The sequence below is a fragment of the Sulfuritortus calidifontis genome, assembly GCF_003967275.1.
Taxonomy (GTDB): Bacteria; Pseudomonadota; Gammaproteobacteria; order Burkholderiales; family Thiobacillaceae; genus Sulfuritortus; species Sulfuritortus calidifontis.
The window spans coordinates 602,476-826,778 of sequence record NZ_AP018721.1 but is presented as its reverse complement, the minus strand read 5'-3'; the positions used below and the strand labels follow the sequence as shown (position 1 = coordinate 826,778).

The 224,303-nt window shown below is 65.1% G+C and carries 229 protein-coding genes (1 of these 229 running past the window's edge); 135 read left to right on the top strand and 94 right to left on the bottom strand.

Annotated elements, in window-relative coordinates; genetic code table 11:
• The 18 genes from arsB to EL388_RS04380 all read left to right on the top strand — a co-directional run.
• On the top strand, positions 1-237 hold the final stretch of the coding sequence (gene arsB, locus EL388_RS04465) for an ACR3 family arsenite efflux transporter (protein WP_126460220.1). The gene continues 843 nt to the left of window position 1, outside the view; the window shows 237 of its 1,080 coding nt (coding positions 844-1,080); its start codon lies off the left edge, out of view; the stop codon is at positions 235-237.
• An 11-nt stretch (positions 238-248) separates the two neighbouring features.
• Positions 249-659: an arsenate reductase ArsC gene (locus EL388_RS04460; RefSeq protein ID WP_126460217.1), complete on the top strand. Its 411-nt coding sequence runs from the start codon at positions 249-251 to the stop codon at positions 657-659.
• 16 nt (positions 660-675) lie between these two features.
• Positions 676-1,605, top strand: coding sequence for an MBL fold metallo-hydrolase (locus tag EL388_RS04455; RefSeq protein WP_232019181.1), 930 nt, complete (start codon positions 676-678; stop codon positions 1,603-1,605).
• Positions 1,606-2,571 carry a permease gene (locus EL388_RS04450; protein WP_126460214.1) on the top strand — a complete coding sequence of 322 codons (966 nt, stop codon included), beginning with the start codon at positions 1,606-1,608 and terminating at the stop codon, positions 2,569-2,571.
• Positions 2,568-2,915 (top strand): hypothetical protein, encoded by a 348-nt coding sequence (locus tag EL388_RS04445; RefSeq protein ID WP_126460211.1) that lies wholly within the window; start codon positions 2,568-2,570, stop codon positions 2,913-2,915. The genes EL388_RS04450 and EL388_RS04445 overlap by 4 nt, the downstream gene beginning before the upstream one ends.
• Positions 2,915-3,535, top strand: coding sequence for an MTH895/ArsE family thioredoxin-like protein (locus tag EL388_RS04440; protein ID WP_126460208.1), 621 nt, complete (start codon positions 2,915-2,917; stop codon positions 3,533-3,535). The genes EL388_RS04445 and EL388_RS04440 overlap by 1 nt, the downstream gene beginning before the upstream one ends.
• A gap of 116 nt (positions 3,536-3,651) precedes the next feature.
• Positions 3,652-3,963: an ArsR/SmtB family transcription factor gene (locus EL388_RS04435; protein WP_126460205.1), complete on the top strand. Its 312-nt coding sequence runs from the start codon at positions 3,652-3,654 to the stop codon at positions 3,961-3,963.
• Positions 3,964-3,990: 27 nt separating this feature from the next.
• Positions 3,991-4,428 carry an arsenate reductase ArsC gene (locus EL388_RS04430; protein WP_126460202.1) on the top strand — a complete coding sequence of 146 codons (438 nt, stop codon included), beginning with the start codon at positions 3,991-3,993 and terminating at the stop codon, positions 4,426-4,428.
• A 46-nt stretch (positions 4,429-4,474) separates the two neighbouring features.
• On the top strand, positions 4,475-4,948 hold the full coding sequence (locus EL388_RS04425) for a rhodanese-like domain-containing protein (RefSeq protein ID WP_126460199.1): 474 nt from the start codon (positions 4,475-4,477) through the stop codon (positions 4,946-4,948).
• A 37-nt stretch (positions 4,949-4,985) separates the two neighbouring features.
• Positions 4,986-5,390, top strand: a complete 405-nt coding sequence (locus tag EL388_RS04420) for an OsmC family protein (protein ID WP_126460197.1) — start codon at positions 4,986-4,988, stop codon at positions 5,388-5,390.
• 11 nt (positions 5,391-5,401) lie between these two features.
• Complete coding sequence (locus EL388_RS04415; RefSeq protein ID WP_126460194.1) at positions 5,402-5,662, top strand: thioredoxin family protein; 261 nt, start codon at positions 5,402-5,404, stop codon at positions 5,660-5,662.
• 54 nt (positions 5,663-5,716) lie between these two features.
• A complete protein-coding gene (locus EL388_RS04410; RefSeq protein WP_126460191.1) occupies positions 5,717-6,007 on the top strand; it encodes a thioredoxin family protein in 291 nt (96 codons plus the stop codon).
• Entirely contained in the window at positions 6,004-6,918 is a 915-nt protein-coding gene (locus EL388_RS04405; RefSeq protein WP_126460188.1) for a cation diffusion facilitator family transporter, read from the top strand. Before EL388_RS04410 ends, EL388_RS04405 begins: the two co-directional genes overlap by 4 nt.
• Before the next feature lie 10 nt (positions 6,919-6,928).
• Complete coding sequence (locus tag EL388_RS04400; RefSeq protein ID WP_165919152.1) at positions 6,929-7,642, top strand: formylmethanofuran dehydrogenase subunit E family protein; 714 nt, start codon at positions 6,929-6,931, stop codon at positions 7,640-7,642.
• A 163-nt stretch (positions 7,643-7,805) separates the two neighbouring features.
• Positions 7,806-8,516, top strand: a complete 711-nt coding sequence (locus EL388_RS04395; protein WP_126460181.1) for an ATP-binding cassette domain-containing protein — start codon at positions 7,806-7,808, stop codon at positions 8,514-8,516.
• Positions 8,509-9,444, top strand: coding sequence for a SufB/SufD family protein (locus EL388_RS04390; protein ID WP_126460179.1), 936 nt, complete (start codon positions 8,509-8,511; stop codon positions 9,442-9,444). The genes EL388_RS04395 and EL388_RS04390 overlap by 8 nt, the downstream gene beginning before the upstream one ends.
• Before the next feature lie 48 nt (positions 9,445-9,492).
• Positions 9,493-9,690, top strand: a complete 198-nt coding sequence (locus tag EL388_RS04385) for a ZIP family metal transporter (protein WP_126460176.1) — start codon at positions 9,493-9,495, stop codon at positions 9,688-9,690.
• A 174-nt stretch (positions 9,691-9,864) separates the two neighbouring features.
• The gene (locus tag EL388_RS04380; protein ID WP_126460173.1) at positions 9,865-10,446 is read left to right on the top strand and encodes a hypothetical protein; all 582 of its coding nucleotides are present in this window, start codon (positions 9,865-9,867) and stop codon (positions 10,444-10,446) included.
• Between the two features lies 1 nt (position 10,447).
• On the opposite strand, the gene EL388_RS04375 is transcribed toward EL388_RS04380, so the two are convergent.
• From EL388_RS04375 to EL388_RS04355, 5 genes are read right to left on the bottom strand one after another with little or no spacing between them, the layout of a single operon-like run.
• Complete coding sequence (locus tag EL388_RS04375) at positions 10,448-11,983, bottom strand: 4Fe-4S binding protein (protein WP_126460170.1); 1,536 nt, start codon at positions 11,981-11,983, stop codon at positions 10,448-10,450.
• Between the two features lie 12 nt (positions 11,984-11,995).
• On the bottom strand, positions 11,996-12,826 hold the full coding sequence (locus EL388_RS04370; protein ID WP_165919153.1) for a TorD/DmsD family molecular chaperone: 831 nt from the start codon (positions 12,824-12,826) through the stop codon (positions 11,996-11,998).
• Between the two features lie 43 nt (positions 12,827-12,869).
• A complete protein-coding gene (gene nrfD, locus EL388_RS04365) occupies positions 12,870-14,162 on the bottom strand; it encodes an NrfD/PsrC family molybdoenzyme membrane anchor subunit (RefSeq protein ID WP_232019180.1) in 1,293 nt (430 codons plus the stop codon).
• An 11-nt stretch (positions 14,163-14,173) separates the two neighbouring features.
• Positions 14,174-14,956 carry a 4Fe-4S dicluster domain-containing protein gene (locus EL388_RS04360; protein ID WP_197721820.1) on the bottom strand — a complete coding sequence of 261 codons (783 nt, stop codon included), beginning with the start codon at positions 14,954-14,956 and terminating at the stop codon, positions 14,174-14,176.
• Between the two features lie 10 nt (positions 14,957-14,966).
• Positions 14,967-17,789: a molybdopterin-dependent oxidoreductase gene (locus EL388_RS04355; protein ID WP_126460165.1), complete on the bottom strand. Its 2,823-nt coding sequence runs from the start codon at positions 17,787-17,789 to the stop codon at positions 14,967-14,969.
• 284 nt (positions 17,790-18,073) lie between these two features.
• On the opposite strand from EL388_RS04355, the gene EL388_RS04350 reads away from it, so the two are divergent.
• The 3 genes from EL388_RS04350 to EL388_RS04340 are packed head-to-tail and all read left to right on the top strand — an operon-like array spanning position 18,074 to position 21,686.
• Positions 18,074-18,895, top strand: coding sequence for a substrate-binding domain-containing protein (locus EL388_RS04350; protein WP_232019179.1), 822 nt, complete (start codon positions 18,074-18,076; stop codon positions 18,893-18,895).
• Positions 18,892-20,340, top strand: coding sequence for a HAMP domain-containing sensor histidine kinase (locus tag EL388_RS04345; protein ID WP_126460159.1), 1,449 nt, complete (start codon positions 18,892-18,894; stop codon positions 20,338-20,340). Before EL388_RS04350 ends, EL388_RS04345 begins: the two co-directional genes overlap by 4 nt.
• On the top strand, positions 20,337-21,686 hold the full coding sequence (locus EL388_RS04340) for a sigma-54-dependent transcriptional regulator (RefSeq protein ID WP_126460156.1): 1,350 nt from the start codon (positions 20,337-20,339) through the stop codon (positions 21,684-21,686). The genes EL388_RS04345 and EL388_RS04340 overlap by 4 nt, the downstream gene beginning before the upstream one ends.
• A 381-nt stretch (positions 21,687-22,067) precedes the next feature.
• Here EL388_RS04340 and EL388_RS04335 read toward each other — a convergent pair whose 3' ends face one another.
• Together EL388_RS04335 and EL388_RS04330 are read right to left on the bottom strand one after the other, a co-directional pair.
• On the bottom strand, positions 22,068-24,017 hold the full coding sequence (locus EL388_RS04335) for a PhoX family protein (RefSeq protein ID WP_126460154.1): 1,950 nt from the start codon (positions 24,015-24,017) through the stop codon (positions 22,068-22,070).
• Positions 24,018-24,148: 131 nt separating this feature from the next.
• A complete protein-coding gene (locus tag EL388_RS04330) occupies positions 24,149-25,000 on the bottom strand; it encodes a LysR family transcriptional regulator (RefSeq protein WP_126460151.1) in 852 nt (283 codons plus the stop codon).
• Positions 25,001-25,119: 119 nt separating this feature from the next.
• Here EL388_RS04330 and EL388_RS04325 point away from each other — a divergent pair, with 119 nt between their 5' ends.
• The 12 genes from EL388_RS04325 to EL388_RS13810 all read left to right on the top strand — a co-directional run bounded on the left by EL388_RS04325 (position 25,120) and on the right by EL388_RS13810 (position 32,191).
• A complete protein-coding gene (locus EL388_RS04325; RefSeq protein WP_126460149.1) occupies positions 25,120-25,869 on the top strand; it encodes an HPP family protein in 750 nt (249 codons plus the stop codon).
• Between the two features lie 68 nt (positions 25,870-25,937).
• Positions 25,938-26,483 carry a glycine cleavage system transcriptional repressor gene (locus EL388_RS04320; RefSeq protein WP_126460147.1) on the top strand — a complete coding sequence of 182 codons (546 nt, stop codon included), beginning with the start codon at positions 25,938-25,940 and terminating at the stop codon, positions 26,481-26,483.
• Between the two features lie 12 nt (positions 26,484-26,495).
• A complete protein-coding gene (locus tag EL388_RS04315; RefSeq protein WP_126460144.1) occupies positions 26,496-27,347 on the top strand; it encodes a GGDEF domain-containing protein in 852 nt (283 codons plus the stop codon).
• Positions 27,348-27,481: 134 nt separating this feature from the next.
• Positions 27,482-29,098 (top strand): peptide chain release factor 3, encoded by a 1,617-nt coding sequence (locus tag EL388_RS04310; protein WP_126460141.1) that lies wholly within the window; start codon positions 27,482-27,484, stop codon positions 29,096-29,098.
• 183 nt (positions 29,099-29,281) lie between these two features.
• Complete coding sequence (locus tag EL388_RS04305; protein WP_126460138.1) at positions 29,282-29,563, top strand: type II toxin-antitoxin system HicA family toxin; 282 nt, start codon at positions 29,282-29,284, stop codon at positions 29,561-29,563.
• A complete protein-coding gene (locus EL388_RS04300) occupies positions 29,564-29,815 on the top strand; it encodes a GIY-YIG nuclease family protein (protein WP_232019178.1) in 252 nt (83 codons plus the stop codon).
• Between the two features lie 104 nt (positions 29,816-29,919).
• Positions 29,920-30,213 (top strand): toxin-antitoxin system TumE family protein, encoded by a 294-nt coding sequence (locus tag EL388_RS04295; protein WP_126460134.1) that lies wholly within the window; start codon positions 29,920-29,922, stop codon positions 30,211-30,213.
• A 5-nt stretch (positions 30,214-30,218) separates the two neighbouring features.
• The gene (locus EL388_RS04290) at positions 30,219-30,566 is read left to right on the top strand and encodes an HVO_A0114 family putative DNA-binding protein (RefSeq protein ID WP_165919154.1); all 348 of its coding nucleotides are present in this window, start codon (positions 30,219-30,221) and stop codon (positions 30,564-30,566) included.
• A 625-nt stretch (positions 30,567-31,191) separates the two neighbouring features.
• Positions 31,192-31,404 carry an antitoxin MazE family protein gene (locus EL388_RS04280; RefSeq protein WP_126460128.1) on the top strand — a complete coding sequence of 71 codons (213 nt, stop codon included), beginning with the start codon at positions 31,192-31,194 and terminating at the stop codon, positions 31,402-31,404.
• Complete coding sequence (locus tag EL388_RS04275) at positions 31,401-31,724, top strand: type II toxin-antitoxin system PemK/MazF family toxin (RefSeq protein ID WP_126460125.1); 324 nt, start codon at positions 31,401-31,403, stop codon at positions 31,722-31,724. The genes EL388_RS04280 and EL388_RS04275 overlap by 4 nt, the downstream gene beginning before the upstream one ends.
• 69 nt (positions 31,725-31,793) lie before the next feature.
• The gene (locus EL388_RS04270) at positions 31,794-32,027 is read left to right on the top strand and encodes an addiction module protein (RefSeq protein WP_126460122.1); all 234 of its coding nucleotides are present in this window, start codon (positions 31,794-31,796) and stop codon (positions 32,025-32,027) included.
• Positions 32,024-32,191, top strand: a complete 168-nt coding sequence (locus EL388_RS13810) for a hypothetical protein (protein WP_165919155.1) — start codon at positions 32,024-32,026, stop codon at positions 32,189-32,191. The genes EL388_RS04270 and EL388_RS13810 overlap by 4 nt, the downstream gene beginning before the upstream one ends.
• Positions 32,192-32,673: 482 nt before the next feature.
• Here EL388_RS13810 and EL388_RS04265 read toward each other — a convergent pair whose 3' ends face one another.
• The 4 genes from EL388_RS04265 to EL388_RS04250 all read right to left on the bottom strand — a co-directional run bounded on the left by EL388_RS04265 (position 32,674) and on the right by EL388_RS04250 (position 34,667).
• A complete protein-coding gene (locus tag EL388_RS04265) occupies positions 32,674-33,075 on the bottom strand; it encodes a CopD family protein (protein WP_338057666.1) in 402 nt (133 codons plus the stop codon).
• A 125-nt stretch (positions 33,076-33,200) separates the two neighbouring features.
• Positions 33,201-33,623 (bottom strand): type II toxin-antitoxin system VapC family toxin, encoded by a 423-nt coding sequence (locus EL388_RS04260; protein WP_126460119.1) that lies wholly within the window; start codon positions 33,621-33,623, stop codon positions 33,201-33,203.
• Positions 33,620-33,871, bottom strand: coding sequence for a type II toxin-antitoxin system Phd/YefM family antitoxin (locus EL388_RS04255; RefSeq protein ID WP_126460116.1), 252 nt, complete (start codon positions 33,869-33,871; stop codon positions 33,620-33,622). The genes EL388_RS04260 and EL388_RS04255 overlap by 4 nt, the downstream gene beginning before the upstream one ends.
• 337 nt (positions 33,872-34,208) lie before the next feature.
• A complete protein-coding gene (locus EL388_RS04250) occupies positions 34,209-34,667 on the bottom strand; it encodes a CopD family protein (RefSeq protein WP_126460113.1) in 459 nt (152 codons plus the stop codon).
• Between the two features lie 111 nt (positions 34,668-34,778).
• On the opposite strand from EL388_RS04250, the gene EL388_RS04245 reads away from it, so the two are divergent.
• The 3 genes from EL388_RS04245 (at position 34,779) to EL388_RS04235 (ending at position 40,446) form a co-directional block, all read left to right on the top strand.
• Entirely contained in the window at positions 34,779-37,640 is a 2,862-nt protein-coding gene (locus tag EL388_RS04245) for a type I restriction endonuclease subunit R (protein WP_126460110.1), read from the top strand.
• 81 nt (positions 37,641-37,721) lie between these two features.
• Positions 37,722-39,164 carry an ATP-binding protein gene (locus EL388_RS04240; protein ID WP_126460107.1) on the top strand — a complete coding sequence of 481 codons (1,443 nt, stop codon included), beginning with the start codon at positions 37,722-37,724 and terminating at the stop codon, positions 39,162-39,164.
• Between the two features lie 133 nt (positions 39,165-39,297).
• Positions 39,298-40,446, top strand: coding sequence for a restriction endonuclease subunit S (locus EL388_RS04235; protein WP_165919156.1), 1,149 nt, complete (start codon positions 39,298-39,300; stop codon positions 40,444-40,446).
• On the opposite strand, the gene EL388_RS04230 is transcribed toward EL388_RS04235, so the two are convergent.
• A protein-coding gene (locus EL388_RS04230) for an IS3 family transposase (RefSeq protein WP_420856648.1) occupies positions 40,395-41,506 on the bottom strand; the annotation gives its coding sequence in 2 pieces (ribosomal slippage) (positions 40,395-41,251 and positions 41,251-41,506; 1,113 coding nt in all). The two genes, EL388_RS04235 and EL388_RS04230, sit on opposite strands and share 52 nt — an antisense overlap.
• Before the next feature lie 35 nt (positions 41,507-41,541).
• Between EL388_RS04230 and EL388_RS14400 the strand changes: the two genes are divergently transcribed.
• Genes EL388_RS14400 through EL388_RS04190 form a run of 9 tightly spaced genes read left to right on the top strand, consistent with a single transcriptional unit; the run spans position 41,542 to position 49,793 of the window.
• Complete coding sequence (locus tag EL388_RS14400) at positions 41,542-41,898, top strand: restriction endonuclease subunit S (RefSeq protein ID WP_420856651.1); 357 nt, start codon at positions 41,542-41,544, stop codon at positions 41,896-41,898.
• Positions 41,885-43,318 (top strand): hypothetical protein, encoded by a 1,434-nt coding sequence (locus EL388_RS04220; protein ID WP_126460098.1) that lies wholly within the window; start codon positions 41,885-41,887, stop codon positions 43,316-43,318. Before EL388_RS14400 ends, EL388_RS04220 begins: the two co-directional genes overlap by 14 nt.
• 2 nt (positions 43,319-43,320) lie before the next feature.
• Positions 43,321-44,397, top strand: coding sequence for a PDDEXK family nuclease (locus tag EL388_RS04215; RefSeq protein WP_126460095.1), 1,077 nt, complete (start codon positions 43,321-43,323; stop codon positions 44,395-44,397).
• Between the two features lie 2 nt (positions 44,398-44,399).
• A complete protein-coding gene (locus EL388_RS04210) occupies positions 44,400-45,968 on the top strand; it encodes a type I restriction-modification system subunit M (protein ID WP_126460092.1) in 1,569 nt (522 codons plus the stop codon).
• A 14-nt stretch (positions 45,969-45,982) separates the two neighbouring features.
• Positions 45,983-47,797, top strand: a complete 1,815-nt coding sequence (locus tag EL388_RS04205; RefSeq protein ID WP_126460089.1) for a DEAD/DEAH box helicase — start codon at positions 45,983-45,985, stop codon at positions 47,795-47,797.
• A 29-nt stretch (positions 47,798-47,826) separates the two neighbouring features.
• Positions 47,827-47,979, top strand: coding sequence for a hypothetical protein (locus EL388_RS13805; protein ID WP_165919209.1), 153 nt, complete (start codon positions 47,827-47,829; stop codon positions 47,977-47,979).
• Positions 47,980-48,038: 59 nt separating this feature from the next.
• Positions 48,039-48,623, top strand: a complete 585-nt coding sequence (locus EL388_RS04200) for a MarR family transcriptional regulator (RefSeq protein ID WP_126460086.1) — start codon at positions 48,039-48,041, stop codon at positions 48,621-48,623.
• A complete protein-coding gene (locus EL388_RS04195) occupies positions 48,610-49,053 on the top strand; it encodes a DNA-binding protein (RefSeq protein ID WP_126460083.1) in 444 nt (147 codons plus the stop codon). The genes EL388_RS04200 and EL388_RS04195 overlap by 14 nt, the downstream gene beginning before the upstream one ends.
• On the top strand, positions 49,050-49,793 hold the full coding sequence (locus EL388_RS04190; RefSeq protein WP_126460080.1) for a sulfotransferase family protein: 744 nt from the start codon (positions 49,050-49,052) through the stop codon (positions 49,791-49,793). The genes EL388_RS04195 and EL388_RS04190 overlap by 4 nt, the downstream gene beginning before the upstream one ends.
• 8 nt (positions 49,794-49,801) lie before the next feature.
• Here the strand turns inward: EL388_RS04190 and EL388_RS04185 are convergent, their stop codons facing one another.
• The 3 genes from EL388_RS04185 to EL388_RS04175 all read right to left on the bottom strand — a co-directional run bounded on the left by EL388_RS04185 (position 49,802) and on the right by EL388_RS04175 (position 54,721).
• Positions 49,802-50,929: a Fic family protein gene (locus tag EL388_RS04185; protein ID WP_126460077.1), complete on the bottom strand. Its 1,128-nt coding sequence runs from the start codon at positions 50,927-50,929 to the stop codon at positions 49,802-49,804.
• A gap of 153 nt (positions 50,930-51,082) precedes the next feature.
• Positions 51,083-52,741 (bottom strand): hypothetical protein, encoded by a 1,659-nt coding sequence (locus EL388_RS04180; protein ID WP_232019177.1) that lies wholly within the window; start codon positions 52,739-52,741, stop codon positions 51,083-51,085.
• Between the two features lie 276 nt (positions 52,742-53,017).
• Positions 53,018-54,721, bottom strand: coding sequence for a thiamine pyrophosphate-binding protein (locus EL388_RS04175; RefSeq protein ID WP_126460071.1), 1,704 nt, complete (start codon positions 54,719-54,721; stop codon positions 53,018-53,020).
• Between the two features lie 158 nt (positions 54,722-54,879).
• Here EL388_RS04175 and EL388_RS04170 point away from each other — a divergent pair, with 158 nt between their 5' ends.
• The 4 genes from EL388_RS04170 (at position 54,880) to EL388_RS04155 (ending at position 57,144) form a co-directional block, all read left to right on the top strand.
• The gene (locus EL388_RS04170) at positions 54,880-55,902 is read left to right on the top strand and encodes a class I fructose-bisphosphate aldolase (RefSeq protein ID WP_126460068.1); all 1,023 of its coding nucleotides are present in this window, start codon (positions 54,880-54,882) and stop codon (positions 55,900-55,902) included.
• A gap of 77 nt (positions 55,903-55,979) precedes the next feature.
• Positions 55,980-56,483: a DUF1993 domain-containing protein gene (locus tag EL388_RS04165; protein ID WP_126460065.1), complete on the top strand. Its 504-nt coding sequence runs from the start codon at positions 55,980-55,982 to the stop codon at positions 56,481-56,483.
• Between the two features lie 65 nt (positions 56,484-56,548).
• A complete protein-coding gene (locus tag EL388_RS04160; RefSeq protein ID WP_126460062.1) occupies positions 56,549-56,785 on the top strand; it encodes a DUF433 domain-containing protein in 237 nt (78 codons plus the stop codon).
• Entirely contained in the window at positions 56,782-57,144 is a 363-nt protein-coding gene (locus EL388_RS04155; protein WP_126460059.1) for a DUF5615 family PIN-like protein, read from the top strand. Before EL388_RS04160 ends, EL388_RS04155 begins: the two co-directional genes overlap by 4 nt.
• A 17-nt stretch (positions 57,145-57,161) precedes the next feature.
• Here EL388_RS04155 and EL388_RS04150 read toward each other — a convergent pair whose 3' ends face one another.
• Positions 57,162-58,775, bottom strand: coding sequence for a nitroreductase family protein (locus EL388_RS04150; protein WP_126460056.1), 1,614 nt, complete (start codon positions 58,773-58,775; stop codon positions 57,162-57,164).
• A 138-nt stretch (positions 58,776-58,913) separates the two neighbouring features.
• On the opposite strand from EL388_RS04150, the gene EL388_RS04145 reads away from it, so the two are divergent.
• The 6 genes from EL388_RS04145 to EL388_RS04120 all read left to right on the top strand — a co-directional run bounded on the left by EL388_RS04145 (position 58,914) and on the right by EL388_RS04120 (position 63,876).
• Positions 58,914-60,473: a protein adenylyltransferase SelO gene (locus EL388_RS04145; RefSeq protein ID WP_126460053.1), complete on the top strand. Its 1,560-nt coding sequence runs from the start codon at positions 58,914-58,916 to the stop codon at positions 60,471-60,473.
• Positions 60,474-60,514: 41 nt separating this feature from the next.
• Entirely contained in the window at positions 60,515-60,883 is a 369-nt protein-coding gene (locus tag EL388_RS04140) for a hypothetical protein (RefSeq protein WP_126460050.1), read from the top strand.
• 10 nt (positions 60,884-60,893) lie between these two features.
• Complete coding sequence (locus tag EL388_RS04135) at positions 60,894-61,226, top strand: hypothetical protein (RefSeq protein WP_126460047.1); 333 nt, start codon at positions 60,894-60,896, stop codon at positions 61,224-61,226.
• 72 nt (positions 61,227-61,298) lie between these two features.
• A complete protein-coding gene (locus tag EL388_RS04130) occupies positions 61,299-62,273 on the top strand; it encodes a PDC sensor domain-containing protein (RefSeq protein ID WP_126460044.1) in 975 nt (324 codons plus the stop codon).
• A gap of 76 nt (positions 62,274-62,349) precedes the next feature.
• Positions 62,350-63,204 (top strand): Tim44 domain-containing protein, encoded by an 855-nt coding sequence (locus EL388_RS04125; RefSeq protein WP_126460041.1) that lies wholly within the window; start codon positions 62,350-62,352, stop codon positions 63,202-63,204.
• A 129-nt stretch (positions 63,205-63,333) separates the two neighbouring features.
• Entirely contained in the window at positions 63,334-63,876 is a 543-nt protein-coding gene (locus EL388_RS04120) for a flavin reductase family protein (RefSeq protein WP_126460038.1), read from the top strand.
• A gap of 249 nt (positions 63,877-64,125) precedes the next feature.
• Here EL388_RS04120 and EL388_RS04115 read toward each other — a convergent pair whose 3' ends face one another.
• The 3 genes from EL388_RS04115 to EL388_RS04105 all read right to left on the bottom strand — a co-directional run bounded on the left by EL388_RS04115 (position 64,126) and on the right by EL388_RS04105 (position 66,336).
• Positions 64,126-64,455: a hypothetical protein gene (locus EL388_RS04115; protein WP_126460035.1), complete on the bottom strand. Its 330-nt coding sequence runs from the start codon at positions 64,453-64,455 to the stop codon at positions 64,126-64,128.
• Positions 64,442-64,735 carry a BrnT family toxin gene (locus tag EL388_RS04110; RefSeq protein WP_126460032.1) on the bottom strand — a complete coding sequence of 98 codons (294 nt, stop codon included), beginning with the start codon at positions 64,733-64,735 and terminating at the stop codon, positions 64,442-64,444. The genes EL388_RS04115 and EL388_RS04110 overlap by 14 nt, the downstream gene beginning before the upstream one ends.
• A 296-nt stretch (positions 64,736-65,031) precedes the next feature.
• Complete coding sequence (locus EL388_RS04105; protein ID WP_126460029.1) at positions 65,032-66,336, bottom strand: MFS transporter; 1,305 nt, start codon at positions 66,334-66,336, stop codon at positions 65,032-65,034.
• A gap of 242 nt (positions 66,337-66,578) precedes the next feature.
• Here EL388_RS04105 and EL388_RS04100 point away from each other — a divergent pair, with 242 nt between their 5' ends.
• Positions 66,579-69,062, top strand: a complete 2,484-nt coding sequence (locus EL388_RS04100) for a glycogen/starch/alpha-glucan phosphorylase (protein WP_197721819.1) — start codon at positions 66,579-66,581, stop codon at positions 69,060-69,062.
• Positions 69,063-69,180: 118 nt separating this feature from the next.
• On the top strand, positions 69,181-70,173 hold the full coding sequence (locus EL388_RS04095; RefSeq protein ID WP_126460026.1) for a serine/threonine protein kinase: 993 nt from the start codon (positions 69,181-69,183) through the stop codon (positions 70,171-70,173).
• Here the strand turns inward: EL388_RS04095 and EL388_RS04090 are convergent, their stop codons facing one another.
• A complete protein-coding gene (locus EL388_RS04090; protein WP_126460024.1) occupies positions 70,174-71,397 on the bottom strand; it encodes an APC family permease in 1,224 nt (407 codons plus the stop codon).
• A 79-nt stretch (positions 71,398-71,476) separates the two neighbouring features.
• On the opposite strand from EL388_RS04090, the gene EL388_RS04085 reads away from it, so the two are divergent.
• The 4 genes from EL388_RS04085 to EL388_RS04070 all read left to right on the top strand — a co-directional run bounded on the left by EL388_RS04085 (position 71,477) and on the right by EL388_RS04070 (position 73,485).
• Positions 71,477-71,842, top strand: coding sequence for a sirohydrochlorin chelatase (locus tag EL388_RS04085; RefSeq protein ID WP_126460021.1), 366 nt, complete (start codon positions 71,477-71,479; stop codon positions 71,840-71,842).
• 29 nt (positions 71,843-71,871) lie between these two features.
• Positions 71,872-72,579, top strand: a complete 708-nt coding sequence (locus EL388_RS04080; RefSeq protein ID WP_126460018.1) for a pseudouridine synthase — start codon at positions 71,872-71,874, stop codon at positions 72,577-72,579.
• The gene (locus EL388_RS04075) at positions 72,572-73,042 is read left to right on the top strand and encodes an MEKHLA domain-containing protein (protein WP_126460015.1); all 471 of its coding nucleotides are present in this window, start codon (positions 72,572-72,574) and stop codon (positions 73,040-73,042) included. The genes EL388_RS04080 and EL388_RS04075 overlap by 8 nt, the downstream gene beginning before the upstream one ends.
• Before the next feature lie 71 nt (positions 73,043-73,113).
• Positions 73,114-73,485, top strand: a complete 372-nt coding sequence (locus tag EL388_RS04070; protein WP_126460012.1) for a TusE/DsrC/DsvC family sulfur relay protein — start codon at positions 73,114-73,116, stop codon at positions 73,483-73,485.
• 28 nt (positions 73,486-73,513) lie between these two features.
• Here EL388_RS04070 and EL388_RS04065 read toward each other — a convergent pair whose 3' ends face one another.
• Positions 73,514-74,500, bottom strand: a complete 987-nt coding sequence (locus tag EL388_RS04065) for a hypothetical protein (protein ID WP_126460010.1) — start codon at positions 74,498-74,500, stop codon at positions 73,514-73,516.
• 258 nt (positions 74,501-74,758) lie between these two features.
• Here EL388_RS04065 and EL388_RS04060 point away from each other — a divergent pair, with 258 nt between their 5' ends.
• From EL388_RS04060 to EL388_RS04035, 6 genes are all read left to right on the top strand, one after another.
• Positions 74,759-76,342 carry a tetrathionate reductase family octaheme c-type cytochrome gene (locus EL388_RS04060; protein WP_126460007.1) on the top strand — a complete coding sequence of 528 codons (1,584 nt, stop codon included), beginning with the start codon at positions 74,759-74,761 and terminating at the stop codon, positions 76,340-76,342.
• A gap of 90 nt (positions 76,343-76,432) precedes the next feature.
• On the top strand, positions 76,433-77,032 hold the full coding sequence (locus tag EL388_RS04055) for a cytochrome b/b6 domain-containing protein (RefSeq protein WP_126460004.1): 600 nt from the start codon (positions 76,433-76,435) through the stop codon (positions 77,030-77,032).
• Between the two features lie 72 nt (positions 77,033-77,104).
• Complete coding sequence (locus tag EL388_RS04050) at positions 77,105-77,494, top strand: c-type cytochrome (protein ID WP_232019176.1); 390 nt, start codon at positions 77,105-77,107, stop codon at positions 77,492-77,494.
• Positions 77,495-77,564: 70 nt separating this feature from the next.
• Positions 77,565-78,806, top strand: coding sequence for a YeeE/YedE thiosulfate transporter family protein (locus EL388_RS04045; RefSeq protein ID WP_126459998.1), 1,242 nt, complete (start codon positions 77,565-77,567; stop codon positions 78,804-78,806).
• Positions 78,807-78,833: 27 nt separating this feature from the next.
• On the top strand, positions 78,834-79,943 hold the full coding sequence (locus tag EL388_RS04040; RefSeq protein WP_126459995.1) for a rhodanese-like domain-containing protein: 1,110 nt from the start codon (positions 78,834-78,836) through the stop codon (positions 79,941-79,943).
• Between the two features lie 59 nt (positions 79,944-80,002).
• Complete coding sequence (locus EL388_RS04035) at positions 80,003-80,425, top strand: hypothetical protein (RefSeq protein WP_126459992.1); 423 nt, start codon at positions 80,003-80,005, stop codon at positions 80,423-80,425.
• Between the two features lie 9 nt (positions 80,426-80,434).
• Here the strand turns inward: EL388_RS04035 and EL388_RS04030 are convergent, their stop codons facing one another.
• Complete coding sequence (locus EL388_RS04030; RefSeq protein ID WP_126459989.1) at positions 80,435-80,773, bottom strand: hypothetical protein; 339 nt, start codon at positions 80,771-80,773, stop codon at positions 80,435-80,437.
• A 68-nt stretch (positions 80,774-80,841) separates the two neighbouring features.
• Complete coding sequence (locus EL388_RS04025; RefSeq protein WP_126459986.1) at positions 80,842-81,681, bottom strand: HAD-IIA family hydrolase; 840 nt, start codon at positions 81,679-81,681, stop codon at positions 80,842-80,844.
• A 149-nt stretch (positions 81,682-81,830) separates the two neighbouring features.
• On the opposite strand from EL388_RS04025, the gene EL388_RS04020 reads away from it, so the two are divergent.
• Positions 81,831-83,078: a lytic murein transglycosylase gene (locus tag EL388_RS04020; RefSeq protein WP_197721818.1), complete on the top strand. Its 1,248-nt coding sequence runs from the start codon at positions 81,831-81,833 to the stop codon at positions 83,076-83,078.
• A 1-nt stretch (position 83,079) separates the two neighbouring features.
• Here EL388_RS04020 and EL388_RS04015 read toward each other — a convergent pair whose 3' ends face one another.
• Positions 83,080-85,260 carry a putative bifunctional diguanylate cyclase/phosphodiesterase gene (locus EL388_RS04015; protein ID WP_126459980.1) on the bottom strand — a complete coding sequence of 727 codons (2,181 nt, stop codon included), beginning with the start codon at positions 85,258-85,260 and terminating at the stop codon, positions 83,080-83,082.
• Positions 85,261-85,439: 179 nt separating this feature from the next.
• Here EL388_RS04015 and EL388_RS04010 point away from each other — a divergent pair, with 179 nt between their 5' ends.
• Positions 85,440-85,805: a hypothetical protein gene (locus tag EL388_RS04010; RefSeq protein ID WP_126459975.1), complete on the top strand. Its 366-nt coding sequence runs from the start codon at positions 85,440-85,442 to the stop codon at positions 85,803-85,805.
• Here the strand turns inward: EL388_RS04010 and msrA are convergent.
• Genes msrA through EL388_RS03990 form a run of 4 tightly spaced genes read right to left on the bottom strand, consistent with a single transcriptional unit; the run spans position 85,802 to position 90,064 of the window.
• On the bottom strand, positions 85,802-86,335 hold the full coding sequence (gene msrA, locus EL388_RS04005) for a peptide-methionine (S)-S-oxide reductase MsrA (RefSeq protein ID WP_126459972.1): 534 nt from the start codon (positions 86,333-86,335) through the stop codon (positions 85,802-85,804). The genes EL388_RS04010 and msrA overlap by 4 nt on opposite strands.
• Positions 86,328-87,791, bottom strand: coding sequence for an NAD-dependent succinate-semialdehyde dehydrogenase (locus EL388_RS04000; RefSeq protein ID WP_126459969.1), 1,464 nt, complete (start codon positions 87,789-87,791; stop codon positions 86,328-86,330). The genes msrA and EL388_RS04000 overlap by 8 nt, the downstream gene beginning before the upstream one ends.
• A 15-nt stretch (positions 87,792-87,806) precedes the next feature.
• On the bottom strand, positions 87,807-89,156 hold the full coding sequence (locus tag EL388_RS03995; protein WP_197721817.1) for a cyclic 2,3-diphosphoglycerate synthase: 1,350 nt from the start codon (positions 89,154-89,156) through the stop codon (positions 87,807-87,809).
• Between the two features lie 2 nt (positions 89,157-89,158).
• Positions 89,159-90,064, bottom strand: a complete 906-nt coding sequence (locus EL388_RS03990; RefSeq protein WP_126459966.1) for a LysR substrate-binding domain-containing protein — start codon at positions 90,062-90,064, stop codon at positions 89,159-89,161.
• A gap of 133 nt (positions 90,065-90,197) precedes the next feature.
• On the opposite strand from EL388_RS03990, the gene katG reads away from it, so the two are divergent.
• The 4 genes from katG (at position 90,198) to EL388_RS03970 (ending at position 94,395) form a co-directional block, all read left to right on the top strand.
• Positions 90,198-92,372, top strand: a complete 2,175-nt coding sequence (gene katG / locus EL388_RS03985) for a catalase/peroxidase HPI (protein ID WP_126459963.1) — start codon at positions 90,198-90,200, stop codon at positions 92,370-92,372.
• A 358-nt stretch (positions 92,373-92,730) separates the two neighbouring features.
• Positions 92,731-92,913 (top strand): hypothetical protein, encoded by a 183-nt coding sequence (locus tag EL388_RS03980; RefSeq protein ID WP_126459960.1) that lies wholly within the window; start codon positions 92,731-92,733, stop codon positions 92,911-92,913.
• 12 nt (positions 92,914-92,925) lie between these two features.
• Complete coding sequence (locus EL388_RS03975) at positions 92,926-93,855, top strand: ZIP family metal transporter (RefSeq protein ID WP_126459957.1); 930 nt, start codon at positions 92,926-92,928, stop codon at positions 93,853-93,855.
• 39 nt (positions 93,856-93,894) lie between these two features.
• The gene (locus EL388_RS03970) at positions 93,895-94,395 is read left to right on the top strand and encodes a Dps family protein (RefSeq protein WP_269470957.1); all 501 of its coding nucleotides are present in this window, start codon (positions 93,895-93,897) and stop codon (positions 94,393-94,395) included.
• Between the two features lie 20 nt (positions 94,396-94,415).
• On the opposite strand, the gene EL388_RS03965 is transcribed toward EL388_RS03970, so the two are convergent.
• Complete coding sequence (locus EL388_RS03965; RefSeq protein WP_126459951.1) at positions 94,416-95,054, bottom strand: HEAT repeat domain-containing protein; 639 nt, start codon at positions 95,052-95,054, stop codon at positions 94,416-94,418.
• Positions 95,055-95,193: 139 nt separating this feature from the next.
• Between EL388_RS03965 and EL388_RS03960 the strand changes: the two genes are divergently transcribed.
• Both EL388_RS03960 and EL388_RS03955 read left to right on the top strand, forming a co-directional pair.
• Positions 95,194-96,276, top strand: a complete 1,083-nt coding sequence (locus EL388_RS03960; protein WP_126459948.1) for an alkene reductase — start codon at positions 95,194-95,196, stop codon at positions 96,274-96,276.
• Between the two features lie 8 nt (positions 96,277-96,284).
• Complete coding sequence (locus tag EL388_RS03955) at positions 96,285-96,971, top strand: lipid-binding SYLF domain-containing protein (protein WP_126459945.1); 687 nt, start codon at positions 96,285-96,287, stop codon at positions 96,969-96,971.
• Between the two features lies 1 nt (position 96,972).
• Here EL388_RS03955 and dtd read toward each other — a convergent pair whose 3' ends face one another.
• Positions 96,973-97,416 carry a D-aminoacyl-tRNA deacylase gene (dtd, locus tag EL388_RS03950; RefSeq protein ID WP_126459943.1) on the bottom strand — a complete coding sequence of 148 codons (444 nt, stop codon included), beginning with the start codon at positions 97,414-97,416 and terminating at the stop codon, positions 96,973-96,975.
• Between the two features lie 26 nt (positions 97,417-97,442).
• On the opposite strand from dtd, the gene EL388_RS03945 reads away from it, so the two are divergent.
• The gene (locus tag EL388_RS03945; RefSeq protein WP_126459940.1) at positions 97,443-98,081 is read left to right on the top strand and encodes an MBL fold metallo-hydrolase; all 639 of its coding nucleotides are present in this window, start codon (positions 97,443-97,445) and stop codon (positions 98,079-98,081) included.
• Between the two features lie 133 nt (positions 98,082-98,214).
• A complete protein-coding gene (locus EL388_RS03940; protein ID WP_126459937.1) occupies positions 98,215-101,298 on the top strand; it encodes an EAL domain-containing protein in 3,084 nt (1,027 codons plus the stop codon).
• A 23-nt stretch (positions 101,299-101,321) separates the two neighbouring features.
• Here the strand turns inward: EL388_RS03940 and EL388_RS03935 are convergent, their stop codons facing one another.
• Complete coding sequence (locus EL388_RS03935) at positions 101,322-103,682, bottom strand: Tex family protein (protein WP_126459934.1); 2,361 nt, start codon at positions 103,680-103,682, stop codon at positions 101,322-101,324.
• A 136-nt stretch (positions 103,683-103,818) separates the two neighbouring features.
• Between EL388_RS03935 and EL388_RS03930 the strand changes: the two genes are divergently transcribed.
• Positions 103,819-104,499: a class I SAM-dependent methyltransferase gene (locus EL388_RS03930; protein WP_126459931.1), complete on the top strand. Its 681-nt coding sequence runs from the start codon at positions 103,819-103,821 to the stop codon at positions 104,497-104,499.
• Between the two features lie 52 nt (positions 104,500-104,551).
• Here EL388_RS03930 and EL388_RS03925 read toward each other — a convergent pair whose 3' ends face one another.
• Positions 104,552-106,198: a methyl-accepting chemotaxis protein gene (locus EL388_RS03925; RefSeq protein WP_126459928.1), complete on the bottom strand. Its 1,647-nt coding sequence runs from the start codon at positions 106,196-106,198 to the stop codon at positions 104,552-104,554.
• A gap of 172 nt (positions 106,199-106,370) precedes the next feature.
• Between EL388_RS03925 and EL388_RS03920 the strand changes: the two genes are divergently transcribed.
• From EL388_RS03920 to EL388_RS03910, 3 genes are read left to right on the top strand one after another with little or no spacing between them, the layout of a single operon-like run.
• Positions 106,371-107,042, top strand: coding sequence for a protein-L-isoaspartate(D-aspartate) O-methyltransferase (locus tag EL388_RS03920; RefSeq protein WP_197721816.1), 672 nt, complete (start codon positions 106,371-106,373; stop codon positions 107,040-107,042).
• 45 nt (positions 107,043-107,087) lie between these two features.
• Positions 107,088-107,471, top strand: coding sequence for a DUF6394 family protein (locus EL388_RS03915; RefSeq protein WP_126459925.1), 384 nt, complete (start codon positions 107,088-107,090; stop codon positions 107,469-107,471).
• Positions 107,472-107,483: 12 nt separating this feature from the next.
• Positions 107,484-109,331 carry a potassium channel family protein gene (locus tag EL388_RS03910; RefSeq protein WP_232019175.1) on the top strand — a complete coding sequence of 616 codons (1,848 nt, stop codon included), beginning with the start codon at positions 107,484-107,486 and terminating at the stop codon, positions 109,329-109,331.
• A gap of 18 nt (positions 109,332-109,349) precedes the next feature.
• Here EL388_RS03910 and EL388_RS03905 read toward each other — a convergent pair whose 3' ends face one another.
• The 9 genes from EL388_RS03905 to EL388_RS03865 form a co-directional block, all read right to left on the bottom strand.
• Entirely contained in the window at positions 109,350-110,939 is a 1,590-nt protein-coding gene (locus EL388_RS03905; protein WP_165919070.1) for a B12-binding domain-containing radical SAM protein, read from the bottom strand.
• A gap of 255 nt (positions 110,940-111,194) precedes the next feature.
• Entirely contained in the window at positions 111,195-111,683 is a 489-nt protein-coding gene (locus EL388_RS03900) for a YajQ family cyclic di-GMP-binding protein (RefSeq protein WP_126459919.1), read from the bottom strand.
• Between the two features lie 9 nt (positions 111,684-111,692).
• Positions 111,693-112,271, bottom strand: a complete 579-nt coding sequence (locus EL388_RS03895) for a hypothetical protein (RefSeq protein ID WP_126459915.1) — start codon at positions 112,269-112,271, stop codon at positions 111,693-111,695.
• A 149-nt stretch (positions 112,272-112,420) separates the two neighbouring features.
• Positions 112,421-112,735: a pyrimidine/purine nucleoside phosphorylase gene (ppnP, locus tag EL388_RS03890; protein WP_126459910.1), complete on the bottom strand. Its 315-nt coding sequence runs from the start codon at positions 112,733-112,735 to the stop codon at positions 112,421-112,423.
• A 14-nt stretch (positions 112,736-112,749) separates the two neighbouring features.
• Positions 112,750-113,967, bottom strand: a complete 1,218-nt coding sequence (locus EL388_RS03885; RefSeq protein ID WP_126459907.1) for an argininosuccinate synthase — start codon at positions 113,965-113,967, stop codon at positions 112,750-112,752.
• A gap of 37 nt (positions 113,968-114,004) precedes the next feature.
• A complete protein-coding gene (locus EL388_RS03880) occupies positions 114,005-114,448 on the bottom strand; it encodes a cytochrome c (RefSeq protein ID WP_126459904.1) in 444 nt (147 codons plus the stop codon).
• Between the two features lie 14 nt (positions 114,449-114,462).
• A complete protein-coding gene (locus EL388_RS03875; RefSeq protein WP_126459901.1) occupies positions 114,463-114,690 on the bottom strand; it encodes a DUF2283 domain-containing protein in 228 nt (75 codons plus the stop codon).
• Positions 114,691-114,856: 166 nt separating this feature from the next.
• Positions 114,857-115,783, bottom strand: coding sequence for an ornithine carbamoyltransferase (argF, locus tag EL388_RS03870; RefSeq protein ID WP_126459898.1), 927 nt, complete (start codon positions 115,781-115,783; stop codon positions 114,857-114,859).
• A gap of 10 nt (positions 115,784-115,793) precedes the next feature.
• Complete coding sequence (locus EL388_RS03865) at positions 115,794-116,966, bottom strand: aspartate aminotransferase family protein (protein ID WP_126459893.1); 1,173 nt, start codon at positions 116,964-116,966, stop codon at positions 115,794-115,796.
• 498 nt (positions 116,967-117,464) lie between these two features.
• Between EL388_RS03865 and xseA the strand changes: the two genes are divergently transcribed.
• Positions 117,465-118,796 carry an exodeoxyribonuclease VII large subunit gene (xseA, locus tag EL388_RS03860; RefSeq protein ID WP_126459890.1) on the top strand — a complete coding sequence of 444 codons (1,332 nt, stop codon included), beginning with the start codon at positions 117,465-117,467 and terminating at the stop codon, positions 118,794-118,796.
• Positions 118,797-118,809: 13 nt separating this feature from the next.
• Here the strand turns inward: xseA and miaA are convergent, their stop codons facing one another.
• On the bottom strand, positions 118,810-119,757 hold the full coding sequence (miaA, locus tag EL388_RS03855; RefSeq protein ID WP_126459887.1) for a tRNA (adenosine(37)-N6)-dimethylallyltransferase MiaA: 948 nt from the start codon (positions 119,755-119,757) through the stop codon (positions 118,810-118,812).
• A 53-nt stretch (positions 119,758-119,810) separates the two neighbouring features.
• Here miaA and EL388_RS03850 point away from each other — a divergent pair, with 53 nt between their 5' ends.
• Positions 119,811-120,266, top strand: coding sequence for a GNAT family N-acetyltransferase (locus EL388_RS03850; RefSeq protein WP_126459884.1), 456 nt, complete (start codon positions 119,811-119,813; stop codon positions 120,264-120,266).
• Positions 120,267-120,417: 151 nt separating this feature from the next.
• Positions 120,418-121,191 carry a sulfite exporter TauE/SafE family protein gene (locus EL388_RS03845; protein ID WP_126459881.1) on the top strand — a complete coding sequence of 258 codons (774 nt, stop codon included), beginning with the start codon at positions 120,418-120,420 and terminating at the stop codon, positions 121,189-121,191.
• 33 nt (positions 121,192-121,224) lie between these two features.
• Here the strand turns inward: EL388_RS03845 and EL388_RS03840 are convergent, their stop codons facing one another.
• The 3 genes from EL388_RS03840 to EL388_RS03830 all read right to left on the bottom strand — a co-directional run bounded on the left by EL388_RS03840 (position 121,225) and on the right by EL388_RS03830 (position 124,321).
• The gene (locus EL388_RS03840) at positions 121,225-121,614 is read right to left on the bottom strand and encodes a S24 family peptidase (protein WP_126459878.1); all 390 of its coding nucleotides are present in this window, start codon (positions 121,612-121,614) and stop codon (positions 121,225-121,227) included.
• Positions 121,615-121,741: 127 nt separating this feature from the next.
• Positions 121,742-123,550, bottom strand: a complete 1,809-nt coding sequence (gene mutL / locus EL388_RS03835) for a DNA mismatch repair endonuclease MutL (protein WP_126459874.1) — start codon at positions 123,548-123,550, stop codon at positions 121,742-121,744.
• Between the two features lie 168 nt (positions 123,551-123,718).
• Positions 123,719-124,321 carry a hypothetical protein gene (locus EL388_RS03830; protein ID WP_126459871.1) on the bottom strand — a complete coding sequence of 201 codons (603 nt, stop codon included), beginning with the start codon at positions 124,319-124,321 and terminating at the stop codon, positions 123,719-123,721.
• Between the two features lie 129 nt (positions 124,322-124,450).
• On the opposite strand from EL388_RS03830, the gene EL388_RS03825 reads away from it, so the two are divergent.
• From EL388_RS03825 to EL388_RS03815, 3 genes are all read left to right on the top strand, one after another.
• On the top strand, positions 124,451-124,897 hold the full coding sequence (locus EL388_RS03825; protein WP_126459869.1) for a hemerythrin domain-containing protein: 447 nt from the start codon (positions 124,451-124,453) through the stop codon (positions 124,895-124,897).
• Positions 124,894-125,121 carry a DUF2249 domain-containing protein gene (locus EL388_RS03820; protein WP_126459866.1) on the top strand — a complete coding sequence of 76 codons (228 nt, stop codon included), beginning with the start codon at positions 124,894-124,896 and terminating at the stop codon, positions 125,119-125,121. The genes EL388_RS03825 and EL388_RS03820 overlap by 4 nt, the downstream gene beginning before the upstream one ends.
• Positions 125,122-125,190: 69 nt before the next feature.
• Complete coding sequence (locus EL388_RS03815; protein WP_232019173.1) at positions 125,191-126,435, top strand: hypothetical protein; 1,245 nt, start codon at positions 125,191-125,193, stop codon at positions 126,433-126,435.
• Between the two features lie 119 nt (positions 126,436-126,554).
• Here the strand turns inward: EL388_RS03815 and ubiT are convergent, their stop codons facing one another.
• From ubiT to EL388_RS03755, 12 genes are all read right to left on the bottom strand, one after another.
• Positions 126,555-127,025: a ubiquinone anaerobic biosynthesis accessory factor UbiT gene (gene ubiT, locus EL388_RS03810; protein WP_126459861.1), complete on the bottom strand. Its 471-nt coding sequence runs from the start codon at positions 127,023-127,025 to the stop codon at positions 126,555-126,557.
• Positions 127,026-127,037: 12 nt separating this feature from the next.
• Entirely contained in the window at positions 127,038-127,943 is a 906-nt protein-coding gene (locus EL388_RS03805; RefSeq protein ID WP_126459859.1) for a U32 family peptidase, read from the bottom strand.
• A gap of 88 nt (positions 127,944-128,031) precedes the next feature.
• Positions 128,032-129,039, bottom strand: coding sequence for a ubiquinone anaerobic biosynthesis protein UbiU (gene ubiU / locus EL388_RS03800; protein WP_126459856.1), 1,008 nt, complete (start codon positions 129,037-129,039; stop codon positions 128,032-128,034).
• Entirely contained in the window at positions 129,023-130,033 is a 1,011-nt protein-coding gene (gene mnmL, locus EL388_RS03795) for a tRNA modification radical SAM protein MnmL/YtqA (RefSeq protein ID WP_232019172.1), read from the bottom strand. The genes ubiU and mnmL overlap by 17 nt, the downstream gene beginning before the upstream one ends.
• A gap of 2 nt (positions 130,034-130,035) precedes the next feature.
• Positions 130,036-131,139 carry a hypothetical protein gene (locus EL388_RS03790; RefSeq protein WP_126459850.1) on the bottom strand — a complete coding sequence of 368 codons (1,104 nt, stop codon included), beginning with the start codon at positions 131,137-131,139 and terminating at the stop codon, positions 130,036-130,038.
• 25 nt (positions 131,140-131,164) lie between these two features.
• On the bottom strand, positions 131,165-131,419 hold the full coding sequence (locus EL388_RS03785) for a DUF2249 domain-containing protein (protein ID WP_126459847.1): 255 nt from the start codon (positions 131,417-131,419) through the stop codon (positions 131,165-131,167).
• 242 nt (positions 131,420-131,661) lie between these two features.
• On the bottom strand, positions 131,662-132,348 hold the full coding sequence (gene narI / locus EL388_RS03780) for a respiratory nitrate reductase subunit gamma (RefSeq protein WP_126459844.1): 687 nt from the start codon (positions 132,346-132,348) through the stop codon (positions 131,662-131,664).
• A 10-nt stretch (positions 132,349-132,358) separates the two neighbouring features.
• Positions 132,359-132,874, bottom strand: a complete 516-nt coding sequence (narJ, locus tag EL388_RS03775) for a nitrate reductase molybdenum cofactor assembly chaperone (protein ID WP_126459841.1) — start codon at positions 132,872-132,874, stop codon at positions 132,359-132,361.
• An 18-nt stretch (positions 132,875-132,892) separates the two neighbouring features.
• Entirely contained in the window at positions 132,893-134,437 is a 1,545-nt protein-coding gene (gene narH / locus EL388_RS03770; RefSeq protein ID WP_126459838.1) for a nitrate reductase subunit beta, read from the bottom strand.
• Positions 134,438-134,461: 24 nt separating this feature from the next.
• Positions 134,462-138,214, bottom strand: coding sequence for a nitrate reductase subunit alpha (locus tag EL388_RS03765; protein WP_126459835.1), 3,753 nt, complete (start codon positions 138,212-138,214; stop codon positions 134,462-134,464).
• A 28-nt stretch (positions 138,215-138,242) separates the two neighbouring features.
• Positions 138,243-139,856 (bottom strand): MFS transporter, encoded by a 1,614-nt coding sequence (locus EL388_RS03760; protein ID WP_126459832.1) that lies wholly within the window; start codon positions 139,854-139,856, stop codon positions 138,243-138,245.
• A gap of 38 nt (positions 139,857-139,894) precedes the next feature.
• On the bottom strand, positions 139,895-141,160 hold the full coding sequence (locus EL388_RS03755; RefSeq protein ID WP_126459829.1) for an MFS transporter: 1,266 nt from the start codon (positions 141,158-141,160) through the stop codon (positions 139,895-139,897).
• 277 nt (positions 141,161-141,437) lie between these two features.
• Between EL388_RS03755 and EL388_RS03750 the strand changes: the two genes are divergently transcribed.
• Positions 141,438-143,339, top strand: a complete 1,902-nt coding sequence (locus EL388_RS03750; protein WP_232019171.1) for a histidine kinase — start codon at positions 141,438-141,440, stop codon at positions 143,337-143,339.
• Positions 143,336-143,989, top strand: a complete 654-nt coding sequence (gene narL / locus EL388_RS03745) for a two-component system response regulator NarL (RefSeq protein ID WP_126459826.1) — start codon at positions 143,336-143,338, stop codon at positions 143,987-143,989. Before EL388_RS03750 ends, narL begins: the two co-directional genes overlap by 4 nt.
• A 19-nt stretch (positions 143,990-144,008) precedes the next feature.
• Here narL and EL388_RS03740 read toward each other — a convergent pair whose 3' ends face one another.
• Entirely contained in the window at positions 144,009-146,066 is a 2,058-nt protein-coding gene (locus EL388_RS03740; protein ID WP_165919072.1) for a sensor domain-containing diguanylate cyclase, read from the bottom strand.
• A gap of 174 nt (positions 146,067-146,240) precedes the next feature.
• Between EL388_RS03740 and EL388_RS03735 the strand changes: the two genes are divergently transcribed.
• Together EL388_RS03735 and EL388_RS03730 are read left to right on the top strand one after the other, a co-directional pair.
• Entirely contained in the window at positions 146,241-147,446 is a 1,206-nt protein-coding gene (locus tag EL388_RS03735) for an NnrS family protein (protein ID WP_232019170.1), read from the top strand.
• 114 nt (positions 147,447-147,560) lie between these two features.
• A complete protein-coding gene (locus EL388_RS03730; protein ID WP_126459816.1) occupies positions 147,561-148,808 on the top strand; it encodes a nitronate monooxygenase in 1,248 nt (415 codons plus the stop codon).
• An 83-nt stretch (positions 148,809-148,891) separates the two neighbouring features.
• Here the strand turns inward: EL388_RS03730 and EL388_RS13800 are convergent, their stop codons facing one another.
• Entirely contained in the window at positions 148,892-149,029 is a 138-nt protein-coding gene (locus tag EL388_RS13800; protein WP_165919073.1) for a hypothetical protein, read from the bottom strand.
• A 144-nt stretch (positions 149,030-149,173) separates the two neighbouring features.
• Here EL388_RS13800 and EL388_RS03725 point away from each other — a divergent pair, with 144 nt between their 5' ends.
• Genes EL388_RS03725 through EL388_RS03715 form a run of 3 tightly spaced genes read left to right on the top strand, consistent with a single transcriptional unit; the run spans position 149,174 to position 151,101 of the window.
• Complete coding sequence (locus EL388_RS03725; RefSeq protein ID WP_126459813.1) at positions 149,174-150,199, top strand: hypothetical protein; 1,026 nt, start codon at positions 149,174-149,176, stop codon at positions 150,197-150,199.
• A gap of 14 nt (positions 150,200-150,213) precedes the next feature.
• On the top strand, positions 150,214-150,663 hold the full coding sequence (locus EL388_RS03720) for a hypothetical protein (RefSeq protein ID WP_126459809.1): 450 nt from the start codon (positions 150,214-150,216) through the stop codon (positions 150,661-150,663).
• Positions 150,664-150,666: 3 nt separating this feature from the next.
• Entirely contained in the window at positions 150,667-151,101 is a 435-nt protein-coding gene (locus EL388_RS03715; RefSeq protein ID WP_126459806.1) for a hypothetical protein, read from the top strand.
• Between the two features lie 16 nt (positions 151,102-151,117).
• On the opposite strand, the gene EL388_RS03710 is transcribed toward EL388_RS03715, so the two are convergent.
• The 8 genes from EL388_RS03710 to EL388_RS03675 all read right to left on the bottom strand — a co-directional run bounded on the left by EL388_RS03710 (position 151,118) and on the right by EL388_RS03675 (position 159,397).
• Positions 151,118-152,665 carry a nitrite reductase gene (locus EL388_RS03710; RefSeq protein ID WP_126459802.1) on the bottom strand — a complete coding sequence of 516 codons (1,548 nt, stop codon included), beginning with the start codon at positions 152,663-152,665 and terminating at the stop codon, positions 151,118-151,120.
• Between the two features lie 14 nt (positions 152,666-152,679).
• The gene (gene nirJ / locus EL388_RS03705) at positions 152,680-153,867 is read right to left on the bottom strand and encodes a heme d1 biosynthesis radical SAM protein NirJ (protein ID WP_126459799.1); all 1,188 of its coding nucleotides are present in this window, start codon (positions 153,865-153,867) and stop codon (positions 152,680-152,682) included.
• Between the two features lie 112 nt (positions 153,868-153,979).
• Entirely contained in the window at positions 153,980-154,480 is a 501-nt protein-coding gene (gene ahbB, locus EL388_RS03700; RefSeq protein WP_126459797.1) for a siroheme decarboxylase subunit beta, read from the bottom strand.
• A complete protein-coding gene (locus tag EL388_RS03695) occupies positions 154,477-155,025 on the bottom strand; it encodes an Lrp/AsnC family transcriptional regulator (protein WP_126459794.1) in 549 nt (182 codons plus the stop codon). The genes ahbB (EL388_RS03700) and EL388_RS03695 overlap by 4 nt, the downstream gene beginning before the upstream one ends.
• 30 nt (positions 155,026-155,055) lie before the next feature.
• Entirely contained in the window at positions 155,056-156,066 is a 1,011-nt protein-coding gene (gene ahbB, locus EL388_RS03690) for a siroheme decarboxylase subunit beta (protein ID WP_126459791.1), read from the bottom strand.
• Positions 156,063-157,235, bottom strand: a complete 1,173-nt coding sequence (locus EL388_RS03685; protein ID WP_197721815.1) for a cytochrome D1 domain-containing protein — start codon at positions 157,233-157,235, stop codon at positions 156,063-156,065. The genes ahbB (EL388_RS03690) and EL388_RS03685 overlap by 4 nt, the downstream gene beginning before the upstream one ends.
• 8 nt (positions 157,236-157,243) lie before the next feature.
• Positions 157,244-157,573, bottom strand: a complete 330-nt coding sequence (locus tag EL388_RS03680) for a c-type cytochrome (protein WP_126459781.1) — start codon at positions 157,571-157,573, stop codon at positions 157,244-157,246.
• 96 nt (positions 157,574-157,669) lie between these two features.
• Positions 157,670-159,397, bottom strand: a complete 1,728-nt coding sequence (locus EL388_RS03675; RefSeq protein WP_126459775.1) for a nitrite reductase — start codon at positions 159,395-159,397, stop codon at positions 157,670-157,672.
• Between the two features lie 209 nt (positions 159,398-159,606).
• On the opposite strand from EL388_RS03675, the gene EL388_RS03670 reads away from it, so the two are divergent.
• The 3 genes from EL388_RS03670 (at position 159,607) to EL388_RS03660 (ending at position 162,099) form a co-directional block, all read left to right on the top strand.
• Entirely contained in the window at positions 159,607-159,960 is a 354-nt protein-coding gene (locus EL388_RS03670) for a hypothetical protein (RefSeq protein ID WP_126459769.1), read from the top strand.
• A 97-nt stretch (positions 159,961-160,057) separates the two neighbouring features.
• Positions 160,058-160,633, top strand: coding sequence for a c-type cytochrome (locus EL388_RS03665; protein ID WP_232019169.1), 576 nt, complete (start codon positions 160,058-160,060; stop codon positions 160,631-160,633).
• 11 nt (positions 160,634-160,644) lie between these two features.
• Entirely contained in the window at positions 160,645-162,099 is a 1,455-nt protein-coding gene (locus EL388_RS03660; RefSeq protein WP_126459758.1) for a cbb3-type cytochrome c oxidase subunit I, read from the top strand.
• Between the two features lie 105 nt (positions 162,100-162,204).
• Here the strand turns inward: EL388_RS03660 and EL388_RS03655 are convergent, their stop codons facing one another.
• The 6 genes from EL388_RS03655 to EL388_RS03630 all read right to left on the bottom strand — a co-directional run bounded on the left by EL388_RS03655 (position 162,205) and on the right by EL388_RS03630 (position 165,942).
• Positions 162,205-163,101: a TauD/TfdA family dioxygenase gene (locus tag EL388_RS03655; RefSeq protein WP_126459753.1), complete on the bottom strand. Its 897-nt coding sequence runs from the start codon at positions 163,099-163,101 to the stop codon at positions 162,205-162,207.
• Between the two features lie 24 nt (positions 163,102-163,125).
• On the bottom strand, positions 163,126-163,716 hold the full coding sequence (locus EL388_RS03650; RefSeq protein ID WP_126459747.1) for a hypothetical protein: 591 nt from the start codon (positions 163,714-163,716) through the stop codon (positions 163,126-163,128).
• Between the two features lies 1 nt (position 163,717).
• Positions 163,718-164,569 (bottom strand): sulfurtransferase, encoded by an 852-nt coding sequence (locus EL388_RS03645; RefSeq protein ID WP_126459742.1) that lies wholly within the window; start codon positions 164,567-164,569, stop codon positions 163,718-163,720.
• Between the two features lie 87 nt (positions 164,570-164,656).
• On the bottom strand, positions 164,657-164,989 hold the full coding sequence (locus EL388_RS03640) for a TusE/DsrC/DsvC family sulfur relay protein (protein ID WP_126459739.1): 333 nt from the start codon (positions 164,987-164,989) through the stop codon (positions 164,657-164,659).
• 48 nt (positions 164,990-165,037) lie between these two features.
• Complete coding sequence (gene cas6 / locus EL388_RS03635; protein WP_126459736.1) at positions 165,038-165,691, bottom strand: type I-MYXAN CRISPR-associated protein Cas6/Cmx6; 654 nt, start codon at positions 165,689-165,691, stop codon at positions 165,038-165,040.
• Positions 165,688-165,942: a DUF6967 family protein gene (locus tag EL388_RS03630; protein ID WP_126459734.1), complete on the bottom strand. Its 255-nt coding sequence runs from the start codon at positions 165,940-165,942 to the stop codon at positions 165,688-165,690. Before EL388_RS03630 ends, cas6 begins: the two co-directional genes overlap by 4 nt.
• A gap of 270 nt (positions 165,943-166,212) precedes the next feature.
• Here EL388_RS03630 and dsrA point away from each other — a divergent pair, with 270 nt between their 5' ends.
• The 15 genes from dsrA to cysG all read left to right on the top strand — a co-directional run bounded on the left by dsrA (position 166,213) and on the right by cysG (position 180,547).
• Positions 166,213-167,514, top strand: coding sequence for a dissimilatory-type sulfite reductase subunit alpha (gene dsrA, locus EL388_RS03625; RefSeq protein WP_126459731.1), 1,302 nt, complete (start codon positions 166,213-166,215; stop codon positions 167,512-167,514).
• An 86-nt stretch (positions 167,515-167,600) separates the two neighbouring features.
• The gene (dsrB, locus tag EL388_RS03620; protein WP_126459728.1) at positions 167,601-168,674 is read left to right on the top strand and encodes a dissimilatory-type sulfite reductase subunit beta; all 1,074 of its coding nucleotides are present in this window, start codon (positions 167,601-167,603) and stop codon (positions 168,672-168,674) included.
• Positions 168,675-168,749: 75 nt separating this feature from the next.
• On the top strand, positions 168,750-169,109 hold the full coding sequence (gene tusD / locus EL388_RS03615) for a sulfurtransferase complex subunit TusD (RefSeq protein WP_126459725.1): 360 nt from the start codon (positions 168,750-168,752) through the stop codon (positions 169,107-169,109).
• 38 nt (positions 169,110-169,147) lie between these two features.
• On the top strand, positions 169,148-169,528 hold the full coding sequence (gene tusC, locus EL388_RS03610) for a sulfurtransferase complex subunit TusC (RefSeq protein ID WP_126459722.1): 381 nt from the start codon (positions 169,148-169,150) through the stop codon (positions 169,526-169,528).
• A gap of 12 nt (positions 169,529-169,540) precedes the next feature.
• On the top strand, positions 169,541-169,840 hold the full coding sequence (tusB, locus tag EL388_RS03605; protein WP_126459719.1) for a sulfurtransferase complex subunit TusB: 300 nt from the start codon (positions 169,541-169,543) through the stop codon (positions 169,838-169,840).
• A gap of 22 nt (positions 169,841-169,862) precedes the next feature.
• The gene (locus EL388_RS03600; RefSeq protein ID WP_126459716.1) at positions 169,863-170,198 is read left to right on the top strand and encodes a TusE/DsrC/DsvC family sulfur relay protein; all 336 of its coding nucleotides are present in this window, start codon (positions 169,863-169,865) and stop codon (positions 170,196-170,198) included.
• Between the two features lie 137 nt (positions 170,199-170,335).
• Positions 170,336-171,073 (top strand): respiratory nitrate reductase subunit gamma, encoded by a 738-nt coding sequence (locus EL388_RS03595; RefSeq protein WP_126459713.1) that lies wholly within the window; start codon positions 170,336-170,338, stop codon positions 171,071-171,073.
• Between the two features lie 123 nt (positions 171,074-171,196).
• Positions 171,197-172,648 (top strand): sulfate reduction electron transfer complex DsrMKJOP subunit DsrK, encoded by a 1,452-nt coding sequence (dsrK, locus tag EL388_RS03590; RefSeq protein WP_165919074.1) that lies wholly within the window; start codon positions 171,197-171,199, stop codon positions 172,646-172,648.
• A 40-nt stretch (positions 172,649-172,688) separates the two neighbouring features.
• Positions 172,689-174,665: an NAD(P)-binding protein gene (locus tag EL388_RS03585; protein WP_126459707.1), complete on the top strand. Its 1,977-nt coding sequence runs from the start codon at positions 172,689-172,691 to the stop codon at positions 174,663-174,665.
• Between the two features lie 16 nt (positions 174,666-174,681).
• Positions 174,682-175,140 carry a hypothetical protein gene (locus tag EL388_RS03580; RefSeq protein ID WP_197721814.1) on the top strand — a complete coding sequence of 153 codons (459 nt, stop codon included), beginning with the start codon at positions 174,682-174,684 and terminating at the stop codon, positions 175,138-175,140.
• Entirely contained in the window at positions 175,137-175,892 is a 756-nt protein-coding gene (gene dsrO, locus EL388_RS03575) for a sulfate reduction electron transfer complex DsrMKJOP subunit DsrO (RefSeq protein ID WP_126459704.1), read from the top strand. Before EL388_RS03580 ends, dsrO begins: the two co-directional genes overlap by 4 nt.
• An 87-nt stretch (positions 175,893-175,979) precedes the next feature.
• Entirely contained in the window at positions 175,980-177,188 is a 1,209-nt protein-coding gene (nrfD, locus tag EL388_RS03570; RefSeq protein WP_126459701.1) for an NrfD/PsrC family molybdoenzyme membrane anchor subunit, read from the top strand.
• A gap of 105 nt (positions 177,189-177,293) precedes the next feature.
• Complete coding sequence (locus EL388_RS03565) at positions 177,294-178,679, top strand: cobyrinic acid a,c-diamide synthase CobB (RefSeq protein ID WP_126459698.1); 1,386 nt, start codon at positions 177,294-177,296, stop codon at positions 178,677-178,679.
• Positions 178,680-178,697: 18 nt separating this feature from the next.
• Positions 178,698-179,072: a HesB/IscA family protein gene (locus EL388_RS03560; protein WP_126459694.1), complete on the top strand. Its 375-nt coding sequence runs from the start codon at positions 178,698-178,700 to the stop codon at positions 179,070-179,072.
• A gap of 44 nt (positions 179,073-179,116) precedes the next feature.
• Positions 179,117-180,547: a siroheme synthase CysG gene (gene cysG / locus EL388_RS03555; RefSeq protein WP_126459691.1), complete on the top strand. Its 1,431-nt coding sequence runs from the start codon at positions 179,117-179,119 to the stop codon at positions 180,545-180,547.
• A gap of 20 nt (positions 180,548-180,567) precedes the next feature.
• On the opposite strand, the gene EL388_RS03550 is transcribed toward cysG, so the two are convergent.
• Complete coding sequence (locus EL388_RS03550; RefSeq protein ID WP_126459688.1) at positions 180,568-183,246, bottom strand: bifunctional acetate--CoA ligase family protein/GNAT family N-acetyltransferase; 2,679 nt, start codon at positions 183,244-183,246, stop codon at positions 180,568-180,570.
• Between the two features lie 94 nt (positions 183,247-183,340).
• On the opposite strand from EL388_RS03550, the gene EL388_RS03545 reads away from it, so the two are divergent.
• Positions 183,341-184,264, top strand: a complete 924-nt coding sequence (locus EL388_RS03545) for a histone deacetylase family protein (RefSeq protein ID WP_126459685.1) — start codon at positions 183,341-183,343, stop codon at positions 184,262-184,264.
• Between the two features lie 41 nt (positions 184,265-184,305).
• Here EL388_RS03545 and EL388_RS03540 read toward each other — a convergent pair whose 3' ends face one another.
• From EL388_RS03540 to tsaE, 4 genes are read right to left on the bottom strand one after another with little or no spacing between them, the layout of a single operon-like run.
• Entirely contained in the window at positions 184,306-184,974 is a 669-nt protein-coding gene (locus EL388_RS03540; protein WP_126459682.1) for a response regulator, read from the bottom strand.
• Entirely contained in the window at positions 184,971-186,215 is a 1,245-nt protein-coding gene (locus EL388_RS03535) for a GAF domain-containing sensor histidine kinase (protein ID WP_232019168.1), read from the bottom strand. Before EL388_RS03535 ends, EL388_RS03540 begins: the two co-directional genes overlap by 4 nt.
• A 57-nt stretch (positions 186,216-186,272) precedes the next feature.
• A complete protein-coding gene (locus EL388_RS03530) occupies positions 186,273-187,514 on the bottom strand; it encodes an N-acetylmuramoyl-L-alanine amidase (RefSeq protein ID WP_126459679.1) in 1,242 nt (413 codons plus the stop codon).
• Positions 187,511-187,990, bottom strand: a complete 480-nt coding sequence (gene tsaE, locus EL388_RS03525) for a tRNA (adenosine(37)-N6)-threonylcarbamoyltransferase complex ATPase subunit type 1 TsaE (RefSeq protein WP_126459676.1) — start codon at positions 187,988-187,990, stop codon at positions 187,511-187,513. Before tsaE ends, EL388_RS03530 begins: the two co-directional genes overlap by 4 nt.
• On the opposite strand from tsaE, the gene queG reads away from it, so the two are divergent.
• From queG to ahpF, 6 genes are all read left to right on the top strand, one after another.
• Complete coding sequence (gene queG, locus EL388_RS03520) at positions 187,982-189,055, top strand: tRNA epoxyqueuosine(34) reductase QueG (protein ID WP_126459673.1); 1,074 nt, start codon at positions 187,982-187,984, stop codon at positions 189,053-189,055. The two genes, tsaE and queG, sit on opposite strands and share 9 nt — an antisense overlap.
• 37 nt (positions 189,056-189,092) lie before the next feature.
• Positions 189,093-189,899 carry a glutamate racemase gene (gene murI / locus EL388_RS03515; protein ID WP_126459670.1) on the top strand — a complete coding sequence of 269 codons (807 nt, stop codon included), beginning with the start codon at positions 189,093-189,095 and terminating at the stop codon, positions 189,897-189,899.
• Between the two features lie 107 nt (positions 189,900-190,006).
• On the top strand, positions 190,007-191,188 hold the full coding sequence (locus EL388_RS03510; protein WP_126459667.1) for a methyl-accepting chemotaxis protein: 1,182 nt from the start codon (positions 190,007-190,009) through the stop codon (positions 191,186-191,188).
• 103 nt (positions 191,189-191,291) lie between these two features.
• A complete protein-coding gene (locus tag EL388_RS03505; protein WP_126459664.1) occupies positions 191,292-191,594 on the top strand; it encodes a c-type cytochrome in 303 nt (100 codons plus the stop codon).
• A 184-nt stretch (positions 191,595-191,778) separates the two neighbouring features.
• A complete protein-coding gene (ahpC, locus tag EL388_RS03500) occupies positions 191,779-192,345 on the top strand; it encodes an alkyl hydroperoxide reductase subunit C (RefSeq protein WP_126459661.1) in 567 nt (188 codons plus the stop codon).
• 119 nt (positions 192,346-192,464) lie between these two features.
• On the top strand, positions 192,465-194,045 hold the full coding sequence (gene ahpF / locus EL388_RS03495) for an alkyl hydroperoxide reductase subunit F (protein WP_126459658.1): 1,581 nt from the start codon (positions 192,465-192,467) through the stop codon (positions 194,043-194,045).
• On the opposite strand, the gene EL388_RS03490 is transcribed toward ahpF, so the two are convergent.
• Genes EL388_RS03490 through aat form a run of 6 tightly spaced genes read right to left on the bottom strand, consistent with a single transcriptional unit; the run spans position 194,046 to position 198,249 of the window.
• Positions 194,046-194,528 carry a dihydrofolate reductase gene (locus EL388_RS03490; RefSeq protein ID WP_126459655.1) on the bottom strand — a complete coding sequence of 161 codons (483 nt, stop codon included), beginning with the start codon at positions 194,526-194,528 and terminating at the stop codon, positions 194,046-194,048.
• A 2-nt stretch (positions 194,529-194,530) separates the two neighbouring features.
• Positions 194,531-195,343, bottom strand: a complete 813-nt coding sequence (locus EL388_RS03485) for a thymidylate synthase (protein WP_126459652.1) — start codon at positions 195,341-195,343, stop codon at positions 194,531-194,533.
• The gene (locus tag EL388_RS03480) at positions 195,343-196,242 is read right to left on the bottom strand and encodes a flagellar brake protein (RefSeq protein WP_126459650.1); all 900 of its coding nucleotides are present in this window, start codon (positions 196,240-196,242) and stop codon (positions 195,343-195,345) included. Before EL388_RS03480 ends, EL388_RS03485 begins: the two co-directional genes overlap by 1 nt.
• A gap of 39 nt (positions 196,243-196,281) precedes the next feature.
• Positions 196,282-196,836, bottom strand: coding sequence for a hypothetical protein (locus tag EL388_RS03475; protein WP_126459647.1), 555 nt, complete (start codon positions 196,834-196,836; stop codon positions 196,282-196,284).
• Entirely contained in the window at positions 196,836-197,567 is a 732-nt protein-coding gene (locus EL388_RS03470) for an arginyltransferase (protein ID WP_126459644.1), read from the bottom strand. Before EL388_RS03470 ends, EL388_RS03475 begins: the two co-directional genes overlap by 1 nt.
• Entirely contained in the window at positions 197,536-198,249 is a 714-nt protein-coding gene (aat, locus tag EL388_RS03465) for a leucyl/phenylalanyl-tRNA--protein transferase (protein ID WP_126459641.1), read from the bottom strand. The genes EL388_RS03470 and aat overlap by 32 nt, the downstream gene beginning before the upstream one ends.
• Before the next feature lie 39 nt (positions 198,250-198,288).
• On the opposite strand from aat, the gene EL388_RS03460 reads away from it, so the two are divergent.
• From EL388_RS03460 to EL388_RS03420, 9 genes are all read left to right on the top strand, one after another.
• Entirely contained in the window at positions 198,289-200,709 is a 2,421-nt protein-coding gene (locus EL388_RS03460; protein WP_126459638.1) for a heavy metal translocating P-type ATPase, read from the top strand.
• 33 nt (positions 200,710-200,742) lie between these two features.
• Positions 200,743-200,910 (top strand): cbb3-type cytochrome oxidase assembly protein CcoS, encoded by a 168-nt coding sequence (gene ccoS, locus EL388_RS03455; protein WP_126459635.1) that lies wholly within the window; start codon positions 200,743-200,745, stop codon positions 200,908-200,910.
• A 117-nt stretch (positions 200,911-201,027) separates the two neighbouring features.
• Positions 201,028-202,461: a cytochrome-c oxidase, cbb3-type subunit I gene (gene ccoN / locus EL388_RS03450; RefSeq protein WP_126459633.1), complete on the top strand. Its 1,434-nt coding sequence runs from the start codon at positions 201,028-201,030 to the stop codon at positions 202,459-202,461.
• Between the two features lie 17 nt (positions 202,462-202,478).
• Positions 202,479-203,093 carry a cytochrome-c oxidase, cbb3-type subunit II gene (gene ccoO / locus EL388_RS03445; RefSeq protein WP_126459630.1) on the top strand — a complete coding sequence of 205 codons (615 nt, stop codon included), beginning with the start codon at positions 202,479-202,481 and terminating at the stop codon, positions 203,091-203,093.
• Positions 203,094-203,095: 2 nt separating this feature from the next.
• Entirely contained in the window at positions 203,096-203,278 is a 183-nt protein-coding gene (locus EL388_RS03440; protein ID WP_126459627.1) for a cbb3-type cytochrome oxidase subunit 3, read from the top strand.
• Positions 203,275-204,204 (top strand): cytochrome-c oxidase, cbb3-type subunit III, encoded by a 930-nt coding sequence (ccoP, locus tag EL388_RS03435; RefSeq protein ID WP_232019167.1) that lies wholly within the window; start codon positions 203,275-203,277, stop codon positions 204,202-204,204. The genes EL388_RS03440 and ccoP overlap by 4 nt, the downstream gene beginning before the upstream one ends.
• Positions 204,205-204,286: 82 nt before the next feature.
• Positions 204,287-205,693: a cytochrome c oxidase accessory protein CcoG gene (gene ccoG, locus EL388_RS03430; RefSeq protein ID WP_126459624.1), complete on the top strand. Its 1,407-nt coding sequence runs from the start codon at positions 204,287-204,289 to the stop codon at positions 205,691-205,693.
• A complete protein-coding gene (locus EL388_RS03425; RefSeq protein ID WP_126459622.1) occupies positions 205,690-206,202 on the top strand; it encodes a FixH family protein in 513 nt (170 codons plus the stop codon). Before ccoG ends, EL388_RS03425 begins: the two co-directional genes overlap by 4 nt.
• A 37-nt stretch (positions 206,203-206,239) precedes the next feature.
• Positions 206,240-206,371, top strand: a complete 132-nt coding sequence (locus tag EL388_RS03420) for a DUF3149 domain-containing protein (protein WP_126459619.1) — start codon at positions 206,240-206,242, stop codon at positions 206,369-206,371.
• 9 nt (positions 206,372-206,380) lie between these two features.
• On the opposite strand, the gene fliI is transcribed toward EL388_RS03420, so the two are convergent.
• The 7 genes from fliI to EL388_RS03385 form a co-directional block, all read right to left on the bottom strand.
• Positions 206,381-207,793, bottom strand: a complete 1,413-nt coding sequence (fliI, locus tag EL388_RS03415; RefSeq protein WP_269470954.1) for a flagellar protein export ATPase FliI — start codon at positions 207,791-207,793, stop codon at positions 206,381-206,383.
• Positions 207,781-208,413, bottom strand: coding sequence for a flagellar assembly protein FliH (locus tag EL388_RS03410; protein ID WP_126459613.1), 633 nt, complete (start codon positions 208,411-208,413; stop codon positions 207,781-207,783). The genes fliI and EL388_RS03410 overlap by 13 nt, the downstream gene beginning before the upstream one ends.
• A gap of 16 nt (positions 208,414-208,429) precedes the next feature.
• Positions 208,430-209,428, bottom strand: coding sequence for a flagellar motor switch protein FliG (fliG, locus tag EL388_RS03405; protein ID WP_126459610.1), 999 nt, complete (start codon positions 209,426-209,428; stop codon positions 208,430-208,432).
• Positions 209,425-211,059, bottom strand: coding sequence for a flagellar basal-body MS-ring/collar protein FliF (gene fliF, locus EL388_RS03400; RefSeq protein WP_126459607.1), 1,635 nt, complete (start codon positions 211,057-211,059; stop codon positions 209,425-209,427). The genes fliG and fliF overlap by 4 nt, the downstream gene beginning before the upstream one ends.
• A gap of 6 nt (positions 211,060-211,065) precedes the next feature.
• A complete protein-coding gene (fliE, locus tag EL388_RS03395; protein ID WP_126459604.1) occupies positions 211,066-211,386 on the bottom strand; it encodes a flagellar hook-basal body complex protein FliE in 321 nt (106 codons plus the stop codon).
• Positions 211,387-211,450: 64 nt separating this feature from the next.
• Positions 211,451-212,773, bottom strand: a complete 1,323-nt coding sequence (locus tag EL388_RS03390) for a sigma-54-dependent transcriptional regulator (protein WP_126459601.1) — start codon at positions 212,771-212,773, stop codon at positions 211,451-211,453.
• On the bottom strand, positions 212,770-213,612 hold the full coding sequence (locus EL388_RS03385; RefSeq protein ID WP_126459598.1) for a sensor histidine kinase: 843 nt from the start codon (positions 213,610-213,612) through the stop codon (positions 212,770-212,772). The genes EL388_RS03390 and EL388_RS03385 overlap by 4 nt, the downstream gene beginning before the upstream one ends.
• Positions 213,613-213,746: 134 nt before the next feature.
• Between EL388_RS03385 and EL388_RS03380 the strand changes: the two genes are divergently transcribed.
• The 7 genes from EL388_RS03380 (at position 213,747) to EL388_RS03350 (ending at position 222,000) form a co-directional block, all read left to right on the top strand.
• Positions 213,747-215,414 (top strand): methyl-accepting chemotaxis protein, encoded by a 1,668-nt coding sequence (locus tag EL388_RS03380; protein WP_165919075.1) that lies wholly within the window; start codon positions 213,747-213,749, stop codon positions 215,412-215,414.
• A 29-nt stretch (positions 215,415-215,443) separates the two neighbouring features.
• The gene (locus EL388_RS03375; protein ID WP_126459591.1) at positions 215,444-216,385 is read left to right on the top strand and encodes a chemotaxis protein; all 942 of its coding nucleotides are present in this window, start codon (positions 215,444-215,446) and stop codon (positions 216,383-216,385) included.
• Between the two features lie 10 nt (positions 216,386-216,395).
• Positions 216,396-217,334, top strand: a complete 939-nt coding sequence (locus EL388_RS03370; RefSeq protein WP_126459588.1) for a chemotaxis protein — start codon at positions 216,396-216,398, stop codon at positions 217,332-217,334.
• A gap of 37 nt (positions 217,335-217,371) precedes the next feature.
• On the top strand, positions 217,372-217,764 hold the full coding sequence (gene cheY, locus EL388_RS03365; protein ID WP_126459585.1) for a chemotaxis response regulator CheY: 393 nt from the start codon (positions 217,372-217,374) through the stop codon (positions 217,762-217,764).
• Positions 217,765-217,881: 117 nt separating this feature from the next.
• Positions 217,882-218,757 carry a protein phosphatase CheZ gene (gene cheZ, locus EL388_RS03360; RefSeq protein WP_126459582.1) on the top strand — a complete coding sequence of 292 codons (876 nt, stop codon included), beginning with the start codon at positions 217,882-217,884 and terminating at the stop codon, positions 218,755-218,757.
• Between the two features lie 108 nt (positions 218,758-218,865).
• Positions 218,866-220,755 (top strand): chemotaxis protein CheA, encoded by a 1,890-nt coding sequence (locus EL388_RS03355; protein WP_126459579.1) that lies wholly within the window; start codon positions 218,866-218,868, stop codon positions 220,753-220,755.
• A gap of 33 nt (positions 220,756-220,788) precedes the next feature.
• Complete coding sequence (locus EL388_RS03350; protein WP_126459576.1) at positions 220,789-222,000, top strand: EAL and HDOD domain-containing protein; 1,212 nt, start codon at positions 220,789-220,791, stop codon at positions 221,998-222,000.
• 9 nt (positions 222,001-222,009) lie between these two features.
• On the opposite strand, the gene sixA is transcribed toward EL388_RS03350, so the two are convergent.
• From sixA to EL388_RS03335, 3 genes are all read right to left on the bottom strand, one after another.
• Positions 222,010-222,462, bottom strand: coding sequence for a phosphohistidine phosphatase SixA (gene sixA / locus EL388_RS03345; protein WP_126459573.1), 453 nt, complete (start codon positions 222,460-222,462; stop codon positions 222,010-222,012).
• Between the two features lie 90 nt (positions 222,463-222,552).
• The gene (locus EL388_RS03340; protein WP_126459570.1) at positions 222,553-223,350 is read right to left on the bottom strand and encodes a TIGR00266 family protein; all 798 of its coding nucleotides are present in this window, start codon (positions 223,348-223,350) and stop codon (positions 222,553-222,555) included.
• Between the two features lie 186 nt (positions 223,351-223,536).
• Complete coding sequence (locus tag EL388_RS03335; RefSeq protein ID WP_126459568.1) at positions 223,537-224,244, bottom strand: hypothetical protein; 708 nt, start codon at positions 224,242-224,244, stop codon at positions 223,537-223,539.
• Positions 224,245-224,303: the final 59 nt, after the last annotated feature.

Below are 224,303 nucleotides of genomic sequence, written 5' to 3'. Positions count from 1 at the left end.
CTGCTCAACCGCAAGTTCGGCGTCGCCCATTGCGTGGCCGGCCCCTCGGCCCTGATCGGTGCCTCCAACTTCTTCGAGCTGGCCGTGGCCGCCGCCATCTCCCTGTTCGGCTTCCAGTCCGGGGCGGCGCTGGCCACCGTGGTCGGCGTGCTGATCGAGGTGCCGGTCATGCTCTCGGTGGTGAAGATCGTCAACCGCAGTCGCGCCTGGTACGAGGCCGGCGCCAACGCAAACTAGAAGGAAACCCCATGTCGCCACCCACGGTATTGGTCCTCTGCACCGGCAACTCCTGCCGCTCGCAAATGGCCGAAGCGCTGCTCAACCACGACCTGGCCGGCCAAGTGCGCGCCATCTCCGCCGGCACCCGGCCTCAGCCCAAGGTGGCCGACGGCGCCATCGAGGCCTTGAAGCTCGCCGGCCTGCCGACCGACGGCCTCTTTCCCAAGGATGTCGAGGCGGTGATGCACGAAGACATCGCCCTGGTGGTCACCGTCTGCGACAACGCCAAGGAATCCTGCCCCGTCTTCCCCAAGCCGGTGCGCGCCATCCACCTGCCCTTCCACGATCCGCACGGCGAGCCTCTGGCATCGTTCATCGCGGTGCGCGACGACATTCGCGCCCGGCTGGTGCCGGCAGTGCGTGCCGCCCTCGGCCTCTGAACACAAAGGAGAACGCATGCTGCGCACCTTGTTTTTCTGTTTCGCTATGCTCGTCGGCAGTACGACGCTGCACGCCGGGGATACCTATCAACCCAAGGCCAAGCCGGTCGCCGACAAGGTCTGGGCCATCGTCGGCCCGCTGGGCCAGCGCAGCGCGGAGAACGACGGCCTCAACGCCAATTACGGCTTCATCGTCACGCCCCAGGGCGTGATCCTGATCGACTCGGGCGCCAGCCGACTGGGCGCCGAGAAGCTCGCCGCCGCGGTGCGCGCGGTGACGGCACAGCCCATCCGCTGGGTGATCAACACCGGCAGCCAGGACCACCGCTGGCTGGGCAACGCCTATTTCGCCGAACACGGTGCCGAGGTCATCGCAATGAGCCGCACCGCCGCCACCCAGGCGCACTATGCCGAGCAGCAGATGAACGGCCTCAAGGGCTTTCTCGGCGCGCGCCTGAAAGGCACGCAGCCGCGGCCGGCTTCGCACACCCTGGAGGGTGACGAGGCCACCCTGACGCTGGGCGGCGAGACGCTCGTCCTGCGCTACACCGATGCCCATTACCCAGGCGATGCCTGGGTCTGGCTGCCGCGGCAGCGGGTGGTGTTCACCGGCGACCTGGTCTACGTCGATCGCCTGCTCGGCGTACTGCCCTGGTCGAGCGTGAAGAACGGCCAGCGCGCCTTCGCCGCCCTGAAGGCCCTTGATCCCGCGCGCCTCGTGCCCGGCCACGGCCGCGTCTGCGATCTGGCCCAGGCGCAGCGCGAGACCGGCGACTACTACGATTTCCTGGTCGGGAAGATCGGCACGGCCGCGCGCGAGATGGAGCCGATGAGCGAAGTGCTCGACCGCTATGCCGACCTGCCGGCCTTCCGCCATCTGCAGAACTACGGCGAGCTGCATCGGGCGAACATGAACCGGGCCTTCACCGAGTTCGAGGCGCAATAAATGTTCGACGCCCTCGCCACCCTTCTGGTCTTCGATCTCATCGGCCTCGCACCGGCCTCGCCACTCGGCGCGGCGCTGCATTTCTTCGTCATGGACGTGGCCAAGATCCTGGTGCTGCTCACCAGCGTGATCTATCTCATGGGCTGGCTGCGCGCCCTGCTCACCCCGGAGAAGGTACGGGCCATGATGCGCGGCCGCTCCGGCCCCGGCGCCCGGCTGATGGCGGTGGGCCTGGGCGCGGTCACCCCCTTCTGCTCCTGCTCGTCGATCCCGTTGTTCATCGGTTTCGTCGAGGCCGGCATCCCGCTCGGCGTGACGCTGTCCTTCCTGATCGCCAGCCCCATGGTCAACGAGGTCGCGGTGGTGGTGCTGGCTGGCGTGATCGGCTGGAAGCTGACGCTGATCTATGTGGCGACCGGCCTGACCATCGCCTTCATCGGCGGCTATGTGCTGCAGGCCTTCAAGCTGGAGCGCTGGGTGGAGGACTATGTCTGGCAGATCCGCATGGGCGAGGCGCAGGTGGCCGAGAACGGCAACGGCGGCCTGCGCGCGCGCCACGACTACGCCTGGAACGAGGTGCGCCAGATCGTCGGCCGCATCTGGAAATACGTGCTGATCGGCGTCGGCATCGGCGCCCTCATCCACGGCTACGTGCCGGCCGACTTCGTCGCCCGCATCGCCGGCGACGGCAGCGTGCTCTCCGTGATCGTCGCCGTGCTCGCCGGCGTGCCGATGTATTCCGACGCGGTGGGCGTCATCCCCGTGGCCGAGGCCCTGCTCAGCAAGGGTGTGCCCATCGGCACCGTGCTCGCCTTCATGATGGCGGTGATCGCCCTCTCCCTGCCCGAGATGCTGATATTGCGCAAGGTGGCCAAGTGGCCGCTGCTCGGCATCTTCGCCGGCTATCTCGCCGTCAGCTTCGTGCTGGTCGGCGTCATCTTCAATGCGCTGAGGAGTGTCCTATGAGCGAACTGCACCCTTCCATCGTCGCCCTGGTGGCGCTCGCCGCCAACATCGCGGCCAAGCACCCGAAACAGGGCCTGTGCCAACTCGACAAGCTGCGCGAATACGGCGTGCCCGAGGCCCACATCGACACCGTGATCGAGATCGCCCGCCACATCCGCGACGAGGCGGGCCAACTGCTCGACGCCAGCTTCGATGCGGCCCGCGCCGCGGCACAGACACAAGTCGCCGAGGCCGCGCCAGCAGGGAAACCCAAGGTCGCCAAGGGCAAGCCGCTGACCATCGCCATCGCCGAGGCCGGCGGCGCCTGCTGCACGCCCACCCCGGGCGGCAAGTCCTGCTGCTGATGGCCACGCTCGACATCGAATGGCGCCACCTGGTCGCCCACGGCAACACCTGTGCGCGCTGCGACGACACCGGCAGCGCCCTGCGCCAGACCCTGGCCCGGCTGGCCGCGGAGCTGGCCGCTGCCGGCATCGACGTGCAGTTTCGCGAAACCGCGCTCGGGCCCGAGCAACTGCCCGAGTCGAACCTGGTGCTGATCGACGGCCGTCCGCTCGAAGACTGGCTCGGCGCGCGCGCGACCGAAACCCACTGCGCCTCCTGCTGCGAGCTGGTGGGTGAGGCCGTGTGCTGCCGCGCCATCGAACTGAATGGCACAATTTACGAGGCCATCCCGGAGGCCCTGATCCGGGACGCCGCCCGCGCGGCGCTGGCAATGAAAGGACATCCCATGAAAGACATCAAGGTACTCGGCAGCGGCTGTGCCAACTGCGAAACCACCGCCAAACTCATCCAGGACGTGGCCAAGACCAAGGGCGTCGAAGTGTCGGTGGAAAAGGTCACCGACATGGGCGCCATCCTGTCCTACGGCGTCATGTCCACTCCCGGCGTGGTGATCGACGGCAAGGTGGTCCACGCCGGCGGCGTGCCCGACCGCAAGAAGATCGAGGGCTGGCTGGGCTGAGCCGATCCCCACCCGTATCCGCCAGTACATATCTCTTGGGCGCCTATACCCAATCAGTCCTTGCATTCTGAAAGACTGCGGGCTATCAAGCATATATGCCATGAAGGATATATGCGATGGACCCGCAGACCCTGTTCGAAGCCCTGGCCGACCCCCTGCGCCGCCGCATTCTGGTTTTTCTGCTCGACGAGGCTGAGTGCTGTGTCTGTAACCTGCACCAGCGCCTGAACGCAGCGCAGCCCAAGGTCTCCCGGCACCTGGCCGTGCTGCGCGAGGCGCGATTGGTGCTGGCCCGGCGCGAGGGGGTGTGGATGCACTACCGCATCCACCCGGAGCTGCCCGCCTGGGCGCTACGCATCCTCTGGCACATGAAGGACGGCATGGCGCCCGCCTTGCCGGCCAAGACCTGCGGCGCCTGCGCCGCCTGAGCCGCCACCCACCGGCAGGAGACGATCATGCCTACACCCCAGCGCGTCCTGTTCCTGTGCGACGGCAACGCCGCCCGCTCCCAGATGGCCGAGGGGCTGTTGCGGGCCCTGGGCGGCCCGGGCTTCGAGGTCCACAGCGCCGGCCTGGAGCCCAGACCCTTGCACCCCCTGGCGGTAGAGGCCATGGCCGAGGCCGGCATCGACATCGCCGGCCAGCGCAGCAAGCACCTCAACGAATTCCTCGACACCCGGTTCGACAGGGTGATCACCCTGTGCGACCGCACGCGCGAATCCTGCCCCGACTTTCCACGCGACAACGAAACCCTGCACTGGGCCATCGACGACCCGACCGCCGCGCCAGGCACGCAGGCCGAGCAACTGGCCGCCTTCCGCCGCGCGCGCGACGCCATCCGGCGCGAGATCGAACGCTGGCTTGCCACGACAACAAAACCCCACGCCACCTGAGGCATGGAGCGAGACATTGCCAACCCACTGTTTAAGGAATCCGACTATGAAACCCTTGCTGCATTTTTCCACCCTGCTCCTGACCGCCACGCTGTCCCTCGGCGCCCAGGCCTACGACGGCGCCCTGGCCGACCGCATCCACGACACCGTCACCGGCCAGATGGACCGGCAGTTCTTCGTCACCAAGCCCTGCAAGATCGAAGCGCCCCAGGTGCTGGAGATGCTGGCCAAACAGGAGAAGCTGACCCTGCTCGACATCCGCACCCCCGAGGAGACCGGCGTGGTGAAGCTCTCCCACCCCAGCGCCCTGTCCATCCCTATGCACGAGCTGTTCAAAAAGGCGAACCTGGACCGCCTGCCGAAAGACGGCAAGATCGTCGTGGTCTGCCACTCCGGCAACCGCGCGGCCGGCGCCACGGCCCTGCTCAAGGCCATCGGCTTCAAGGACGTGGTCTACGTCAACGGCGGCCTGATCAGCCTGGTGACCAACCTCACGCCCAAGACCGTGCCGGTGAAATAGGCCGGCTGGACAGGCGGCGGCCCGCAAAGGACGGACAGTGCGCGACTACCAAGTGATCCTGGAACGCCTCGATGCCCACGGCAGCGTGCTTTCCTGCAAGGACGCAGAGCTCATCATCGACACCGACCTCAAGGGCCGCAGCGACGCCCTCAATCCGGCCGAGCTGCTGCTCGCGGCCTTGGCCGGCTGCATCGCCAAGGGCATCGAGCGGGTGGCGCCGCTGCTGCAATTCCGCTTTTCCGGCCTGGAGGTACGGGTCAGCGGCGTGCGTCAGGAGTCCCCGCCCAAGCTGGTCGCCATCGCTTACGAGGTCGTGGTCGACACCGACGAGACCGACCGGCGCCTGGAACTGCTGCACGAGAACGTGAAGAAATTCGGCACCGTCTACAACACCCTCGCGCCGGGCACCGAACTGTCCGGCGTGCTGCGGCGCAAGGCATGAAGGTGCGGACCATGCGTCACATCGAAGTGCTCGGTTTCGACTGCCCTGCCTGCAACAAGACCTTCCGCCGCATCGACGAGACGGCACGGGAGCTCGGGCTCGACATCCGCCTGGAAAAGGTCGCCGAGCCCGCCCGCCTCCTGGGCTACCAGGTGTTGCGCCCACCGGCGGTGGCGATTGACGGCCGGCTGGTCCACAGCGGCGGCGTCCCCAGCCACAGGCAGATCGAGGCCTGGTTGCAGCCGGCGCAAGGAGACAGCCATGCAGGCTGAACGCGAAACCCCGCGGCTGGCCATGGCCCGGCCGGCACTGCGGGCACCGATGCCATGACCCATTGCGCCGCCCCTCCGGCCAGCGGCGCGCCCTGCGTTGCCCTGACCCTGGTCGGCAGCGGCGAGCCGCTTTTGCGCCTGGAAAAACGTCTGACCTGCGCCGCCGGCGCGCTGGGGCTGGCGCTGAAGCTGGACATCCGCAAGGACGCCGAGGCCTTGGGCATCCCCCATGCGCAAACCCCGACGCTGCTGGCGGAGGGAACGATCGTGTTTTCCGGGCTGCCGCACACCGAGGCCATCGAGGCCTGGCTGCGCCACAACTTTGCGAAGACAAGTCCCGCATGAATCACCCGCACAGCCATCCGGCCAGTGCCGGCAACACGCTGTTGCTGGCCATGCTGCTCACGCTCGCCTTCGCCGCCGTCGAGGCCGGCGTCGGCCTGTGGGCCGGGTCGCTGGCCCTGGTGGCGGATGCCGGCCACATGGTCAACGACGCCGCCGCACTCGCGCTGGCGGCAGGCGCGGCCTGGCTGGCGCGGCGGCCGGTTTCGCCCCGGCACAGCTACGGCCTGGGCCGCGCCGAGTTCATCGCCGCGCTGATCAACAGCCTGGCCCTGCTCGCCCTGGTGGCCTGGCTGGCCATTTCCGCCGTCGAGCGCCTGCAGACACCGTTGGCGGTGCAGGGTGAAGCGGTCTCCGTCACCGCCGCTATTGGCCTGGCCATCAACCTGCTGGTGGCCTGGCTGCTCACGCGCGGCGAAAAAAATCTCAACACCCGCGCCGCGCTGCTGCACGTGCTGGGCGACCTGCTCGGTTCGGTGGCGGCCCTGCTCTCGGGCCTCATCATCGCCTTCACCGGCTGGACCCCGATCGACCCGCTGCTCTCGCTGGCCATCGGCGGCCTGATCCTGGTCTCCAGCCTGCGGCTGCTGCGCGAGGCCCTGCACGGCCTGATGGAAGGGGCGCCGTTCGACATCGAGCCGGAAGCGGTGGGCCGGGCGCTGGCCGGCGTGCCCGGCGTGGCCTCGGTGCACGACCTGCACATCTGGAACGTCAAGGCGGATGAGCCGCTGCTCTCCGCCCATCTGGTGGTCCACGACATCGCCCGCTGGGAGAGCGTGCTGGAAGCCAGCCATGCCCTGCTGGCCGAGCGCTTCGGCATCCACCATGCCACCCTGCAGCCGGAACCGATAACCCGAACCGTGCATTGGCGCGAGTTGCCGGCGCACGATCATGAACATAAGCACGACCGATAGGAAAAATGCCATGAAAACACTGCTCCTCCTTCTGCTTGCCCTCGCAACCCCGACATGGGCCGCGGCGCCGGCCGACAATGCCGCCGACTGGTACTATCCCGCCTGGCTGGCCGAGGCACCCCATGCCCCGGTGTTCCAAGTGCGCGACACGGTGAACAAGTACGGCCGCTACGCCAGCGAGCCGAAGGTCATCACCCTCAAGGATCTGATCAAGTTCCACGGCCATTTCTGCGGCGGCCTGGTGGAAGGCGCGACGGCCTTGCGCGTGGCCTTCGACCGGTTGTTCCCCGGTGAGATGATCGACCGCACCGATCTGATCATCGCCTCCAACAACTCCGCCTGCGGCGGCGACGTGGCGGCCTATCTCACCGGCGCCCGCGCCCGCTTCGGCTCGCACCTCATCGACCCCAAGCTGAAAGAGAGCGATTTCGTGGTCAAGCGCCTCTCCACCGGCCGGGCGGTGCGGGTGGTGATCAACGCCGCCACCTACCCCCACGACGTGCGCAGCCAGATGAAGAAGATCGAGTCGGGCAAGTTCGAACCCGCCGACATCGACCGGTTCCAGGACCTGCAATGGGCCTACGCGAAGAAGCTGGTGAGCCGACCGGCGATCGAGTCGGTGGACGTCACCGTCAACCCCGACTACGCCTGGCCGGAACCGCCCTGCAAGGATCTCGGCAAACGCAAGGACAATGAGTTCAAGAACGTGTCGGAGGCGCACTGAGGCTTGTCGAGCCCTACCGGGGCCGCTGGTTCTGGGTGGACGACCGCGACCTGGCCTCGAAACGCATGCTCGTGTTCCTGATGATGTTCATGTCCATCACCGAATCCGGGGCCCTGCCCCAGGCCCCGGTACTGACCATCCCTGTGCGCTGAGCGCGATGGCCATGGCAAAACTGCTGGAAACCGCCGGCCTTACCCTCACCCTGGGCGGGCGAGGCATCCTGAACGGCATCGAGCTGGCGGTGGAGAAGGGCGAGCTGCACGTCCTGCTGGGTGCGAACGGCGCCGGCAAGTCCAGCCTGGCCTACGCCCTGATGGGCTGCGCCGGCTACCGGCCCCAGGCCGGGCACATCGTCTTTGACGGCGAGGACATCACCGCGCTGCCCCTGCACGAACGGGCCCGGCGGGGCCTGGCCCTGGCCTGGCAGGAGCCCGCCCGCTTCGATGGGCTCACGGTGGCGGACTACCTCGTCCTGGGCGGCAAGCGCCCCTCCGCCGACTGCCTCGTCCAGGTAGGCCTGGCGCCGCAGGCGTATTTGTCCCGCCCCCTGGACAAGGCCCTCTCCGGCGGCGAGAGGAAGCGCATCGAGTTGGCCGGGGTGCTGGCGCTCTCGCCGCGCCTGGCCATCCTGGACGAGCCCACGGCGGGGATCGACTTCCTCTCCCAAACGGAGATCGAGGGCGTCATCCGGACCCTGCGCCACCAGGGCGCGGTACTGCTCATCACCCACCAGGAGGCGCTTGCCGCCGGCGCCGACCGGGCCAGCCAGCTGTGCGGCGGGCGCATCGTTTGCGCGGGGGCGCCGGGCGCCGTGATCGAAAACTTCAAGGCCCGGCGCTGCCGGCGCTGCGACGGGGAGACCTGCCATGGCTGACCTTGCCACCCTCTACGACGCCTTCCGCACTCTGGGCGAGGACCCCGGCGTGATCCTGGCGCCGGACACGGCCCACATCGTGGCCTACGGCCATCAGCTCGTGAGCCAGCAGTCGGTTCCCGGGGTGGCGGTCGAGGCCCACGCCGACCAGAAGGGCGTGCATGCCCGGGTGACGGTGGAGGCCGGGCAGGTGATCGCCCAGCCGGTGCACTTGTGTTTTGGCCTGTTCGAGCGTTTCGGGGTGCAGAACGTGGAGCTGGAACTCACCCTGGAGGCGGGCGCCATCGCCACCTTCTGGTCCCACTGCCTGTTCATGTTCCCCGACATGGCCCGCCACGCCATGGACGCCCGCATCGAGCTCGAACCCGGCGCGCGCCTGACCTACAACGAGGTGCATTACCACGGCCTGTCGGGCGGCATCGAGGTGGTGCCCAAGGCCCGCGTGAAGGTGGGGGAGGAGGCCCACTTCCGGGCCGACTTCAGCCTCACCCAGGGCCGCGTGGGCAAGCTCGACATCGACTACGAGGTGGAGGTGGGCCGCGCGGCCACCGCCGAACTCATGAGCAAGATCTACGGCCACCTCGCGGACCGCATCGATCTCAGCGAGCGGGTGCACCTGAACGGGGAAGACGCCCGGGGCCTCGTCAAGACCCGGGTGGCGGTGGAGGACGAGGCGCGCGCCCGCATCCTGGGCGCCACCTATGGCAACGCCGCCGGTGCCCGCGGCCACGTCGACTGCCTGGAGATCGTGCGCGGCCATGCGGTAGCCAGCGCCGTGCCGGAGGTGAAGGTCACCCATCCCCAGGCCAAGGTCACCCACGAGGCGGCCATCGGCAGCGTGGATGAACGCCAGATCGAGGCCCTAATGGCACGGGGGCTCTCGCCCGAGGCGGCGGTGGACAGGATCATCCTGGGCATGTTGGGTTGACGGAAATGCCCTTGGCCCAGTCCTTCTGGATCGCCCACGCCGCTCGGTATGCTCGCCGCCTACCCTTTCATCAGCCGCATCGACGCGCCGCTGTTGGGCACGCTGCTGTCGCTCTCTGCCGGCATGCTGGTCTACGTGGGCGCCACCCACCTGCTGCCTGAGGCCGAACACCAGCGCCGTCCCTTCGCCTGGCTCGCCTTCCTGGCCGGCATCGCGACCGTGATCGGCATCGTCCTGACCGAGTGAACGGTGAACCCTGTAATCGAAGTCATCCGCCATGTCCTGGATGGCACGGCGCCTGCCACAGCGGCAGTGGACCCGCCGCGCTCGCGGCCTGCGCAACGCTATTGTTTGCGCTGTGACACGCATCCTCGCGCCGGCTGGAATAATCGGCCTGGAAACGAATAACAAGGAGCGTTCATGACAGAACCGACAGCCCCCGTTCAGCCGCAGCGCGACCTCGCCATCGAACGCGCCGCCCTGGAAGGCACGCTGGCCGCACTGGCCGATTTGCGTGAGAACCTGACCCTGCGCCGGGATGAGGTGCGCGACGCGACGGCGCGCGAAGTCTACGACGAGGTGCTGACCCTGCTCGATAGCCTCGACATGGAATATCGCCGGCGCCACGACGCGCTTCCCGCGGTCTCGGCGCGGCACGCGTCCTATGTGTTTCTGCTGGACGACGCGGGGACGGTGCACCCCCTGCCCCACGCCCTCTACGTGGCGCTGGCGCGTGGCGAGGCCGTGGCGCCGGATTTTGCCGGCCGCACCCTGCGCCTGGCGGAATGGTATGTGCGCCTGAAAGACGGTGAACCCGAGACGGTGGCGAACGAGACCTGGGGCCTGGTCGCCTTCGATGCCGAGGGCCGGGTGGACTGGCGCGCCAGCCCGGCCTTCCATCCGCGCCGACCGGGCGAGGCCTCGGCGCCGATGACGGCCGCTCTGCCCACGGCGCAGGAGCGGACACGGATGCTCGACCTGATCTTTCCGGCCCGGGCCTGATTCAGGTCGGTGCGGCCCGCGCCAGGTCCGCCGCCATGGCCCGCTGCCGGCATTCGGGACACAGCGCGAGCAACCGGGCAAGTTCCGGCCGCAACCGCGCCTGTTCCGCCAGAACGCGGCTGCCCGTACTCGGAGCCGGTCCGGCATGAGGCGCGCCGCAGCCTGGGCAATGCGGCGCCGTCGCCTGCACCAGCCGCCTTGGCATCTCGCGCGCCGAGCGGTCAGTGAGCAGGCGCGGACGCAACGCGATGGCCTGTTCCGGGCAGGCATTGGCACACAGGCCGCACTGCACACAACGCGCCTCGGTGAAGGTGAGGCCCTCAACCCCCGCCAGGCTCAAGGCGGCTTGCGGGCAAAGACGCGCACAGGCGCCGCACAGGGTGCAGCGCTCGGCCTCGACGACCACTTCGCCAAAGGGGGCATCCACCAGCGGCAGCGCGCCAGCCGCCGATCGCGCGGCGGCCAGATGATCCAGGGCGGCCAGGAGCAGGTCGCGTTCGCTGCCGGCAGCGCGCAATTTTGCCGGCGGCAGGGGCGGCAAGGCGGGAATGGCTGGCAGAGTCAGCGCATCGGCGGCGGACGCCACGGCTGGCGGCAGGCCGAGCCCGGTGAGCAGCCCCTGGGCAAGCGCGATCGCGTCCTGCAAAGTGCGCTGCACGGATGCGGGCCGGGCCGGGGCGATTGCCACGCGCCGACAGCCCAGGGCCAGGGCAGCGAGCCAGATGGCCGGCCCCAGGCCGGCCGGGGCCTCAGCCGGCCAGACGAGCCAACCTGCCGGCGCCTCGGCCAGGGCTTCCGGCGCCCCGATCCACAGCCCCTCAGGCGCAGCCGCCGCCTGTCGCCCCCCGCCGGCCAAGCGCGCCTCCAGGTCCGCCATCACGTCGGCGGGCTGGCGTTGGGACGACTGCAACGCGCCGGTGGGGCAGAGCGGGACGCAAGCGAGGCAGCCCTGGCAGAGCATGGATTCGAGGTGCACCGCCTCGCTGCCGGCCCGGATCGCCCCGGCCGGACACGTGGAGAGGCATCGGCGGCAGCCGGCCACGCCCTGGCGGGCATGGAGGCAGCGGACGGCATCGAAACGGAGGTACTCGGGTTTGACGAAGCCTTCGCGCAATGAGCGGGCGATCTCGATCAGGGCGCGTTTGAGCCCGGGATAGTCGTCTGCCGCCAGCCGGTAGTAGCCGGGTGGCGGCAGCTCCGCAGCGCAGGTGGCCTGATCCGAGAAATCCAGCACCCAGTCGAAATGGCCGTCGGCATGGTAGGAGAGCGGGGCCAGGTCTACCGGGCCCCGCGCCGTGGCCAGCCGTGCGGTGAAAGCGCCCGCCCAGCCGGACAAATCGTGCAACCGGCCGGGCAACGCCCTTGGCCCGCGCGGCAGCGATCCGCCCCCGTCGGTGTCGAGCAGCGCCGGCTTCAGGCCGGCGGCGCGAACCATGTCGAGCCGCCTGGCCAAGAGATCGGCCGATCCGATGATGAGGGCGCAGTTGCCGGGCACCCGATGCAACACGCTCGCAGCTGGAGAGCGCGCTGTATTCATGCGCCTTACTCCTCAGCGGCGCATGGTGGGCAGGGGCCGGTGCTCCCAGCCACGGGCCGCATCACGACAGTCGAGGCACAGGCTTAAGTGATCGATTGGCAGGCCGGCCCCGGTGAGCGCCTTTTCCAGGACGGCCAGTTCCCTCTCCGTGGCAATGGGCTGGTCGCAGCGAGTGCAGCGCCGCCAGCCATCGCCCACAGGGCGGATGCGGTAGCGCGGCCGGTCGCGCCCGGTCGGCAATCCGTCGCTCGGGTAGCAGCGTGCCAGGGCCGCGTGGGTGAAGCGCGCAAGCCAGGCGTAAGGCGAATCGACGGCCTCGACCTCGATCCGGGCGATCAGCCGCGGCAGGGCCGGCAGCAGGAAGGTGTTGGCGAAGATCGCGGCCTGCCCGGGTTCACCCCGCTCGGCCACCAGGGCCAGGAATTCGAGCACCGCAGTCAGGTGATCGGCCAGATCGTAAAAATCGTCTCGCTTGTGCAGGCCGAAAGCGCTATGCCAGCGCTCCAGCGCGTCCAGCGAGGGCCCGTTGAGAGCGCCGTCCAGATACTGTCCCAGGTTGAGCGGCACGCGCACGGGTGGCACGTAGAACAAGCCGCTGTGGTGCACCAGCAGGGCCTCATGCTCCGGATAAGCCTGCAGGGCCCCGATCAGGTCGTCGACACGCAGCGTATCGTTCAGGTCGAGTTCAGCCACCCATTCGGCCAAATCGAGTGGCAACTCGGCCTGCATGGCGCGCCAAAGATCGACCTGCAGCGGCGGCAGAAAGACGCGTCCGAGGGTGCCCCAGAGGATCGTTGCGGCAGCCGCCTCGGCGGCCGGATGGTGTGTGAGCTGTGCGGTCATTCGAGTCTTGCTTTCTCCAAGTAGGCCGGCGGCCGAACCGCCCTCAGGCTGGCACGGAGGTGACAACCTTGGCTGTCTCGCCGGCGGCCCCGGTCGAGGGGCTGGCATGCAGCCTGAACAATTTCTCGCCCAAACCGTAGAGCATGAGGACGATGAAGAAGCCCATGGCGATGCTCATCCATTCCGTGAACGAAGGCGTGTAATCGATCAGGCTGTTGACCCAGGTGCCCTTGAACAGGGGCACCAGCTGACCGCTGATGACGAACTCGATGCGATTGATGAACATGGCGATCAACACCAGCGCGGCCGAGGCGACCTGCCAGCCTACCTTGCGGTTGGTGGCAGGATGCATCATGGCGATGAAAGGTAGCGCCAGGCCGACCCAGATTTCCAGGTGGAACCAGGGCGAAGCGGCCAGTTTCTTGAAGCCTTCCATGCCGTCCAGGTTGGTCCACATACCGGTCCAGAAGCGGGTCAGGATCATCACCAGGGCGATGCCGGCCAGGGTGGCGAACACCTTGGGCAACTCATCGCTGCCAGCCAGGGTCTTGAGCGTGGCCGGCATATTGTCGCGGTCGAAGCCGTAGGCCATGTAGGTCGACAGCACGATCATGGCGGCGCCGGACAGGGCGGCGGTGAGCATGAAGTAGATGGAGGTGAAGGAGCCGTACCACATCGGCCGCATCACCACCGAGCCAAACAACAGACCCAGCATGCCGGAGGCGAGGATGACCGCGACGAAGCTCAGGATGCCGACCATGTGGCTCTTCGGGCTGTCCCAGTCATCCTGCCAGAGCAGGTAGAACTTGATGATGAGCAGGATGAGGTCGATGGTGTAGAACACGCCCATCCAGAACATCGGGCTCATGATCTGCAAGCCGGTGGGCACCGCCCAGAGCATGCGGAACGGGTGCCCCAGCTCGAAGGCCAGGACGGCGAAGCCGGCGATGAGGGTGATGATGGCCAGCCAGATGGCGCGCTTGGCGATCGGATAGAACTGCTTGAAGCCGAACACCATGGGCAGCGCGGCGATCATGGTCAGACCCGACGAGGTCAGGGCGAAGAACACGTAGGTCGGGATCTGGGCGCCCCAGTTGATGCCGTCGCTGAGCATGTTGAGGGCGGCATGACCTTCCACCACCTCCATGTACATGCACCAGGCGAAGGTGATCAGGGTTCCGATCAGGCCGATGCTCCACATCACACCGGCGGCACTCGGCTCGTGGCCGAGCCGGAGCACCGTCCTGGCGAAGCGGACCGTGCCCTCCTCGCGCCACATGGCCATCAGGGTCTTGAAGACTTCCGCGAAGTCGCGGGGTTCTCGGATTGCGATCATGGCTGGACTCCTCAGGATTTCTTAATGACGCGGTTGGCCGGCACCGAGCCGCCCTCGCCGGTGAGGTAGTAGACCTGCGGCTTGTTGCCGTACTGGTCGAGCAGGCGGACACCGTTCTTGTTGGCGATCAGCTTGTTGACTTGGCTGTCCGGATTGGCCAGATCGCCGAAATAGCGGGCGCCCGGCGCGCAGGTGACCACGCACGCCGGTGTGTAGTCGCGCAGTTTCGGGTCGGACGGATCCAGATCCGCCACCCCCTTCGGGGCCTGACTGACGCGGTGGTGGCAGAAGGTGCACTTGGTGACCACGTTGCGCGGCCCGACGCCGACGCCGTGCTTCCAATCCTGCTTCGCCTCCGGCAGCGCCCAGGGCGGGTTCCAGTTGCGGCCTTCCTCGCCGATCAGGGTGTGGCCGTCACCACTCGGGAATTCCTTCATGATGTCGGGGCCGCCGTAGGTGGGCGGCTGGTTCTGGAACCAGCGCACACCGTAGGGGCAGGCGATCATGCAATAGTGGCAGCCGATGCAGCGGTCCCAGTCGACCAGGACGAAGCCGTCCTCGTTCTTGGTGGTGGCGCGGGTCGGGCAGACCGCCACGCAGGAGGGGTTCTCGCAATGCATGCACGGGCGCGGGAACCACTTGAGCTGGGTGTTCGGATACGTGCCTTCCTGGAAGAAGATGACGTCCTGCCAGTGTTCGCCCGGGATGCGGGTGTTCTCCATGCCGCAGGCGACGGTGCAGGCCTGGCAGCCGGTACATTTTTCGAGGTCGATGACCATTCCCCACTTTGCCATTTTGGGCTCCTCAGACTTTCTCGACGCTGACCAGGCCGCTGTGGTAGCAGGCCAGGCCGGACAGGGGTTCCGACAGGTTTTCCGTGACTTCGTTGGTGCTGCCGGTGGGCAGGCGGCCCTTGGCCTCGGCCCAGCGGCCCTGGGCCCAATGGCCGTGAATCATGGGCAACACGACCGTGTCCGGGCGGGTGGCCTGGGTGACTCGGGCCAGCACCTCGATGCTGCCGATCTTGTTCTTGATCCGCACCCGGTCGCCGTCCTGGATGCCGCGCTTGGCGGCGGTCTCGGGGTGGATTTCCAGGAACACGTCGTGTCGACCGCCCTGCGCCGGCTGCATGGCCGCCGTGGCATGGGGCAGGTTGGCGCTGCGGCCTTCGGCCTGCAGGGCCAGCTTGGGCGAGATGAAGTGCAGGTCGCCGTCGCCGCCGTGCTTGGGTTCGATCCACTGCGGGAAGGGTGCCTTCTCGGGTGGGATGCCCAGGCGCTTGTGCACGTAGTCGGCGTGGTGTTCCAGCTCGGTGACCTTGAGCTCGAACTTGCCGGTGGGCGTGGGCATCACCTCTACTTTCACCTCTTCTTCGCTCATCACGTAGTTGTAGCCTTGACCGTCCCACTTATAGAACACGCCGTCCTTCTGCAGGTAGGCGTAGGGCTTGCGGTACCACACGCCCTTCTGTTTGAAGGTCTCGAAGTCCACGACGCCGTTGTCGCCGGGCTTGTCCTTGAAGCCCTCGCACATCCACTTGATGATGTTCTCGGTGTTGCCGACCTTCTTGTAGTACTCGGCCATCGGCCCCTTGATGCGCTTGCCGATCTCGATGATCACGTCGCCGAACACCTTGGTATCGTAGAGCGGCTTCACCGCAGGCACCCGGATCATGGAGATCGGATAGCCTTCATACGGGTAGGTGTCGGCGATCTGCAAACGCTCCAGGTAGGTGTGGTCGGGCAGGATCAGGTCGGCGAAGCGGTTGGTCTCACCGGGATAGGGCGAGGTGTCGATGACGAAGACCTCGCGCCAGGCGTCTTCCCACTTGGTGCAGTCGGGGCCGGAGAACACCGCGCCGGTCATGTAGATGATGGCCGTATCGAGTTTGTAGGGCTCGCCCTTCAGGTGGTTGACGGCGATCTCCTGCATCATGTTCTTCACCAGCGGCCACTTCTCGGTCTTCGCCATGTCGATGCGCGGCTTCTTGCGCTCGGGCGACTTGGCGTAGTCGTCCATGTAGTCTTCGTGCTTGATCGGCAGCTTGGCCCAGGCGGTCTTCATCTGGTAGCCGCGCAGGCCGCCCTTGGCGAACATGTTGCCGGTGAGGGCATTCAGGGCATGGATGGCCATGCCGTTGTAGACGCCGTTGGTATGCGCCGAGGCGCCGCGCTCGAACAGGGCCACGGCGGGCTTGGTGGTGGCGAACTCGCGCGCCACGGCGATAATTTCCTTGGCGGAGATGCCACAGACCTGCTCGGCCCATTCCGGCGTACGGTCTTTGAGCTCCGCGTTCCACCATTCGATCAGACCCACGGTCCACTTTTCGCGGAAGGTCTCGGCACCGGCCACGGGACGCGGCTCGGGCTTCTTGTCCTTGTCCAGGGCGGCACGCTGTTCGGCGATCCGCTTCGCCGAGGCCTCCGCCTCGGCCTGCTTCTTCAGCGCTTCATCCAGCTTCTTCTGGATGCCGGGCTTGTCCTTGGCGGAGGCCGCGGCCAGTTTCTTTTTCAGGCCGTCGATCTCGGCCTGGGCCTTGGCCTTTTCCTCCGCCTTCTTGGCGGCGGCCTTGGCGTCCGACTCGGCTTTCTTGGCGGCCTTCCTCGCCTGTTCTTCCTGCCAGGCCTTGACGTCCTTGTCGGTGAAGGCGGCGGCGATCTCGGCGCCGGTCTTGAAGTGATTCACGCCGTCGGTGAAGTCGCCGACGAAGTTCTTGTCCCACAGCCCCTCGGTGAGGATCACGTGGGCCATGGCCAGCGCCAGGGCACCGTCACGGCCGGGCTTGACCAGCAGCAGGCGGTCGGCCGCCGAGCCGGTGGTGTTCAGATGCACGTCCACCACGGTGACCTTGGTCTTGGGCGACTTGGTGCGCATCTTGCCCCAGTTCTGCATGTTGCCGTTGAAGGGCCGGAAGGCCTCCAGGAAGCCGGCGCCGAACACCAGCAGGTAGTTGCAGTTGGAGTAGTCGTAGGCGCTGTAGGCGTGATGGCCGTCCATGAAATGCTTGACCGTCTCGGAGGCGTCCGAGCACATGGAGGAGTGGCCGAGGTTGTAGTTGGGCGTGCCGTACATCTCGCCGAACTCCTTCAGGAGGCCGACGTCGGTGTAGCCCCAGCCCCGGCCCGTGAGGACGGCGAAGCGGTGTGATTCACCCTTCTCACGCAAGGCATTGAGGCGGTCGGCCACGGTTTGCAAGGCCTCGTCCCAGGAGATGGGCACGAACTTCGGGTCTTCGTGACGGCCCTTCTTGGGATTGGTACGCTTCATGGGCCCCTTGATGCGGTCCGGGTCGTAGAGCAGGTATTGCGCATAGTGGCCCTTGGGGCACAGCTTGCCGTTGGAGAGGGGGTTGTCCAGGGTGCCGTAGACGGCATGCACGCGGCCGTTGGTGGTGTAGACGTCGATGCCGCAACGGGCCGGGCACTGGTGGCAAAAGCTCTTGGTGATCACCGTCTCTGCGGCAGCCGCACCGGTCTCCGTCTTGGCCTCGGCAGCATCGAGGGTGAAAAGGGTGCCGCTGCCGCCCCAGACCCCGAGGCCCGCGGCACCGGCCACGGCCCCGCTGGCCTGCAGAAAACGGCGACGCGTGATCCTGGGATTGAGGATGCTTTCTTCCGGACTGTTCATACCTGCCTCCATGATCGAATGACATACGCATACCTCTGCGCTCGCTCATGGTTCAGCAGGATTCATGCCATGCTCGTAACCAATTGTATTGTAATAGGTTTTTTATTCAGGCACGGCGCCGCCGGGGGCCTTCCGTCACCAGGCGGTAACTTGGCAGATTCGTACACGATCTATCGTGTTACCTTACCGTAACTGCTCTTTCCCACGCAGAACAGGCGTTACAATTCGGTAACATGCAGATGCCAAGGTCCACCATGACTTCATCCAGGCTTCGTTCTGCTCTCGTGCTTCTCGCTGCCTTGCTGGCCCTGCCTGTCTGGGCGGCGCGCCCGCTGGAGCTTGGGCTGACACCGGCCTTCCTGCACGACCAGCATTTCCTCCTGCAGGAATGGAAGGCCTACCTGGAGAAGAAACTCCATCGCCAGGTGAACTTTGTGCTGCGTGACAGCTACCGCGAGACCATGGACCTGATCGAGCAGGACCGGCTCGACTTCGCCTGGGTCTGCGACTATCCCTATGTGATGCTCCAGTCCCGGGTGCGCCTGCTCGCCACGCCGCTCTACCAGAAGCGCCCATATTACCGCTCCTATCTCATCGTCCCGGCCCGTGACCGCTACACCAGCGGCATCGCCCAGCTCAAGGGCCAGGTGTTCGCCTATGCCGACCCCTATTCCAATACCGGCTACCTCGCGCCCCGCTATGAGATCAAGCGGCTGGGCGAGAACCCCGATGGCTTCTTCCGGAAGACCTTCTTCACCTGGTCCCACCGCAAGGCGATCGAGGCGGTGGCCCTGGGGCTTGCCCAGGGCGCCGCGGTGGACAGCTACATCTGGGATTCTTTGGCCCGAGTGGAGCCGGAGCTGACCAGCCGCACGCGCATCGTGCAGCGCTCCGAGGAATTCGGTTTCCCGCCCTTCGTCGCCAACCGTAAAGTGAACGAGGCCGATCTCCTCGCCCTGCGTCAGGTCCTCACCGGCATGACCCAGGATCCCGAGGGCCGCGCGCTGCTGGCCAAGCTCAATCTGGACGGCTTCATTGAAAGCCGGCCCGAGCTGTACGCCACGGTGGCCGAGATGTTCCGGCTGGTGGACGGCGCACACCGATGAGGCCCTTCGATCTCAGCCTGCGCTACAAGCTGCCGCTCTGGGGCAGCCTGCTGATCATCGTCACCGCCGTAGCCCTCTCGCTATCCTTCATGGTCCAGGCCTACGAGGACCTGCGCCGGGACATGCTGGCCAATTCCGAATCCCTTGGCCGCACCCTGGTGCGAACCCTGCAGCCGGCCATCCTGCACGACGACGTCTGGCGCGCCTTCGAGATCCTCAGGGCCCCCTACCGCGACGCAGCACGCGCCTCCGCCTTCCAGGCCGAAGACCTGATCGTGCTGGACGACAAGTCGCGGGTATTCGTCTCCACCCGACCCGAGACCTATCCCATGCTGACGGAGGCCCAGTACCTGCATGCCGATTTCGGCGCCCTGAAGGCCGCCCTGGAAGCCAAACCGGGCGAGACGGCCCGCAGCGTGGCACTGCCAAAGCTGGACAAGCTGCTGGTGGTGCTGCCCATCGTGGTCGATGGCGTGCGCATCGGCAGCCTGGTCATGGTGCACCCGGCGGATTTCTACTGGCCCCGCTTCCAAGCCCTGGCCGGCCGCGCGACACTCATCACGCTGCTGGCTCTGGCCGTGCTGCTGCCGCTGAACTGGTACTGGGGCCAGCGCATGACCGTGCCCCTGCGGCAGCTCGCCGACCGCATGGACGAGGTCGGCGAAGACCTGCCCCCGCCCCTGGGCAAGAACCTGTATCGCTACAGGGATGAGCTGGGACGCCTGTTCCTCTCCTTCGACCGCATGCTGTCCGAGCTGCGCGAGAAGAAGGCCCTTGAGGCGCAGATGGTGCGCTCCGAACGGCTGGCCGCCCTGGGCCGGCTGTCGGCCAGCGTGGCGCACGAGATCAACAACCCGCTCGGCGGCCTGATGACCGCCGTGGACACCCTCCGCCAGCACGCCGCCCCGGACCCCATCTCCGCCCGCGTACTGCCGCTGCTAGAGCGCGGACTCAGGCAGATCAAGGAGATCGTCGCCGCCCTGCTGGTCGAGGCGCGCACGCAAAACCGGCCCCTCACCCGCCAGGAACTGGAAGATGTGCATACCCTGCTCGCCCAAGAGGCAAGCAAGCAGTCGGTCGACTGGGTCTGGCAGAACGATTTCACCGGCGAAGCGCCGCTGCCGGCGGGTCTGGTGCGGCAAGTGCTGATGAACCTGGTCGCCAATGCCATCCGCGCCGCGGGCGAGCTGGGTCGGGTGGGCACACGCCTCGGCGTCGAGCGGGGTGAACTGCACATCGCCGTGGAAAACGACGGCAAGGGCATCCCGCCGGAGCTGATGAATCGTCTCTATGAGCCCTTCACCAGCCATAGCGAGGGCGGCCACGGCCTTGGGCTGTGGGTGACCTACCAGATCGTGCAGCAGCTGAAGGGCCGCATCGAGGCGGAAAGCCATGATGGCCTTACCCGCTTCCGGGTGGCCCTCCCCCTGGAGCCGAGCGCATGAATACGCCGCAGTGCCGTCTTTGCCTGATCGAGGACGACGAGGTGATGGGCGGGGCGCTGACCCTGCGCTTCGAACTGGAAGGCTATGCCTTCGACTGGTTCAAAACCGCCCGTGAGGCGCTCGCGGCCCTGAAGAAGAGGCGCTATGGTGCCGTGATCAGCGACATCCGGCTGCCCGACCTCTCGGGCGAGGCGCTCTATACCCGGTTGCTGGACGAAGGCGGCGCCCTGCCCCCCTTCATCTTCGTCACCGGCTTCGGCGCCGTGGATCAGGCCGTGCGCCTGATCAAGCTCGGCGCGGCGGACTATCTGCTGAAGCCCTTCGAACCGGATGCCCTGCTCGCCAAGGTCAGGCTGCTGACGGCCTGCACCGCCCCTGGCCAACAGATGGCGGCGGATGGGCTGGGAGTGTCGCCCGCCATGCGCGCCCTGGAGGAGATGCTGCCGCGCATCGCCGGAAGCCAGGCCTCGGTGCTGATCACGGGCGAGTCCGGCGTCGGCAAGGAACGCCTCGCCCGCAAGCTGCACCGCCTGGCCGGCGAGGACCGGCCTTTCGTCGCGGTCAACTGCGGGGCGCTGACCGAGAGCCTGCTGGAGGCGGAACTGTTCGGCTTTGAGAAAGGCGCCTTCACCGGGGCGGTGAAGGCCAAGCGCGGCCTGTTCGAGCAGGCCCACGGTGGCACCCTGTTCCTGGACGAGATCGGCGAGACCTCGCCGGCGATGCAGGTGAAGCTGCTGCGCGCCATCCAGGAGAGGGAGATCGTCCGGGTGGGCGGCGAGACGGCCACAGCCGTGGACATCCGCCTCATCGCCGCGACCAACCAGGATCTGCGCGCCCTGACCGAGCAGGGCCAGTTCCGAGAGGACCTCTACTACCGGCTCAACGTCATCCAGCTCAAGGTGCCGCCGCTCAGGGAACGCAGGGAGGATATCCTCTGGCTGGCCGGCCGCCTCCTCGACGCCCAGGCCGAGGAACAGGGCAGCCGGCGCAAGCTCCTCTCCCCGGCGGCCGAGCAGGCCCTGACCGAATACCCCTGGCCCGGCAACGTGCGCGAGCTCAAGCACACGATCGAGCGCGCCTGCATCCTGACCGACGGACCGATGCTGACACCCGAAGACCTGTTCGAGGAGACGATCCGGCCGATCTGCAGCCCCAAGGTCCCGGAATGCCGCCTGAGCGACTACCTGGCCGAATGCGAGCGCACCTACATCAGCCGCGCCCTCGAATCCCGCAGCTGGCAGATCCAGGAAACCGCCGGCCTGCTCGGCATCAGCCGCAAGAACCTGTGGGAAAAGATGAAGCGGCTCGGCATCCGCCGCGGGGACGAAGCGGAAGAGGCGGACTAACTGGCCGTTGAAAAACGCAGCGAGGATGGCCAGATGCAAGGCGATTGGGCGCAGTGACCGAGAAAACGAACGAAGTGAGTTTCGGCGCAGGCTATTGATCCGAAACAAATGTATTTGACCCTTTCCCACCGGAATACCGAAGGGTGGAGGCTTATCAGAGGACAGGGTGAGAAAGAGGGTGCCCGACAGGGCGCCTTTCGGCGCCCATTCCCTCACCCGGCTTCGCCACCCTCTCCCGGTGGGAGAGGGTAAGTAAAGTGGATTCGTTTCCCCTCGATAACCTCGGCGCAGCCGAGGTTAAGCGAGGTGGCCGAAGCCAGCACCGCGCAACGCCGCAGATGGCCCACCGCAGTAGTTTTTCAACGGCCTGGTAAAGTCCGACTAGAGTTTGGGCACGCCCTTCAGGTAACCGATCGGCGCCTCGAATTTGTTGATCAGGGGCTCGATCTGTTGCTTCAGGGCGGGGTCGATGTTCTTGCTGAAGTCGCCGATATGCTGGGCATTGCTTAGGATGTAGGCGTGGCCGCCGAGCCGGTAGACCTTGAGTCCGGTGGCCTCGGCTCCCGCCGGCAGCGACAGGATGCGCGCCAACTGCCTGGTGTCGACCTGGTAGGCCCAGAGGAAGTTGTTGATGTGCGCGGTCGCGCTGTCCTCGCCGATGAACAGGGTGCGCAGCTTTTCGTCGAAGAACAGGTTGTCCGGGTTGGCGATCTTGTCTTCGTTGGCCGTGTTGCCCACCGCATCCTTGGCGATGTCCTCGCCCAGCAGGCCTTCCGGCACCCACAGCTCCACGCCTACGTAATCGCTGCGGATCGGTTTGCCGTCGGTGTCCTTCTGCCGTTTCGCCATGGCCATGGCATAAACCGCGCCGGCGCGTAGCTTGGCCAGGCGAATGTGGTCGCCGGCATCGCCCGTGCCCTGGCCGGTCTCCATGCCGTTGGCGATGTCGGTGACGGCAAGGTAGGCGACGTTGTCGCGCGCGTTGTAGGCCAGGCCTTCGAGCTTGTTGAACTCGGTGGTGGCGCCCTTGTAGCCGGCATAACGCATCGTCTCCAGGGCGGCGGCCGCCAGCTCGATCTGCCGGGCGCTGAAGCCGGCGTTGGCGCCTTTGAGCTTCAGGTACTCGGGCCTGGTCGAGCCCGTGGCGACCGCGACATAGCCTGCAGCCTCCGGCCTGGCGTCGCTGACCTCGAAGATGTGGCTGAACTGAATGCCGGCATCGACCAGTGCCTTGACGCCGGCGTTGTCGGTGCGGGCCAGCCTGACCCACTCCACCTTGAACCGGCCACCGTCGCCGGCGTTGTCGGGACTTGTCTGCACCAGACGCGCGGCGTACAGGGTGCCCTTGGACAGATCGCGTGGCTTGTCGGCGACAAACATGGTCATCGGCTTGTTGTCACCGTCGTGACCGAAGAGCACGGTGCGCTGGTCCGGGAAGACATAGCCCATTTCGAAGGTGCCGCGCCCAAGGGCGAAATGCTTGACCACCTCGGTCTGGCCGCCCCGCTTGATCTTCACCTCGGGCGTGATGCCCCGGTAATACGGGCTCGCCAGTTTTTCACCCTTGTAATAGAGCTTGGTGAAGCCGGTCATGGCATCGTTCATGCCACTCGGGTCGAGCTTGCGGCTCGCCTCGACCGCGCGGGCATCGACGTCGTAATTCTCTTCCGAGCCCAGATGGCTGTTCCACGGCGTGTGCGTGCCGTTGCAGAGCCAGCCCAGGCCGCCCCAGGCCGAGAAGTCGAGCGGACGCTGATCGACCGCCTTCAGGGCACCGCTGACCGCGTCCTGTTCGAGCCGGGTCAGGATCATCGAGGTGGGGGTGTTGCGGCGCCAGTTTCCCTCCTTGCCATCGGCACGCGGATAGCGGCTGTCCTTGGACTTGGCCGCGACCGTGCCGTCGGCGAGCAGCCAGTCGTATTCGAAATGGGTCACCAGGTAGAGCTCCCGGCCCACCTGGATCAGGCTGTTGGCGTCCGGTGTTTCGGAGATGAGGGGCATACCCGGCGCAGTGGGATCGGGGATGGGCTGGCCCGCGACGTCGTACAGCGCCCCCGCCGGGAAAGGATTGCGTCCGACCCGGTCGGTATTCTTGAACAACGTGACATATTCGAGCGCCTGCTCGACCTCGCGGCCATCCGGGTAGCGAACCTTCACCCGCGCGCCGCTCAGAAACGCGGCGCGCTCGGCCGCGGTGGCCGGCGCCGGCATACCGACGAACTCGACGCGGGCCTGGCCGGTCGTCCCTGCCACGGCCTGCACGGAAAAACCCAGAACGCCGACCAGCGCGAGGGCGAGCGGCCGGAGTGACGACTTGGTGTGATGCGACATCGCGAAGCTCTCCTGAAAGGGAATGGGAAGGCCGGACCCGCGCGGTCGGCACGGGCGCCTGACTTTGCCAGCCGACTATGACAGCAGGATGAACCAACGGCGCTGTCGCCGCCCCGGAAACCGGGACCGGCTCAGCGCGCCCGCTCCTCAGCGCCCATCTCGCGCAGCTTTTCGATGGCGCGGATGAAGGCCGGATCGCTGCGGTCCTGCGGGTAGACCATATAGGCCGGCAGCCGGATCAGTGGCCGCTCGTCCATGCGCCAGAGCCGGCCCTGTTCGATCGCGGCGCGCACCATGCGCTCGGGGAAGTAGCCCGAGCCGCCATAGGCCTGGATCAACTGCAGGCCGAGCCAGCCGATGTTGACCACCCGGGCCGAGGTGTCGAGGTCGGGAAAGCGGCTGCCGAACTGGGTGTGGAACTCCGCGCCCCAATCGACGTGGATGTAGTTCGGGTCCGGCCAGGGCCGGGCCGGATCGCTGCTCACCAGCACCAGCGATTCGTCGAACAGTCGCTCCACTGCCAGCCCCGGCCGGCTCTCCGGCGTGTACATCACCCCGATGTCGATGGTGCCCTGCACCAGCCCCTGCATGATGCCCTCCTCGAAGCCGATCTCCAGCCGCAGCGAGACATCGGGCACCTCGCGCCGCATCCAGTCGGCCCACAACGGCAGGAAGTCCTCCCACAGGGCGATGCGCCCGCTCAGGGTGAGGCTGCCGGAAAAGCCGCTGGGCAGGCTGACCTCGTGCCGGGCCTGCTCCAGAGTGCGGACCAGGGCCTTGGCGTGGCGCAGAAAGCGCCGGCCGGCGGCGGTGAGTTCGGCCCCGCCGCGGCCGCGGGTGAACAGGCGCACGCCCAGCTGGCCTTCCAGGCTCTGGATGCGGCTGCTCACGGTGGACTGGGTGACATGCAGGCGCTCGGCCGCGCCGACGAAGTTGCCGGCGGCGACCACGGCGAGAAAAGTGCGGGCGTGTTCGATGTCCATGGCAGTTAGCTTATATCGAATATCCCGATACGTTAATGCAAAATATATCGTTTGTTCGATTTAAAACACCTCCATAAACTTCGCTTATCCGGTTATCAGGCAGCGCGTTGGGGGCGGAATTGGGCATCAGGACGAGATGGAAACGCTGGTTCGGTGACGACCCGCACCCGGTCAGCCATGGCGAAAAGCTGTTGTCCGCCCTCGGCGCCTTTTTCGGCATCCTCGGTCTGCTGGTCATCAGCAACAACGTGCTCGATATCCAGGGGACCGCCCTGGTGGTCACCTCCATGGGCGCCTCGGCCGTGCTGGTGTTCGCCGCGCCGCACAGCCCGCTGTCGCAGCCCTGGCCGGTGCTCGGCGGCCACCTGCTGTCGTCCACGGTCGGCATCGTCTGCGCCATGCTGATCGACGACATGCTCACCGCCGCCGCCGTAGCCGTGGCGCTATCCATCGCGGTGATGTTCTACACCCGCTGCCTGCACCCGCCCGGCGGCGCCGCCGCCCTGGCCACCGTGGTCGGCGGCGAATCGGTGCGCGCCCTGGGCTTCGCCTACCTGGTCACCCCGGTGCTGCTCAACGTGCTGGTGCTCTTGAGCGTGGCCATGATGTTCAACGCCCCCTTCCTGCACCGCCGCTACCCGCGCTGGCTGGCCGAGCTGGGCGCCGCCAACGCGGCAAGCCAGGCGACCGCGGAGGCCGCCCCGACCGAAGCCGAGGAAAAACTGGTCATCGCCCACAGCGACCTGGTCTATGCCCTGTCGCAGATCGATTCCTACGTCGACATCTCCGAAGAAGACCTGCTGCGCATCTACCAGCTGGCCACCCAACATGCCCAGGTGGATGGCGACAAAATGCCGCAGGCCGCCTGAGGGCCAAACGACCGGGCCGGGCCGTGGCCGGCTACAATGAGGCCATACCAACTCGCCCGCTCATAAACATGGCCTCACACAACCCGCGCGACTTCCTTGCCATCACCGCCACCGGCGACGACCAGGTCGGCCTGGTCCAACGCTTCACCAGCAAGCTGGCCGAGGCCGGCTGCAACATCGAAGAGTCGCGCATGGCCCTGCTGGGCGGGCAGTTCGCCATCATCATGCTGGTCTCCGGCCGCTGGGATGCGCTGTCCAAGCTGGAAGACAGGCTGCCCGCCATCGGCGAGGAACTCGGCCTCTCGCTCATCGCCAAGCGCACCCGCGAGGCCAGCCGGCCCCAGCCGGTGATCCCCTACCAGATCGAGGTGGTGGCCATGGACCACCCGGGCATCGTGCACAACCTGGCCAACTTCTTCGCCAGCCGCGGCATCAACATCGAGGACGTCAACACCAGCACCTACCCGGCGCCGCACACCGGCACGCCGATGTTCTCGGTGACCATGCGCGTCGGCATCCCCGGCGGCACCCACATCTCCAACCTGCGCGGCGACTTCTTCGACTACTGCGACGAGCTCAACCTCGACGCCACCTTCGAGCCGCCCCGCACCTAGCCACCGCCGCCCATGCCGCTCAAGCGCCTCAGCCGCCGACTCGACAGCCGAATGGTCGCGCTGGGCGGCGTCGGCATGGCGGTGGCGGCCTGGTTCATCGACGCCGCCGTCGACAGCGCCTTCTTCGATCCGGAAAGCGATTTCTGGCAATCGCTGCTGCAGCCCAACGGCCACGAGATCTGGATGCGCAGCTTCCTCGGCGTCGCCCTGATCGGCCTCGGCGCCATCGCGGCGATGCTGCTCAAGCTGCACGAATCGGCCGAGCAGGAACTGAGCTACAACCGGGCGCTGCTGGAGAAGTTCGCCAAGGACCTGGAAGTGCAGAACGCCGCCCTGCTGCGCGAGATCGGCCAGCGCAAGGAGGCCGAGCTCAAGCTGTCCAAGCTGGCCACCACCGACCCGCTCACCGGCATCTACAACCGGCGCAAGTTCGACGAGACCCTGCAGGACGAGATCAAGCGCGAGGCCCGCTACAAGCGCGGCCTGGCCCTGATCATCCTGGACATCGACCACTTCAAGAAGATCAACGACAACTACGGCCACGACGTGGGCGACCAGGTGCTCATCCGCCTGGCCGACCTGATCAAGCGCCACGCCCGCGAGGCCGACAGCTTCTTCCGCATCGGCGGCGAGGAGTTCGCCCTGATCAGCTACACCCACAACAGCGAAGACCTGCACGACACCGCCGAGCGCCTGCGCATACTGGTCGAGGGCTTCGACTTCGAGATCGGCCAACGGGTCACCGTGAGCCTGGGCGCCAGCCGCTTCCTGCCCGGCGACAACTTCGGCAGCCTGTACAAGCGCACCGACGAGGCCCTGTACCGGGCCAAGGGCGCGGGACGGAACCGGGTGATCCTGCTCTGAATTTGCTACAATCCGCGCCACCCACCGCCCGCCCACCGGCCGGCGGTTTTTGTTTTTGGTTCCGGCCGCTTTGCTTAACATCGGCCTACCGATGTTAGCCTCCACCGAAACTGCGTTTTATTCAAACCGATAGCATGAGCGCCCCCCCCTTCCCGCCCGAACTGGTCCGCGACGTTGCCAAGCGCCGCACCTTCGCCATCATCTCCCACCCTGACGCGGGCAAGACCACGCTGACGGAAAAGCTGCTGCTGTTCGGCGGCGCCATCCAGATGGCCGGCACGGTGAAGGCGCGCAAATCGGCCCGCCACGCCACCTCGGACTGGATGGAAGTGGAAAAGCAGCGCGGCATCTCGGTGACCAGCTCGGTGATGCAGTTCGACTATGCCGGCCACACCATCAACCTGCTCGACACCCCCGGCCACGAAGACTTCTCGGAAGACACCTACCGCGTGCTCACCGCCGTCGACGCCGCAGTGATGGTGATCGACGCGGCCAAGGGCGTCGAGGCGCAGACCATCAAGCTCTTGGAGGTCTGCCGCCTGCGCAACACGCCCATCATCACCTTCGTCAACAAGCTGGACCGCGAGGTGAAGCCCACCGTCGAGCTGCTGGAAGAGATCGAGTCGGTGCTCAAGATCGACTGCGCCCCGGTGACCTGGCCCATCGGCATGGGCAAGAACTTCCGCGGCGTCTACCACCTGCTGCACGACCAGACCATGCTGTTCCAGGCGGGCGAGGAGCACGCCGGCGGCGCCACCGAGCTGATCGAGGGCCTGGGCAACCCCAAGCTGGACGCGATGTTCCCCATGGAAATGGGCCCCACCCGCGAGGAGGTCGAGCTGATCCAGGCCGCCAGCCACCCCTTCGACATCACCGCCTTCCTGGCCGGCCGGCAAACCCCGGTGTTCTTCGGCTCGGGCATCAACAACTTCGGCGTGCGCGAGATTCTGCAGGCCCTGGTCGAATGGGCGCCGCCGCCGCAACAGCGCGACGCTGGGTCACGCATGGTCGAGCCGGCCGAGAAACCCTTCACCGGCTTCGTGTTCAAGATCCAGGCCAACATGGACCCGAAGCACCGCGACCGCATCGCCTTCTTCCGCGTCTGCTCCGGCCGCTATTCGCCCGGCATGAAGGTGCAGCACCAGCGCATGGGCCGCGAAATGAAGCTGGGCAACGCCCTCACCTTCATGGCCAACGAGCGCGTGCACATGGAAGACGCCGTGGCCGGCGACATCATCGGCATCCACAACCACGGCCAGCTGCAGATCGGCGACACCCTCACCGAAGGCGAGGCCCTGCACTTCAAGGGCATTCCCTACTTCGCGCCCGAGATGTTCCGCACCGCCCGCGCCCGCGACCCGCTGAAGAGCAAGCAGCTGCAAAAGGGCCTGAAGGAGCTGGGCGAAGAAGGCGCCATCCAGGTGTTCGAAACCACCGCCGGCGGCGCCCTGCTGCTGGGCGCCGTGGGCCAGCTGCAATTCGAGGTGGTGGCCCAGCGCCTGGCCACCGAATACAAGGTCGACGCCCTGTACGACGCCGCCGACATCCACACCGCCCGCTGGCTGAGCTTTCCCGACGAGGCCACCCGCCGCCAGTTCGAAAAAGACCAGATGCTGCGCATGGCGCAGGACGTGGACGGCAACCCGGTCTACCTGGCCACCAACCGCTACAACCTGGAACTGCTCATGGAAAAGTGGCCCAAGGTGAAATTCCACGCCACCCGCGAGCACGGGCAGAAGCTGGATAGTTAAACCCCATTCACCTCCCCCGCGTGCGGGGGAGGCTGGGAGGGGGAGCCTCTTTCCCGCCTAGTTTTGTAGGGTGCGCTCGCGCACCGGTTTCTGGTGCATGGAATGCACCCTACGCCCTGCTGAACACGGTGCCCTGCCGCAGCGGCCCGCAACGCGCTATGCTTCAAGCAAGGGGAACCCACCATGAGCCACAAACACCATGTCCAGCTGCTGCGCAGCATCTTTCAAGACCCGATACCCGGCAACCTGCACTGGCGCGAGGTCGAATCGCTGCTCGTCCATCTCGGCGCCGAGCTGAGCGCGGCGCACGGCGCGCGCTTCAAGGTGCTGCTCAACGGCCAGGAAGGCTTTCTGCACCACCCCCACCACAGCAGCACCTTCGACCGCGAAGGCGTGAAGGCCCTGCGCGAATTCCTCACCCGGGCCGGCGTATCCCCCGCGAGCTTCGAAGCCGAGGACCGCTGATTGCCGGGCTGGCACGTCTACATCCTGCGCTGCGCCGACGGCACGCTTTACACCGGCATCACCACCGACCTGGCTAGGCGGCTGGACGAGCACAACCAGGGCGGCGCCCTGGGCGCGCGCTACACCCGCAGCCGGCGCCCGGTAGAACTCATCTATTCGGAAACGGCAGACAGCCGGTCGGCCGCCGCCAAGCGCGAAGCCGCGCTGAAGAAGCTGGACCGCACGGCCAAACTGGCCCTGGCCCAACGCTAATAACTCTGGCCTGGCACAACAGTGCTAGCATTCCCCGCACAAACAAGCCCTTAGCCACACAACAAAACCCGAAGGGCTGGATAACTATGGTGAGGTAGACCATAATGAAAGCCGCGCAACTGTTCCGCCGGAAGTTTCGACAAGGCGATGTCATCGTGGAAATGGTTATCTGGCGCCTGCCCGCAAGCACGCCGGACCGGCCCAATGGCATCAAATATCGGTTCTACTGCGGCCGCCATGGCGAATGCCTCGTGCGCTACGACAACGAATCGGGCAAGGGCGACCATCGCCACTACGGGGAGGGGGAAGAATCCTACGCCTTCACCGGCGTGGACCAGCTGATTGCGGATTTTCGTGACGACTGTGCCCGATTGGCGGGCTGGGAGTGGGACCAATGAGCAAAGTGGAAATCATCATCACGACACCCGCGCAAGCGCTGAAAGATGCCGCAGCGGTATGGCAACGCGCCCAAGCCGGCGACAAGGCGATCACCGCCACCATTGGCTTCGGCTCGCCTTCCGAACTGTTCGCCGCCATCACCGACAAGCGCCTGGAACTGCTGCGCCATGTCGCCAGCCACGAAGCCCTGAACATCCATCAACTCGCCCAGGCCCTGGAGCGGGACTACAAAAACGTCCACACCGACGTAAAAGCATTGGAAGACCTGGGCCTGCTGGAACGGCAAGATGGCAAACTGATCGCCCCTTTCGATGAAATCGACATCAAGGTGGCACTAAAAGAGGCGGCGTAACACCAAGCCAAGAAGCCAGGCCGCACGGCCAAACTGGCCCTGGCCCAGCTTGCCTAATACCGAATACGGCGCTTAAAAACGCCACGGCATCTCCGCTGTGGATGAAGCCCTGGCCCAAGGCCCGGTGCACATCATCAAGAACAACCGACCACATTGCGTGATGCTGACCGAAGAACACTACCAAGATTTGCGAAGCTCAGGAAGAAGCCGCCTTGTCACGCCTGAAGGCCTCGCTCGAAGACGCCAAAGCCGGCCGCGCCACTCGCAACGAAAGCGTCGATGCCCTAACAGGCCGTTGAAAAACTACTGCGGTGGGCCATCTGCGGCGTTGCGCGGTGTTGGCTTCGGCCGCTTCGCTTAACCTCGGCGTCGCCGAGGTTAGCCTGCGCCGAAACTGCGTTTTCGCTCCCTCGCCTATCTATTTGATATGTCTCGGTCGCTGCGCTCCGTGCGCCTTGCATCTGGCCATCCTCGCTACGTTTTTCAACGGCCTGCTAATGCAACGCCTATGCAGTGCGGTCTCACCTTCCACGCCCACCTGAAACAGCACTCAATCACCCGTTGCATGTAACAAAAAACCCGCCTATCATGCGTTTCATGTAACGCTGCTTATCAGGAGGTTTTCATGGCCACCAGCACATCCGAACGGGTGCAAAAGCACCGCGACGCGCTGCGCGCAGCCGGGCTGCGCCCCTTGCAGATTTGGGTGCCCGATACCCGCCGCCCCGGCTTTGCCGAAGAATGCCGCCGGCAATCGCTGGCCTTACAAGACGATGCGCACGAACAGGAAACACTGGAATGGCTTGAAACCGCCGGCGACCGCGAGGGCTGGCAGTGAGGCGTGGTGATCTGGTCACGGTCGCCTTGCAAGGCGACCTGGGCAAACCACGCCCCGCCCTCGTCATCCAGTCCGATCTGTTCGACGCCCACCCATCCGTCACCATCCTGCCGGTCACCAGCGAACTACGCGATGCACCCTTGTTTCGCATTGCGCTCGCACCCAGCGACGAAAACGGGCTGAGCAAACCTTCTCAGATCATGGTGGACAAACCGCAATCCATCACACGCGAGAAAATCGGCAAGGTCATCGGCCACCTGGATGATGAAACCATGCTGGCAGTCAATCGCGCCCTGGCAGTTTTCCTGGGCTTTACTTGAGTGCAAGTTGAAAGCAACACCCCAACAGGCTAATCTGAACCCGAACCTTCGCCTCAAAAGGCCAACTCAATGAACGCAAATGTCGAATCGCTGGTGGAGCAGGCCAAACACCTGAGCCCCGAAGAACAGGCCATCCTGACCGATGCCCTGCACGAGATGCTGGCGCCGCCCACGCCCGAGTGGGAAACCGCCTGGCTGAAAGAATGCGAAGACCGCCTGGCCGCCTACGAGCGGGGCGAGATGCAAGCGCACGAATCCGAAGAAGTCATGGCCCGCCTGAGCAGCAAATACGGCCGACAATGAAAATCCGGGAACTGGCCGCCGCCACCCGCGACCTGGAAGAAGCCCTAGACCACTACGCAGAAATAAACCCCGACTTGGCGGCCGCCATGCTGCATGAGGTGCGGCTGGCCAAAGCGATGATCAGCCGGTTTCCCCATGCCTGGCACCCCTTAGCAGGCCGTTGAAAAACGTAGCGAGGATGGCCAGATGCAAGGCGCACGGAGCGCAGCGACCGAGACATATCAAATAGATAGGCGAGGGAGCGAAAACGCAGTTTCGGCGCAGGCTAACCTCGGCGACGCCGAGGTTAAGCGAAGCGGCCGAAGCCAACACCGCGCAACGCCGCAGATGGCCCACCGCAGTAGTTTTTCAACGGCCTGTTAGGCAGCAAACTGCGGCGCTATGCCCTGCACCGCTACCCCTACTTCATCATCTACCGCGCCAGCCAAACCGAAATTCTGATCGTGGCCTATGCCCACTTCCGTCGCCAACCGGGCTATTGGCACCAACGCACCTAACCCGCCCGTCATTGCGAGCCCGCACAGCGGGCACGGCAATCCACTCCTCCGTCATCCCCGCGCTACCTCCCCTCTCCCGCAAGCGGGAGAGGGGCTGGGGGAGAGGGCCGGGGTTACCGAAGGGTAGAGGCTCCATCAGAGGGAATTCCTTACATCAACACCGGCAACACAAACACCAGCACGATATTCAGCAGGCCCAGGGTGAGATTGGTGCCCACCAGCCGCCGAATCACCACCAGCCCCTCGCCCGCCGTGGGCCAGGCCTCGGCCTGCACCGAGCGGACAAACCGGCGGTAAGGCACGAAATACAAATAGACGAAGATCGCCGCCATCAAATAGCCGATGCCCGCCATCACATGCACATGCTTGGGCACCACGCCATTGCCGCCCACCTGCGCCACGATGGCCTGCCCCGTCACCAACAGCAGCACCACCGCCGCCCACACCCAGGGAAAAAACCGGCCGAACACCCCGGCCCACAAGCGCAGCCGCACGGGCGGCTCCAACTGCGCCGCCGCCACCGGCCGCAACACCTGATGGGCAAAGAACATGCCGCCCCCCAAACCACCGTGGCCAGCACATGCAAGAGATAAAGCAGCTTGGTCATTGGGCGCCTCTCTCAAGGCCGAGGCGGCACTTTAGCCGGGCTGTGGCACCAAGCCGCCAGCCTCAGCGGCTACAACGTCCAGGGATTGAGCACCTGCGGGTAGAGGGTGAAGTCCTGCACGTTGCGCGTGACGATGGTGAGGCCGTGGCATTGCGCGGTAGCCACAAGCAGGCCATCCATCACCGGCAACGGCTGTCCCGCCAGTTCCGCTTGTGAGGCGATCTGCGCCCACACATGCAGCGCCGCGGCATCGAGCGGCAGGATGCGCCCGGCGAAGCGTTGTTCCACCTTGCCCAGCCAGGCGGTGAGCTTCTGGCTGCGGCGCGGGTCGGTGACACGCAGCTTAAGGATGCCTTTTTCGATTTCACCTATGGTAATCACGCTGAGATAAAGGCTGGCCTCGTCCTGCTCGTCCAGCCAGGCGATAACCTGCTGTGCGGGCTCTCGTTTTGCATACTCGGAAAGCGCGCAGGTGTCGAGCAACCAGCTCATAGCTCAAACTTGCGCCCGGTATCGCGACTGCGGGCCAGGTCGAGGTCTTCGATGCCGAGCTCGGGGTGCAGCAGGGCATCGGAAAGCTTGCCTTTGCGGCGCGTGAGGCGGGCATATGCCTCGGCCGACACCACCACCGCCGTGGGCTTGCCGTGCACGGTGACCACTTGCGCGTCGCCGCCCGCCGCCCGCTTCACGAGTTGACTGAAGTTGCTTTTCGCTTCCTGCAATTGCCATTCGCTGTGCATGATGCCCTCCGCCAATTCTGACCTGTCTGGCCAGAATTTAACACGATGCCATCGGGTCTGCCACAGGTGTCTTTACTTTGTCGGCTTGGTAAAGGGAAATGCGCTTTCCTCAACCAAGCCCATAAGAAAGTTGAAGCCGTGCCTAATCAATTTTTACGACCCAACCGACAAGCGCCACCTGCTAGTCACTCAGATTGACTGCAATTTCCTGCATGCAGGCGCGGCAATCCACTCCTCCGTCATCCCCGCGCTACCTCCCCTCTCCCGCAAGCGGGAGAGGGGCTGGGGGAGAGGGCCGGGGTTACCGAAGGGTAGAGGCTCCATCAGAGGGAATTCCTTACATCAACACCGGCAACACAAACACCAGCACGATATTCAGCAGACCCAGGGTGAGATTGGTCCCCACCAGCCGCCGAATCACCACCAGCCCCTCGCCCGCCGTGGGCCAGGCCTCGGCCTGCACCGAGCGGACAAACCGGCGGTAAGGCACGAAATACAAATAGACGAAGATCGCCGCCATCAAATAGCCGATGCCCGCCATCACATGCACATGCTTGGGCACCACGCCATAGCCGCCCACCTGCGCCACGATGGCCTGCCCCGTGACCAACAGCAGCACCACCGCCGCCCACACCCAGGGAAAAAACCGGCCGAACACCCCGGCCCACAAGCGCAGCCGCGCGGGCGGCTCCAACTGCGCCGCCGCCACCGGCCGCAACACCTGATGGGCGAAGAACATGCCGCCCACCCACACCACCGTGGCCAGCACATGCAACAGATAAAGCAGCTTGATCATGGGTCGTCTCCCTCCAGGTCGAGCCTGCACTTTAACCGGCCCGGAACAAACCCACCATCCCCGCCAGGCCATTGAAATGATAGGATTCCCGGCGGGAGACCACGCACCTAAATGACCCTCGAAGCCCAAGCCCGGGAGAACATCGACAAGCTACTGCAAGCAGCCGGTTGGCATGTCTGCGATGCCGCCGCGGCCAACATCCACGCCGCTCGGGGCGTCGCCATTCGTGAATTCCCCCTGAAGTCCGGCCACGGCTTCGCCGATTACCTGCTCTATGTGGACGGCAAGGCCGCCGGTGTGATCGAGGCCAAGAAAGAGGGCGTCACCCTCACCGGCGTCGAGACCCAATCAGACAAATACACCCAGGGCCTGCCCGCCGGCCTGCCGCGCTGGAGCAACCCGCTGCCGTTTGCCTACCAGTCCACCGGCGTGGAAACACGCTTCACCAACGGCCTCGACCCGCAGCCGCGTTCCCGCCCGGTATTCGCCTTCCATAAGCCCGAACTCCTGGCCGAGTGGCTGGCCTATCTCCCCTCGCCCTCCGGGAGAGGGGCCGGGGGTGAGGGAACAGCCCCCGCGGTTGCCCAGCCTTCAGCCACCTTCCTCGCCAACCTCCAGCACATGCCGCCGCTCAAGGAAGAAGGCCTCTGGCCCGCCCAGATTCAAGCGATCCGCAACCTGGAAAAATCCCTGGCGGAAAACCGCCCGCGCGCTCTGATCCAGATGGCCACCGGCTCGGGCAAGACCTTCACCGCCATCTCCTTCATCTACCGGCTCATCAAGTTCGCCGGCGCCCGGCGCGTGCTGTTCCTGGTCGATCGCGGCAACCTCGCCGACCAGACCCTCAAGGAATTCCAGCAATACGCCTCGCCCTACAACAACTTCAAGTTCACCGAGGAGTACATCGTCCAGCGCCTCTCCAGCAACACCCTGGACACCACCGCCCGGGTCTGCATCTCAACCATCCAGCGCCTGTACGCCATGCTCAAGGGCAAAGACCTGCCGGAAGAGCTGGACGAGGAATCTGTCGACCAGCTCGGCAGCCTGTTCAAGCAGCCCGAGCCCATCGAGTACAACCCCAGCATTCCCATCGAAACCTTCGACATCATCGTCACCGACGAATGCCACCGCTCCATCTACAACCTCTGGGCGCAGGTGCTGGAGTACTTCGACGCCTACCTCATCGGCCTCACCGCCACGCCCAGCAAGCAGACCTTCGGCTTCTTCAACCAGAACCTGGTGATGGAGTACAACCACGAAATGGCCGTGGCCGACGGCGTCAACGTCAACTACGACGTCTACCGCATCCGCACCGCCATCACCGAACAGGGCTCCAAGGTGGAGTCCGGCTACGCCGTGCAGATCATGGAGCGCGAGACGCGTAAAAAGAGGTGGGAACAGCTCGACGACGACTTCAGCTACGACCCCAACCAGCTCGACCGTGACGTGGTCGCCCCGGACCAGATCCGCAAGATCATCCAGACCTACCGCGACAAGCTGTTCACGGAAATCTTCCCCGGCCGCACCTGGGTGCCCAAGACCCTCATCTTCGCCAAGGACGACGCCCACGCCGAGAACATCGTCGAAATCGTGCGCGAGGAATTCGGCAAGGGCAACGACTTCGCCCAGAAAATCACCTACCGCACCACTGGCGCCAAGCCCAAGGACCTCATCAACGAATTCCGCACCAGCCCCATGCCCAGGGTCGCCGTCACCGTGGACATGATCGCCACCGGCACCGACATCAAGGCGGTGGAAGTCGTCTTCTTCATGCGCGCCGTCAAATCCCGCGCCTTCTTCGAGCAGATGAAAGGCCGCGGCGTGCGCGTGATTGCGCCCGACGACCTGCAGAGCGTCACCCCCGACGCCCGCGCCAAGGACCACTTCGTCATCGTCGATGCGGTGGGCGTGTGCGAGCAGGACAAGACCGACTCCCGCCCCATGGAGCAAAAGCCCACCGTCAGCTTCGAAAAGCTCATGCAGGCCGTCGCCTTCGGCAACACCGAAGACGACGTGCTCACCTCGCTCGCCGGGCGGCTGGCCCGCATGGAACACCGCATGAGCGCGGAAGACGACCGGCAAATCCGCGCCCTCTCCGGCGGCCTGAGCATCAAGCAGCTCAGCCACCGCATCATCGCCGCCCTCGACCCGGACCGCCACATCGAACAGGCCAAGCTGGACCTGGGGCTCGCCCCCGGCGACGACCAACCCATCCCGGAGCCGGCGCTGGCCGCCGCCCGGCACAAGGTCATCCAGGAAGCCATCAAACCCTTCTTCGAGCCCAAGCTGCGCGAAGCCATCGACACCATCAAGAAGAAAAACGAAGTCGTCATCGACACCGTCAGCGCCGACCAGGTCCTCGAAGCCGGCTTCTCCCAAGACGCCCTCGACCGCGCCAGGGGCATGGTCCAGTCCTTCGAGCAGTTCATCGCCGAGCACAAAGACGAAATCACCGCCCTGCAGGTGCTCTACGGCAAGCCCTACAAGCAGCGCCTCACCTTCGAGGCCGTGAAAGAACTCGCCGACGCCATCGAAAAGCCGCCCTACCTGTGGAACGAATCGCAACTGTGGAACGCCTACGCCGCCCTGGAAAAATCCAAGGTCAAGGGCGCCTCCGGCCGCCGCATCCTCACCGACCTCGTCTCGCTGGTTCGCTTCGCCATCCACCAGGACAACGAACTCATCCCCTTCCCCGAGCGCGTCAACGCCAACTTCAGGGCGTGGCTGGCCTCTCAACCCCCTCTCCCCCGGGGAGAGGGCCGGGGTGAGGGTGGTGTTGGCCGCTTCACCCCCGAACAACTCAAGTGGCTCGAAATGATCCGCGACCACATCGCCGCCAACCTCGGCATCGAGCCGGACGACTTCGAATATGCGCCGTTCTCACAACACGGCGGCCTTGGCAAAGTGCATCAACTGTTCGGCGATCAGCTCGGCCCGCTCGTATCGGAGCTGAATGCCGTTCTGGTTGCATAAGGCCTGAAAATTGCCTTTAATTGAAATATATACAAAGTGCAGTTACTATATATTTACTATTTTTCATTATAAGGCTGCCGCTTGAAGGATTTTTTCGACAACGCCGAGATCCTGAATGTCCTCCATGGATTCAATCCCTGGTGGAGCGGGCGTCCCTATGCCGTCCCGTCGTTCCGGCGGCTTGCCTACGGAGCCTGCCGTTCCTATCTGGATAACCCGGACCTGCGCCGCGCGATTCTGCTCTCCGGCCCGCGCCGTGTGGGCAAAACCACGCTGCTGCAGCAGCTCGCCGAAGGTTTCCTGCGCGAGGGCGCCGACGCCAAGAGCATCCTCTATCTGAGCCTCGACCACCCGCTACTCAAGCTGCTTTCCCTGCGCGACATCCTCGCGCTCTACCACGCCCACCTCCACCCGGAAGGCAAGCCCGCGCTGCTCCTGCTCGACGAAGTCCAGTACGCCAGCGGCTGGGAAACCGAAGTCAAGCTCCTGGTCGATCACCAGCCGGCCTACCGTATCGTCGCCACGGGCTCGGCCAGCGTGGTGCACAAGGAAAAACTCGCGGAAAGCGGCGTTGGCCGCTGGATCACCCTCCCCGTGCCGACGCTCTCGTTCTACGAATTCGTGCACATCCGCAATGAGGCCGTACCGGACCTTTCCGCCACGCAACGGCCCGCCGACCTGTTCATCGCCACGGATGCCGACCGCCTGCACATTGCCGCGCAACTGCGCCCCTTGCTGCCGCTGTTCAATCGCTATCTGCTCACCGGCGGGTTCCCCGAGACGGCGCGCCAGGACGACATCGCCCTGTGCCAGCGCCTGTTGCGCGAAGACGTGGTCGAGCGTGTGCTCAAGCGCGACATGACCGCGCTGTTTGGCGTGCGCAACGTCAACGATCTGGAGCGGCTGTTCATTTACCTGTGCCTGCACACCGGCGGCATCCTCGCGCATAACACCGTCGCGCGCGATCTGGAGACTTCTGCCGCCACCGTCGGCAACCACCTCGAACTGCTGCGCGCCGCCAACCTCGTCTACTGCCTGCCGCCCGTCGCCATCAGCGGCAAGAAGGTCCTGCGCGCACGCAACAAGTACTACCTGGTCGATGCCGCGCTGCGCAACGCCGTCCTCCTGCGCGGCGAAGAAGTGCTGGCCAATGCCGACGACATGGGCATGATCGTCGAAACCACCGTGTTGCGGCACCTCTACGCCTACCACTACCGCGACACGCCCCAGATCGCCTACTGGCGCGACGCCGTCACCGGCAAGGAAGTGGACATCATCGTCAAAAGCCCGGCCTACCACTTCGCCTTCGAGATCAAATACCGCAGCCACGCCGAAGTGGAGGCCAAGAGCGGCCTGGCCCTCTACTGCAATGCCGAAAAACTCAAACAGGCCTACCTCGTCACCCAGCAGGACACCGACTTCGGCGTGACCGAGCTGCCGGGCGTGACAACACGCTTCCTCAGGGTGCCGGCGCACATCCTGTGCTACCTGCTGGGGCAGGCGGAGCGGCTGCTGTGGAAATGATGCGCGGCCACGTCCCTTATTCACTGCCCCCTCTCCCGCTGGGAGTGGGCTGGGGTGAGGGCGGCAAGGTGCATCAGCTGTTCGGCGACAAGCTGAATGCAATTATTGGAGAATTGAACGAGACCTCAGCAGCGTGAGCACCAGAGACAGCACTGTAATTGAAGAAGGAAACAACCTTCCCGAGGGTTGGAAGTGGGCAACACTTGGCGATGTCACCGAGAAGTCGCAATACGGCTGGACAACGAAGGCGAATCACAGCACCGGCAGACTAAAGCTGTTAAGAACCACTGATATCACTTCCGGTTCGATCGACTGGTCATCTGTTCCTTACTGTACGGATGAGCCAGAAGATGTTGAGAAGTACTTGCTTGAGTCTGGTGACGTGCTGATTTCAAGGGCAGGATCAGTAGGGGTAAGCTTCCTTATTAACAAACCAGAGCGCGCTGTGTTTGCGTCATACCTGATTCGTTTCCGCCCCAAGAAGGAAATTCTTACCAAGTACTTTTACTACTATCTCAAGAGCCCAGCATATTGGGATGCAATCGGCGCAAGTAAATCTGGAATTGCGGTACCGAACGTCAATGCTTCAAAGCTTTCACAGGTTCCAATTCCCGTCGCACCCCTCGACCAACAAAAACGCATCGTCGCAGAAATCGAAAAGCAATTCTCCCGCCTCGACCAAGCCGTCGCCAACCTCAAGCGCGTCAAGGCCAACCTCAAGCGCTACAAAGCCGCCGTTCTCAAAGCAGCCGTCGAAGGCCGCCTCGTCGAAACCGAAGCCGAACTCGCCCGCCGCGAAGGCCGCAGCATTGAAACCGGCGCCCAACTCCTGCAACGCATCCTTGAAACCCGCCGCAGGCAGTGGAATGGCAAGGGCAAATACAAAGAACCCGCCGCACCCGACACCACCGACCTGCCCGAATTGCCGGAGGGGTGGGTGTATGTGTCTCTAGATCAGCTAACCACACAAATCGCGGATGTGGACCATAAGATGCCGAAGCCATTTGAAGGGGGCATCCCTTATGTCAGTACGAGAGACTTCATCGGTGAAAGCGAGATCGACTTCGATGGTGCCAAGCACATATCGCCATCTGATTTCGAAAACCTGTGTAAGAAAGTGCGCCCAGTTCGTGGTGACATCCTACTGTCTAGATATGGGACGGTCGGTGAGGTAAGGACTGTGGAGACGGATCTGCCATTTCAGGCCTCATACAGTATGAAGCCTCCTCGTTATTCCGTGCCACTCAGAAGTAGAGGGTTTGGGTATTTTTGCATGCGATAGGCCACCGGTGGAATCCTGCCCAGGGCTTCATGCGGTCGTTCATGGTTGTAGCGGTGCAGCCAGTCCTCCGTCAGCTTCCTGACCTCGGCCAGCGACTCGAACACATAGCAGTCCAGCACCTCGGTCCGGTAGGAGCGGTTGAACCGTTCGATATAGGCGTTCTGGGTTGGTTTCCCCGGTTGGGTAAACATCAATTCCACCTCATTATCCCTGGCCCACTGGGCCAGTGCCTGGCTGACCAGTTCCGGGCCGTTGTCCAGGCGTAGCCGGCGGGGCCTGCCCCGCAGTTCAATCAATTCATTCAAGGCCCGCACCACCCTGGCCGCCGGCAGGCTAGTGTCCACCTCGATACGCAGGGCCTCGCGGCTGAACTCGTCCAGGACGTTGAAGGTCCGGAAGCGCCGACCGCTCCACAGCGCATCGGCCATGAAGTCACAACTCCAAGTATCGTTCGGCAGCGCCCCGGCCACCAGAGGCTGCTTGATGCGAGCCGGCAAGCGTTTCTTGCCCCGGCGCGGCAGGTTCAGATTGAGCTGGCAATACACCCGCCACAGCACGGTCTTGCCCCAAGGCTGCTGTTGCAGCCTGAAGCTGTCATGCAGCAGGCCGAAACCATGCCGGGGATTGACCGCCATGTAGGCCTGTACCGCCTCGATGACGGCGCTGTCATCGCGCCGAACCGGCACATAGTGCCGGCTGGATCGGGCTAGCCGTACCGCCCGGCAAGCCTGGCGTTCGGACAAGCCATGCGCATCCATCAGCACGTCGGCCAACTCAATCTTGCGCGCCGGGGCTAGAGCTTTCGGGAGACAACGTCCTGCAGGGCGTTGTGCACCATGGCCAGTTCGGCATACATCTTCTTGAGCCGCGCATTCTCGGCCTGCAGGTCTCGCAACTGCCTGAGCTGGGACACTTCCATGCCGGCGTAGGCCGACTTCCACTTGTAGTAGGTGGCGTCCGAGATGCCGTGCTTGCGGCAGGTTTCGCCGACCTTGGCGCCCAGTTCGACCTCCTTGAGGATCGCCACGATCTGCTGCTCGGTGAATTTCGATTTCTTCATGTAGAGCTTCCTTTCAGGGAAAACTCTACTTCATATTGGCCCGAATATCCGAGGAGGCTTCAAGTATTGCGATCTTGAAGCCAGTACGTGGTGAATGGCGCACAGGCTATCTTTCCACGTGCCTGAAGTCAGAAGTTATTCAGTTGCAGATAAAGCGTGACGTAAGGGGGGTGACCCAACCTGATTTGGGGCTGGCCCACATACGACAATTCGTTGTGCCTATTCCACCGCTCGGTGAACAACACCGCATCGTCGCCGAGGTCGACCGTCGGCTCTCCCTCCTGCACGAAGTCGAGGCGCAGGTGGACGCCAACCTCCAACGTGCAGAGCGATTGCGAGCCTCGACCTTGGGTCGCGCATTCTCGGGGGGGCTTTCTTATGCGGGTATCTAAATGCTTCGCCTTAGGTCGAACTCAGCCGACACTCGATTTTGTTGATGTTCATGTCGATACCGACACTGCCGTATTTGTCGACCCGAATGCCATAAGAGCCCTTGATACAACTTGGGGTGCTGAATGTAGATCTCTGCTTCAGCACTTTTTCCAGCACATACTTAATCTGATAGCCAATGGCTCTAATAATGAAGCGATGTCATTACTGGCTTCGCTTCGCGAGCGAAACGAGTTCCATTTGGGCTTCTCTGTTGGCGAGTCTCAAGGTCGTGGCTTTGGCTCGGGGCACGCATCTGACGTTTGGAAAGCCCTTACCAAAAGCAAGGCGGCGAAGACTGGCTTGTTGCAAGACATTGAGGATACCTGTCTCTTAATCGAAGGTATCGGACCAGATATGGTGTCGGATGCTGCCTGCAATGTGATTCGTGGACCGTTGATTCGCTACACCCAAGATATGTGCAGGTTCTACGGGATTCCAATGCAGCCGGAAGTGGCCTCGGGGCCAATATGGAATCCTCAAACGCTGTCGTGGGAGGAGCAACTCATCGAGTTGCCAGTTGTAAAGCACCAACGCTTACTCTTAGTACCAAAGGTGATAGCGCGTGTAAATTTTTCATTCTCGAATGATGAGTACTTTCGACATTACTTACTACCACAATTGCAGAAAGAAGAGCTGGCAGCCAACTCTGGACTTGTTCAGTTGCTCAAAGATGGACGCCGCCGTGTTACGAAAAAGAGCCTGGTAGATAAATATGGAGCTGGCAAGCTCGTCTGTGTCGATCTAACCATTCCGCGAGCTCAAGTGCTGAACAAGTATAGGAATGACAAGAGACAGCGCGCAGGCAGGGCGATGACACATGACGAGGTGGCTGAAGCAGTACATACCGATATACCTGACTGGGACCAACTGCTACAACGTGTGCTTAAGGTTGTTCCAGGCAATGCAGGTGCCACGGACTACGAGAACGCGATAGAGGCGCTGCTAACAGCTCTTTTTTATCCAGCATTGCTTCACCCGTTCAAGCAGCACCCCATTCATCAGGGGCGCAAAAGAGTTGATATTACTTATGCGAACGCTGCCAATAGTGGGTTCTTTCACTGGATTGGCCTGCATCACCCCTCGGCAATGATTTTTGTTGAATGCAAGAACTACGGGAAGGAAATTGGCAATCCTGAGCTAGATCAGATTAGCGGCAGGTTCAGTCCGAATAGAGGAAAGGTTGGACTCCTATTCTGTCGTTCGCTAGAAAATGCCGACCTAATGGATAGGCGCTGTCGTGACACAGCTGGTGATCATCGTGGATTTGTGATGGTTCTCGACGATGAACGACTAACGCAACTAGTAAATGAAAAGAAAGCGCATCCATCCAGTGTTGAATTTCCGCGCCTGCGGCACCTCTTCACGCAACTTATATCCTAGCCATGCATATATCCAGTGTTCGCGGCCTCATTCTTGAAGAACTCGTACTGCATTTGCTCACGCTTGTTGGTTACCGCGTGGTTGCAGCCGGCGAGGAAGGAACTCGTTCAGGCCATTCAGGTCTTGAGGTGCAGGGGCGAGGCGAGTGGCACCAGATTGATGCTCTAGCAGCATTTGATCGAACGCCAGCCTTTATGTACCCACTCAGATTGATGGTGGAGGCCAAGTGCCATTCACCTGGTTACCCGGTAGGTATCCAGGTGGTACGGAATGTTGTGGGCGTTCTAAAAGACATTTCGGAAAATTATTTTACTTACCAGCCGCTTGCTCCAGGCGAAAGCCCCGTAGTGGCGCCGAGGTTCAATTATCACTCGGCTGTTTTTTCTGCGAGTGGGTACACATCGGGCGCGCAGAAATATGCGATTGCTCATCAAATCTTCTTGATTCAATACAAACGAATTAGCTTGCTCGTGCCTGTAATAGAAGGCATCAGGGGAATACGTCAGACACACGTGGAGTCCACGACGGTAGGGCAGCGCGATGACGATGACGACATTAGTAAACGGCTAAGAAGCACAGTTAGAGAGATGATCCGCGCACGTGGTGATGTTTACTGGAATCCGGATTGTGGGTTTAGTAGGGATGGAATCGAGCACCTTCGCGCAAACGTCATTATGCCCCTGCTTGATATTAATGGCTCTTACTTCGGCATGCTCCAGGGGAAATGGCCAATGCATCTGCTCTCATCGAGTTCATTGCCGCCCATAACTTTTGCTGAACAAGATGAAATACGGTGTCGAGTTTATGGCCGTGACTCAGATCGCTGGTCTTTTTCACCGGTCGACTCAAGGGAAGGCGACGCACGTTGGTTTCGGCTGGAATTTGATATCCCAGAAGAAATACTTGGCTTGGTACAGGCTGCTCGTTCTGACCCGCACTCACTTGCCCAGGTAAAGCAACAGCAATTTTCATTTCTGGACCTCGCGGGCCGCATTGGCGGTGTATATCGTCAAGTACGGCTGCGCCTAGACGAAGAATGGCTTGAGGCCTATCTACAAAGAATTAGAGCAAGAAGATAAGAATGAACACTTCTACCATCGTCCAAAAACTCTGGAACTACTGCAACGTCCTGCGCGACGACGGCATGAGCTACGGCGATTACGTCGAGCAGCTCACCTATCTGCTGTTCCTGAAGATGGCCGACGAACGCACCAAGGCGCCATACAACCAGAAAAGCCCGGTGCCGGAGCAGTACGGTTGGCCGAGCCTCATCAAGAAAGACGGCGACGAGCTGTTCGATCACTACCGCCACACCCTTGAGACGCTGGGCAACCAGAAGGGCCTGCTCGGGCTGATCTTCAACAAGTCGCAGAACAAGTTCCAGGACCCGGCCAAGCTGCGGCGGCTGGTGGTCGATCTCATCGACAAGGAACAGTGGGTGTCGATGAGCGCCGACGTGAAGGGCGATGCCTACGAAGGCCTGCTGGAGAAGAACGCGCAGGACACCAAGTCCGGCGCCGGCCAGTACTTCACCCCCCGGCCGCTGATCCAGGCCATTGTGGATGTCATGGCGCCCAAGCCCGGCGAGACCGTGTGCGATCCGGCCTGCGGCACCGGCGGCTTTCTGCTCGCGGCGCACGACTATGTGGTGAAACACAATCCGCACCTCACCAAGGAGGAGCGCCGAAGGCTCAGGGAGGAGACCTTCAAGGGCTGGGAGCTGGTGCAGGCCACGGCGCGGCTCGCCGCCATGAACATGCTGCTGCATGGCATCGGCAGCCAGGACTTCGAGCCCATCGTGGTGTCCGACTCGCTCGCCGCCGACCCCGGCGAGCGCTTCGATGTGATCCTCACCAATCCGCCCTTCGGCAAGAAGAGCAGCACCACCATCGTGGGCGAAGAGGGCAAGGTCAGCCGCGAGCGCGACATCGTCGAGCGCGGTGACTTCTGGGCCACCACCTCGAACAAGCAGCTCAACTTCGTGCAGCACGTCAAAACCCTGCTCAAGCAGAACGGCCGCGCCGCCGTGGTCGTACCCGACAACGTGCTGTTCGAAGGCGGGGCGGGCGAGACGATCCGCCGCAAGCTCCTGCACGATTGCGACGTGCACACCCTGCTGCGCCTACCCACCGGCCTGTTCTACGCCCAAGGCGTGAAGGCGAACGTGCTGTTCTTCGACAAGAAGCCTGCCAGCGAGACGCCGTGGACGAAGAAGCTGTGGATCTACGACCTGCGCACCAACATGCACTTCACGCTCAAGACCAACCCCTTGAAGCGCGAAGACCTGGACGAGTTCGTGCAGTGCTACAACCCGGCGAATCGGCATGACCGCAAGCCGACGTGGTTTGATGAAAGCGCCCCTCTCCCCAGCCCTCTCGCAGAGGGAGAGGGGACAGCCCTCACCCCAGCCCTCTCCCAGGGGGAGAGGGGGCTGAAGGGAAGGTGGCGCGCTTACGACTACGAGGAGCTCATCAACCGCGATAAGGCGAGCCTGGATATTTTCTGGCTCAAGGACGAGTCGCTGTCCGATTCCGACAATCTGCCCGCGCCGGAGGTGATCGCGGCGGAGATCGTGGAGGATTTGGCGGCGGCGCTGGCGCAGTTTCGGGAGATCGCCGGCGATCTTACCGGCACCGCAGAGCGCGACTAGCATTTGCCCTGTATATGGCCACACTCATTCCCTCCATCGGCTCGGCGCGCTTTGACAGCCGTGGCGAGCTGCGCCTCGCCGAACGGCTGAAGGATTTTCTCGAAGACAACACTCTGGTCTGGCACAACCTGCCGGTGGGCCCCTTCGGCCGGCACCCGGATTTCGTGGTGCTGAATCCGCAGCAGGGCCTGGTGGTGCTGGAGGTGAAGGACTGGCGGCTGGACACCCTGCAGCAGGCCGACAAGCATCAGGTCACGCTGCTCATGCCGCAAGGCGAGGTGCGGCTGGAAAACCCGTTCGAGCAGGTGCGCAATTACATGTTCAACGTGGTCAACACCCTGCGGCGCGACCCCCTGCTGGTGTTCGAGCAGGGCCGCTTCAAGGGCAAACCCGTCCTGCCTTTTGGTTATGGCGTGGTGTTTACCAATATCACCCGCCGGCAGTATCAGGCGACCGATCTCGATGAGGTGTTTCCGCCCGAGCGGTGCGTGTTCCGGGACGAAATGACCGAGGGCAGCGATCCCGACCGGTTTCGCGAGCAGTTGTGGAAGATGGTGTCGCCCCGACTCGGCCCGGCGCTGTCCGTGCCGCAGCTCGACCGTATCCGCGCCCTGCTCTTTCCGGAAGTGCGGGTGCGCCAGATCGCCCTGCCGTTCGATGAAGCGGAGCCGGCGCCCTCGCCCCTGGCCGACCGCATTCTGGATGTGATGGACCTGCAGCAGGAACTGCTGGCGCGCAATCTGGGCGAGGGCCATCGCATCGTGCGCGGCGTGGCCGGTTCCGGCAAGACGCTGATCCTGGCCTTCCGCGCCGAGCACCTGGCCCGGCTGGCCAGCCGGCCCGTGCTCGTGCTGTGTTACGCCAACGGCATCGCCGGCCGCCTGGAAAACGCCATGCAGGATCGGGGCGTCGAGGACAAGGTGATCGTCTCCACCTTCCATTCATGGTGCTGGAACATGCTGCGCACCTATGACATTCCCGCGCCGAGCGAACGGGACATTCCGGATTATGGCGAGCGCCTGGCGGCCGGGGTTCAGGCGGTCATCGACGCCGTGCAGCGCGGGCTGATACCGGGCGGGCAATACGATGCCGTGCTGATCGACGAGGCACACGACTTCGAGCCGCAATGGCTGGCCCTGGCGGCAAAGATGGTCAACCCGGATACCAAGTCCCTGCTGATCGTGTATGACGATGCCCAGGCCATCTACAAAGGCCGCGCGCGGCCGGTGTGGCGCCAGCTTGGCATCGAGGCCTCGGGCCGCACCACGGTGCTCAAGGTCAATTACCGCAATACCTCGCAGATCCTGCGTTTCGCCTGCAAGCTGGCGGCCGACGTGCTGGGCGCACCCGGCCTTTGCGCCGATAACGAGGAGGCCATTCTCCTGCCGGAGGATGCCGGGCGCCAGGGCCTGGAACCCGAGGTGCGCCAATGCGTGAATTTCGAGACGGAGGCGCACGCCATCGCGGAATGGCTGCTCAACCGCCACGCGGCGGGCTATCAGTGGGGCCAGATGGCCGTGTTGTATCCCGAGCACGAAATCGGCCGCCGGTTCGAAAAGATCCTGGACAAGCACGGCATTCCGCCCGATGTCGCCAAGCGCAACCGCAACCGGGTCCAGGCCAATCTCGATGCGGTTCGGCTGCTTTCCATGCACACCGCCAAGGGATTGGAATTTCCCTGCGTGGCGATCGGCGGACTTGGCGCCATGGCGTCGGAAGACCTGGAAGACGATATCCGGCTCACCTATGTCGCCATCACCCGCGCCACGCATGAGGTCTTTCTGACCTATTCGCACATGACGCCACTGGTCGAGCGCCTGCTTGCCTGAGCCTCGACCTCAGCCTTGAGAGGATCAGCATGACACACCGTCCCCACGCCCGAATCTTCCTGCTCAGCCACATGCGGGCCTTTACCAGCCTGGCCGGGCATATCCTCGGCTCGCACCCGCAGATCAACGGCTATTACGAAATGCACATCAGCTATTGGGACGCTGCCGCGCTGGATAGGTGAGGGGCTTTTACGTGTTCTCTTTTTTGCTACAATCGGAGCGTTTTTGAGAACACTTGCACATGCCCACCAACCCCATCGACCTTCTCTTTTCCGCTTACCGCCGCCAGGTGCTGGGCCTGCTGCTGCTGCGGCCGGACGACAGCCTGCACGTGCGCGAGATCGCCCGCTTGACCGGGGTGCCGGCCGGTTCGCTGCACCGGGAATTGCGCGCGCTGACCGAGGCCGGTCTGCTGCAGCGCGAGCCGGCGGGTAACCAGGTGCGCTACCGGGCCAACCGGGCCTGCCCGATCTACCCGGAATTGACGGAAATCTTTCGCAAGACAGCGGGTCTGGCCGATGTGCTGCGTGAGGCACTGGCCCCTCTGGCCGGGCGGGTTACCGCGGCCTTCGTGTTCGGCTCGCTGGCCCAGGGCATGGGGTCGGCAACCAGCGACGTGGATGTGTTCGTGATCGGCGAGGCGGATTTTTCCGAGGTGGTGGCGCTGCTCTCCCCGCTGCGGCAACGGCTGGGGCGCGAGGTGAACCCGGTGGTGATGACGCCGGCGGAATTTGCCGCCCAGCGCAAGGCCAAGGAGCGCTTTGTGACACGGGTGCTGCGCGAGCCCAAGCTGTTTCTGATAGGGACGGACGATGACCTTGGATAACCTGCTCAAGATCGGCCAGTTGAAGCGGCACACCACCGACCGGGCAGAGATCGGCCACCTGCTGGCGGCAGGGCGGCGCAACCTGGCCGATGCACGGGCGGAGAACATCAGCACGGAAAACCGCTTCGACGCCGCCTACAAGTGCATCATGCAATGCGCCCTCGCGGCGTTGATGGCCAACGGATTCCGGCCGGATACCAAAGTGCCGGGCCATCATCAGACCGTGATCCAGTCGCTGCCCAAGACCATCGGCCTAAAGGCCGCGCGCGTGGCGGTGCTGGACACCTTGCGTAACAAGCGCAACCTTTCTGACTACACCGGCAAGGAGATCGACCCGGCCTCGCTCGCCACCTGCATTCAGGAGGCGGAACAGCTGCTGGCCGAACTGGCTGCCTGGCTGGCCGCGGAGCACCCCGAACTCACGCCATGAATACCCCGCCCAAGCACCACGCCCGAATCTTCCTGCTCAGCCACATGCGGGCCTTTACCAGCCTGGCCGGACATATCCTCGGCTCGCACCCGCAGATCAACGGCTATTACGAAATGCACATCAGCTATGAGGACGCCTCGGCGCTGGATCGGCAGCTAGAGGTGTTTCTGGAGGACGAGACGTTCAAGCCGGGCAGCCGTTATCTCTTCGACAAGCTGCTGCACAACGACTATGCCCTGCACCCGGAGCGGCTGGACCTGCCGGAGGTGAAGATCCTGGTCTCGCTGCTGGAGCCGGAGCAGACCATCAAGAGCATCGTCGACCTGTTCAGCCAGAAGCCGACGCCCGAGCCGCTGGCCGCGCCGGAGGCGGCGGCCGACTACTACGTGGCGCGCATCCAGGCCCTGGCCGAGTTCGGCCGCGCGGCCAGCCAGCCCTATTTCTATTTCGATGCCGAGCTGTTCCAGCGCGCGCCGGAAGCTTTGCTGCCCAGGCTTACGCATTGGCTGGAGTTGGATTCGCCCTTGAGCGAGCGCTATCAAATCTTCAGCCACACCGGCAAGGCCAGAAAGGGCGACTCCTCCCCCCGCATCCACAGCGGCCGCATCGACCGCACGCCGGTGGATTACTCGCATGTCTCGGTGCCGCAAAAGGTGCTGGACGAGGCGTGCGAGGTTTACCGTGAGTGTCGGCGGCAGATTATCGAGCGGGCGAAAGATTCACTAAAGGTGGACGACTGAGCCTGCGCTCAAAACACCAGCTGATACCGCACGCCCGCACCTTGGCCCAGTCGCTGCAAAAAGCCTTGATCGGTTAGCGTCTTCAAGGCGTATTGCACGGTGCGGCGCGGCAGTTGTGTGGCGATTACGATGTCGTTCACGCGCAGACGTTGCTCGGGTTGCAATTTAAAGCTTTGCAGCACGGTTGCCGTCGCTTCCGACAGCTTTTGCAACCGTGCATAGCGCTCGCGATAGTGCGCCACATCGCGCAGCGCGCCTTCCAACATTTTTAGGAAGAACCAAACCAGCGGCTCATAGTGGTATTGCGCCGGGTCGGCATGAAACTGGCCTTGCGAGACCTCATGCAGCACCGCGTAGTACTTTGCGCGGTTCTGTTCGATGCGCCGATCCAGAGCGACATAGGGCATTAGCGTAGCCAAGGGCGCATCGTCCGATTGCAGCAACGCCAAGAGGAACAGAGCGCGACCGATGCGGCCGTTGCCATCCTGGAATGGGTGAATCGCCAGGAAGCGAAACACGAATTCGGTTGCCACCAACAGCGGCCAGGGCGTTTCGTGCCGATTGGCGTTGTACCAGGCCACCAGTTCGGCCATGGCGGTTTCGGTGATGATGCCGGGCGCGGCCGGATCGAGCACCGTGCGCACTTCGCCCGTGGCATGGTTTTTCGAGATCACCCGGTTGGGCGAAGTTTTGTAGGCGCCGGCATAGGGCGAGGCCTGGGGATAGAACCTGAGCAGATCATGATGCAGGCCGCGAATCACCATCTCGGTGAGGGGCACGAAGTCGCGCGCCTGGGCGTAGACCGTTGCCAACACCTCACGGCAGCCCACGACCTCTTCCACGCTGCGCTCGCGATCTTTGGAGAGTTTGTCGAGAATGAAGGCCTTGTGCTGCTCAAAGGCCGTGACGCGGCCATCCACCGAGAGCGTGGTGTCAACCCATTCCACCTCGGCATCGGTGAGCAGGGCGTTTTCGATCCGCGTCGAGGCGCCAACGTTGCTGACCAAAGCGCAGCGGTTCAGATATTGCGCCTCGGCAGGTTCGAGCGTGCTCAGCCCGGCGGCCGCATTGACCACCTGGCCTTGCAACTGCTTGAGGGCTTTTTCGAGCTTTACGCTCGGCTCGAATGACAGCATCTTGTTTCACAACCAATTGATATATTGGTAATTTTCAATTAATGCGCAATATTGCGCAATGTATTTTCAGAATTGGTTGCGCAATATTGCGCGATGTGTGGTTTGGCAAGCGCCCTTCCCTGCTTTCTCAATTCTTGAAATAAGAAAACACCGTTAAAACAGGCTGTCCCAGACCTCGCGCTCGGCCCGGTAGTTGAGCAAGGCATCAATAATCTGCCGTTTGCGCTGGGCGCGGTGCTCGACGGACTGGATCTGCCCCCAGGCCGGTGCGTGTTCGCCGAAGTTGCGCTCGATGTTGGCGATGAAGGCGCGCACCTGGTTTAACGACTCGGCCAGCTCAGGCGCCTGCAGCCACCAATGGCCGCGCTCGAACACCTGCTCTTGCAATAGCCGGCTCTTGGCCACGATGGCCTCGTGCTTTTGCCGGTACAGCGCCAGCAGTTCGGCCTCTTTCTCATTCAGCACGGTCTCGACCACCGCCCGAGGGAAGGGCTGGTTCACGTCGGCCCTTTTCACCAGCGCTTCGGTGGCAAACAGCATCAGGTCGCCGAAGAACTGGCGCTCGAATTCGTCGGCCAGGTCGATGGCCTCCTGCCCCACTTCCACGCCGGGGCGAAAGTCGTCGGCCAGCCCGGCCTCGGTGATGCGCCGGTGCAGGTTGGGCATGTTGAACGCGGCGAAGCGCGGGCCGATCTCGGCGGCGATCAGCCGGCCGGCGGTGGGGCCGGACATCCTCAGGCGCAAATGGCCGAAGGGGATGATGTATTTCAGCCCGGCGTAGTTGACCACATAGTTGCCGGGGTAGACGGTGCGCGCGGGCCCGGTCCGGGTGAAATCGCCCTTGTACTCGAACCGGGTCTTGCGCGTGAGGTGCTCGCCGAAGAAGAAGGCGGCGAGCCGGTCGGCGAAGTCGCGCAGGCAGGCGGCATGGTCGTGCGCGCCGGTGAGCCGGCAGGGGTAATCGAAGCTCGCCTGCCCGGCCGGGTAGCCAAACAGCCCGGCCAGGTCGTGATAGGCGGCGTCGCCCGGCCTGGCGCGCGCGCCGTGAAAGCGGCAGGCCGCGCCGCCGCCCAGAGTGGCCAGGCGGCTGAAGAAGGCCGTGACGTCGTCGAGGAAGTTGGCGGCCATGACCGAGGGCGACACCGGCGGATCGCCCACCATCTTGCCGGTGAGCATGTAGATGTCGGTGCTGCGGAAAATCCTGTCCATGTAGTGGAAGTAGTTCAGCGCGTACACCGCCTCGTCGCCGTTTTCGGTCTGCCGGTTGACACACAGGGCCTGATCGCTGTCGATGAGGTAATACAGGGTGCGGGCCTTGTCCCGGGTGAGCTGCAGGAACTTGAGATAGCAGAGGTTGCGGTTGGCGGCCTGGCCCTTGAGATAAAAGCGTTCGCGCGGCTGGGTGGTGAGCAGGCGGCCCAGGCGCGCGCGCGTGTCGGCCGGCAGGGCTTGCAGCAGGGCGTATTGCTCGTCCAGGCCGAAGTGATGCACTTGCAGGCCCTTGGCCCGGTATTCCGCCACCAGCTCGAGGTCGCGGGCGATGTTGGCCGCCTCGCGGCTGTCCTCGGCCACCACCACCTGCACCCTGTCCCACACGCCGTCGGTTTGGCCGCCATAGTCATACAGCCGGCAGAGCTGATGGATGCTCTCCAGGCAGGCGCGCAGATGCGGCGGCCGGTCGGCGATGGGGATGCCGAGGATGAAGTGGTGGCGCTCGTCCCGGCCGGACTGCCGGATCAGCGCCTCCTGCTCGCGGAACAAGGCCTGGTAGTCGGCCAGCAGGGCGTGGAAGTCCGCCCCCTCCGACCACATGGCCGCCTCCAGGAGGGGGTAGGCCCGGTCGTAGAGGGCGATGAGCCTTTCTACCTCCTCTCCCTTGAGGGGAGAGCACCCTAAAGGGCATAAAGGTTGGGGTGAGGGTGACCGGCTGGCAAAGACGCCCCTCACCCTATCCCTCTCCCCAGCGGGCAGAGGGAACGTGCTGAGCATGCCTTGCAGTTGCCGGCCGATTTCGGCCAAACCGGGAATGTCGGCTTGGTGGCGGGCGATGCACTCGGCCAAGCGCGTGGGATTGCAACCGCTCATACCCTAGCGGCGCGAGGAATAGTTCGGATAGGCATCCCGCTCGATCATCACCTCGATGAGATTGATGCCCTGGCGGAAGTTCACCGCCTCCAGCCGTGCCAGGTCGGCCTCGCTTTCCACCCGCACGTGGTTGATGCCGAAGGACCGGGCCAGCAGCGCATAGTCGGGGTTGACGAAGTCGCAGTCGATGAAGCGGTCCTGGTAGAGGTGGTGCTGGTTCTTGCGGATGAGACCCATGGTGTTGTTGTTGAACAGCACAATATTGAGCGGGACCTGATAGTTCACCGCGGTCATGATCTCCATGGCGCACATGTGAAAGCCGCCGTCGCCGATCATGGCGAACAGGGGCTGCCGCACCGCGCAGCCGGCGCCGATGGCGGCCGGCACGGCGTGGCCCAGGGCGGAGATGCCGGTGTTGGGGTAGAAGCGGTCCTTGGCGGATACCCGGTAGAAGTTCTGGGCGAAGACGATGTTGTCGTCGAACATGACCAGGCCGTCGGGGAACTTGCGCTCCAGCCAGCCGTAGAGGGCGCGCACCTGATCGAACTTCTTGTCGAAGATGGTCTCGCCGGCCGCATCGAACTCGGCCTGGGCCTGCTTGATGAAGGCGGCGATGTCCACCGGCGACTTGGCCGGGACGGCCTGCGCCTGAAGGGCGGCATCCAGCGTCTTGAGATAGGTACCCAGATCGGTGTGCACGGTGAGGTCGGCGCGGAAGACCTTCTCCAATTGCTGGGCGCTGTTGTCGACCTGGATGATCTTCTTGCCCGCCAGCAGGTGCTTGTCCCAGACGTAGCTGGTGCGCTCGTTGAAGCTCGCGCCCAGCACCAGCACCAGGTCGGCCTCCTGCTCCAGATAGCGCATGGCATGGCCGCCGGAGGTGACGCCCAGGCTGCCCAGGGCCAGGGCCGAGCGTTCGTCGATGGCGCCCTTGGCCTTGAGGCTGCTGGTGACCGGGATGTTCAGCCGCTCGCTGATGCGGCTCAAGGCCGCCTGCGCCCCGGCGCGGATGCAGCCGTAGCCGGCGACGATGAGCGGCCGCCGGGCCGCGCGGATGAGGGCCACGCTTTGCTCGATGGCGTTCGGCGCCATGCCGCATTCGCCGTTGGCGCGGCCGAAGGCGATGCCGTCCAGGATGGACGCATCGACCAGCTCCTTCTGGATGTTGTAGGGGATGCTCAAGACCACCGGGCCGGGCGTTTTCGAAAGCAAGTGCTTGGCCGCCTGGTTGAGCACGGTGGCCAGGTAGTCGGTGCGCTCGATCAGCTTGTGGTAGCGGGTGATGCCGGCGAACAGGGCCACCTGGTCGATGCTGCCGCCTTCGCCCGAGCTTTCCTGCAGGCCGCCCTTGCCGAAGATGTAGGTGGGCGCCTCGCCGGTGATGGCGAGCACCGGCAGGTGGTCGGCATAGGCGCTGGCGATGGCGGTGACCAGGTTGGTCGCGCCCGGCCCGGCGGTGGTGATGCAGGCGCCGACGCCGCCGCTGACCCGGGCATAGCCCCCGGCCATGAAGGCCGCGGCCTGCTCGTGCTTGACCAGCACCGAGCGCACGGGCGAATCGTAGAGCGCATCGTAGACCGGCAGGATGTGCGAACCGGGAATGCCGAAGATGCATTGCACCCCCAGTTTTTCCACGAAGCGGACGAGGATTTCACTGACCGGAAGGTTCTCGGGCGCTGGTTGCTTGGTCGGCTCTTGTCTGTTCATCGGCCTGGGCCTGCGGCTGCGGGTTATTCGTCTCAGGCGCAAGGATAATCGGCCTCGGCCCCGAATAAAACCCATGAATGCACCCGGCCGCGAGATTGCAATGGCCGCGTCACGGGCTAGCCTTAAAGTCCTTCGAACATTCCTACCGAGGCGAGGCCATGAGCACCCAGGACGATCTGCAAGCCACCATCCGCGACATGGTGCAGCGCGGCAAGGGCATTCTTGCCGCCGACGAGAGCACGCCCACCATCACCAAGCGCTTCCAGGCGGTGGGCATCGAGTGCAACGAGGAAACCCGCCGCACCTACCGCCAGCTGCTGCTGTCGACGCCGGGCATCGGCGATTACATCGCCGGGGTGATCCTGTTCGAGGAGACCCTGGGCCAGAAGGCCGACGACGGCACGCCGCTGGTGGAACTGGCGCGGCGCGCCGGCATCGTGCCCGGCATCAAGGTGGACAAGGGCCTGGCCGGTCTGGCCAACGCGCCGGGCGACAAGGTGACCCAGGGCCTGGACGGTTTGCCTGAGCGGCTGGCCGGCTACAAGGCGCAGGGCGCGCGCTTCGCCAAGTGGCGGGCGGTCTATGCCATCGGCCCGGCCAACCCGACACGGCTGGCGATCGAGACCAATGCCGAGGTGCTGGCCCGCTATGCCGCGATCTGCCAGGAGGCGGGCATCGTGCCCATCGTCGAGCCCGAGGTACTGATTGACGGCGACCACGACATCGAGCAATGCGAGACGGTGACCGAGGCGGTGCAGCACGAGGTGTTCCACGCCCTGAAGCGGCACCGGGTGCAGCTGGAATACATGCTGCTCAAGCCCAACATGGTGGTGCCGGGCAAGGCCTGCGCCGCCAAGGCCCCGCCGGAAGAGGTGGCCGAGCGCACGGTGCGGGTGATGCGGCGCACGGTGGCCGCCGCGGTGCCCAGCGTCAACTTCCTGTCGGGCGGCCTGACGCCGCAGGAGGCCAGCGCCTTCCTCAACGCCATGAACCGCGACTACCGGAACCTGCCCTGGCTGCTGTCGTTCTCCTACGCCCGCGCCCTGCAGGAGCCGCCCATGGCCACCTGGCAGGGCAAGGCGGCAAACGCCGGCGCCGCCCAGGCCGCCTTCATCAAGCGCGCCCGGCTGAACGGCCTGGCCCAGCGCGGGGAATACCAGGCGGCGATGGAGCAGGGCTGACCCCAAGGCCGGCGGGGCTTTTGCCTTGGCAGGATGTGCTAGGCTGCCCCTCCGCCATTCCATCGAGGAGCGCAGCCATGTCCCTTTCCATGTACCAGGCCTCGGTGCCCGTGTTCATCCGCGCCTTGAACAACCTCGCCGCCATTCTGGAAAAGGCGGCGGCGCATTGCGAGGCGAAGAAGATCGACCCGGCCGCCCTGCTCGGCTTCCGCCTGTATCCCGACATGTTCCATTTCACCAAGCAGGTGCAGGTGGCCTGCGACCACGCCAAGAACGGGGCCGCCCGGCTGGCCGGGGTGGAGGCGCCCGAGCTCGGCGGCGGCGAGCAAAGCTTTGCCGAGCTGATCGAGCGGATCAAGAAGACCATCGCCTATCTGCAGACCTTCAAGCCCGAGCAGATCGACGGCAGCGAGACGCGCGAGGTCGTGCTCAAGCGCGGCGAGACGGTGACCACCTATAAAGGCCAGGACTTCCTGCTCAACCGCGCCCTGCCCAACCTGTTCTTCCACATCACCACGGCCTACGACATCCTGCGCCACAACGGCCTGGAGCTGGGCAAGAAGGATTACCTGGGACGCTAGGTTTCTCTGGTGCCGAGTTTTTCCAGCACTGGGCTACAATTAGGCACAGCCAACAGGAGGGCGCCATGGACTGGAAACCGCATATCGAAGTGAACCCGCAGGTTCTGGCCGGCAAGCCGGTCGTGAAGGGCACCCGCCTGTCCGTCGAATTCCTGTTAGGCCTGTTCGCCCAGGGCTGGAGTGAGACCCAAGTGCTGGAAAACTACCCCCAGCTCAGCCGCGAGAACTTGCAGGCTGTTTTCGCCTTCAGCGCCGCCTGCCTGCACGATGAGCAGTTCATCGGCCAGGTACTGGCGGCGTGAAACTGCTCGCCAACGAGAACATCCCGCTTGCCACTATCCGCCGCCTGCGCACGCAAGGGCACGATGTGGCCAGCATCGTCGAAATGGCCGCCGGCAGCACCGATGAACAAGTGCTACGCCAGGCACACGATGAAGATCGCGTGCTGTTCACCTTTGACCGCGACTATGGCGAACTGATCTATGTTCGCGGCCTGCCCTGCCCATCGGGGTTGATCTACCTGCGTTTTATCCCCAGCACCCCCGAAGAACCTGCCGAACGACTGGCCCGTCTGTTTGCTGAAATGTCGGACGGCCTGATAGGCGGCTTTGTCGTGGTGGACCGCGACGGCTACCGTCGCCGCCCTTTGCCCAAGGCCTGATTCGCCCCTTCTTCTTCTCAACTGCGCTGCAGATGGGCATAGGGCGGCAGGGTCTGCAGCCGCTCGTCGCTGAGGGCGCCGCCCACGGTGAAGTGGTAGAGGCTTTGCAGCCAGTGGCCTTGGATACCCAGCAGGTCGTGCACGCCGTCGTCGAAGAAGCAGCCGATGCCGGTGCCGCGCACCCCGGCGGCCTCGGCCTCCAGGTAGAGCACCTGGCCCAGCATGCCGGCCTCCCAGAACAATTGCCGGTAGACCCAGGGCCCTTGGTTCAAGGCGCTGTCGTATTCGGCCAGCATGCCCAGGCTAAAGGCGCTGTCGGCGGCGATGTCCTGGTGGCAGGACAGGGCGCGGGCGGCGTTGCGGGTGTCGGCCGCCAGCACGCGATAGAGCCTGAGATGGGGCGGACAGCCTTCGACGCCCTGCCACTGGAATTCGCCCGACAGCTCGGCGCGCATGCGCGCCTCGATGCCGTCGTGGCGCAGCAGGAAATACAGCCCCGGCAGCAAACCCTCGACCCGATGGACGAACAAGGCCAGATGGATACGCGGCGGCCAGGCGACGGCGTCCCACGGCGGTACCTGCGCCCGTGGCAGAGTGGCATCGAGCATGCGGTAGAAGCTCTGGGCGGAAATCGAAGTGACGCCGTCGAACGCCTGCGCGCTGCGCCGCTGCTTGATGAGTGCAACCGCGCCGGCCGTGCAATCGAGCGGCAGGAGCGCCGGCAGGCGGGGCGGCGAGCCGACGGCCGCCTGCGTACGTGGCTTGCGGCTGGCCGCGGCCACCGCCTCGATTACCGGCCAGTCGTGCTTGTGCTCGGGCGAGAGCCGGTTGGCCCGGCCGGTCCACTGGCCGGCGGCCGCGCGCAAGGGCCGAACGTCGATCTCTGGCCGCCGATCGCTCGCGTTCGTTTCGATCCACAGCAGTAAATCCGGGTGCTCGCGCTCGGCCGCGCCGAAGTCCTCGTCCCGGTCCAGCCCCAGCAGGGCGGCGATGTCGGCATCGGCCCAGTCGTCCAGCAGACGCGCGCGCCAGCCCAGCACGGCGGCGGCATAGCGGGCGGCGGCCAGGGCGTGGCCGGCGTCGTGCTGGCAATAGCGGAAGGCGCGCTCGCCGTATTTCCATGCCTCGCGCCAGTGGATGGCGGAAAGCCCCACGAGGAAACCGCCCGCGGGCAGCGCCGGGGCGGCGAAGGCGCAGCGTTGTTCCAGCAGGTGATCGCGGCTCAGATAGTGATGCACGCCGTCGGCAAGGCCGGCCACGCCCTGCACCGCGACATAGGCCTCGGTCGGGTGCAGGTTGCCGCTGGAGGGGTTGCAGCGCAGGGCCCAGCGGCTGGCGCCGTATTGCTTCCACGCCGACAGGCCGAAGGCCAGCTCCAACAGCGCGCCGATGTGGACAAGGGTCAGCGGCTGCGGCGCGATGGCGCCCGTGTAGAGCTCGGCATAGCGCAGCTGGCGAATCGGGCTGGCCTCGGCCAGCAGCGGCAGCAGGGTCTGCGGGCTGCCGGCATAGGTGCGGAAGGGGTCGGGCTGGGTCGCCCAGTCCAGGCCGCCGGGGCCGTCGGCATAGCGCCGGAAGTGATGCTTGGTCCGCTCGTGGTAGGCGCGGACGCTGTCGAGGGCTTGGCTCATGACGCTACGGTAGCACAGGCAGACCGTGGCTTAACCCTGCGCCGGCCAGGGACATGCCGCCCGAAAACCCGCGCCAGGCCTTGATTTCCGGCCGACAGCCCGCATATCGTTAGGCATCCTCTTCAAGCCTTCCTCTCCATGCTCGCTCTCAAATTCGACAACCGCTTTATCGCCGAACTGCCGGGCGACCCCGAGGAAGGTCCGCGCCGGCGCCAGGTGCATGGCGCCTGCTGGTCGCGCGTGCTGCCGACGCCGGTGCGGCAGCCCCAGCTGCTCGCCCATTCGCCCGAGGTGGCGGCGCTGCTCGGCATCGATGAGGCGGCGATCCAGGCAGCGGAGTTCGCCGAGGTCTTCGGCGGCAACAGACTCATCGAGGGCATGGACCCCTATGCCGCCTGCTACGGCGGCCACCAGTTCGGCGGCTGGGCCGGGCAGCTGGGCGACGGCCGGGCGATCATTCTGGGCGAGACGGTCAACGCAAAAGGCGAACGCTGGGAGCTGCAGCTCAAGGGCGCCGGCCCCACACCCTATGCCCGCCGGGCCGACGGCCGCGCGGTGCTGCGCTCGTCGATCCGCGAATTCCTCTGCAGCGAGGCCATGCACCACCTGGGCGTGCCGACCACGCGCGCGCTCAGCCTGGTGGCCACCGGCGAGCCGGTGCTGCGCGACATGTTCTACGACGGCAACCCGGAATACGAGCCGGGCGCCGTGGTCTGCCGAGTTGCGCCCAGCTTCATCCGCTTCGGCAATTTCGAGATCTTCACTTCGCGCAACGACACCGCGCTGCTGGAAAAGCTGGTGGATTTCACCATCGCCCGCGATTTCCCCGAGATCGAGGGCGATGCGCAGGAAAAGCGCGCCCGCTGGTTCGCCGAGGTGTGCGAGCGCACGGCGCGCCTGATCGCGCACTGGATGCGGGTGGGCTTCGTCCACGGCGTGATGAACACCGACAACATGTCCATCCTGGGGCTGACCATCGACTACGGCCCCTACGGCTGGATCGACAACTACGACCCGGACTGGACGCCCAACACCACCGATGCCGAGGGCCGGCGCTACCGCTTCGGCCACCAGCCGCACATCGCGCACTGGAATTTGAGCCGACTGGCCGATGCCCTGCTGCCTGCCTTCCCGACGCCCGACACGCTGCACCACGGGCTGGACCGCTATATCGACGTCTTCACCGAGACGCACAGCGCGATGACCGCGGCCAAGTTCGGCCTGCATCGCCTCAAGCGTGAGGACAGCGAATGGGTGGCCGAGGCCTTCGAGTTGATGCAGCGGGCCGAGGTGGACATGACCCTGTTCTTCCGCAAATTGGCCGAGATCGACACTGCCGCGCCGAGCCTGGCGCCGCTGGCCGAGGCCTTCTATTCCGAGGCCTTGCGCGAGCAGCACCGGCCAGCCTTCGAGGCCTGGCTGCAAGGCTATGCCGAGCGCCTGCGCGGGGACGGCGAGCCGGCCGAGGCGCGCCGGGCGCGGATGAACGCGACCAACCCGCGCTATGTGCTGCGCAACTACCTGGCGCAGGAGGCGATCGACCTCGCCACGCAGGGCGACCTGTCGCGCGTGCACGAACTGCTCGACCTGGTGCGCAAACCCTACGACGAGCAGCCGGGACGCGAGCGCTTCGCCGCCCGGCGGCCGGACTGGGCCCGGCAGAAGGCGGGCTGCTCGATGCTGTCGTGCAGTTCCTGAGGTGCCGGCATAATACGGGCTGCGCTGCCATCAGACCCATCATGCCCTTCATCAAGCTCCATCCCCTCCAGGAAATCGAGGGCCAAAGCCCCGAGCACTTCGGCCACGGCCATCCGGCGCGTTGCCGGGCCGTGCCCCGCTTCGATGCGCCCGAGATCTATCTCAACCTCGACCAGATCGCGGCCTTCGAGGAATGCCCGCTCTACCTCATCACCGAGGCCGACCCCAATGCCCTGGTCAACGGCATACGCATCCGCCTGGCCTCGGGCGGATTGGTGCTGGTGGCGGACGACCCGGAGGACGACGAACCCGACTTCGTCACCGCCCTGCAGCGGGCGAGCCGGGGCGAGGTCGTGGAGCTGGGCTATTCCCGCTACTTGCGCGAGCTGGAGCGGAAGAAGCCGCTTTGAGGCCAATCGCATGAAGTTCGCCCAACTGCCCCTCGGCGCCCGTTTCGATTTCGAGGGCGAGGTCTACGTGAAGACCAGCCCCGTCGCCGCCAGCAACGAGCGGGGCGGGCAGAAGCTGATCCCCCGCTATGCCGTGCTGAAGCCGCTGGACACCGCGGCCCGGCCGGCGCCGAAGGCCGCCCGCGCCCTGGACGAGGCCCGGGTGCTGGCCGCCTTCGAGGCCTTTGCCGCCGACTGCGCCCGGCTGATCGACGCCGCCGGGAGCGACGCCACCCAACACCGCCTGGCCCGCGCCGAGCTGGAGGCGGCCCGCCGCCGCTTCCTCGAATCGCTCGGCGATTGATCCGGCGCAACGGAAACGTCAACAAGCATTGCTATACTTGGCGCTTCGTTTCGCCCGACCCGCTTTTTTGTCATGCCCGCCCAGCCCGGTACCCTTGAGGAACAGATCGCCCGCCAGCGCGAGGCGCTGACCGACATGCTGCGCGTGCCGCTGGGCCGCGCGGCCGAGGCCTGCGGCCGGGCCTGGGGCGACCGGGTCAGCCTCGACGTGGTGCTGACCGAGGCCTTTCGCACCCTGCCCTTCGGCAACTTCATGTACGCCATGGACACCAACGGCGTCCAGGTCAGCAGCAACATGAGCCGCGAGGGCCTGATCGACGAGGACTTCGGCCGCGACCGTTCGTACCGGCCCTATATGAAAGAGGCGGTGCCGGCCGAGGGCTTCCTGCTGTCCCAGGCCTACATCAGCGAGCGGGCCAAGCGGCCCTCGCTCACCGCCATCCACGTCGTGCGCAACCCCGAGGGCCGGGTGCTCGGCTTCGTCGGCGTCGACTTCGACCTGCGCGACCTGCCGATCACCCGCGAATTGTTGCAGCAGCCCGCCCAGTGGCGCCAGATCAAGGGCGACCCCTCGATCCGCGGCACGGTGTTCCACCAGACCCGGTCCGACAGCATCATGGACCAGCAGATCGACACCGTGATCGGCGTGGTCAGGGAGCTGATGGTGGCGCACGGCATCTATCACATCATCCTGCACTTCTCGAGCAGCCGCGCCGTGGCCTGGCACATCGACGACCCCTACCGCTACCGCCTGCTCGACATCGACGAACTGACCAGCCCCGACAGCTGCCTGGCCTATCCGCGCCGGCCCTACCCGAAGAACGCCGAGGTCCGTGCCAGCCAGATCAGCCCGGTGCTGCAAAACCTGAAGAGCCTGCGCTTCATGGACGACATGTTCTATCTGCGCAGCGGCACGCTCAACATCTTCAACGGCGTGGTCGGCCTCACCTTTTCCTGCGACGGCTCGCACTACGTACCGGTGAACGAGTTCCTCAGCAAGGGCACCGATTTCTGGGTGAGCGGCGGCGCGCTGGGGGCCGCGGACTAGAACTTTTTCGATTCGCCCCAATCTCTATCGGGTACACACTGAAACCAATAGCCGCTTTCACTCAAGGAGCCTGTACATGACCCGTTTCCTCACTGCCCTGCTCGCCGTCTTCGTCGGCCTGGCCCTGCCCCTGCACGATGCCGAGGCCAAGCGCTTCGGCGGCGGCAAGTCCTCCGGCATGCAGCGCCAGATCACCCCGCAGCAGCCGGCCAGCGCGCCGTCGAAGAACGTCGCCGCTCCCAGCCAGAACAACGCCGGCGCCGCCGCCGCCCAGCCGGGCAAGCGCAGCTGGATGGGCCCCATCGCCGGCCTGGCCGCCGGCTTAGGGCTCGCCGCCCTCGCCTCGCACTTCGGCTTCGGCGAGGAGATGGCCAACTTCCTGATGATCGCGCTCTTGATCATGGCGGCGATCTTCCTGTTCAAGTTCCTCACCCGCAAGCGCCAGCAGCCGGCCATGCAATACGCCGGCGCCGCGGCGGGCGGCAACGTCATGCCCTTCCAGGCCGAGCCCGTGGCCGACGGCAGCGCCGCACCCCAGGCCGGCCACGCCGCCGCCCTGCCGGCCGGCTTCGACGCCGAGGCCTTCAGCCGCGAGGCCAAGCTCAACTTCCTGCGCATGCAGGCGGCCTACGACGCCGGCAACATCGACGACATCCGCGAATTCACCTCGCCCGAGATGTTCGCCGAGATCCGCCTGCAACTGACCGAGCGCGGCGCCGCCAAGCAGCAGACCGACGTGACCCTGCTCAACGCCGATGTGCTGGAGTGCGCCGAGGAAGGCAACAAGCTGCGCGTGAGCGTGCGCTTCCACGGCCTGGTGCGGGAAGAGGCGAACGGCGCTGCCGAGGCCTTCGACGAGGTCTGGCACCTGACCAAACCGGCCGACGGCAGCCACGGCTGGGTGGTGGCGGGCATTCAGCAGCTGAACTGAGCCACTTCACCCGACAAAAAACGCCGGCCCCGAGCCGGCGTTTTTCTTGGCGGGGACTACACTGTCAAAGTGTGCGGTCCGGTATGTACCGGACCGCGTCTGACAGTCCGACATCCAGGAGGCGCGCCCATGCGTGAGATGGAACTTGGCAAGGCCTTTACCCTGCTGGAACCCGGACCCGTCGTCCTGGTGACCACCCATGACGGCAAGAAGCACAACATCATGACCATCTCCTGGACCATGGTGCTGGACTTCACGCCGGCGTTCGGCATCTGCACCGGCGCGTGGAACTACTCCTTCGCCGCGCTGCGCAAGCACCGGGAGTGCGTCATTGCCATCCCCACCGTCGACCTGCTGGACGAGGTGGTCGGCATCGGCACCTGCTCCGGCGCCGACACCGACAAGTTCGACAAGTTCGGCCTCACGCCCGAGCCGGGCAAGCACGTCAAGGCGCCCCTGATCAAGGAGTGCCTGGCCAACATCGAATGCCGGGTCGTCGACATGGTCAGAAAGCACAACCTCATCGTGCTGGAGGGCGTGGCCGCCTACAAGAACACGGCGCGCAAGGAGAAGCGCACGCTGCACGCGGTGGGCGACGGCACCTTCATCGTCGACGGGGACAAGCTGGACCGGAGGAAGATGATGGCCAACAAGATTCCTGCCGGGGTCTGAGGCGGGTCAAGCACGAAACGGTGACAGTGGCCGTTATGGCCGATCTGAAACCATTCAAGCGCCGATCTCATCGGGTGGGCCAGGGGCAGAAGCGGACTCTCAGATTGCCCATCTAACTAACTGGTCGGCATATCGGCCGAAGCAGCCCGTCACGACTTCCAGATTCGGACGCACTGTTCGAGTTCAGCGCGGCCTTATGCGCAAGGCCCCCTGCAACAAAGGGTTGGGCGTCTGGGCCAAGGCGATGGATTAGCGACCTGACGAAGCACGACGCTTTGCCGCGGGCTTGCGAGTTGCGCTCGTGACGGTACTGGGTCGCTCCGCAAGGCGGCCAGTGACATACTTATGTAGAACGCTAGCGATTAGCGTTTGGTACGGCACCCCTTCCTCCAGGGCTTTGACCTGAATATCGTTAAGGTCGCCAGAAGACAGGCGGATATTGACCCGCCGATCCTTGATTGCAGTGGCGCGCGCGGCGGCTTTGAACTTGGCAAGTTCGGCTTTCGTTGCAATGGACTTCAACTGGCCTTTCTCGAAGGCGCTCAGCACTTCGAGTTCGTATGCATCAATTTTCGGCATCCGGTTCACCTTGATTCAAATAGTCCCGAGTAGCCTTGCGGCTGGGGATCACAGTCTTGAGGAAGAAATAGTCTTCCTCTTCGACGAACGGCACTAAGTAGGCGTAGTTGTCGCACGAGACGACTAGAACACGCTGCTTTGGATATTTCGCTTGGTTCGGGTGAGCCAAGATGTCCAATAGCCCACCGGACTCAATGGCGACCACGATGCGCTCGAACGAAATTCCCCGCTCAGACGTGAGCGTCTCATTCTTCTCGGCATTCCAACGAAACGGTTTCATAAAATTATCTTACGCTGCTGTGTGCCTATTGTCACCACCACCCCAAGATGCCCAACGTGCTAGCTCAGGGGCGACCGGAGGCCGAAGGCCGGAGGGAACCGAGCAACAATAGGGATCAGCTTTGGTTCTCTAGCTAACTCTTTTGGAGTGGTGGCGGACTGGAACGATAGCGTCCATCAGAATTCACTTCGGCCGAGCAGCGGTCCTTTCAGACCGCGCTACGGCAGGCCGCTTCCGACTGAACCCAACCACACCCGATAGCACCCGCAGATGCAGCAGCCGATTCCGGCTGCCTTTCATTTCAGGGTCTGGTTGCGGCAGTTAGTCTCGCTGAGGCGCCAGCCGCCGAGCACGGCGAGGGCGGCGAAGCCGGCGGAGACGGCCAGGCCGTTGCGATAGCCCGCCCAGTTGTAGACCCGCACGCCGTCGAGCAGCGTGCCGTCCCAGGCGAGGTCGGCCACCCAGCCGAACAAGGGTTGCATGATGGCCGCGCCGAGGAAGAGGCCGGTGTTGACCAGGGCGATGGCCATGCCGGCGTTGGCGGGGTGCGCCCATTCCTTGGCTGCGGCATAGGTGACCACCATGCCGCCGGCCGACAGGCCGAGCGCGGCATAGAGGACGAAGCCCGACCAGCCCGGACCCCAGGGCAGGAAGATGAGGCCGAGCCAGCTGGCGCAGGACAGCAGGCCGGCGCCGAGGATGACCGGCCGGCGCCGGTGCAGGCGGTCGGACAGCCAGCCCATGTAGAAGGTGCCGACGGCGAAGCCGGCCAGGGCGGCCGTGGTGTAGAGCGAGGCCTCGCCGCGGGAAAGGCCGAACAGGTCGCGCATCAGCGGCACGCCCCAGAGGCCGGCGAAGGCGAACAGGCTGCCGGTGACGCCGAAGTTGACCCAGAAACCGGGCCAGACCTTGAGGTTGCCGAGCACGGCCTTGAGGTCGTGCCACCAGTGGCGCTCGCTCATCGCGTGCTCAACCTCGCCGGCCATGGCGCGGACCGAGGGGAAGCCGGCGTCTTCCGGCCGGTTGCGCACGAAGGCATAGGTGAGCGCGGCCAGCAGCAGGGACAGCAGGCCGGCGGCGACGAAGACGTTGCGCCAGGAGAACCACAAGAGCAGCGCGGCCAGGGGCCCGGCCGCCAGGATGGAGCCGAGGTTGCCCAGCAACAGGGTGAGGCCGCTGACCAGGCCGTAGCGGCGCTCGCTGAACCACACGGTGTTGGAGCGCATGAGGCCGACGAAGACGACCGAGACGCCGAGGCCGACCAGGAAGCGCCCGGTCGAGGCGGTGGCGAAGTCGGGCGCCAGGCCGAACAGGATGGAGCCGATGCCGGCGACCACGGCGCCGACGGTGACGCTGATGCGCGGCCCCAGGGTGTCGGCCAGGATGCCGGAGGGGAGCTGCATGGCGGTGTAGACGTAGTAGTACATGGCCGCCAGCGAGCCGAGCTGGGCGCCGGTGGTGTGGAAGGCCTGCATCAGGTCGGCCGCCACCACGCCGGGCGCCATGCGGTGGAAGTAGACCAGCATGTAGGACACCACCAGCAGGGTGAAGACGGTCCAGCGCAGCCGCTGGAAGCGGGCATAGTCGTGAGGGCTCAGCATGACGCCATTCTACGGCCATCGCCACCACACCCGCGGTTGTGGCGTTGTCCGGGCGAGACTATGCTGCTTAGGGGTCCGATTTCGTCGTTCCCGCGCAGGCGGGAACCCAGAAAGATCAATAAACTGGATGCCCGCCTGCGCACCCGCAAGGGGCAGGCCGTGGTTGTATAGCCGATAAAGCGGCAACCCGGGCATGACGGCTTAATCAGACCTTCCTTAGACCGTAGAGGAAGCGCAAACCAATGAAGAACAAACCCGCCCATTACGCCAGCGCGAAGATCAACAAGCTGAGCATGGATGCCGAGTCGATCGAATGTTCGCTCGGCAACCACCTGGTCTATTCGATCAGCAAGGACCCGATCACCGCGACCGACCGCGACTGGTTCTACAGCGCCGCCTATGCCGCGCGCGAGCGGCTGACCGAGCACTGGATCAAGACCATGCGCAGCTATTACGAGCAGGACGCCAAACGGGTGTATTACCTGTCGATGGAGTTCCTCATGGGCCGCACCCTGATGAACGCGGTGCTCAACACCGGCTGCGAGGAGAACTTCAAGAAGGCGATGGCGGGCCTGGGCCTGGATGCCGAGCGCATCCGCGAGCAGGAGTTCGATGCCGCCCTGGGCAACGGCGGCCTGGGCCGGCTGGCCGCCTGCTTTCTCGATTCCATGGCCACCCTGGGCATTCCCGGCTATGGCTACGGCATCCGCTACGAATATGGCATGTTCAACCAGCACATCGAGAACGGCTACCAGGTCGAGCACCCGGACAACTGGCTGCGCTACGGCAACCCCTGGGAGTTTCCGCGGCCGGAGATGCTGTATCAGGTGAAGTTCAATGGCCGGGTGGTGAACTATGCCGACGAGCAGGGCAACCCGCGCTTCCACTGGGTGGACACCGACGACGTCATGGCCATGGCCTACGATTACCCCATCCCCGGCTATGACACCGAGACGGTGAACAACATGCGGCTGTGGGCGGCCAAGGCCAGCCGGGACTTCGACCTGCGCTATTTCAACGAGGGCAACTACATCAAGGCGGTGGAAGACAAGAACGAGTCGGAGAACCTGTCCAAGGTACTCTACCCGGACGACACCACCGAGATGGGCCGCGAGCTGCGGCTGAAGCAGCAGTACTTCTTCGTCTGCGCCTCGCTGCAGGATATTCTGGTTCGCCACCACAAGCACCACGACGGCTTCGACACCCTGCCGGACAAGGTGGCGATCCAGCTCAACGACACCCACCCGTCGATCGCCATCGCCGAGCTGATGCGGATCATGGTCGACCTGCATAACGTGGACTGGGACCATGCCTGGGACATCACCACCCGCACCTTCGCCTACACCAACCACACCCTGATGCCGGAGGCGCTGGAGACCTGGCCGGTGGAACTGTTCGAGAAGATCCTGCCCCGCCATTTGCAGATCATCTACGAGATCAACCACCGCTTCCTGAAGGAGGTGATGCACCGCTACCCGGACGACCCGGGGCTGTGGGCACGGCTGTCGATCATCGACGAGACCCATGGCCGGCGCATCCGCATGGCCCACCTGGCCATCGTCGGCAGCCACAAGGTGAACGGCGTGGCCGAGCTGCACACCCAGCTGATGAAGGACACCATCTTCGCCGACTTCCAGCGCATGTGGCCGCACAAGATCATCAACATGACCAATGGCATCACGCCCCGGCGCTGGCTGAACCAGGCCAACCCCGGGCTGTCGGCCCTGATCAGCCGGCATATCGGCCGCGGCTGGCTGAAGAACCTGAGCCAGCTGCGGCGCCTGGTGCCGCTGGCCGACGACGCCGAGTTCCGCGCCGAGTTCGCCCAGGTCAAGCGCGACAACAAGCTGCGCCTGGCCAAGGTGATCGAGCAGCGGCTGCATATTCAGGTCGACCCCGACTCGATGTTCGACGTGCAGATCAAGCGCATCCACGAATACAAGCGGCAGCTGCTCAACGTGCTGCACGTGATCACCCTGTACAACCGGCTGCGCGCCGGCGGCGACTGCGTGCCGCGCACGGTGATCTTCGCCGGCAAGGCGGCGCCGGGCTACCTGCAGGCCAAGCGCATCATCAAGCTGATCAACGACGTGGCCGACATCATCAACAACGACCCGGCGGTGGCCGATCGGCTGAAGGTGGTGTTCATCCCCAACTACGACGTGTCCAATGCCGAGCTGATCGTGCCCGCGGCCAATCTGTCGGAGCAGATCTCCACCGCCGGCACCGAGGCCTCGGGCACCGGCAACATGAAGCTGTCGCTCAATGGCGCGCTGACCATCGGCACCCTGGACGGCGCCAATATCGAGATTCGCCAGGAGGTGGGGCCGGAGAATTTCTTCATCTTCGGCCTGACCACGGATGAGGTGAGCCGGCTGTGGGCCGCCGGCTACAACCCCTGGGACTACTACCATGCCGACGCCGAACTGCGGCAGGCGCTGGACATGATCAACCACGGCTACTTCTCGCCCGACGACCGCGAGCGCTTCCGGCCGATCTTCGACGCCCTGACCCAGGGCGGCGACCCCTACCTGCTGCTGGCCGACTACGCCTCCTACATCGCCTGCCAGCAGTCGGTCGAGGCGCTCTACCGCGAGTCGGACGCCTGGACGCGCAAATCCATCCTCAACGTCGCCCACATGGGCAAGTTCTCCTCCGACCGCACCATCAGCGATTACGCCAGCCAGATCTGGGGCGCGCAGCCGATCAGCGTGCCGGCCGATTAGTCACGCGGATTCCCGCCCCTATCCACCCTTTCTGCCCTTTAGGGCACACAAGCGGTGATGGCTCACCCCTCCCCCACTCGTGGGGGAGGCCGGGAGGGGGAAAGGTCTGTGGCTTACAATGGCGGCCATGGAACCCCTCGCCCCCTACGCCGGCCTGACGCCGGATGCCGTGCTCGACGCCCTGGACAGCGTCGGTCTGCGCGGCGACGGCCGCCAGCTCGCGCTCAACAGCTACGAGAACCGGGTCTACCAGATCTGGCTGGAGGACGGCGGCGCGGTGGTGGCCAAGTTCTACCGGCCCGAGCGCTGGAGCGACGCGGCCATCCTGGAGGAGCACGCCTTCAGCCAGGAGCTGGCCGAGCGCGAGATCCCCGTGGTCGCGCCTCTGGTCATCGACGGCGCCAGCCTGCACCGGCACGGCGGCTTCCGTTTCGCCCTCTACCCGCGCCAGGGCGGCCGGGTGCCGGAGCTGTCCGACCCCGACACCCTGGAATGGATGGGCCGCTTCATCGGCCGCATCCATGCGGTCGGCGCCTTGAAGAAATTCGAACACCGCCCCGTGCTCGACATCGCCAGCTTCGGCGAGGCGCCGCGCGCCTTCCTGCTCGCCGGCGAATGGCTGCCGGCCGACCTGCTGGAGGCCTATCGCTCGGTGGTGGACCAGGCCCTGGACGGCGTGCGCCGCGCCTTCGACCGCGCCGGCGAGGTGGCCGCCATCCGCCTGCACGGCGACTGCCACATGGGCAACGTGCTCTGGACCGACGACGGCCCGCACTTCGTCGACTTCGACGACAGCCGCATGGGCCCGGCGGTGCAGGACCTGTGGATGCTGCTCTCGGGCGAGCGCGGCGAGCGCATCCGCCAGCTTTCCGACGTGCTGGCCGGCTATGAGGATTTCATGGAATTCGACAGCCGCGAGCTGCATCTGGTCGAGGCCCTGCGCACCCTGCGCCTGATCCACTACGCCGCCTGGCTGGCCCGGCGCTGGAGCGACCCGGCCTTTCCCGCCGCCTTTCCCTGGTTCAACACCCAGCGCTATTGGCAGGACCACATCCTGGAACTGCGCGAGCAGATCGCGGCGATGGACGAGCCGCCGCTGTGGCCGGCCTGATCAGGCCTTGAGCCAGCTTGCCAGTTGAAAGGCCACCAGGGCGACACAGCTGGCGAAACCTGCAACCGGCATCCATAGCGGATAGCTGCGCACGCCCTCGACCACCGGCAGCCGCCGCTTCACCCGCACCAGCGACAGATTGATCAGGGCGAACACGATCAGGATGATGAAGCTGGTGGCCTTGGCCAGGGCGACCAGCTCGACGCCCAGGGCCAGCCCCTGCACGGCCAGGGCCATGGCGGCGGTGGCCAGCAGCGGCGTGCGCGTCTTGGGCGAGACATAGCCGAGGGCGCGCGGCAGCCAGCCCTGCCGGCTCATGCCGTAGAGCACGCGCGAGCCCATGACGATCTGGATCAGGGCGCCGTTGGTCACCGCGAACAGGCTGATCAGGCCGATCAGCAAGGGCTCCTGGCCGGTGGCCTGGCGGTACATCTCGGCCAGCGGGGCGGTGCTTGCCACCAGCTCGGGCAGCGGCAGGGTGAGCACCGCGGCCAGGGCGACCAGCAGATAGAGCAGCGTGGCCAGGCCGAGGGCGAGCAGGATGGCGCGCGGCAGATTGCGCTGCGGCTCCTTCACCTCCTCGGCCACGTTGACCATGTCCTCGAAGCCGATGAAGGCGTAGAAGGCGAGGAAGGCGCCGAGCAGGATGCCGTGCCAGGCCTCGGGCTCGAAGGGCGGCAGCAGTTCCGGCAGGCGCTGCGGCAGGTCGAGCAGATGCCGGCCGGAGACGGCGATGATCAAGAGCAGGCCGCCGACCTCGATCAGGGTGACGATCGTTGCCGCCTTGACCGACTCGGCGATGCCCCAGGCGGCCAGGGCCCAGAGGCCGTAGACCAGCAAGGTGATGGCCAGCCAGCGCGGCAAGGGCAGGAAGAGCTGCAGATAGCCGACGAAGCCGCTGGTCAGTGTGGCGCCGGAGACGATGCCGGTGAGCACGATGAGGCCGCCGACCAGGATGGCGAGACTGCGGATGCCCAGGCCCTGCTGGACGTAGACCGCCTCGCCGGCGCACAGCGGATAGCGGGCCGACAGCTCGGCATAGGAAAAGGCGGTGAAGGCGGCGATGAGGCCGGCAACCAGGAAGGCGACGGGCGCGTAGAGGCCGGCGCTGCCGGCGACCTTGCCGACCAGCACGTAGATGCCGGCGCCCAGGATGGTGCCCAGTCCGTAATAGGTGATCTGGGCCAGGCTTAAGCTGCGCTTGAGGCTGACTTGCTCGGTCATGCGCTCTCCTTGAGTTTGGCTGCCGGCCGACCCGGTAGCGGTGTAGCATGTCGGCCTCGATAAACCACCGGAATCCGCCATGCGCAGCCTGATCATCATCGCCCACGGCAGCCGCCGCCAGGCCTCCAACGATGAGGTGCGGCAACTGGCCGAGCAGGTGCGTCGCCTGCCGAACCTGCCCTACGACCACGTCGACGTCGCCTTCCTCGAGCTGGCCGAGCCCTCCATCCCGGACAGCCTGGCCGCCTGCGCGGCACGCGGGGCGACTGAGATCGTCGCCTTTCCCTACTTTCTGGCCGCCGGCACCCATGTCGCGCACGACATTCCCGACCTGGTCGAGCAATTCAGTCAGGCCCATCCGGCCATCGAGGTGCGGCTGACGCCGCACCTGGGTGCCTCAACTTTGTTGCCGCAGATTCTGGTCGCGCTCGCCGCCAACCCGTAAAGCATCGGCTGCATTTTTCAGCCTACACCATGCAACTCGAACGCATTCTGCAATCGCAAGGCTTCGGCAGCCGCAAGCAATGCCGGGCCCTGATCCGTCACGGCCTGGTCGCCATCGGCGCCGAGGTCTGCGCAGACCCCTTCATCGAACTGGAACCCCAGGGCCTGGAGTTCAGCGTCGACGGCGAGCCCTGGCGCTACCGCGAGCACGCCTACGTCATGCTGCACAAGCCGCAGGGCTACGAGTGCTCGCGCGCGCCCAGGCACCACCCGAGCGTCTTCTCGCTGCTGCCCGAGCCGCTGGTCGGCCGCGCGGTGCAGAGCGTCGGCCGGCTGGACGAGGACACCACCGGACTGCTCTTGCTGACCGACGACGGCCAGTTCATCCATGCCCTCACCTCGCCCAAGCGCAAGGTGCCCAAGATCTATGCGGTGACCACCAAGCACCCGGTCGACGCGGCCCAGCTCGCCGCCCTGCGCCGGGGCGTGCAGTTGCACGACGAGCCCAGACCGATCGCCGCGGCGGCCTGCGAGCGGATCGACGACCACCTGATCCACCTCACCCTGATCGAGGGCAAATACCACCAGGTCAAGCGCATGCTCGCCGCCGCCGGCAACCGGGTGGAGGCCCTGCGCCGCATTGCCATCGGCGGCCTCGTGCTGCCCGACGACATGGCGGCAGGCGAGTGGCGCTGGCTGGAGCCGGCCGACCTGGACCGGCTGTGGCAGCATGCATGAACCGTGCGCCGCCAACGGCTGGCAGGCCGAGCATGCCGGCCTGCTGCTGCGCTGCCACCGGCACTGGACCGGGCGCGATCTGATCGACCCCGGCCTGCCGCCGCAGGAAGCGGCCCGGGCCTTGTACCACGCCCCCTTCGTCGTGCTGGCGCACGATACTGCCGCCGACCCCCGCTTCAGCTATGCCAACCTGAGCGCGCAGCGGCTGTTCGAGATGCCCTGGGCCGAGATCGTCGGCCTGCCCTCGCGCTATTCTGCCGAGCCCATGCTGCGCGCGGAGCGCGAACGCCTGCTCGAGCGTGTGCGCGATCATGGCTTCATCGACGACTACAGCGGCATTCGGATCGCCAGGTCCGGGCTGCGTTTCAGCATCGGCGCGGCGACGGTGTGGAACCTGTTCGACGAACAGGGGAATCCCGCCGGACAGGCCGCCAGCTTTGGCGATTGGCAATATCTCGCCTAGTGTTTTTGCGGCCTTGTACCCCAGCGAAATTGTTCTAGCTTGAGATCACCAACCCGTTAAGGAGAAGGATCATGGTTGCCATCACCCACACCTTTGTCCGCCCCGGGTATGAACCCACTCTCGACCCGGATTTCCCCCATGCCCCCATCGACTGGAGCCGCGAGGCCGGCGAACGCGCCGCGCGCGAAATGGGCCTGAAGCTGACGGAAGAGCATTGGCAACTCGTCTGCGCCTTGCAGGAGTATTACGCGCAGCATGCCGAGGAAGGCCATATCAACGTGCGTGAGCTGCACGATGCTTTGGACGAGTTCTTCCATCCGGAAGGCGGCATCAAATATCTGTACCAACTCTTCCCTGGCGGACCGATTGCCCAGGGTTGCCGCCTTGCCGGCCTGACGCCGCCGGCCGGTGCCGCCGACAAGGGTTTCGGCAGCGTCGTCTGACCCTATCGGAAATGAATCCCGCCAGCGGCTAGGTGTAGTTGCCGCCGGCGGGATTTAGCTCGATATAAAAAGTCGACATCGCCCCCGCCGCCTCATCCTGCTTGGCTTGGCTGCGTCTGAGCATGGCCTCGACCCGGGCGGCCTGTATCACTGCCACATCGGCCAACTGCGGATAAAGCCTGTGCTGCTGTTCGACCACGAAGGGCTGTGCCCGTGCCTGCTGTTCTAATTGACGCCGCTGAGCCGGATCGAGATTGGGCAGCAGAAGCAGCCACGGTGCTTGCCAGGCGAGGTAGTCGGCAATCAAGCGGGCGTGCCCGGCATCGTGCCCGGTTCGGGCGATGAAAAATTCGGGAAAGTCCACGGCATCGAGCCTGCGGCCAACCAGCGTGGCGTCGAGTTCCGCGCCATGCAGTCCCATACCGGAACCATCGGGCTCGCGCAAAAACCACTGAGCCGAGTGGCGCTCGCCAGCACTGCGGTTGATGTAGCTGTTCAGATAATCGGCTGCAGCGGAATCACCTCCCGGCTGGATCGCCTGCATGGCCTCGCTGACGAAACTTTCGCTGGCTGCGATGCCGGCCCGCCAGAGCGTGCCGCATTCCTGCGCCAGATCCCCTTCCTCGCAGGCGCTGTCGAGCAGGGCCAGGGGTTGGCCGGCGGTATCGAGCAACCAGAATTCGTAGCGATCGCGCAAGGGAAACGGCAGCCGGTCGTGCACCCGCAGCAGGTGCTCGTAGACGATGGCACCCATGGCCTCCATGCGCAGGAAGTCGTCGGAGGGATAGAGCGGCCCGCGCCTCAGGCCGCGCTCGGACGACCAGCTGCCATAGCGGATGTCGCTGGTCTGCACCCGGGTGCCCGGCGCCAGGTCGCGTGCCAGCTCGTCGTTGCTGACGTAGATGTCCCAGTTCAGGCCATCCGAGCTCACGGCCTCGGCCGCTTCGTAGCGGATGATCTGCACCACCCCGCGGAAGGGGTTGAGCAGGCGTTGGGCATAGCACTCGATGGTCATGCCCTGACCTTAGCCGATGCCTGCACGTGGCGAAACCGGGATTGTCCATGCCGAAAAAATAAACCCGGCTAATGGTTCTATATTGAGGAAAAAAGCCAAGGCCAGTCTGACAAGCGATGCCGGATTTCCAGGCCGGGACCGCCTCGCGGCATATAGATTTGTTTGATGCAGCGATTAGTCCATTTGGCCTATAAATATTTCAGGATGTTTTTAACTTCTTATTTGGCCGGCGCCGTCATACCAAAAAAGGAGACCTTCATGAGCAAGCTGCAACAGCCTTACAGTTGGGCGATCGCCCTGGTCATCGCCGCCATTCTCGGCCCGGGGACTGCCGGTGCGACGAGCACCGCCGACCATAGCCGGTTCAAGGAATTGCAGCGGACGTTCAATTCCGGTCCCGAGGTGACCCAAGCCTGCCTGTCCTGTCACACCGAGGCGGCCAAACAGGTGATGCGGACCAAGCATTGGACCTGGGAATTCCTCAACCCGGCCACCCATCAGAAGCTGGGCAAGAAGCATGTGATCAACAACTTCTGCATCTCGGTCGAGACCAACCAGCCCTTCTGCACCACCTGCCACATCGGCTACGGCTACAAGGACAACAGCTTCGACTTCACCAAGCAGGAGAACGTCGACTGCCTGGTCTGCCACGACACCACCGGCAACTACCGCAAGCAGCCGGGCATGGCCGGCAACGTGGTGACCCGTGAGATGGAGTTTCCGCCCGGCTCGGGCAACATCGTCAAGCCGGTCGACCTGGCCAAGGTGGCGCAGAAGGTCGGCAAGACCAGCCGCGACACCTGCGGCGGCTGCCACTTCAATGGCGGCGGCGGCAACGGCGTCAAGCACGGCGACATGGACAGCTCGCTGTCGGCGCCGGACGAAGCGCTCGACGTGCACATGGATGCCACCGGCAACGATTTCGGTTGCGGCACCTGCCACGCCACCTCGTCCCACGACGTGCCGGGCAGCCGCTTCGCGCCCACCGCCAAGGACACCAAGGGCCCGTTGATGCGCGGCAAGCATGAAGGCCGCAACCCGGCGACCTGCGTGGCCTGCCACGACAACGCCCCGCACAAGAAGATCGCCCGGCTCAACAGCCACGCCCGGAAGATCGCCTGCCAGACCTGCCACATCCCGACCTTCGCCCGCGGTGGCGTGCCGACCAAGATGTCCTGGGACTGGTCGACCGGCGGCAAGATGGGACCCGACGGCAAACCCCTGATCAAGAAGGATGAAAACGGCCACGTCATCTACGACGCCAAGAAGGGCGACTTCGTCCTGGGCGAGAACGTGGTGCCGGAGTACAAGTGGTTCAACGGCAAGGTGAACTACACCCTGCTCGGCGACAAGATCAAGGCCGGCGGCATCGTGCCCATCAACAGCTTCGAGGGCAGCCCGGACGACGGCAAGTCGCTGATCTGGCCGGTCAAGGTGATGCGCGGCAAGCAACCCTACGACCCGGTCAACATGACCCTGGTCAAGCCGCACACCGCGGGCAACGACGACACCGCCTACTGGAAGAACTTCGGCTGGGAAAAGGCCATCGCCAGCGGCATGGAATCGGCCGGCGCGCCCTTCTCGGGCAAGGTGGACTTCATCGAGACCGAGATGACCTGGCCGATCACCCACATGGTCGCGCCCAAGGCCGACGCCCTGGCCTGCGCCGACTGCCACCAGGCGGCGAGCCGGCTCAAGGGCGTGCCCGGCATCTACATGCCACGGCACAGCGCCAACGAGTGGCTCAACACCGCCGGCTGGGGCCTGGCCGGCCTGGCCCTGCTCGGCGTCATCGGCCACGGCGGTCTGCGCCTCTACCTCTGGCGCAAGGGCAAGAAGTGATGCATGTCACCCGGGCTGATGCCTTCGCCCCTCACCCCTGCCCTCTCCCCGACGGGGAGAGGGGGACGCTGACTTCTACGGAGTAGAAAAATGAGCGAGAAAATTTACGTCTTCAAGGTCTTCGAGCGCTTCTGGCACTGGTCGCAGGCGGCGCTGATCATCACCCTGCTGCTCACCGGCTTCGAGGTCCACGGCAGCTATGCCCTGTTCGGCTTCGAAAAGGCGGTCAACACCCACACCATCGCCGCCTGGACCCTGGTCGGCCTCTGGATCTTCGCCATCTTCTGGCACTTCACCACCGGCGAGTGGAAGCAGTACATCCCCACCCTGCAGAAGGTCGATGCCATGTTCAAGTATTACCTGACCGGCATCTTCACCAATGCGCCCCACCCCTTCCGCGCCACCCGGCTCAAAAAGCACAACCCGCTGCAGCGCCTGGCCTATCTCGGGGTCATGCTCTTCATCGGGCCCCTGATCTGGTTCACCGGCTGGTTCTACATCTTCTACGACAAGTGGCCCGACTGGGGCTGGGATCAGTACCTCGCCCTGGAATGGGTCGCCTTCTTCCACACCGTGGCCGCCTTCCTGATGCTGATCTTCCTCATCGCCCACGTCTATCTCACCACCGCCGGCCATACCCTGACCTCGCACATCAAGGCCATGATCACCGGCTGGGAAGAGGTCGATTGAATTTGGCGGATACCGGCCATATTGAAGACAGCGACATCCGCTTTGTATGCAACGTAAACCATGGAGACCATCATGAATCGCAAGCTTTCGATCACTTTCGCGCTGGCCATCGTCGGCCTTAGCGCCGCCAGTGCCGTCCAGGCCTACGACCCCGACTGGAAGCGCGGCCGTGTCTATTACCGCATGGTCTGCACCGCCTGCCATGAAACCAAGGGCGGCGCCATCGCCCCGTCGACCAAGACCAAGGCGGAATGGGCGGCCTACATCCAGGCCGACAAGCACGCCAAGGGCAAGGAATCGCTCAAGTTCTACGTCAGCCAGAAATACCGCGACAGCATCAAGGCCACCAACAAGGCGGCCGCGAAATTCGCCGACGTGCCCGAGCAGGAACTGCTCGAGGACATCAAGGCCTTCGTCAACAAAGGCGCGAAGGACGGCGATGCGCCGGCCAAGTGCAGTTGAGCGCTGACTGACAAGCCTGTGCGCGGGCCGCCCGGCGGCCGGGGCACAGGCCTCGCCGAAGGAGCCAAAAATGAGTGGGGACAGCGGTCCGGCCTGGCTGGCCGGCTTCAAGCAGGATTACCAGGACATTTTCGTCGAGCCCTGGTCGCCTTACGTCGGCATCATCCTGCTGGTCTTGGTGATCATCGGCCTGATGATCACCGGTTTGTTCTGGGGCGTGTTCGGCGGGCTCAAGCTCTGGGGCGACTGGTTCAACAACGCCATCGGCCTGGGGCCGATCATCGGCACGCCGCAACACCTGGACGGCCCGATCATGCACCGGATGTCGCTGATGAACATCACCCTGGTCATCGGCGCCTTCGCCGCCGCCTTGCTCTCGCGCCAGTTCCTGGTCAACCGCCCGCCCAAGCTGGAGTACCTCTGGGCCGCGCTGGGTGGCACCCTCATGGGCTTGGGCGCCACCTTGGCCGGCGGCTGCACCACCGGCGGTTTCTTCACCCCGCTGCTGCACTCCTCACCGGCCGGCTGGGCCATGTGGGCGGGGCTCATCGCCGGCGCCGTGATCGGCCTGAAGCTCCTGCTCTGGACGCTGGAAAACATTAGTTGGGGCATGCAGGCGCCGCCGGCGATCAAGGTGCCCGGGGCCTTGCAGAAGGCCTACCCCCTGATCGGCCTGGCGGTGATGGTCGGCATCGTCGCCTGGGCGGCCGACTGGTACACCTCGGGCGACGAGAAGCTCACCGCCCGCGCCATCATCGTGCTGGCCGGCTTCGCCATGGGCTTCATCATGCACCGCTCGCGCCTGTGCTTCGCCCGCTCCTTCCGCGAACCGTTCATGACCGCCGAGGGCGACATGACCAAGGCCATCATCCTCGGCCTGGCCATCGGCATCCCGCTCGCCTCGCTGCTGTTCCAGATGAAGGTGATCGATCCCTATATCGCGATTCCGGCCACCTTCTGGATGGGCTCGCTTTCCGGCGGCGTGATCTTCGGCATCGGCATGATCTTCGCCGGCGGTTGCGCCTCGGGCTCGCTCTGGCGCATGGGCGAGGGCCACATCAAGCTGTGGGTGGCCGCCTTCTTCTTCGCCTGGGCAGGCTCCACCGCCAGCGCCCTGCTCAAGAAGACCGGCCTGACCGTGGCCGAGATGAACCTCGACCTGATCGAGGAATCGCCGCTCGGCTATCAGGCCTACTTCCCGGCGATGTTCGATGGCTGGGCCTGGGCCTATGCGATCAGTGGCCTCATCCTGCTCGTCTGGTATCTCTGGGTCCGCTACAACGAATCGACCGAGAAATTCACTTTGCTCTGACCACCGCTGCACCCGAGGAGGATGCCCATGAAGACCCAACCCACCCTACTTGCTGTCCTCTTGGCAGCCGCCTTTGCCGCGGCGCCGATCTACCCCACCGCCGCCCTGGCCGCCGATGCCCCGGCCATCCAGGCCAAGGAGGGCTGGTACAAGAACCTGGTCGACTTCGAGTTCATGAAGCAGCAGGTCGAGATCCCGCCCAAAAAGGGCGTGGTGATCATCGACTCTCGCCCCGACACCCGCAAGTTCGACCCCGGCCACATCCCGGGCGCGATCAACATCCCCGACAGCAAGTTCGACAAAATGGTCGACCGACTGCCGGCCGACAAGAATACCCTGCTCATCTTCTATTGCGAGGGCGTCGACTGTACCTTGAGCCACCAGTCCGCCGCCAAGGCGGAGAAGTTGGGCTACACCAACATCAAGGTCTATCCCGCCGGCTATCCGGAGTGGGTGGCCAAGGGCATGCAGACCTCGGTCTCGGGCGCCTGGCTCAAGAAGCAGCTCGACGAGAAGGCCCCGCTCACCGTGATCGACGCCCGACCGGCGCGGGTGTTCGAAAAGGGTGCCATCCCGGGCGCGATCAATGTGCCCGATTCCGCCTTCGACAAAAACCTCGACAAGCTGCCGGCGGACAAGAAGGCCGCCATCGTGGTCTACTGCGGCGGCCTGGAATGCGTGCTCAGCAACAACGTGGCCGACAAGCTGATCAAGCTGGGCTACAGCAACGTCAAGACCTACCCCGAAGGCTATCCGGAATGGAGCAAGCTCTATGCATCAGCGCCGGCCAAGGTGGCGGTCGAGCCCGGCAAGGAGAAGGGCTCGATCTCGCTCGCCTCGTTCGAGCGCCTGCTCAAGGAAAACCCGGCCGGCATGCTGATCGTGGACGTGCGCGATGCCAAGGAATTCGCCAAGGGCAGCCTGCCCGGCGCGGTCAACATCCCGATCGGCCAACTGGAGAAACAGGTCGACAGCCTGCCCAAGGACAAGCCCACGGTCTTCATCTGCGGCACCGGCGCCCGTGCGGGCGAGGCCTACGACATGATCAAGCTGCTCAAGGCCGAGCTGCCGGTCCACTTCCTCGATGCCGAGCTCAAGTTCCAGGGTGACGGCAAATACACGGTCAAACCCAATTGATTGCGTAGTGAGGCGATAATGGGGGGCGCTTGTCGCCCCCCTTTTTTCGAGGAGCCCACATGGAATTTTTCGCCACCGCCGAGATCCGTCTGCGTGCCAGCGACCTACAGAAGAATGTCTGCATCGCCAACCTGCCTCACTGGTGCGCCTCAATCAGCAAGGTACTGGAGAATCAGGGCGACAAGGGCGACATCTACTGTGTCTGGGGCGAGTTCCGGGTGCACCGGGAACTGATCCGGGACGGCGTGCGCTTCAGCCTGCCGACCTGCCCGAACGGCCTGCAATGGACTGTCACCGTCGAGGGCAGCGCCCCGGTCGGCCAGGCGCAGATCCATTGCACCATCAACCGGCGCGAACAGGCGCCGGAGTTTATCGAATCACTGGAACAATTCGTGGCCGACTGGAAGGCCGGCCTGGAAGGGGGCATGGCGCAGCCCGGCGGCCGGACGGCAGTCGGTGAGTGCATGCCCTGGTACGGCTGAAGCGGCACATCAGACCACCTCGTCGATGTGGGTGCCGAGATCGCCTTCCCGACGGGGGCTGACGCGGCGGTCCTGACCGCTGCGGGTGTCGAGCAGGACCGTCTGCTCGCTGGCACGGCGCGCCTCTTGCCGGCGATCTTCGCCGCTGCGCCGTTCCTCGGTGCCGGCCTCAGGCGCCGGCTGCTGGTTGCCGCCCTGTCCGCCCTGGCGGCGTTGTTCAAGGTAGGCCTGGCGGAAACCGGCACGCGCCGCCACCGCCCGGGTCGGCATCACCGCATCGGGCTGGTGGATGCGATAGCGGTCTTCGGGGACCGCCACCGGGGGAATCGCATCGGCAGGCAAGCGCATGGTTCACTCCTACAAATCTGTCACGCCGTTGCCTGGAGTATCGGCCAGCCTGCCGAAAACTTGAGCAACTAGGCCATCAGCGTGTCCAACAGCCAGGTCGGCCGCGGCTGGCCGGCGCCGACCGCATCCATGCCGACCACGCCGCCCATGACCAGGGCCGAATCGATGCCGAAGTCGTTGGCACCGCGGATGTCGGTCTCCAACTGGTCGCCGATCATCAGCATGTCGCGGCCGCCGGCGCGGCGGGCCGCCTCTTCGAAGATGGCGGCATAGGGCTTGCCCAGTCGGGCGAAGCGCAACTCCGGCCGCCGCGGATAGCGCAAAGCCAGTGCCGCCTCGATCACCAGGGCGATGCTGCCCGAGGTGATGCCGAAGCCGCGCCCGGTCGGAAACATCAGGTCCGGATTGGGCAGCACCATGGCCGCCGGCCGGCCCGCCTCGATCCTCTCGATCAACTGCGAGAGGGTGTCGTCCACCGTCTCCAGGAAGGGAAAACCCGACTGGTCGCAGACGACCAAGACATCGAACGGCTCATTCAATCCGACCACCTCGCCGCCGGCGAGTTCCACGTAGCGCAGGCTGTCGGCCGGGCCGAGCACGCGGCAGCGCCGGCCGGCGAGGCCGTGATCGCGGAAATAGGCGGTGAGCAGCGAGGCCGAGGTGATGATGCGCTCGGGCGGGATCGCCAGGCCGAAGCCCTGATAGCGCCGCGCCGCGTTCTCCGGCAGCCGGGCCGCGCCGTTGGTCAGCAGGGAATAGGCCTGGCCGCTATGGTTGAGTTGTTCGACCAGTTCGCACGCTCCGGGCAGGGGGCCGTCGAGCGTGACCAGCACGCCATAGGCATCGAGCAGCACGACGTCGTAACGGGGCAGGAGTTCGCCGATGCGAACGCGGGGAATTTCGGTCATGGGCTGTATGCGCGACGCAAAAGAAAGCCGCTATTGTGCCAGTCGCATGCCCTGCGCGGTTTTCGGCCGACAGGCATTGTGTTAGCTTGGGTCCATAAGACACAGGCCTCGGGCCTGAACCGGAGACGACACTGAACACCGCACGCCTTTTGTCCGGCCTGGCCGGCGCCCTGTTGCTGACCACTGCCTTCGCTATCCGCGCCGAGGCCACGCTGGAGCCCGGCTTCGTCGCCTGGCTCGAAGGCGTGCACGACGAGGCACGCCGGCGCGGCGTCTCGGAGGCCACTTGGCAGGCGGCGCTGCCGACCCTGCGGCCGATCGAGCGGGTGCTCGAGCTCGACCAGAAGCAGCCGGAATTCGTCGAGACCTTCTGGAACTACCTCGACACCCGGGTCAGCGACCAGCGCATCGCCAACGGTGAAAAACTGCTGCACAAGCACCGGGCAGTGCTACAGAAGATCGAGGCCGAATACGGCGTGCCGGCACCGGTGCTGGTCGCCTTCTGGGGGCTGGAGACCCACTACGGCAAGGTCACCGGCCGCTTCCCGGTCACCGGCGCCCTGGCCACCCTGGCCTTCGATGCCCGCCGCACCCATTTCTTCCGCAATGAGCTGCTCGATGCCCTGGCCATCCTCCAGGCCGGCCACGTCAAGTCGGCCGCCATGCTCGGCTCCTGGGCCGGTGCCATGGGCCAGGTGCAGTTCATGCCCTCCACCTTCAACCGCTATGCCGTGGATGCCAACGGCGACGGCCGCAAGGACATCTGGGGCACGCTTGACGACGCCTTCGCCTCGGCCGCCAACTACCTGCGCCAGAGCGGCTGGCAACCGGGCCAGGGCTGGGGCCGGCCGGTGCAGCTGCCGGCCGATTTCAACTGGCGTCTGGCCGGGCTTGGCCAGAAACAGGCCCTCTCGACCTGGGCCGCCCTGGGCGTCAGGCAGATCGACGGCAGCGCCCTGCCCGGCGATTCGATCGAAGCCACCCTGCTGCTGCCGCAGGGCCACGCCGGCCCGGCCTTTCTCGTCTACGGCAATTTCGATGTCATGCTGAGCTGGAACCGCTCGGTGAACTATGCCCTGGCAGTGGGCCACCTGGCCGACCGCCTGTCCGGCCAGCCCGCGCTCAGTTTGGGCCGCGATGCCGACAACCGGCGGCTGACGCGGGAACAAGCGGTCGAATTGCAACAGCGCCTGTCCGCGCTCGGCTTCAAGGTCGGCGAAACGGACGGGGTGATCGGCTCGCGCACGCGCGCCGCCATCCGCGCCTACCAGGTCTCGGCCCAACTGCCGGCCGACGGCTACCCTTCGCTGCCCTTGCTGGAAAGATTGCAGGCGAGCGCGGCGACCAGCACCGCCCTGGCCGGCCAGGTGGCCGGCGACAAAGCGGCGTTCTTTTAGATCAAATCAGATAGCGCCGCTTGGCGCTTTCGGCCGGCTGCAGGCGCTCGCGCAGCCAGGCCTCGGCCACCTCGGCCGACATCGGCTTGGCGAAGTAATAGCCCTGGCCCTCGTCGCAGCCCAGCGGCAGCAGGGCCTGCAACTGCGCCTCGGACTCGACGCCTTCGGCCACCACGGTCAACCCTAAGGTGCGGCCGAGGGAGACGATGGCGCTGGCGATGGCCATGTCCTCCGGGTCGGTGAGGATGTCGCGGACGAAGGAGCGGTCGATCTTCAGCACCAGGATGGGCAGGCGCTTGAGATAGCTCATCGAGGAGAAGCCGGTGCCGAAGTCGTCGATGGCGATGCGCATGCCCAGTTCCTCCAGGGCACCGAAGGTGGTCATGATCCGGTCGGACTGCTCGAGCAGCAGGTTCTCGGTGATCTCCAGCTCCAGCCAGCGCGGCTCCAGATCGTAGGTCTCCAGGCAATGGGCGACGTTGTCGGCCAGGCCGGTATCCCAGAACTGGCGCGAGGAGACGTTGACCGCGACGCCGACCCGCAGGCCCTGGTCGTGCCAGGCGCGCACCTGGGCGCAGGCCTTGTCCATCAGCCACTTGCCCACCGGCACGATGAGGCCGGTGTCTTCCAGGGCGGAAACGAACTCGGCCGGCGACATGTATTCGTGGCCCGGCCGCTCCCAGCGCAGCAGGGCCTCGAGCGAGGTCGGCAGGCCCGAGGGCAGAGTCACCCGCGGCTGGTAATGAATGGTGAACTCGTCGTTCTCCAGGGCCTGGCGCAGGGCCCGCTCCAGACCGACCCGCTGCATGACCTTGGCCGCCATCTCGGCGGTGAAGAACTGGTAGTTGGAGCGGCCGCGCTCCTTGGCCCGATACATCGCGGTATCGGCGGCGCGGAACAGGTCGTCGATGGTGTCGGCGTCGTTGGGATAGATGGCGATGCCGACGCTGCAGCCTAGGAAGACCTCGTGCTCCTCGACCTGGAACGGCTGGGAGAAGGCCTCGACGATGGCGGCGGCGCGGGCCGACACCTCCTCGATCTGGGTCATGCCCTCGAACAGAATGATGAATTCATCGCCGCCGAGACGGGCGATGGTGTCGCCCTGGCGGACCAGCTTGCCCAGGCGCTCGGCCGAGTGCTTGAGGGCCAGGTCGCCCACGGCGTGACCGAGGGTGTCGTTGACGTCCTTGAAGTTGTCGAGGTCGAGGAACATCACCGGCAGGATCTGCTTGCTCCGTCTCGACTTGACGATGGCCTGCTCCAGCCGGTCGCGGAACAGCATGCGGTTGGGCAGGCCGGTCAGCACATCGTGGTAGGCCATGTGATGCAGGCGTTCCTGGGTCTCGACCAGGCGGGTGGCATCGCGGCTGGTCGAGATGAAATGGGTGATCTCGCCCTTGCCGTCCATCACCGGCGAGATGGTCTCTTCCTGGTGATAAAGCTCGCCGTTCTTGCGCCGGTTGATGAAGGTGGCAAAGAAGGACTGCCCGGACAGCACGGTGTGCCAGAGGTCCTGATAGAACGCCGGATCATGGCTGCCGCTGTGGATCATGCGCGGGTTCTGCCCGAGCAGTTCGGCCTGGCTGTAGCCGGTCATCTTCTCGAAGGCCGGGTTGGCGTATTCGATCAGACCCTGACGATCGGTGATCAGCACCGCCTCGGCCGACTGCTCGATGGCGCGCGTCAATTGGCGCATGCGGTCTTCGGTGCTGCGCGATTCGGTGATGTCGCTGGCGATGCCGGTGATCCGCTGCAGGCGACCGCGGCGGTCGCGCACCGGATAGGCCCAGGCCGAGATCCAGCGGATGCTGCCGTCGGTGCGGACGATGCGGAAATCGGGCAGATGCAGAGGCTCGGTCAGTTGCGTGGGGTCTTGCCCGATGGCGGCGGCGACGGCCGGGCGATCTTGGGAATGCAGGACCTCCAGCCAGGCCCGGGGCGACTCGAGCAAGTGGTCGCGCGATTGTCCCCAGACCGATTCATAGGCCGGACTGACGTAATGCACCCGCTGCCAGTCCGGCGACCAGACCCAGAAGACCTGGGGCATGTAGTTCACCAGCATGCGGAAGCAATGGGCGCTTTCCCGATAGGTATGCGGGTGATCCAGCCCGAGCTGGCTGCGGTAGCGCGCGACCAGGAGCGGGTCGGTCAAGCGGCGCCACAATTGCCCAAGGATATTCATGGTTACAGCTGTCTCTCTACCATCCGGGTTTTTTTGTATCGGCGGGCCTGGTTTTGATTGTTGCCTCTGCCGCAAATTGAGGCGAGAGTGTATCCCTGATCGCGCCCGCTCGCCAGACCGGCCATGGGCAGAATCCAACCGTGTTTATTTAAAATCATAAAGTTACAGGACTCGTTTACATGCCTGAAGGATTGGTCTGCTGGAAGTGCGGGGCGGCGCTCGATGCGCTGCCGCAACCCCTGTCGCGCCGGGCCGAGTGCCCGAGCTGCCGCGCCGAGCTGCATGTCTGCCGCCTGTGCCGGCACTACGACCCGGCCAAGGCCAAACAGTGCCGGGAGCCGGTGGCCGAGGATGTGAAGGACAAGACCCGGGCCAATTTCTGCGACTGGTTCCAGCCCAAGGCCGGCGCCTATGCCACGCCGGCGAAGACGACGGGCGCCCGAGCCGAACTCGATGCCCTGTTCGGCGGCGACACCGGTCACGCGGCCGAGCCCGACAGCGCCCGGCGCGCGCTGGACGACCTGTTCGGCGGCAACAACGACTAGTTTTTCAAGCGGCCGGAAAAGCTGGCCCGGAACTTGGCCAGCTTGGGCGCGATCACCACCCGGCAATAGCCCTGCTCGGGATGTCGGCGGTAATACTGGCGGTGATAGGCCTCCGCCGGCCAGAAGGTCTGGGCGGCGACAACCTCGGTCACGATGGGCCGGTCGAAGGCCCGCGCCTCGGTCAGTTCGGCGATCAGCCGCCGCGCAACTGCCGCCTGTTCCGGGCTGTGGTAAAAGATGGCCGAACGATACTGGGTGCCGCGATCGTTGCCCTGGCGGTTGAGCGTGGTCGGATCGTGGATGACGAAGAACACCTCCAGGATCTCCCGATAGGAAATCTGCGCCGGGTCGAACTGCAGTTGCACCACCTCGGCATGTCCGCTCTCGCCGCTGCACACCGCCTCGTAACTCGGCCGCGCCAGCGCGCCACCCATATAGCCCGACTCGACCGCGTTCACGCCCTGCAATTGCTCGTACACCGCCTCCAGGCACCAGAAGCAGCCGCCGGCCAGGGTTGCCGTCTCAATCATCGCTTATCCCCCCGATACAGACATACTTCTCTTCCAGATATTCCTCGATGCCGGCGCGGCCACCCTCGCGCCCCAGGCCCGAAGACTTCACCCCGCCGAAAGGCGCCACCTCGGTCGAGATGACGCCGGCGTTGACGCCGACCATGCCGAACTCCAGCGCCTCGGACACGCGCCAGATGCGCGCCGCGTCGCGGGCATAGAAGTAGGCGGCGAGGCCATATTCGGTGGCGTTGGCGAGCTGGATCGCCTCGGCCTCGGTGTGAAAGCGCAAGAGCGGCGCGACCGGGCCGAAGGTCTCCTCGCGGCAGACTCGCATCGCGGGCGTGACGTCGACCAAGAGCGTCGGCTCGAAGAAACCGCCACCCAAGGCGTGGCGCTTGCCGCCGCACAGCACGCGGGCGCCATGGGCGACGGCGTCGGCGATGTGCGCCTCGACCTTGGCCACCGCCGCTTCGTTGATCAGCGGCCCCTGGCTGACGCCCTCGCTCATGCCGTCGCCGACCTTGAGCCGACCGACCGCCGCCGCCAGCTTGTCGGCGAAGGCGTCGTAGACGCCGTCCTGCACCAGCAGGCGATTGGCGCAGACGCAGGTCTGGCCGGCATTGCGATACTTGGAGGCCAACGCGCCCTCGACCGCGAGATCGAGATCGGCGTCGTCGAACACGATGAAGGGCGCATTGCCACCCAGTTCCAGCGCCACCTTCTTCACGGTGCCGGCGCAGGCCGCCATCAAGAGCTTGCCCACCTCGGTCGAACCGGTGAAAGACAACAGGCGCACCGTCGGATTGGCCGTCAGCTCGGCACCGATGGCATCGGCCGGGCCGGTGACGATATTGAGCACGCCGCGCGGCAGGCCGGCCCGTTCGGCCAGCTCGGCCAGGGTCAGGGCGGAGAACGGCGTTTGCGCGGCCGGCTTGGCCACCACGGTGCAGCCGGCGGCAATGGCGGCGCCGGCCTTGCGCGTGAGCATGGCCGAGGGGAAATTCCATGGCGTGATGGCGGCGCAGACGCCGACCGGCTGCTTCAAGGTCATCACCCGGCGCCCCGCCCAGGGCGAAGGGATCACCGCGCCCGTCACCCGCCTGGCCTCCTCGGCGAACCATTCGAGGAAACCGGCGGCATAGGCGATCTCGCCGCGCGCCTCGGCCAGCGGCTTGCCCTGCTCGCTGGTGAGGATGCGCGCGAGGTCCTCCTGGTGTGCCAGCATCAGTTCGTGCCAGCGGCGCAGCACCTGGGCGCGCTCCTTGGCCAAGCGCCTGCGCCAATCGCCAAAGGCCGCCTCGGCCGCGGCGATGGCACGACGGGCCTCGGCCTGCCCCATGGCCGGCACCTCGCCCACCTGGGCACCGCTGGCCGGGTTGTGCACGGCCAGCCGGCCGCCGCCGTCGGCTGCACACCACTGGCCGTCGATGTAGGCCGCCTGGCGAAACAGGCCGGCATCGTTCAAGTTCAGCATTCGCATCACTCCTATTCAGCGTACGCTCAGACCGGCGCGCCGAAGGAAGGCCGCAACCTCGCCGAGCAGCCCCGGCGTCTCGACCTCGGCATATTCGTAGCGGGCGCGGACGATGGGCTTGTTCACCCGGATCAGTGCGGCCAGGTCGATCGGCGTCGCCGCGATCACGGCCGCAACCTCGGCCCGATCCAGCGTCTGCGCCAAGGCGGCCAATTGGGCCTCGGAATAGCCGACCGCCGGCAGCACCGGGCCGATGTGCGGATAGCGCTCGAACACCGCGGCGATCTCCGGCGCCGCCCAAGGGCGTGGATCGAGCACCTCGGCACCGGCCCGCTGCGCTGCCAAAAGGCCGGCACCCCAGGCCATGCCGCCATGGGTCACGGTCGGACCGTCCTCCACCACGACAACCTTTTTGCCGCGCACCGCCGCGGCATCGTCCAGGGTCACCGGCGAGGCCGCGCGCACGATGGTCGCGCCCGGGTTCAGCCGGCGGATGTTGGCCTCGACCGCATGGATCGCCACCGGCTCGGCCGAATCGGTCTTCATGACCACGGCAACGTCGGCCATGCGCAGCACCGCCTCGCCCGGGTGGTGGCTCAGTTCGTGGCCGGGCCGCAAGGGGTCGGTCAGCACGATGTGCAGGTCCGGCTTGAGGAAGGGGAAGTCGTTGTTGCCGCCCTCCCAGAGCAAGAGATCGGCCTCGGCCGCCGCAGCCTCGGCGATGCGGCCGTAATCGACCCCGGCGTAGACCACGTGGCCGAGCGCGATGTGCGGCTCGTATTCCTCGCGCTCTTCCACCGTGCAACATGCCGCAGTCAAATCGGATCGATCGGCGAAGCGTTGCACCGCCTCCTGTTCCAGGTCGCCATAGGGCATGGGATGGCGCAGCACCGCCACCCGCAGGCCTTGCTGCTTGAGCCAATGCGAGAGATAGCGCGAGGCCTGCGACTTGCCGCAGCCGGTGCGCACCGCGCTGATGGCGATGACCAGGCGGGCCGCCTGGATTTGCGTGCGTGCCGGCCCGAGCAGGAGAAAGTCGGCGCCGCAGGCCAGGGCACGCGAAGCCAGGTGCATGACGTGCTCGTGCGGCACATCGCTGTAGGCGAACACCACCTGGTCCACCCGCTCGCGCCGGCAGACCGCCTCCAACTCGCTCTCGTCGACGATGGGAATACCTTGCGGATAGCGCGGCCCGGCCAGGCTGGCCGGATAGCGCCGACCGGCGATGCCGGGGATCTGGGCGGCGGTGAAGGCGACCACCTCGACCGTCGGGTCAAGGCGATAGACCACGTTGAAATTGTGGAAGTCGCGGCCGGCAGCGCCGAGGATGAGAATGCGGCTTTTTCTCAGCGTCTCCATCGTCATGGCTAACTGTCGCCCAACTTCTTCACACCCTCCGGCAGATGCTGTGTGAGGGTCTTGGCCAATTTGGTCATGGTGTCGAGATAGGGGGTGCGCTTGCGCCAGATCAAGGCGATGACCCGACCGGCGCCGGAGCCGGCCAGCGGCTTGATCGCGATGCCCGGCAGACTCGGCGCATTACAGGCCAGGCGTGGCAGCAGGGTGACGCCGATGCCCATGGCCACCATCTGGCGCAGGGTCTCCAGGCTGGTCGCCCGCACTTCCTCACTGGCCAGGCCCTGCAGGCCGCAGACCTCCAAGGCCTGGTCGCGCAGGCAATGGCCCTCTTCCAGGAGCAGCAGATTGGCCTGAGTCAATTCGTCGAGGCTGATCTTGGCCTTCTTGGCCAGCTTATGCTCGGCCGGCACCGCAGCCAGGAAAGGCTCGGTGAACAGCGGTGCCACGGTCAGGCCTTCCTCGTCGATCGGCAAGGCAAGCAGGCCGGCATCGAGCTTGCCCTCGTGCAGCTGAGCGAGCAGTTGCGGCGTCATCACCTCGCGCAACAGCAGGCGCAGATTGGGGTAGGCCTCGCGCACCCGCATCAGGGCATGAGGCAGGTAATAGGGGCCGAGGGTGGGGATGACTCCGATCTGCACCGTGCGGTCCATCGGATCCTGGACAAAACGAGCCAGCTCGCGAATGCGCTCGGCCTCCTGCAGGATCAGGCGGGCGCTCTCGACGATCTCGCGGCCGACCGGGGTCGGCGTCACCCGCTTCAGGCTGCGGTCGAACAGCGTGGTGCCCAGATAGTCCTCCAGCTTCTTCAGCCCGGTGGACAGGGTGGACTGGCTGACGAAACAGGCCTCGGCCGCCTGGCCGAAGTGACCCAATTCCGCCAGCGCCACCAGATAACGCAACTCCTGCAGGGTCATCTCGACTCCGATCGAGAGTATCGATTAGTCAATTCTAGACAATTCATTGGTTTGATCAACGGCATTGGCCTTTAATGAACTCAAGCCCGGCGGCCCCGGGTTCCCAACCAAGTCTGACCAATAGGAGTTGACCATGTCCGAGAGCAAATGCCCGTTTCATCACACCGCTGGCGGTGGCACCACGATCCAGGATTGGTGGCCGAACCGGCTGAACCTCGACATCCTGCGCCAGCATTCCAACAAGTCCAACCCGATGGGCGAGGACTTCAATTACGCCGAGGAGTTCAAAAAGCTCGACCTCGCGGCGGTGAAGAAGGATCTGCGCGAGCTGATGACCAAGTCCCAGGACTGGTGGCCGGCCGATTTCGGCCACTACGGACCGCTGTTCATTCGCATGGCCTGGCACAGTGCCGGCACCTACCGCACCGGCGACGGCCGCGGCGGCGGCGGCACCGGCAACCAGCGTTTCGCCCCGGTCAACAGCTGGCCGGACAACGTCAACCTGGACAAGGCACGCCGGCTGCTCTGGCCGATCAAGCAGAAGTACGGCCGTAAGATCTCCTGGGCCGACCTCATGATCCTCGCCGGCAACGTCGCCCTGGAATCCATGGGCTTCAAGACCTTCGGCTTCGGCGGCGGCCGCGTGGACATCTGGGAGCCGGAAAAGGACATCTACTGGGGCAACGAGAAGAAGTGGCTGGACGACCAGCGCTATGCCGGCCAGCACGAGCATCTGGAGAACCCGCTGGCCGCGGTGCAGATGGGCCTGATCTACGTCAATCCGGAAGGGCCCAACGGCAACCCTGACCCGGTCGCCGCTGCCCGCGACATCCGCGAGACCTTCGCCCGCATGGCCATGAACGACGAGGAGACCGTGGCCCTCATCGCCGGCGGCCACACCTTCGGCAAGACCCACGGCGCCGGCCCGGCCAGCCATGTCGGCCCCGACCCCGAGGCCGCCCCCATCGAGGAGCAGGGCCTGGGCTGGCGGAGCAGCTTCGGCAGCGGCAAGGCGGGCGACACCATCACCAGCGGCCTGGAAGTCACCTGGACCACGACGCCGACGAAGTGGAGCATGAACTTCTTCTGGAATCTGTTCGGCTACGAATGGGAGTTGTCCAAGAGCCCGGCCGGCGCGCACCAGTGGGTGGCCAAGGGGGCGGGCGCGACGATTCCGCACGCCCATGACCCGGCCCAAAAGCTCGTGCCAACCATGCTGACCACGGACCTCTCGCTGCGCTTCGACCCGGCCTACGAGAAGATCTCGCGCCGCTTCATGGAGCATCCGGACGAGTTCGCCGATGCCTTCGCCCGCGCCTGGTTCAAACTGACCCACCGTGACATGGGACCGAAGTCGCGCTACCTCGGCCCTGAGGTGCCGAAAGAGGATCTCATCTGGCAGGACCCGATCCCGGCGGTCGATCACAAGCTGATCGACGACAAGGACATCGCGAGCCTCAAGGCCAAGATCCTGGCTTCCGGCCTCTCGGTCGGCGAGATGGTCTCGACCGCCTGGGCCTCCGCCTCGACCTTCCGCGGCTCCGACATGCGCGGCGGCGCCAACGGTGCCCGCATCCGCCTGGCGCCGCAAAAGGACTGGCAGGTCAACCAGCCGGAGCGACTGGCGAAGGTGCTGAAGACCCTTGAGGGCATCCAGGCCGAGTTCAACCAGTCCGCCGGCGGCGGCAAGAAGGTGTCGCTGGCCGATCTGATCGTGCTGGCCGGCTGTGCCGGTGTGGAGAAGGCAGCGAAGGATGCCGGCCACGCGGTGACGGTACCGTTCGTGCCGGGCCGCATGGACGCCTCGCAGGAGCAGACCGACGTTGCGTCCTTCGCCGTGCTGGAACCGATCGCCGACGGCTTCCGCAACTACCAGAAGGCCAAGTACACGGTCTCGGCCGAGGAGTTGCTGGTGGACAAGGCGCAGCTCTTGACCTTGACCCCGCCGGAGATGACGGTGCTGGTGGGCGGCATGCGCGTGCTGGGCACCAACTTCGGCCAGACCAAGCACGGCGTCTTCACCGAGCGTCCGGGACAGCTTAGCAACGACTTCTTCGTGAACCTGCTCGACATGGGCACCGCCTGGAAGCCGGTTTCGAAGGAGGGCGACCTGTTCGAAGGCAGCGAGCGCGAGACAGGCAAGGTGAAGTGGACCGGCAGCCGGGTCGACCTGATCTTCGGTTCCAACTCCGAGCTACGGGCCATCGCCGAGGTCTACGCAGCAAGCGATGCGCAGAAGAAGTTCGTCGATGACTTCGTCGCGGCCTGGACCAAGGTGATGAACCTGGATCGCTTCGATCTTGCCTGAGCCGGGCACGCTCGGAGCAAGCCCGACAATTTGTGACCAACCCCCGCCCCGACCGGGGCGGGGCTTTCTTCCAAGGAGACCGTCATGCGCATCGCCGACTTCCAGCCCTTGCAGAGCGCCATCCTCCATGCCCTGACCGTGCTCGGCCTCGGTCTTGCCGGGGTTTCCGCCGGCGGCGAGACCTGATCCGATCTTGATCTAATTTATAAATAAGATGCTTCCATAATTTTCATTTCATAAATATTCCCGGGTCGGCTGTAATGGCATCAACGCCATCGCATGAGCCGGCCGGCGGTCCACACCGCAACGCCCGGTCCCGGTCGATGGCACTTCGCCAAATCGAAACAGGAGTACGATCATGACCATGAGCCTCTACAGCACCTACCATGTCTGGCGTCGCGAGGCCGAGGCCGAGCGCATGGAAGCCGCCGCCCGGCGCGTCATTGCGCCGACGGCCATGGCCCGTGCCCGCAACCTCGTGGGCATGGCCGCCAATACCGAGGCCGCCAGCGACGACGAAGCGTTGCTCGGCATCGGCTAAAAGGGAGTCGTCATGGAACTCGCAGGCAAGCCGCCGACCAACTGGCGCGCAACCTGGCTGATGCAGGCCCAGGCTCATCGCTACACGGCCTCGGGGCTGCTGTTGGCGGCCGTGGCCATGGCCTGGCTGATCGCCAGCAGCGGCTATCGCGTGCTGACCGGCGAGGCCGATGCCGCGCTGACCCTGGGATTGGTCGGCGGCATCGCCGGCTTTGCCGCCACCGCCCTGGGCGCCCTGCCCGGACTGGTTCTGCGCGGGCTGTCCAATCGCATCGAAGACACGATGCTCGGTCTCGCCGCCGGCATGATGCTGGCCGCCAGCGCCTTCTCCCTCATCCTGCCCGGCCTGGCCGCCGGCGAACAAATCACCGGCAACGAGACCCTGGGCGCGCTGACCGTGGTGGCCGGCCTCGGCCTCGGCGTGCTGCTCATGCTCGGCCTGGACAACTTCACCCCGCACGAGCATGCCCACGGCGGCCCCTGCGGCGCCGGCTGCGAACGGGTGGGCAAGGTCTGGCTGTTCGTCTTCGCCATCGCCCTGCACAACCTGCCCGAGGGCATGGCCATCGGCGTCTCCTTCAGTCAGGGCGACTTGAGCGTCGGTCTGCCGCTGACCACGGCCATCGCCATCCAGGACATCCCCGAGGGGCTGGCGGTGGCGATGGCGCTGCGCGCGGTTGGTCTCACCCCCCTCCGCGCCGTGCTCATCGCCGGGGCCAGCGGCCTGATGGAACCCATCGGCGCCCTCATCGGCATCGGCCTGTCGAGCGGTCTGGCCCTGGCCTACCCGATCGGCCTCGGCCTCGCGGCCGGCGCCATGATCTTCGTGGTCTCGCACGAGGTGATTCCCGAGACCCACCGCAATGGCCACCAGACCTCGGCCACGATCGGACTGATGACGGGCTTCGCCGTCATGATGGTGCTCGACACCACCCTCGGCTGATTTTTTCTTCAACCACAACGAAAGGAGCGAACCATGGCAATCGACATCGGCATCAGCGACAAGGACCGGGCCAAGATCGCGGAGGCGCTGTCCAAGATGCTGGCGGACAGCTACATCCTCTATCTCAAGACCCACAACTTCCACTGGAACGTGACCGGCCCCATGTTCCAGACCCTGCACAGCATGTTCATGGTGCAGTACACCGAGCTGTGGAATGCGCTCGACCTGATCGCCGAGCGCATCCGCGCCCTGGGCCATCCGGCGCCGGGCTCGTACAAGCGCTACGTCCAGCTCTCGAGCATCAAGGAAGAGGAAGGCGTGCCCTCGGCCACCGAGATGATCAAGCAGCTGGTGGCCGGCCAGGAGGCGGTGGCCCGCACCGCGCGCGCCGCCTTCAAGGTGGCCGATGCGGCCAACGACCAGCCCACGGCCGACCTGCTCACCCAGCGCATGGAGGTGCACGAGAAGAACGCCTGGATGCTGCGGGTGCTGCTGGAAGACGGCGGCTCGGCCAAGGCTGGCAAGAAAGGTCGCAAATAATCGCTCAGCCGGCCTGGCAATCAGGCCGGCGCCAGCGCCGCCAGACTCTCCCGGACGATCTCGCGCACCTCGGCGTCCTCGTCGCTCCGACGGGCTTCCAGGTAAGGGATGGCCGCCGGGTCATCGGTCAGGCTGAGATAGTGGCAGGCATCGGCCCGCACCCGCGGATCGGCATGACCGCTCAGCTTGCCCAGGCGGGGAATCAGCGCCTTCAGGGCGGCACTGCCGGCGAACTCTTCCAGCAACACGCCGGCGCCCAGACGCACGTTCAGACTGGCCTCGGGATTGGCGATGATCGGCAGGATGGCCGCCAGCCGCTCGGGCGCGGCCTGCACCATCTCCACCACATGCGTAGCCCGGCCATCCTTCAGCAGCTGATGGAAATAATCGGCCCAACCTTCCTCGCTCTTGGCCTTCTCCGCCCAGGCCTTGAGCTCGGCCGTGCTGTGGGCACCGGTGAACTCGAAGCCGCCGATCTGCAGCCAGGGCACGGTACGGACATGATGCGCCTCGGCCACTTCCGGATGGCGCTCGACGTTGACCACGTTCAACTGGCCGACCACGCCCTGCTTGACCAGGTCGGTCATGGCCGCCAGCACCGTGGCGCAATGCGGGCAGTGGGAGGAGATCAGGAGCAGGGCATCGGGCGCGATATACATGGGGTGGGTAGCATTATCGGCGAGAGGGCGTTAGGCTAACCCAGCGCTAAAAACCTGTCCCATAAAATCTAGCCACCAGCCCACCGGAATGTTTTATGAGACCGGCCTGGCCAGGCTGCCCGAACCAGAAGGATGTCCCATGACCGTTGCCAACCTGCTGAGCCCGTTGCAACTCGGACCCACCCTGCTCAAGAACCGCCTGGTCATGGCCCCGCTCACCCGCTGTCGGGCCCAGCGCGACGGCATGCCCACCCCGATCATGGCCGAGTATTACGGCCAGCGCGCCAGCGCCGGCCTGATCATCAGCGAAGCGACCGCGGTCACCGCCATGGGCGTCGGCTACCCCTTCACCCCCGGCATCTGGAGCGAGGCGCAGGTCACCGCCTGGCGGCCGATCACCGAAGCGGTGCACCAAAAAGGCGGCCGCATCTTCCTGCAGCTTTGGCATGTCGGCCGCATCTCACATCCTTCGCTGCTGCCGGCCGGCGCCACCCCGGTCGCCCCCTCCGCCATCGCCCCCGCCGGCGAGGTCTACACCTATGACGGCCCGCACCCCTATGTCACGCCGCGTGCGCTCGAAATCGACGAACTGCCGGGCATCGTCGAGGAATACCGCCAGGCGGCGCGCAACGCACTGGCCGCCGGCTTCGACGGGGTCGAGGTGCACGGCGCCAACGGCTACCTGCTCGACCAGTTCCTGCGCGATGGCAGCAACCGGCGCACCGATGCCTATGGCGGCAGCATCGACAATCGGGCGCGCCTGCTCATGGAAGTGCTCGAGGCCGTCTGTGCGGTGTGGGGCAGCGACCGGGTGGGTGTGCGCCTGTCGCCGATCCAGCCCTTCAACGACATGCGCGACAGCAACCCCGAGGCCACCTTCAGCCGGGTGGTGGAATTGCTGAACCCCTTGAAGCTGGCCTATCTGCACATCACCGAATTGGGCAAGGATGCGCCCGGCGCCGCCGGTCCGTTGTTTGATGTGAAAAAACTGCGCCGGCTCTGGCAGGGTATCTACATGACCAACCACGGCTACGACCCGGCCAGCGCCGATGCCGCGCTCGCCAAGGGCGAAGCCGACCTCGTCGCCTTCGGCGCGCTCTACATCGCCAACCCTGACCTGGCCGAGCGCGTCGCCGGCAAGGCCCCGCTCAACGCGCCCGACCCCGCCACCTTCTACACCGGCGGCCCCAAGGGCTACACTGACTATCCCTTCATGAAGTGAAGCCGACCATGCGCCCCTACCTGCGTTCCTTCGCCCTGATCCTGCTGGCCCTCCTCAGCAGCGCCGCCCTCGCCTCGCGCATCGAGCAGGAGGAAAAAGTCGATGCCGTGATGGAGGTGCTGGAGAAGGCCACCCGGCTGCCGGAGCAGGGCATCCCGCCCCGGCTGCTGCACGACGCCCAGGGTATCGCCGTCATCCCCGGCGTAATCAAGGCCGGCTTCATGGTCGGCGGCAGCTACGGCAAGGGCCTGATGCTGGTGCGCGACGCCCAGGGCCAGTGGAGCCCGCCCCTGTTCGTCGCCCTCGCCGCCGGCAGCTTCGGCTGGCAGATCGGCGCCCAGTCGACCGATCTGGTGCTGGTGTTCAAGACCCGGCGCAGCATCGACGGCATCGTGCGCGGCACCTTCACCTTGGGGGCCGACGCCGCCATCGCCGCCGGCCCGGTCGGCCGCCGGGGCGAGGCCGCCACCGACGCCGAACTCAAGGCCGAGATCCTGTCCTATTCCCGTTCGCGCGGCCTGTTCGCCGGCATCTCGCTTGAAGGCTCGAACATCGCCATCGACCACGATGCCAACGAAAGCTACTACGGCAAGGCCCTGCGGCCGGCGGAGATCCTGGAAGGCAAGGAAGCGCCGCCGGCCTCGACCGGGCGGTTGATCGAAGTGGTGCGCAAGGCGACGACCGCCAAGAAATAATTTATGGCGCCACACGCAGGCTGAAAGTCACCGGCCCGTCGTTGACCAGGGCCACTTGCATGTCGGCGCCGAATTCGCCGCTCGCCACCTCGCCATGCTTCTGCCGGGCCTGGGCGACCAGATGGGCGAACAGGCGCCTGCCTTCTTCGGGTGAGGCCCCGGATGAAAAGCTCGGCCGGGTGCCGCTGCCGGTGTCGGCCACCAGGGTGAACTGCGATACCAGCAGCAGGCCGCCGCCCATGTCCTTGAGCGATCGGTTCATCTTGCCCGCCTCGTCGGGGAACACCCGGTAGCCGAGCAGGCGCTCCAGCAGGCGATCGGCCTGCGCCTCGCTATCGTTCTTCTCCACCCCGACCAGGACCAAGAGGCCGCGGCCGATCTGGCCGACCACCCGGCCGCCCACCGTCACCTTCGCTTCGCTCACCCTTTGCAGCAATCCAATCATCGCATTCACCCGGCTATACTCAGCGCATGAAATTTACCATCCTCCCCGTCACCCCCTACCAGCAGAACTGCTCGCTGATCTGGTGCGAGGCCACCGGCCGCGCGGCCCTGATCGATCCGGGTGGCGACATCGACCGCCTGCTCGCGGCGGTCGAGCGCCAGGGAGTCACGCTGGAAAAACTGCTGCTCACCCACGGCCACCTCGACCACGTCGGCGCGGCGGGCATTCTCAGCCTGCGATTGGGCCTGCCGATCGAGGGCCCGCACCGGGAGGATGACTTCCTGTTCGACTCGCTGCCGCAGCAGAGCGCGATGTTCGGCTTTCCCTATACCGAGCCCTTCCAGCCCAGCCGCTGGCTGTCGGACGGCGACCGCATCAGCCTCGGCAACGAAACGCTCGAGGTCATCCACTGCCCCGGCCACACCCCGGGCCATATCGTGTTCTTCCACCGCGGCCAGCGCCTCGCCTTCGTCGGCGACGTGCTGTTCAAGGGTTCGATCGGCCGCACCGATTTTCCCCGCGGCGACTACGACAGCCTGATCGGCTCGATCCGCAACAAACTCTGGCCGCTGGGCGACGATGTCGAATTCGTCCCCGGCCATGGCCTGATGTCCAGCTTCGGCGCCGAGCGGCGCGACAACCCCTTCGTCGGCGACAACGCCTGAACTGAACATACCCAAGGCCATAACCACTCTATTGAAATGGTTATGACTCGGGGGCATACTGTGCCGGCGATGGAGACCGCACGCCAGCCATGTGGGGCGTGGATTTTGACAGCAAGAACAATCAGCCGCTTGGATGAAGGCACATCTGCCCAAAGTCAGCCTTAAGTTCGCCATCCTGGCGCCGCTGACGCTGTCGTTGACGGCGCTGGTTGCCATATTCACCTACAGCTTCGCCCGGCAGGAAGAAGCCTTCACCCGGGATTTCGTCGATGGCGCCTTTGCTGCGACCCAACGGGCCTATGCCTCAGCCATGGCGGATGAGACGGAAAAGCTGTCGACCGCCCTGGCGCTGATCGTCCGCGATGCCGGCCTCGCCCGGGCCATGCAGCGACAAGATCGCGCCCTGTTGCTGCAACACAGCCAACCGACCTTCGATTATTTGCGCCGGGAATCGGGGATCACCCACTTCTATTTCCATACGCCGGACCGGATCAATTTTCTCCGGGTGCACCAGCCCGAACGCTTCGGCGACAAGATCGACCGCTACACCGCGATCAAGGCCGAGGCGAGCGGCCAACCCGCCGCCGGCCTGGAACTCGGCCCCCTGGGCACCTTCACCTTGCGCGTGGTCTTCCCGTGGTATCAGGACGGCCGCCTGATCGGCTATGTCGAGCTGGGCCAGGAGATCGAACAAATCCTCGGCCGCATCAGCAGCCTGACCGGCATCGACCTGTATCTGACCATCGACAAACGGCACCTGTCCCGCAAGGACTGGCAGGCCGGCATGGCCATGCTCGGCCGTACCGAAGAATGGGACATGCTGCGCGAAGCGGTTGTCACCTACCGGCCGGAGACCGTGTCGGCAGATACCACGCGCAAGCTGCTGGCCCATGACCTGTCGCATGCGCACAACCGGACCAAGGTCACGTCCGGCGACCAGGTGTTGCAGGCGCTCACCTTGCCGATCGGCGACGTCAGCGGCCGCGAGGTCGGCCACCTGCTGATGGCTCGCGACATCACCAACCTGAACAAGAACAACCGGCAGCAGACGCTGATCGTGGGCAGCATCGGCCTCGCCATCGGCGGCGGCCTGCTCGGCCTGTTCTCCCTGCTGATCGGCCGGGTGGAACGGCGGCTCGCCGACTCGACGGCGGCCCTGCTGGAGAGCGAACAGCGCTTCCGCACCCTGGTCGAGAGCGTCAACGACTGGATCTGGGAGATCGATGCCGACTGGCGCTATGTCTATGTCAGCCCGAAGGTCGAGGAGATCCTTGGCTACAAGCCGGACGAGATTCTCGGCCTCCGACCGTTCGACCTGATGCCGCCGTCAGAGGCCGAGCAACTCTCGCGCCGGTTCGAGGCCATCGCGGCCGAAGGCAAGCCGTTCACGTCGATGGAGAACCGCAACCTGCACAAGGACGGCCGGCTCGTGATCCTGGAGACCAGTGCCACGCCGATCTTCCGCGAAGACGGCAGCCTGTGCGGCTACCGGGGCGTCGATCGCGACGTCACCGAACGCTGGCTGGCGAAAGAAGCGCTCGACCAGACCACCCAGCGGCTGAACAGGCACTTCCAACAGACCCCGCTGGCGGTGATCGAATGGGATGCCGACTTCCGGGTGCTCGACTGGAACCCTTCTGCGGAGGCCATCTTCGGCTACACGAAAGCCGAGACGATCGGCCGCCATGCCATGGAACTGATCGTGCCCGAGTCCGCCACCGACCATGTCGCCAAGGTCTGGGGCGAGCTGCTCGGCCAAGGCGGCGGTTTCCGCAGCAGCAACGAGAACGTCACCAAGTCGGGCAAGATCATTACCTGCGAGTGGTACAACACGCCGCTGGTCGACGACAACGGTCGGGTGATCGGCGTCGCCTCGCTGGCGCAGGACATCACGGAGCAGCGGCAGGCCGAGCAACGGCTCAATCACCTGGCCTACTACGACGCCCTGACCAGCCTGCCCAACCGCGCCCTGTTCCAGGACCGACTGGGCCAGGCGATCGCCACCGCCAGCCGGCACCAGAAATTGGTCGGCGTCATGCTCATGGACCTCGACCAGTTCAAGGTAATCAACGACACCCTGGGCCACGAGACCGGCAATGCCCTGCTGCAAGCGGTAGCGGACAGGCTCAAGCACTGCCTGCGCGAGAGCGACACGGTCGCCCGCCTGGGCGGCGACGAGTTCGCCATCGCCCTGACCGATATCTCCACCATCGAGGATGTGGTGCAGATCGCGCAGAAGGTGCTCGACGAATTCGTCTGCCCGTTCACCATCGCCGGCAAGGAGCTGTTCGTCTCCGCCAGCATCGGCATCACCCTCTACCCCTTCGACGGCAGCGATGCCTCCCTGCTCTTGCGCAATGCCGACTCCGCCATGTATCACGCCAAGGACTGCGGCCGAAAGACCTTCCAGTTCTATTCGGCCGAAATGACTGCCCGGGTCGAGAAACGTCTGACCATGGAGACCGAGCTGCGGCACGCCCTGGAGCGCGGCGAGCTGGAACTGCATTACCAGCCTCAACTCGATATCGCGACCGGCCGCATCGTGGGCATGGAGGCCCTGGTCCGCTGGCGTCACCCTCAAAAGGGCATGATGCCGCCGGCCGAATTCATCCCCATCGCCGAGGAGAGCGGGCTCATCGTGCCGATCGGGGAATGGATCATGCGCACAGCCTGCCGTCAGGCCATGGCCTGGCAGGCCCAGGGCCTGCCCGAGCTGCAGCTTGCGATCAACCTCTCCGCCCGTCAGTTCAAGCCGGAGCTGGCCGGTCTGGTCAAAGAGGTGCTGGCCGAGACCGGCCTGCCGGCCCGCTGCCTCGAACTGGAAATCACCGAAAGCCTGTTCATCGAGGGCACCGATTCCGAGACCGCCTCGATCCTGGCCCATCTCAAGGCGCTAGGCGTCTCCCTGGCGATCGACGATTTCGGCACCGGCTATTCCTCCTTGAGCTACCTGAAGTGCCTGCCGGTGAACAAGCTGAAGATCGACCAATCCTTCGTCCAGGGCATCAGCAGCAACCCGGAGGATGCCTCCCTGGTCAAGGCGATCATCGCCATCGCCCGCAGCCTCAATCTGCGCGTCATCGCGGAGGGGGTCGAGACCGAGGCGCAATTGCACTATCTGCGCGAGCATGGCTGCGATTACATGCAGGGCTATTACTACAGCCGCGCCCTGCCGGCCGGGGCGTTCGTCGAACTGGTCAAGCCGGCCGGCGCCTGAACGGCCGACCCGGCCGCAGGCGATCAGCGGCGCAAGGCCCGGGCCAGGGCGTCGGCCATGGCGCCGCCGGCCTGCGGCTGCGGCTGCGGCTTCGGCTTGGCCGGCGCGCGGCCGCGCGATTGAGCCGCAGCCGCGGTGTCCGTCTTCTTCTCGATCGCATCGCCCAGGCGCATGGTCAGGGCGATGCGCTTGCGGGCGAGATCGACCTCGACCACCTTCACCCGCACCACGTCGCCCGCCTTCACCACCTCGCGCGGGTCCTTGACGAAGCGATCGGCCAGGGCCGAGACGTGGACCAGGCCGTCCTGATGCACGCCGATGTCGACGAAGGCGCCGAAGTTGGTGACATTGGTCACCACGCCCTCGAGCTGCATGCCGGGTTGCAGATCCTTCAGGTCCTCGACACCGTCCCGGAAGCTGGCGGTCTTGAATTCGGGACGCGGGTCGCGGCCCGGCTTCTCCAGTTCCTTCAGGATATCGCGCACGGTGGGCAGACCGAACTGGTCATCGGTGTAGCGCGCCGGGTCCAGCCGCTTGAGCGTGGCGGCATCGCCGATCAGCTCCTTCACGCCGCGCTTGACGTCGGCCAGGATGCGCTCGACCACCGGATAAGACTCCGGGTGCACCGCCGAGGCGTCGAGCGGGTTGTCGCCGTCGGCGATGCGCAGAAAGCCGGCGGCCTGTTCGAAGGTCTTCGGTCCCAGGCGCGGCACGGCTTTGAGCGCCTCGCGGTTGGCGAAGGGTCCGTGGGCGTCGCGATGGGCGACGATGTTGGACGCCAGCGTCGCATTGAGGCCGGAGACCTGGGCCAGCAGCGGCACCGAGGCGGTGTTCACGTCGACCCCGACCGCGTTCACGCAGTCCTCGACCACGGCGTCGAGCGACTGCGCCAGCTTCACCTGAGACACGTCGTGCTGGTACTGGCCGACGCCGATCGCCTTGGGCTCGATCTTGACCAGCTCGGCCAGCGGGTCCTGCAGGCGACGGGCGATGGACACCGCGCCGCGCAGGCTGACATCGAGCTGGGGGAATTCGCGGGCGGCCAACTCCGAGGCCGAATAGACCGAGGCACCGGCCTCGCTCACCACGACCTTGGTCAGTTTCAGTTCCGGTTGCCGCCGGATCAGGTCGGCCGCCAGCTTGTCGGTCTCGCGCGAGGCGGTGCCGTTGCCGATGCTGATCAGCTCGGCATTGTGTTTCTTCGCCAGCAGCGCCAGGGTGTGCAGCGCGCCGTCCCAGTCGCGCCGCGGCTCGTGCGGGTAGATGGTGGCGGTGTCGAGCAGCTTGCCGGTGCGGTCGACCACGGCCACCTTCACACCCGTGCGCAGGCCCGGATCGAGGCCGATCACCGCACGTGGGCCGGCCGGCGCGGCCAGCAACAGGTCCTTCAGGTTCTGGGCGAAGACGCGGATCGCCTCCAACTCGGCCCGCTCGAACAACTGGTTCATCAGCTCCAGTTCCAGCGACAGGCCCAGCTTCACCCGCCAAGCCCAGCGCACGGTGTCGAGCAGCCAGCGGTCGCCCGGCCGGCCTTGATCGCGGATGCCGAAGTGGCCGGCGATCATGCCTTCGCAGCTGTTCCCCACCCCATCCCTCCCCGCAAGCGGGGAGGGGGCAGCGCCTCCCCCGCTTGCGGGGGAGGGTGGGAGGGGGAGCTCTTCGGGCAGTTTCAACTCCAGCCGCAGCACGCCCTCGTTGCGGCCGCGGAACAAGGCCAGCGCCCGGTGCGAGGGGATCTGCTTCCAGGCCTCGTCGTATTCGAAATAGTCGCGGAACTTGGCGCCCGCCTCCGCCTTGCCCTCGACCAGCCGGGACACCAGCACGCCGTGCTCGGCCAGATGCTGGCGCAGGCGGCCGAGCAGGTCGGCGTCCTCGCCGAAGCGTTCCATCAGTATCTGCCGGGCACCGTCCAGAGCGGCCTTGACGTCGGCCACGCCCTTTTCGAGGTCGATGAATCTCTCGGCCTCGGCCTCGGGTTGCAGGCTGGGGTCGGCCAGCAGGGCCTCGGCCAGCGGCGCCAGGCCGGCCTCGCGGGCGATCTGCGCCTTGGTCCGGCGTTTGGGCTTGTACGGCAGATACAGGTCTTCCAGCCGCTGCTTGGTCTCGGCCTGCATCAACTCGGCCTTGAGTTCGGGCGTGAGCTTGCCCTGCTCGGAGACCGAGGCGAGCACCGCGGCGCGCCGCTCTTCCAGCTCGCGCAGATAGCCCAGGCGCTCGGCCAGATGGCGCAGCTGGGTGTCGTCCAGGCCGCCGGTGGCCTCCTTGCGGTAGCGGGCGATGAAGGGCACGGTGGCGCCTTCGTCGAGCAGGGCGACGGCGGCCTTGACCTGGGCGGGAGCGGTGCCGAGTTCCTCGGCGATGCGGGATTCGATGGGGGGCAGCATGGGGATAGGGGTGAGGGAAAAGCGGAATCGTTACAGCGGCCGGCAGGATGGGGCAAAGCCGGCCGCCTGACAAGGCTTGACATGAACGGGCCGGCCGGCTTGTTCTAGGATGAAAAGGCTATTCGGGAGTCCACTCATGCGCCGCTTTACTCCATTCCTCCTTGCCCTGCCGCTCGCCCTCGGCCTCGCCCTGGCCAAGGAACCCAGCGTCGCCCCCGGCATCAACGCGCCTTACGCCAAGCCCGATTTCGAGCGCTGGCAGGCCGTATTCGAGGCCGAGGGCCGCGAGGTCTATGCCAAGCGCCAGGCCATCGTCGCCGCCCTGAAGCTGACCCCGGGCATGACGGTGGCCGACATCGGCGCCGGCAGCGGCCTGTTCACCCGGCTGTTCGCTCCCTTGGTGGCGCCGGCGGGCAAGGTCTACGCCCTGGACATCGTGCCCGGGTTCGTCGAAGCCATCCAGCGCGAGGCGAAGGAACAGGAACTGAACAACGTGGTCGGCCTGGTCAACCCGGCCGATTCGACCAGCCTGCCAACCCGCTCGATCGACCTGGCCTTCGTCTGCGACACCTATCATCACTTCGAATACCCCCAGACCATGCTCGCCTCGATCCGCCAGGCGCTCAGGCCCGGCGGTCAGCTGGTGATCATCGATTACCAAAAGGTCCCCGGCCTGTCGTCCGACTGGGTGATGAGCCACGTCCGTGCCGGCAAGCAGACCGTGATCCAGGAGATCGAGATGGCCGGCTTCCGCCTGGTCGAAGACCTGCCCTTGCTCACCGAGAACTATTTCCTGCGCTTCGAGAAGCTGGAATAGCCGGCAGAAAAAACGGCCGGACGCACCGGCCGTTCGTTGACAAGGCGCCGCCTCAGCTCTTGAAACGGGACACCGTGTTGTACAGGGTATCGGCCACCTGGCGCAGCTCCTGCACCGTGGCGTTGGACTGGGCGATGGCCTCTTCGGTGTTCTCCGCCAGGTGCGACAAGCGCTCGATGTTGCTGGCGATCTGGCTGCTGGCCAGGGACTGTTCCTTGACCGAGCCGCTGATCTCGCCGATGCCGTGGGCGGCCTTGAGCACGGCCTGCTGGGCCTGCGACACCACCTCGGACACCTGCTGGCTGGAGCGGCCGCTCTCTTCCAGGGCGCCCATGCCCTGCTGGATGGCCGATTCCACCTGGCTCGAGCGCGAACTCATCTCCGAGGTGACCGAACTGATCTCGTTGGCATAGAGCGCGGTCTTTTCCGCCAGTTTGCGCACTTCGTCGGCCACCACGGCGAAGCCGCGGCCCTGCTCGCCGGCCCGGGCCGCCTCGATGGCGGCGTTGAGCGCCAACAAGTTGATCTGGTCGGCGATGTCCTTCACGTGCTGGGTGGCGCCGATGATGCTCTGGGTGCTCTCCAGGAACTGATGCACCGAGCCGGCCATGCCCTGCACCGCCTGCTGCACGCCGTTCATCACCGAGGTCAGCTCGCCCATCTTCTGCAGGCCCTGGGTGGAATAATCGGCGCTCTCGCTGGAGACCTGCTTGATGTGGTCGGTGCCGTCGGCGATCGAGGCGATGGTCGCGCTCATCTCCTCGACGGCGGCGGCAGTCGAGGTAACCGCCGCGGTCTGCTCGGCGGTGGCAGTACCGATCTTGACCGAAGCGTCGGACAGGCCGGTCGACATGGTATGCAGCTGATCGGCATTGGCCTTGATGCTGTTGACCATACCCTGGAGGTTTTCCACGAACTGGTTGAATGCGGCCGAAATGCGACACAGTTCATTGTTGCCCGATACCTGCAGGCGGGTGGTCAGGTCGCCCTCGCCCTGGGCCAGCCCCTCGATCGACTGGGTCAGCATGTTCAGGCGGGAGATGATGTTGCCGACCACCGCCATGCCCAGCACCAGGCCAAGCACGATGGCGATCACGGTCAGGATCAGGCTGATGGTCTGGGCTCTGGCCACTTCGCCCTGCACCGCCACTTCCTTGGCCACCATGGCCTCTTTTTTGAGCTTGGCCTGGTCCAGCAGGGTCTGGCGAATCTCGCGCCAGACCGGGGTTTCCTCCTTGTTAAGCACGGTCTTGGCCTCTTCGATCGCCTGGGCCGCGACCTTGTCCTTGACCGCCTGCTGGGCCGCGGCCTGCTTCTGCCGAAGCTCGCCGATCTTGGCCAGGGCCGCGCTCAGCTCGGCATCCGCGGCCGCAACTTCGCGCGTCTCCTTCAGCAGCTTGTCCATCTGGCTGCTGGCCTTGTCGAAGTTCTCATAGGCCTTGGGGTTGGCCGGGTCGAGCACGATGTTGCGCAGGGCCTGGCCCATCTGCAGGCCGTTGGCCAGCAGTTCGGTCAGCGAGAGCATGATCTTCTGGTCCTGGCTGATGAACTGGGTGAAGTCGGCCTTGGCCTGGTTCAGCGCCCGGTAGGAAACGGCGGCCGAGACCACGAAAAAGCCGAAGATCACCGCCAGCAGCACGATCAGCTGGGTCTTGATCTTCTGGTTGGCGAACAGGTTGTTCAGGAAGGTGGACGGCATGATTTCTCCTCGTCTCGTCGCCGCATGCCACTGGCATGACGTTATTGGGGTGGCCCTTATTGAATCGATACTCCGTCTAAGTACCAAACCCGGTCAAGGCCGGTATCTACCTATAGTTATAAGTAGTTTTGACAATATTTGCCCCCAATACAACACCCGGCAGGAGGCGGACATGACAAGCGACGGCCTCAAGGCGATGCTCGACGACATCGACATCGAGGTGGAGCTGACCCGGCACTGGATCGGCAAGCCGGCACTCAACCCACGGGTGATGGCGGCCATGGCCAAGGTGCCGCGGCAACGCTTCCTGCCGCCGGACCTCGCCCACCTGGCCTTCCGCAACGGGCCGGTGCCGATCGGCCATGGCCAGACCATCTCGCAGCCCTATATCGTGGCCCTGATGAGCGACCTCCTGGAGCTCGAGGCCGGCGACACCATCCTGGAGATCGGTACCGGCTCGGGCTACCAGGCCGCGGTGCTGGCCGAACTGGTCCGGCAGGTCTACACGGTGGAGATTGTCGCCCCCCTGGCCGAGGCGGCCGCGGCCCGACTGGCCGAACTGGGTTACCGCAACATCGAGGTGCGCCAGGGTGACGGCTACCAAGGCTGGCCGGAACACGCGCCCTACGACGGCATCATCGTCACCGCCGCGGCACCGCATATCCCCCAGCCGCTGATCGAGCAGCTCAAGCCGGGCGCCCGGCTGGTCATCCCGGTCGGCCGCGCCGGCTGGAACCAGGAACTGCAGGTGATCGAGAAGGCGGCCGACGGCACGCTGCATACCCGCCATGTGCTGGCCGTGGCCTTCGTGCCGCTGACCGGCCCCCTGGCCGATGCCCAATAACGCTATCATTCATCGACAACAATCAACGCCTAGGAGAACCCCCGCATGAACCTGGAAAAAGTCATCTTCGGCTTCTTCATCATCCTGGCCATGACCCTCAATTTCGGCTTCGTCATTGGCGAAATCGACAATCCCGCCCACCACAACATCACCGAGCTGTTCGCGGTCATCGTGGTCAACCTGATCGCCACCGTGCTCAAGTTCGGCGAACGCACGCAGATCGGCGCCATCCACCTGGCGACCAGCCTGGTCGCCGTGCTGCAACTGATCGCCGCGGCCAGCGTCTGGGCCTATGCCGTCCACATGAGCGCGGACGGCCTCACCCCGAACGCCATGGCCAGCATCGTCTCGCTCTCGGCCGGCGCCCTGGTCGCCAACGTGCTCTCGGTCATCATGCTCATCATCGAGACCGTGCTGTTCCACCGCTGAAGAGGCGTCCGGGTGAATAGCCTGCTCTCCGTCATCCTGCGGCGACTGAAGCTGGTCGAGGCCGAGGAGGAAACCGAGAAGCCCAAACGCGAGGCCATGCACGGCCGGCACGCGCCGCCCCCTGCCGCTCCGAACAGCGTCGTCTTCATCATGCTGCGGCGCATGCGGGCGCCGCTGCTGGTGCTGATCCTGAGCTATGCCATCGCCGTGCTCGGCATGACTTTGATGCCCGGGGTGGACGCCGAGGGCCGACCGACCCCAGGCATGAGCATCTTCCATGCCTTCTATTTCATCAGCTACACCGCCACCACCATCGGCTTTGGCGAACTGCCCCATGCCTTCAGCGATGCCCAGCGCGCCTGGGCGACCGTCTCCATCTATCTCACGGTCATCGCCTGGGTCTATGGCATCGGCAACATCCTGACCCTGGTGCAGGATCCTGACATGCGCCGGGAAATCCGGGCCGGCCGCTTCCGGCGTCAGGTGGGCCGCCTGCGCCAGCCCTTCTACCTGATCTGCGGTTGCGGCGAGACCGGCAGCCTGCTGCTGCGCGCACTGGATGCCCGCAACCAGCAGGCCGTGGTGATGGACATCGACACCGCCCGGATCAACGCCCTGGAGCTGGGCCAGTACCACATCGACACCCCGGCCTTGGTCGCCGACGCCCGCAGGCCGGAGAGCCTGATCGACGCCGGCCTGTTCAGCCCCTATTGCACGGCGGTCATCGCCCTGACCAACGACGACCAGGCCAACCTCGCCGTGGCCATGACGGTGAAGCTGCTGCGGCCGAGACTGCCGGTGCTGTGCCGGGCCGACACCCTGGAGGTGGCCGCCAACATGGCCTCCTTCGGCAGCAACCAGATCATCAACCCGTTCGAGGTGTTCGGCGAGCACCTGGCCATGGCCCTCAACTCGCCCGGCCAGTATCTGCTGTACGAATGGCTGACCGGCGTGCCCGGCACCCCGCTGATCCAGCCCCTGAAGGCGCCGGCCGGCAAATGGCTGGTCTGCGGCTATGGCCGCTTCGGCAAGGCGGTGGTGCGCAACCTGCAATGGGAAGGGCTCAAGCTGACCATCGTCGAGGCCGAGCCGGAAAAGACCGGCTGCCCCAACTGCATCCGGGGCAGCGGCACCGAGGCCGACACCCTGCTGGCGGCGGGCATTACCGAGGCCACCGGCATCGTCTGCGGCACCGACCATGACATCAACAACCTGTCGATCGCGATGACCGCCCGCCAGCTCAATCCGGGCCTGTTCATCGTCGTGCGCCAGAACCGGGATTCCAACCTGTCCCTGTTCCAGCACTTCGATGCCCACATCACCATGCAGCCCTCGCGCATCATCGCCCAGGAATTCTTCTCCCTGCTCACCACTCCCCTGCACAGCCGTTTCCTCTCGCTCGCCCGCAACCAGGGCGATGCCTGGGCCTACGAACTGATCAGCCGCATCATCGGCCTAGTCAGCGACACCGTGCCGGAGATCTGGGATCTGCGCCTGTCCCGCCGCCAGATCGGTATCTGGCAGCTGCTGCATGAAGGCTGGCAGATCAATCTGGGCGAGCTGCTGCGCGAGCCCCCCGATCGCGAGACCCGGCTGCCTTGCGTGCCACTGCTGCTGAGCCGGGAAAAAGAGGAATGGCTGTTGCCCGACGACGCGACCATCCTGCAGCCGGGCGACCGCATCCTGTTCTGCGCCCGGCCCGGCACCCGTTCGCGCCTGATCAAGGTGCTGCGCGACCGCAACCTGCTGACCTACGTGCTCACCGGCCTCGACGTGCCGGGTGGCACGGTCTGGCGCTGGCTGCACAAACGGCAGCGCCAGGCCGCCGCCATGGCGCCCAAGATCGAACAGGCGCCTTAGCACCCGATTCAGCAGGACTTAGCGCCGTGCCGCGGGCTCCACGCTTAACCGCGGCGACAGGCTGACGACCTGGCGCCTGGCCGTCGGCCTGAGCCGGGCCCGCCATTGCGGCTTGGCCAGCTCCCGGTCGAGGATGTCCATGGTCGCCCGGCCGATGTAGTCGCTGGTCTTGTCGAGCGACTCCATCGCCTCCAGATAGGCCCGGCCGATCAGCCGGCCCAGCGGCTTCGGGTTGTAGAGCAGCTTCTTGATGATGAAGGGGTTGAGGGTGAGCGGGTCGTAGTCGGCCTTCAAGTAGCCCTGACCGATCAGCAGCTTCTCGACCGGCGTTCCCGGCTGCACCCCGATGAAGAAGATGAAGGGCAGCACGTTGTCGCGGCCGAACATCGCGTACAGTTCCTTGATCCGGTCCAGGGTCATGCGCAGGGTCTGCACCGTCTCGCCCGGCGCATTGAGCGGCATGTAGAGCTTGACCTTCTGGTCGGCGAAGCCGCTGTCGCGGAACATGCGGAAGGCGTCCATCTGCTGGTCGAGGGAATAGCCCAGGGTCAGGGCGTCGATCACCTCCTGCGAGCCGGTGAACGAGAGGTCGATGCTGGACAGCCCCGAGTCCAGCATCTTGCGAGCGATCTCGGGGGTGAGGAAGTTGAGCCGCAGATAGCCCGACCACTGGATCTTCAGCCCGCGCGCCAGGATCTCGTCCAGCACCTGCTCGACGTGCTTGACGCTGCGCCGGGTGGAGCAGAACTGGGCGTCGGTGAACCAGATCTTGCGCACGCCGAACTTGCGCTGCAGCGCCTCGATCTCGTCGACGATCTCGACCGGGTCGCGATAGCGCTGGTGGGCGCCCTCGATCTTGTTGTAGATGCAGAAGTGGCACTGGAACGGGCAGCCGCGCTTGGTATTGACCCCGATGTAGTCGTCCTTGTAGCTGTGGATCTCGGGGAAGATGGCCTCGATGTAGTCGAAGTCGACCGCGGTGCGGCTGGCCAGATCGAAGTTCTCGCCGCGCGAATGGTGGCTGATCCGGCCCTCCCTGTCCTTGCGGTAATACTCACCCACCGGTTCGGCCGCGCCTTCGACCAAGGAGAGCATGGTGTCCTCGCCCTCGCCCACCACCACGGTGCTGCCGGCCGGGCAGCGCTCCGCCACGTACTTGCCGAAGATGGATACCGCGGTGCCGCCGACCACGATCTGCGCCTCCGGCAGCAGGCGCCGGGCGAGCTTCATGTAGCCGAAGTTGTCGAAGCGGCTTGCGGCATAGTCGTAGATGATGCGCACCGCATCCTTGGCCGCCTTGAGCCGGCGCAAGGGGCTCTTGGCGTGGTCGAAGTTCATCACCACGTCGAGGGCGTCGTCCTCCGGGTGCGGGCCGAAGGACTGCATGTTGCGCCAGGAGAAGGCGACCACGTCCGGACGCAGGGCCGCGATGCGCTCGCGCAATACCTCTTTGCGCTGCGCTTTCGGCACCAGGGCCAGGTCGAGCAACTGCTGCTCGACCTCGGGCCGGTGCTTGTGCACATAGTCGGCGACATAGATCACCCCGCCCGGGTAGATCTTCCAGCAGGGCAGGCGGACATAGAGGACGGAACGGGCGCTTGTTGTCATTTTGCTTGCCATATTTCAGTTCAAGGAATTCGGTTTCGGAACGCGGCCGAGGCGAATGGCGAGCATTTCGGATGGCTTTGTCTTGTTTTTATATTAGCAAACGCTAATCTTTAGGCGCCCCAAAAAATATTGATACCGCCCGGGCATGACAGACCGGGCAGGAAAACCGATTTTGGCGAAACAGACCAGTGCCGGCCCTTGGCGGGATATGGCAGGGCCGGGCGCAGCGCGCCCCGCCGACCTGCCTAAAAAAGATTAATCGCGGAAGTTCTGGAACTGCAGCGGGGCTTCGGTGATGACCTTGCGCAGCAGGGCGATGGCCTCCTGCAGCACGTCCTTCTTGGCACCGGAGACGCGCACGCTCTCGCCCTGGATGCTGGCGGTGACCTTGAGCTTGCTGTCTTTGATCTGCTTGACGATCTTCTTGGCCAGCTCGGTCTCGATGCCATTCTTCACCGTGACCTGGCGCTTGACCTTGTTGCCGGAGACCTTCTCGGTCTTCTCGGCGATGTCGAGCGCGCGGATGTCGATGCCGCGCTTGACCAGCTTGCCGTTCAGCACCTCCTGCACCTGGTCGAGCTTGAAGTCATCGTCGGCGAACACGGTCAGCACGAACTCGGCCTGCTCGATCCGGGCGTCCGAGCCCTTGAAGTCGAAGCGGTTGGCGATTTCCTTGTTGGCCTGGTCGACCGCGTTCTTGAGTTCCTGCTTGTCGACCTCGGACACGATATCGAAGGAAGGCATGCAAACTCCTTATTTCACCGGGATGAAGAGATGACACTCGATCGGCGCGCCGGTGCCGTCGTCGAACTCGGCCGCGGTCTGGATCGCCAGCCGGGCCAGGCTCTCGGCATCGAGCTCCGGCCGGTCGTAGCTGGCGTAGAGCGCGCCCAAGGCATAATCGGTGCCGCTGCCATAGGCGTAGAACTTGACGAACTCCTGCACGGTACGCATGCCGGAGACACCAAAGATGCCATAGGGGTTGGCGATCAGCACATCCATGCGCGAGGACTCCAGGGCATCGTCCTGGCTCTCCTCCGGCCGCACGAAGTACTCCTCCTTCAGTACCTTGTGCATCTGCTGCCAGGCCGTGAAGATTTCCTGCACCGTGCGCAGGGGCGTGGCCTGCCGCTCGTCCGAGGCGAAGTAGTCGTCGAGCACGTGCTTGAAGGTGGCGTTGCCCGACACCGCGATCAGGCTCTCGCCGACGCGGATGAACTTGCCGTGGTTGACGATGTACTCGGCCGACTCCTTGCCGCTGCCCCACTTGGTCAGGGTGTCGGCGGCGATGGCGATGACGCCGTTCTTCTTGACGACGGCGATGGTGGTCATATGTTCAGAGCCTGTGAAAGAAACCGTCGCGAGCAACCCGAGTGCAAGGCACCCGGAGCGCAGCGACCGAGACATACCATGTAGGTAGGCGAGGGAGCGAGCACCGCGTAACGCAGCAATCGGGTTGCGCAGTAGGTTTATTCACGGGCTCAGTTGCCGAAGTGGCAGACGTAGTCGAGCAGCTCCAGGGTTTCGATGTCGAAGCTGGAATTGCCCGGCACGGCGAAGCTCTGGCCCGCGCCGTATTCCTTCCAGTCGGCATCGCCCTTCAGGCGCACGCGGCAGCGGCCGCCGTTGATCTCCATGATCTCGGGCGCGCCGGTGTTGAAGGTCAGGGTCGAGGGGAAGATCACGCCGACCGACTTCTTGGTGCCGTCGGCGAACAGCACGCTGTGCGAGACGCACTTGCCGTCGAAATAGACGTTGGCCTTTTTCACCACGGAGACGTTATCGAATTGGGACATGGTTCTTCCTTTGTTCAGCGATGCTTGCGCTTGGCGGCGATGCGCATGCGCAGGGCGTTGAGCTTGATGAAGCCGCCGGCGTCGGCCTGGTTGTAGGCGCCCTTGTCGTCCTCGAAGGTGGCGATGGTCGGGTCGAACAGCGAATCGGTCTTGGAGTCGCGGCCGACCACGATGACGTTGCCCTTGTACAGCTTCACCCGCACCCAGCCGTTGACCGTGGACTGGGTATGGTCGATCAGGGTCTGCAGGGCCACGCGCTCGGGTGCCCACCAGTAGCCGTTGTAGATCAGGCTGGCGTAGCGCGGCATCAAATCATCTTTCAGGTGGGCGACCTCGCGGTCGAGGGTGATCGACTCGATGGCGCGATGGGCGCGCAGCATGATGGTGCCGCCCGGGGTCTCGTAGCAGCCGCGCGACTTCATGCCGACGTAGCGGTTTTCCACCAGGTCGAGCCGGCCGATACCGTGCTTGCCGCCCAGGCGGTTGAGCTCGGCCAGCATGGTCGCGGGCGACAGGCGCTTGCCGTTGAGCGCGACCGGGTCGCCGTTCTCGTACTCCAGCTCGATGTACTCGGGCGCGTCCGGCGCCTTCTCGGGCGACACCGTCCAGCGCCACATGTCCTCTTCCGGCTCGGCCGCCGGGTCTTCCAGGTGGCGCCCCTCGTAGGAGATGTGCAGCAGGTTGGCGTCCATGGAATAGGGCGAGCCGCCGGCCTTGTGCTTCATCTCGACCGGGATGCCATTCTTCTCGGCATAGGCCAACAGCTTCTCGCGCGAGAGCAGGTCCCACTCGCGCCAGGGGGCGATGATCTTGATCTCGGGGTTGAGCGCATAGGCCCCCAGCTCGAAGCGAACCTGGTCGTTGCCCTTGCCGGTGGCGCCGTGGGAGATGGCGTCGGCGCCGGTCATTTTCGCGATCTCGATCAGCCGCTTGGCGATCAGGGGCCGGGCGATGGAGGTGCCGAGCAGGTATTCGCCTTCGTAGATGGTGTTGGCGCGGAACATCGGGAAGACGAAGTCGCGCACGAACTCCTCGCGCAGATCGTCGATGAAGATCTCCTTGACGCCGAACTTCTTGGCCTTCTCCCGGGCCGGCTCCAACTCCTCGCCCTGGCCGATGTCGGCGGTGAAGGTCACCACCTCGCATTTGTACTCGTCCTGCAGCCACTTGAGGATGACCGAGGTATCCAGGCCGCCGGAATAGGCCAGCACAACTTTTTTAACGTCAGACATATCCACTCGCTACCGAAAAAATAAATGCAGCCGCCGTTCAGCGGATGCGGAAACCACTATGGCAGGCCGCGCAAGCCGCCGTCACCGGCTCCAGGGCACGGTAGGCCGCGGCCCGGTCGCCCTTCTTCGCCACCTCGGCGAACTCGCTCGCCGCCTGGTGCATGCCGACGCCGATGCCGCGCATGGCCTCGGGCATGAAGCGGCCGGGGCCTTGGCCGCCGGTCGCGGCGGCATGCTTGCCCATGGAACTGACGCCGATCTCCTTTTCGGCCACCTCGGCCGCCTGGTTAAGCTTGCCCTCGGCCAGGAAGCTGAGCACGGTGTTCAGGGCCCCGAGGTGGGCGACCATGTCCTGCCGCATCAGGGCCTGCTGCAGGGGCGGCATCTTGACCAGGGCGCGCGGGTCCTCGGGCAGCTTCGGCTCGGCGGCCAGCGCCAGGGCGGGCAGCAAGGCGGCAAGCAGGATCAGCAGTCTGGTCATGATCGTCCTCCAAATCAGTGGGCGGCGCCCTCGACGGTGTGGACCTCGCCGGGGAAGTTGCCGATGCGCAGCATGTTCAGGTTGGCCTTGAGGCTGGCCTGCTCGATCTCGATGCCGACCACGCGGTTGTCCGCGCTCATGTTGAGCACCACACCCTCGTGCGCCTCCCAGGCATGGGCCGGATCCTCGGGCGAGAGCTCGATGTAGAGGGAGTCGGTGTCTTTGAAGTAGGCGATGTTCATTCGGTTGCTTCCGTGTTCGTCATTCCAAACGGGGTATCCGTCATTCCCGCGGAGGCGGGAATCCAGGTTGCGTGTGCAGGCGATTTTAGTTTCGGCCGCGCGTTCCGCGCTTAACCTGCTGCGCAGGTTAGCCTTCACTGAAACAGGCTCCACAACTCACTCAATCCTATTTTTCGATACGCCCGAGCAACAGATATTCCAACAAGGCTTTCTGGGTATGGAGCCTGTTTTCCGCCTCGTCCCAGACTACGCTCTGCGGACCGTCGATCACCTCGGCCGCCACTTCCTCGCCGCGGTGGGCAGGCAGGCAGTGCATGAACAGGGCGTCCTTCTTGGCCACCTTCATCATCTCGGCGTCGACCTGCCAGTCGGCGAAGGCCTTCATCCGCTCGGCGTTCTCGGCCTCGAAGCCCATGCTGGTCCAGACATCGGTGGTCACCAGGTCGGCGCCCTTGCAGGCCTCCATCGGGTCGGCGAAGGCCTCGTAGTGGTCGGTGCCGAACAGGCCGGCCCGCTCGGGCTCCACTTCATACCCGGGCGGGGTCGAGACGTGGACGTTGAAGTCCAACACCTCCGCCGCCTGCAGCCAGGTATTGCACATATTGTTCGAGTCGCCGACCCAGGCCACGGTCTTGCCGCGGATGTCGCCGCGGTGCTCGATGAAGGTGTAGATGTCGGCCAGGATCTGGCAGGGGTGGTATTCGTTGGTCAGGCCGTTGATCACCGGCACCCGCGAGTGGGCGGCGAAGCGCTCGATGATCTCCTGCTCGAAGGTGCGGATCATCACGATGTCGACCATGCGCGAGATCACCTCGGCCGCGTCCTCCACCGGCTCGCCGCGGCCGAGCTGGGTGTCGCGGGTGTTGAGGTAGATGGCGGCGCCGCCCAGCTGGTGCATGCCGGCCTCGAACGACAGCCGGGTGCGGGTCGAGCTCTTCTCGAAGATCATCGCCAGGGTGCGGTCGGCCAGCGGATGGTAGGGCTGGTAGCGCTTGAACCGCTGCTTGATCACCCCGGTGCGGGCGAACAGGTGCGCGAGCTCCTCGCGCGACAAATCCTTGAACTGCAGGAAGTGTTTCACATCCCGAGTCATAAGCACCTCCTCAGGCGAGGAACGCCCGAATCAGCCCGGCAAGTTTCTCGGTCAACAAGGTCGCCTCCTGCCGGGACATGATCAGGGGCGGCAGCAGCCGCACCACCGTGTCGGAGGTGACGTTGATCAGGAGTTTCTGCTCCAGTGCCTGCGCAACTAGGTCGCCGCAGGGCCGGTCGAGTTCGATGCCGATCAGCAGGCCCTGGCCGCGAATCTCGCGCACCCCGTTCACGCCCTGCAGGCGCTGGGCCAGGTCGGCCCGGATATAGGCGCCGACGTCGGCCGCGTTCTCCAGCAGCCGCTCCTCCGCCATCACCTGCAAGGTGGTGAGCGCGGCGACACAGGCCAAGGGGTTGCCACCGAAGGTGGAGCCATGCTTGCCCGGCACGAAGGTCTCGGCCGCGATACCGCGGGCGAGGCAGGCACCGACCGGCACGCCCGAGCCCAGGCCCTTGGCCAGGGTCATCACGTCGGGCATGACATTCGTGTGTTGGAAGGCGAACCACTTGCCGGTGCGGCCGACGCCGGTCTGGATCTCGTCCAGCATCAGCAGCCATTCGTTGGTGTCGCAGATCGCGCGCAGCTTGGCCAGGTAGTCGGCCGCCGGCACGTTGATGCCACCCTCGCCCTGGAACGGCTCGACCAGGACGGCGACGATGTTGTTGTGGTGCTCGGCCAGCTTGGCCACCGCCTCGGCATCGCCGAACGGCACCCGGACGAAGCCGGTGACCAGGGGCTCGAAGCCGGCCTGGACCTTGCGGTTGCCGGTGGCCGACAGGGTGGCCATGGTCCGGCCGTGGAAGCTCTTCTCCATGACCACGATGGCCGGGTTGTCGATGCCCTTGTTGTGGCCATACAGCCGGGCGATCTTGATCGCGGCCTCGTTGGCCTCGGCGCCGGAGTTGCAGAAGAAGGCCCGCTCCAGGCCCGACAGGCCGCACAGCTGCTTGGCCAGTTCTTCCTGTTTCAGGATGCGGTAGATGTTCGAGGTGTGGATCAGCGTGCCGGCCTGCTCGCACAGGGCTGCCGTCAGCTTGGGATGGGCATGGCCCAGGCCGTCCACGGCCACACCGGCCAGGGCGTCCAGGTACTTGTCACCTTTTTCGTCGTAGAGCCAGACGCCCTCGCCGCGGACAAAGGCCACGGGCTGGCGGGCATAGGTTTGCATCAGGAAATCGGTCATCGCTACCCACAACCACTATCGGAATGAAAAACATACGGCGGCTCGCAAGCCGCCGTGGAAAAAGGGCTAACTATAAACCCATCGCCTTAATAAAAAAACCTCGCGCCCCGGCCCCGCACTTGCCGCCCCGCATGGGGCGGCCGGCAATGCGCCCATGTATGCGCCTATATATATGTCTCGGCGGGCCGTTCTTGACCGGCGACAAGAATTCCACAGAAGCTGTGGATAACTCTGTGAATAAGCCGGGTACAGAAGCGCTAAGTGGCCGTTGCAAAACTGTTTCACGGCCGAAGGCTATTTTTTAATCGCCTGTCACGCCTAATAAAAACAATGACTTATGAAAATTCCCTTGGGTGGCAATCACTTAGGCAAGGCGCACCGGGAACTAATTGCGAACTGTGGATTAATCGCCCCTGAAACCGGGCCGGAACCCGCGTAAAACCGTGGGTTTTTACCCCGGCACCAGACAGCCCGGCCCTTTGCGGCGATAATCGCGGGATGAACCCTGCCGAGTCTGATGTCCTCAGCGTCACCCAGTTGAATCGCCTGGCCCGCCGGGCCATCGAAGGCCAGATCCCGCTCTGCTGGGTGGCCGGCGAGGTGTCCAACTTCACCCGCGCCCCCTCCGGCCACTGGTACTTCACCCTGAAGGATGCCCAGGCCAGCGTGCGCTGCGCCATGTTCAAGAACCGCAACCAGTTCCTCGACTGGCAGCCGCGCGAGGGCGACCACATCGAGGTGCGCGCCCTCGCCACGCTTTACGAGGCGCGCGGCGAATTCCAGCTCTCGGTCGAGACCCTGCGCCGGGCCGGCCTGGGCGCCCTGTTCGAGGCCTTCAACCGCCTCAAGGAAAAGCTGGAAGCCGAAGGCCTGTTCGACCCGGCCCGCAAGAAAGCACTGCCGCGCCTGCCGCAGCGCATCGGCATCGTCACCTCCGCCAAGGCCGCCGCCCTGCGCGACGTGCTCACCACCCTGCGCCGGCGCTGGCCGGCCGCCCCGGTCGTGCTGTACCCGACCCTGGTGCAGGGCACCGGCGCGGCCGCGCAGATCGCCGCCGCCATCGAGGCGGCCGGCGCGCGGGCCGTGTGCGACGTGCTGCTCATCGTGCGCGGCGGCGGCAGCATCGAAGACCTCTGGGCCTTCAACGAAGAAGCGGTCGCCCGGGCGATTGCCGCCTGCCCCATCCCCACCGTCTCGGGGGTCGGTCACGAAACCGACTTCACCATCGCCGATTTCGTCGCCGACCTGCGCGCGCCCACGCCGACCGGCGCCGCCCAGCTGGCCACGCCGGACCGGACGGAGCTGGCCCAGCAGCTCGACCATATTTACCGCCGCCTGCAGTTCGGCCAGCGCCGCCGTCTGGACAACCTGGCCCAGCGCCTCGACGGCCTGACCCGGCGCCTGATCCACCCCGCCGCGCGGCTGGAGAACCGGCGCCGCCACCTCGACCACCTCGCCCGGCGCCTGCAACACGCCCTGGGCGGCCGGCTGCAACAGGGCCACCGGCGCAGCGAGCAACTGGCGGCCCGGCTGCACGGGCTGCGGCCCGACCTGGGCGGGCGGCGGCAACGACTCGACTTCCTGCAGCAACGCCTGCAACGCGGCGTGCACAACCGGCTCGCCACCCTTGCCGCCCGGCTCGACACCCTGGCCAGCCACCTTAACCACCTCAACCCCCAGGCCGTGCTCGAACGCGGCTACAGCATCGTGCGCGACGGCCAAGGCCGCATCGTGCGCGACAGCAAGGGCTTGAAAGTGGGGAGCGAGATCGAGGTCACCCTGGCCCAGGGCGGAGTGGGGGCGCAGGTGACGAAGGTGCGGGACGCCTAACTTCCGGCCGAGCCTACTCGGCCAAACGCATTTCGAGATAGCCCAGCACCGCCTCGGCCAGATCCGGCCGCAGACAATCGAATTCCACTGCCCCCTGCCAGCCGCGCAGCCAGGTGAGCTGGCGCTTGGCCAGCTGCCGGGTGGCCGCCGCGCCGGTCGCGTACAGGCCGGCGGCATCGATCTCGCCTTCGAGGAACTGCCAGGCCTGGCGATAACCGACGCAGCGCATCGAAGGCAGGCCGGGGTTCAAATCGAAGCGTTCGCGTAAGCCGCGCAGCTCGTCGATGAGGCCCGCCTCGATCATGGCCGCAAAGCGCTGGTTGATGCGCGCATGCAGGGCGGCGCGGTCGGAGGGAATCAAGGCGATCTCGATCAGGCGATAGGGCGGCGGCTCGGCCTGCTGCCGGGCGAACAACGCGCTCATCGGCTCGCCGCTCAGATAACAGACCTCCAGAGCGCGCTGGATGCGCTGGGCATCGGTGGGCTTCAGGCGCGCCGCCGTCTTTGGGTCCAGCCGCGCCAGCTCGGCATGCAGCGCCGGCCAGCCCAGCTCGGCCGCCCGCGCCTCGATCTCGGCGCGCAGCTCGGGGTCGGCCTCGGGCAAGGCGTCCAGGCCTTCCTTCAGCGCCTTGAAATAGAGCATGGTGCCGCCGACCAGCAGCGGAATCCGGCCGCGCCCCGTGATCTCGGCCATCAGGCGCAGGGCGTCCTGCCGGAACTGCTCGGCGGAATAGTTCTGGGTCGGCTCGATCAGGTCGATCAGATGGTGCGGCGCCCGCTTGAGCGTCGCCGCATCCGGCTTGGCGGTGCCGATGTCCATGCCGCGATAGACCAGGGCCGAATCGACGCTGACGATCTCGCACGGCAGATGCCGGGTGAGATGCACCGCCAGATCGGTCTTGCCGCAGGCGGTGGGGCCCATGAGAAAGATGGCGGGCGGCAGCTTGGCGTCGGTGGACATCGCGAAAGGCTGGGCATAAAGTCGAACTCGGTGCCAATGATACCCGCCCCGCCATGCCCGACGCCGAGCTTGCCATCCGTCCCGCCACCGTGGCCGACCTGCCCGAGGTGCTGCGGCTCTACGCCCAGCCCGAGCTCGACAACGGCGCCAGGCTGCCGCTGGACGCCGCCGAGCGCCAGTTCGCCCGCATGCAAAGCTATCCCGACTACACGCTGTACGTCGCCGAAAAGGCGGGCCGCATCGTCGGCACCTATGCCCTGCTCATCATGGACACGATCTGCCACCTCGGCGCGCCCTCCGGCGTGATCGAGGACGTCGGCGTCGACCCGGCCTGCCACGGCCAGGGCATCGGCCAGGCCATGATGCGCCACGCCATCGCCACCTGCCGCGCCAAGGGCTGCTACAAGGTCGCCCTCTCCTCCAACCTGAGCCGCCAGCGCGCCCACGCCTTCTATGAGCAGCTCGGCTTCGAAAAGCACGGCTACAGCTTCCGGGTGCAGTTCGATTAGGCAGGACACCTGGCGCTTGGCATGTTAAAAAACCCCCTCATCCCAACCCTTCTCCCCGCGGGAGAAGGGTGCATGCTTCCCTCTCCCTCCGGGAGAGGGATCGAGGGTGAGGGAAACGGCGCCCCACTCAGGTCGACATAAGCAATTCACCATGACCGACGCCCTGCCGCTCGACCTGCTCTGGCTGCTGATCCCCCTGGTGCTGCTGGTGGCCGGGGCCTATGCCTCGGTCGGCCTGGGTGGCGGCACCGGCTACCTCGCCATCATGACCCTGGCCGGCCTGCCCGCCGCCGCCATGATTCCCACCGCCTTGATGCTCAACCTGGTGGTCACCGGCGCCGCCGCGCTGCGCTTCGGCCTGGCCGGCCGCATCAAGTGGCCGCTGTTTCTGCCCTTTCTGCTGCCGGCCATGCCGGCCGCCTTCCTCGGCGGCCTGATCACGGCCGACAAGCAAATCTTCTTCGCCTTGCTCGCCTGCGTGCTCGCCCTCGCCGCCATCGCCATGCTGATCAAGGCGCCCCAGGCCCAAGAACGCGAGGGCCTGCCCGAACGGCATTGGCTCTACCTGATCGGCATTCCGGCCGGCCTTGTCGTCGGCGTGATCTCCGGCTTTCTCGGCGTCGGCGGCGGTGTCTTCCTGGGCCCCATCGTCCTCTTCCTCGGCTGGGCCGGGCCGAAGCAGGTGGCGGCGATGAACTCCACCCTCATCCTCATCCTCTCCGCCATCGCTCTGGCCGCGCACGGCCTGAAAGGCGCCATCGAGCCCATGCTCATGCTGCCCCTGGCCGCCGCCGCCCTGGTCGGCGGTCTCATCGGCGCGAGCCTCGCCGAGCGGAAACTGTCCTCGCAGGCGCTGCAGCGCATGTTCGCCGTCATCATCCTCGTCGCCGCGGCCAAAGCCGCCTACGATGCGCTGGCAGGATGATGTGAAAGGCGGCCGCCAACCGGGCGGGCAGCCTCAGACGTAGGACTTCTGCTCTTTGCGCTTGCCCGGCTTCTTCTTCATGATGACCACGCCCTTGACCGCCTGTTTCGGGTCGTCGATGGGGATGTTGGGGTAGAGCGGGTTCAAGGGTTTGAGCATCCAGCCCTCGGGGTGCTGCACCAGCTGGCGAAAGATGTATTCCTCGTTGGCCCAGGCCACCACATAGGAGCCGTCCCTGGCCAGGCCTTCGGGCTCGACCACAATGATCTCGCCCTCCTCGAACTCGGGCAGCATGGAGTCGCCCAGCACCATGAGGGCATAGGGCTCGCCCGAGGCGCAGCTCTTGGCCTCTTCGGCGCCCGGGATGGTCGGCTCGGCCGGGGCGATGCGGATGGGGATGTCGAGGGGTTTGCCTTGGCTCATTTCCAAAATCCTGTCGATAAATATATGTACATCATGCCACCAAAACCTCCCTCACCCGCGCTGCCGCGCACCCCTCTCCCGGCGGGAGAGGGGCTGGGGGTGAGGGCTGCACCCGCTGGCATTAAACCTATTTTCCACGCATGAACATCTTGTCGAGCTCATGCGCCGTGAGTTGAAACCAGGTGGGCCGGCCGTGGTTGCACTGGTCGGCGCGCAGGGTCTGCTCCATGTCGCGCAAAAGCGCGTTCATCTCGGGCAGGCTGAGCTTGCGCTTGGCGCGCACGGCGCCATGGCAGGCCAGGGTGGCCAAGAGCTCGTTGCGCCGCGCCTCGATGGCGTGAGCCGCGCCGAACTCGGCCACCTCCTTCAAAATCTCGCGCGCCAGGGTCTCGCCGTCGGCGTCCTTGAGCATAGCCGGCAGGGCACGCAGCGCAAGATGGGTGGGCGAGACGGCCGACAGCTCCAGGCCCAGTTCCAGGAGTTCCGCCTGATGCGCCTCGGCCGCGGCGATTTCCCTGGCGGTGGCGGCGAACACCACCGGCACCAGCAGGGGCTGCATGGCGACCTGCTTCGCCCCCAGGGCGGCCTTCAGCCGTTCGTAGAGGATGCGCTCGTGCGCCGCGTGCATGTCGACCACGACCAGGCCCTTATCGTTTTCGGCCAGGATGTAGATGCCGGCGAGCTGGGCCAGGGCGTAGCCCAGCGGCGGCGCCTCGGCGCCGGGTTCGACCACGGCCGGCCGGGCCGGCGCGGCCTGCAGCGCCTCGGCCACCATCTGGTAGTAGGCGGCGGGTTCGGCAACGGCGAGGCCGAGGTTGTGCTGGTGAGGCGGTGGCGTAAAACTCCCCACCCCAACCCTCCCCATAAATGGGGAGGGGGTGGCTCCTCCCCCATTCATGGGGGAGGGGGGGAGGGGGATGGTTTCCCCGGCATTCGCCTCGCTGCCAGATTGATTGCCTGCGAGCGCCCGCTCCAGGGCATGAAAGACGAAGCGGTGCACGGCCTGGGCGTCGCGGAAGCGCACCTCGGTCTTGGCCGGATGCACGTTGACGTCGACCCGGACCGGGTCGATCTTTAGGAACAGGCAATAGGCCGGGTGCCGGCTGCCGTGCAGGATGTCGCGATAGGCCTCGCGCGCGGCGTGGCTGAGCACCTTGTCGCGCACGAAGCGGCCGTTGACGAAGAGGAACTGGGCGTCGCGGCTGGCCTTGGCATAGGCCGGCAGGCCGGCCCAGCCATAGAGACGCACATCCCCCGCCGCCTCGTCGATCAGCCGCGCCTGCCGGGCGAAGTCGTCGCCGAGCACGGCCAGCACCCGCGCCTGCCAGTCCTGCGCCGGGTAGCGCGCCATGACCCGGCCGTTGTGGCTCAAGGTCATGGCCACCTGGGGCCGGGCCAGGGCCAGGCGGGTGAAGGCGTCGAGGCAGTGGGCGTATTCGGTGGCCGGCGTCTTCAGGAACTTGCGCCGGGCCGGGGTGTTGAAAAAGAGGTCGCGCGCCTCGACCACGGTGCCGCGATTGAGCGCGGCGGGCTCGACCGCCGAGACCGCGCCGTCCTGCGCCTCGATGCGCCAGGCATGGCGCTCGCCCCGGGCGATGCTGACGATGGCGACGCGGGCGACCGAGGCGATGCTGGCCAGGGCCTCGCCGCGAAAACCCAAACTCGCCACCCGCTCCAGGTCGGCCAGGCTCTCGATCTTGCTAGTGGCGTGGCGGGCCAGGGCCATGGGCAGGTCGTCGCGGGCGATGCCGGCGCCGTCGTCGGCGACGCGGATGGTCTTGATGCCGCCCTCCTCCAGGTCCACGCGAATGTCGCTGGCGCCGGCGTCCAGGCTGTTCTCCAACAGCTCCTTCAGCGCCGAGGCCGGACGCTCGACCACCTCGCCGGCGGCGATTTGGGAGATGAGCAGATCGGGGAGAAGACGGATGAGGGGCATGGGGACGACCGGACTGGCGTGCCCCAGTTTATCACGCACACCCCAGGAAAGCGGGTGCTTGGCACCACCACCTGAATTCCCCCTCCCCGCCTCCCCTTCATACCTTTCAGGGCACACAAGTGGGGAGGGATATTCCCCCTCCCCATTTATGGGGAGGACTGGGGTGGGCTAGCTCAGAACAATTAAATCCGGGTCGTCGATATGGTCGATCAGGAGGCGCTTGACCCGTAGCTGCCAGAGCCGGCCGAATTCCTGGCGCTCATCCATCCTGGCCTCGCCGCTCATCAGCCGGGCCATGAGCGGCTGCATGGCCGGGTCGGGCGGCACGATCTCCGGGTGATAGGCCGCCTCGACCGCCGCGCCGGTGTCGGCCCGGGTAAAACGCAGTTCGCCGGCCATATCAACAGCGAAGCTGAGCAGGCCGCGGCGGCTAAAGCGCCCGCCCAGGCCCTTGAAGCCGCCCTCGCCGGCCGCGCCGGTGATGAGGCCGGCCACCGCGGCGGTGACGCCGGTGGTGCCGGCGGCCTGGGCCTCGCGCAGTTCCACCCTCACCCCGCCGCGCTCGGGCAGGCGGTCCGGATAGAGCCGGCCCAGGGCCTTGAGCGTCATCAGGTAGGCGCCGGCCACGGTGGGGCAGGAATGCCCGGCCAGCTTCACCGCGTCCTCATAGCGGTATTCCAGCTCGCCGGCCTCGGCCGCGCCCAGCAGGGCGGCCAGGGGGTCGTTCAGACGGATACGGCGGACTTCCTTGAAGAAGGGGGGGAAAGACATGGTGGCGGCCCTGAAAGACAAGGCCGCCAGTTTCCGCCTGGCTCCTGCAAGATTCATTGAGCTTGATCAAGGAAGCCCGGAAAGGCCGCGGGGGACAATAAACAAAAACTCACCGAGAGAGGTTACGCCATGTCCCAGATCACCGAATTGCTATCCCAAGACCACAGCGCCTGCGACGAGTTGTTCGCCGAGGCCGAGAACCTGGTCGCCGGCAAGGCCTGGCCCGATGCCGCCAGCCGCTTCGGCGAATTCCGGGCGGCGATGGAACGCCATCTCGATGCCGAAGAGAACACCCTGTTCCCCGCCTTCGAGGCCCGCACCGGCATGAGCGGCGGCCCGACCCAGGTGATGCGCATGGAGCACAGCCAGATGCGCGAGCTGATGGAGCAGATGCAGGCGGCGGTCGAGCGGCAAAACGACGCCGCCTTCCTCGGCCTGTCGGAGACCCTGCTCATGCTCATGCGCCAGCACAACATGAAGGAGGAGCAAATCCTCTACCCGATGACCGATCGCACCCTGGGCGGCGATGCCGCCCTGATCGAGCAACTGGACGAAGCGCTGCACGCCAAGGCATGAAGCCCGACATCGAAGTCGATGCCCGCTGGCTGGACCCGCCCGAGCCGATGGAAAAGGCCATGGACGCCATCGGCCGCCTGGAACCGGGCCAGCGCATCCGCTTTTTGATCCACCGCGAGCCCCTGCCGCTGTACAACCTGCTCAAACAGATGGGGCTCACGTACCGCACCCGGCCGATCGAGGACCACTGCTACGAGGTCCTGATCTTCGAGCCGGAGAACTGACCGAGAAGAGGTAGCGCCATCGCCCAAGCCGGCCTCGACTACCAACAGGCGCCGCCCTTTTCGGCGCCGTTGCGCTTCTTCCTGACCGCGCCGCTGTTCCTCATCCTGGCCGCCGTCGCGGCCATCCCGCTCGAGGACGAGTGGCTGGCCAGCCGCTGGAGCCCGGCCGCGCTCGGCCTCACCCACCTCATCACCCTGGGCTACCTGGGCCAGGTCATGGTCGGCTCGCTCTTGCAGATGCTGCCGGTGGTGATCGGCTCGCCGGTGCCGGCGGCCATGAGCGTCGCCGGCATCGCCCACGCCGGCTTGAGCCTGGGCGCCCTCCTGCTCGCCGCCGGCCTGTGGCAGGCCGTGCCCTGGCTGATCCAGGCCGCGCTGGCGCTGCTGGCCGTCGCCCTCGGTGTCTTTCTCGCGGCGGCGGCGGTCAGCCTCCTCCGCGCCCGCGCCGCCAACATGATCCTGCAACCCATCCGCCAGGCCTGGCTGGCGCTGCTGGTGACCTTCGGCCTCGGCCTCTATCTGGGCGGCGGCCTCGCCGGCGCCTGGCCGCTGATCGAGATGCAGGCCCTCACCCAGCTGCACGCGGCCTGGGGCCTGCTCGGCTGGGTGCTGATCCTGGTCGCCGGCGTGGCCTATCACGTGGTGCCCATGCTGCAACTGACCCCGCCCTACCCCGATGGCCTGATGCGCTGGCTGACCTGGCTGCTGCTCGCCGCCCTGGTCTTGCACGCGCTGGCCCTGCTGTTGCCGGCCGCGGCGGCGACGGCGATGGAATGGGCGGCCTGGCTGCTGGCCGGCGCCACCAGCGCCTGGTACGCCGTGGCCACCCTGCAGATCCAGCGTCGGCGCCGGCGCAAGCTGCCCGACACCACCCTGTACTTCTGGCGCTTCGCCATGACCTCGCTGCTCACCTGCGTCGGCCTCGCGCCGCTCGCCGTCTCCGGCCCCGAGGCCTGGCGTGACGGCCTGCAGGTGCTGCTGGGCATCGTCTTTTTGCTCGGCTTCGCGGTCTCGGTGGTGGCCGGCATGCTCTACAAGATCGTGCCCTTCCTCGCCTGGTTCCACCTGCAGGCGCAGACCCAGGCCCGCGCCGGCACCATTCCCAACATGAAGGATTTCATGCCCGAAGCGCTGGCCATGCGCCACCTGCGGCTGCACGTCATCGGGGTGCTGCTGCTCTTGCCCGCCCCCTTCCTGCCGGCGCCGCTGAGCGCACCGGGCCTCGTGCTGCTGGCCGCCAGCGGCTGGGTGCAGTGGCAAAACCTGCACCGGGCCAAGCGGCTGTTCGACCAGTACGGCGGCCGGCTGGCCTGAGGCCCGCAGGAACAAGCTCAAGCCAATATCGCTCCCCACCCCAACCCTCCCCACATGTGGGGAGGGGGCGCACATCCCCCATTTGTGGGGGAGGCAGGGGGGGAGCTACATCTGCCTGATCAGGAAGGCTGCATGGCGCGCTCGCGCAGCGCCAGCAGCACCCGGCCGAGGCCGAGCGGCAGGCCGTGCGCCAGGGTTTCCAGCTCCACCCCGTCGAGCATGTTCTTCACCCGCAGGCCCAGGTCGGTGTCGCCTTCGATCAGGAGCCGGCGATTGAAGAACAGGGTGTCCGGGTCTTCCAGCCGCAGCGCGAGGCGGGCGAAGTCTTCCGCCGTGGCGGTGAAGGTGACGTCGGCGCTGTGCGCCACCTCGGGCACGAAACCGCGCGGGCCGACGCTGAAATGAAACTTGAGATTAAGGTCGCGCACCCGTATGCAGAAGCGACGGCCCCGCACCTCGGACCAGTCGAGTTCGCGCAGGGTCGGCCAGGCCGAGAGGTTGCCGGCGGTGCAGAAGGCCAAGGAGGCCGGAAAGGCCGGCAGGATGCCGAGCGCGCGGGCGAGGGGTTTGGGAATGGCGGGCAGGGGCATGCGCTTCTCCTCTCAGCTTGGCAGGGCGGCGCGCTCGGGCTGCCAGTCCAGCCCGGCCTGGCCCAGCCAGTAGCCGTCGCAGGGCTCGCCCGGCATCAGCCGGGCGAGCCGGGCCGGCGCCTCGGCCGGGGCGAGCCCGCCCGTGATCAGTTCATGGAAGACCTCGACCACCTGGGCCATGCGCTGCGCTTGCGGCGACAGGCGCAGCAGGCCCACGCCGGCGGCGCGCAGCTCGTCGATGCGGTGGGCCAGGCTGTAGACCCGGGCCGACTGGGTCTGGATGCCGTTCAGGGTGAGGAAGGCCGCGCCCTCGCGGGTGCGCAGGGTGAGACCGTCCGGATGGTCCAGGCATTTGAACTGGCAGTCGTCCTTTTGCAGGTTGTAGTGGCGGGCGGTGAAGCAGCGGGCCGAGAAGGCGAGCGGCAGCCGGCCGTAGGCGAAGAACTCGGTCGCCATGCTCGCCGGCACCGGCATGGCCGCGAGCATTCTGGCCGGCATCTCCACCGGCGGCACCCAGCGCACGGCACCCAGCTCATGCAGCATGGCGAGGGTATCGGGGTTGTAGGCGTTGAGCGTCGGCCCGGCGACGAAGGGCACGCCGGCCTCGGCGAGCAGGCGCACGGCGCCGAAGTCGTTGGCCTCGACCAGGAACTTGCCATTGCGGGCGATCTTGCGGAGCAGCTTGAGATCGGACTCCGACTCGATCAGGGCCTGGCTGGACAGCACCACCTCCTTGCCGGCGGCGGCGAGCCGGTCGGCCAGGGAAAACCAGTCGGGCAGGCGCAGGGTGTGCCGGCGCGAGCAGACCGTCTCGCCCAGATAGACGCTGTCCACGGGCCAGGCGGCGGCGGCCTGGTAGAAAGCGAAGGTGTCGTCGCGCGACCAGTAGTAAAGGAGCGGTCCGAGGCTGAGTTTCATCGTGATCAAGTTGGCAGTTTGCAGTTGTCAGTCGACAGTAACTGCACGGTCTTGCTGCTGACTGCAGACTGCCGACTGAAGGCTTGTTTCATTTCCATGGCCGGTAATAGGCGCCGAGCGTGTGCATGCTGCCTTCGGACACCTTGTCGAGCTGGCCGTGCCAGGCCGGCGCGACGGCGAAGGTCTCCGGCGCGCGCTTGACCGCATCGATCGCCGCGCGCCAGACGCCGGTGACCTGGGCGACATAGGCCGGGCTGCGCTGGCGGCCCTCGATCTTGATCGCGGCGATGCCGAGCCTGGCCATCTGGGGCAAGAGCTCCAGGGTGTTGAGGCTGGTGGGTTCCTCCAGGGCGTAGTAGGTCTCGCCCTGCACCTCGAAGCGGCCCTTGCACAAGGTGGGGTAGCCGGCCTTCTCCGCGTCGGCGTAGCGGTCGATCAGCACGCCGTTCAGGCGCGACTCCAGCCCCAAGGGCGTCTGCTGCCAGCGCACCGCATGGGCGGGCGAGCAGACCCCGCAGGTGTTGGGCGAATCGCCGGTGGCGTAGGACGACAAGAGGCAGCGCCCCTCGACCATGACGCAGAGGCCGCCGAAGCCGAACAGCTCCAGCTCGACCTCGGTGTTCTGCGCCACCGTCTCGACCTGGGCCAGCGACAGCACCCGCGGCAGCACGGCGCGCTGGATGTTGAAGCGCTCGCGGTAGAAGTTGATCGCCTCGTAGCTGGTGGCCGAGCCCTGCACCGAGAGATGCAGGCGCAGGTCGGGGTGGCGTTTCGCGGCATAGGCCATGAGCCCGGGGTCGGCCAGGATCACCGCGTCCAGCTTGAGCTCGGCCGCGCGGTCCACCGCCTGCTGCCAGCGCGCCACCTCGCCCGGCTGGGGATAGGTGTTGAGCGCCAGCAGCACCTTGCGCCCTTTGCCGTGGGCATAGTCGACGCCGGCCGCGATGGCGGCATCGTCGAAATTGAGACCTGAAAAATTGCGGGCGTTGGTGTTGTTCTTGAAGCCGAGGTAGACCCCGTCGGCGCCGCCGTCGACCGCGGCCTTGAGCGCCGGCAGGCTGCCGGCCGGGCAGATCAGTTCAAGCAGGGCAGGCATGGGAAACCTCTCGCAGGCTGGCCGCCGCCGCGCCCTGCCGGCTGCCGCGGCGTTCGAGTTCGGCGACGATGGCGTTGACCACCGGCCACTTGCTGGCGCACCAGCGCGGCGCCAGCAGCAGCCGGGCCGGCGCGGTGCCGGTGAGGCGGTGATAGACCACGTCCCAGGGCGTGCGCTCGATCAGGTCGACGGCGGCGCGCACGTAGTCGTCGAGCTTGAGCGGCGTGTATTCGCCGCGCCGCCATTCATTGGCCAGCTGGGTGCCCTTCACCACGTGCAGGGGATGCAGCTTGAGGCCGTCGGTGCCGATGTCGAGCACGATATCCAAGCTCCGCTGGTAATGCCGGTCGTCTTCGCCGGGCAGGCCCAGGATCAGGTGGGTGCAGACCGGGATGCCGCGCGCGCGCGCCGCCCGGCAGGTGACTTCATATTCCTTGAGGCCGTGGCCGCGGTTGACCCGGGCCAGGCTCTCGTCGAAGGCTGACTGTAAGCCCAACTCCAGAATGACTTCAAGACCTTCTTGTCGATAATTGGCCAACAAATCGAGCACCGCCGGCGGCACGCAATCGGGCCGGGTGCCGACCGACAGCCCGATCATGCCGGGCACGGCCAGGGCCTGGTCGTACAGGGCCTTGAGCTGCTGAACGTCGGCATAGGTGTTGGTATAGGCCTGGAAATAGGCCAGGTATTTGCGGGCGCGGGTGCGCCGGGCGATGCCCGCGCGGCCGGCGTCGAGCTGCTCTTCCAGCGGCCGGGCCGGCCGGCCGCGCCGCTGGGACAATACCGGGGGCGGCACCGCGCTGTCGCCGCCCGCCCCGGCCGGGGCGTTGGGGCTGAACGAGGCGTTGTTGCAGAAGGTGCAGCCGCCGATGCCCTTGGCACCGTCGCGGTTGGGACAGGTGAAGCCGGCGTCGAGCGCGATCTTGTGCACCCGCTCGCCATGCTTGGCGAGCAACCATTGACCGAAGGTATTCACTACGTCGGAGAGGGCCACGACTAATCCCTGAACAACCAGATGACAAAAACCACGAGGAACCAGAGCAAGGCGACCAGGGCCGGGATGCCGGAACATTTGTAGCCTAGCAGCGGCAGCCAGGCGGCGCTGAGGAAGAGCAGCGCGCGCAGGCCGGACCAGCGGCCCAGGGTCGCGCGCGAGCGGACGTGCCAGTCGGTGGCGACACCGGGGCGGAGAAAGACCGGGGCGAGCTGGCTGGCAGCGCCGACCACCAGGGGAAAGAGGAAGCCGGGCAGGAGGATGGTCAGCGGCCCGATCGCCTCGCGCCCGCTCAAGCCGCCGGCGAGGGCGCTGACGAGGCCTAAAGCGGCGGCGGCCAGCACCGGCGCGGCGCCGTGCCAGGCGAAGATGCGGGCGCGATAGGCCTGCCACCAGGCGGCCAGCATGCGCGCCAAGGGCCAGGCCCAGGCGGCGGCGCCGAGGGCGGCGAGCCCGATCCACGCCCCGGCCTGGCCCACGGCCAGCGCCAGGCTGCCGGCCAGGGCCCACTTGAGGTCGGCCTGCAGGCGGGCGGCCACGCCGGGGTCGGCGCTGCCGGCCGCCGTGGGCAGCAGCACCTGCAGGGTGCCGACCGCGGTGAGACCGACGAAACCGTAGAGATTGATGTTGAGGTGAAAGCCGCGCAGCAGGCCATGCTGCCCGGGCCAGAGCGGGATCAGCAACGCCGCGACCAGGCCGGCGGCCAGACAGGCCAGGGCGGCGACGTACCAACCAAGACCGGGATGCGGCCGGCCCACGGCCTGACGGCCGCGGACCAACACCCAGCGGAGCATGAGGCCCAGGCCGACGAGCGCCAGGGCGGCGGCCGCGCTGAGGCCAGGATAGGGCACGACACCGAGCAGGGTGAAGCAGGCCAGGGCGCCGGCCGCGAACATGAGCAGCGGCAGCCGGGCCATGCGCGGCGAGACACCCTGGCCGCGCGTGAGCACCGGCACGAAGTGCTGCATGGCGGCAAAGATCAGGCTCATCACCCCCATGGCCAGCACCAGGTGCGCCCAGAACGCCGACGGCGCCACCAGCGCCCGGGGCAGGGCCAGGGCGCCGGCGAGCAGCGCCAGGGTGATGGCGAGCAGGCCGATCAGCATCTAGAGCGTCTACTGCCGTATGGGCTTATTGCTTGATGAAGTCGATCACCACGCCTTGCGGACCCTGCTCCAGATATTTCACCTCGACCTTGTCGCCGTAGCGGGCCTGCATCTGCTGCAGCAGGGGGATGGGGTTGTGGTCGTTGACGAAGCGCATGCGCTCGCCGGGGGTCAGGGCATCCAGGGCGCCGAAGATGGCGGCGTGGCGGAAGCGCTTGGCGATGCCGCGGGCGTCGAAGGGATAGATGGCGTCGGGGGACAGATGCAGGTGGCCTTGCATGGCGAGACTCCTATTAGTTTACAAATTTACTGGGGATTGCATCTTAGGTCGCCTGCCTGGGCAAAACCTTGATCGATGTCATGGAACCAGCGGCAATGCCACTGCCGGCAACGTGGCTATGCGCCGCGCGCCGGCCGGGCAAGGAAGAAAAAAACCACCGCGGACCCCGCCCATGATGGGTTGGACGTCGCGAAGGAGGCACGGGAGGGATTGACGGCCACGGTGGTTGGAAAACAAAGGCCTCAGACCCGCCTGGCCCGCACCACCTGGTAGGCGCGGAACAGATAGCCGATCGGCGCGCTCCAGATGTGGACCAGACGGGTGAAGGGGAAGAACAGGAAGACCGACAGGCCGAAGAAGATGTGCAGCTTGAACACGGTGTCGATCTCGTGCAGCAGCTCGGGCTTGGGCTGGAGCACGACGATGCTCTGCACCCACTCGGCCAGGCGGATCATCACCGTGGCGTCGCCCTTGCTGGCATGCTCGATGGAAAAGAAGATGGTCGAGAAACCGAGCATGGCGGTGAGGATGATCCAGCCCAGGATGTTGATGTCCATCCAGCGGCTGGCGGCGCGCACCCGCGGGTTGAACATGCGCCGCAGCCAGAGCATGACGCCGCCCAGGATCGCCATGCCGCCGAAGATGCCGCCGGCGAAGATGGCGATGCCCTGGTGGGCCATGTCGGAGATGCCCAGGGCGAGGAACACCGCGTGCGGCGTCAGCAGGCCGACCAGGTGGCCGAAGAAGATGCCGATCACGCCGATATGGAAGACGTTGCTGGCGAAGCGCATGTAGCGGCGCGACAGCAGCTGGCTGGAATCGCTCTTCCAGGTGTACTGCTCGTGGTCGAAGCGGATCCAGCTACCCAGGACGAAGGTAGCCAGGGCAATGTAGGGATAGACCCCGAAGACGATCTGATGCAGGTCCATAGCAATCTCCTTATGCGGCGGCCTTGATCAATTGGCCGCGGTGTTCGACGAGGCGGATCAGCGGCGCGTACGGGCTCTGCGCCTCGGCGAGGTTGTTCGCCAGCTGTTTGAGCACCTTGAGCCATTGGCTGAAGAACATGCGCGACTCGTCCTCGGTCAGCTCGGCGGCGAACTCCAGCATCAGCGGCAGGTAGTCGGGCAGTTCGTTGGCCGCCAGCTCCAGGCCGAATTCCTGGTAGAACTCGGTCAGGTCGATCAGGGCCGGGCCGCGATTCTTGTCGTCGCCGAACAGATGGTGGGTCAGGTGCAGCGAATGCTCGGGCGTGAGGTCGAAGGTCATCACATAGGCCGCCTGCAGCTCGGTCAGCGAGAGCGACTCCAGATGATCGAGGAAGGTCGCCAGCACCGCCCGTTCGTCGGCAGCGAGCCCGACGCCGGACCGGGCCCGCTCGCGCGCTTCGGGCAGCGCTTCGAGCAGCGCCGCGTCCGGGTAGTCCAGGAGCTTGGATAGGATGCGATAAAACATGGTCGGGTCTCCGGTGGGTTAGTCGTCTGCCGAGGGGGCCGGCTCGCGCGATTCCACGGTCTCGCGGCGCCGCTCGGGAAACAGGGAGTTGGGCGAGATGCCGGGCGAGGAATCGTTGCCGAAGGAGAAGCCGTTCTGGCCCTGGAAACCGTAGAAGTCTTCCAGCGTGACCTCCGCATGACCGGTCGGGATGACGAAGCGGTCCTCGTAGTTGGCGATGGCCAGATAGCGGTACATCTCCAGCGCCATCTCCACGGTCATGCCGGTCTCTTCCAGGGCACGGGTGTCGGCCTGGCCCTCGACGTGGACCGAGCGCTGGTAGGCGCGCATGGCGATCATCCGCTTCAGGGCGTGGACGATCGGCGCCTCCTTGCCGGCGGTGAGCAGGTTGGCCAGGTACTTCACCGGCAGGCGCAGGTTCTCCACCGGCGGGATCACGCTGTCCGGCGTGCCGGGCAGCGCGCCCTGGTCGATCTGCGACTGCACCGGCGAGAGCGGCGGCACGTACCAGACCATGGGCAGGGTGCGGAACTCGGGGTGCATGGGGAAGGCGATCTTCCATTCCACCGCCATCTTCCAGATCGGCGACTTGCGCGCGGCCTCCAGCCAGTCCTCGGGGACGCCGTCCTTGCGGGCCTGCTCGATCACCGCCGGGTCGTTCGGGTCGAGGAAGATGTCGAGCTGGGCCTGGTAGAGGTCCTGCTCGTTCGGGGTGGAGGCCAGTGCCTCGATCTTGTCGGCGTCGTAGAGCATGATGCCGTTGTAGCGGATGCGGCCGACGCAGGACTCGGAGCACACCGTCGGCATGCCGGATTCCACGCGCGGGTAGCAGCCGATGCACTTCTCGGCCTTGCCCGATTCCCAGTTGTAGAACACCTTCTTGTACGGGCAGGCCGACACGCACATGCGCCAGCCGCGGCACTTGTCCTGGTCGACCAGGACGATGCCGTCCTCTTCCCGCTTGTACAGCGAGCCGGACGGGCAGGCGGCGACGCAGGCCGGGTTGATGCAGTGGTTGCAGATGCGCGGCAGGTACATGTGGAAGGTGTGTTCGAACTGCTTGTAGATCGCCTTCTCCAGGTCGCGCATGTTGCGGTCGCGGGCCCGCTTGTCGAACTCGCCGGCCAGGTCGTCCTCCCAGTTCGGGCCCCAATGGATCTTCTCCATCTTCTCGCCGGTGATCTGGGAGACCGGGCGCGCGGTGGGCGCCGCTTCGGACAGCGGCGCGTTCTGCAGCCGGGCATAATCGTAGGTGAACGGCTCGTAGTAGTCGTCGATCTCGGGCAGGTCGGGGTTGGCGAAGATGTTGGCCAGCCGGGTGAGCCGCGAACCGGATTTCAGCTCCAGCTTACCGTTCTTCAGCTCCCAGCCGCCGCGCCAGATGTCCTGGTTCTCCCACTGCTTGGGATAGCCGATGCCGGGCTTGGACTCGACGTTGTTGAACCACATGTACTCGGCGCCCTTGCGGTTGGTCCAGACGTTCTTGCAGGTGACCGAGCAGGTGTGGCAGCCGATGCACTTGTCCAGGTTGAAGACGAAGGCGAATTGCGCTCTGACTTTCATGGTTTTCTCCTATTCCTGATCGCATCAGCGGGGGCCGACACCGGCCGGGTTGCGCTGCTCTTCCCGCTCGGGGGTCAACGGCCGCTCCAGCCAGTCGACGTCCTGGTCGGCGATCTTGCGCACCACCACCACCTCGTCGCGGTTGCTGCCGACCGGACCGTAGTAGTTGAAGCTGTAGGCCAGCTGGGCGTAGCCGCCGATCATGTGGGTGGGCTTGACCACCACGCGGGTGACCGAGTTGAGGATGCCGCCGCGCTTGCCGGTGGTGGGGCTGCCGGGCACGTTCACGTTCTTCTCCTGGGCGTGGTACATCAGCGCCATGCCGCGCGGCACCCGCTGCGAGACCACCGCGCGGGCCACCGTCGCGCCGTTGGCGTTGACCGCCTCGACCCAGTCGTTGTCCGCGATGCCCACGCTCTTGGCGTCCTCTTCCGAGATCCAGAAGTAGGGGCCGCCGCGGAACAGGTTGAGCATGCGCAGGTTGTCCTGGTAGCTGGAGTGGATGCCCCACTTGGAGTGCGGGGTGATCCAGGACAGCACGAGATGCGGCGACTTCTTCACGCTCTCGGGCACCTTCTTGTGCTCCTGCATGTCCACCGGTGGCCGGAAGCAGCAGAAGCCCTCGCCGAAGTCCAGCATCCACTCGTGGTCCTGGTAGAAGTGGGCGCGGCCGGTCAGGGTGCGGAACGGGATGTGCTCGTGGATGTTGGTATAGCCGGCGGTGTAGGACACCTTTTCCGACTCGATGCCGGACCAGGTCGGCGCGGTGATGATCTTGCGCGGCTGGGCCTGGATGTCGCGGAAGGTGATCTTGTCCTCGTGCCGGCCGGCATAGAGGTGGTGGTGGTCGATGCCGGTCTTCTTCGACAGCGCCGTCCACGACTTGTGCGCCACCTCGCCGTTGGTCTCCGGCGCCATGCGCATCACCGAATCGCACACGGCGATGTCCTCTTCCAGGCTGGGCATGCCCTGGGAGATGCCCGGCTCGGTCACGGTGCGGTTGAGGCTGGCGAGCTCCTTGTATTCCTGCTCGGTGTTCCAGTCCAGGCCCTTGACGTTGTTGCCGATCTTGACCATCAAGGGGCCCAAGGCGATGAACTTGTTGTAGGTGCTGGCGTAGTCGCGCTCGACCAGCTTGATCAGCGGCATGGTCTTGCCGGGGATCGGCTCGCAGTCGCCCTTCTTCCAATCTTTGACCTGACCCAGGGGCTGGGCCAGCTCGAACGGCGAGTCGTGCTGCATGGGCAGGGCGACGACGTCCTTCTGCACGCCCAGGTGCTTGCCGGCCAGGCTGGAGAACTTCTTGGCCAGGGCCTTGAAGATCTGCCAGTCGGACTTCGACTCCCAGCCCGGGCTCACCGCCTCGGCCAGGGGATGGATGAAGGGGTGCATGTCCGTGGTGTTGAGGTCGTGCTTCTCGTACCAGGTGGCGGTGGGCAGGATGATGTCGGCATAGGCGCCGGTGGAGTTCAGGCGGAAGTTGATGTCCACCATCAGGTCCAGCTTGCCGGCCGGAGCCTGGTCCACCCACTTCACCTCCTTGCAGTCGTTGCCGACGCCGCCCTCCTGCAGCACGCCATTCTGGGCGCCGAGCAGGTGCTTCAGGAAGTACTCGTGGCCCTTGGCCGAGGTGCCGATCAGGTTGCCGCGCCAGACAATCAAATTTCGCGGCCAGTTCACCGGGTTATCCGGGTCGGCGTAGGCGACGTCGAGGGCGCCGGACTTCAGCTGCTCGGCCACATACTTGGCGGTGGCCGCCTCGTCGGTGGCGCCGGCCTTGGCCGCCTCGGCCGCCAGTTCCAGCGGGTTCTTGTTGAAGTGCGGCGCCGAGGGCAGCCAGCCCAGGCGGGTGGAGACCACGTTGTAGTCGGCCAGGCTGTAGCCCTTGTTGCGGTTCTTGCCCGCGGGCGACAGCAGGTCGTCCGGCTTCACCGTCTCGTAGCGCCACTGGTCGGTGTGGAAGTACCAGTAGGAGGTGGAGTTCTGATGCCGGGGCGGACGGTGCCAGTCGAGGGCGAAGGCGATCGGCGCCCAGCCGGCCTGGGGCCGCAGCTTCTCCTGGCCGACGTAGTGCGCCCAGCCGCCACCCGACTGGCCGACGCAGCCGCACAGGTGCAAGAGGTTCATGATCGAACGGTAGGACTGGTCGTGGTGATACCAGTGGTTGATCGCCGCGCCCATGATGACCATGGACTTGCCCCGGGTCTTGGCGGCATTGTCGGCGAACTCGCGGCCGGTGCGCTCGATGTCGGCGCGTTTGACGCCGGTGATCTTCTCGGCCCAGGCCGGGGTATAGGCGACGTTGGCGTCGTTGTAGTCGCTGGCCACGTTGCCGCCGCCCAGGCCGCGGTCGACGCCGTACTGAGCGACCAGCAGGTCGAACACCGAGGCGACCAGTACCTCGGAACCGTCGACCAGCTTGACCCGGCGCGCCGGCACGTTGCGGAACAGCAGGCTTGGCTCGTCGTGGGCGAAGTGGGGGAAGCCGACCGAGACCACCTCGGTGCCGGGCTTGCCCTGGCAGCTCAGCTCCAATTTGGTGTCCCTCCCGGCGGCTTTTTCCAGCAGGTTCCACTTGCCCTCCTCGCCCCAGCGGAAGCCGATGGAGCCGTTGGGTGCGACGAACTGGTCGGACAGTTCGTCGAAGCCGATGGTCTTCCACTCGGCGTTGTTGGTCTCGTTCAGGTTGCCGACGAAGTCGGAGGCGCGCAGGTTGCGGTCGCTGACATAGCCGTCGCCGTGTTTGCGCAGCATCACCTGCATCGGCAGGTCGGTGTATTTGCGCGCGTATTCCTGGAAGTATGGGGTCTGCCGCTGAATATAGAACTCCTTGAGCGCGACGTGGCCCATGGCCATGAAGGCGGCGGAATCGGTGCCCTGGCGGATCGGCATCCAGAGGTCGGCGAACTTGCAGAACTCGGCGTAGTCCGGCGCCATGGACACGATCTTGGTCCCCTTGTAGCGGGTCTCGATGGCGAAGTGGGCGTCCGGCGTGCGGGTCATCGGCAGGTTGGCGCCGGCGATGATGATGTAGGTCGAGTTGTACCAGTCGGCCGACTCCGGCACGTCGGTCTGCTCGCCCCAGGTCTGCGGGCTGCCGATGGGCAGGTCGCAATACCAGTCGTAGAAGGAGCCGCAGGCGCCGCCGATCAGGCTGAGATAACGACTGCCTGCGGCGTAGGAGATCATGGACATGGCCGGGATCGGCGAGAAGCCGTAGATGCGGTCCGGACCCCATTTCTTGATGGTGTAGATGTTGGCGGCGGCGACGATCTCCAGCACCTCGTCCCAGTGGGTGCGAACGAAGCCGCCCAGGCCGCGCACCTTGACGTACTTGTCGCGCTTGGCGCTATCGGCCTGGATCGCGGCCCAGGCCTCGACCGGGTCGCGGCCTGCCTTGCGCTCGGCCCGGTAGAGGTCGAGCAGGCGACCGCGGATCATCGGATGCTTGATCCGGTGCGGGCTGTACAGATACCAGGAGAACGAGGCGCCGCGCTGGCAGCCGCGCGGCTCGTGGTTGGGCAGGTCGTCGCGGGTGCGCGGATAGTCGGTCTGCTGCATCTCGAATGAGACCAGGCCGTTCTTGACGAAGATCTTCCAGGAGCAGCCGCCGGTGCAGTTGACGCCGTGGGTGGAGCGCACCACCTTGTCGTGGCGCCAGCGGTTGCGGTAGGCGTCCTCCCACTTGCGGTCTTCGATGGTCAGCACGCCGTGGCCGTTGGAAAAGGACTCGCGCGGTTGGCTGAAGAAGGTCAGGCGATCGAGAAAGTGACTCATGGTTTTCTCCTAAGAATTCCGGGCGGGCTTAAGGGTTCTTGATCTCGGCGCCGCGGCGCAGATAGAACCACCAGTTGAGGATCAGGCAGGCGGCATAGAACAGGGCGAAGCCGTACATGGCGTTCTCCGGGGTGCCGGCTTTGAGCTGCCCCTTGATCACCTCGGGCGCAATGAAGGAGCCGTAGGCCGCCACAGCCGAGGTCCAGCCCAGTACCGGCCCGGCCTGAGCCCGGTCAAAGATGACACCTACGGTACGGAAGGTGGAGCCGTTGCCGATGCCCGAAGCGGCAAAGACAACGACGAAGGTGATCATGAACTGGGTGAAGTAGATCTCGGGCGTGGCCGAGTGGTAGGCCTGCATCATCAGGTAGCCGGCATAGACCGAGGCGGCGACCATGATTGCCGAGATCACCTGGGTGACGATGGAGCCGCCCACCTTGTCCGAGATCCAGCCGCCGAGCGGCCGGGCCAGGGCGCCGACAAAGGGACCGATCCAGGCATAGGTCAGGGCCGATGGTGCGTTCGGGTTCTTGACGTGGCTCCAGGTCTGGCTGGCGGCGTCATAAAGGTGCATGTCGCCGAAGATCACCGTGATCGACAGTGGCACCGCGGCGGAGAAGCCGATGAAGGAACCGAAGGTGACCACATAGAGCGCGGTCAGCGACCAGGTGTGCTTGTTGGAGAAGATGGCGAACTGCTTCTGGATGCCGGCCTTCATCTCGCCGATGGCGAACAGGCGCATGACGAACAGGGTGCCGACCATGATCAAGGGCAGCGCCAGCCACATGTTGAGCAGGCCCAGACCGCCGGCGGCGTTCGGCAGGTAGAGGTAGAGACCGACGCCGGCGGTGACCGCGGCCAGGCCATAAAGCCAGAGGATCTTGGCGAAGGCGCCCAGGGTGGAGCCGATGGCGGGCGAGATCGGCAGCAGGTTGTTCATGCCGAAGTAACCGAGGAAGGCGAGCGGCACCAGGGCCAGCAGCCAGACCCAGCCGGCGTTCTGGATCCAGGTCGGCGTGCCGGCGGCGATCTTGCCCAGGATCCAGCCGGAGTCCTTGACCAGCTCCATCGGCGCACCGGCCAGCGCGCCGAAGATGCCGCCGGTCATCACCAGGGGGATCAGGATCTGCATGGTAGTGACGCCGAAGTTGCCCAGACCGGCATTCATGCCCAGGGCGGTGCCTTGCAGCCGCTTGGGAAAGAAGGTGCTGATGTTGGACATCGAGCAGGCGAAGTTGCCGCCGCCGATGCCCGAGAGCAGGGCCAGAAGCTGGAACACCCACAGCGGCGTGGTCTTGTCTTGCAGGGCGATACCGGTGCCGATGGCCGGGATCATCAGCAGGGCCGTGGTCAGGAAGATGCTGTTGCGGCCGCCGGCGATGCGGATGAAGAAGGACGAGGGGATGCGCAGGGTCGCACCCGAGAGCCCGGCGATGGCGGTCAGGCTGAACATGTCTTCCTTGGAGAAGGGGAAGCCGAGGTTCAGCATCTGCACGGTGATGATGCCCCACATCATCCAGATGGCAAAACCGAGCAAAAGACTGGGGATGGATATCCACAGGTTGCGGTAAGCGATTCTGCGCCCTGTGGACTCCCAGAATTTCGGGTCCTCCACATCCCATTCCTTGATGTCGATACTCATCGTCTTCGTGCTCCGTCAGGTGTGTTGAAGGTTGGCGTTCATTCCATGGGATCGTTTACCGGCCGGCGTCCGCGCTTGACCAGATGATCGAGCTTGCGCACCTCGGTGGTGTACATCCAGATCAGCGACACCCAGACCACGCCATACATGAGCATGAAGGCGGAGGAACGGATGCCGGTGAGGTCGACCAGGGCGCCGAAGATGACCGGCAGCAGAAAGCCGCCAAGGCCACCGATCAGGCCGACGATGCCGGAGACGACACCGATGTTGTGCGGGTACTCGTCGGAGATGTACTTGAACACCGAGGCCTTGCCGAAAGCGAAGGCGACGCCGACGGTGAACAGCAAGGCGGTGAACAGTTCGGGCGACAGGGCGATGTGGTAGGTGCGCGGCCCGGTCACGGTCTGCACGGTGAAGGCCGTCTGCGGGTAGGACATGATGAACAGGCAGATCCAGGAAACCCAGAGCACCCACCAGGTCACCCGATGGGCGCCCCACTTGTCGGCCATCCAACCGCCGACCGCGCGCAACACGCCACCCGGCAGGGAGAAGGCCGCGGCCAGCAGGGCGGCCGACTTGAGATCGAAGCCGTACTCGCTGACGTAGTACTTGGTCATCCACAGCGCCAGGGCGACATAGCCGCCGAAGACGATGGAGTAGTACTGGCAGTATTTCCACACCGCAGGATCGCGCAGGGCATGGAGCTGCTCGCGCAGGGTGACGTGGCCACCGACCTTGTGCGCCGGCTCGTCGTAGGTGAACAGCCAGAACAGGAGGGCGGTGACCAGCATCACCCCGGCGTAGACCTGTGGCACCATCTGCCAGCCGTAGGCGACCACGATGACCGGGGCGACCAGCTTGGTCACCGCCGCGCCGGAGTTGCCGGCGCCGAAGATGCCCATGGCGAAGCCCTGGCGCGCCTTGCCGAACCAGCGGGCGCAATAGGCGATGCCGACCGAGAAGGAACCGCCGGCGATGCCGACGAACAGGCCGGCGACCAGGAACTGCCAGAACTCGGTGGCGAAGGCGAGCAGCCAGATCGGCAGCACGGTCGACAGCATGAGCAGGAAGAAGACGATGCGGCCACCGAAGCGGTCGGTCCACATACCCAGCGGCAGACGGATCAGCGAGCCGGTGAGTACCGGGGTGGCGGCGAGCAGGCCGAACTCGGTCTCGTTCAGTCCGAGTTCCTGCTTGATCGGAATGCCGATCACGGCGAACATCATCCAGACCGCGAAGCACACCGTGAAGGCAATAGTGCTCATCGCCAAAACGGAGATCTGCTTTTGGGTCTGTGTCGTCATACCGGTCGCCTCGGGTAGAAAAACAACGCAAATCGAAATTGCCTGGGGCGAGTTTTAGCCAGTAGCGGCGCGGTTTCCAGAGGGGTGCAGCGACGAACGGCAGGCGCGATTACCACCTAAGAGGTATGGTGGTAGCCGCCTAAGTGGCTGTTATATTGAGACTTGAAAAATCGCATTGCTGCCGGTGCAATCTGCCGGCGCAATGGTGGTATCCCCATAGATTCGCCCGGGCCCGTGTCATCGTCGCCACCGGCCCGGCGCCTGACGAGGCTTTCGCTTGGCACGCTCAACCTGGCGGCATATCGAACAATCGCTGGTCACCCGGCTGGGCGGGGCCATCGCGGCTATTGCCGTGCTGGCGGTGCTGGGCATGTCGGTCTCGGGCATGGTCGCCCTCTCCACCCAGGGCAGCAGCGAGGCGATCAACCTGGCCGGCAGCCTGCGCATGCAGAGCTGGCGCATGGCCAGCCTCTATCTCGCCCTGGCCAACGGCGATGCGGAACGGGGCCGCGCGGCGCTGCGCGAGGCCATCACCGATTTCGACATCACCCTGATGTCCCGGCCCATCGTCGAGATGTTGCCCGGCCCGGGCGAGGTCGATCTGGTCGCCAGCTACCACCGGGTGCGCAGCGACTGGCGCCAGCGCATCCGGCCGCACTTCGTCGCCGCCGCAACCGCCGATGCCGCCCGGCCCGGCCCGGCGCAGGTCGCGGCGATGCAGGCCGAGGTCGGCGCCTTCGTCGCCGACATCAACCATCTGGTCAAGCAGATGGAACGGGCGACCGAATCCAAGATCCTGGTCCTGCAGATGGTGCTCGGCGTCGCCCTGGTGGTGACCGTGCTGGTGGTGCTGCTCACCATCCATCTCATCCACACCGGCCTGGTCAAGCCGCTGCATGAGCTGCTCGGCTTCGCCACCCGTGTCGGCCAGGGCGATCTCTCGGTGCGCACCGAATACATCGGCGAGGACGAGCTCGGCCGCCTGGGCCAGGCGTTCAACCTGATGGCGGAAGACCTGTCCAAGCTCTACCAGGACCTGGAGTCGCGGGTGGCGCAGAAAACGGCGGAACTCACCCGCAGTAATCGCTCGCTCGAACTGCTCTACCACTCGATCGCCCGCCTGCACGGCGCGCCGCCCGGCCGCGAGACCTACATGGCCGTGCTGCGCGACATCGAGATGGTGCTCGGCCTCGGCCACGGCATCGTCTGCCTGGGCGAACCCGGCGGCAGCTCGGGCCGCGCCATCGCCTCGAGCATGGTCTCGGGTGACGCCAGCCCCTGCGACAAGGCCGACTGCGCGCTATGCCACAACACCCGCACGCCGCGGGTGAGCATCATGGACGACGGCCGCCAGCTGCTCACCCTGCCGCTGTCGGATACCGAACACCAATACGGGGTGCTGATCATCGACCTGCCGGAAGGCGCGCACCCCGAGGCGTGGCAGGTACAACTGCTGGAAGCGCTGTCGCGTCACATCGGCGTCGCCATCGGTGCCGAGCAGCGGGTGGAGCAGAGCCGCCGGCTCGCCTTGTTGGAAGAGCGGGCGGTGATCGCCCGCGAGCTGCACGACTCGCTGGCCCAATCGCTGGCCTACATGAAGATCCAGGTCAGCCTGCTGCAGGCGGCGCTGAAGGATCCGCAGCAGCATGGCGCGGCGGAGCAGCTGCTGGCCGAGCTGCGCACCGGCCTGTCCGGCGCCTATCGCCAGCTGCGCGAGCTGTTGTCGACCTTCCGGCTGAAGATGGAGGGCGGCGACCTGCACAGCGTGCTCGCCCATACCGTGGCGGAATTCGCCCGCCGCGGCGGCATCGAGATCGAGCTCGACACCAGCCGGCTCGACTGCCCGCTGTCGCCGAACGGGGAGATCCATGTCCTCCATGTCATCCGCGAGGCCTTGTCGAACGTACTCAACCATGCCCATGCCAGCCGGGCCGCGGTCGGCCTGCAGTGCCGGCCGGACGGCCGGCTTGAGGTGGTGATCGAGGATGACGGCATTGGCATCCGCAAGACGGCCGACGTCCACCACTACGGCATGACCATCATGGAAGAACGCGCCCGCACCCTGCAGGGCGAGATCCGCTACGAGGAACGGCCTGGCGGCGGCACCCGCGTCGTGCTCGACTTTCCTCTCAACGGCCAGCGTCAGTCCGTTGTCCCGATCAAGATCGCCAATCTATGAATACCTCATCCCCCCAACGTCTGTTGATCATCGACGACCACCCGCTGTTCCGCAAAGGCGTGCTGCAGCTGCTCAAGCCGGCAGCCGAGTTCAACGTGATCGGCGAGGCCTCCGGTGGCCGCGAGGGATGCCGCCTGGCCAGGGAACTGCAGCCGGACCTGATCCTGCTCGACCTCAACATGAAGGACATGAACGGCATCGAGGTGCTCAAGGCGATCAAGGCCACCGACAGCGAGGCGCGGGTGGTCATGCTCACCGTCTCCGACGAGGCGGCCGACCTGATCGCCGCCCTGCGCGCCGGCGCCGACGGCTATCTGCTGAAGGAGATGGAGCCCGAGGATCTGGTGGCCAGGCTGAAGGACGCCGCCGCCGGCCGCCTGCCGCTGACCGAGCGGCTGACCGGACTGCTCGCCCACGCCATGCGCGACGACGGCCGGCCGAAGGACCTGGACGAGGCCGGTCTGACCGAACAGGAGGGCCGTATCCTCGATCTCATCGCCGAGGGCAAGAGCAACAAGCTGATCGCCCGGGAACTCGACATCACCGAAGGCACGGTCAAGGTCCACGTCAAGCACCTCTTGAAGAAGCTCAACCTGCGCTCGCGGGTCGAGGCGGCGGTGTGGGCGATCGAGAGAAAACGAGGCCGCTAGCGCCTATTTCGCCAGGCGCTCAGTCGGCCGCACAGCTCCCCGTCGGGTCGGTGGCCGACACTTCCAGGCAATTTCGTCCTGCCGCCTTCGCCGCATATAACGCGGCATCGGCTCGACCGATCAGCGGCTCGATGCGCGCACCCTTGCCCGGCACGCAGGCCGCCAGGCCGATGCTCACCGTGACCACGCCGTAGGCCGTGCTCGGGTGCGGGATCGCCATGGCCTGCACCTGGCTGCGCACGGTTTCGGCGATATGCCCGGCGCCGCCGGCATCGGTGTTGCCGAGGAAGACGATGAACTCCTCGCCGCCATAGCGGGCCGCCAGGTCGCCGGCGCGGCTGATCTCGCGGCCGAGCACCTCGGCCAGCCGGCTCAGGCAGACATCGCCGGCCTGGTGGCCGAAATGGTCGTTGTACTGCTTGAAGTGATCGATATCGATCAGCAGGATCGCCACCCACTCGTGGCGGCGCTGGGCCTGGCGCCAGAGCCGGCTGGAAAAATCGTCGAAATGGCGCCGGTTGGCCAGGTTGGTCAGGCTGTCATGGGTGGAGAGGAAGGCCAGCTCCTCGTTGGCCGCCTGCACCTTTTCCTTCTCCTGGCGCAGATCGGCCAGCGCCTCCTCGAGCCGGTCGATCATGGCCTGGCGCTCGGTGACGTCGCGGATCGAGGCGACGAACAGCTGGCGACCACCCACCGTGGTTTCGGTCAGGGAGACCTCGACCGGGAAGGCCGTGCCCTCCTTGCGCACGCCCTGGCCCACCACCACGCGCTTGAACAGCAGCTTCTTGTGCCGCGCCACGTGCTCGTGCACATAACCGGCATGCCGGGTCCGGTCATGGCCGCCGATCAGGCGGGTGATGTCCTGGCCGATCAGTTCGGCCTCGGCATAGCCGTACATGGCGCAGAGCGAAGGGGTCACCCCGACGATGCGGCCCTGCTCGTCGGAGACGCACAGACCATCGTGCATGGCATTGAGCACTGCCCCCAGGTATTCCTCGCGTTCGGCCAACTTCTGCAGGGCCGCGCCGTGTTCGGTGACGTCGAACAGCGACAGCAACAGGCCGCATACCCCGCCTTCGGAATCGTGAATCGGCAGTAGGTCGATGTCCCAGTAGGTCGTGCCGCGCTCGGGCTGATCGGGATGCACGAAGGGCTTGGAATCGGCCCGATAGGCCCGACCGGTCTCCAACACCTGGCGGAAGATGCGCTCGTTCTCGGCATCGGGATAGAGGGCGAAGTGGTTCAGGCCAACATATTCGCCGGCCGGCCGTTTCCCGGCCGCGGCATAGGCCTCGTTGACGAAGACAAAATTGAACCGGCGGTCGAGATAGGCCATGAGCTGATGGCTGTTGTTGAACAGGCTGCTGAACAGGGCATTCTTCTCGGCCAGGGCGTGATTGGCGGCATCGAGCCGTCGGGTCAGCGCGGTCAGTTCGTTGATGTTGGCCTGCTGGTCGTAGCGGGCGGCCATCGCCTCGATCAGGCCCTTCTGGAAGCCGGTGACGATGCGCGTGGTCAACAGCAGATAGAGCAGCAGCGACAGACCGATGACGACGCCCCCGCTGCTGCCCTGCCACAGCCAATACCCCGCCAGCGGCAGGATCAGGGGCCAGCTGAAGGCGATGTGCGAGGGACGGTGGTGGCCGAAGGCCCCCATGCTGCCGCCGCTCAAACCGATGATGACCAGGGTCGCCACGATCAGGTCGGTCTGATCCAGATAGGACGTAAACAGGGCGCCGGGCAGCCCCCAGCACAGCCCGACCAGGAACAGGCTGAAGACGAAGCCGCGCTGCCAGTCCGGCAGGTCCTCGGCATAGATGGGATGCTTGAAATAATCGCTCAGGAAGCGCAAGCGCCAGGCCACCGCCGCCAGCGTCGCGCCACCCCAAAGCCAGACCCGGCTTGCCGGCACGTCATGGCTGTAGATGAACAACATCAAGGGCAACAGCACCACATGGGCGAACATGCTGGCCCGCGACTGGCGGAACACCAGATTCAGCGTTTCCCCTTGCAGGTGCTGGGCCTTGGTCACCCCCGGCTGGCTGCGGAACTTGAGGTGGTCACCGTGAGCGGTCATCGGGCGGATATTCGTTATCTGATCTTCAATTTTTAAGCATAAGCCAAGCCTATCGGCCTTCAAATAGAATGCGTGGGCCAGCTCAGCTATTTTGGAAGGCATTGACCCGCATCAATCCTATCGAAAGCAAACACCGCTAACATGGCCGCACCTCATTCCCGCCCTTTTCTATCCGTGCTCTGGCAAACCTTCAGCGCCGCCCCGCACCGGGTGATGTTCCTGCCCGGCGCCTTGCAGGGTGTAGCAATCATGGTGTGGTGGCTGCTGGAGCTGGAATCCGGCATCGGCCCGCTCGCCCTGCCGGTCACCGCCCTGGCACCGGCACCGGCCCATGCCTGGCTGATGCTCTACGGCTTCTTCCCCTTCTTCATCTTCGGCTTCGCCTTCACCGCGGTGCCCAATTGGCTGAACAGCAGCAAAATCCCGCCGGCCGCCTATGTCGGCAGCTTCCTGCCGCTCGCCGCCGGCGCGGCCCTGTTCTACCCGGGCATCTACCACCTGCCGCTGGCGGCGACGGCCGTCGCGCTGCATGCCCTGGGCATGGCGGTGGCACTGGCCGCCCTCTGGCACAGCCTGGTCAAGGCCACGGTTGACGACCGCCGGCACGCCTGGGCCATCTGCCTGGCGATCCTGACGGGGGTGACCGGCGATCTAGCCTTTCTGGCCTGGCTGCACCTGGAACAGCCCGCCTGGCTGATGCTGGCCCAGGCCCTGGCGGTCTGGGGCTTCCTCACGCCGGTCTTCCTCACCGTCTGCCATCGCATGATTCCGTGGTTCACCAGCCGCGTCGTCAGCAACTACGTGATGATCCGGCCCTATGGCCTGCTCTGGGCCATGCTCGCCGCCAGCCTGGGCCACGCCCTGCTGGAAACGGCGGGGCTCTCGCCGCTGACCTGGCTGACCGACCTGCCGCTGGCCGCCATCGCGCTCTGGTTCACCCTGCGCTGGGGCATCGCCCGCAGCCTGCACGTGCGCCTCCTGGCTATGCTGCATATCGCCTTCGTCTGGGCCACCCTGGCCTTCGGCCTGTCGGCCCTGGGCGCCCTGGGACTGTGGCTGGATTGGCCCTGGACCGGCGGCTTCGGCCCGTTGCACGCCCTGGGCATCGGCTTTTTCGGCTCCATGCTGATCGGCATGGCCTCCCGGGTCAGCCTTGGCCACTCCGGCCACGCCCTCGAGGCCGACCGCCTGACCTGGTGGCTATTCTGGCTGATCCAGGCCGCCGCCCTGGTCCGCCTGCTGCCGGACCTCCTGCCCGACATCGCCCCCTACCGCATCGCCTCGCTGGCCGCAGTGATCTGGCTGATCGCCTTCGGCGGCTGGGCCTGGCGCTACGCCCCCTATTACTGGCGCCCGCGTGCCGATGGCAAGCCGGGCTGACGGGCCATTTGCGCGATCCCGGTGCAAGAAGCCCGCCTCCTGTATCATGTTGGTTTTTTTACGGCCGGGCCCGCACCGGCCGGCTAACGCTTTCGACTCTGGACTGAACAAGCAATGAAATGTGTGGATGACTTCCGCCTGCGCTTCGGCAAGCGGGAATTGGTGCCAATCATGATCGGCGGCATGGGGGTGGATATCTCCACCGCCGAACTGGCCCTGGAAGCGGCCCGCCTGGGCGGCGTCGGTCACATCTCCGACGCGATGATCTCGACCGTGTCGGACCGCCGGTTCAAGACCGGCTTCGTCAAGGAAAAACAGAAGCAGTACAAGTACAACGTCGCCAACATCGACAAGTCGGCGGTCAAGTTCGACCTCGGCCAGATCGAGGAAGCGACCCGCCTGCACGTGGGCCGGACCATGGAGGCCAAGCGGGGTGAAGGCATGATCTTCATCAACTGCATGGAAAAACTGACCATGAACGCCCCGCGCGAGACCCTGCAGGTGCGCCTGTCGGCCGCGCTGGATGCCGGCATCGACGGCATCACGCTGTCGGCCGGCCTGCACCTGGGCTCGTTCGCCCTGATCGAGGACCACCCGCGCTTTCGCGACGCCAAGCTCGGTATCATCGTCTCCTCGCTGCGCGCGCTGCAGCTGTTCCTGCGCAAGAACGCGCGGCTCAAGCGCCTACCCGACTTCATCGTGGTCGAAGGCCCGCTGGCCGGGGGCCATTTGGGCTTCGGCCTGGATGACTGGTGGAAGTATGATCTCGCCACCATCACCGCCGAGGTCATCGCCTATCTCAAGCAGGAACAGTTGGACATCCCGGTGATACCGGCCGGCGGCATCTTCACCGGCAGCGATGCCGTGGGCTTTCTGGAAAACGGCGCCGCCTGCGTGCAGGTGGCCACCCGCTTCACCGTGGCCCAGGAATGCGGCCTGCCGGAGAAGGTGCAGCAGGAATACTTCAAGGCCAGCGAGGACGACATCGTGGTCAACGGCGTCTCGCCCACCGGCTACCCGATGCGCATGCTGAAGAACTGCCCGGCCATCGGCGCCGGCATCCGCCCCAACTGCGAGGCCTATGGTTATCTGCTCGACGCCAACGGCCACTGCGCCTACATCGATGCCTACTACCGCGAGGTGGCGGCGCATCCGGGCGCGAAGGAGATCCACGTCTACGACAAGACCTGCCTGTGCACCCACATGCGCAACTTCGACTGCTGGACCTGCGGCCACTACACCTACCGGCTGAAGGACACCACGCGCAAACTGGCGGACGGCAGCTACCAGATCCTGACCGCCGAGCATATCTTCAAGGACTACCAGTTCAGCAAGGACGGCAAGATCGCCCTGCCGGAGTGAACCTCGGCCCAGGAAACATCGTCCCAAATTCCCGATCATGCCGGTCGGGAACAAAAATTTCTTCCCAGAACTGCCTCAAGCGGTTATAAACGCAGCAGATTGCGGCCACCCCACATGAAGCCGCAACAAGCATGGGAGACCGCCATCGTCGTCTTGGCCTGCGCCGCCACCTCGGCCTGCGCGCTTTGGCTTACCCCACACTCCGGCGCATCGATATCCATCGATCACTTATGCTGCCGCAAGGCATGAAGAACCCGAAGCAATCGGGCAAATGCCAAAGGAAGGGAGAGATCGCACAATCTGCCGTGGCAAGACGCTGCGCTCGACCCCGCTTTATTCATAGCAATCACACATGGGAGATCGATATGGCTTGCAAAGACACCGCAGGCAGGGCGAGAAGACACTGCCTGGAATGGGAAACCCAGCAAAGGGCCGAATGCCGCAACTGGCGCACAGAGCAAGCGCAACGCTGCGACAACTGGGAAACCACCTGGGAGCAACGCTGTACCCAATCGCATACCGAGACCGAGCAAGTATGCGACCGCTGGGAAACGGAGCGCATCCAGGAATGCTCGGACTGGATCGTCATCTTCCGCTGGCTCTGCCTGGCTTGGACCTGGGTATCCACCACCGTCTGCCGAGCCTGGTCCTGGGTGACCAAGACGGTCTGCGACGCCTGGACCTGGGTATCCACCACCGTCTGCCGAGTTTGGACCCTGGTCACCACCGTCGTGTGCACGCTGTGGGTGATCGTCACCACCCTGGTCTGCCGGACCTGGGCCTTCGTGCTTGACACTTGGTGCCTGATTTACTGCAGCCTGCGACGACTGTTGGCGCCCAACGAATTCTGGCAACTGAAGAGCGAGTGTGTCTACGGCTGGACCAGCGCCTATCGGGCCGATCTCGACACCGAAAACTGCCGGCTCAACATCACCCTGCGCATCCGCCTGGTCGCGGACGAGGGGGTCAGCGCAGCCGATATCGCAACGGTACGGGCACGTTGGGAACCCGCCATCGAGGCCGCCTGGTCTGGCCAATTCCGCTTGAGGATGACCGGCGGCTCATGCACCTGCGAGCAGTACACCGTGAATGTGGATGTCCAATTCGTCGACAACAATGCGCACCACACGGTGATCGTGCACCCCGGTTCCGGACGTGCCGACATGACCAACTGGTACGTCAACAGCACCGGCGGCACGGCCGCGCACGAGGCCGGGCATATGTTCGGCAACGTCGATGAGTATGCCGACAGCAATTGCCCCGACCGCAATGTCACCAGCGACGGCAGCATCATGCAGAATTCGCAGACCGGCACCGTCCTGGCGCGGCACTATGCGAGCTTCGCCAACTGGCTGTCCAATCGTACCTGCTGCACCTATCAGGCCAGTTAATCAGGAGACCGATCATGACGAACCAAAGACCGATCTTTGACAAGACGCACCCCGAGAACTACCAAATCACCATCGAGGTCGGCGACATGCTGTCCGAGCATGGCCTGACCCGGATGACCCTGGCAGGCGACGGCCACGTCACCGCTGAATGGCTGGGCAAGATCAGGGGCGCTGTGGAAACCGCCAAGCAATTGCCCACCCACTACACCGGCACGCTCAAACACCATGACCCGATCGACCTGCTGCTGAAGGCCAGCCAGTTCAACTGGGACCGCAAGTTCCCCTCCCGCCCGGGCATCCCGGACGAAGCGATCGTGGTTTGGCAATTCGGCGAGAAAGGCGCCCCCGGCGCGGAAGTAAAGGTCTGGCTGCGCGAGGCGGAAAAAGATCCGCTCATGGGGCCGCTGCTCCAGGGACTGCGCGAGGAACTGGCCGATCTTTCCGACAACCACATCTATCTTTGACCGGTGACCCTGCGCCTGATCGATAGCCGGGAAGCCTTGGCTGCCTTGGTGGCACAACCACCAGGCAGCCAGGGCAACCCGCTCTCCAAGGTACGCTTTGCCCTCTCTCATCTACCCGACGAAGAAAACGATCGCCTAAGCAAACAGTGCAACCGCCTGATCATCGCCTGCGGTTGCGGAGCAGGTGCCGCGACGGCAATCGCAGCCGCCGGGGTCTATGCCGCGGTCGCCACCCATTCCGATTGGGGCGCTGAATACAGCCCATGGGCGCATCTTGTCTTGGGTGCTGCGGCCTTCTTTTTTTGCGGCCTGACCGGCAAGCTCATCGGGTTGGCCATCTCGCGCCATCGACTGCGCAAGCTGCTGCTGCAGGCACTCGATCAGACCGAGAAATACGCCCCGGCCGCCCTGTCAGACGTGCCGACGGCGCACCCCTGACTATGCTGGCCCGGGCTTAGTGACTGGTGCCCTCCGACAGCCGAGTCTTGTTCCAGACGTTGTACTTGCCCACGGGACGCTTCATCGGCAGCCGCTTGATCTCCTTGAGGGTGGCGGCGTCATACACGATCAAGGCGCCATCCTGCTCCCAGAGCGAGACCAAGGCGTATTTGCCATAGCGGTCGAACTCGACGTGGGTCGAGGTCTTGCCCGGCTCTGGCTTCAAGGTCGCCACGATCTCCAAAGTGCGCTTGTCGATCACCTGCATGACATCCTTGTTCGGCCCGCTGAAGACATCGGCCCAGGCATAGGGCGTGTTCTCGTGGCTGCGCAGGAAGAAGCCGGGACCCTCGGTCTTGATCTGCTTGACCGTCTGCCAGGTCTTCATGTCGATCACCGAGATCAGGCCTTCCTTGAGGTTGGGGCTGGCCATGACCGGCCGGCCCTGATACTGCCAGGTGATGCCCGAGCCCAGGTGGGGCATGCCGGGCAGGTCGAGGTCGGCGATCTTGCGGCCGGCGTCGAGGTGGACGACCTGGCCCTTGGGGCTGCTGCGCGAGGCGCCGAGGATGAGCTTGTAGTCCTGGTCGAAGTAGAAATCGTCGAGATAATCCGTCAGCTCGATCTGGCGCACCGGCAACGGGCCCGGCTCGGCAATCGCCTCCTTCAGTTTGTAGTCGTGGACCATGCCCTTGTAGACCGGCCGGCCGTCGTAAGGGATCTCCCAGACCTCCGGGATGTCGCGCAGGGCGGCGATGAAACTCGCGCGCGGCCGGGCGTCGTAGACGGCGGAGACGCGGGAGGTCTTGCCGTTCTTGCCCACCACCGGGATGACCTTGACCAGCGAGAGGTCGCGGGTGTCCAGGGCGACCAGGGTGTGCGGCAGATAGTTGGCCACCATCACGTATCTGGCGTCGGACGACACGGCGACGTTGCGGGTGTTGATGCCGGCGCGCACCTCGGCCACCACCTTGAGGTTCCACAGATCGAACTTGGTCACCCAGCCGTCGCGGGTGGACCAGAAGACGAAGCGGCCATCCTGGGTGAACTTCGGCCCGCCATGCAGGGCATAGCGGGTGGCGAAGCGGGTGATCGGCTCCATCTTGTCGCCGTCGAGCACGGTGATCGAGTTGTCGCCGTGCTCGACCACCAGGGTGATGTTCATGGGGTCGGCCTGGAACACCGGCTTGGCCGGCAGGTCCAGGGCCTCCTTGTGGACGATGCGGCTGGCCTCGATGTCGGCCGCCTCCCATTTCGGCTTCACCGCGGGCTCGGTGTAGATCCAGTCGGCCAGCGCCTGGATCTCGCCCTCGGACAGCGCCGATTTGAAGCCCGGCATCTGGGTGGCGGGCAGGCCGTCGGCGATGACCTTGAAGGCGTCGGCCCGCTTCAGCCGGGACAGGCTCTCCGGCAGCAGCACCGGCCCGGTGCCGCCCAGGCGGCCGGCGCCGTGGCAACCCTGGCACCAGGTTTCGTAGAGTTTCTCAGGGTTGGGGGCGGCCAGGGCGGAATGCGAACTGCCGGCCAGGATGCCCAGCAGTGCAAGTAGGGTGATGGGTTTCATTGTATGGATTCTTATCAAGGTGTGACGACAACCTCTGATCCCTGATGCCTGGCCTCCGATCCCACAAGGCCGATCTCCTCGTCGGTGAGATAACAGCCGGGGTCTTCGGCCCAGAAATCCTCCGTGGTCTGCCAGGCGCGCACCCGGGTGTTGCCGTTGCAGATCGCCAGGTGCCGGCAGGCGGCGCAGCGGCCCTTGACCGGGCGGGGCGAACGCTTGAGCCCGGCCATGAGCGGGTCGGAGACATCCGGCCAGATCCGGGAGAAGGGACGCTCGCGCACATTGCCCAGGCAATAGTTCCACCACATGGTGTCCGGGTGGACGTTGCCCAGGTTGTCGATATTGGCGACGTTCACGCCCGAGGCGTTGCCGCCCCATTGCAAAAGCTTCTGCCGGATGTGCTCGGCCCGTTCGGGGAAGTATTCCTGCGCCCAGGCCAGGAGGTAGGGGCCGTCGGCATCGTTGTTGCCGGTGACGAACTCCAGCGGCCGGCCGGCGCGGACATGGCGCCAGCAGCGATCGAAGATCAGATCCATGGCCTGGCGGGTGGTGCGAAAATGGGCGTCGTGCTTGCGGTTGCGGTTGCCGCGGCCGGCGTAGTTGAGGTGCGACAGATAGAACTTGTCGATCCGCTCGGCCTCCATCAGGTCCAAGAGGCCGGGCAGGTCCTGGGCGTTGTCCTGGGTCAGGGTGAAGCGCAGGCCGACCTTGGCCCCGGCGTCGCGGCAGAGGCGGATGCCGCCCAGCGCCGCCTCGAAGCCGCCCGGCTTGCGGCGGAATTTGTCGTGGGTCGCCTTCAGGCCGTCCAGGCTGATGCCCACGTAGTCGAAGCCGACTGCCGCGATCTTGTCGACGTTGGTCTCGTCGATCAGGGTGCCGTTGCTCGACAGGCCGACATAGAAGCCCATGGCCTTGGCCCGCTGGGCGATGTCGTAGATGTCGGGCCGCAGCAGGGGCTCGCCGCCGGAGAGGATGAGCACGGGCACGCCGAAGGCCTTGAGGTCGTCCATCACCCGGAAGACTTCCGCGGTGTTCAATTCGCCGGGAAAATCCTTGTCGGCCGAGATCGAATAGCAGTGCAGGCAGGTCAGGTTGCAGCGCCGGATCAGGTTCCAGATCACCACCGGCCCCGGCGGATTGCGCCTGGGCCCGATCGGCCTGGGATCGAGGATTTCCTGCATGAATTGCGTGACGCGGAACATGCGATTCTCCTAGCTAATCGGCTCGGCCAAGGGATATGGCGGCGACCGGATTGAGACAGGTCCAGAATGCGACGGCGTCAATGTGACCGCCATGACTGCAGTCAAAGATAGCTCAATCGGTCAGGCGCAGGCCGGTTTTTTTCAGGATGCGGCTGCTGTAGAGCACGTCGTGGCCATGGCAGGCATCGCCGAGCAAGGCGGCGATCACCGCGACCTTTCCGGCCACCTCCTGCCGGCTGCGGCCGTGCACCATGGCGAAGAGATTGTAGGGCCAGGCCGGCAGGTGCCGCGGCCGCAGATAGCAATGGCTGACGAAGGCCAGCCGGCCGACCTGCTCGCCCATGGCCTCGGCCCGATCATCGGCCACATCCCAGACGGTCATGCCGTTGGCGCTGTAGCCCAGAGCGTAGTGATTGGGCACCAGGCCGATGCGGCGGATGATGCCCGCCGCCTGCATGCGCTCGATCCGGGCCATGACCTCGCCGGCCGCCAGCCCCAGCTGCGCCGCCACGGCGTGATACGGCTGCGGCACCAGCGGCAGACCGGCCTGGGTGGCCCGGATGATCTGCCGGTCCACCGCATCCAGGATCAGGCCGGATTCGGGCGCGTTCATACCGTCAGTTTGAGCTCGACGAAGAACTCGCGTTCCTTGGGGAAGCGATAGACCGGCAGCCCGGTCTCCTGCTCGATGCGGCGAAAGGCCGCCTCCAGGGTGGCGTCGCTGTCGGAGGCAGCGACGAACCACATATTGAGCGCATGTTCGCGCCGGTAGTTGTGGGCGATCTCGGGCAGGGCGTTGACCGCCTCGGCCACCGCCTCGTAGCGGTCCTCGGGCACGGCCATGGCGGCCAGCACATTGCGCCCGCCCATGCGGTCGGCGTTGTAGAGCGGGCCGAAACGGCTGAGCACCTTCTGCGCCAGCAGGTGTTCGATGCGCTCGATCAGTGTCTGTTCGTCGAGGCCGAGCGTCTCGGCTGCCTGCTGGAACGGCCGCTCGCAGACCGGGAAGCCGCCCTGGAGGGCGTTGATGATGCGGCGATCGGTCTCGTCCAGGTCGTCAACAGCTCCCCCTCCCAGCCTCCCCCGCCCGCGGGGGAGGGGATTGTCTCCCTCCCCATTGATGGGGAGGGTCGGGGTGGGGATTTTTTCGGCAGCCATCTAACCAGAAGGTCTTTCTAGACTATATCTTCAAGCCGCCTTGGCCTGAGCCAGGCTGGCGTAGTGGGCGCCGCACTGCTTGAACCGGCGCAGGGAGAACAGCGGCTGGTGGCGCACGGTTTCCAGGCCGAGCCGGTTGCGAATCCGGGCCAGGGCATCGAGTACCGAGGCGCGGTCGCGGCCATGGACCATGGAGAACAGGTTGTAGGGCCAGTCGGGCAGGCGGCGCGGCCGGCGATAGCACAGGGTGACCGAGGACTCCTCGCCCAGGCGACGGCCGATCTTAGCCACCTCGGCGTCGGGCACGTCCCAGACCACCATGGCGTTGGCCCGGTAGCCCAGTTCCCGATGCCGGACCACGACGCCGAAGCGGCGCATGATGCCGAGTGTCTGCAATGCACCGATGCGCTCGAGCAGGGCGCTCTCGCTCATGCCGCAGGCGGCGGCGAGCCGCTCGTAGGGGCGGCTGGTCAGCGGCAGACCGGGTTCCAGCGCCGCGGCCAGGCAGTAGTCGACCGGCTCGACGGCCTGGCGCAGCGATTCGAGGTCCTGCAACGGCCGGGCCGAGCCGGCGTGCGGGCTGACGGCGCCCGAGAGATCGAAGCCGAGGTCGATGTGGTAGTCCTCCAGCATCGGCAGGTCCAGCGGCTTGAGCCCGGTCTGGCGCTGGATCTCGGCCAGCACTGCGCTCACCCGCTCCTGGCTGGCCGCGGTGACCACGAACCAGAGGTTGTAGACGTGCTCGCGCTCGTAGTTGTGGTTGACCTCGGGAAACTCGCAGATCAGCTGGGCCACCCGCTCCATGTGCTCCGGCGGCGCCGCCACCGCGGCCAGGGTGCTCCAGCCCAGGATGTGCGGCCGGAACACCGCGCCGATGCGGGAGAGGTGGCCGCGCGTCTTGAGTTCGGCCAGGCTGGCAAGCACCTGGGCCTCGGAGGCGTCCAGGCGGCGCGCCAGTTCGGCGAACGGACGGGCTGTCAGCGGAAAGTCGCGTTGCCAGTCGTTGAGCAGACGGAATTCGAGATCGGTCAGTGCGTTCATAGTCCGAACCGGTGGGCCCGTGAGGTGAAGAAGATGCCGCTCGGCGCGTCGGCCGGCAGTTCCGTCAGCTTCCTGAAGCTGCGGGTGTCGTAGACCTCGAGCCGGTTGCCGTCGCGCACCGAGAGCCAGACCGCCTCGCCGCGCGGGGTGAACTCCATGTGCAGCACGGCCTTGCCCGGCTTCATGGTGTGCACGATCTGCCGGCTGGGCACGTCGATCACCTGCACCGTGTCGTAGTGGGGAAAGGCGAAATTGACCCAGAGCTGGCGGCCGTCGGGCCGGGCCATGACGAAGACCGGCTGACCTGCCACGGGAATGGTGCCCACCTTCTGCCAGGTCTCGATATCGACGATGACCACCTCGTGCCGGCCGACGCCCGGGATGAAGGCCAGATTGCCGGACACCGCCCAGGTCTCCAGATGCGGCATCTTGTACACCGGCAGTTTCTCCTGGCCGCGGCCATAGTCGGGCAAGGCACGGCGCACGCCCTTCTCCGGCTGCCAGAGGTCGAGCACGGCGATGCCGTCCTCGCCGAACAGGCCGGCGATGTACCAGCGGGCGTCGGGCGTGACCAGGGCATCGTAGGGCTCGCGGCCGATGTTCTTGAACTTGGTCAGCTTGGGCTGCTTCGGGTCGTCCGAAAGATCGGCGATCCAGATCTCGCCGGCATCGAACAGGCTGAAGACGAAGCGGTTGTCCGTGGCGTCCTCCAGGCCGACCACGCGCGACAGGCCCTTCAGCTCTTCGGACCAGGCGGGAATGTCGACCACCAGTTCCAGGGTCTCGGCATCGAAGATCTTGACCCCGCCCGGCGTGTAGTTGGCCGCAGCAATATAGCGGCCGTCCTGGGAAATGGCGCCGCCGATGGAGTTGCCGGACTGGATGATGCGATTGACGATCTTGCCGGTAAGCAGGTCGACCTTGGTCAGGCCGCCGTCGCGGCCGAAGACGTAGGCATAGCGGGCGTCGCGCGAGAATACCGCCGAGGCGTGGGAAAGGTCGCCCAAGCCTTCGATGCGGCCGAGCACCGTCTTGTGTGTGGTGTCGAGCCATTGCAGCGAGCCTTTGGCCCGCTCCACGGCAATGCCCAGATCGCCGGTGCCGCGCAATTCGCCGGCCTGCGCCAGACCGGCCGACAAGGCCAACAGCAGACCACCGGCGAGCATCATGCTCCGAATCATTGCGGGAACCCTTTCTGCAAGTTGCGGACGATCCAGCGGGCCTCGGCTTCGGTGATGAAGGGTTGCCAGCCCGGCATCGCGGTGCCCGGCCGGCCGGTGAGAATGGTACCGACCAGACCGTCGAAGTCCTTGTCCTGCAGGGCATCGGGGGTCAGCGGCGTGCCCAGGCCGCCGGTGAGCTTGAGGCCGTGGCAGAAGCCACATTCCTGGCGGACGAAACGGACCAGCTCTTTTTGCCGTTCGGTCGACGGCAGCGGCTCTGCGGCCTGGGCGGCCGCGGCCAGCAACATCAGTGAGACAACGAGCGACTGTGATGTGCGGTGCATTTCAGCATCCGTTCGGAAGATTTTCACAGTGTCCCACGCTCCGAGGCACTGTGGAAATCTTCCAACCGCCCGGAGGCGGTTGGAAGCACTGCGGGCTTAATACACGTCGTGCTGGGTGTTGTAGACGTTGAACTTGCCGGTGGGGGTGACCAGGCGCTTGTCCTTGATCACGGTCTTCACCTTGCGGGTCTTGTCGTCCACCACGACCAGGGCCGATTCACCGTTCTTCGGACCCCAGACCGAGAACCAGACCTCATCGCCGGCCTTGTTGTATTCGGGATGGGTCACCCGGCCTTCCTTGATGCCGGCGGCCTTGGCCAGGTTGATCACCTGAGCCGGCTTGTCCAGGTTCTTCAGATCCCAGACCGACACCGACTGGCGTACCTCGGCATCCGGGTTCAGGGCCGCATCGGCCCAGAGGTTGCTGGACTTCGGATGGGTCTTGACGAAGAGCGACCCGGCGCCGTGGTTCTTCAGGCTGCGCACCACCTTCCAGGCGTTCTGCTTGTGCCCGGCGGGATCGGTGCCGATCACCGCGATGGTGTCATCGCCCAGATGGCCGGTGGCCCAGACCGGACCGTACTTCACGTCGCTCCAGTTGGCACCGCGGCCCGGGTGTGGCTTGTTGCCGACCTTGACGTTGGCGGCCAGCTTGCCGTCCTTGGTGTCGACCACGGACACGGTGTTGCGCATGTTGGCGGCGACCAGGAAGTAGCGCTTGGACGAATCCCAACCGCCGTCATGCAGGAAGCGCTCGGCCTCGATCTCGGTGGTCTTCAGGTTCTTCATGTCGGAGTAGTTCACCAGCAGGACCTTGCCGGTCTCCTTCACGTTGACCACGAACTCGGGCTTGATGTGCGAGGACACGATGGAGGCCACGCGCGGCTCGGGGTGGAACTCCTGCTCGTCGTAAGTGTAGCCCCGGGTCGACATGATCTTCAGCGGCTCCAGGGTGAAGCCGTCCATCAGCACATAGGCGGGCGGCCAGTAGGAACCGGCGATGGCGATCTTGTCGTCATAGCCCTTGTACTTGGAGGTGTCGATCGAGCGCGCATCGGAGCCGGTGCGGATGGTGGCCACGGTCTGCGGCGTCTCCATCCACAGGTCGATCAGGTTGATCAGACCGTCGCGGCCGGTGGTGTAGAGGTAGCGGCCGGACTTGGACAGGCGCGAGATATGCACCGCAAAGCCGGTCTTGAGGATGGTCACGATCTTCTTGGAGTCGCCGTCGATCAGGGCCAGCTCGCCGGAATCGCGCAGGGTCACCGCAAAGATGTTCTCCAGGTTGAGCTTGTTCATCTGCTTCTTCGGCCGCTTGTCGACCGGCACGATAAGCTTCCAGGAAGCCTTCATCTCCTTCATGCCCCACTCGGGCGGCTGCGGAGGCGGCTGCTGGATGTAGCGGGCCATGATGTCGATCTCTTTCTCCGACAGCTCCGCCGAGGTGCCGAAGCCGGGCATGCCGCCGGCGGTGCCGTAGGTCATGAAGACCTTGAGCGAATCGGTGCCCAGCTTCTGCATGATGTCCGGCAGCAGCGGCTTGCCGGTGGCGCCCTTGCGCAGCACGCCGTGGCAGCCGGCGCAGCGATCGAAATAGATCTGCCGGGCCTGATCGAATTCCGCCTTGGTCATCGGCGGCGCCTTGGGATCGGTGGATTGGTACATCTCGACGCCGCTCAGGCCGGAGGGGCCGCCAGCGCCACCCATGTATTCACCACCCGCACCAACATCGTGCCCCTTCGGCGCATCCGCGGCCCAGGCCAGGGATACCGCCAGCGGCAGCGCCGCCAGCAGGGACAGGGTGCTCAATCGTTTCATCTTCATCTCTACTGCCTCCTTCGCAATGGATTGCCCACACAGAAAACCACGCCTTCGTTGCGGGCTTAACGATAAGCCCGTCGGTGGGGGATGCGGCATTGACGTGCATCAACTTTTTCTCACGTTGGGTCTCGCACCGAAAAGTTGACCAAGGTCAAAGGCCTTTTTCGATCGGCAGGTCTAGTATCGCCGCAACCTGCAAAAGGAGAACGCACATGATCCAACCCGTCGAGCTCGCCGATTTCTTCACGGTCTTCTTCTCCGCCGCCATGGTCATCCTGTTCGGCGCGCTCTATGCCCTGCTGTTCGCCTACTCGCGGGTAAAGTCAGTACCCCGCCTGATGCACCTGGCCTATTCCGCCTATGCCGGCCTGTTCGTCTCGGTGCTGGTGCTGGGCGATGCCGCCAATCTGTTCCAGAACACCTTCTGGACCTTCATTGTCGTTCTCATGCTCGTGGGCTACCTGCTGGCACCGCACGGCATCTGGCACCTGTGCACGAGAACCCACGAGCACGAGCATGAGGACGAAAGCGAAGTGCAAGCGCGTAACTTTTTTCAACAGCCCTGAGTAGGAGGAAATTGCCATGACACAGGCAACTTGGTGGGCGTCTGAATCCTTCTGGCGAAAAACCGCCATTTGGGTAACAGCCGGCTCGTTCGTAATCTTGATCTTCTTGACCTTCGACAGCCTGTCGCAGATCTCCGCCGGCACCAAGCGGGTTCCTGCCTACTCGGTGATCAACCACCGCATCGACTACAAGTTCGATGAGACGCGCAACTTCCAGGTGCCGGTCATCGGCCCGGAAGAACCGCTGTTCGGCAAGAAGCTGACCGAGGAAGAAGCCGCGGCCCTGGTGTCCAAGGGCAAGCTGACCACCCAGGCGAAGAACTGCATGAACTGCCACACCCTGCTCGGTAACGGCGCCTATTTCGCGCCTGACCTGACCAAGGCCTGGCTCGACCCGTCCTGGGGCTCGAAGGAGGCGCGTGAGCAGCTGATGGTGGACTTCCTCAAGGATCCGTCCGACAAGCTGCACAACGCCGTCGGCCGGCGCATGCCCAATCTCGGCATCACCGACGAAGAGGCGCGTGCGGTGGTGGCCTTCCTCAAATGGATGAGCTCCATCGACACCAACGGCTTCCCCTACAACTTCAAACCGATCGATCAGTCGGACCCGGCCCCGGCAGCCCCTGCCGCTGCCGCCGCCCCTGAAGCGACCGGCACCCCGGCTCAAAACTAAGGAGGCTAGAAATGGCAGCTCTTGGAATGCTCGATAGCGCCAACCTCAATGGTGGCCAAAAACTGGCGGTGAAGTACTTCACCGTCGCAATCGCCCTGTTCGGCGCGCAGGTCCTGTTCGGCCTGCTGGCCGGCATCCAGTACCTGAAGCCGGACTTCCTCTACGGGGTGCTCGACTTCAGCGTCAACCGCATGGTGCACATCAACGCCATGGTGGTCTGGCTGTTGTATGGCTTCATCGGCTCGACCTACTGGCTGCTGGAGGACGAATCCGGCCATAGTGTGGTCGGCCTGGCCCTGGGCAACCTGATCTTCTGGGTGCTCACCCTGGCCGTCGCCGTCGTCGTCGTGGTCTACCTCCTGATCCAGGTCGGCCCCGGTGACCAAAGCACGATCTGGCTGATCAACGAAGGTCGCGAGTACATCGAAGCGCCGCGCTGGGCGGATATCGGCATCGTGGTTTCGGTGCTGGTGTTCTTCTTCAACGTGGCCGCCACCTTTGCCAAGGGCAAGTACACCGGCATCGGCGGCGTCCTGGTGCTCGATCTGGTCGCCCTGGCTGGCCTGTACCTTGCCGGCGTGTTCTACACCCCGAACATCTCGGTCGATCAGTACTGGTGGTGGTGGGTGATCCACCTCTGGGTCGAGGCCACCTGGGAAGTGCTGGTCGGCTGTCTGATGGCCTATGCCCTGATCAAGACCCTGGGCGTGCGTCGCAAGATCGTCGAGACCTGGCTCTATATCGAGGTCGCGCTGATGTTCGGTTCCGGCATCCTGGGCCTGGGTCACCACTACTTCTGGATCGGCACCCCCGAGTACTGGTTCACCATCGGCGGCTTCTTCTCCGCCCTGGAGCCGATTCCCCTGGTGGCCATGGTGGTGCATTCGGTGTTCGATTCCGGCGTGCACAAGATGAAGAACACCAACCATCCGGCCTTGGCCTGGATCATCGCCCACGCCTTCGGCAACTTCTTCGGCGCCGGCGTCTGGGGCTTCATGCATACCCTGCCCCAGATCAACCTGTACACCCACGGCACCCAGTGGTCCGCCTCCCATGGCCACCTGGCCTTCTTCGGCGCCTATGCCACCCTGGTCATCGGCTTCGTCTACCTGGCCCTGCAGAAGTGGCGCGGCAATGTCTGGATGAGCGGCGGCCTGGCCGACAACGGCTGGAAGTGGAAGTGGGCCCTGGGCCTGCTGCACCTGGGCATGATCGGCATGGTCATGGGCCTGTTGATCTCCGGCTACGAACAGTCGCAGATTGAACGCGCCATCGAAGGCTCGACCTGGACCGGCTACTTCGCCGCCCAGGCCCACCACTGGTTCCAGCAGGGCATCTACTGGCGCCAGATCTTCGGCTGGGTCTTCGCCGCCGGCTTCGTGCTGCTGGCCTGGGACCTGATGACCATCGGCAAGCGGGAAACCCGCCCGGCCCTGGTCGTGAAGGAAGAAGCGGCCGCCGCCTGATCGCGGTAAGCTGAAAGGCAAAGGCCCGCCTGGTTTCCAGGCGGGCCTTTTTCATTGGTCTTTCAGTCTAGGTCCAGGCCGTGGCCGGTATCCGACCTGGCGAGTTCACTGCTGGCGCAGGTTGCGGATATGGTCGTGATAGCGCGCCCGGTAGAGCAGGCGCCGGTGCTCCGGGCGATCGGTGAAACCGGAACGGGTGTGCAGCACGTTGTTGCAAAGCAGGCCCATGCCGGGCTTGAGCTTGAGGGTGAAGACGCCGGCCGGGCGGTCGGCGAGCAGGTCCTCCAGCGCCTTGACCGCGGCCAGGGTGCGCGCATCCTGCTTCCAGGCGATGCTCTTGGTCCGGGCGGTGTAGCGCAGGTGCAGCTGGCCGTTGTCGACCAGCAGGGCGGGGCCCATCTCGTCGGGCCGGGCTACGCCCATCTCATCGGTGCGGGCGGGAATGGTCATGGCATCCTCGGCCATCAGCGCCCGGATGTGCTCGGGGTTGGCATCGCGCAGGTAAAGATAGGCCAGCTCGTGGTCCATGAGGTCGTTCTCGCCGCCCTCGTCGGCCTCGCGCACGCAATGCAGGGTCATGGCGAAGATGCGCCGCTCGGGCGGGTTGTAGTAGCCGTCGGTGTGCCAGCGGATGCGGTGGTGGGTGTAGGGGATGTATTCGCCCCGCGCCTTGCCCTCCTCGTCCTGCGGGGTCAGGCTGGATATGCCGTCCTCGTCGGCCAGCCAGTTGGCGTCGAGGTGCTCCAGGCCAAACTGGGCCGCGAGCCGGCGGATCGATTCCTTGTCCTCGGCCTCGCCCAGATCCGTGGCGTAGATAGCCATGTTGGTCTTCTGGCACAGGCGCCAGATCGCCTCGTATTCAGCCGCAGTAAGCTTGGTCGGATCCTTGACCGGCACGATCAGTTCCTCGCCGCGGCTGGGATAGCCCGCCAGCTTGGCGCTGCGCCAGGCCTGGTAGCCGGCCTCGTTGTCGGGATGGAAGGGGCTGTCGAGCGGGATCATGGACGGATGCGCTATGGGCAAGGATTACGCTTCGCTTCGGGCGGGGTAGAAACCGTCGACCTGCTTCTTCACCGTCCCCATGATCTCGGGCACTTCGATGTCCATCAACTGGTCCTGAATCCAGGTCTGATCGGACTTTTCCATGCCCTCGCGAATCTGCAGCGAGAGGAAGCGCAAGGCCTGGAAACTCGCCTTGTCGACTGGGAACTCGAACTCGGCGTAATCGGCCATGCGCCGGTTCAGCATGTCGATGTAACCGGCCTTGTAGTCGTAGTCCGGATCTTTCTGGCCACCGGTGAAATCGAGGATATTGCCTTCCATGATCTCGGCCAGGCGGATGCCCAAGGCACTGATCAATTCGACACGTTCTTCCTGGCTCATGCGCGAATAGACCAGGCGATCGACGTAATGCACGGCGAAGGCGGTCAATTCACCGATGATCTTGAAGCCGCGCTGCGGCGTGATGATGTCGTATTCGGCCTTCGACAGATTGTCGACGGTGCGGTCGGCCATGCGCCAGATGGTGGTGGCCAGGGCGCTGGCCACCTCGTCGGCGCCGCGCTGGACACCGTCTTTCTTGAACCAGATCGTTTTGACGCGAGTTGGGGCAGCCACGTTATTCTCCCAAGGCGACCGGCCGGCTAGGGTCGGTGATCCACTCGCTCCAGGAGCCGGGATAGAGCCGGGAGCCGGGCAGGCCGGCCACTTCCATGGCCAGCAGGTTATGACAGGCGGTGACGCCGGAACCGCAGGTATGGATGACCTGGGCCGGGGTACGGCCCTTGAGCAGGGCCTGGTAGTTCTCGCGCAGGGCCTCGGGCGGCAGGAAGGTGCCATCGATGTCGAGGTTCTCTTCGAACGACCAGTTGATGCTGCCCGGGATGTGGCCGGCCACGGGGTCGAGCGGCTCGTATTCGCCGGTGAAGCGGCGATCCGGCCGAGCGTCGAGCATCAGGACATCGCTCGACCCCATCGCCTGCTCGACCTGTTTGGTATCGACCCACAGGCTGCGCTCGGGCAGGCAGGCGCACTGCATCTTTTGCACCTCGGGCAGCGCTGTGGTCACCGGGTGATGCTCACGCAGCCATTTGGGATAACCACCGTCGAGCAGGGCGACGGCCGGGTGGCCGAGCCAGCGCAGCAGCCACCACATGCGCACCGCCATCGAACCGAAGCTGTCGTCGTAGACCACGACCTGCTTGTTGACGCCGACACCCCACTGACAAAGTTTTTTTGCCAGCACCTCCGGGTCCGGTAACGGATGGCGGCCGGTGACACCCGGCACGATGGGCGCCGACAGGTCGTCGTCCAGATGGGCATAGCGCGCCCCCGGGATATGACCGGCCTCATAGGCCCGACGCCCGCCTTCGGGATCAGTCAGGGTAAAGCGGCAATCGAACACGATCCACTGCGGATCGTCCAGATGCTGCGCGAGCTCTTCGGTGGAAACGAGAGTATTGGAGTACATGGATAAACATGTCAGTCAGCAGTCGACAGTTGGCAGCACAAACAGCGATTTGCTGAGGACTGCCAACTGCAAACTGACGACTATGCGTTAGTAGCCGCCCTTGCCGAAAGGCTTGGGCAGACCGGCCACCTTCGCCGACTGACGGTTGGGCTGCTTGGGGAACAGCTCGTACAACTTCTTCTTCCAGTCGATGCTGTCGTCCTGCTCTTCTAGCATGGCCACCATGTTGCGGAAGTTCGGGGTGTGCCCGTCTTCCTGGTAGCGCTCGCGCATGAAGCGAATCACGGTCCAGTGGTCGTCGGTCAGCTTGATACCTTCGGCCTCGGCGATGATCGGCACGATCTCGTCGCTGAAGTTAGGCTCGGTCAGGAAGTCCTCGTCGTCCACTTCCAGCTCTTCGCCATTCAGAACGTAACCCATGGTCTATCTCCTTACACGTTACAAGTTGCCAATAATGTGCAGCCCAGTTTAGTGGGCCACGACTTCCTTAATCGATTTGTGCGGCACGAAGATGCCGCAACCGTACGCCCGATGCCGGCCCAGACCCCTCTCGATCACCTGCATCGACTGCAGCAGGGTCAGGTCATGCAGCATCAGGCTGTAGCCTTCAAGCTGCCCTTCCGGCGTGCTCAGGTGGCGCTTCTTACCACACATCAGGCCACACTGGATGCCCATGGCCTCCAATTCGGCCTTGGCGCGAGCAAGGAACTCGGCCTCGTCCGCGGTGCCGAAATCAGCGAAATGCGCATACAGCGTATGAGATGGCATCAGTTGCCGCACTTTCAAGGCCCCGATAGTGATCGGCCCGGCACCCGGATCGATGGTCTGGCCGACCAGGGCCTCGACCGCCTGGACCCGATCGACCGGCACTCGCAACACCAGCTTCACCCGGCGGTTGATCACCAGATTGGCATTGCGGCCGGAAGGGGCGCCATGCACCGACTGCACCCCGGCGTCCGCCGTCTCGGCCAGCCAGGGCAAGAGCCGGCACAGCTCCTGATAGAGGGCATAGCCATGATCCTCGGGAATCTCCAGGCCGGCGAGGTCGAACTGCACCTCGGCCATACTGGCCTGGTAATTGAATTCCTTGATGGCTTCCCATTCGGGATTGTACATCCTCATTCGGATACCTCATGACTGCCGGGCGCCGCCCCCGCCTGCTCGGCCAGGGGCTTGGCCCAGGCCAGCATGGCCTCGGCCCAGGATTGGGCCGTGACCGGATCGACGTCGAAAATGGTGAAACGGGCACCGCGTTCCTTGATACGCAAACGCATCATCGGGGTGCCGCCCGCCGCATAATCCACCTGCTGCAATTCGATTTCCTGGTTGCCGTAGGGGTTGCGGAATTTCAACAGCGAAGTGATCTGGTCCATAGTGTATTAGAATACGGTGAAGCGCTGAATTTGACATTTTTTGTCGGGTATATGCACTTCCCGTATCCGGGTAAGACCAACCTACCCGATCGGGTAGTATCCACCTACCCCCCTCAAATCCCCGACTTACCCCATCGGAATGATGGTCTACTCCATCAGCCTCCCCTAATATGCCCAGCACTCGTCATGTGTAAGCAATATGCCGACGGGCAAATGCTGCAAGGTTTAGATAACCTGTGATGGTCAAAAGACTTGAAGGAGAATCTTAAGATGGCTAAGAAAATGTACGACACCCCGAACCTCGACGAACTCGAGAAAGGTCGGTGGCCCAGCTTCGTAACCGGCTTGAAGCGCCTGGCCAAGGACAACGACATGATGGTTGACCTGATGGGTCAGCTGGAAACCTCCTACAAATCCAAGTTCGGCTACTGGAAGGGCGGTACCGTGGGCGTGGTCGGCTACGGCGGCGGCGTCATCCCCCGTTTCACCGAGCTGAAGGACGAGAACCACAAGCCCCTGTTCCCCGAGGCGGCCGAGTTCCACACCCTGCGCATCCAGCCGCCCGCCGGCATGCACTACTCCTCCGACCTGCTGCGCCAGATGTGCGACGCCTGGCTGGAGACCGGCGGTTCCGGCCTGATCGCCTTCCATGGCCAGTCCGGCGACATCATGTTCCAGGGCATCAAGACCGATGACGTCCAGCGCTCGTTCGACAAGTTCAACGAGATGGGCTTCGACCTGGGTGGCGCCGGCCCCGCGCTGCGCACCTCCATGTCCTGCGTCGGTGCCGCTCGTTGCGAAATGTCCTGCTACGACGAAGCCCGTGCCCTGCGCACCGTGATCAACAACAACCTGGACGACATGCACCGTCCGTCCCTGCCCTACAAGTTCAAGTTCAAGTTCTCCGGCTGCCCGAACGACTGTGTCAACGCCATCCAGCGTTCCGACATGGCCACCATCGGCACCTGGCGCGACAGCATCCGCGCCGACGAGAAGCTGGCCCGCGAGTGGATGGCCGCCCACAGCATGGAAGATCTGATCAACATGGTCATCAACCACTGCCCGACCAAGGCGATCCAGCTGACCAAGAACGACGGCAAGGCCGCCGGCGAAGGCATCACCAAGGTTGCCGTGTCCGACGCCAACTGCATCGAGATCGACAACCACAACTGCGTGCGCTGCATGCACTGCCTGAACGTCATGCCTGGCGCCCTGCTGCCCGGCAAGGACAAGGGCGTGACCATCCTGGTCGGCGGCAAGGGCGTGCTGAAGATCGGCGCCACCATGGGTACCGTGGTGATCCCGTTCATGAAGCTGGAATCCGACGAGGACTTCGAGAAGCTGAACGACCTGGCCCGCAACATCCTGGACTTCTTCGCCGAGAACGCCCTCGAGCACGAGCGCACCGGCGAGATGATCGAGCGTATCGGCCTGGTCAACTTCCTGGAAGGCCTGGATATCCCGATCGATCCGAGCATGATCGTGCATCCGCGTACCAACCCCTACGTCCGTACCGACGGCTGGGACGAGGAAGCCGCCAAGTGGTTCGAGCGCAAGCAGGCCGCCGCCTAAGTTAGTACCCCCCAAGGACCGACGCCCCGGCGTCGGTCCACATGGCAATTAAAGATTTTCCGATCTCACTAAGTTTGGAGAGAAGCATGGCTGAAAGGACTCATGAGACCATCGAATCCGGCGCCCCGGATCCGATGCCGTACATGCACCCGGTAATGAAGAAGAACTATGGCAAGTGGGTTTTCCACAGCCATCCGAAACCGGGTGTCCTCTATCACCGCGCCGAGAACGGCGACCAGATCTGGACCGTGAAAGCCGGCACCCAGCGTCAGATGGACCACTACACCGTGCGCAAGCTGGCCGACCTGGCCGACCAGTACGCCGACGGTTTCGTGCGCTTCACCGCCCGTTCCAACATCGAGTACATGGTCAGCGACGAGAAGAAGGTCGAGCCGCTGATCAAGGCCCTGACCGACAACGGTTTCCCCGTCGGCGGCACCGCCAACTCCGTGTCCATGATCGCCCACACCCAGGGCTGGCTGCACTGCGACATCCCGGGCACCGACGCCTCCGGCGTGGTCAAGGCCCTGATGGACGAGCTGTACGACGACTTCGTCAAGTGCGAGATGCCCAACCGGGTCAAGCTGTCCACCTCCTGCTGCGAGATCAACTGCGGCGGCCAGGCCGACATCGCCATCATCGTTCAGCACACCAAGCCGCCCAAGATCAACCACGATCTGGTCGCCAACGTGTGTGAGCGTCCTTCCGTCGTCGCCCGCTGCCCGGTGGCCGCTATCCGTCCCGCCCTGGTGAACGGCAAGCCCTCCCTGGAAGTGGACGAGAAGAAGTGCATCTGCTGCGGTGCCTGCTTCCCGCCCTGCCCGCCGATGCAGATCAACGACCCCGAGCACTCCAAGATCGCGATCTGGGTGGGCGGCAAGAACTCCAACGCCCGCTCCCGTCCGACCTTCCACAAACTGGTCGCGTCCGGCCTGCCGAACAACGCCCCGCGTTGGCCCGAGGTTGGCGAAGTGGTCAAGAAGATCCTGGCGACCTACAAGGCCGACGGCCGTCCGTGGGAGCGCATGAACGACTGGATCGACCGGATCGGCTGGCCCGCCTTCTTCGAGAAGACCGGTCTGCCGTTCACCAAGTATCACATCGACAACTGGCGTGGCTCCCGCGCCAGCCTGAACGCGTCGGCGCACATCCGCTTCTGATCGAGACGCCCTGGGTGCTCGCAAGACACCCGGGCGCTTGATTGCATTCGGATAACTGGAGTTAGGGATATTTAAATGAAATTCGGTATTTTGGTTAACGAAGGGCCGTACAACCATCAGGCGACTGATTCGGCCTACCAATTCGCCAAAGCGGCCATCGAAAAGGGTCATACGGTGCCCCGCGTGTTCTTCTACCACGACGGTGTGTACAACTCGACCAAGCTGACCGAGCCGCCGCAGGACGACCGCAACATCGTGGCCCGCTGGTCCAAACTGGCCGAGGACCACAAGGTCGACCTGGTTGTTTGCGTTGCCGCCGGTCTGCGCCGCGGCATCAAGGACGAGGTGCTTGCCCCTGGTTTCCGCATCTCTGGCCTCGGCCAGCTGGTGGAAGCGGGCATCCAATATGACCGCCTCGTGACGTTCGGTGATTAAGGAGTTGTATTGTGAGTGACGTGACTGGCGGGATTGATATGGATGACGAAACCGAAGGTGTAGTCAAGAAGTTCATGTTCCTGAACCGCAAGGCGCCCTATGGCACCATTTATGCCCTCGAGTCGCTGGAGGTCGTGCTGATCTCCGCGGCCTTCGACCAGGACGTGAGCCTGGCCTTCGTTGACGACGGAGTCTACCAGATCGTCAAGGGTCAGCACACCAAAGGTATCGACCAGAAAAACTTCTCCCCAACCTATCGTGCCCTCGAAGGCTACGACATCGAGAAGCTCTATGTTGAGAAAGAGTCCCTGGAGGCCCGCGGCCTGACCGAGGAAGACCTCCTGGTCGACGTGCAGGTTATGGACTCCGCTGCTATGGCCAACATCATGGCCGAGCAGGACGTCGTCATCAGCTTCTAAGGAGAGACGAAGATGCTACACATCGTCAACAAATCGCCCCTGGAGCGGAACGCAGTGGATAGCTGCCTGCGTCTGGCGACCAAAGGTTCTGCCGTGCTGCTGATCGAAGATGCGGTCTATGCCGCGACGAAAGGCAACGCGGTTGCGGCGAAAGTTCAGGCGGCCATGGCCAACCTGAAGGTTTACGCCCTTGCGCCCGACTTGGAAGCGCGCGGCCTCGCCGGGCGCGCCATCGAGGGTGTCAATCTTGTGGACTACAGCGGGTTTGTCGACCTGGTTGCTGAACACAATAACTGCCAGTCCTGGTTGTAATTTTTAATTAAGGAGTTTGCATATGGCCACCGTGAATATCGCCGGCAAAGACGTTGAAGTGGATGAAGAAGGTTACCTGACCAACCTGGCTGACTGGAACGAAGACGTCGCCGCCTACCTGGCCCAGGAAGAGAAGGTCGAGATGACCGAGAGCCACTGGGAAGTCGTCAACTTCCTGCGTGAGTACTACAACGAGTACCAGATCGCTCCGGCCATCCGCGTGCTGACCAAGGCCATCGCCAAGAAGCTGGGTCCGGACAAGGGCAACAACAAGTACCTGTACGAGTTGTTCCCCTACGGTCCCGCCAAGCAGGCTTGCAAGATCGCCGGCCTGCCCAAGCCGACCGGCTGCATCTAAAGCGTCCGATCCCGGGGTTCGCCCCGGGTTGGGCATCTCGGCTGTTGCTGTATAGCCGAGAGTCGAGAGTCGAGAGCGCCTAGCCAATAGGTCTCGACTCTCAACTCTCTACTCTCGACTGTTGGTAAGAGGAACGCATGAATTCTCTGACCTTGTTCTACATTGGTCTGTTCTACGTCGCCACGCTGATCTTGATCGCCGGCCTGGCCTATCGCATCTACGAGTACAGCCGCACCCCGGCCCCGCTCAAGATTCCGACCACCCCGGCGCCCACTACCAACGCCGGCGTCGCCTATCGCATGGCGCGCGAGGTCGTGTTGTTCGAAAGCCTGTTCAAGTCGAACAAGTGGATCTGGGTGTTCGGCTGGCTGTTCCATGTCGGCCTGCTGCTGGTCCTGCTGCGCCATATCCGCTACTTCCAGGAGCCGGTCTGGTTCTGGGTCAACATCATCCAGCCCTTCGGCAAGTACGCCAGTCTCGCGATGGTCGCCGGCCTGCTCGGCCTCTGGGCCCGCCGCTTCCTGGTCGACCGCGTGCGCTACATTTCAACGCCGTCGGATCACCTGATCCTCGCCCTGCTGGTCGGCATCGGTGCCTCGGGCATGATGATGACCTTCGTGTCGCACACCGACATCGTCGCGCTCAAGGCCTTCATGCTCGGCCTGATGACCTTCGACTTCCAGCCGCTGCCGACCGACGGCCCGCTGCTGGTGCACCTGACCCTGGTGGCCTTGCTGATGATCATCTTCCCGATCAGCAAGCTGCTGCACGCGCCGGGAATCTTCTTCAGCCCGAGCCGCAACCAGGCTGACAACCCGCGCGAGCACCGTCATATCGCGAGCTGGGCCGCTGCCCTGGAACGCGACAAGGCTTGAGCTATCTGTTGACGACACAGACGAAGATTAATTAAGGAGCGATTTGTGGCCGCACCTCAGTTCGAAGTCCCCAAGCTTGCGGATACCGCCAACACGGAAGTCCCCAAGGTCCAGGAAGGCTCGATGTCCCACATCAAGGCCTTCGTCGCCGGCCAGGCCGCTCAGGAATACCTGGGCTACCCCTGGGAATTGGGTGAGGACTGGAAAGAGCGCACCCTGTTCAAGATGGGCGATCTGCTCAAGAAATACCGCAGCCTGCGCGTGTATATGGACGCCTGCGTCCATTGCGGCGCCTGCACCGACAAGTGCCATTACTTCCTCGGCACCGCCGACCCGAACAACATGCCGGTCGCCCGCCAGGAACTGATGCGCAAGGTCTATCGCCGCTATTTCACCCTGCCGGGCAAGATCGCCCCTTGGCTGGTCGGCGCCGAGGACCTGACCCGCGAAACCCTGGACCAGTGGTTCAACTACTACCACCAGTGTTCCGAGTGCCGCCGTTGCTCGGTGTACTGCCCCTACGGCATCGACACCGCGGAGATCACCATGGCCGGCCGCGAGATCCTCAACTACGCCGGTTACGGTCAGAAGTACTCCAACGAGATCCTGGGCAAGGTCCAGAAGATCGGTAATAACCTCGGCCTGCCCGGCCCGGCCCTGGAAGACACCCTGGCCGGCCTGGAAGAGGACATCGAGGCCGACATCGGCGTGCCGGTCAAGCTGCCGCTCGACGTCAAGGGCGCCGAGATCCTGCTGGTCACCCCCTCGGCCGACTTCTTCTCCGAACCGCACGTCGAGTCGCTGATCGGCTACGCCAAGGTGTTCCATGCCGCCGGCGCCTCCTGGACCCTGTCCAGCCACGCCTCGGAGGCCGGCAACTTCGGCCTGTTCAACGGCAACTACGAGACCATGCGCAGGGTCGCCATGCGCATCCGCGACGCCGCCCTGGAACTGGGCGTCAAGCGCATCATCGTCGGCGAGTGCGGCCATGCCTGGCGTGTCGCCTACAGCTTCTGGAACACCCTGACCGGCATCGGCTTCGACGGCAAGGATCCGTTCTCGATCGAGTTGCAGCAGCAACTGGATCACCGCTACCCGCAGCCGATGCACATCTGCGAGTACACCTGGGACCTGATCCAGCAGGGCCGCCTTCAATTCGACAAGTCGGCCAACGACCACCGGGTCATCACCTTCCATGACTCCTGCAACGTGGCGCGCGGCTCGCGCATGGGCGACGAGCCCGGCGGCCAGTTCACCATCCCGCGCAACATCATCAAGGCCGTGGCCAACAACTTCCACGACATGGCGGCGGAAACCATCGGCGAGGGCACCTTCTGCTGCGGCGGCGGTGGCGGCGTGCTGACCGACGACCTGATCGAGGTGCGGGTGAAGGGTGCTCTGCCCAGGATGAATGCCTACAACGCAGTGGCCCAGGAAAACGGCGTCAACTTCCTTGCCCTGATCTGCGCCATCTGCAAGGCACAGTTCACCAAGGTATTGCCCTATTACGGTTTCGACATGGGCCAGGTCGGCGGCGTGCACCAGCTCGTCAGCACGGCCATCAAATTGGATTAATGCGGACTCACCGCGAGATTTAGACGATAGGAGAGCGAGAATGTCGGTCACTTCCAAAGATGTAAAGAAGACTGAAGGCAAGACCTGGCGCCGGTTCAAGGATGGCGAATCCGAGGCCGACTGGCGCGACCGCCAGGAGATCATTTTCCAGGCCGGTTGGACCCACAAGTGCCCCGAATACATGCTGTCCACCCCGCCTTGCCAGGGCTCCTGCCCGGCCGGCGAGGACATCCGTTCCTACCTGAACATCGTGCGCGGCATCGAGAAGCCGCCGGTCGGCGCCGATGGCAAGCCGACCATGAGTTGGCAGGAATTCGCCTGGCGTCGCCTGACCGAGGCCAACCCCTTCCCCGCCGTCATGGGCCGGGTCTGCCCCGCCCCGTGCGAATCGGGCTGCAACCGCAACCAGGTGGAAGAGAACGTCGGCATCAACTCGGTCGAGCACTTCCTGGGCAACTGGGCGCTGGAGAACAAGCTGGCCTTCAACAAGCCCGCGAAAGAGACCGGCAAGAAGGTCGCCATCATCGGCGGCGGCCCTGCCGGCCTGGCTGCCGCCTATCAGCTGCGCCTGAAGGGCCACGCCTGCACCATTTTTGACGACCACGCCGAACTCGGCGGCATGATGCGCTATGGCATCCCCGGCTTCCGTACCCCGCGTGAGGTGCTGGACGGCGAGATCCAGCGCATCCTCGACCTGGGCGTCGAAACCAAGCTGAACTGCCGCGTCGGCAAGGACATCTCGATGGAGCAGATCGAGAAGGACTTCGACGCCGTGATCATGGGCCTGGGCGCCCAGGCCGGCCGCGCCCTGCCGGTGGAGGGCGCCGACGCCCCCAACTGCGTGACCGCCATGTCCTTCCTGCGCGCCTTCAACGAGGGTCGTCTGCAGCACGTCGGCGACAAGGTCGTGGTCATCGGCGGTGGCGACACCTCGATCGACGTGGCCACCGTCGCCCGCCGTCTGGGCAAGGTCACCAACATCTCCGAGAAGGACCTGCCGGAGAACGTGCTGGCCGGCCACGTCGCCCATGACGTCGCCACCATCGCCGCCCGCCAGGGTGTTGACGTGGTGCTGATCTCCCGCGCCACCATCGACAAGATGGCCGCCAACAAGCACGAGATCGAGCAGGCCCAGTCCGAGGGCATCGAGATCGTCGGCGGCGTCACCCCGGTCGCCGTGATCAAGGGTGCCGACGGCCGCGCCACCGCCCTGCGCGTGGCCGATTTCGAGATGGTCGGCAAGGACATGAAGATCAAGGAAGGCACCGAGCGCGACATCCCGGCCACCCTGATCGTATCCGCCATCGGCCAGGCCGTCGACTTCACCGGCCTTGAGAGCTACAACAACAACAACGGCCTGATCAAGACCGACAAGAACTACCGCTTCCCCGGCAAGGAAAACGTGTTCATCGCCGGCGACGTGATCCGCCCGCACCTGTTGACCACCGCCATCGGCCACGCCCGCATCTGCGTCGACGGCATCGATGCCTACCTGGCTGGCGAGGAACTGGATCGCCGGCCCAAGGTCGACGTCGCCCACTGGGACATGGTCCGCCGCTGGGTCGAGACCGGCCACGAGTACAACGAGCACCACGGCCAGGAGTGGGGCACCTCCGCCAAGAAGGACCTGCTGCACAACTTCGAGGACCGCTCCAGCCGCTACGTGATCCCCTCGACCGAGCTGTTCCTGGGCCACTTCGCCCACACCCCGCGCAACAAGCGGAACGTGATCCATCTGGACAAGGACAGCGCCCTGGGCAACTTCCAGGACCGCCTGGGCCAACTGTCCGAGAAAGAAGTGGTGGACGAAGCCAAGCGTTGCATGTCCTGCGGCCTGTGCTTCGAGTGCGACAACTGCGTGATCTACTGCCCGCAGACTGCCGTGTTCAAGGTCAAGAAGAAGGACAACCCCACCACTGGCCGTTACGTGGACACCGACTACACCAAGTGCATCGGTTGCCACATCTGTGCCGACGTGTGCCCGACCGGCTACATCGTCATGGGCATGGGCGACTAATAGGAGCATGGCAGGCATGGCGAGACTGAGCAGCTGGCTCCGACTCGCCGCCCTGATTGGCGCGGCGGCCGTTCTGGCCGCCCCGTCGTTTCAGGCGGCAGCGGGTGCCGACAAGCCGAAACTGGAACGCGGCAAGGGTGAAAAGTGTGTCGAAGACACCGACTTCATGCGCCGCAACCACATGGACCTCTTGAAGCATCATCGCGACGAGACGATGCACAAGGGCATTCGCACCACCAAGCACAGCCTGAAAGGCTGCGTACAGTGCCATGCCAGCGAGAAGACCGGTAGCGTCGCCGCGACCAAGGAAGACTTCTGCGCAGCCTGCCACAGCTATGCCAGCGTCAAACTCGACTGCTGGGATTGCCATGCGACCAAGCCGATGGCCAAGAAGCCCGGCAAGACCGAGCCGCAGGCCGAGGTCACGGCCTCGCCCCTGATGGCGACCACCCAGAACGGAGGCGCGAAGCAATGAGCGAGCCACTGCGTCCTGAAGACAAGATCGAAAACGGCGACCGCCGTGCCTTCCTCGCGGCCACTGCCGCGGTGGCCGGCACCGCCGTCGCGCCCGGCGTCCTGCTCTACGGCATGGCCCAGGCCAAGCCGGCGGAAGAGGCCGTCAGCGCCAAGGTGCGCTGGGGCATGCTGATCGACACCAGCAAGTGCTCGACTGGCTGCACCGACTGCGTCACCGCCTGCAACACCGAGAACGGCCTGGCCGGCAAGACCGGCCCGCAGGATTCCCAGTGGATCCGCAAGGTCGAGATCAAGAACCTGCAGACCGGCGCCAAGCACAGCCTGCCGATGCCCTGCCAGCACTGCGAGCACCCGCCCTGCGTCGACGTCTGCCCGACCGGCGCCTCGTTCAAGCGGGCCGACGGCATCGTCCTGGTCGACCGCCACATCTGCATCGGCTGCCGCTACTGCATGATGGCCTGCCCGTACAAGGCCCGCTCGCTGGTGCATGAGCCGCTGACCGACCAGAACCCGGAAGTGCCGCGCGGCATGGGCTGCGTCGAGGCCTGCACCTTCTGTGTGCAGCGCGTCGACCGCGACGAGACCCCCGCCTGCGTCGAGGCATGTGATGCGGCCGGCCACAAGGCCATGGTATTCGGCAACCTGAACGACCCGGAATCGGAGATCGCCAAGACGGTGAAGACTTACGCCACCACCGAGGTGCGGGCCGATCTCAACCTGAACACCGGCGTACGTTATCAAGGGATCTGACGATCATGGCGCGCCATGATCGTCTCCTCACCCCTGCCCTCTCCCGCCTGCGGAAGAGGGGGACGATGAATCGCTAAGGATTTAACGATGAAAATTGCGTTCCGCGAAATCGAAGGCAAGAGCCAGGGCTACTGGGGTCTGCTCGCCGTGCTGGCTGTTCTGGCCGCGCTCGGCGTCGGCTCCGCCCTGTACATGGAGCATCACGGCCACATCGTCACCGGCATGGACAACCAGATCGTCTGGGGCCTGCCGCACGTGTTCGCCGTGTTTCTGATCGTGGCGGCCTCGGGCGCCCTCAACGTGGCCTCGATCGCCACGGTGTTCGGCAAGACCCTGTACAAGCCGCTCAACCGCCTGTCCGGCCTGCTCGCCATCGCCCTGCTCGCCGGCGGCCTGATGGTGCTGGTGCTCGACCTGGGCCGGGCCGACCGCCTGATCGTGGCCATGACCTACTACAACTTCAAGTCCATCTTTGCCTGGAACGTGATCCTGTACAACGGCTTTTTCGCCATCGTGATCGCCTACCTGTGGACCATGATGGACCAGAAGGGCCAGGCCTGGTACAAGGCCGTGGGTACCTTCGCCTTCGTCTGGCGCCTGATCCTGACCACCGGTACCGGCTCGATCTTCGGCTTCCTGGTCGCGCGCGAGGCCTACGACGCCGCCCTGCTGGCGCCGACGTTCATCGTCTTCTCGTTCAACTACGGTCTGGCCGTGTTCCTGCTGGTGCTGATGGGTTTCTATGCCGGCACCGGCCGCGCCCTTGGCGACAAGATGGTCAATCGGATGAAGAACCTGCTCGGCGTGTTCATCGCCGCCAGCCTCTACTTCGTCTTCGTCTACCACATCACCAATCTGTACTTCACCAAGCACCACGGGCTGGAGGCCTTCATCCTGATGAATGGCGGCATTCACACCCTGCTGTTCTGGGTGGGTCAGATCATTCTTGGCTATCTGCTGCCCATGGCCATCCTGTTCAGCCCGAACCTGGGCAACAACCGCGGCTGGATCGCGCTGGCCTCGCTGCTGGCCATCCTCGGCGGTCTGGCCCAGATGTACGTCACCATCATCGGCGGCCAGGCCTACCCGATCGAGATGTTCCCCGGCTACGAAGTCAGCAGCAGCTTCTACGACGGCGTGGTGCACGCCTACAGCCCGAGCGGTCTGGAACTGATGCTCGGCTTGGGCGGCGTCGCCGTGGCCCTGATCCTGGTGGCCTTCGCGGTCAAGGTGCTGCGCTTCCTGCCCGAGCGCCTGGACGACGAGATCGTCAGCGCCCTGCACGGGGCCAAGTAACCCGCCTCATGGCGGGTGCGGATGCACCCATGCAGCGCACCACTCCCTCCGCAAAACCGACCAATTTGGTCGGTTTTGCTTTTTGGGCGAGCCGCTGACCGGACCATGGCCCACGTCTACATCTCCGCCGCCCACAAGTCCTCGGGCAAGACCACGCTAACGCTGGGTCTGGCCCGCGCCCTGAGGAACCGGGGACGGCAGGTCCAGGTATTCAAAAAGGGGCCGGACTACATCGACCCGGTCTGGCACTCCCATGCCGCCGGCCGGCCCTGCTACAACCTCGACTTCCACATGATGCGACAGGCCGAGATCGAGGATCTGTTCGCCCGCCACGCCAGCCATGCCGAGATCAGCCTGATCGAAGGCAACAAGGGCCTGTACGACGGCATGGACCTGGAAGGCAGCGACAGCAACGCCGGCCTGGCCAAGCTGTTGCAAGCACCGGTGGTTCTGGTGATCGACTGCCAGGGCATCACCCGCGGCATCGCCCCACTGCTGATCGGCTACCAGGCCTTCGACCCGGCCATCCGCTTCGGCGGCGTCATCCTGAACAAGGTGGCCGGCCCTCGCCACGAGCAGAAGCTGCGCGCCGCCATCGAGCGCTACACCGATTTCAAGGTGCTGGGCAGCCTGCCGCGCGATGGCCGGCTGGAGATCGTCGAGCGCCACATCGGCTTGATCCCGGGCAACGAATCGGCCGAGGCCGAGGCCAAGATCGAGGTCATCGCCGCCCAGGTCAGCGAGCGGATCGACCTCGATGCCCTGATCGAGATCGCTCAGCAGGCCGCCCAGCCGAAGCCGCCTGCCGCTCCGGCAGCCAGCCCGGCCGCGCCGATCCGCATCGGCATCCTGCGCGACCGCGCCTTCGGCTTCTACTACAACGAAGACCTCGACGCCCTGCGCGAGGCCGGCGCCGAACTGGTGCCCATCGACGCCCTGAGCGATGCCCGGCTGCCAGCAGTCGACGGCCTCGTCATCGGCGGCGGCTTCCCCGAGGTGTTCATGGCCGAGTTGGCGGCCAACAGCGGCCTGCGCGCCGATATCCGCCGGGCCGCCGAGGCCGGCCTGCCGATCTACGCCGAGTGCGGCGGTCTGATGTACCTGTCCCGCTCCATTCACTGGCAAGGCCGCCAGGCCGAGATGGTCGGCCTGTTTGCCGGCGACGCGGTGATGGGTGCACGGCCGGTCGGCCGCGGTTATGCCGAACTCGTCGCCACCGGCCAGGGCGCCTACCTGCCGGCGGCCGGCACCCGGCTGCCGGCCCACGAATTTCATTACTCGCACCTGGAAAATCTCTCGGGCGACCCCACTTATGCCTACGATGTCAGCCGCGGACACGGCATCGATGGTCGCCACGATGGTATCGTCTACAAGAACGTGCTCGCCTCCTACTGTCATTTCCGGGGGGCGGGACCGAACGGGTGGATTGGGCGCTTTGTCGAACACGCGCGCCGTATCGCTCGCAACAACCCGGCTGCCCATGCGGCCTAATTTCTAGAGGACAGAAACATGATCACCGTGACCAAGGCCGCCGCCGAACAGATTCGCCAGGCCGCCACGCAGAACGATTCCGAGAACCTGGGCCTGCGCATCGCCGCCAAGGTCAACGACGAAGGCATGCTGGAGATCGGCATGGGCTTCGACCAGGAGCGCAGCAACGATTCCGTCAGCGACCAATGGGGCGTGACCGTGCTGGTCAACGCCCAGAGCGCGCCCTACCTCAACGAGATCACCCTCGACTTCGGTGAAGTCTCCCCCGGCCAGATGGGCTTCGTCTTCTCCATGCCCGAACCGCAGGGCGGTGGCGGCAGCTGCGGCTCCAGCGGCGGTGGCGGCGGTTGCGGTTCCGGCGGTTGCGGTTCCGGCGGCTGCGGCAGCCGCTAAACTCTGGCTTCGTTTCGTCGATGGGATATTGATTCGATCAGGGTATGGACTACTTACCGATCTTCATGGATGTCCGCGGCCGCAGGGGTCTGGTGGTCGGCGGCGACGAGGTGGCCGCGCGCAAGGCCTCGCTGATGCTGAATGCCGGTGCCGAGGTGACCGCGCTCAGCCCCACCCCGCTGCACCCGGCCTTCGCCCAGCTGCCGGGCGCCGAGCGCCTGCATCACCGACAGGCCAGCTTCGCGCCGGAGCAACTTGATGGTTTCGACCTGGTCTACGCCGCGACCGAGGACGACACCCTGAATCGCCAGGTCTACGAGGCCGCCCGCGCCCGGCACCTGCCGGTCAACGTGGTCGACACCCCGGAACTGTGCAGCTTCATCATGCCCTCGATCATGGACCGCTCGCCGATCCTGGTCGCCATCGCCAGCGGCGGCGAGGCGCCGGTGCTGTCGCGCATGCTGCGGGCCCGGCTGGAAACCCTGATCCCCTCGGCCTACGGCCGCCTGGCCCAACTGGCCGGCCGTTTCCGCGACAAGGTGCGGGCGCGCTTTCCCACCAGCGCCGAGCGACGCAAGTTCTGGGAAAGGGTGTTCCTGTCGCCGGTGGCGGAGATGGTCTTCGCCAGCCGCGAGCAGGATGCCGAGGTTGCCATCAACCGCCTGCTGGAGAGCGACAACCTCGAATTGCCCACCGGCGAGGTCTACCTGGTCGGCGCCGGCCCGGGCAACCCGGACCTGCTGACCTTCCGTGCCCTGCGCCTGATGCAGCAGGCCGATGTGGTGGTCTACGACCGCCTGGTCACCCAGCCCATTCTCGACATGTGCCGGCGCGACGCCGACCGCATCTACGTCGGCAAGGAGCGCGACAACCATGCGGTGCCGCAGGAGGAGATCAACCTCTTGCTGGTGCGTCTGGCCCAGGAGGGCAAGCGGGTACTGCGGCTGAAGGGCGGCGACCCCTTCATCTTCGGCCGCGGCGGCGAGGAGATCGAGACCTTGACCGAGCACGGCGTGCCGTTCCAGGTGGTGCCCGGCATCACCGCGGCCTCGGGCGTCGCCTCCTACGCCGGCATCCCGCTCACCCATCGCGACTATGCCCAGTCGGTCGCCTTCGTCACCGGCCACCTCAAGGACAACACGGTCCACCTCGACTGGGCCTCGATCGGCCGGCCGAACCAGACCGTGGTGATCTATATGGGGCTCAAGGGCATCGCCTCGCTGTGCCAGGGCATGATCGAGCGGGGCATCCCGGCCGACACCCCGGCCGCCATCGTCCAGCAGGGCACCACGCCGAACCAGCGCGTGGTCACCGCCACCGTCGGCACCCTGCCTCAGGTCGCGCAAGCGGCGCAACTGAAGCCGCCGACCCTGATCATCGTCGGCCACGTGGTCAAGCTGCACGAGAAGCTGGCCTGGTTCAAGCCGGAGGCTCCGGCCGCGGCAACGCCGCTGGACCAGCCGACCCGCCTGTAAATCCCTGACGGCGGGCGCCGTCAGAGTTCGCGCTGGATGCGCCGCACGCCGGGGTCCTCGGGGTGCGGCTCGCTGCGGAAGCCGAGCTTGCCGACCAGGCTCAGCATCTTGCGGTTGCTCGCCAGCACCTCGCCCTCCATCAGCCGGATGCCCTTGGTCCGGGCGCTGTCCATCAGCACCTCCATCAACTTGTAGCCGATGCCCTTGCGCTGCCACTGGTCGGACACGACCAGGGCGAACTCGCAGGACTCGGCGTCCGGGTTGATCGCATAGCGCACCACCCCCAGCTCCACCTCCCTGCCGTCCATCTCGGTCACCGCGATGAAGGCCATCTCCCGGTCGTAGTCGATCTGGGTCAGCCGTACCAGGGTCTCCTGCTTGAGTTCCTGCAGGCTGTCCATGAAGCGGAAGTACTTGGTCTCGGGCGACAGGTTGCGGACGAAGGTCTGCTCGATCTCGGCGTCCTCCGGTCGGATCGGCCGGATGATGACGTTGCGGCCGTCGGCCAGCTGCCATTTGGACACCAGATGCGCCGGATAGGGGTGGATGGCCATGTGGCCGTAGCGGTCGGCGCCGGAGGGCCGGGCCGCGATGATGATGCGGGCATCGGCCGCCAGCACGCCATGCTCGTCGGCCAACAGCGGGTTGATGTCGAGTTCCTGGATCCAGGGCAGCTCGCAGGCCATCTCCGACACCCGGAGCAGGACGCCCTTCAGCGCGTCCTCGGCCACGGCCGGCAGGTTGCGGAATTCGCCGAGCATGGGATAGATCCGGGTGCGCTGCATCAGGTCGCGCGCCAGATAGGAGTTGAGCGGCGGCAGGGCGACCGAGCGGTCCTTGAATACCTCGACCGCGACGCCGCCGGCGCCGAAGGTGATGACCGGGCCGAGCACGGGATCGGAGGCGATGCCGATCAGGAGTTCGCGCGCGTTCTGCTTGACCACCATGGGCTCGATCACCACCCCCTCCAGCCGCGCCTCCGGCCGCACCTTGTGCACATGGTCGAGCAGGTCCTGATAGGCGCTGCGCACGGCATGGCCGGTGGTCAGGTTCAGGCGCACGCCGCCGACGTCGGACTTGTGGCTGATGTCGGGCGAGTTGATCTTCATCGCCACCGGGAAGCCGAGCTGCTCGGCCATCAGGATGGCCTCGGACGGCGAACGGACGATCATGGTCTGCGCCACCGGGATGTGGAAGGCGGCGAGCAACGCCTTCGATTCCACCTCGGTCAGCACGTGCCGGCCCTCGGCCAGGGCCCCCTCGACGATCAGCTTGGCGCCCTCGACGTCCGGCTCGGCCTGCTGCGAGATCGGCCCCGGCGTCTGCATGAGCTGGCGCTGATTCTCGTAGTAGGCGGAAAGGAAGGAGAACACCTCCACCGCCGGCTCCGGCGTGGTGAAGCTGGGGATGCGCGCCTCACGGAACAGGCCGCGCGCCTCCTTGACCTGGGTCTCGCCCATCCAGCAGGCGAGCACCGGTTTCTGCGAGCCCTTCGCCACCTCGACCAGGGCCTGCGCCGCCTGCAGGGGATAGCTCATGGCCTGGGGCGTGAGCATGGCCAGCACGCCGTCGACGCCCGCATCGTCCAGGCAGGCCTGCAAGGCCAGCCGGTATTGCTCGGCGCCGGCGTCGCCCAGGATGTCGACCGGGTTGCCGTGCGACCAGGTCGGTGGCAGACCGGCATCGAGCGCCCGCAGGGTCTCCGGCGCCAACTCGGCCAGGCGCACGCACAGGTCGCTGGCGCGGTCGGTGGCCATGACGCCGGGGCCGCCGCCGTTGGTGACAATGGCCAGGCGGTTGCCGCTGGGCTTGATGTGGCTGGACAAGGCGCGCGCCGCGGCGAACAACTGGGTGATGGTGTTGACCCGAACCACGCCGGCGCGCCGGATCAGGGCATCGAACACCGCATCGGAACCGACCAGGGCGCCGGTGTGCGACTGGATCGCGCGGGTGCCCGCCTCGTGCCGGCCGACCTTGACCAGGATCACCGGCTTCAGCCGCGCCGCCGCGCGCAGGGCGCTGACGAAGCTGCGGGCATCGCGGATGCCCTCGATGTAGAGCAGGATGCTGCGGGTGGAGGCATCCACCGCCAGGTAGTCGAGGATCTCGCCGAAATCGATGTCGGCCGCCGCGCCGCTGGAGATGATGCTGGAAAAACCGATGTCGTTGGCCGCCGCCCAGTCGAGCATGGCGGTGCAGATCGCGCCGGACTGCGAGACCAGGGCAAGGTCGCCGCTGCGCGCGGCGGCGGGGCCGAAGGTGGCGTTGAGCCCGATCGCCGGCCGCTGGATGCCCAGGCAGTTGGGCCCGATGAAGCGGATGCCGTGCTGCTTGGCCGCCTCATGCACCTGGCGCTCAAGCGCGGCGCCCTGATCGCCCAGCTCGCGAAAGCCGGCCGACAGCACGACGGCGAAGCGAATGCCGCGCTCGCCGCACTCGTGCAGGATCGCGGTCACGGTATGGGCCGGCGTCGCGATCACCACCAGATCCGGCGTCTCCGGCAAATCGGCCGCCGAGGCATAGCATTTCTGGCCGAACACCGTGCCGTGCTTGGGATTGACCGGATACAGATGGCCGGCGAAGGTGGAATCGAGCAGGTTCTTGTAGATCACCCCGGCGACCGAGCCGGCGCGTTCGCTGGCGCCGAAGACCGCGACCGAGCGCGGATTGAACAGGGGATGCAGATAATGGCGACCCATGGTGTCTCGCTTGCCTGGCAACGCTCTCATGATAGCGGGTCCGTCTTACGCTGCCATGAATCGGGGGTATCATGAGGCGGCCTATATTTCAATTATGCACACCGCCTACATCACCCACCGCGCCTGTCTCGGCCACGACATGGGGCCCTGGCATCCGGAATCGCCCGCCCGGCTGCGCGCCATCGACGACCGGCTGCACGCCGCCCACCTCTATGACTTCCTGCGCCATTACGACGCCCCGCTGGTCGAACGCGAGGCCCTGCTGCGGGTGCATGACGCCGGTTATGTCGCGGCGATCGAGCGGGCGGCGCCGAGCGAAGGCCTGATCCAGCTCGATGGCGACACCGCCATGTGCCCCGCCACGCTGGAGGCGGCCCGGCGCGCCGCCGGCGGCGCCGTGCTGGCGGTGGATAAAGTGATGGCCGGCGAGGTGGCCAACGCCTTCGTCGCCGTGCGCCCGCCCGGCCACCATGCCACGCGCAACCAGGCCATGGGTTTCTGCATCTTCAACAACGTCGCCGTCGCCACCGCCCACGCCCTGGCGGCACATAGGCTGGCACGCGTCGCCATCGTCGACTTCGACGTGCACCACGGCAACGGCACCGAGGACATCTTCGCCGACGAGCCGCACGTGCTGCTCTGCTCCAGCTTCCAACACCCCTACTACCCGCACAGCGGCGCCGACACCCTGAGCGATCATATCGTGCCCGTGCCGTTGCCGGCCGGCACCGATGGCACGGCCTACCGCGCCGCCTTCGAGGCCAAAGTGCTGCCCGCGCTGGAGAGGTTCAAGCCGGAATTCGTCTTCTGCTCGGCCGGCTTCGACGGCCACCGCGAGGACGACCTCGCGCACTTTCGCCTGGTCGAGGCCGACTATGGCTGGATCACCGAGCAGGTCATGGCCGTGGCCGAAAAACATGCGCGGGGCCGGCTGGTGTCGCTACTGGAAGGCGGTTACAACCTGAGTGCCCTTGGCCGCAGCGTGGCGGCGCATATCAAGGTGCTGGCGGGACTTTAAGCGATTCGCGATGCAGGTTGTCCCCGCTGCGCGGGGACAGCCTATGGCTTCTTGCTGTCGAGGCCCGGGGTCAGCTTGTGCTCCACCGCGAACACGGCGGCCTCGACCCGCGAGGACAGGTTGAGCTTGGCCAGGATGTGGCGCACGTGCAGCTTGACCGTGTCGTAGCTGATCTCCAGCTGGCGGGCGATGGCCTTGTTGCTCTCGCCGCGGGCCAGATGGGTGAGGATTTCCCGCTCGCGCTGGGTCAGGGAATCGAGCAGCGAAGCGCTGCTGCTGCTCTTCTGGTCGAGCAGGCTGACCAGCTTGGCGGTCATCGCCGGGGCGACCACGGTCTCGCCCTTGTGGGCGCGCTGGATGGCGTCGACCACCTCGTCCGGCTCCATGCTCTTGAGCAGATAGCCGTTGGCACCGCCGCGCAGGGCGCGGGCCAGGTCGTCCTCGGCCTCGCTCACGGTGAGCATGAGCACCGGCAGGGTGAAGCCCTCCGCCCGCAATTCCTGCATGACGTTGATGCCGTCGACGCCACCGATGTTGAGGTCGAGCAGCAGGACGTCGGGTTTGTGCTCGCGCAGCAGCTCGGCCACCTCGGCCGGGTTGCCGGTGATGTTGGAGACCTCGATCAGGCCTTCGCGCTCCAGCAGTTCGACCAGCCCTTTGCGGAACAGGGTGTGGTCGTCGCAAAGGATGATGCGGATCTGGTGGCTCATTTGCTGCCGGACTCCGGTTGCCGGGCCGGGAAGGTAAGCCGGACCAGGGTACCGCCGGCTGGCCGGCTCTCGATGGTCAGCTTGCCGTTCAGCTTGGCTGCCCGCTCACGCATGATGGTGAGGCCGAAACTCTTGCCCACGCTCGAGGCATTGCCGCCGTGCAGGCCAACGCCGTCGTCGGCGACGTTGGCGATGTATTGGCCGTCGTGCAGGTCGAGGGTGACGATGACATGGCGCGCCCGGGCGTGCTTGCTGATGTTGTACAGGGCTTCCTGGATGATGTGGAAGACCTGCACCTCTTCTTCCGGCGTCAGCATCACGTCCTGGGCGACGTTGAGGAAGTCGACGTCGGCATTGGCCTTCTTGCGGAAGCTGTCCACCATTTCATGCAGGGCATGGACCAGGCCGCGCGGGTCGATGCGATCGCGGAACTGGGTGATCAGGTTGCGGATCTCGGCATAGGCGACATCGACCGCCTCTTCGACATCGGCGATATAGCCGTTGGCGCGGTCCATCTCGCCGTCGGCCAGGGCGTCGGTCAACACCGACAGGCGCATCTTGGCATAGGCCAGGGTCTGCGCCACCGAATCGTGGATCTGGTTGGCCAGCATGGTTCGCTCGTTCATCAGCGAGATGCGCATGTTCTCCCGGGTCAGCCGGGCATTCTCCAGGGCCATGCCCAGGTGTTCGCTGATCGAGTTGAACAGATAGCGCACGTCGTCGGACAGGCGCTGATCGGTGTCCATGAACAGGTTATAGACGCCGAGCACCTTGCCCTTGTGCCGCAGCGGCACGGCGAAAATGGTCCGGCATTGGTTGGCCACGTACATGTGACGCACCTGCTTCTGGCAGACGGTGAGCACCTGGCCGAGCTGGGTGTCCTGGGTCAGCGTGGCCTGGCCGCAGATGCCGCATTCGAGCGGCATGAAGCGCTCCTTCTCGACCACGGCGTCGGGCAGCCCGATCGAGCCGGCCAGGCGCAGGTGGCCGCCATCCGCGGTGAGGATGCGCACCACGCCGGCCTTGGCGCCGGACAGCCGCACCATGATCTCGAGGAAGCGCATGAGCATCTGCTCGACATTGCTCTCGCTGCTCATGCTGCCGGCGATCTCGGCCAGCACCTCCAGCGCCGCCGGCTGGCTGACCTCGAAGGCACCAGGCGCGGGCGCACCAACCTCGGCCGAATCGGCGGGCGAATCCATGCGATGGAGCGGAGAGACGGTGACGTCCTGCTGGGTCACGGCGGGAAGGCTGGGCAATTACCGGGGAAACGATAGTACCCGCAGGGTCAGTTCAGGTCAAAAGCTCTGAACCACGCGGGTGCGGGCCAACGGCGGATTCTTGTCGAAATAGGCCTTGATGCCGCCGGCGATGGCCGCCGCCAGCCTGTCCTGGTAGGCATCGTCGGTCAGTCGCCGCTCCTCCTCGGGATTGGAGATGAAGGCGGTCTCGACCAGGATCGAGGGGATGTCCGGCGCCTTGAGCACGGCGAAGCCGGCCTGTTCGACGTGCGGCTTGTGCAGGGTGTTGATCTCGCCCAGCTCATCAAGCACGGCGCGGCCGAGCTTGAGGCTGTCGGCGATGGTCGCGGTCTGCGACAGGTCGAGCAGGGTCTGCTTGAGGTAGACATCCTTGACGTCGATGTTGACGCCGCCGATCAGGTCGGCGTCGTTCTCCCGCTTGGCCAGCCAGCGCGCGGCAGCCGAGGTCGCGCCCTTCTCCGACAGGGCGAAGACTGAGGAGCCGCGGGCATCCGGCCGGATGAAGGCATCGGCATGGATGGAGACGAAGAGGTCGGCCTGTGCCCGCCGCGCCTTGTTCACCCGCTCGTGCAGGGGGATGAAGTAGTCGCCGTCGCGGGTAAGATAGGCCCGCATATTGGGCAGCCGGTCGATCTGGGCCTTGAGCCGGCGGGCCACCGCCAGGGTGACCTCCTTCTCGCGCGAACCATTGGCGCCGATGGCGCCCGGGTCTTCACCGCCGTGGCCGGGGTCGATGGCCACGGTGACCAGACGCACCATCTCATTCTTGCCCGCCTTGCCCGGCTTGATCGAGGCGATCTTGTCCGCCGGCTTGGCCTCCTGCTCGGCCTGGGCGATGGCGCTTTCCACCTGCTTGTCCAGGGCCGGCGGTGTCGCAGCCGGATAGACATCGAGCACCAAGCGATGGCCGTAGTCGCCGAACGGCTTCAAGGTGAAGATCTGCGGCCGGCTCTCCTGCTTGAGGTCGATCACCATGCGGGTGACGCCGGGCCGGTTGCGGGCGACCCGCACCCCGGCAATGTAAGGGTCCTGGGCGCCGATCTTGCCACCGAGCTCGGTCAGCGCGGCCTCGGGCTCGACGCCTTCGAGGTCGAGCACGATGCGCTCGGGGTTCTTCAGCTGGAACTGCTTGAAGCCGATCTCTTCGCTCAGTTCGATGGCGATGCGGCTGTAGTCGGCCGACGGCCACAGACGTACCGCCTTGACCCCGACCGCGGCCTGGGCGGCGAACGCCCAGGCGCAGGCCCAGCCCAGCGCCAGCAGCAGCCAAGGTTTCAAGCGGTCTTGAGCGATGCGATGCAACGTCTTCCTGCCTCCGTGTAAGCAACCAGTTCGGCTTGCCGCCCCTCGCCCGCCCAGCTCAGGCGCAGCGCCAGATCGGGCTCGGGCAGCAGCCCTGCCGCCTTTTCCGGCCATTCGACCAGGCAGATCGAGCCGGCGTTGAAGTATTCGCGGAATCCCGCCTCCGCCCATTCGACCGGGTCGGCAAACCGATACAAATCAAAGTGATATAAATTTAAGCTCGAAACTTCATAAAGTTCAACCAGGGTGTAGGTCGGACTCTTCACCCGACCGCGAAAACCGAGGCTTCTGAGCAACCCCCGCACCAGGGTCGTCTTGCCCGCGCCGAGGTCGCCAGAGAGGTAGACCGTCATCCCCGGACGCAGCACCGCGGCCAGACGGGCACCCAGATTCAGGGTCGCCGATTCGTCGGGCAAGGTCAGGCTCAGGCTATCATCGGCGGCATGGGGCATCGCGTGTCTTCTCATTCATCGGATTCGCTCAAGGCCGCGATTCGCGGCTGGGGCCGCGAGCTGGGCTTTGGCGCGGTCGGTTTCGCCGGCATCGAGCAGCCGGCGGCCGAGGCCCGGCTGCTCGACTGGCTGGCCAAGGGCTATCACGGCGACATGGATTATATGGCCCGCCACGGCACAAAGCGCGCCCGGCCGGCGGAACTGGTGCCGGGCACCCGCTCGGTGATCAGCGTCCGGCTCGATTACCTGCCGGCCAGCCACGCGGCCGAGACCATTCTCGCCCGGCCCGAGCGCGCCTACATCTCGCGCTACGCGCTGGGCCGCGACTACCACAAGGTGCTGCGCAACCGGCTGCAGAAACTGGCCGAGCGCATCGAGGCCGAAGTGGGACCGTTCGGCTACCGGGTGTTCACCGACAGCGCCCCGGTGCTGGAGGTGGAACTGGCCGCCCAGGCCAGCCTGGGCTGGCGAGGCAAGCACACGCTGCTGATCGACCGCCGGGCCGGCTCCTGGTTCTTCCTGGGCGAGATCTACTGCGACCTCGAATTGGCGCCTGATCCGCCGGAGGCCAACCACTGCGGCAGCTGCCAGGCCTGCCTCGACATCTGCCCGACCCGGGCCATCGTCGCGCCTTACGAAGTCGATGCCCGGCGCTGCATCTCCTATCTGACCATCGAACTGGCCGGCAGCATCCCGACCGAGCTGCGGCCGCTCATGGGCAACCGCATCTACGGCTGCGACGACTGCCTGCTGGCCTGCCCCTGGAACCGCTTCGCCCAGCCCACGCGCGAGAGCGACTTCGCCCCGCGCAACGGCCTCGACACGGCCACGCTGATCGAACTGTTCGCTTGGTCCGGGACCGAGTTCGAGGCGCGGCTGGCCGGCTCGCCCATCCGCCGCATCGGCTTTGATCGCTGGCTGCGCAACCTCGCGGTGGCCCTGGGCAATGCCCCGGCCTCGCCGGCTGCCCAGGCCGCCCTGGCCGCACGGCGCGACCATGCCTCGGCGCTAGTGCGCGAACACGTGGAGTGGGCGCTCGCACGGCAGGCCGCTGGCGCAAAGTAAATTACAATAGCGCCAACCCAGCGGAGCCCGGCCCAGCATGCAGATCAACCCCAACAATCCCATCGGCGTCTTCGATTCCGGCGTCGGCGGCCTGACCGTGGTGCGCGCCCTGATGGAGCGCCTGCCGTTCGAGCACATCGAGTATTTCGGCGATACCGCCCGGGTGCCCTATGGCGTGAAATCGGTCGAGACCATCGCCCACTACACCACCCAGATCGCCCAGTTCCTGCTCGAGCGCCAGGTCAAGCTCCTGATCATCGCCTGCAACACCATGGCCTCGGTCTCGGCCCAGGTGGTGCGCGACCTGTCGCCGGTGCCCGTGCTCGACGTGATCGAGGCCGGCGCCCTGGCCGCCCTGGCCGCCAGCCAGAGCCGGCGCATCGGCGTCATCGGCACCCCGACCACCATCAACAGCAACGCCTACGCCCGCGCCATCCACGAGGTGGAGCCGGACGCCAGGGTAGTGTCCCAGGCCTGCGCCCTGTTCGTGCCCCTGGTCGAAGAGGGCTGGCTCGACCACCCGGTGACCCGGCTGACCGCCCAGGAATATCTCAAGCCGGTGCTGGCCGAACGGGTCGATACCCTGGTCCTGGGCTGCACCCACTACCCCCTGCTCAAGCCGCTGCTTGCCGACGTGACCGGCCCGCAGACCACCCTGGTCGACTCGGCCGAGGCCATGGCCGAGCGCACCGCCGCCCTGCTCACCGACCTCAACCTGCACACCCCCGCGCGCGCGCCGGCCGACTATCATTTCCATGTCACCGACGTGCCTTTGCGCTTCCAGACCATCGGCGAGCGCTTCCTCGGTCGCTCGCTCAACAACGTCCATGTTGTGAAATGGTGACGCCCCCCCCTAGAGCCACCCATACGGATTACTTAGCAAGAGGTACGTAATTACCAAGCGGCTTATCATTCCTATAATTTGATTCACATCAAGAAATCGGGTGTTCCATGACAAACAGCATCCTGCGTCGCGTTCTCTATTCCTTCCTGGGCCTGGGCGCCTTCGCCGCCGGCATGTTTCCCTTCTACGCCAACTTCTTCGTCGAGTGGAAGCCGGGCATGCTGGTCTGGTTCGTGTTCGGCTGCTTCATCGCCGGCCTGTTCATCGGCATCGCCAACTACTACGTGATGAACCTGGTGCTGGTGTCCAAGCTCAAGCGCATCTCCCAAGTGGCCAGCGCCATCGCCAACAAGGATCTCTCCTTCATCTGCAACATCCAGAGCAACGACACCATCGGCGTCATCATCCAGAGCTTCAACGACATGGCCGGCACGCTGCGCGACCTGATTGGCCGCACCTCCGAGCTGAGCAGCCGCGTCCGCCGCGACACCAACAGCATCCGCTCCCAGGTCGATGAGATCCATAACAACGTCGACGATCAGGCCGCCCGCATGGATGAGATCGGCAACTCCATGCAAAACCTGGCCGGCACTATCGGCGAGATCACCGAGAAATCCTCCAACGCCGCTGACAAGGCCAACGAGGCCGGCGACATCGCCCGCCAGGGCGTAAGCAAGGCCCAGCAGAGCATCCAGGGCATGGAGCGCATCCACGGTTCGGTCAGCAGCGCCACCGAACGGGTGGCCAAGCTGGGCGAAAGCTCGCAACAAATCGGTGCCATCGTCGCGGTGATCAAGGAGATCGCCGACCAGACCAACCTGCTGGCACTGAACGCCGCCATCGAGGCTGCCCGCGCCGGTGAACAGGGGCGCGGCTTCGCCGTGGTGGCCGACGAGGTACGCAAGCTGGCCGAGAAGACCGCCCAGGCGACCAGCGAGATCAGCGGCATGATCCAGAGCATCCAGAGCGAAACCCAGCAGGCGATCGAGGCCATCGGCCAGGGCATGCAGGAGGCCGAATCCGGCGTCGGCACCGTCCGCGCCACCAGCGACGCCCTGCAGCAGATCACCGCCAGCTTCGACCAGGTCGCCAGCATGGTGCAGGAGATCGCCCAGGCCACCGGTGTGCAAAACCAGGCCGTGCAGAACGTGCTCCACAACCTGGGGCAGATCGATGCACTCAACCGCAAGACCCTGGAGAACAGCGAGCAGGGCGTGGCCATGGCCGGCAGCCTGACCAACGAGGCCAACAACCTCGACGACGCGGTCAAGGCCTTCAAACTGAACTAAACGATTTGATGCAAATCAAGGACACATGCATCGCATTAGCGATAATGGCAGTGAAGCCCCTTAACTCGTAGCAGTCGAACAACCCAGTCGAAAGGAAGCATCCATGAAGACCCTGACCCTCGTTCTCGTTGCCGCCGGTCTCGCCATCGCCGGCCCCGTGTCCGCCGATGAGGCCCTGGCCAAGAAGAACATGTGCATGAACTGCCACAGCGTCGACAAGAAGCTGATGGGCCCCTCGTTCAAGGACGTCGCCGCCAAGTACAAGGGCAACAAGGAGGCCGAGAAGATCCTGGCCGAGAGCATCGTCAAGGGCAGCAAGGACAAGTTCGGCAAGGTGCCGATGCCGCCGCAGGCCAAGGCCGCTGGCGACTCCGCCGCCCTGGCCAAGTGGATCATGAGCCTGTAAGTCGATCTTCACACCAAGCAAAAAAGCGGGCAGGTCCCGCTTTTTTGCTTTCTGCAGCCCGGCCTCCAATCTAATTTATCAATCGATACAATCGTAACTATTCATTAGATAAATCAATTAGATCTCCCTAATATTCGCCCCGTCGCTTCACGACGAGCCGACCCACTAACTTAAGGAGATTTAAATGCAGTCTTTGATCAACACCCAGGTTCAGCCCTTCAAGGCCCAGGCTTTCCACAATGGCAAGTTCGTCGAGGTCACCGAGAAGGATCTGCACGGCAAGTGGTCCGTCCTGATCTTCATGCCGGCCGCCTTCACCTTCAACTGCCCGACCGAGATCGAGGACGCCGCCGACAACTATGCCGAGTTCGAGAAGGTTGGCGCCGAGGTGTACGTCGTCACCACCGACACCCATTTCTCGCACAAGGTGTGGCACGAGACCTCCCCGGCCGTGGGCAAGGCCAAGTTCCCGCTGGTCGGCGATCCCACCCACGCCCTGACCAACGCCTTCGGCGTGCATATCCCGGAAGCCGGCCTGGCCCTGCGCGGCACCTTCGTCATCAACCCCGAAGGCATCATCAAGACCATGGAAGTGCATGACAACGCCATCGCCCGCGATGTGAAGGAGACCCTGCGCAAGCTGAAGGCCGCCCAGTACGTCGCCGCCCATCCCAACGAGGTCTGCCCGGCCAAGTGGAAGGAAGGCGAAGCCACGCTGACGCCGTCTCTGGACCTGGTCGGCAAGATCTAAGCCTCACCGTGCCCGTGTCACCCCGGGCGCATTCCCCAGATGGCAAAACCAAGGCGCTCGGCTCACGCGCCGGCGCCTTCATCTTGCCATCCGAACCGAACAGATTGCTGGAGAACACCATGCTCGACGCCAACATCAAGGCCCAGTTGAAGGCCTACCTCGAAAAACTCCTGCAGCCGATCGAACTGGTTGCCAGCCTGGACGACAGCGCCAAGTCGGCCGAGATGCGCACACTGCTGGAGGACATCGCCAGCCTGTCCGGCAAGGTATCTCTGCTGGAGAACGGCCACGACGCCCGCAAGCCGTCCTTCACCGTCGGCAAGGTGGGCGAGACCGCCCGCATCGGCTTCGCCGGCCTGCCCATGGGCCATGAATTCACCTCGCTGATCCTGGCCCTGCTGCAGGCCAGCGGCTACGCGCCCAAGATCAGCGACGCGCAGGTCGAGCAGATCAAGTCGCTGACTGGAGAGTTCCGCTTCGAGACCTACATTTCCCTGTCCTGCCACAACTGCCCGGACGTGGTGCAGGCCCTCAACACCATGGCCGCGCTGAATCCGAACATCCGGCACGTCATGATCGACGGCGGCCTCAATCAGGCCGAGGTCGAGGCCCGCCAGATCATGGCCGTGCCCAGCGTCTGGCTGAACGGCGAGCCGTTCGCCGACGGCCGCATGGCGCTGGAAGAAATCCTGGCCAAGGTCGACACCGGCGCGGCCGACCGCGAGGCCGCGAAGCTGGCGGAGCAGGCCCCGTTCGACGTGCTGGTGGTGGGTGGCGGCCCGGCCGGCGCCGCGGCGGCGGTGTACTCGGCGCGCAAAGGCATCCGCACCGGCGTGTTGGCCGAGCGCTTCGGCGGCCAGGTCATGGACACCCTGGCGATCGAGAACCTGATCTCGGTGCCCCACACCGACGGCCCCAGGCTCGGCCGCGCCCTGGAAGAGCACGTCAAGGAATACGAGGTCGACATCATGAACCTGCAGCGTGCCGAGGCCCTGATCCCCGGCGAGGCAGGTAACTACCACGAGGTGCGTCTGGCCAATGGCGCGGTGCTCAAGGCCAAGAGCGTGATCCTCGCCACCGGTGCCCGCTGGCGCGAGCTCAACGTGCCGGGCGAGCAGGAATACCGCGGCCGTGGCGTGGCCTACTGCCCGCACTGCGACGGCCCCCTGTTCAAAGGCAAGCGCGTGGCGGTGATCGGCGGCGGCAACTCCGGCGTCGAGGCGGCGATCGACCTGGCCGGCGTCACTGGTCACGTCACCCTGCTCGAGTTCGGCGATGCCCTGCGCGCCGACGCGGTGTTGCAGGCCAAGCTCATGAGCCTGCCCAACGTCAGCGTGATCAAGAGCGCCCAGACCACCGAGGTGAACGGTGATGGCAGCAAAGTGAACGGCCTGACCTATATCGACCGGGCCAGCGGCCAGTCGCAGACCCTCGCTCTGGAAGGCGTGTTCGTCCAGATCGGCCTGTTGCCCAACACCGATTGGCTCAAGGGCACGCTCGAACTGTCGAAGTTCGGCGAGATCGTGGTCGACGCCCGCGGCCAGACCTCGGTGCCCGGCGTGTTCGCCGCCGGCGACTGCACCACGGTGCCCTACAAGCAGATCATCATCGCCATGGGCGAGGGGGCCAAGGCCGGCCTGTCGGCCTTCGATCACCTGATCCGCACCGCCGTGCCGGCCAAGGAGGCCGCGGCCGCCTGATCAGGCCCGGTCGTAGGTGACGAAGTGGTAGGCCAGGCCGGCTGCGCTGACGTGCCGCTCGCGCGCCGTCTCCTGCCAGGCCGCCAAATCGAAGGCGGGGAAATGGGCATCGCCCTCGTACTCGGCCTGGATCTCGGTGAGATAGAGCCGGTCGGCGCGGGGCAGGATCTGGCGGTAGAGGTCGGCGCCGCCGACGAAGAAGACCTCGGCATCGCTGCCGCAGGCGGCGATGGCGGCGTCGAGGGAATGGGCGGTGAGGCAGCCCGCGACCCGGTAGTCGGGATCGCGGGTCACAATCACGGTGGTGCGGCCCGGCAGCGGGCGGCCGATGGACTCATAGGTCTTGCGCCCCATGATGATGTGATGGCCCATGGTCAGCGCCTTGAAGTGCCTGAGGTCTTCCGGCAGGTGCCAGGGCAGGGTGTTGTTGATGCCGATCACCCGATTCTTCGCCATGGCGGCGATGACGTTGATGCGCGCCATGCTCACACCGCGACCGGCGCCTTGATGCCCGGATGCGGGTCGTAGTTCTCCAAGGTGAAGTCCTCATACTTGAAACCGAAGATGTCGGTCACCTCGGGGTTGATGCGCATGGTCGGCAGCGGGCGGAAGTCGCGCGACAACTGCAGGCTCACCTGTTCCATGTGGTTGAGGTAGATGTGGGCATCGCCCAGGGTGTGGACGAAATCGCCGGGCCGCAGATTGCAGACCTGGGCCATCATCATGGTCAGCAGGGCGTAGCTGGCGATGTTGAACGGCACGCCGAGGAAGATGTCGGCGCTGCGCTGGTAGAGCTGGCAGCACAGCCGGGCCTGGCCGCCGGCGCGGTCGGGCTCGACGTAGAACTGAAAGAAGGCGTGGCAGGGCGGCAGCTTCATCTTGTCTAGCTCGCCCACGTTCCAGGCCGAGACGATGAGCCGGCGCGAATCGGGGTTGGTCTTGATCTGTTCGACCACCTGGCTGATCTGGTCGATGTGGCGACCGTCGGCGGCCGGCCAGGAGCGCCATTGCGAGCCGTAGACCGGACCGAGGTTGCCCTGCTCGTCGGCCCATTCGTCCCAGATGGTCACGCCGTTTTCCTTGAGGTACTGGATGTTGGTGTCACCCTTGAGGAACCACAGCAGTTCGTGAATGATGGACTTGAGGTGGACCTTCTTGGTGGTGAGCAGGGGGAAACCCCGGCCCAGATCGAACCGCATCTGATAGCCGAACACGGAAAGGGTGCCAGTGCCGGTGCGGTCGGATTTCTCGACGCCATGGGCGAGCACATGGCGCAACAGGTCGTGATACTGCTGCATTAGATGGTGTCCTTGTAAATGAGCTTGTAGACCAGGTTCATCAGGAACAGCTGCTGATGCTGATTGAGGTTCTCGAACTGCAGGCCGTAGACGTTGCGCGGCTGGCCGTCCGGACCGGTGTCGGCCACGACCGAGCGCACCACCGCGGTGACCTGCACCGACTCCTCGATCTCGCCGACATGGGCCTTGAAGCCGACGACCAGGGTTCGCTCCTTGTCGCCGACCGCCTTGCCGAGCAGCAGCCGGGCACCGCCGACGCTGATGTCGTTGATCAGACCGGTGGCGAGCGGGCTGCCGCCCTCCTTGTCATACACCGTGGCCTCCAGTTCCACCGCCGCCCGCATAGCCTTGCGCAGGCGCATGGTCTGCACGCCGTTCGGATAGGACAGGTGCAGATAGGGATATGGCGCGAACAACACCTTGAGCACCTTGGCGGTGAAGCTGCCGATGACCAGGCCGGAGAACACGCGCACATTGAAGATCTGGCCATCGCTGATGGGCAGCAGCTTGCCGCCAGCCTCAGGCACGCTGATCAGGATGCTGTGGCCCTTGCTGTAGCCGACCAGGCGCACCTTGTAGGTTTCCTTGGCCCCGGCCGCCAGCGGCTGCAACTGCACCACCTCGCCCGGTGCCAGCTTGAGATCCTCGAACGGCGTGAGCTCGGCCGCCTTCACCCGGGTCTCGTCGGCCACCACCTCGGGTGCGGGGCCGCGCTCGCGGCCGAACACCTCGCGGAACAGGCCGCGCTGGAGCAGCCCGTGCACCTGGTTCAGGCTCTGCACCACCTGGCCGCGGCTCAGCAGCAGGCGGCCGTTGGCGTCATAGGCCGACCAGGGCAGCGGCTGGCCGACCACGATCTCGGAGGCCCGGATGCGGACCAGATCCTTCGTTTCAGCCATGAACCCCCCAGGCTTTGGCGGAACTGTCTCGCTCTCTCATTAGTGTTTGTTTTGCTTGGCTAATTGGCCGAGTATATCCAAAACCAGCTCGCGACCTAAGCCGCCCATGCCACGGGTAAGCAGGTCGGCATCCCGCTCGCCGTCGATCAGCCGGCGCATGATGCCGCCCAGTCGGGCCATGTCGCCCCCGGCCTTGACCATCTGCTCGGCCATGTTGGCCAAGGCGGCGAAGGCCTGGACATCGCCCCGCGCGGCCGCCTCGATCATGGCGGCCAGGCCCGGCGCGGCGGCGCCGGCCTCGGGTTGGCTGTCCAGCGGCGGCAAGGTTGCCGGGTCGATGATGCCGGCCAGGATGGCCTCGGCGATCACCCGATCCTCGTCGTCCAGGCCCAGGAGCACGCTGCGGTCACGCCTGCCCTGGCCGATCTGGCGGATGGCGCCGACCAGGCGACCCCAGCCCTGGGCCTCGGCCGCCTGCAAGGCGCCGTCCAGCTCGGCCTTGAGCGCGGGATTGACCATGGCCTGGACCACGGCGTGGATGAACTGGGCGTGCACCCGCAAGATCTGTTCGGCGGCGGCCGGCAGCTGGGCCATCAACTCTCCTCCTGCAAGCGTTGCCACTGACCGTCGAGCAGGCCTTCGATCGGGCGGTATTGGGTTTTGTAGGCCATCTTCGGGCTCTCCTGGATCCAGTAGCCCAGATAGAGATAGGGCAGACCCAGCTTGCGGGCCAGTTCGATCTCGGCCAGCACGCCGTAGACGCCCAGACTGCGTCGGACCAGCGCGGGCTCGTAGAAGGTGTAGACCGCCGACAGGCCGTCGAGCAGGCGGTCGATCAGGCCGACCATGACCACCTCGCCGTCCAGGCGGAACTCGGCCAGGGCGCTGTCGACCTGGCTTTTCAGGAGGAAGCTGCGGTATTGCTCGCGGTCGTCCTCGTCCATGCCGCCACCGGGGTGGCGCGACTGCTGGTAGCGGCGATACAGGCGGTAGTGCTCCTCCTCGAAGCTCAGGGGCTTGAGTTCCAGCACGAGGTCCTGGTTGCGCGCATTGCAGCGGCGCTGGCTGCGGTTGGGCACGAATGCATCCACCGGCACCCGCACCGGCACGCAGGCCCGGCAGGTATCGCAGCGCGGCCGGTAGACGAACAGGCCGCTGCGGCGAAAGCCGGCGCGCACCAGCTCGGAATAGACCGTGGTGTCGATCAGGCTGTAGGGCGTGGCCACCTGCGAACGGGCCTGCCGCTGCGGCAGGTAGCTGCAGGGATAGGGCGCCGTCAGATACAACTGCAGTCTATGGATGGGCAGTTCGCGCAACGAGGTCATGATCGAAGGTCCATTTGCCGGGACGGCCGGGTTCGGCGGTCAGGCAGTCCAATTGTGCCCGAAACTCGGGCCGCGCAATCGGCCGGGCGCCGAGCGAGGCCAGATGCCGGGTCACCATCTGGCAATCGATCAGACCGAAACCCCAGCGCTTCAGTTGCCGCACCAGATGGGCCAGGGCCAGTTTCGAGCCATCGCTGATGCGGGTGAACATGGATTCGCCGAAGAAGGCCCGGCCCAGGGCGACGCCATAGAGGCCGGCGACCAGGCGGCCGTCCAGCCAGGTTTCGACCGAATGGGCATAGCCCGCCGCATGCAGCCGGCCGTAGGCGGCCTGCATCTCGGACGTGATCCAGGTGCCGGCCTGGCCCGCTCTCGGCTCGGCGCAGCCCTGCATGACCTCGGCGAAGGCGGTGTCGACCCGGATCTCGTAGTCCGGTTTCTTCAGGCGCCGCGCCAGGGAGCGCGATACCTTGAATTCGTCGGGATAGAGCACCATGCGCGGGTCGGGCGACCACCAAAAGATGGGCTCGCCCGGGTTGAACCAGGGGTAGATGCCGCGGGCGTAGGCCTCGAGCAGGCGCTCGAGCGAGAGGTCACCGCCCACGGCAAGCAGGCCGTTGGGCTCGCGCAGGGCGGCTTCGAGCGGGGGAAAGGGCGCGGCGCCGGCGAGCCAGGGAATCATGCCCCTATTGTAAAATGCCGGACCGAGAAAATTCCCCCGATGACCTCCCCCGCCCCTTCCCCCGAAACGCCGCGCTGTTTCCACTGCGGCGACGCCCTGCCTGCCGGCGCCGATTACCCCATTACTCTGCGTGGCGAGATCAAGCCAGCCTGCTGCCGCGGCTGCCAGGCGGTGGCCCAGGTCATCATCGATTCGGGCAATGCCGATTATTACCGCCTGCGCACCGATTTCCCGGCCACAGCCGAGGCCGCGCTGGAGGAACTGAAGAAGCTCGAGCTCTACGACCTGCCCGAGGTGCAGGCCGGCTTCGTCAAGGCCGAAGGCGAGGTACGCGAGGCCAGCCTGATCCTGGAAGGCATCGTCTGCGCCGCCTGCGTCTGGCTGAACGAGCGCCACCTGCGGCAACTGCCGGGGGTGATCTCGGCCGACATTAACTTCTCCACCCGCCGCGCCCGGGTGCGCTGGGACGAAGGCCGGGTCAAGCTGTCGCAGATCCTCAAGGCGGTGCAGGAGATCGGCTACCTGGCCCACCCCTTCGACACCAGCCGGCAGGAGGAGCTCTACCGCAAGGAGCGCAATACCGCGATCCGTCGCCTGGCCATCGCCGGCCTGGGCATGATGCAGGTGATGATGTACGCCATCCCGGTCTATCTGGCCGAGGAAGGCACCATGACGCCGGACATCCTGCAGCTCATGCGCATCGCCGGCATGGTGCTGACCACACCAGTGGTGTTCTATTCGGCCTGGCCCTTCTTCCAGGGCGCCGCCCGCGACCTGGCGGTGCGCCGCCTGGGCATGGACGTGCCGGTGGCCCTGGGCGTGGCCGTGGCCTATGCGGCCAGCGTCTGGGCCGTGCTCAGCCGGTCGGGCGAGGTCTATTTCGACTCGGTCACCATGTTCGTCTTCTTCCTGCTCACCGGCCGCTTCCTGGAGATGAGCGCGCGCAAGCGTTCGGCCGAGGCGGCGGAGAGCCTGATCAAGCTGATCCCGGCCGCCGCCGTACGCCTGCCCCACTACCCGGCCGACCGGACCGAGGAGACCGTGGCCGCGGTCAAGCTCAATCCGGGTGACCACATCCTGGTCGGTCCGGGCGAGAGCTTCCCGGCCGACGGTCGGGTGGTGGAAGGCGCCTCGACCGCCGACGAATCGCTGCTCACCGGCGAATCGACGCCGCTGGCCAAGCAGCAGGGCCAGGCTGTTATCGGCGGCAGCCTCAACCTGGACAGCCCCTTGGTGGTCCAAGTGGAGAAGGTCGGCGCCGACACCGTGCTCTCCGGCATCGTCCGCCTGCTCGACCGCGCCCTGGCCGAAAAGCCGCGGCTGGCATTGGCCGCCGACCGGGTGGCGCACTGGTTCGTGTTGGTGGTCCTCCTGATCTCGGCCGGGGTGGCGATGGCATGGTATGCCATCGATCCCTCGCGCGCGCTCTGGATCACAGTCTCGGTCCTGGTGGTCACCTGCCCCTGTGCCCTGGCCCTGGCCACGCCGGCGGCGCTGACCGTGGCCCTGGGCCGCCTGACCCGACTGGGGCTGCTCTCCACCCGCGGCCACGCCCTGGAAACCCTGGCCCGCGCCACCGACTTCGTCTTCGACAAGACCGGCACCCTGACCACCGGCCGCTTCCGTCTGTTGCAGACTGAAACCGTGCGCGGAGACGCGGCCTCGGCACTGGCCATCGCCGCCGCCTTGGAACAGGGCGCCACCCATCCGGTGGCCAGCGCCATCCGCGAGGCGGCGGGCGCTGCCGCCCTGCAGGCGGAAGAGCTGAACTATCTGCCGGGCCAGGGCGTGCAGGGCCGGGTGGCCGGGCGGACCTATCGCCTGGGCGCGCCGGTCTATGCCGCACCCGGCCACGAGTTGCCGGCCAGCCTTAACGGCAGCGTCATCGCCCTGGCCGACGAGGCCGGTCCACTCGCCTGGTTCGAACTGGGCGACGAACTGCGGCCGCAGGCGCCGGCCCTGGTCGCACAGCTCAAGGCCCTGGGCCTGCGCCTGCGCCTGTATTCCGGTGATCGGCCGGAAAACGTCGCTCGCATGGGCCGAACCCTTGGCATCGAGGACGCCCGCGGCGGCATGCTGCCGGCCGACAAGCTGGCCGCGGTGCGGGAATTGCAAGAACAGGGCGCCATCGTCGCCATGACCGGCGACGGCGTGAACGATGCCCCGGTGCTGGCCCAGGCCCAGGTCTCGATCGCGGTCGACCAGGGGGCCGAGGCGGCCCAGGCCGCGGCGGACATGGTGCTGCTGTCCAATGAATTGGCCCGGCTGGCGGACGGCGTGCGCCTGGCGCGCAAGACCCAGGTGATCATCCGGCAGAACCTGTTGTGGTCGGTGCTCTACAACGTCATCGCCATCCCGGCGGCGGCCCTGGGCTATGTCTCGCCCTGGCTGGCCGGCATCGGCATGTCGATGAGCTCCTTGCTGGTGGTGCTCAACGCCATGCGGCTGAACCGGGTCTGATGGCGACGGACTTTTGTACTAAGTTTATAAATTATGGATATTCTTTATCTGCTCATCCCACTCAGCATCGTCTTCGTCGCGGTGATCGCGATGGGCCTGCTGTGGGCCGTGAAAAGCGGCCAATTCGAGGACATGGAAGGGCCGGCCCACCGCATCCTGATGGATGACGACGACGAACCGCCGGCCAAGAACCGCGATTAGTACCTGCGACCAATTGACACAGGTCAAGACCAAATATTAGGATTTCGAAGTCTTAATTAGCTGTTAGTAGTTCGCTCAACCAAAAGCTGTTCACCTCAACCCGCGAAGGAGGCCTGTATGCAAGCAACGACATACAACTACAAGGTCGTCCGGCAATTCGCCATCATGACAGTCGTCTGGGGCATTGTCGGTATGTTGGTCGGCGTCATCCTATCGGCCCAGTTGATCTGGCCGACCCTGACCGAGGCCCTCGGGCCCCTGGCACCCTATCTCTCCTATGGCCGCATCCGGCCGTTGCACACCAATGCGGTGATCTTCGCCTTCGGCGGTTCCGGTCTGTTCGCCGCTTCCCTGTTCATCGTCCAGCGCACCTGCCAGACCCGCCTGATCTCGGACGGCCTGGCCGCCTTAGTGTTCTGGGGCTGGCAGCTGGTCATCCTGCTCGCCGCCATCAGCCTGCCGCTCGGTTTCACCAGCGCCAAGGAATACGCCGAGCTGGAGTGGCCGATCGACATCCTGATCGCGGTGGTCTGGGTGGCCTATGCCGTGCTCTTCTTCGGCACCATCATCAAGCGCAAGACCCAGCACATCTACGTGGCCAACTGGTTCTTCGGCGCCTACATCGTGACCATCGCCGTGCTGCACATCGTCAACAGCATGGAGTTCCCGGTCACCCTGACCAAGTCCTACTCCATGTATGCCGGCGTGCATGACGCCATGGTCCAGTGGTGGTACGGCCACAACGCGGTCGGCTTCTTCCTGACCACCGCCTTCCTCGGCATGATGTATTACTTCGTGCCCAAGCAGGCCGGCCGGCCGATCTTCTCCTACCGGCTGTCGATCGTGCACTTCTGGTCGCTCAACTTCATCTACATGTGGGCCGGCCCGCACCATCTGCTCTATACCGCCCTGCCCGACTGGGCCCAGTCGCTCGGCATGATCTTCTCACTGATGCTGATCGCGCCGTCCTGGGGCGGCATGATGAACGGCATCATGACCCTGTCCGGCGCCTGGCATAAGCTGCGCACCGACCCCATCCTGAAGTTCCTGATCACCGCCCTGTCGTTCTACGGCATGTCGACCTTCGAGGGCCCGATGATGTCGGTGAAGACGGTGAACGCCCTGTCGCACTATACCGAGTGGACCATCGGCCACGTGCACTCCGGGGCCCTGGGCTGGGTGGCGATGATCACCATCGGCTCCATGTACTACCTGATCCCGCGCCTGTTCGGCCGGGAGGAGATGTACAGCGTGAAGCTGATCAACACCCACTTCTGGGTCGCCACCATCGGCGTCGTGCTCTACATCGCCGCCCTCTGGATCGCCGGCGTGGCCCAGGGCCTGATGTGGCGCGCAACCAACGCCGACGGTACCCTGACCTACAGCTTCGTCCAGTCGGTGGAGGTGATGTATCCCTTCTACTACATCCGTCTGCTGGGCGGCCTGATGTTCTTCGGCGGCATGCTGCTGATGGCCTACAACGTCTGGAAAACCGTGGCAGCGGGCAAGGCCGTCAATGACGCGCGCATCCCCGAAGCGGTTGCCGCCTGATCCGAAGGAGACCGAACATGATTGCTCACAAGCTCATCGAGAAGAACATCGGTCTGCTGATCGTGCTGACCATCCTCGTCATCAGCATCGGCGGCCTGGTCCAGATCATCCCGCTCTATTTCCAGAAATCGACCACCGAGCCGATGCCTGGGGTGAAGCCGTATAGCGCGATGGAACTGGCCGGCCGGGACATCTACATCCGGGAAGGCTGCAACACCTGCCACTCCCAGATGGTCCGTCCCTTCCGGGCCGAGACCGAACGCTACGGCCACTATTCGGTCGCCGGCGAATTCGTCTACGACCGGCCCTTCCTCTGGGGTTCCAAGCGCACAGGGCCCGACCTGCACCGGGTGGGCGGCCGCTATTCCAACGAATGGCATTACGTGCACCTGATGAACCCGCGCGACGTCGTGCCGGAATCGAACATGCCGGCCTACCCCTGGCTGGCCGATCGCACCCTCGATGGCGCCGAGATCCAGAAGAAGATGCGCGTGCTCAAGGACTGGGCCGGTCATCCCTACACGGATGACGAGATCGCCCAGGCCGCGGATGCGGTGAACGGCAAAACCGAAATTGATGCCGTGATCACCTACCTGCAATCGCTCGGCATCCACGCACCCAAGGCTAACTGAATATGGACTCCGGCCTGATCGGCTCCGCCGTCACCGTCATCTTCTTCCTGCTCTTCGTCGGCATCGTCTGGTGGGCCTACCACAAGGACAACCGCGAGAAATACGAGCAGGCGGGACGGCTTCCGTTCGAGGAAGACGAGGCGGAACGCCGCACCCAGGCCCATTCTGAGGAGAAAGCGCAATGAACTACGGCATGCCTGATTTCATCGGCGAGTTCTGGCACTACTACATTGCCATCATCACCGTCATTTCGATTGTCGGCATCATCTGGTTCCTGAAGAGCCAGACCACGCGCAAGCTCGCCGCCGGCGAGCAGGCCGAACTGATGGCCCCGACCTGGGACGGCGACCTGCAGGAACTGAACAACCCCCTGCCGCGCTGGTGGCTGTACATGTTTTATTTCCTGATCGTCTTCAGCATCGCCTATCTGGTGCTCTACCCCGGCCTCGGCAAGTTCGCCGGCAGCTGGAGCTGGACCTCGGCCGATGCCTATCAGCAGGAAAAGGCCCGGGTCGACGCCCAGTTCAACGCCCAGTTCCAGCCCTTCCTGGGCATGGACCTGAAGGCGGTGGCGGCCGACCCCAAGGCACGGGAGATGGGCGAGCGCCTGTTCATGGCCTATTGCTCGACCTGCCACGGCACCGACGGCAAGGGCGCCAAGAGCAGCCGCCTGTTCCCCAACCTGACCGACAACGAGTGGCTGTTCGGCGGCGGCGACCCCGAGGCGATCAAGGCCAGCATCGCCTACGGCCGCCTGGGCGAAATGCCGGCGCTGGGCGATGCCGTGGGCGGCGAGGCCGGCGCCAAGGAACTGGCCAATTACGTCCTGTCGCTTTCGGGCAAGCCGCACGACACCAATCTGGCCGCCGCCGGCCGGGCCAAATGGGCGATCTGCGCCGGCTGCCACGGCGAGGACGGCAAGGGCAACCTGGCCATCTCCGCGCCCGACCTGACCGACCAGGCCTGGCTCTATAGCGGCACCGAGAGCGGCATCATGGAGACCATCGTCAAGGGCCGCAAAGGCGGCATGCCGGCGCAGCTGGAGCACTTGGGCGAAGCCAAGGTGCACCTCTTGGCCGGTTACGTGCTGTCCCTGTCCGCTAGCAAGTGAGTCCCCAGCCGTGGCCGGGCAACCGGCCGCGGCTTCCTACGAGTGCCGGCAAGGCACCATTGTTTGAGAGGCTATCTGCAAGATGGTTGAACCCCAGAACGCGCCCGGCACCGGCGAGATGGAGCAACAGCTGCTCGAAGTCCGGCAGAAGATTCACCCCCGAGCCGTCCATGGCTGGTTCAACAACTGGCGCATCGCGCTGGTGCTGTTCACCCAGATCGTCTTCTATGGCCTGCCCTGGCTGCAGTGGCAGGATCACCAGGCGGTGCTGTTCGATCTGGCCGCCCGCAAGTTCTATCTGTTCGACCTCGTGCTCTGGCCCCAGGACTTCATCTGGCTGGCCGCACTCCTGATCATCTCCGCCCTCGCCCTGTTCCTGTTCACCGCGGTGGCCGGCCGCCTGTGGTGCGGCTACGCCTGTCCGCAGACGGTCTACACCGAGCTGTTCATGTGGATCGAACAGGCCTTCGAGGGCGACCATATCCGCCGCCGCAAGCTGGAAACCGCGCCCTGGAATCTGGAAAAGATTCTTCGCCGCGGCGGCAAGCATGTAACCTGGGTGCTGCTCGCGCTCTGGACCGGCTTCACCTTCGTCGGCTATTTCACCCCCATCGAAGTGCTCGGCCAGGAAGTGCTGCAACTGCAACTCGGCCCCTGGGAGACCTTCTGGATCCTGTTCTACGGCTTTGCCACCTGGGGTTTCGCCGGCTTCATGCGCGAGCAGGTCTGCAAATACATGTGCCCTTACGCCCGCTTCCAGAGCGTGATGTTCGACCCGGACACCCTGATCATCACCTACGACTACAAGCGCGGCGAGCCGCGCGGTTCTCGCAAGAAGGGCTTGGACCACAAGGCGCAGGGGCTGGGCGATTGCGTCGACTGCGGTATCTGCGTCCAGGTCTGCCCGACCGGCATCGACATCCGCAACGGTCTGCAATACATGTGCATCGGCTGTGCCGCCTGCGTCGACGCCTGCGACCAGGTGATGAGCAAAGTGGGCTACCCGAAGGGCCTGATCCGCTATTCCACCGAGAACGCCATCGAGGGCAAGTACCCCGACTCGGCCATCTGGCGCCACAGCCTGCGGCCGCGCACCCTGGTCTACGGCCTGATCCTGCTCGGCATCATCGGCACCTTCCTCTACACCCTGGCCGGGCGCATCCCCTTGCGGGTGGACATCATGCGCGACCGCCAGACCCTGGCCCGGGAGGCGCCCGACGGTCAGGTCGAGAACCTCTACCGCATGCAGATCATCAACATGGACCAGCGGCCGCACCGCTACCAGATCACCGCCCGCGGCGTCGAAGGCCTGACCGTGGCCACTGGCCAGCAGGTGGACATCCCCGCCCTGGAAACGGCGAACATCAACGTCAACCTGCGCACCCAGCCCATGCGCCTGGAACGCCCCAGCACCCCCATCATCTTCGAGGTCCGGGCCATGGATGACAAAACCATCGTCCAGGAAGCAAAATCGAGTTTTCTCAGATGAGCGAACCCGCCTTGATCCCTGAGCACAAGCTGCCCTGGTGGCGGCACCCATGGCCGTGGTTCCTGATGGCGCTGCCGATGAGCGCGGTGATCGGCGGCATCGTCACCATCTGGCTGGCGACCAGCAACGCCGACGACCTGGTCAGCGACGATTACTACAAGGACGGCCTGGCCATCCGCCAGGTGGTGGAACGCGACGCCCGGGCCGAACAACTCGGCCTCAGCGCCAAGCTGGATGTCCAGGCCGGCATCCTCAAGGTCAACCTGGGCGACAAGCTGCCCACCAGCATCGGCCACTTGAAGCTCCAGTTGATCCACCCCACCCAGGCCGGACAGGACATCACCCTCACCCTGAAGGCGGTGGGCAAACACGAATTCATCACGCCCCTGCCCGCCCTGACGGCTGGCAGGTATCAGATTCGACTGGAACCGCCCGATCGCAGTTGGCGCCTGACCGGAGAATGGCACAGCCCGTTCACCGACCGGTTGACGCTGCAAGCACACCTTTGAAGGCCCTGTACAACCAAACCAAAAAGGAGATGCAAGCATGGACGTCATCATGAAGGAGCTGTTCACCACCGACATCGGCCTGCTGGCCCTGTTCACCCTTGGCTTCATCATCGCCATGGGGCTGTTCCTCTGGTACCGCTTCACGAAATACGCCCGCGAAGGGCACTGATCAGGACGATCAGACAGGCAAAGACAGCAACGCCTCCAACTGGAGGCGGCTGGCTGTGTAATCTTCCTTATCCAGGAAATCCTGGGCGAGGAAGGCCTCCATCCTGGGATAGAGCGCGATCGCCTCGTCCAGTTGGGCATCGTTGCCCCGGACATAGGCGCCGATGGTGATCAGATCCCGGCTGCGCTGGTAGCGAGCGTAGAGCCCCTTGAAGCGGCGGACCAATTCCAACTCATTCCGGCTCAGCAATTCGGTCGCCACCCGCGAGATCGAGGCCTCGATGTCGATCGCCGGGTAATGCCCCTGGTCGGCCAACTGGCGCGACAACACGATGTGGCCATCGAGGATGGCCCGGGCGGCGTCGGCAATCGGGTCCTGCTGATCATCGCCCTCGGTCAGCACGGTGTAGAAGGCGGTGATCGAACCCGAACCGTCGTGGCTGTTGCCGGCCCGCTCGACCAGCTGCGGCAGCTTGGCGAAGACCGAGGGCGGATAGCCCTTGGTCGCCGGCGGCTCGCCCACCGCCAGGGCAATCTCGCGCTGGGCCTGGGCATAGCGGGTGAGCGAATCCATGATCAAGAGCACATGCTGACCCTGATCGCGAAAATATTCCGCCACCGCCGTGGCGTAGGCCGCGCCATGCAGGCGCAGCAGCGGCGGCGAATCGGCGGGCGAGGCCACCACCACGGCCCGGCGCAGGCCCTCCTCGCCCAGGATATTCTCGATGAACTCCTTCACCTCGCGGCCACGTTCGCCGATCAGGCCGACCACGACCACATCGGCCGAGGTATACCGAGCCATCATGCCCAGCAGCATGGATTTGCCGACGCCACTGCCCGCGAACAGGCCCATGCGCTGGCCACGGCCGACGGTGAGCAGGGCGTTGATCGCGCGCACGCCGACATCGAGCACCTCGCGGATCGGCTCGCGCTCCATGGGATTGACCGGCCGGCTGTAGAGCGGACCTTGGCGTTGGGCGGTGACCGGGCCCAAGCGATCTAGCGGCCGACCGGCGCCGTCGATCACCCGGCCGAGCAGTTCCGGCCCGACCGTGACCTGGCGGATACGGTCCTCGTTGCGCCGGCTGTGGTGATAAGGCTGGTAGAGCTGGGGTGGATCGACCTTGCAAGCGTTGCAAGGCTCGACCAGGGCGCCGGGCATCAGGCCATAGATATCGGTAGCCGGCATCAGGAACAGGCGGTCGCCGGAGAAGCCGACCACTTCGGCATCGACCCGGGCGCCGCCCGGCATCGAGACCTGGCAGCTGACGCCGGTGGCCAGCTTGAGCCCCACCGCTTCCATGACCAGGCCCGCCACCCGGGTGAGCCGGCCGCTGACATGCCAGGAAGCGGCATGGTCCAAGGCCTCCCGGCAGTTGCGCAGATAGTCCTTGAGCCCGGCGGCCCGGCTTACTTGAGCCACTCGGGATTCGCCCCCAGGGCCGCGACGACCTCCTGCCAGCGCGTCGGCAGCGTGGCATCGAGTTCACCCTGTGCGCTTTCGATACGGAAACCGCCGGCTTGCATCGCGGCATCCTCGCTCACCCGCCAATTCAGATGGCCATGCTCGTGCGCCAGCCAGTCCCTAACAATGGCGGCATCGCTCGGGTGGACGATCAGCTTGGGGTGGCCGCTCAAGGCAGGCAGGTGGGCCAGGGCATCCTGCACGGTCTTCAGCATCAGCTCGGGCTGAGCCCGGAAACTCGTACCGACCACCTGCCGGGCGATGGCCAGAGCCAGCTGCAACACTTCCTCGGCTAGGGCCTGGTCTTGCTGCAGTTTCTCCTGCTCCAGCGCCAGAAACAGGGCCCGGGCCTGCTGGCTGAATGCCTCGCCGACCCGGCGGCCTTCGGCCTCACCCAGCTGATAGCCCTCCTGATAGGCCTCCTGATGGATGCGTTCGACCTCTTCGGCAGTCGGCAGCCGCACCTCCTCGGCCGGCTCGGCCTCCTGGCTGGCGGCCTTGTCCTGGCTCTCGAAGGCGCCCAGCTCCCAACGCTGGTAAGCGGTGAGTTCGTCTTTCGGGATGATGCGGGACGGCATGTCTGGCGTTCCGGGCTTACTCGATCAGGCTTTCCTCGCCACCCTTGCCGCCGAGGACGATCTGGCCCTCGTCGGCCAGACGGCGGACGATCTTGAGGATTTCCTTCTGCTCCGACTCCACCTCGGACAGGCGCACCGGGCCTTTGGCCTCGAGGTCTTCCTTGAGCGCCTCGGAGGCCCGGCTCGACATGTTCTTGAAGATCTTTTCCCGCAGTTCCTGGTTCGTACCCTTGAGCGCGACGATGAGGCTCTCGGACTGGACCTCGCGCAGCAGCAGCTGGATGGCACGGTCGTCCAGGTCGAGCAGGTTGTCGAAGGTGAACATCTTGTCCTGAATGGCCTGGGCCAGCTCCGGGTCCTGCTCGCGGATGCTGGCCAGCACCGAGGCCTCCTGGGTGCCGGCCATGTAGTTGAGGATGTCGGCCGCCGCTTGGACGCCGCCAACCGAGCTCTTCTTGGTCCGGTCGCTGCCGGACAACAGCTGCGACAGCACGTCGTTCAACTCGCGCAGGGCCACCGGCTGCACGCCCTCGAGCGTGGCGATGCGCATCATCACATCGTTGCGCAGGCGCTCGACGAAGTACTGCATGACCTCGCTGGCATGGTCGCGATCGAGATGGACCAGGATGGTGGCAATGATCTGCGGATGCTCGTTGCGGATCATCTCGGCCACCGAGGCCGCGTCCATCCACTTCAGACCCTCGATGCCGGTGTTGTCCTGCCCCTGCAGGATGCGCTCGATGATGTGGGTGGCCTTGTCGTCGCCCAGGGCCTTACGCAGCACGGTACGCAGATATTCGTCGGAATCGGCCAGGCTCACCCGCCCCACCGTCTCCAGCCGGAAATCCTCCAGCACCTTCTCGATCTCCTCGCGGCCGACGTTGGCCAGCTTGGCCATGTGCGAGCCGAGCTTCTGCACCTCGCGCGGGCCCAGATGTTTGAACACCTCCGAGGCCTCATCGTGGCCCAGCGATAGCATCAAAATCGCACTACGGTGCAGGCCGTCTTCGCTCATTCCTTGGCCATCCATTCTCGGATGATGTCGGCCGCCGCCTTCGGGTTCTGCTTGGCGAATTCGCGTACCGACGCAATGTGGGCGTCATAGCCGGCCAGCTCCCGCTGGGCCAGCTTGGCATCGAAGGCGGCCAGCAGGTCCATCTCTTCCTCTGGCGCCTCGGCCGCCGGCTTCTTCGCCGTCGCCTTCATCCAATCCTTGAGCAAGGGTCGCAGGACACCGAACACCAGATAGAAGGCCAGACCGATCACCAACAGGTTCTTCAGGGCCTCCTTGGCAAAGGCGACGTTGCTTGGATCCTTCCAGAGCGGGATGTCGACCGGCTCGACCTTGGTCTCGGTGAAGGCGGCATTGACCACGTTGACGGTGTCGCCCCGCTCCTGGCTGAAGCCCATCGCCTCGCGCACCAGATTGGTCACCTGCTGCATCTCTTCCGGCGCCAGCGGCTTGGCCGCCTGGCCTGCCTGCTGGCGGTAGTTCACCACCACGGCAACGGACAAACGTTTGACCCGGCCCAAGGGCTCCTTGACGTGGCGGATGGTCCGGTCGACTTCAAAGTTGATGGTGTTTTCCTCGCGCCGGGAGCCCGCGTTGGCCTGTCCTTGGCCGGTGGCCGTGCCGGCATTGGCGCCGGGCTGGGCGGTCAGCGGCGCCGCCGCAGGACCGGGTGGCTGGTTGGTCAGGGCGCCGGGGATGCCGGCGGCCTGACCGCCATCGCCGTTGATGCTCTGCACCGACTGGCGACTGCGCACCGCCTGCTGGTCGGGCGTCGGATTGGGCTTATAGCTCTCGCTGGTCGACTCGGCTTCGGAGAAATCGAGATCGGCCCGCACCTCGGCCCGGACGTTGCCCTCGCCGACGATGGGCGAGACGATGGCCTCGACCCGCTTGGCGTAATAGGCCTCGATCTCGCGCAAATAGTCGAGCTGATTCGCGTTCAGGCCTTTCAGGCTATTGCTGTCGTTCTTGGCGGTGAGCAGCCGGCCAGCCTGGTCGACCACGGTGACGCTGTCGGCACCGAGTTCCGGCACGCTGCTGGAGACCATGTGCACGATGGCGTTGACCTGGGCGACGTCGAGCACCCGGCCGGGATAGAGGCTGACCAGGACCGAGGCGGAAGGCGCCTGCTTGTCGCGAATGAACACCGAGGGTTTGGGGATGGCCAGATGCACCCGCGCCGATTCGACCGGCGACAGCGACTGGATGGTGCGGGACAGTTCGCCCTCCAGGGCGCGCTGGTAGGTGACCTGTTCCTGGAACTGGGTCATGCCGAGCTTGGCGTTGTCCATCAGCTCGAAACCGACGGCGCCGCCGCGCGGCAGGCCCTGCGAGGCCAGGCGGAAACGCAGGTCGTAGACCTGCTCGGCCGGCACCAGGATGGCGCCGCTGCCCTCGGCCATCTTGTAGGGGATGTTCATCTGCTGCAAGGCGGTGACCACGGCGCCGCCGTCGCGCTCGGACAGGTTGGAGAAGAGGACGCGGTAATCGGGCGTGCGCGCCCACATGAACAGGCCCACCACCAGCGCGATCGCCGCGGCCAGGCTGACCAGAATGGCGAATTTTCGGGTGTTGGGAAGCTCGTTGAAGCGCTGGACGATGTTGCTGAACGACTGCTCAGGCGTGGCTGCCATGCCTTATCAGACCTGCATATTCATGATTTCCTGGTAGGCGGAAACCAGTTTGTTGCGCACCTGAACCATGGTCTGGAAAGAAACGCTGGCCTTCTGCAGGGAGAGCACGACATCCTGCAGGTTGACGTTGGGGTCGCCCAGCTCGAACTGCTGGGTCAGTTGCTTGGCCTCCTGCTGGGCGTTGCTGACCTGGTCGAGGGCCGACTTGAGCAATACCGAGAAATCCTGGCCGCCGGCCTCGGTCGCCGATGTCGACGGCGACTGGCCCGCCTGGGCAGCGACCGCCCGCAGCTGGCTTACCATTTGTTCGATGCCCGGATTGTTCATGGCTCCACCTCCATCACGCGCCATTATAGGAGGCTATCCCCGTCTTCATCCAGCGTTTTAGAGGTTAGATGTCCTCGCCGGTTTCGGCCCTGTAGCGCTGCAGCTTGTAGCGCAGGGTCCGCTCGCTGATGCCCAGCTCCTCGGCCGCCTGCTTGCGCGAGCCGCCGCAGCGCTCCAAGGTCTGCAGGATCATGTCCCGCTCGACATCCTTGATCGCCTTGCCGCCGACCTCGGCCGCCGCCGGCCGGGGGATCGAACGGGGCAGCATCAAATGCTCCGGCCCGATCTCCTCGGCCGGCGCCAGGATCATCGCCCGCTGGACCACGTTGCCCAGCTCGCGGATGTTGCCCGGCCAGTCATAGCCGGTCAATTCAGCCCTGGCTGCGGCACTGAAGCGCATGCGGCTACGGCCGACGGTGGCGGCGAAGCGCTCGAGGAAGTGCTCGGCCAGGGGCAGGATGTCCTTGGGCCGCTCGCGCAAGGGCGGTATCTCCAGGGGGAAGACGTTGAGCCGGTAATACAGGTCGTCGCGGAACCGGCCGAGGCGAACCGTCTCTTCCAAGTCCCGGTTGCTCGCGGCGATGACCCGCACGTCGAGTTGGACCGGGCTGCGGCCGCCGACGCGCTCGGCCTCTCGTTCCTGCAGGACCCGCAGGAGCTTGGCCTGCAGGTGCAGGGGCAATTCGGTGATCTCGTCGAGCAGCAGGGTGCCACCCTGGGCCTGCTCGAATTTGCCCGGCTGGCTGCCGGTGGCGCCGGTAAAGGCCCCCTTCTCGTAGCCGAACAGGGTCGCTTCCAGCAGGTTTTCCGGGATGGCGGCGCAGTTGACCGCCACGAAAGGCCCCTTGGCCCGGTTGGAATGCCGGTGCAGGAAGCGGGCATAGACCTCTTTGCCCACCCCCGACTCGCCGGTCAGCAGCACGGTGGCATCGGTTGCGGCCACCCGCCGGGCCAGATCGAGCACGGCCCGGCTGGCCGGGTCCTCGGCGATCAGGGCCTCGCCGCCGGTCTCCTGGACCGGGCGCAGGTATCGGGCCACCACCGCCAGCAGGCGGTCGGGCTCGAACGGCTTGGGCAGGTAATCGGCAGCGCCGTCGCGCATGGCCTCGACCGCCTTTTCGATCTGGCCATAGGCCGTCATCAGAACCACCGGCAGTCCGGGGCTGGCGGCCTTGATCGATTTGAGCAGGCCATGACCGTCCATGCCCGGCATCTGCACGTCGGTCAGCACCAGCCCCGGCGTTTCCCGGCGCAGCAGGGCCAGGGCGGCTTCGGCGTTGGCCGCCGTATCCACCTGATAGCCGGCAAGGTTGAGGGTATCGGTCAGGGCCTCGAGCAGGGCGGCATCGTCCTCGACCACCAAAAGCTTGGGTTGTCTTGCGCTCATGCCGCGCCGGCCTCCTTGTGCAAGGGTAGAAACAGGCTGAAGGCGCTACCCCGGCCCGGCTCGGATTCGACTTCGACCCAGCCACCGTAGGCATCCGCCGTCTGTTTGACGATGGCCAGCCCGAGACCGCTGCCCTCGCCCCGCGTGGTGAAGAAAGGCTCGAACAGGCGCCCTCGGTTCGATTCCGGCACCCCCGGCCCTTGGTCCTCGACCCGAAAAGCGACGAATGGGCTGCCATGACTGCTGACCCCGAGGCGAACGAAGCCGCCCACCGGGCTGGCCTGCAAGGCGTTCTCCATCAGGTTGATCAAGGCGCCGAGCACGGCCGGCCGGTCGGCCCAGACCTGCAGGGGTGCTCCAGGCACCTCGACCTCGAGCTTCACACCCTGCACCGTAGCCTGGGGCTCCATGACCTGCTCCAGTTCCTCAACCAGTCCCTGGACCGAAATGGCGGTCGGCTCACCCTGCTGGCCTTTGACGAAGGAGAGCATGTCCTGGATCAGGCGCTCCAGGTACCGCAGACGGGACAGGGTCTTTTCGGCAAAACGGATGCGGTCGGCATCGGCCAGGCCGGGCCGGGCCAGATGCCCGACGTAAAGCAAGGCCGCCGCCAGGGGGGTGCGGAATTGGTGGGCCAGCTTGGCCGCCATCTCGCCCAAGGCCGAAAGTCGCTCGCGCCGGGCCAGTTCGCCGTTGGCTGTGGCCAGTTCCGCCGACAACCGGGCGACCTGGCTTTGCAGTTCCTCATAGGCCTCGGACAGCTTGGCCGAGGTCTCGCTGAACAGGGCGAAGGCCTCTTTCAGCTCTTCTGATGGCGTTTCCTCGGTTGGAGCGGGCATGCAATCTTTAGAAGCAGGTTTAACACATAATAACAAAGTGATGACGGAGTTTGCTTAAGTACTGGCCTGATCTAAGGTTTTGTTGTTAGGCTATTGTCCAATACTCAATAAAATACCGGATGGAGACCGCAAACATGCCTCATTCGCTGGTAATGAAGCTGATACGGGCACTGAATCATTTCACCATCGGCACCCGCCTTCTCGGTCTGACCTTGTTCCTTTCAGTCATGATGCTCGCCACCGGTTTGGCCGGAATCTGGGGAATTCGCGAAGCGACCCAGGCCATTTCCGAGATCTACGACAAGAACGTCAGCGCGATCAACGACATGCAGCTGGTCCGGCACAAGCAGATGCGCATCCGCAACCTGGCCCTGGAGGCCCGACTGGGTGCCGATGCCTTCCTGGCCCAGGAGAAATTCGACGAGATCGACAAGGAAATCCGGACCATCACCGAGATCCTCAATGCCTATGGCCAGCGCGCGATGACGGCCGAGGAGAAGGCCCTGTTCGAGAAATATTCAGCATCCCGCATGAAGTTCGGCCAGGAAGGCCTGATGCGGCTGCGCGACCTCTATAGCGCGGAAAACTGGCCTGGTGCCGACCAGCACTACAAATCGGTGGTCAACCCGACCTTTGCCGCCGCCTCCAACGACACTGATGCCCTGATCAATTACCAGCTCCAGGCCGCCCAAAGATCCCGCGACCAGATCGGCCGGCTGTCGAAGATCCTGCTCACCCTGGCGGTCGCCACCATGGCCACCGGCCTGGTGCTCTCCATCCTCCTGTCCCTGGCCATCCGCCGCAGCATCGTCGGCTGCGCCAGCGGCCTGGAGCAGGCGGCCGGTCGCCTGGCCAAGGGCGATCTGACCGGAACCGCCAATGTGGTCGGCAAGGACGAACTGTCCCGGGTGGCCACCGCTTTCAACCACATGAGCACCGAGTTCTCCAACTTGATCGGGGGCATCCGGCAATCGGCCGAGGAGGTCAGCCAGGCCGCCGGCCGCACCGCCGAGGACAGCAGCGCCGTCCTGGCCGCGTCCAGCCGCCAAGAGGCTATTGCCAACGACGCGGCAGAGACCGCCCACAGCCTGTCGGCGACCGTCGCCCGGGTCGGCGAGAACATCGAGAACATGGTGTCCATCGCCGATCAAGCCAGCCAGCTCGCCCGTCACGGCGAGGACGTGGTCAACAAGGCGGCCCAGGGCATTCAGGCCATCTCCGAGTCGGTCAACCGCTCTTCCGAAGTGGTGATGACCCTGGGCGAGTACTCCGAGGAGATCGGCCGCATCGTCAATGTGATCAAGGACATCGCCGACCAGACCAACCTGCTCGCCCTCAATGCCGCGATCGAGGCGGCCCGGGCCGGTGAGCAGGGCCGTGGCTTCGCCGTGGTGGCCGACGAGGTGCGCAAGCTGGCCGAGCGGACGACCAAGGCCACGGCCGAGATTTCGACCACCATCGCCACCATCCAAAGCGAGACCGGCAAGGCCGTCTCGGCCATCGAGCAGGGCAGCCAGGAAGTCGCCCATGGTGTGGAAATGGCAATGGAGGCCGGCAAGGCCATTGCCGAGATCAGCGAAGTCGTGACAAATGCCACCGCGCTCATCCACAATATCGACCATATCCGACGGGAGCAGGATGCCGCCAGCCAGGCGATTGCCCAACAGGTCGATGAAATTCTGGCGACGGCGAAACAAAACAGAAACGCTGCGGAAAGCTCTGCCGAAGCAGCACAAGGCATGACCGAACTATCGAGCCGGCTGAAAGATACTGTCAGCCGGTTCAAGTTGACGTATAACTAACGCACCAATCAAGCAGACAGGAACACACGATGTCAGAACTGCTTAAACGCATCGACGCCCGGACCAAGCTGGCCGGGGCGAACAAACTCGAAATCCTGCTCTTCACGCTGGGCGTCGATCAGAACACCGGGCGCAAGGAGACCTTCGGCATCAACGTGTTCAAGGTCCGGGAGGTCATGCGCATCCCCGAGATCACGCGCGCGCCGGAAATGCCCTCCGCGGTGGAAGGCATGGTCAGCCTGCGCGGCGCCCTGGTGCCGGTCATCGACCTGGCCAAATACATCGGCGTCATGACCGATGCGCCGCCGGCGATCATGATCGTCACCGAATACAACGGCCAGACCCAGGGTTTCCTGGTCGGCGAGGTCGACACCATCCTGCGCATCGACTGGTCCGAGATGCGGGTGCCGCCAGCCATGCTGACCGCCCAGATGGGCGGTCTGGTCACCGCCGTCAGCGAACTGCGCGACGGCCGGCTGGTGATGATGCTGGACGTGGAAAAGATCCTGTCCGACACCACCCACTACGACGACAGCCACCTGTTCCAGGCACTGGCGCCGATCAACAAGCCGGATCGGACCGTGTTCTATGCCGACGATTCCTCTGTGGCCAGAAACCAGATCGAACGCACCCTAGAAGCCATTGGGGTCAAGGGCCTGTCGGCCATCAATGGCAAACAGGCCTGGGAGGAGCTGCAAAAGATCGCCGCCCAAGCCGACCTGGCTGGCCGCCCGGTAATCGATTATGTCCAACTGGTGCTGACCGATGTCGAGATGCCCGAAATGGACGGCTACGTGCTGACCAAGAACATCAAATCCGACCCGCGGTTCAAGGGCATCCCGGTCATCATGCATTCCTCGCTGTCCTCTGAGGCCAACAAGAACCTGGGCATCTCGGTCGGCGTCGACGAGTACGTCCCCAAATTCGAACCGCACCGCCTGGCTGAAGTCCTTGGCCGGATGCTGAAGTGAGGTCTATGCCATGAACGAACTCGAACAATCCAAGCTGATCGACGCCGTCGATGGCCGAACCAAGCTGGCCGGCTCCAACAAGATGGAGCTGCTGCTCTTCTCTCTGGGTACGCACGAGATCTTCGGCATCAATGTGTTCAAGGTCCGCGAGGTATCGCCCACCCCGCCGATCACCCTGACCCCGAACATGCCCTATGGCGTGGAAGGCGTGATCTCCTTGCGCGGCAGCATCATTCCAGTCATCTCCCTGGCCAGGTTCATCAAGCTGGAGAATGCACCGGAAGGCATCGGCCAGACCATGATCGTCACCGAGTTCTCCCGCCACACCCAGGGTTTCCTGGTCGATGAGGTCGACCGCATCATCCGGGTCGATTGGGACAAGGTCAAACCGCCGGAGAACATGATCGCCGGCCAAGAAGGACTGATCACCGCAATCACCGAACTTGCCGACGGCCGCCTGGTTTCCATCCTCGACGTCGAGCGCATCCTGGCCGAAGTGCTCGGCGAGAAGCCGCTGCCGACCCTGCCAAAGCTCGACTCTACGCAGGAAACCACGGTGTTCTTTGCCGACGACTCCACCGTCGCCCGCAAGGAGATCATGATGGTGCTGGACAAGCTGGGCGCCCGCCATGTCCAGGCCAACGATGGCCTGGAGGCTTGGGAAAAGCTGCAAAACATGGCCAACCGCGCCGGTTCCGAGGGGCGCCCCATGCGCGATCAGATTCAGCTGATCCTGGTCGACGCCGAAATGCCCGAAATGGACGGCTACGTGCTGACCAAGAACATCAAGTCTGACAGCCGCTTTGCCGGCATCCCCGTGATCATGCACTCCTCCCTGTCTTCCGAGGCCAACCGCACCATGGGCCAGCGGGTCGGGGTCGATGCCTACGTCGCCAAGTTCGATCCGGCCGTCCTGGCCGATACCCTCATGGCATTCATCAAACGCTAGGTAGAATACGGGGTAGCCCAATCAGCTGAGGAAAGACATGCCCGACAAGAATCTAAAGTTTCTGGTGGTGGACGACTTTTCGACCATGCGCCGGATTGTGCGCAACCTGCTCAAGGAACTGGGCTTCACCAACGTCGACGAGGCCGAGGATGGTGCCGTCGCCCTGCAGAAGCTCAAGACCGTCGGCAACTTCCAGTTCGTGGTCAGCGACTGGAACATGCCCAACATGACGGGCATCGAATTACTCAAGGCAATTCGTGCCGACGAGGCACTCAAGCACCTCCCGGTACTGATGATCACGGCAGAAGCGAAGAAGGAAAACATCGTCGAAGCCGCCCAAAGCGGCGCTTCCGGCTATATCGTGAAGCCCTTCACTGCCGCCGTGCTGGAAGAAAAGATGAACAAGATTTTCGAGAAATACGGGATGTGACTGCGATGGCTGAAAGCGTCCGCGTCCGCATCGATCACGCCCCCAATCGGCGATTTTTCGCCATGAAGTCAGGCGGCATGCCTGCGACTGCCGCCTGACCGAATAAGGAGACCAAGGATGAGCGAAGACTCTCCTGAACTGGAAGCCCTGTTTGACAGCATCGCCCAGCCTGCTGCAGCACCAGCCAAGACCCCCGCGCCGGCGGCCAGCAATGCTGGCGGTGACAACCCCGAACTCGAGGCCCTGTTTGACAGCATCGCCAGCGAGGCCACGGCCCAACCGGTGGCGGCAGTGACCAATCAGCCGCCCGAGGTCGAGGCCCTGCTCGACAGCATCGCCCATGCGATCACCCGGGACGGCGCCAGCCAGGAGAGTGGCGATGGTAGCTGCACCGAACATGTCTTCTCCCAGATCGGCCATATGACCCGCAGCCTGCATGACATGCTGCGCGAGCTGGGCGTCGACAAGGCGATCGAAAAGGCGGCCTCCGACCTGCCGGACAATCGCGACCGCCTCAACTACATCGCCACCATGACCGCCCAGGCAGCCGAGCGCACCCTGACTGCCGCCGAAGCCGTACAACCGATCCAAGACAAGCTCGGCAACACCGCCCGCGACCTGGCCAGCAAGTGGGATCGCCTGTTCAGCAAGCAACTGGGCGTCGACGAGTTCCGCGCCCTGGTCAAGGACACTCAAAGCTACCTGCACCAGGTCCCGCAGCAGACCGAGGCCAGCAATGCCCAACTGATGGAAATCATCATGGCGCAGGATTTCCAGGATTTGACCGGACAAGTCATCAAGAAAGTGTTGGAAGCTGCACAAAACCTGGAAAAGCAGCTGATCGCCCTGCTGGTCGAGACCACGCCGGAAGACAAACGGGTGGGCGTGCGCCCTGGACTGCTCGAAGGCCCGATCATCAATGCAGCGGGTCGGTCGGATGTGGTAACCAGCCAGGAGCAGGTCGATGAATTACTGGAGAGTTTGGGCTTTTAGCCAAGGCTCGACGGGAATGAGACCAGGCCCTGACCGGCTTGGGCAATTGAGTGCAACGGGCCGGAAGTATTGGCCTGATACGGCAGGACAGGAAACAAGGAGCCGACCATGAGCGATTTCGCCGGCATGGAAGAATTGTTGCAGGACTTTCTGCTTGAGGCAGGGGAATTGCTTGCCCAAGTCGACAACAAGCTGGTCGAACTGGAAAAGCGGCCGGATGACATCAACCTGCTCAACGACATTTTCCGCGGTTTCCACACCATCAAAGGTGGGGCCGGCTTTCTTAACGTCGAAAACCTGGTCTCCCTCTGCCACCGCACAGAGAACCTGTTCGACAAGTTGCGCAACAACGAACTGCACCTCTCTCCGGAACTGATGGATGTGATCATGGCCGCTACCGGCAGTGTGCGCGAGATGTTCAGCGAGCTGTCCAGCCACGTCCAGCCGCAGGCCGCCGACCCGGCCATCATCGCCAATCTGGAGGCCGCCCTGGCCGGCCAGGCCCTGACCCCTGCCGGCAGCCATCACGCCGCCGCCCCGGCCACCGAGCCGGCGGCGCCAGCAGAAACCGCACCCCAAGCTGAAGCGAGTGCCGCCGGCGACGACATCAACTGGGACGCGCTGCATGCCGTCTTGACCGGCGCGCCGGTGCCGCAACAAGCCGCCCCGGCCACCCCCCCCGCCCCTACCGCGGCTCCTGCCGCCCCAGTGCCTCAGCCCGCCCCGGCAGAGACGATCAGCCGAACCCCGATGATGGCTGGCGGTGGCGGCGGCGCGCCGCAACAAAGCTTGCAGAAGGAGACCACCATCCGGGTCGACACCGTCCGGCTGGATCAGGTGCTTAACCTGTCTGGCGAGATCGGCCTGACCAAGAACCGCATCTCCAACCTCAAGTCGCAAATCCTGCACGGCAAGACCGACAGCGAAACCCTGAAGACTTTGGACATGGCGGTGAACCAGCTCGACCTGTTAGTCTCCGACCTGCAGAACGCGGTGATGAAGACCCGCATGCAGCCGATCGGTCGGCTGTTCCAGAAATACCCCCGCCTGGCGCGCGACCTGGCCCGCCAATTGGGCAAGGATGTCGAACTGGTCCTCTCCGGCGAGGAGACCGAGTTGGACAAGACCATGATCGAGGACCTGAACGACCCTCTGGTCCACCTGGTGCGCAATGCGGTCGACCACGGCATCGAGTCGATGGAGGAACGCCAAGCCAGCGGCAAGTCGTCCAAGGCCATCGTCTCCCTCTCGGCCAGCCAGATGGGCGACCACATCTACATCGAGATCTCCGACGACGGCAAGGGCATGCGGCCCGATGTGATCCGTGGCAAGGCGGTCGAGAAGGGCATCATCGATGCCGATACCGCCAACACCCTAGACGACCGCCAGAGCCTGCAACTCATCTTCCTGCCTGGCTTCTCGACCAAGGATCAGATATCCAGCGTTTCCGGCCGCGGCGTCGGCATGGATGTGGTAAAGACCAACATCACCAAACTCAACGGCAAGATCGATGTCGTCTCGGTGCCGGGCCAGGGCACTACCTTCACCATCTCCCTGCCCTTGACCCTGGCCATCCTGCCGGTCCTGGTGGTCAGGCTCAACGAACAGTCCTTTGCCGTGCCGCTGTCGATGGTGCGCGAGATCATTCCGATGAAGCAGGACGAGATCCAGCGGGTCTCCGGCCGCGCCACCATGATCGTGCGCGAAGAGGTCCTGCCGGTTCGGGCGCTTGCGACCCTGGTCGGCTGGGAGCAGAAGCACGCCCCCGCCTATGGCGTGCTGATGCAGGCGGCCAACATGACCTTCATCCTGGCGGTCGACGGCTTCGTCGGCCGGGATGACGTGGTGATCAAGCCCCTGGCCGACATCAAGCCCAAGGGCATCGCAGGGGCCACGCTGTCGGGCGATGGCTCCATTGTCCTGGTGCTGGACATGGAAGAATTGTTGACCACCGTTCCGAGCGACACGCCAAGCAGCTTGTTCACCAAGGCCAACTGACAGCAATTCGCCAGCGGGCTAGAATAACGACAAATGGATACAAATGCCTTCCTGGCACGCCAGCCTATTGCTGACGCCCGCCACCAGTTGGTTGCCTACGAACTTCGCTTCGTCGACCCCAATGGCATCGGCGATGACGCCAGTGTCGGCATCACCCTGATCGACGACGTGCTGTGCGACCTGGGCGCCGAGTGGCCGTTGAAGGCCAAACTGGCCTTCACCAACATGGACGGGGCCAGCCTGCTTGGCGACGTCGCCACCCTGCTGCCGGCCGAGAAAACCGTCTACGAAATCCTCGAGCCGATGCACTTTTCACCCGAACTGGTCGCCCGGATCCAGTCGCTCAAACAGCTGGGCTATCGCTTCGCCTTCAAGGATTTCGTTGCAGAGGCAGAATTCGAAGCCATCCTGCCCTTGGCCAACTACATCAAGACCGATGGCAAGGCCATGCTGCTGCCGGAGTCGAAAGACCTGCTGCGCAAGCTGAAGAAAAACCCGAGCACCAAGCTGATCGCCGAGAACATCAACACCCCAGAACTGTTCCGCTTGTGCAAGGAACTAGGCTTCGATTACTTCCAGGGCTACTACTTCACCAAACCGGCGACGGCCAGCACATCCAAGCCGCTGAACCCGACCCAGACCACGGTGGTGGAACTCATGGACAAGGTCCGCGCCGGCGAGGACATCCGCAAGCTCGAAGAGTTGTTCAAGCGAGATGTTGCCTTGACCTTCAAGCTCCTGCGCTACATCAACTCGGCCGGCTTCGGCCTCAATGTCGAGGTCCAGTCGATCCGCCATGCCGTGTCGATCCTCGGCCTGCAGCCGCTTTACCGCTGGCTCAGCCTGCTCCTGGCCACGGCCAGCACCAACCCGACGGCACCGGCACTGACCCGGACCGCGATATCCCGCGGTCGCTTCTGCGAGCTGCTCGCCAGCTATCACATGGGCCGAGAGGAACAGGACAACCTATTCATCACCGGGGTCTTCTCCCTGCTCGATGCCATGATGGAAGCGCCGATGGAGACCATCCTCGATCGTGTCATCATCCCTGAACCGGTGGCCGAAGCCCTGCTCGGCCGCAAGGGCCCCTATGGCCCGATCCTCGCCCTGGTCGAGGCCTCCGAGATGGGCGACGCCACCCAGATAACCAGGCAGGCGGAAAACCTGATCCTCAGCCCACAGCAAGTCAACACGGCACACCTGCAATCCCTGGCCTGGGTCGAGCAACTCGGCATTGACGGCTAGATAGCCGCGTCAAACCATCTCCGGCGTCAACGCCGCCTTCAGCACGACCTGGCCTTCGCCCTGACGGGTGCGGTTGCTCAACCAGAGGATGGCGCCCTTCTTCAGGCTGAAATCGCGCGCCTCCCCCCACAACAGCAGACCCGCCAATCGTCCCAGGCTAGGCTGGTGCCCGACCAGCAGCACCGTGCCCGACGCATCGGGCCAATGGGCCGCCGCCAGCAGATGGGCCGGATCGGCTCCCGGCGCGAGGCTTTTCACCGTTTCGAAGGCACGAGCCAGGCCGGCCGCGGTCTGTTGCGCCCGCTTGGCCGGGCTGACCAGGACACGGGCATCCTTGGGCAGGCGCTGGGCCAGCCAAAAGCCCATCTTCTCGGCCTGCTTGCGCCCTTTGTCGGTCAAGGCTCGGTTCATGTCCACCAGGCCGTCCTCGGCATCGGCGTGGCGCCAAAGGATCAAGTCCATATCCGCCCCCTTCGGGCATTGCCGGTTCGGCCGATCATCGGGGTGCCCATAACAGTCGTTCCGCGACGCTTGGCCTGCCGCGCAGGGCATTCATCGGTTGTCGCCGTCGAGCAGCCCCCCCAGCCCACCCAAGAGTGAGCCCTCGCCCACCTGTCGGCCACCTGCCGCTGGCGCTGCAGCCAGGATTCGATTGGCCAGACGGGAGAGCGGGAGCGTTTGCAGCCAGACCTTACCCGGACCGGTCAGCCGGGTGAAGAACAGGCCCTCGCCGCCGAACAGCGCGGTCTTGATCTTGCCCACGTACTGGATGTCGAAATCGACGCTGGGCTGTAGGGCGGCAACGCAGCCGGTGTCGACCCGGATGCTCTCGCCGGGCGCCAGATCCCGCTCGGCCAGGGTGCCGCCGGCATGAATGAAGGCCAGTCCGTCGCCTTCGAGCTTTTGCAGGATGAAACCCTCGCCGCCGAACAGGCCGGCACCCAGGCGCTGCTGGAAGGCAATGCCCAGGCTGACCCCCTTGGCCGCGCAAAGGAAGGAATCCTTCTGGCAGATCAGGCTGCCGCCCAGGGCCTGAAGATCCATCGGCACGATCTTGCCCGGGTATGGAGCGGCGAAGGCCACCCGGCGCTTGGTCGCCGCCTGGTTCGCATAGATCGTGGTAAACAGGGATTCGCCGGTGAGCAAGCGCTTACCGGCGCCCATCAGCTTGCCCAAAAGGCCGGCCTGCGCGGCGGAGCCGTCGCCGAACACCGTCTCCATCTCGATGCCGTCCTGCATATACATCATCATGCCGGCCTCACCCACCGCGGCCTCGCCCGGATCGAGTTCGATCTCCACATACTGCATGTCATCGCCGAAGATGTCGTAATCGATTACGTCCATCGCCATATCAAAACTCCTTGCTTCAATCGTCGAATAACAGAATTCTGCGGTAGCGCCCCTGCAGCGCGGAGCGGGCCCAGTCGCGCGGCCCGCGACCAGACCAAGTCGAAGCGCAGAAACATTATCCCACTGCCGTGTTGCAATTCGTCGGCCCGCGCCCCACCGAACCCGCGTGATCGCGCCAGTCGGGCATCAGATCGGCAGGAAGACGAAAGAAGCCGCCCCCTGCACCACCCGGGCGATCGAACGGTTACTGCGGTCCTCGACATAGAGCGCCAGCAGGTCCTGCAAGGCGATGATCTTGGCGAACTCGCGCTCGAAGCTGAGGTTCTGCACCTCGCCTTCGATGCTGTTGCTGAGCAGGAACCGGGCGCCGCCGGCCTGGCGCGCAGTCGACAGCTTCCACACCGCGGTCTCGACATTACGGGCGCTGTTGTAGAGCTTCTGGGCATCGAGTTCGTCGACCAGATAGAATTCCCGCTTGTGCTCGTAGGCCGCCATCACCATGCTCAAGAGACCCGCCATGAAGGACTGCACGCGGTCGCCAGCGTAGCTCTCGTCGAAACTCTGACGGAAGCTACGTTCCCAGTCGAGGCGGGCCAGGACCGATTCCGGCCAGTGATCGAGTTCCGCGAACAACTGCTGGGTCGCGGCCTCAGCCGAGTCGAGCCCGGCCTTGCGGTATTCCTGGGGATTGCGCCGGTAGAGCTTTTCAGTCAGCAGGCGCAGGCTCTTGAGCACCTCGCGCTGGTTGATCTCGGTCAGCATGTCGGCCTCGGCCTTGGCCAGATTGCCCAGGCTGAAGGTCCGGGCGCTGCTGGCGCCGTCCTTGCGCTTGATCGGCTGGCTGCAGCCGGCGAGCAGCGCCAACATCAGTACGGCGGCGATCACCATCCTCATCGCACATGCCTCTTCGATCGTGATTTCAGGGCAGCCGTTGCGGCAGTTTTGGGCCGACG

Bases quoted from the DNA above. Each gene is read 5' to 3' on its own strand.
- ubiU (WP_126459856.1), bottom strand. From the start codon at position 129,039: ATGCCTGCCCTGCTTGAACTGATCTGCCCGGCCGGCAGCCTGCCGGCG.
- dsrA (WP_126459731.1), top strand. From the start codon at position 166,213: ATGGCTAAGAAAATGTACGACACCCCGAACCTCGACGAACTCGAGAAA.
- argF (WP_126459898.1), bottom strand. From the start codon at position 115,783: ATGACTCGGGATGTGAAACACTTCCTGCAGTTCAAGGATTTGTCGCGC.
- EL388_RS03355 (WP_126459579.1), top strand. From the start codon at position 218,866: ATGAGCGATTTCGCCGGCATGGAAGAATTGTTGCAGGACTTTCTGCTT.
- EL388_RS03765 (WP_126459835.1), bottom strand. From the start codon at position 138,214: ATGAGTCACTTTCTCGATCGCCTGACCTTCTTCAGCCAACCGCGCGAG.
- EL388_RS04435 (WP_126460205.1), top strand. From the start codon at position 3,652: ATGGACCCGCAGACCCTGTTCGAAGCCCTGGCCGACCCCCTGCGCCGC.
- EL388_RS04205 (WP_126460089.1), top strand. From the start codon at position 45,983: ATGGCCACACTCATTCCCTCCATCGGCTCGGCGCGCTTTGACAGCCGT.
- EL388_RS04450 (WP_126460214.1), top strand. From the start codon at position 1,606: ATGTTCGACGCCCTCGCCACCCTTCTGGTCTTCGATCTCATCGGCCTC.
- EL388_RS03375 (WP_126459591.1), top strand. From the start codon at position 215,444: ATGTCAGAACTGCTTAAACGCATCGACGCCCGGACCAAGCTGGCCGGG.
- dtd (WP_126459943.1), bottom strand. From the start codon at position 97,416: ATGATTGGATTGCTGCAAAGGGTGAGCGAAGCGAAGGTGACGGTGGGC.
- EL388_RS03915 (WP_126459925.1), top strand. From the start codon at position 107,088: ATGAACCTGGAAAAAGTCATCTTCGGCTTCTTCATCATCCTGGCCATG.
- EL388_RS04025 (WP_126459986.1), bottom strand. From the start codon at position 81,681: ATGACCGAAATTCCCCGCGTTCGCATCGGCGAACTCCTGCCCCGTTAC.
- EL388_RS03880 (WP_126459904.1), bottom strand. From the start codon at position 114,448: ATGACCAGACTGCTGATCCTGCTTGCCGCCTTGCTGCCCGCCCTGGCG.
- EL388_RS04415 (WP_126460194.1), top strand. From the start codon at position 5,402: ATGCGTCACATCGAAGTGCTCGGTTTCGACTGCCCTGCCTGCAACAAG.
- ppnP (WP_126459910.1), bottom strand. From the start codon at position 112,735: ATGTCCCAATTCGATAACGTCTCCGTGGTGAAAAAGGCCAACGTCTAT.
- EL388_RS03990 (WP_126459966.1), bottom strand. From the start codon at position 90,064: ATGACCCTGCAGGAGTTGCGTTATCTGGTGGCGCTGGCGGAATTGGGT.
- ahpC (WP_126459661.1), top strand. From the start codon at position 191,779: ATGCAGTCTTTGATCAACACCCAGGTTCAGCCCTTCAAGGCCCAGGCT.
- EL388_RS04330 (WP_126460151.1), bottom strand. From the start codon at position 25,000: ATGGACATCGAACACGCCCGCACTTTTCTCGCCGTGGTCGCCGCCGGC.
- EL388_RS04410 (WP_126460191.1), top strand. From the start codon at position 5,717: ATGACCCATTGCGCCGCCCCTCCGGCCAGCGGCGCGCCCTGCGTTGCC.
- EL388_RS04115 (WP_126460035.1), bottom strand. From the start codon at position 64,455: ATGCCGAAAATTGATGCATACGAACTCGAAGTGCTGAGCGCCTTCGAG.
- fliF (WP_126459607.1), bottom strand. From the start codon at position 211,059: ATGGCAGCCACGCCTGAGCAGTCGTTCAGCAACATCGTCCAGCGCTTC.
- EL388_RS04460 (WP_126460217.1), top strand. From the start codon at position 249: ATGTCGCCACCCACGGTATTGGTCCTCTGCACCGGCAACTCCTGCCGC.
- EL388_RS03790 (WP_126459850.1), bottom strand. From the start codon at position 131,139: ATGCTGATCGGCCTGCTCGCCATCACCCTGGCGCTGCTCGCCGGCGCC.
- EL388_RS13810 (WP_165919155.1), top strand. From the start codon at position 32,024: ATGAAAATCCGGGAACTGGCCGCCGCCACCCGCGACCTGGAAGAAGCC.
- EL388_RS04145 (WP_126460053.1), top strand. From the start codon at position 58,914: ATGCTCGCTCTCAAATTCGACAACCGCTTTATCGCCGAACTGCCGGGC.
- EL388_RS03865 (WP_126459893.1), bottom strand. From the start codon at position 116,966: ATGACCGATTTCCTGATGCAAACCTATGCCCGCCAGCCCGTGGCCTTT.
- EL388_RS03335 (WP_126459568.1), bottom strand. From the start codon at position 224,244: ATGAGGATGGTGATCGCCGCCGTACTGATGTTGGCGCTGCTCGCCGGC.
- EL388_RS03510 (WP_126459667.1), top strand. From the start codon at position 190,007: ATGACAAACAGCATCCTGCGTCGCGTTCTCTATTCCTTCCTGGGCCTG.
- EL388_RS04200 (WP_126460086.1), top strand. From the start codon at position 48,039: ATGCCCACCAACCCCATCGACCTTCTCTTTTCCGCTTACCGCCGCCAG.
- narL (WP_126459826.1), top strand. From the start codon at position 143,336: ATGAATACCTCATCCCCCCAACGTCTGTTGATCATCGACGACCACCCG.
- EL388_RS03640 (WP_126459739.1), bottom strand. From the start codon at position 164,989: ATGGGTTACGTTCTGAATGGCGAAGAGCTGGAAGTGGACGACGAGGAC.
- EL388_RS04245 (WP_126460110.1), top strand. From the start codon at position 34,779: ATGACCCTCGAAGCCCAAGCCCGGGAGAACATCGACAAGCTACTGCAA.
- cas6 (WP_126459736.1), bottom strand. From the start codon at position 165,691: ATGAGGATGTACAATCCCGAATGGGAAGCCATCAAGGAATTCAATTAC.
- EL388_RS04305 (WP_126460138.1), top strand. From the start codon at position 29,282: ATGAGCCACAAACACCATGTCCAGCTGCTGCGCAGCATCTTTCAAGAC.
- dsrK (WP_165919074.1), top strand. From the start codon at position 171,197: ATGTCCCACATCAAGGCCTTCGTCGCCGGCCAGGCCGCTCAGGAATAC.
- EL388_RS03975 (WP_126459957.1), top strand. From the start codon at position 92,926: ATGGAACTCGCAGGCAAGCCGCCGACCAACTGGCGCGCAACCTGGCTG.
- EL388_RS04110 (WP_126460032.1), bottom strand. From the start codon at position 64,735: ATGAAACCGTTTCGTTGGAATGCCGAGAAGAATGAGACGCTCACGTCT.
- EL388_RS04360 (WP_197721820.1), bottom strand. From the start codon at position 14,956: ATGGCAAAGTGGGGAATGGTCATCGACCTCGAAAAATGTACCGGCTGC.
- EL388_RS04310 (WP_126460141.1), top strand. From the start codon at position 27,482: ATGAGCGCCCCCCCCTTCCCGCCCGAACTGGTCCGCGACGTTGCCAAG.
- EL388_RS04340 (WP_126460156.1), top strand. From the start codon at position 20,337: ATGAATACGCCGCAGTGCCGTCTTTGCCTGATCGAGGACGACGAGGTG.
- EL388_RS03480 (WP_126459650.1), bottom strand. From the start codon at position 196,242: ATGGCTGAAACGAAGGATCTGGTCCGCATCCGGGCCTCCGAGATCGTG.
- EL388_RS03410 (WP_126459613.1), bottom strand. From the start codon at position 208,413: ATGCCGTCCCGCATCATCCCGAAAGACGAACTCACCGCTTACCAGCGT.
- ccoG (WP_126459624.1), top strand. From the start codon at position 204,287: ATGGTTGAACCCCAGAACGCGCCCGGCACCGGCGAGATGGAGCAACAG.
- EL388_RS03580 (WP_197721814.1), top strand. From the start codon at position 174,682: ATGGCGAGACTGAGCAGCTGGCTCCGACTCGCCGCCCTGATTGGCGCG.
- tsaE (WP_126459676.1), bottom strand. From the start codon at position 187,990: ATGCCCCATGCCGCCGATGATAGCCTGAGCCTGACCTTGCCCGACGAA.
- EL388_RS04400 (WP_165919152.1), top strand. From the start codon at position 6,929: ATGAAAACACTGCTCCTCCTTCTGCTTGCCCTCGCAACCCCGACATGG.
- EL388_RS03840 (WP_126459878.1), bottom strand. From the start codon at position 121,614: ATGAGCCAAGGCAAACCCCTCGACATCCCCATCCGCATCGCCCCGGCC.
- tusB (WP_126459719.1), top strand. From the start codon at position 169,541: ATGCTACACATCGTCAACAAATCGCCCCTGGAGCGGAACGCAGTGGAT.
- EL388_RS03645 (WP_126459742.1), bottom strand. From the start codon at position 164,569: ATGTACTCCAATACTCTCGTTTCCACCGAAGAGCTCGCGCAGCATCTG.
- tusD (WP_126459725.1), top strand. From the start codon at position 168,750: ATGAAATTCGGTATTTTGGTTAACGAAGGGCCGTACAACCATCAGGCG.
- EL388_RS04175 (WP_126460071.1), bottom strand. From the start codon at position 54,721: ATGAACAGACAAGAGCCGACCAAGCAACCAGCGCCCGAGAACCTTCCG.
- EL388_RS04030 (WP_126459989.1), bottom strand. From the start codon at position 80,773: ATGCGCTTGCCTGCCGATGCGATTCCCCCGGTGGCGGTCCCCGAAGAC.
- EL388_RS04295 (WP_126460134.1), top strand. From the start codon at position 29,920: ATGAAAGCCGCGCAACTGTTCCGCCGGAAGTTTCGACAAGGCGATGTC.
- ccoP (WP_232019167.1), top strand. From the start codon at position 203,275: ATGAACTACGGCATGCCTGATTTCATCGGCGAGTTCTGGCACTACTAC.
- EL388_RS04160 (WP_126460062.1), top strand. From the start codon at position 56,549: ATGGACTGGAAACCGCATATCGAAGTGAACCCGCAGGTTCTGGCCGGC.
- cheY (WP_126459585.1), top strand. From the start codon at position 217,372: ATGCCCGACAAGAATCTAAAGTTTCTGGTGGTGGACGACTTTTCGACC.
- EL388_RS03670 (WP_126459769.1), top strand. From the start codon at position 159,607: ATGATCCAACCCGTCGAGCTCGCCGATTTCTTCACGGTCTTCTTCTCC.
- EL388_RS04185 (WP_126460077.1), bottom strand. From the start codon at position 50,929: ATGCTGTCATTCGAGCCGAGCGTAAAGCTCGAAAAAGCCCTCAAGCAG.
- EL388_RS04100 (WP_197721819.1), top strand. From the start codon at position 66,579: ATGAAGAACAAACCCGCCCATTACGCCAGCGCGAAGATCAACAAGCTG.
- EL388_RS03675 (WP_126459775.1), bottom strand. From the start codon at position 159,397: ATGAAGATGAAACGATTGAGCACCCTGTCCCTGCTGGCGGCGCTGCCG.
- miaA (WP_126459887.1), bottom strand. From the start codon at position 119,757: ATGTCCACCGACGCCAAGCTGCCGCCCGCCATCTTTCTCATGGGCCCC.
- EL388_RS04065 (WP_126460010.1), bottom strand. From the start codon at position 74,500: ATGACCATCGAGTGCTATGCCCAACGCCTGCTCAACCCCTTCCGCGGG.
- EL388_RS03350 (WP_126459576.1), top strand. From the start codon at position 220,789: ATGGATACAAATGCCTTCCTGGCACGCCAGCCTATTGCTGACGCCCGC.
- EL388_RS04380 (WP_126460173.1), top strand. From the start codon at position 9,865: ATGACAGAACCGACAGCCCCCGTTCAGCCGCAGCGCGACCTCGCCATC.
- EL388_RS03475 (WP_126459647.1), bottom strand. From the start codon at position 196,836: ATGGCCCAGCTGCCGGCCGCCGCCGAACAGATCTTGCGGGTGCACGCC.
- mutL (WP_126459874.1), bottom strand. From the start codon at position 123,550: ATGCCCCTCATCCGTCTTCTCCCCGATCTGCTCATCTCCCAAATCGCC.
- nirJ (WP_126459799.1), bottom strand. From the start codon at position 153,867: ATGTTCCGCGTCACGCAATTCATGCAGGAAATCCTCGATCCCAGGCCG.
- EL388_RS03760 (WP_126459832.1), bottom strand. From the start codon at position 139,856: ATGAGTATCGACATCAAGGAATGGGATGTGGAGGACCCGAAATTCTGG.
- EL388_RS04165 (WP_126460065.1), top strand. From the start codon at position 55,980: ATGTCCCTTTCCATGTACCAGGCCTCGGTGCCCGTGTTCATCCGCGCC.
- tusC (WP_126459722.1), top strand. From the start codon at position 169,148: ATGGATGACGAAACCGAAGGTGTAGTCAAGAAGTTCATGTTCCTGAAC.
- EL388_RS03945 (WP_126459940.1), top strand. From the start codon at position 97,443: ATGAAATTTACCATCCTCCCCGTCACCCCCTACCAGCAGAACTGCTCG.
- EL388_RS03885 (WP_126459907.1), bottom strand. From the start codon at position 113,967: ATGTCTGACGTTAAAAAAGTTGTGCTGGCCTATTCCGGCGGCCTGGAT.
- EL388_RS03710 (WP_126459802.1), bottom strand. From the start codon at position 152,665: ATGAAACCCATCACCCTACTTGCACTGCTGGGCATCCTGGCCGGCAGT.
- EL388_RS04125 (WP_126460041.1), top strand. From the start codon at position 62,350: ATGACCCGTTTCCTCACTGCCCTGCTCGCCGTCTTCGTCGGCCTGGCC.
- nrfD (WP_232019180.1), bottom strand. From the start codon at position 14,162: ATGATCGCAATCCGAGAACCCCGCGACTTCGCGGAAGTCTTCAAGACC.
- EL388_RS04335 (WP_126460154.1), bottom strand. From the start codon at position 24,017: ATGTCGCATCACACCAAGTCGTCACTCCGGCCGCTCGCCCTCGCGCTG.
- EL388_RS03995 (WP_197721817.1), bottom strand. From the start codon at position 89,156: ATGACGATGGAGACGCTGAGAAAAAGCCGCATTCTCATCCTCGGCGCT.
- EL388_RS03420 (WP_126459619.1), top strand. From the start codon at position 206,240: ATGGACGTCATCATGAAGGAGCTGTTCACCACCGACATCGGCCTGCTG.
- fliE (WP_126459604.1), bottom strand. From the start codon at position 211,386: ATGAACAATCCGGGCATCGAACAAATGGTAAGCCAGCTGCGGGCGGTC.
- EL388_RS04390 (WP_126460179.1), top strand. From the start codon at position 8,509: ATGGCTGACCTTGCCACCCTCTACGACGCCTTCCGCACTCTGGGCGAG.
- EL388_RS04260 (WP_126460119.1), bottom strand. From the start codon at position 33,623: ATGAGCTGGTTGCTCGACACCTGCGCGCTTTCCGAGTATGCAAAACGA.
- EL388_RS03660 (WP_126459758.1), top strand. From the start codon at position 160,645: ATGGCAGCTCTTGGAATGCTCGATAGCGCCAACCTCAATGGTGGCCAA.
- EL388_RS03485 (WP_126459652.1), bottom strand. From the start codon at position 195,343: ATGCAGCAGTATCACGACCTGTTGCGCCATGTGCTCGCCCATGGCGTC.
- EL388_RS03830 (WP_126459871.1), bottom strand. From the start codon at position 124,321: ATGTCTTTCCCCCCCTTCTTCAAGGAAGTCCGCCGTATCCGTCTGAAC.
- EL388_RS04050 (WP_232019176.1), top strand. From the start codon at position 77,105: ATGAATCGCAAGCTTTCGATCACTTTCGCGCTGGCCATCGTCGGCCTT.
- EL388_RS04075 (WP_126460015.1), top strand. From the start codon at position 72,572: ATGCATGAACCGTGCGCCGCCAACGGCTGGCAGGCCGAGCATGCCGGC.
- EL388_RS03340 (WP_126459570.1), bottom strand. From the start codon at position 223,350: ATGGCGATGGACGTAATCGATTACGACATCTTCGGCGATGACATGCAG.
- EL388_RS04105 (WP_126460029.1), bottom strand. From the start codon at position 66,336: ATGCTGAGCCCTCACGACTATGCCCGCTTCCAGCGGCTGCGCTGGACC.
- EL388_RS04375 (WP_126460170.1), bottom strand. From the start codon at position 11,983: ATGAATACAGCGCGCTCTCCAGCTGCGAGCGTGTTGCATCGGGTGCCC.
- msrA (WP_126459972.1), bottom strand. From the start codon at position 86,335: ATGATTGAGACGGCAACCCTGGCCGGCGGCTGCTTCTGGTGCCTGGAG.
- ccoO (WP_126459630.1), top strand. From the start codon at position 202,479: ATGATTGCTCACAAGCTCATCGAGAAGAACATCGGTCTGCTGATCGTG.
- EL388_RS04120 (WP_126460038.1), top strand. From the start codon at position 63,334: ATGCGTGAGATGGAACTTGGCAAGGCCTTTACCCTGCTGGAACCCGGA.
- EL388_RS03845 (WP_126459881.1), top strand. From the start codon at position 120,418: ATGACCGACGCCCTGCCGCTCGACCTGCTCTGGCTGCTGATCCCCCTG.
- EL388_RS03805 (WP_126459859.1), bottom strand. From the start codon at position 127,943: ATGAAACTCAGCCTCGGACCGCTCCTTTACTACTGGTCGCGCGACGAC.
- EL388_RS03755 (WP_126459829.1), bottom strand. From the start codon at position 141,160: ATGACGACACAGACCCAAAAGCAGATCTCCGTTTTGGCGATGAGCACT.
- EL388_RS03655 (WP_126459753.1), bottom strand. From the start codon at position 163,101: ATGATCCCGCTCGACAGCCCCTTCCATCCCGACAACGAGGCCGGCTAC.
- EL388_RS04060 (WP_126460007.1), top strand. From the start codon at position 74,759: ATGAGCAAGCTGCAACAGCCTTACAGTTGGGCGATCGCCCTGGTCATC.
- EL388_RS03825 (WP_126459869.1), top strand. From the start codon at position 124,451: ATGTCCCAGATCACCGAATTGCTATCCCAAGACCACAGCGCCTGCGAC.
- EL388_RS04190 (WP_126460080.1), top strand. From the start codon at position 49,050: ATGAATACCCCGCCCAAGCACCACGCCCGAATCTTCCTGCTCAGCCAC.
- EL388_RS03385 (WP_126459598.1), bottom strand. From the start codon at position 213,612: ATGCCCGCTCCAACCGAGGAAACGCCATCAGAAGAGCTGAAAGAGGCC.
- EL388_RS04150 (WP_126460056.1), bottom strand. From the start codon at position 58,775: ATGAGCCAAGCCCTCGACAGCGTCCGCGCCTACCACGAGCGGACCAAG.
- ahbB (WP_126459791.1), bottom strand. From the start codon at position 156,066: ATGAACGCACTGACCGATCTCGAATTCCGTCTGCTCAACGACTGGCAA.
- EL388_RS03630 (WP_126459734.1), bottom strand. From the start codon at position 165,942: ATGGACCAGATCACTTCGCTGTTGAAATTCCGCAACCCCTACGGCAAC.
- EL388_RS04135 (WP_126460047.1), top strand. From the start codon at position 60,894: ATGAAGTTCGCCCAACTGCCCCTCGGCGCCCGTTTCGATTTCGAGGGC.
- EL388_RS03680 (WP_126459781.1), bottom strand. From the start codon at position 157,573: ATGCACCGCACATCACAGTCGCTCGTTGTCTCACTGATGTTGCTGGCC.
- EL388_RS04425 (WP_126460199.1), top strand. From the start codon at position 4,475: ATGAAACCCTTGCTGCATTTTTCCACCCTGCTCCTGACCGCCACGCTG.
- EL388_RS04255 (WP_126460116.1), bottom strand. From the start codon at position 33,871: ATGCACAGCGAATGGCAATTGCAGGAAGCGAAAAGCAACTTCAGTCAA.
- EL388_RS03820 (WP_126459866.1), top strand. From the start codon at position 124,894: ATGAAGCCCGACATCGAAGTCGATGCCCGCTGGCTGGACCCGCCCGAG.
- EL388_RS03545 (WP_126459685.1), top strand. From the start codon at position 183,341: ATGCACACCGCCTACATCACCCACCGCGCCTGTCTCGGCCACGACATG.
- EL388_RS03955 (WP_126459945.1), top strand. From the start codon at position 96,285: ATGCGCCCCTACCTGCGTTCCTTCGCCCTGATCCTGCTGGCCCTCCTC.
- EL388_RS04265 (WP_338057666.1), bottom strand. From the start codon at position 33,075: ATGTTCTTTGCCCATCAGGTGTTGCGGCCGGTGGCGGCGGCGCAGTTG.
- EL388_RS04385 (WP_126460176.1), top strand. From the start codon at position 9,493: ATGCTCGCCGCCTACCCTTTCATCAGCCGCATCGACGCGCCGCTGTTG.
- EL388_RS03940 (WP_126459937.1), top strand. From the start codon at position 98,215: ATGAAGGCACATCTGCCCAAAGTCAGCCTTAAGTTCGCCATCCTGGCG.
- EL388_RS04440 (WP_126460208.1), top strand. From the start codon at position 2,915: ATGGCCACGCTCGACATCGAATGGCGCCACCTGGTCGCCCACGGCAAC.
- EL388_RS04070 (WP_126460012.1), top strand. From the start codon at position 73,114: ATGGTTGCCATCACCCACACCTTTGTCCGCCCCGGGTATGAACCCACT.
- dsrO (WP_126459704.1), top strand. From the start codon at position 175,137: ATGAGCGAGCCACTGCGTCCTGAAGACAAGATCGAAAACGGCGACCGC.
- EL388_RS03785 (WP_126459847.1), bottom strand. From the start codon at position 131,419: ATGCAAGGCCACCTGCATCTGTCCCCCGACGCCATCTATCCCTTCGAC.
- ahbB (WP_126459797.1), bottom strand. From the start codon at position 154,480: ATGAACGCGCCCGAATCCGGCCTGATCCTGGATGCGGTGGACCGGCAG.
- EL388_RS04095 (WP_126460026.1), top strand. From the start codon at position 69,181: ATGGCGGCCATGGAACCCCTCGCCCCCTACGCCGGCCTGACGCCGGAT.
- nrfD (WP_126459701.1), top strand. From the start codon at position 175,980: ATGAAAATTGCGTTCCGCGAAATCGAAGGCAAGAGCCAGGGCTACTGG.
- EL388_RS03565 (WP_126459698.1), top strand. From the start codon at position 177,294: ATGGCCCACGTCTACATCTCCGCCGCCCACAAGTCCTCGGGCAAGACC.
- EL388_RS03960 (WP_126459948.1), top strand. From the start codon at position 95,194: ATGACCGTTGCCAACCTGCTGAGCCCGTTGCAACTCGGACCCACCCTG.
- EL388_RS03935 (WP_126459934.1), bottom strand. From the start codon at position 103,682: ATGCTGCCCCCCATCGAATCCCGCATCGCCGAGGAACTCGGCACCGCT.
- sixA (WP_126459573.1), bottom strand. From the start codon at position 222,462: ATGGACTTGATCCTTTGGCGCCACGCCGATGCCGAGGACGGCCTGGTG.
- EL388_RS04180 (WP_232019177.1), bottom strand. From the start codon at position 52,741: ATGTGGTCGGAGGGGGCGGACTTCCACGCCCTGCTGGCCGACTACCAG.
- EL388_RS03560 (WP_126459694.1), top strand. From the start codon at position 178,698: ATGATCACCGTGACCAAGGCCGCCGCCGAACAGATTCGCCAGGCCGCC.
- EL388_RS04080 (WP_126460018.1), top strand. From the start codon at position 71,872: ATGCAACTCGAACGCATTCTGCAATCGCAAGGCTTCGGCAGCCGCAAG.
- EL388_RS04140 (WP_126460050.1), top strand. From the start codon at position 60,515: ATGCCCTTCATCAAGCTCCATCCCCTCCAGGAAATCGAGGGCCAAAGC.
- EL388_RS04015 (WP_126459980.1), bottom strand. From the start codon at position 85,260: ATGAATATCCTTGGGCAATTGTGGCGCCGCTTGACCGACCCGCTCCTG.
- ubiT (WP_126459861.1), bottom strand. From the start codon at position 127,025: ATGCCCCTGCCCGCCATTCCCAAACCCCTCGCCCGCGCGCTCGGCATC.
- EL388_RS03720 (WP_126459809.1), top strand. From the start codon at position 150,214: ATGACGAACCAAAGACCGATCTTTGACAAGACGCACCCCGAGAACTAC.
- EL388_RS03740 (WP_165919072.1), bottom strand. From the start codon at position 146,066: ATGACCGCTCACGGTGACCACCTCAAGTTCCGCAGCCAGCCGGGGGTG.
- cheZ (WP_126459582.1), top strand. From the start codon at position 217,882: ATGAGCGAAGACTCTCCTGAACTGGAAGCCCTGTTTGACAGCATCGCC.
- katG (WP_126459963.1), top strand. From the start codon at position 90,198: ATGTCCGAGAGCAAATGCCCGTTTCATCACACCGCTGGCGGTGGCACC.
- EL388_RS04280 (WP_126460128.1), top strand. From the start codon at position 31,192: ATGGCCACCAGCACATCCGAACGGGTGCAAAAGCACCGCGACGCGCTG.
- EL388_RS03895 (WP_126459915.1), bottom strand. From the start codon at position 112,271: ATGACCACCATCGCCGTCGTCAAGAAGAACGGCGTCATCGCCATCGCC.
- ccoS (WP_126459635.1), top strand. From the start codon at position 200,743: ATGGATATTCTTTATCTGCTCATCCCACTCAGCATCGTCTTCGTCGCG.
- EL388_RS04040 (WP_126459995.1), top strand. From the start codon at position 78,834: ATGAAGACCCAACCCACCCTACTTGCTGTCCTCTTGGCAGCCGCCTTT.
- narH (WP_126459838.1), bottom strand. From the start codon at position 134,437: ATGAAAGTCAGAGCGCAATTCGCCTTCGTCTTCAACCTGGACAAGTGC.
- EL388_RS04055 (WP_126460004.1), top strand. From the start codon at position 76,433: ATGAGCGAGAAAATTTACGTCTTCAAGGTCTTCGAGCGCTTCTGGCAC.
- EL388_RS04000 (WP_126459969.1), bottom strand. From the start codon at position 87,791: ATGCTGAACTTGAACGATGCCGGCCTGTTTCGCCAGGCGGCCTACATC.
- EL388_RS03425 (WP_126459622.1), top strand. From the start codon at position 205,690: ATGAGCGAACCCGCCTTGATCCCTGAGCACAAGCTGCCCTGGTGGCGG.
- dsrB (WP_126459728.1), top strand. From the start codon at position 167,601: ATGGCTGAAAGGACTCATGAGACCATCGAATCCGGCGCCCCGGATCCG.
- EL388_RS03370 (WP_126459588.1), top strand. From the start codon at position 216,396: ATGAACGAACTCGAACAATCCAAGCTGATCGACGCCGTCGATGGCCGA.
- EL388_RS04455 (WP_232019181.1), top strand. From the start codon at position 676: ATGCTGCGCACCTTGTTTTTCTGTTTCGCTATGCTCGTCGGCAGTACG.
- EL388_RS04405 (WP_126460188.1), top strand. From the start codon at position 6,004: ATGAATCACCCGCACAGCCATCCGGCCAGTGCCGGCAACACGCTGTTG.
- EL388_RS03470 (WP_126459644.1), bottom strand. From the start codon at position 197,567: ATGACCTCGTTGCGCGAACTGCCCATCCATAGACTGCAGTTGTATCTG.
- EL388_RS03540 (WP_126459682.1), bottom strand. From the start codon at position 184,974: ATGAGCCACCAGATCCGCATCATCCTTTGCGACGACCACACCCTGTTC.
- EL388_RS04320 (WP_126460147.1), top strand. From the start codon at position 25,938: ATGGCCTCACACAACCCGCGCGACTTCCTTGCCATCACCGCCACCGGC.
- EL388_RS03460 (WP_126459638.1), top strand. From the start codon at position 198,289: ATGACCTCCCCCGCCCCTTCCCCCGAAACGCCGCGCTGTTTCCACTGC.
- EL388_RS04085 (WP_126460021.1), top strand. From the start codon at position 71,477: ATGCGCAGCCTGATCATCATCGCCCACGGCAGCCGCCGCCAGGCCTCC.
- EL388_RS03965 (WP_126459951.1), bottom strand. From the start codon at position 95,054: ATGTATATCGCGCCCGATGCCCTGCTCCTGATCTCCTCCCACTGCCCG.
- narJ (WP_126459841.1), bottom strand. From the start codon at position 132,874: ATGTTTTATCGCATCCTATCCAAGCTCCTGGACTACCCGGACGCGGCG.
- EL388_RS04250 (WP_126460113.1), bottom strand. From the start codon at position 34,667: ATGATCAAGCTGCTTTATCTGTTGCATGTGCTGGCCACGGTGGTGTGG.
- EL388_RS13800 (WP_165919073.1), bottom strand. From the start codon at position 149,029: ATGGATATCGATGCGCCGGAGTGTGGGGTAAGCCAAAGCGCGCAGGCC.
- EL388_RS04430 (WP_126460202.1), top strand. From the start codon at position 3,991: ATGCCTACACCCCAGCGCGTCCTGTTCCTGTGCGACGGCAACGCCGCC.
- EL388_RS04170 (WP_126460068.1), top strand. From the start codon at position 54,880: ATGAGCACCCAGGACGATCTGCAAGCCACCATCCGCGACATGGTGCAG.
- EL388_RS04210 (WP_126460092.1), top strand. From the start codon at position 44,400: ATGAACACTTCTACCATCGTCCAAAAACTCTGGAACTACTGCAACGTC.
- EL388_RS03920 (WP_197721816.1), top strand. From the start codon at position 106,371: ATGACAAGCGACGGCCTCAAGGCGATGCTCGACGACATCGACATCGAG.
- EL388_RS03600 (WP_126459716.1), top strand. From the start codon at position 169,863: ATGGCCACCGTGAATATCGCCGGCAAAGACGTTGAAGTGGATGAAGAA.
- EL388_RS03390 (WP_126459601.1), bottom strand. From the start codon at position 212,773: ATGAGCGCAAGACAACCCAAGCTTTTGGTGGTCGAGGACGATGCCGCC.
- EL388_RS04445 (WP_126460211.1), top strand. From the start codon at position 2,568: ATGAGCGAACTGCACCCTTCCATCGTCGCCCTGGTGGCGCTCGCCGCC.
- narI (WP_126459844.1), bottom strand. From the start codon at position 132,348: ATGGACCTGCATCAGATCGTCTTCGGGGTCTATCCCTACATTGCCCTG.
- cysG (WP_126459691.1), top strand. From the start codon at position 179,117: ATGGACTACTTACCGATCTTCATGGATGTCCGCGGCCGCAGGGGTCTG.
- EL388_RS04270 (WP_126460122.1), top strand. From the start codon at position 31,794: ATGAACGCAAATGTCGAATCGCTGGTGGAGCAGGCCAAACACCTGAGC.
- EL388_RS03490 (WP_126459655.1), bottom strand. From the start codon at position 194,528: ATGGCGCGCATCAACGTCATCGCCGCCATGGCGAAGAATCGGGTGATC.
- EL388_RS04090 (WP_126460024.1), bottom strand. From the start codon at position 71,397: ATGACCGAGCAAGTCAGCCTCAAGCGCAGCTTAAGCCTGGCCCAGATC.
- murI (WP_126459670.1), top strand. From the start codon at position 189,093: ATGCAGATCAACCCCAACAATCCCATCGGCGTCTTCGATTCCGGCGTC.
- EL388_RS03440 (WP_126459627.1), top strand. From the start codon at position 203,096: ATGGACTCCGGCCTGATCGGCTCCGCCGTCACCGTCATCTTCTTCCTG.
- EL388_RS04215 (WP_126460095.1), top strand. From the start codon at position 43,321: ATGCATATATCCAGTGTTCGCGGCCTCATTCTTGAAGAACTCGTACTG.
- aat (WP_126459641.1), bottom strand. From the start codon at position 198,249: ATGATTCCCTGGCTCGCCGGCGCCGCGCCCTTTCCCCCGCTCGAAGCC.
- EL388_RS03685 (WP_197721815.1), bottom strand. From the start codon at position 157,235: ATGATGCTCGCCGGTGGTCTGCTGTTGGCCTTGTCGGCCGGTCTGGCG.
- EL388_RS03550 (WP_126459688.1), bottom strand. From the start codon at position 183,246: ATGGGTCGCCATTATCTGCATCCCCTGTTCAATCCGCGCTCGGTCGCG.
- EL388_RS03585 (WP_126459707.1), top strand. From the start codon at position 172,689: ATGTCGGTCACTTCCAAAGATGTAAAGAAGACTGAAGGCAAGACCTGG.
- EL388_RS04370 (WP_165919153.1), bottom strand. From the start codon at position 12,826: ATGACCGCACAGCTCACACACCATCCGGCCGCCGAGGCGGCTGCCGCA.
- ahpF (WP_126459658.1), top strand. From the start codon at position 192,465: ATGCTCGACGCCAACATCAAGGCCCAGTTGAAGGCCTACCTCGAAAAA.
- EL388_RS03930 (WP_126459931.1), top strand. From the start codon at position 103,819: ATGCGCCGCTTTACTCCATTCCTCCTTGCCCTGCCGCTCGCCCTCGGC.
- EL388_RS03695 (WP_126459794.1), bottom strand. From the start codon at position 155,025: ATGGCTGCCGAAAAAATCCCCACCCCGACCCTCCCCATCAATGGGGAG.
- EL388_RS04220 (WP_126460098.1), top strand. From the start codon at position 41,885: ATGCGGGTATCTAAATGCTTCGCCTTAGGTCGAACTCAGCCGACACTC.
- EL388_RS03900 (WP_126459919.1), bottom strand. From the start codon at position 111,683: ATGCCTTCCTTCGATATCGTGTCCGAGGTCGACAAGCAGGAACTCAAG.
- queG (WP_126459673.1), top strand. From the start codon at position 187,982: ATGGGGCATCGCGTGTCTTCTCATTCATCGGATTCGCTCAAGGCCGCG.
- EL388_RS03850 (WP_126459884.1), top strand. From the start codon at position 119,811: ATGCCCGACGCCGAGCTTGCCATCCGTCCCGCCACCGTGGCCGACCTG.
- EL388_RS03875 (WP_126459901.1), bottom strand. From the start codon at position 114,690: ATGAACATCGCCTACTTCAAAGACACCGACTCCCTCTACATCGAGCTC.
- ccoN (WP_126459633.1), top strand. From the start codon at position 201,028: ATGCAAGCAACGACATACAACTACAAGGTCGTCCGGCAATTCGCCATC.
- EL388_RS04035 (WP_126459992.1), top strand. From the start codon at position 80,003: ATGGAATTTTTCGCCACCGCCGAGATCCGTCTGCGTGCCAGCGACCTA.
- EL388_RS03730 (WP_126459816.1), top strand. From the start codon at position 147,561: ATGAAATGTGTGGATGACTTCCGCCTGCGCTTCGGCAAGCGGGAATTG.
- EL388_RS04345 (WP_126460159.1), top strand. From the start codon at position 18,892: ATGAGGCCCTTCGATCTCAGCCTGCGCTACAAGCTGCCGCTCTGGGGC.
- EL388_RS03380 (WP_165919075.1), top strand. From the start codon at position 213,747: ATGCCTCATTCGCTGGTAATGAAGCTGATACGGGCACTGAATCATTTC.
- xseA (WP_126459890.1), top strand. From the start codon at position 117,465: ATGAACCCTGCCGAGTCTGATGTCCTCAGCGTCACCCAGTTGAATCGC.
- EL388_RS04355 (WP_126460165.1), bottom strand. From the start codon at position 17,789: ATGAACAGTCCGGAAGAAAGCATCCTCAATCCCAGGATCACGCGTCGC.
- EL388_RS04195 (WP_126460083.1), top strand. From the start codon at position 48,610: ATGACCTTGGATAACCTGCTCAAGATCGGCCAGTTGAAGCGGCACACC.
- EL388_RS03725 (WP_126459813.1), top strand. From the start codon at position 149,174: ATGGCTTGCAAAGACACCGCAGGCAGGGCGAGAAGACACTGCCTGGAA.
- EL388_RS04395 (WP_126460181.1), top strand. From the start codon at position 7,806: ATGGCAAAACTGCTGGAAACCGCCGGCCTTACCCTCACCCTGGGCGGG.
- EL388_RS03925 (WP_126459928.1), bottom strand. From the start codon at position 106,198: ATGCCGTCCACCTTCCTGAACAACCTGTTCGCCAACCAGAAGATCAAG.
- EL388_RS03980 (WP_126459960.1), top strand. From the start codon at position 92,731: ATGACCATGAGCCTCTACAGCACCTACCATGTCTGGCGTCGCGAGGCC.
- EL388_RS04315 (WP_126460144.1), top strand. From the start codon at position 26,496: ATGCCGCTCAAGCGCCTCAGCCGCCGACTCGACAGCCGAATGGTCGCG.
- EL388_RS03905 (WP_165919070.1), bottom strand. From the start codon at position 110,939: ATGACAACAAGCGCCCGTTCCGTCCTCTATGTCCGCCTGCCCTGCTGG.
- EL388_RS03595 (WP_126459713.1), top strand. From the start codon at position 170,336: ATGAATTCTCTGACCTTGTTCTACATTGGTCTGTTCTACGTCGCCACG.
- EL388_RS13805 (WP_165919209.1), top strand. From the start codon at position 47,827: ATGACACACCGTCCCCACGCCCGAATCTTCCTGCTCAGCCACATGCGG.
- EL388_RS04010 (WP_126459975.1), top strand. From the start codon at position 85,440: ATGCCTGAAGGATTGGTCTGCTGGAAGTGCGGGGCGGCGCTCGATGCG.
- EL388_RS04045 (WP_126459998.1), top strand. From the start codon at position 77,565: ATGAGTGGGGACAGCGGTCCGGCCTGGCTGGCCGGCTTCAAGCAGGAT.
- fliG (WP_126459610.1), bottom strand. From the start codon at position 209,428: ATGAGCGAAGACGGCCTGCACCGTAGTGCGATTTTGATGCTATCGCTG.
- EL388_RS03505 (WP_126459664.1), top strand. From the start codon at position 191,292: ATGAAGACCCTGACCCTCGTTCTCGTTGCCGCCGGTCTCGCCATCGCC.
- EL388_RS04130 (WP_126460044.1), top strand. From the start codon at position 61,299: ATGCCCGCCCAGCCCGGTACCCTTGAGGAACAGATCGCCCGCCAGCGC.